190 protein-coding genes, 12 tRNA genes and 2 pseudogenes (2 of these 204 cut by a window edge) are annotated in these 230,686 nt (G+C 64.9%); 79 read left to right on the top strand and 125 right to left on the bottom strand.

Features of this window, described 5'->3' with window-relative positions:
- Positions 1-2,267: the 3' portion of a hybrid sensor histidine kinase/response regulator gene (locus AC56LN_RS07085; protein WP_499570632.1), read on the top strand. 934 nt of this gene lie to the left of the window's left edge; only the last 2,267 of its 3,201 coding nucleotides appear in the window; the start codon falls outside the window, past its left edge; its stop codon occupies positions 2,265-2,267.
- Positions 2,268-2,361: 94 nt separating this feature from the next.
- On the opposite strand, the pseudogene AC56LN_RS07080 reads toward AC56LN_RS07085, so the two are convergent.
- The 17 genes and pseudogenes from AC56LN_RS07080 to AC56LN_RS07000 all read right to left on the bottom strand — a co-directional run.
- Positions 2,362-2,544, bottom strand: a pseudogene (locus tag AC56LN_RS07080) (acyltransferase); the annotation flags it as partial.
- Between the two features lie 290 nt (positions 2,545-2,834).
- The gene (locus tag AC56LN_RS07075; RefSeq protein ID WP_499570631.1) at positions 2,835-4,211 is read right to left on the bottom strand and encodes a class I SAM-dependent DNA methyltransferase; all 1,377 of its coding nucleotides are present in this window, start codon (positions 4,209-4,211) and stop codon (positions 2,835-2,837) included.
- A gap of 18 nt (positions 4,212-4,229) precedes the next feature.
- Entirely contained in the window at positions 4,230-5,594 is a 1,365-nt protein-coding gene (locus AC56LN_RS07070) for a glycosyltransferase family 4 protein (protein WP_499570630.1), read from the bottom strand.
- Positions 5,595-5,665: 71 nt separating this feature from the next.
- On the bottom strand, positions 5,666-6,856 hold the full coding sequence (locus AC56LN_RS07065; protein WP_499570629.1) for a hypothetical protein: 1,191 nt from the start codon (positions 6,854-6,856) through the stop codon (positions 5,666-5,668).
- 8 nt (positions 6,857-6,864) lie between these two features.
- Entirely contained in the window at positions 6,865-7,656 is a 792-nt protein-coding gene (locus AC56LN_RS07060; RefSeq protein ID WP_499570628.1) for an outer membrane lipoprotein-sorting protein, read from the bottom strand.
- 47 nt (positions 7,657-7,703) lie between these two features.
- Positions 7,704-8,951, bottom strand: coding sequence for an ABC transporter permease (locus tag AC56LN_RS07055; protein ID WP_499570627.1), 1,248 nt, complete (start codon positions 8,949-8,951; stop codon positions 7,704-7,706).
- On the bottom strand, positions 8,945-9,682 hold the full coding sequence (locus AC56LN_RS07050) for an ABC transporter ATP-binding protein (RefSeq protein ID WP_499570626.1): 738 nt from the start codon (positions 9,680-9,682) through the stop codon (positions 8,945-8,947). Before AC56LN_RS07050 ends, AC56LN_RS07055 begins: the two co-directional genes overlap by 7 nt.
- Positions 9,683-9,712: 30 nt before the next feature.
- Positions 9,713-10,435 (bottom strand): 4'-phosphopantetheinyl transferase family protein, encoded by a 723-nt coding sequence (locus AC56LN_RS07045; protein WP_499570625.1) that lies wholly within the window; start codon positions 10,433-10,435, stop codon positions 9,713-9,715.
- 51 nt (positions 10,436-10,486) lie between these two features.
- Complete coding sequence (locus AC56LN_RS07040; protein ID WP_499570624.1) at positions 10,487-11,521, bottom strand: polyketide synthase dehydratase domain-containing protein; 1,035 nt, start codon at positions 11,519-11,521, stop codon at positions 10,487-10,489.
- On the bottom strand, positions 11,521-12,741 hold the full coding sequence (locus tag AC56LN_RS07035) for a 3-oxoacyl-[acyl-carrier-protein] synthase III C-terminal domain-containing protein (RefSeq protein WP_499570623.1): 1,221 nt from the start codon (positions 12,739-12,741) through the stop codon (positions 11,521-11,523). The genes AC56LN_RS07040 and AC56LN_RS07035 overlap by 1 nt, the downstream gene beginning before the upstream one ends.
- 63 nt (positions 12,742-12,804) lie before the next feature.
- Positions 12,805-20,373, bottom strand: coding sequence for an SDR family NAD(P)-dependent oxidoreductase (locus tag AC56LN_RS07030; RefSeq protein WP_499570622.1), 7,569 nt, complete (start codon positions 20,371-20,373; stop codon positions 12,805-12,807).
- Between the two features lie 44 nt (positions 20,374-20,417).
- Positions 20,418-21,251 carry an AMP-binding protein gene (locus tag AC56LN_RS07025; RefSeq protein ID WP_499570621.1) on the bottom strand — a complete coding sequence of 278 codons (834 nt, stop codon included), beginning with the start codon at positions 21,249-21,251 and terminating at the stop codon, positions 20,418-20,420.
- A gap of 37 nt (positions 21,252-21,288) precedes the next feature.
- Positions 21,289-22,116: a hypothetical protein gene (locus AC56LN_RS07020; protein WP_499570620.1), complete on the bottom strand. Its 828-nt coding sequence runs from the start codon at positions 22,114-22,116 to the stop codon at positions 21,289-21,291.
- Between the two features lie 787 nt (positions 22,117-22,903).
- Positions 22,904-24,511, bottom strand: a complete 1,608-nt coding sequence (locus AC56LN_RS07015) for a chemotaxis protein CheW (protein ID WP_499570619.1) — start codon at positions 24,509-24,511, stop codon at positions 22,904-22,906.
- Positions 24,508-24,999 carry a chemotaxis protein CheD gene (locus AC56LN_RS07010; protein WP_499570618.1) on the bottom strand — a complete coding sequence of 164 codons (492 nt, stop codon included), beginning with the start codon at positions 24,997-24,999 and terminating at the stop codon, positions 24,508-24,510. The genes AC56LN_RS07015 and AC56LN_RS07010 overlap by 4 nt, the downstream gene beginning before the upstream one ends.
- A complete protein-coding gene (locus AC56LN_RS07005) occupies positions 24,996-25,814 on the bottom strand; it encodes a CheR family methyltransferase (protein WP_499570617.1) in 819 nt (272 codons plus the stop codon). The genes AC56LN_RS07010 and AC56LN_RS07005 overlap by 4 nt, the downstream gene beginning before the upstream one ends.
- A gap of 16 nt (positions 25,815-25,830) precedes the next feature.
- A complete protein-coding gene (locus AC56LN_RS07000) occupies positions 25,831-27,585 on the bottom strand; it encodes a methyl-accepting chemotaxis protein (protein WP_499570616.1) in 1,755 nt (584 codons plus the stop codon).
- A gap of 260 nt (positions 27,586-27,845) precedes the next feature.
- Here AC56LN_RS07000 and AC56LN_RS06995 point away from each other — a divergent pair, with 260 nt between their 5' ends.
- From AC56LN_RS06995 to tssA, 12 genes are all read left to right on the top strand, one after another.
- Positions 27,846-28,397 (top strand): hypothetical protein, encoded by a 552-nt coding sequence (locus tag AC56LN_RS06995; RefSeq protein ID WP_499570615.1) that lies wholly within the window; start codon positions 27,846-27,848, stop codon positions 28,395-28,397.
- Positions 28,398-28,506: 109 nt separating this feature from the next.
- Positions 28,507-29,817, top strand: coding sequence for an NEW3 domain-containing protein (locus tag AC56LN_RS06990; RefSeq protein WP_499570614.1), 1,311 nt, complete (start codon positions 28,507-28,509; stop codon positions 29,815-29,817).
- 123 nt (positions 29,818-29,940) lie between these two features.
- The gene (locus tag AC56LN_RS06985; RefSeq protein ID WP_499570613.1) at positions 29,941-34,728 is read left to right on the top strand and encodes a hypothetical protein; all 4,788 of its coding nucleotides are present in this window, start codon (positions 29,941-29,943) and stop codon (positions 34,726-34,728) included.
- Positions 34,729-34,742: 14 nt separating this feature from the next.
- Entirely contained in the window at positions 34,743-36,422 is a 1,680-nt protein-coding gene (locus AC56LN_RS06980; RefSeq protein WP_499570612.1) for a hypothetical protein, read from the top strand.
- Positions 36,423-36,651: 229 nt separating this feature from the next.
- Positions 36,652-37,311: a response regulator gene (locus AC56LN_RS06975; protein WP_499570611.1), complete on the top strand. Its 660-nt coding sequence runs from the start codon at positions 36,652-36,654 to the stop codon at positions 37,309-37,311.
- A 13-nt stretch (positions 37,312-37,324) separates the two neighbouring features.
- Complete coding sequence (locus AC56LN_RS06970) at positions 37,325-38,935, top strand: sensor histidine kinase (protein ID WP_499570610.1); 1,611 nt, start codon at positions 37,325-37,327, stop codon at positions 38,933-38,935.
- 209 nt (positions 38,936-39,144) lie between these two features.
- Positions 39,145-40,749: a sensor histidine kinase gene (locus AC56LN_RS06965; RefSeq protein WP_499570609.1), complete on the top strand. Its 1,605-nt coding sequence runs from the start codon at positions 39,145-39,147 to the stop codon at positions 40,747-40,749.
- A gap of 158 nt (positions 40,750-40,907) precedes the next feature.
- Positions 40,908-42,086: an efflux RND transporter periplasmic adaptor subunit gene (locus AC56LN_RS06960; protein WP_499570608.1), complete on the top strand. Its 1,179-nt coding sequence runs from the start codon at positions 40,908-40,910 to the stop codon at positions 42,084-42,086.
- Between the two features lie 6 nt (positions 42,087-42,092).
- Positions 42,093-45,266, top strand: coding sequence for an efflux RND transporter permease subunit (locus tag AC56LN_RS06955; protein ID WP_499570607.1), 3,174 nt, complete (start codon positions 42,093-42,095; stop codon positions 45,264-45,266).
- A gap of 7 nt (positions 45,267-45,273) precedes the next feature.
- Positions 45,274-45,954: a winged helix-turn-helix domain-containing protein gene (locus AC56LN_RS06950; protein WP_499570606.1), complete on the top strand. Its 681-nt coding sequence runs from the start codon at positions 45,274-45,276 to the stop codon at positions 45,952-45,954.
- Positions 45,955-45,965: 11 nt separating this feature from the next.
- Entirely contained in the window at positions 45,966-47,375 is a 1,410-nt protein-coding gene (locus AC56LN_RS06945; protein ID WP_499570605.1) for a sensor histidine kinase, read from the top strand.
- 78 nt (positions 47,376-47,453) lie between these two features.
- Complete coding sequence (tssA, locus tag AC56LN_RS06940; RefSeq protein ID WP_499570604.1) at positions 47,454-48,563, top strand: type VI secretion system protein TssA; 1,110 nt, start codon at positions 47,454-47,456, stop codon at positions 48,561-48,563.
- A 449-nt stretch (positions 48,564-49,012) separates the two neighbouring features.
- On the opposite strand, the gene AC56LN_RS06935 is transcribed toward tssA, so the two are convergent.
- From AC56LN_RS06935 to AC56LN_RS06925, 3 genes are all read right to left on the bottom strand, one after another.
- A complete protein-coding gene (locus AC56LN_RS06935) occupies positions 49,013-49,651 on the bottom strand; it encodes a YitT family protein (protein WP_343027169.1) in 639 nt (212 codons plus the stop codon).
- Between the two features lie 11 nt (positions 49,652-49,662).
- Positions 49,663-49,797, bottom strand: a complete 135-nt coding sequence (locus AC56LN_RS06930) for a hypothetical protein (RefSeq protein WP_499570603.1) — start codon at positions 49,795-49,797, stop codon at positions 49,663-49,665.
- 233 nt (positions 49,798-50,030) lie between these two features.
- The gene (locus tag AC56LN_RS06925; protein WP_499570602.1) at positions 50,031-50,948 is read right to left on the bottom strand and encodes a LysR substrate-binding domain-containing protein; all 918 of its coding nucleotides are present in this window, start codon (positions 50,946-50,948) and stop codon (positions 50,031-50,033) included.
- Between the two features lie 94 nt (positions 50,949-51,042).
- On the opposite strand from AC56LN_RS06925, the gene AC56LN_RS06920 reads away from it, so the two are divergent.
- Complete coding sequence (locus tag AC56LN_RS06920; protein ID WP_499570601.1) at positions 51,043-52,125, top strand: tartrate dehydrogenase; 1,083 nt, start codon at positions 51,043-51,045, stop codon at positions 52,123-52,125.
- Positions 52,126-52,188: 63 nt separating this feature from the next.
- Positions 52,189-52,671: an RDD family protein gene (locus AC56LN_RS06915; protein WP_499570600.1), complete on the top strand. Its 483-nt coding sequence runs from the start codon at positions 52,189-52,191 to the stop codon at positions 52,669-52,671.
- On the opposite strand, the gene AC56LN_RS06910 is transcribed toward AC56LN_RS06915, so the two are convergent.
- Positions 52,672-53,838: a mandelate racemase/muconate lactonizing enzyme family protein gene (locus AC56LN_RS06910; RefSeq protein ID WP_499570599.1), complete on the bottom strand. Its 1,167-nt coding sequence runs from the start codon at positions 53,836-53,838 to the stop codon at positions 52,672-52,674.
- Between the two features lie 96 nt (positions 53,839-53,934).
- On the opposite strand from AC56LN_RS06910, the gene AC56LN_RS06905 reads away from it, so the two are divergent.
- Entirely contained in the window at positions 53,935-54,828 is an 894-nt protein-coding gene (locus tag AC56LN_RS06905; protein WP_499570598.1) for a LysR family transcriptional regulator, read from the top strand.
- Between the two features lie 84 nt (positions 54,829-54,912).
- Here the strand turns inward: AC56LN_RS06905 and AC56LN_RS06900 are convergent, their stop codons facing one another.
- Together AC56LN_RS06900 and AC56LN_RS06895 are read right to left on the bottom strand one after the other, a co-directional pair.
- Positions 54,913-57,114, bottom strand: a complete 2,202-nt coding sequence (locus AC56LN_RS06900; protein WP_499570597.1) for an NADP-dependent malic enzyme — start codon at positions 57,112-57,114, stop codon at positions 54,913-54,915.
- Between the two features lie 142 nt (positions 57,115-57,256).
- The gene (locus tag AC56LN_RS06895; RefSeq protein WP_499570596.1) at positions 57,257-58,144 is read right to left on the bottom strand and encodes a LysR family transcriptional regulator; all 888 of its coding nucleotides are present in this window, start codon (positions 58,142-58,144) and stop codon (positions 57,257-57,259) included.
- An 81-nt stretch (positions 58,145-58,225) separates the two neighbouring features.
- Between AC56LN_RS06895 and sugE the strand changes: the two genes are divergently transcribed.
- Together sugE and AC56LN_RS06885 are read left to right on the top strand one after the other, a co-directional pair.
- Complete coding sequence (sugE, locus tag AC56LN_RS06890) at positions 58,226-58,546, top strand: quaternary ammonium compound efflux SMR transporter SugE (RefSeq protein ID WP_482899264.1); 321 nt, start codon at positions 58,226-58,228, stop codon at positions 58,544-58,546.
- 215 nt (positions 58,547-58,761) lie between these two features.
- Positions 58,762-58,971 carry a cold-shock protein gene (locus AC56LN_RS06885; RefSeq protein ID WP_343027178.1) on the top strand — a complete coding sequence of 70 codons (210 nt, stop codon included), beginning with the start codon at positions 58,762-58,764 and terminating at the stop codon, positions 58,969-58,971.
- A 123-nt stretch (positions 58,972-59,094) separates the two neighbouring features.
- Here AC56LN_RS06885 and AC56LN_RS06880 read toward each other — a convergent pair whose 3' ends face one another.
- The 3 genes from AC56LN_RS06880 to AC56LN_RS06870 all read right to left on the bottom strand — a co-directional run bounded on the left by AC56LN_RS06880 (position 59,095) and on the right by AC56LN_RS06870 (position 64,434).
- Positions 59,095-59,682 (bottom strand): nitroreductase family protein, encoded by a 588-nt coding sequence (locus tag AC56LN_RS06880; RefSeq protein ID WP_499570595.1) that lies wholly within the window; start codon positions 59,680-59,682, stop codon positions 59,095-59,097.
- Between the two features lie 73 nt (positions 59,683-59,755).
- Positions 59,756-62,320, bottom strand: a complete 2,565-nt coding sequence (locus AC56LN_RS06875; protein ID WP_499570594.1) for a PepSY domain-containing protein — start codon at positions 62,318-62,320, stop codon at positions 59,756-59,758.
- Positions 62,317-64,434 (bottom strand): TonB-dependent siderophore receptor, encoded by a 2,118-nt coding sequence (locus AC56LN_RS06870; RefSeq protein ID WP_499570593.1) that lies wholly within the window; start codon positions 64,432-64,434, stop codon positions 62,317-62,319. Before AC56LN_RS06870 ends, AC56LN_RS06875 begins: the two co-directional genes overlap by 4 nt.
- Before the next feature lie 253 nt (positions 64,435-64,687).
- Between AC56LN_RS06870 and AC56LN_RS06865 the strand changes: the two genes are divergently transcribed.
- Complete coding sequence (locus AC56LN_RS06865; RefSeq protein WP_499570592.1) at positions 64,688-65,671, top strand: tripartite tricarboxylate transporter substrate-binding protein; 984 nt, start codon at positions 64,688-64,690, stop codon at positions 65,669-65,671.
- A gap of 64 nt (positions 65,672-65,735) precedes the next feature.
- Here the strand turns inward: AC56LN_RS06865 and AC56LN_RS06860 are convergent, their stop codons facing one another.
- From AC56LN_RS06860 to AC56LN_RS06845, 4 genes are read right to left on the bottom strand one after another with little or no spacing between them, the layout of a single operon-like run.
- Positions 65,736-66,914: a CaiB/BaiF CoA transferase family protein gene (locus AC56LN_RS06860; RefSeq protein ID WP_499570788.1), complete on the bottom strand. Its 1,179-nt coding sequence runs from the start codon at positions 66,912-66,914 to the stop codon at positions 65,736-65,738.
- Between the two features lie 21 nt (positions 66,915-66,935).
- The gene (locus tag AC56LN_RS06855; protein WP_499570591.1) at positions 66,936-68,093 is read right to left on the bottom strand and encodes an acyl-CoA dehydrogenase family protein; all 1,158 of its coding nucleotides are present in this window, start codon (positions 68,091-68,093) and stop codon (positions 66,936-66,938) included.
- Between the two features lie 29 nt (positions 68,094-68,122).
- Positions 68,123-68,965 (bottom strand): HTD2 family dehydratase, encoded by an 843-nt coding sequence (locus tag AC56LN_RS06850; RefSeq protein WP_499570590.1) that lies wholly within the window; start codon positions 68,963-68,965, stop codon positions 68,123-68,125.
- Between the two features lie 26 nt (positions 68,966-68,991).
- Positions 68,992-69,789 (bottom strand): HpcH/HpaI aldolase/citrate lyase family protein, encoded by a 798-nt coding sequence (locus AC56LN_RS06845; protein WP_499570589.1) that lies wholly within the window; start codon positions 69,787-69,789, stop codon positions 68,992-68,994.
- Positions 69,790-69,968: 179 nt separating this feature from the next.
- Here AC56LN_RS06845 and AC56LN_RS06840 point away from each other — a divergent pair, with 179 nt between their 5' ends.
- Positions 69,969-70,898: a LysR family transcriptional regulator gene (locus tag AC56LN_RS06840; RefSeq protein ID WP_499570588.1), complete on the top strand. Its 930-nt coding sequence runs from the start codon at positions 69,969-69,971 to the stop codon at positions 70,896-70,898.
- 78 nt (positions 70,899-70,976) lie between these two features.
- Here the strand turns inward: AC56LN_RS06840 and AC56LN_RS06835 are convergent, their stop codons facing one another.
- Together AC56LN_RS06835 and AC56LN_RS06830 are read right to left on the bottom strand one after the other, a co-directional pair.
- A complete protein-coding gene (locus AC56LN_RS06835) occupies positions 70,977-72,116 on the bottom strand; it encodes a glycerate kinase (protein ID WP_499570587.1) in 1,140 nt (379 codons plus the stop codon).
- Positions 72,117-72,128: 12 nt separating this feature from the next.
- A complete protein-coding gene (locus AC56LN_RS06830) occupies positions 72,129-73,442 on the bottom strand; it encodes an MFS transporter (RefSeq protein WP_499570586.1) in 1,314 nt (437 codons plus the stop codon).
- 255 nt (positions 73,443-73,697) lie between these two features.
- Here AC56LN_RS06830 and AC56LN_RS06825 point away from each other — a divergent pair, with 255 nt between their 5' ends.
- On the top strand, positions 73,698-74,930 hold the full coding sequence (locus AC56LN_RS06825) for a sugar diacid recognition domain-containing protein (RefSeq protein ID WP_499570585.1): 1,233 nt from the start codon (positions 73,698-73,700) through the stop codon (positions 74,928-74,930).
- On the opposite strand, the gene AC56LN_RS06820 is transcribed toward AC56LN_RS06825, so the two are convergent.
- Entirely contained in the window at positions 74,905-75,873 is a 969-nt protein-coding gene (locus AC56LN_RS06820; RefSeq protein WP_499570584.1) for a hypothetical protein, read from the bottom strand. The two genes, AC56LN_RS06825 and AC56LN_RS06820, sit on opposite strands and share 26 nt — an antisense overlap.
- 197 nt (positions 75,874-76,070) lie before the next feature.
- Here AC56LN_RS06820 and AC56LN_RS06815 point away from each other — a divergent pair, with 197 nt between their 5' ends.
- Both AC56LN_RS06815 and AC56LN_RS06810 read left to right on the top strand, forming a co-directional pair.
- Entirely contained in the window at positions 76,071-76,517 is a 447-nt protein-coding gene (locus AC56LN_RS06815) for an RcnB family protein (protein WP_499570583.1), read from the top strand.
- 169 nt (positions 76,518-76,686) lie between these two features.
- Positions 76,687-79,428 (top strand): TonB-dependent receptor, encoded by a 2,742-nt coding sequence (locus AC56LN_RS06810; protein WP_499570582.1) that lies wholly within the window; start codon positions 76,687-76,689, stop codon positions 79,426-79,428.
- Between the two features lie 65 nt (positions 79,429-79,493).
- Here AC56LN_RS06810 and AC56LN_RS06805 read toward each other — a convergent pair whose 3' ends face one another.
- The gene (locus AC56LN_RS06805; RefSeq protein WP_499570581.1) at positions 79,494-80,114 is read right to left on the bottom strand and encodes a hypothetical protein; all 621 of its coding nucleotides are present in this window, start codon (positions 80,112-80,114) and stop codon (positions 79,494-79,496) included.
- Positions 80,115-80,277: 163 nt separating this feature from the next.
- Here AC56LN_RS06805 and AC56LN_RS06800 point away from each other — a divergent pair, with 163 nt between their 5' ends.
- Positions 80,278-82,482, top strand: a complete 2,205-nt coding sequence (locus tag AC56LN_RS06800; protein ID WP_499570580.1) for an EAL domain-containing response regulator — start codon at positions 80,278-80,280, stop codon at positions 82,480-82,482.
- 86 nt (positions 82,483-82,568) lie between these two features.
- On the opposite strand, the gene AC56LN_RS06795 is transcribed toward AC56LN_RS06800, so the two are convergent.
- Positions 82,569-83,372: a hypothetical protein gene (locus tag AC56LN_RS06795; RefSeq protein WP_499570579.1), complete on the bottom strand. Its 804-nt coding sequence runs from the start codon at positions 83,370-83,372 to the stop codon at positions 82,569-82,571.
- Positions 83,373-83,640: 268 nt separating this feature from the next.
- Here AC56LN_RS06795 and AC56LN_RS06790 point away from each other — a divergent pair.
- A pseudogene (locus AC56LN_RS06790) lies at positions 83,641-83,797 on the top strand (IS5/IS1182 family transposase); the annotation flags it as partial.
- Between the two features lie 15 nt (positions 83,798-83,812).
- Here AC56LN_RS06790 and AC56LN_RS06785 read toward each other — a convergent pair.
- From AC56LN_RS06785 to AC56LN_RS06765, 5 genes are all read right to left on the bottom strand, one after another.
- Entirely contained in the window at positions 83,813-84,799 is a 987-nt protein-coding gene (locus AC56LN_RS06785) for a Bug family tripartite tricarboxylate transporter substrate binding protein (RefSeq protein ID WP_499570578.1), read from the bottom strand.
- Between the two features lie 53 nt (positions 84,800-84,852).
- Complete coding sequence (locus AC56LN_RS06780) at positions 84,853-85,830, bottom strand: hydroxymethylglutaryl-CoA lyase (RefSeq protein WP_499570577.1); 978 nt, start codon at positions 85,828-85,830, stop codon at positions 84,853-84,855.
- Entirely contained in the window at positions 85,827-87,038 is a 1,212-nt protein-coding gene (locus AC56LN_RS06775) for a CaiB/BaiF CoA transferase family protein (protein ID WP_499570576.1), read from the bottom strand. Before AC56LN_RS06775 ends, AC56LN_RS06780 begins: the two co-directional genes overlap by 4 nt.
- A 76-nt stretch (positions 87,039-87,114) precedes the next feature.
- On the bottom strand, positions 87,115-88,050 hold the full coding sequence (locus AC56LN_RS06770) for a LysR family transcriptional regulator (protein ID WP_499570575.1): 936 nt from the start codon (positions 88,048-88,050) through the stop codon (positions 87,115-87,117).
- A gap of 53 nt (positions 88,051-88,103) precedes the next feature.
- Positions 88,104-89,465, bottom strand: a complete 1,362-nt coding sequence (locus tag AC56LN_RS06765; RefSeq protein ID WP_499570574.1) for an MmgE/PrpD family protein — start codon at positions 89,463-89,465, stop codon at positions 88,104-88,106.
- A 361-nt stretch (positions 89,466-89,826) separates the two neighbouring features.
- Here AC56LN_RS06765 and AC56LN_RS06760 point away from each other — a divergent pair, with 361 nt between their 5' ends.
- Together AC56LN_RS06760 and AC56LN_RS06755 are read left to right on the top strand one after the other, a co-directional pair.
- Positions 89,827-91,884 (top strand): TonB-dependent receptor, encoded by a 2,058-nt coding sequence (locus AC56LN_RS06760; protein WP_499570573.1) that lies wholly within the window; start codon positions 89,827-89,829, stop codon positions 91,882-91,884.
- A gap of 127 nt (positions 91,885-92,011) precedes the next feature.
- Positions 92,012-93,598 (top strand): L,D-transpeptidase family protein, encoded by a 1,587-nt coding sequence (locus AC56LN_RS06755; protein WP_499570571.1) that lies wholly within the window; start codon positions 92,012-92,014, stop codon positions 93,596-93,598.
- A gap of 61 nt (positions 93,599-93,659) precedes the next feature.
- Here the strand turns inward: AC56LN_RS06755 and AC56LN_RS06750 are convergent, their stop codons facing one another.
- The 3 genes from AC56LN_RS06750 to AC56LN_RS06740 all read right to left on the bottom strand — a co-directional run bounded on the left by AC56LN_RS06750 (position 93,660) and on the right by AC56LN_RS06740 (position 96,335).
- Positions 93,660-93,830, bottom strand: coding sequence for a hypothetical protein (locus tag AC56LN_RS06750; protein WP_499570569.1), 171 nt, complete (start codon positions 93,828-93,830; stop codon positions 93,660-93,662).
- Between the two features lie 141 nt (positions 93,831-93,971).
- Positions 93,972-95,747, bottom strand: coding sequence for a PHA/PHB synthase family protein (locus AC56LN_RS06745; protein ID WP_499570567.1), 1,776 nt, complete (start codon positions 95,745-95,747; stop codon positions 93,972-93,974).
- A gap of 27 nt (positions 95,748-95,774) precedes the next feature.
- Positions 95,775-96,335 (bottom strand): universal stress protein, encoded by a 561-nt coding sequence (locus tag AC56LN_RS06740; RefSeq protein WP_499570565.1) that lies wholly within the window; start codon positions 96,333-96,335, stop codon positions 95,775-95,777.
- 217 nt (positions 96,336-96,552) lie between these two features.
- Here AC56LN_RS06740 and AC56LN_RS06735 point away from each other — a divergent pair, with 217 nt between their 5' ends.
- From AC56LN_RS06735 to AC56LN_RS06695, 9 genes are all read left to right on the top strand, one after another.
- Positions 96,553-97,368, top strand: coding sequence for a universal stress protein (locus AC56LN_RS06735; RefSeq protein WP_499570563.1), 816 nt, complete (start codon positions 96,553-96,555; stop codon positions 97,366-97,368).
- The gene (locus AC56LN_RS06730) at positions 97,368-99,875 is read left to right on the top strand and encodes a cation-translocating P-type ATPase (RefSeq protein WP_499570559.1); all 2,508 of its coding nucleotides are present in this window, start codon (positions 97,368-97,370) and stop codon (positions 99,873-99,875) included. The genes AC56LN_RS06735 and AC56LN_RS06730 overlap by 1 nt, the downstream gene beginning before the upstream one ends.
- 127 nt (positions 99,876-100,002) lie before the next feature.
- Positions 100,003-100,974, top strand: coding sequence for a diguanylate cyclase domain-containing protein (locus tag AC56LN_RS06725; protein WP_499570557.1), 972 nt, complete (start codon positions 100,003-100,005; stop codon positions 100,972-100,974).
- Entirely contained in the window at positions 100,971-101,741 is a 771-nt protein-coding gene (locus tag AC56LN_RS06720; RefSeq protein ID WP_499570555.1) for a helix-turn-helix domain-containing protein, read from the top strand. The genes AC56LN_RS06725 and AC56LN_RS06720 overlap by 4 nt, the downstream gene beginning before the upstream one ends.
- Positions 101,742-101,865: 124 nt before the next feature.
- Complete coding sequence (locus tag AC56LN_RS06715; RefSeq protein WP_499570553.1) at positions 101,866-102,921, top strand: NAD(P)-dependent alcohol dehydrogenase; 1,056 nt, start codon at positions 101,866-101,868, stop codon at positions 102,919-102,921.
- A gap of 51 nt (positions 102,922-102,972) precedes the next feature.
- Complete coding sequence (locus AC56LN_RS06710) at positions 102,973-103,815, top strand: universal stress protein (RefSeq protein ID WP_499570551.1); 843 nt, start codon at positions 102,973-102,975, stop codon at positions 103,813-103,815.
- Positions 103,816-103,917: 102 nt separating this feature from the next.
- Entirely contained in the window at positions 103,918-104,325 is a 408-nt protein-coding gene (locus AC56LN_RS06705) for a hypothetical protein (protein WP_499570549.1), read from the top strand.
- Between the two features lie 130 nt (positions 104,326-104,455).
- Positions 104,456-104,773: a type II toxin-antitoxin system HigB family toxin gene (locus AC56LN_RS06700; protein ID WP_499570547.1), complete on the top strand. Its 318-nt coding sequence runs from the start codon at positions 104,456-104,458 to the stop codon at positions 104,771-104,773.
- Positions 104,763-105,137: a helix-turn-helix domain-containing protein gene (locus tag AC56LN_RS06695; protein ID WP_499570545.1), complete on the top strand. Its 375-nt coding sequence runs from the start codon at positions 104,763-104,765 to the stop codon at positions 105,135-105,137. The genes AC56LN_RS06700 and AC56LN_RS06695 overlap by 11 nt, the downstream gene beginning before the upstream one ends.
- A gap of 592 nt (positions 105,138-105,729) precedes the next feature.
- Here the strand turns inward: AC56LN_RS06695 and AC56LN_RS06690 are convergent.
- The 28 genes from AC56LN_RS06690 to AC56LN_RS06555 all read right to left on the bottom strand — a co-directional run bounded on the left by AC56LN_RS06690 (position 105,730) and on the right by AC56LN_RS06555 (position 126,780).
- Positions 105,730-105,803 (bottom strand) — tRNA-Cys (locus AC56LN_RS06690).
- 76 nt (positions 105,804-105,879) lie between these two features.
- Positions 105,880-105,955, bottom strand: a tRNA-Gly gene (locus AC56LN_RS06685).
- Between the two features lie 38 nt (positions 105,956-105,993).
- Positions 105,994-106,069 (bottom strand) — tRNA-Gly (locus AC56LN_RS06680).
- A gap of 76 nt (positions 106,070-106,145) precedes the next feature.
- Positions 106,146-106,221: transfer RNA gene (locus tag AC56LN_RS06675), tRNA-Gly, on the bottom strand.
- Between the two features lie 67 nt (positions 106,222-106,288).
- Positions 106,289-106,364: transfer RNA gene (locus tag AC56LN_RS06670), tRNA-Gly, on the bottom strand.
- A gap of 87 nt (positions 106,365-106,451) precedes the next feature.
- Positions 106,452-107,030, bottom strand: coding sequence for a CDP-diacylglycerol--glycerol-3-phosphate 3-phosphatidyltransferase (pgsA, locus tag AC56LN_RS06665; protein WP_499570543.1), 579 nt, complete (start codon positions 107,028-107,030; stop codon positions 106,452-106,454).
- Between the two features lie 201 nt (positions 107,031-107,231).
- Positions 107,232-109,232: an excinuclease ABC subunit UvrC gene (gene uvrC / locus AC56LN_RS06660; RefSeq protein WP_482899299.1), complete on the bottom strand. Its 2,001-nt coding sequence runs from the start codon at positions 109,230-109,232 to the stop codon at positions 107,232-107,234.
- Between the two features lie 18 nt (positions 109,233-109,250).
- A complete protein-coding gene (gene acpS, locus AC56LN_RS06655) occupies positions 109,251-109,658 on the bottom strand; it encodes a holo-ACP synthase (RefSeq protein WP_499570541.1) in 408 nt (135 codons plus the stop codon).
- Positions 109,655-110,437: a pyridoxine 5'-phosphate synthase gene (gene pdxJ / locus AC56LN_RS06650; RefSeq protein WP_499570539.1), complete on the bottom strand. Its 783-nt coding sequence runs from the start codon at positions 110,435-110,437 to the stop codon at positions 109,655-109,657. The genes acpS and pdxJ overlap by 4 nt, the downstream gene beginning before the upstream one ends.
- 15 nt (positions 110,438-110,452) lie before the next feature.
- A complete protein-coding gene (gene recO, locus AC56LN_RS06645; protein WP_499570537.1) occupies positions 110,453-111,271 on the bottom strand; it encodes a DNA repair protein RecO in 819 nt (272 codons plus the stop codon).
- Between the two features lie 24 nt (positions 111,272-111,295).
- The gene (gene era / locus AC56LN_RS06640; RefSeq protein WP_183558249.1) at positions 111,296-112,192 is read right to left on the bottom strand and encodes a GTPase Era; all 897 of its coding nucleotides are present in this window, start codon (positions 112,190-112,192) and stop codon (positions 111,296-111,298) included.
- Entirely contained in the window at positions 112,189-112,980 is a 792-nt protein-coding gene (gene rnc, locus AC56LN_RS06635; protein ID WP_499570535.1) for a ribonuclease III, read from the bottom strand. The genes era and rnc overlap by 4 nt, the downstream gene beginning before the upstream one ends.
- Positions 112,981-113,075: 95 nt before the next feature.
- Complete coding sequence (locus AC56LN_RS06630) at positions 113,076-113,462, bottom strand: DUF4845 domain-containing protein (RefSeq protein WP_499570533.1); 387 nt, start codon at positions 113,460-113,462, stop codon at positions 113,076-113,078.
- Between the two features lie 10 nt (positions 113,463-113,472).
- Positions 113,473-114,402: a signal peptidase I gene (gene lepB, locus AC56LN_RS06625; protein ID WP_183558239.1), complete on the bottom strand. Its 930-nt coding sequence runs from the start codon at positions 114,400-114,402 to the stop codon at positions 113,473-113,475.
- Positions 114,402-116,195, bottom strand: a complete 1,794-nt coding sequence (lepA, locus tag AC56LN_RS06620) for a translation elongation factor 4 (protein WP_482899303.1) — start codon at positions 116,193-116,195, stop codon at positions 114,402-114,404. The genes lepB and lepA overlap by 1 nt, the downstream gene beginning before the upstream one ends.
- 181 nt (positions 116,196-116,376) lie before the next feature.
- Positions 116,377-116,682, bottom strand: coding sequence for a glutaredoxin family protein (locus tag AC56LN_RS06615; RefSeq protein WP_499570530.1), 306 nt, complete (start codon positions 116,680-116,682; stop codon positions 116,377-116,379).
- Positions 116,682-118,145, bottom strand: a complete 1,464-nt coding sequence (locus tag AC56LN_RS06610; protein ID WP_499570528.1) for a DegQ family serine endoprotease — start codon at positions 118,143-118,145, stop codon at positions 116,682-116,684. The genes AC56LN_RS06615 and AC56LN_RS06610 overlap by 1 nt, the downstream gene beginning before the upstream one ends.
- Before the next feature lie 91 nt (positions 118,146-118,236).
- Complete coding sequence (locus AC56LN_RS06605; protein ID WP_499570526.1) at positions 118,237-118,581, bottom strand: sigma-E factor negative regulatory protein; 345 nt, start codon at positions 118,579-118,581, stop codon at positions 118,237-118,239.
- 72 nt (positions 118,582-118,653) lie between these two features.
- Positions 118,654-119,256 (bottom strand): RNA polymerase sigma factor RpoE, encoded by a 603-nt coding sequence (gene rpoE / locus AC56LN_RS06600; RefSeq protein ID WP_499570524.1) that lies wholly within the window; start codon positions 119,254-119,256, stop codon positions 118,654-118,656.
- 53 nt (positions 119,257-119,309) lie between these two features.
- On the bottom strand, positions 119,310-119,873 hold the full coding sequence (locus AC56LN_RS06595; RefSeq protein WP_499570522.1) for a protein YgfX: 564 nt from the start codon (positions 119,871-119,873) through the stop codon (positions 119,310-119,312).
- 164 nt (positions 119,874-120,037) lie between these two features.
- A complete protein-coding gene (fabF, locus tag AC56LN_RS06590) occupies positions 120,038-121,285 on the bottom strand; it encodes a beta-ketoacyl-ACP synthase II (RefSeq protein WP_482899309.1) in 1,248 nt (415 codons plus the stop codon).
- Between the two features lie 42 nt (positions 121,286-121,327).
- Positions 121,328-121,567, bottom strand: coding sequence for an acyl carrier protein (gene acpP, locus AC56LN_RS06585; protein ID WP_020653257.1), 240 nt, complete (start codon positions 121,565-121,567; stop codon positions 121,328-121,330).
- A 212-nt stretch (positions 121,568-121,779) separates the two neighbouring features.
- Positions 121,780-122,517: a 3-oxoacyl-ACP reductase FabG gene (fabG, locus tag AC56LN_RS06580; protein ID WP_499570520.1), complete on the bottom strand. Its 738-nt coding sequence runs from the start codon at positions 122,515-122,517 to the stop codon at positions 121,780-121,782.
- Between the two features lie 39 nt (positions 122,518-122,556).
- A complete protein-coding gene (fabD, locus tag AC56LN_RS06575; RefSeq protein ID WP_499570518.1) occupies positions 122,557-123,492 on the bottom strand; it encodes an ACP S-malonyltransferase in 936 nt (311 codons plus the stop codon).
- Positions 123,493-123,558: 66 nt separating this feature from the next.
- On the bottom strand, positions 123,559-124,545 hold the full coding sequence (locus AC56LN_RS06570) for a beta-ketoacyl-ACP synthase III (protein WP_499570516.1): 987 nt from the start codon (positions 124,543-124,545) through the stop codon (positions 123,559-123,561).
- 19 nt (positions 124,546-124,564) lie between these two features.
- Entirely contained in the window at positions 124,565-125,635 is a 1,071-nt protein-coding gene (gene plsX, locus AC56LN_RS06565; protein WP_332530891.1) for a phosphate acyltransferase PlsX, read from the bottom strand.
- A gap of 212 nt (positions 125,636-125,847) precedes the next feature.
- Entirely contained in the window at positions 125,848-126,030 is a 183-nt protein-coding gene (gene rpmF / locus AC56LN_RS06560; protein WP_028104096.1) for a 50S ribosomal protein L32, read from the bottom strand.
- Positions 126,031-126,282: 252 nt separating this feature from the next.
- On the bottom strand, positions 126,283-126,780 hold the full coding sequence (locus AC56LN_RS06555) for a YceD family protein (protein WP_482899314.1): 498 nt from the start codon (positions 126,778-126,780) through the stop codon (positions 126,283-126,285).
- A gap of 96 nt (positions 126,781-126,876) precedes the next feature.
- Here AC56LN_RS06555 and AC56LN_RS06550 point away from each other — a divergent pair, with 96 nt between their 5' ends.
- Positions 126,877-127,491, top strand: coding sequence for a Maf-like protein (locus tag AC56LN_RS06550; protein ID WP_499570514.1), 615 nt, complete (start codon positions 126,877-126,879; stop codon positions 127,489-127,491).
- 19 nt (positions 127,492-127,510) lie between these two features.
- Positions 127,511-128,260, top strand: coding sequence for an SAM-dependent methyltransferase (locus tag AC56LN_RS06545; protein ID WP_499570512.1), 750 nt, complete (start codon positions 127,511-127,513; stop codon positions 128,258-128,260).
- A gap of 14 nt (positions 128,261-128,274) precedes the next feature.
- Here the strand turns inward: AC56LN_RS06545 and AC56LN_RS06540 are convergent, their stop codons facing one another.
- From AC56LN_RS06540 to AC56LN_RS06500, 9 genes are all read right to left on the bottom strand, one after another.
- Positions 128,275-129,543, bottom strand: a complete 1,269-nt coding sequence (locus AC56LN_RS06540) for an EAL and HDOD domain-containing protein (RefSeq protein WP_482899317.1) — start codon at positions 129,541-129,543, stop codon at positions 128,275-128,277.
- Between the two features lie 125 nt (positions 129,544-129,668).
- Complete coding sequence (locus AC56LN_RS06535) at positions 129,669-130,937, bottom strand: 23S rRNA (adenine(2030)-N(6))-methyltransferase RlmJ (RefSeq protein WP_499570509.1); 1,269 nt, start codon at positions 130,935-130,937, stop codon at positions 129,669-129,671.
- Positions 130,938-131,103: 166 nt separating this feature from the next.
- The gene (aceA, locus tag AC56LN_RS06530) at positions 131,104-132,402 is read right to left on the bottom strand and encodes an isocitrate lyase (protein WP_332530897.1); all 1,299 of its coding nucleotides are present in this window, start codon (positions 132,400-132,402) and stop codon (positions 131,104-131,106) included.
- Positions 132,403-132,730: 328 nt separating this feature from the next.
- Positions 132,731-135,340 carry an ATP-dependent chaperone ClpB gene (gene clpB / locus AC56LN_RS06525; protein WP_499570507.1) on the bottom strand — a complete coding sequence of 870 codons (2,610 nt, stop codon included), beginning with the start codon at positions 135,338-135,340 and terminating at the stop codon, positions 132,731-132,733.
- A 113-nt stretch (positions 135,341-135,453) separates the two neighbouring features.
- Positions 135,454-135,879: an inner membrane protein YiaA gene (yiaA, locus tag AC56LN_RS06520; protein ID WP_499570505.1), complete on the bottom strand. Its 426-nt coding sequence runs from the start codon at positions 135,877-135,879 to the stop codon at positions 135,454-135,456.
- A gap of 95 nt (positions 135,880-135,974) precedes the next feature.
- Positions 135,975-136,361, bottom strand: a complete 387-nt coding sequence (gene crcB / locus AC56LN_RS06515; RefSeq protein ID WP_499570503.1) for a fluoride efflux transporter CrcB — start codon at positions 136,359-136,361, stop codon at positions 135,975-135,977.
- Positions 136,346-136,804 carry a molybdopterin synthase catalytic subunit MoaE gene (gene moaE / locus AC56LN_RS06510; RefSeq protein ID WP_482899323.1) on the bottom strand — a complete coding sequence of 153 codons (459 nt, stop codon included), beginning with the start codon at positions 136,802-136,804 and terminating at the stop codon, positions 136,346-136,348. The genes crcB and moaE overlap by 16 nt, the downstream gene beginning before the upstream one ends.
- Positions 136,801-139,491, bottom strand: a complete 2,691-nt coding sequence (locus AC56LN_RS06505) for a DUF349 domain-containing protein (protein WP_499570500.1) — start codon at positions 139,489-139,491, stop codon at positions 136,801-136,803. The genes moaE and AC56LN_RS06505 overlap by 4 nt, the downstream gene beginning before the upstream one ends.
- Positions 139,492-139,568: 77 nt before the next feature.
- A complete protein-coding gene (locus tag AC56LN_RS06500) occupies positions 139,569-140,153 on the bottom strand; it encodes a hypothetical protein (protein WP_499570498.1) in 585 nt (194 codons plus the stop codon).
- A 313-nt stretch (positions 140,154-140,466) separates the two neighbouring features.
- On the opposite strand from AC56LN_RS06500, the gene AC56LN_RS06495 reads away from it, so the two are divergent.
- From AC56LN_RS06495 to AC56LN_RS06455, 9 genes are all read left to right on the top strand, one after another.
- Positions 140,467-141,738 (top strand): exonuclease SbcCD subunit D C-terminal domain-containing protein, encoded by a 1,272-nt coding sequence (locus AC56LN_RS06495; RefSeq protein ID WP_499570496.1) that lies wholly within the window; start codon positions 140,467-140,469, stop codon positions 141,736-141,738.
- A complete protein-coding gene (locus tag AC56LN_RS06490; protein WP_499570494.1) occupies positions 141,735-145,487 on the top strand; it encodes an AAA family ATPase in 3,753 nt (1,250 codons plus the stop codon). Before AC56LN_RS06495 ends, AC56LN_RS06490 begins: the two co-directional genes overlap by 4 nt.
- Before the next feature lie 68 nt (positions 145,488-145,555).
- A complete protein-coding gene (locus AC56LN_RS06485; protein ID WP_482899328.1) occupies positions 145,556-145,765 on the top strand; it encodes a hypothetical protein in 210 nt (69 codons plus the stop codon).
- Positions 145,766-145,790: 25 nt separating this feature from the next.
- On the top strand, positions 145,791-146,933 hold the full coding sequence (locus AC56LN_RS06480) for a methyltransferase (protein WP_499570492.1): 1,143 nt from the start codon (positions 145,791-145,793) through the stop codon (positions 146,931-146,933).
- A gap of 62 nt (positions 146,934-146,995) precedes the next feature.
- Positions 146,996-147,072: transfer RNA gene (locus AC56LN_RS06475), tRNA-Met, on the top strand.
- A gap of 77 nt (positions 147,073-147,149) precedes the next feature.
- Positions 147,150-147,383, top strand: coding sequence for a hypothetical protein (locus AC56LN_RS06470; protein WP_499570490.1), 234 nt, complete (start codon positions 147,150-147,152; stop codon positions 147,381-147,383).
- Positions 147,384-147,410: 27 nt separating this feature from the next.
- Positions 147,411-148,820 carry an ATP-dependent RNA helicase DbpA gene (gene dbpA, locus AC56LN_RS06465; RefSeq protein WP_258834760.1) on the top strand — a complete coding sequence of 470 codons (1,410 nt, stop codon included), beginning with the start codon at positions 147,411-147,413 and terminating at the stop codon, positions 148,818-148,820.
- A 128-nt stretch (positions 148,821-148,948) separates the two neighbouring features.
- Positions 148,949-150,211, top strand: coding sequence for a PEGA domain-containing protein (locus tag AC56LN_RS06460; protein ID WP_499570488.1), 1,263 nt, complete (start codon positions 148,949-148,951; stop codon positions 150,209-150,211).
- Between the two features lie 11 nt (positions 150,212-150,222).
- The gene (locus tag AC56LN_RS06455) at positions 150,223-150,699 is read left to right on the top strand and encodes a TssQ family T6SS-associated lipoprotein (protein WP_499570487.1); all 477 of its coding nucleotides are present in this window, start codon (positions 150,223-150,225) and stop codon (positions 150,697-150,699) included.
- A gap of 4 nt (positions 150,700-150,703) precedes the next feature.
- Here the strand turns inward: AC56LN_RS06455 and AC56LN_RS06450 are convergent, their stop codons facing one another.
- Positions 150,704-152,296 (bottom strand): amidase, encoded by a 1,593-nt coding sequence (locus AC56LN_RS06450; protein WP_499570485.1) that lies wholly within the window; start codon positions 152,294-152,296, stop codon positions 150,704-150,706.
- A 175-nt stretch (positions 152,297-152,471) separates the two neighbouring features.
- On the opposite strand from AC56LN_RS06450, the gene ilvD reads away from it, so the two are divergent.
- Complete coding sequence (gene ilvD, locus AC56LN_RS06445) at positions 152,472-154,337, top strand: dihydroxy-acid dehydratase (protein WP_499570484.1); 1,866 nt, start codon at positions 152,472-152,474, stop codon at positions 154,335-154,337.
- 228 nt (positions 154,338-154,565) lie between these two features.
- Here the strand turns inward: ilvD and AC56LN_RS06440 are convergent, their stop codons facing one another.
- Together AC56LN_RS06440 and earP are read right to left on the bottom strand one after the other, a co-directional pair.
- On the bottom strand, positions 154,566-155,141 hold the full coding sequence (locus AC56LN_RS06440) for an elongation factor P (RefSeq protein ID WP_343025486.1): 576 nt from the start codon (positions 155,139-155,141) through the stop codon (positions 154,566-154,568).
- Between the two features lie 107 nt (positions 155,142-155,248).
- Positions 155,249-156,424, bottom strand: coding sequence for an elongation factor P maturation arginine rhamnosyltransferase EarP (gene earP, locus AC56LN_RS06435; RefSeq protein WP_499570787.1), 1,176 nt, complete (start codon positions 156,422-156,424; stop codon positions 155,249-155,251).
- A gap of 422 nt (positions 156,425-156,846) precedes the next feature.
- On the opposite strand from earP, the gene AC56LN_RS06430 reads away from it, so the two are divergent.
- The 3 genes from AC56LN_RS06430 to AC56LN_RS06420 all read left to right on the top strand — a co-directional run bounded on the left by AC56LN_RS06430 (position 156,847) and on the right by AC56LN_RS06420 (position 160,004).
- Positions 156,847-157,671, top strand: a complete 825-nt coding sequence (locus tag AC56LN_RS06430; RefSeq protein WP_499570483.1) for a hypothetical protein — start codon at positions 156,847-156,849, stop codon at positions 157,669-157,671.
- Between the two features lie 86 nt (positions 157,672-157,757).
- A complete protein-coding gene (locus tag AC56LN_RS06425; protein ID WP_499570482.1) occupies positions 157,758-158,015 on the top strand; it encodes a hypothetical protein in 258 nt (85 codons plus the stop codon).
- 24 nt (positions 158,016-158,039) lie between these two features.
- On the top strand, positions 158,040-160,004 hold the full coding sequence (locus tag AC56LN_RS06420; protein WP_499570481.1) for a S8 family serine peptidase: 1,965 nt from the start codon (positions 158,040-158,042) through the stop codon (positions 160,002-160,004).
- A gap of 80 nt (positions 160,005-160,084) precedes the next feature.
- Here AC56LN_RS06420 and AC56LN_RS06415 read toward each other — a convergent pair.
- The 8 genes from AC56LN_RS06415 to apbC all read right to left on the bottom strand — a co-directional run bounded on the left by AC56LN_RS06415 (position 160,085) and on the right by apbC (position 163,875).
- Positions 160,085-160,160 (bottom strand) — tRNA-Glu (locus tag AC56LN_RS06415).
- 217 nt (positions 160,161-160,377) lie between these two features.
- Positions 160,378-160,453, bottom strand: a tRNA-Glu gene (locus AC56LN_RS06410).
- A 93-nt stretch (positions 160,454-160,546) separates the two neighbouring features.
- Positions 160,547-160,622: transfer RNA gene (locus AC56LN_RS06405), tRNA-Glu, on the bottom strand.
- A gap of 54 nt (positions 160,623-160,676) precedes the next feature.
- Positions 160,677-160,752: transfer RNA gene (locus tag AC56LN_RS06400), tRNA-Ala, on the bottom strand.
- Between the two features lie 92 nt (positions 160,753-160,844).
- A tRNA-Glu gene (locus AC56LN_RS06395) sits at positions 160,845-160,920 on the bottom strand.
- Positions 160,921-161,014: 94 nt separating this feature from the next.
- A tRNA-Ala gene (locus tag AC56LN_RS06390) sits at positions 161,015-161,090 on the bottom strand.
- A 91-nt stretch (positions 161,091-161,181) separates the two neighbouring features.
- Positions 161,182-162,573 (bottom strand): glutamate--tRNA ligase, encoded by a 1,392-nt coding sequence (gltX, locus tag AC56LN_RS06385; RefSeq protein ID WP_499570480.1) that lies wholly within the window; start codon positions 162,571-162,573, stop codon positions 161,182-161,184.
- A gap of 213 nt (positions 162,574-162,786) precedes the next feature.
- Positions 162,787-163,875: an iron-sulfur cluster carrier protein ApbC gene (gene apbC, locus AC56LN_RS06380; RefSeq protein ID WP_343025479.1), complete on the bottom strand. Its 1,089-nt coding sequence runs from the start codon at positions 163,873-163,875 to the stop codon at positions 162,787-162,789.
- Positions 163,876-164,036: 161 nt separating this feature from the next.
- Between apbC and metG the strand changes: the two genes are divergently transcribed.
- The 5 genes from metG (at position 164,037) to panC (ending at position 169,732) form a co-directional block, all read left to right on the top strand.
- On the top strand, positions 164,037-166,202 hold the full coding sequence (metG, locus tag AC56LN_RS06375) for a methionine--tRNA ligase (protein ID WP_499570479.1): 2,166 nt from the start codon (positions 164,037-164,039) through the stop codon (positions 166,200-166,202).
- A 162-nt stretch (positions 166,203-166,364) separates the two neighbouring features.
- Complete coding sequence (locus tag AC56LN_RS06370) at positions 166,365-167,681, top strand: enoyl ACP reductase FabMG family protein (protein WP_499570478.1); 1,317 nt, start codon at positions 166,365-166,367, stop codon at positions 167,679-167,681.
- Positions 167,682-167,783: 102 nt separating this feature from the next.
- Positions 167,784-167,993, top strand: a complete 210-nt coding sequence (locus tag AC56LN_RS06365; RefSeq protein ID WP_332531156.1) for a DUF3460 family protein — start codon at positions 167,784-167,786, stop codon at positions 167,991-167,993.
- 14 nt (positions 167,994-168,007) lie between these two features.
- Entirely contained in the window at positions 168,008-168,865 is an 858-nt protein-coding gene (locus AC56LN_RS06360; RefSeq protein WP_499570477.1) for a segregation and condensation protein A, read from the top strand.
- 27 nt (positions 168,866-168,892) lie between these two features.
- The gene (panC, locus tag AC56LN_RS06355) at positions 168,893-169,732 is read left to right on the top strand and encodes a pantoate--beta-alanine ligase (RefSeq protein ID WP_499570476.1); all 840 of its coding nucleotides are present in this window, start codon (positions 168,893-168,895) and stop codon (positions 169,730-169,732) included.
- A 23-nt stretch (positions 169,733-169,755) separates the two neighbouring features.
- On the opposite strand, the gene AC56LN_RS06350 is transcribed toward panC, so the two are convergent.
- The 16 genes from AC56LN_RS06350 to flhD all read right to left on the bottom strand — a co-directional run bounded on the left by AC56LN_RS06350 (position 169,756) and on the right by flhD (position 182,795).
- On the bottom strand, positions 169,756-170,142 hold the full coding sequence (locus AC56LN_RS06350) for a response regulator (RefSeq protein WP_499570475.1): 387 nt from the start codon (positions 170,140-170,142) through the stop codon (positions 169,756-169,758).
- Between the two features lie 67 nt (positions 170,143-170,209).
- Positions 170,210-171,424 (bottom strand): EAL and HDOD domain-containing protein, encoded by a 1,215-nt coding sequence (locus AC56LN_RS06345; protein ID WP_499570474.1) that lies wholly within the window; start codon positions 171,422-171,424, stop codon positions 170,210-170,212.
- A 32-nt stretch (positions 171,425-171,456) separates the two neighbouring features.
- Positions 171,457-172,107 carry a protein phosphatase CheZ gene (cheZ, locus tag AC56LN_RS06340; protein ID WP_499570473.1) on the bottom strand — a complete coding sequence of 217 codons (651 nt, stop codon included), beginning with the start codon at positions 172,105-172,107 and terminating at the stop codon, positions 171,457-171,459.
- A gap of 1 nt (position 172,108) precedes the next feature.
- Positions 172,109-172,507, bottom strand: a complete 399-nt coding sequence (cheY, locus tag AC56LN_RS06335) for a chemotaxis response regulator CheY (protein ID WP_005666673.1) — start codon at positions 172,505-172,507, stop codon at positions 172,109-172,111.
- A gap of 129 nt (positions 172,508-172,636) precedes the next feature.
- Complete coding sequence (locus AC56LN_RS06330; RefSeq protein ID WP_482899348.1) at positions 172,637-173,701, bottom strand: protein-glutamate methylesterase/protein-glutamine glutaminase; 1,065 nt, start codon at positions 173,699-173,701, stop codon at positions 172,637-172,639.
- Between the two features lie 17 nt (positions 173,702-173,718).
- The gene (gene cheD / locus AC56LN_RS06325) at positions 173,719-174,315 is read right to left on the bottom strand and encodes a chemoreceptor glutamine deamidase CheD (RefSeq protein ID WP_482899349.1); all 597 of its coding nucleotides are present in this window, start codon (positions 174,313-174,315) and stop codon (positions 173,719-173,721) included.
- A gap of 15 nt (positions 174,316-174,330) precedes the next feature.
- Positions 174,331-175,185: a CheR family methyltransferase gene (locus AC56LN_RS06320; RefSeq protein ID WP_482899350.1), complete on the bottom strand. Its 855-nt coding sequence runs from the start codon at positions 175,183-175,185 to the stop codon at positions 174,331-174,333.
- Between the two features lie 82 nt (positions 175,186-175,267).
- On the bottom strand, positions 175,268-175,771 hold the full coding sequence (locus AC56LN_RS06315; RefSeq protein ID WP_183558070.1) for a chemotaxis protein CheW: 504 nt from the start codon (positions 175,769-175,771) through the stop codon (positions 175,268-175,270).
- A 31-nt stretch (positions 175,772-175,802) separates the two neighbouring features.
- Positions 175,803-177,962 (bottom strand): chemotaxis protein CheA, encoded by a 2,160-nt coding sequence (gene cheA / locus AC56LN_RS06310; RefSeq protein WP_499570472.1) that lies wholly within the window; start codon positions 177,960-177,962, stop codon positions 175,803-175,805.
- Between the two features lie 41 nt (positions 177,963-178,003).
- Entirely contained in the window at positions 178,004-178,369 is a 366-nt protein-coding gene (locus AC56LN_RS06305) for a response regulator (RefSeq protein ID WP_332531146.1), read from the bottom strand.
- Positions 178,370-178,444: 75 nt separating this feature from the next.
- Positions 178,445-178,993, bottom strand: a complete 549-nt coding sequence (locus tag AC56LN_RS06300) for a chemotaxis protein (protein ID WP_499570471.1) — start codon at positions 178,991-178,993, stop codon at positions 178,445-178,447.
- Between the two features lie 34 nt (positions 178,994-179,027).
- Positions 179,028-179,963: a flagellar motor protein MotB gene (gene motB, locus AC56LN_RS06295; protein ID WP_499570470.1), complete on the bottom strand. Its 936-nt coding sequence runs from the start codon at positions 179,961-179,963 to the stop codon at positions 179,028-179,030.
- Positions 179,964-180,015: 52 nt separating this feature from the next.
- Entirely contained in the window at positions 180,016-180,870 is an 855-nt protein-coding gene (gene motA, locus AC56LN_RS06290; protein ID WP_332531143.1) for a flagellar motor stator protein MotA, read from the bottom strand.
- Between the two features lie 147 nt (positions 180,871-181,017).
- Positions 181,018-181,803 carry a class I SAM-dependent methyltransferase gene (locus tag AC56LN_RS06285; protein WP_499570469.1) on the bottom strand — a complete coding sequence of 262 codons (786 nt, stop codon included), beginning with the start codon at positions 181,801-181,803 and terminating at the stop codon, positions 181,018-181,020.
- 22 nt (positions 181,804-181,825) lie between these two features.
- Positions 181,826-182,425, bottom strand: coding sequence for a flagellar transcriptional regulator FlhC (gene flhC / locus AC56LN_RS06280; RefSeq protein ID WP_499570468.1), 600 nt, complete (start codon positions 182,423-182,425; stop codon positions 181,826-181,828).
- A gap of 52 nt (positions 182,426-182,477) precedes the next feature.
- Positions 182,478-182,795 (bottom strand): flagellar transcriptional regulator FlhD, encoded by a 318-nt coding sequence (flhD, locus tag AC56LN_RS06275; RefSeq protein WP_332531140.1) that lies wholly within the window; start codon positions 182,793-182,795, stop codon positions 182,478-182,480.
- Positions 182,796-183,370: 575 nt separating this feature from the next.
- Between flhD and AC56LN_RS06270 the strand changes: the two genes are divergently transcribed.
- The 3 genes from AC56LN_RS06270 to AC56LN_RS06260 are packed head-to-tail and all read left to right on the top strand — an operon-like array spanning position 183,371 to position 185,455.
- Positions 183,371-184,519: an acyltransferase family protein gene (locus AC56LN_RS06270; RefSeq protein ID WP_499570467.1), complete on the top strand. Its 1,149-nt coding sequence runs from the start codon at positions 183,371-183,373 to the stop codon at positions 184,517-184,519.
- Entirely contained in the window at positions 184,509-185,069 is a 561-nt protein-coding gene (locus AC56LN_RS06265) for an RBBP9/YdeN family alpha/beta hydrolase (protein WP_499570466.1), read from the top strand. The genes AC56LN_RS06270 and AC56LN_RS06265 overlap by 11 nt, the downstream gene beginning before the upstream one ends.
- On the top strand, positions 185,066-185,455 hold the full coding sequence (locus tag AC56LN_RS06260; protein WP_499570465.1) for a GFA family protein: 390 nt from the start codon (positions 185,066-185,068) through the stop codon (positions 185,453-185,455). Before AC56LN_RS06265 ends, AC56LN_RS06260 begins: the two co-directional genes overlap by 4 nt.
- A 49-nt stretch (positions 185,456-185,504) precedes the next feature.
- Here the strand turns inward: AC56LN_RS06260 and AC56LN_RS06255 are convergent, their stop codons facing one another.
- Positions 185,505-186,473 (bottom strand): IS1595 family transposase, encoded by a 969-nt coding sequence (locus AC56LN_RS06255; RefSeq protein ID WP_499570464.1) that lies wholly within the window; start codon positions 186,471-186,473, stop codon positions 185,505-185,507.
- 147 nt (positions 186,474-186,620) lie between these two features.
- The gene (gene htpG, locus AC56LN_RS06250; RefSeq protein ID WP_499570463.1) at positions 186,621-188,540 is read right to left on the bottom strand and encodes a molecular chaperone HtpG; all 1,920 of its coding nucleotides are present in this window, start codon (positions 188,538-188,540) and stop codon (positions 186,621-186,623) included.
- 203 nt (positions 188,541-188,743) lie between these two features.
- On the opposite strand from htpG, the gene AC56LN_RS06245 reads away from it, so the two are divergent.
- From AC56LN_RS06245 to AC56LN_RS06235, 3 genes are all read left to right on the top strand, one after another.
- Positions 188,744-189,205: a RidA family protein gene (locus AC56LN_RS06245; RefSeq protein ID WP_482899360.1), complete on the top strand. Its 462-nt coding sequence runs from the start codon at positions 188,744-188,746 to the stop codon at positions 189,203-189,205.
- Positions 189,206-189,367: 162 nt separating this feature from the next.
- Positions 189,368-190,561: an aminotransferase-like domain-containing protein gene (locus tag AC56LN_RS06240; protein ID WP_482899361.1), complete on the top strand. Its 1,194-nt coding sequence runs from the start codon at positions 189,368-189,370 to the stop codon at positions 190,559-190,561.
- Positions 190,562-190,719: 158 nt separating this feature from the next.
- On the top strand, positions 190,720-192,099 hold the full coding sequence (locus AC56LN_RS06235; protein ID WP_499570462.1) for a diguanylate cyclase: 1,380 nt from the start codon (positions 190,720-190,722) through the stop codon (positions 192,097-192,099).
- 9 nt (positions 192,100-192,108) lie between these two features.
- On the opposite strand, the gene AC56LN_RS06230 is transcribed toward AC56LN_RS06235, so the two are convergent.
- Positions 192,109-193,665: a glycerol-3-phosphate dehydrogenase/oxidase gene (locus tag AC56LN_RS06230; RefSeq protein ID WP_499570461.1), complete on the bottom strand. Its 1,557-nt coding sequence runs from the start codon at positions 193,663-193,665 to the stop codon at positions 192,109-192,111.
- Positions 193,666-193,841: 176 nt separating this feature from the next.
- Here AC56LN_RS06230 and AC56LN_RS06225 point away from each other — a divergent pair, with 176 nt between their 5' ends.
- Entirely contained in the window at positions 193,842-194,882 is a 1,041-nt protein-coding gene (locus AC56LN_RS06225; protein WP_499570460.1) for an AraC family transcriptional regulator, read from the top strand.
- A 4-nt stretch (positions 194,883-194,886) separates the two neighbouring features.
- On the opposite strand, the gene AC56LN_RS06220 is transcribed toward AC56LN_RS06225, so the two are convergent.
- Complete coding sequence (locus AC56LN_RS06220) at positions 194,887-195,669, bottom strand: YoaK family protein (protein WP_499570459.1); 783 nt, start codon at positions 195,667-195,669, stop codon at positions 194,887-194,889.
- A gap of 141 nt (positions 195,670-195,810) precedes the next feature.
- Here AC56LN_RS06220 and dapC point away from each other — a divergent pair, with 141 nt between their 5' ends.
- From dapC to AC56LN_RS06185, 7 genes are all read left to right on the top strand, one after another.
- Positions 195,811-197,025 carry a succinyldiaminopimelate transaminase gene (gene dapC, locus AC56LN_RS06215; RefSeq protein ID WP_499570458.1) on the top strand — a complete coding sequence of 405 codons (1,215 nt, stop codon included), beginning with the start codon at positions 195,811-195,813 and terminating at the stop codon, positions 197,023-197,025.
- 42 nt (positions 197,026-197,067) lie between these two features.
- Positions 197,068-197,892 carry a 2,3,4,5-tetrahydropyridine-2,6-dicarboxylate N-succinyltransferase gene (dapD, locus tag AC56LN_RS06210; protein WP_258834795.1) on the top strand — a complete coding sequence of 275 codons (825 nt, stop codon included), beginning with the start codon at positions 197,068-197,070 and terminating at the stop codon, positions 197,890-197,892.
- Positions 197,893-197,979: 87 nt separating this feature from the next.
- Complete coding sequence (locus AC56LN_RS06205) at positions 197,980-199,125, top strand: PilT/PilU family type 4a pilus ATPase (protein WP_499570457.1); 1,146 nt, start codon at positions 197,980-197,982, stop codon at positions 199,123-199,125.
- A 42-nt stretch (positions 199,126-199,167) separates the two neighbouring features.
- Positions 199,168-199,527, top strand: a complete 360-nt coding sequence (locus tag AC56LN_RS06200; RefSeq protein ID WP_499570456.1) for an ArsC family reductase — start codon at positions 199,168-199,170, stop codon at positions 199,525-199,527.
- Complete coding sequence (gene dapE / locus AC56LN_RS06195; RefSeq protein ID WP_499570455.1) at positions 199,524-200,660, top strand: succinyl-diaminopimelate desuccinylase; 1,137 nt, start codon at positions 199,524-199,526, stop codon at positions 200,658-200,660. The genes AC56LN_RS06200 and dapE overlap by 4 nt, the downstream gene beginning before the upstream one ends.
- A 25-nt stretch (positions 200,661-200,685) precedes the next feature.
- Positions 200,686-201,579 carry a 50S ribosomal protein L3 N(5)-glutamine methyltransferase gene (gene prmB / locus AC56LN_RS06190; protein WP_499570454.1) on the top strand — a complete coding sequence of 298 codons (894 nt, stop codon included), beginning with the start codon at positions 200,686-200,688 and terminating at the stop codon, positions 201,577-201,579.
- Positions 201,580-201,725: 146 nt separating this feature from the next.
- Complete coding sequence (locus AC56LN_RS06185; RefSeq protein WP_499570453.1) at positions 201,726-203,699, top strand: ATP-binding cassette domain-containing protein; 1,974 nt, start codon at positions 201,726-201,728, stop codon at positions 203,697-203,699.
- 27 nt (positions 203,700-203,726) lie between these two features.
- Here AC56LN_RS06185 and AC56LN_RS06180 read toward each other — a convergent pair whose 3' ends face one another.
- From AC56LN_RS06180 to AC56LN_RS06170, 3 genes are all read right to left on the bottom strand, one after another.
- Complete coding sequence (locus AC56LN_RS06180; protein ID WP_499570452.1) at positions 203,727-204,209, bottom strand: chemotaxis protein CheW; 483 nt, start codon at positions 204,207-204,209, stop codon at positions 203,727-203,729.
- 100 nt (positions 204,210-204,309) lie between these two features.
- Positions 204,310-206,187 (bottom strand): flagellar assembly protein A, encoded by a 1,878-nt coding sequence (locus AC56LN_RS06175; protein WP_499570451.1) that lies wholly within the window; start codon positions 206,185-206,187, stop codon positions 204,310-204,312.
- A 233-nt stretch (positions 206,188-206,420) separates the two neighbouring features.
- Positions 206,421-206,786, bottom strand: a complete 366-nt coding sequence (locus tag AC56LN_RS06170; protein ID WP_499570450.1) for a hypothetical protein — start codon at positions 206,784-206,786, stop codon at positions 206,421-206,423.
- Positions 206,787-206,986: 200 nt separating this feature from the next.
- Here AC56LN_RS06170 and ompR point away from each other — a divergent pair, with 200 nt between their 5' ends.
- Together ompR and AC56LN_RS06160 are read left to right on the top strand one after the other, a co-directional pair.
- Positions 206,987-207,754, top strand: coding sequence for an osmolarity response regulator transcription factor OmpR (gene ompR / locus AC56LN_RS06165; RefSeq protein WP_482899376.1), 768 nt, complete (start codon positions 206,987-206,989; stop codon positions 207,752-207,754).
- Complete coding sequence (locus tag AC56LN_RS06160) at positions 207,754-209,139, top strand: sensor histidine kinase family protein (protein WP_499570449.1); 1,386 nt, start codon at positions 207,754-207,756, stop codon at positions 209,137-209,139. Before ompR ends, AC56LN_RS06160 begins: the two co-directional genes overlap by 1 nt.
- Before the next feature lie 140 nt (positions 209,140-209,279).
- Here AC56LN_RS06160 and AC56LN_RS06155 read toward each other — a convergent pair whose 3' ends face one another.
- From AC56LN_RS06155 to AC56LN_RS06145, 3 genes are all read right to left on the bottom strand, one after another.
- The gene (locus tag AC56LN_RS06155) at positions 209,280-210,248 is read right to left on the bottom strand and encodes a threo-3-hydroxy-L-aspartate ammonia-lyase (protein WP_499570448.1); all 969 of its coding nucleotides are present in this window, start codon (positions 210,246-210,248) and stop codon (positions 209,280-209,282) included.
- A gap of 149 nt (positions 210,249-210,397) precedes the next feature.
- Positions 210,398-210,889, bottom strand: a complete 492-nt coding sequence (locus AC56LN_RS06150) for a hypothetical protein (protein ID WP_499570447.1) — start codon at positions 210,887-210,889, stop codon at positions 210,398-210,400.
- A gap of 89 nt (positions 210,890-210,978) precedes the next feature.
- Positions 210,979-211,971, bottom strand: coding sequence for a 2-hydroxyacid dehydrogenase (locus AC56LN_RS06145; RefSeq protein ID WP_499570446.1), 993 nt, complete (start codon positions 211,969-211,971; stop codon positions 210,979-210,981).
- A gap of 191 nt (positions 211,972-212,162) precedes the next feature.
- On the opposite strand from AC56LN_RS06145, the gene AC56LN_RS06140 reads away from it, so the two are divergent.
- Together AC56LN_RS06140 and AC56LN_RS06135 are read left to right on the top strand one after the other, a co-directional pair.
- On the top strand, positions 212,163-212,546 hold the full coding sequence (locus tag AC56LN_RS06140) for a DUF4124 domain-containing protein (RefSeq protein ID WP_499570445.1): 384 nt from the start codon (positions 212,163-212,165) through the stop codon (positions 212,544-212,546).
- A gap of 156 nt (positions 212,547-212,702) precedes the next feature.
- Positions 212,703-213,290, top strand: coding sequence for a PEP-CTERM sorting domain-containing protein (locus tag AC56LN_RS06135; protein WP_499570444.1), 588 nt, complete (start codon positions 212,703-212,705; stop codon positions 213,288-213,290).
- A gap of 83 nt (positions 213,291-213,373) precedes the next feature.
- On the opposite strand, the gene AC56LN_RS06130 is transcribed toward AC56LN_RS06135, so the two are convergent.
- The 4 genes from AC56LN_RS06130 to AC56LN_RS06115 all read right to left on the bottom strand — a co-directional run bounded on the left by AC56LN_RS06130 (position 213,374) and on the right by AC56LN_RS06115 (position 219,416).
- Positions 213,374-216,313, bottom strand: a complete 2,940-nt coding sequence (locus AC56LN_RS06130) for a putative bifunctional diguanylate cyclase/phosphodiesterase (RefSeq protein ID WP_499570442.1) — start codon at positions 216,311-216,313, stop codon at positions 213,374-213,376.
- Positions 216,314-216,447: 134 nt separating this feature from the next.
- Positions 216,448-217,206: an N-acyl amino acid synthase FeeM domain-containing protein gene (locus AC56LN_RS06125; RefSeq protein WP_499570441.1), complete on the bottom strand. Its 759-nt coding sequence runs from the start codon at positions 217,204-217,206 to the stop codon at positions 216,448-216,450.
- Positions 217,207-217,384: 178 nt separating this feature from the next.
- Positions 217,385-218,218, bottom strand: a complete 834-nt coding sequence (locus AC56LN_RS06120) for a PhzF family phenazine biosynthesis protein (protein WP_499570440.1) — start codon at positions 218,216-218,218, stop codon at positions 217,385-217,387.
- A 46-nt stretch (positions 218,219-218,264) separates the two neighbouring features.
- The gene (locus tag AC56LN_RS06115) at positions 218,265-219,416 is read right to left on the bottom strand and encodes an MFS transporter (protein WP_499570439.1); all 1,152 of its coding nucleotides are present in this window, start codon (positions 219,414-219,416) and stop codon (positions 218,265-218,267) included.
- On the opposite strand from AC56LN_RS06115, the gene AC56LN_RS06110 reads away from it, so the two are divergent.
- Positions 219,415-219,543: a hypothetical protein gene (locus tag AC56LN_RS06110; protein ID WP_499570438.1), complete on the top strand. Its 129-nt coding sequence runs from the start codon at positions 219,415-219,417 to the stop codon at positions 219,541-219,543. The two genes, AC56LN_RS06115 and AC56LN_RS06110, sit on opposite strands and share 2 nt — an antisense overlap.
- A 164-nt stretch (positions 219,544-219,707) precedes the next feature.
- On the opposite strand, the gene AC56LN_RS06105 is transcribed toward AC56LN_RS06110, so the two are convergent.
- Positions 219,708-221,750 carry a glycoside hydrolase family 97 protein gene (locus AC56LN_RS06105; RefSeq protein ID WP_499570437.1) on the bottom strand — a complete coding sequence of 681 codons (2,043 nt, stop codon included), beginning with the start codon at positions 221,748-221,750 and terminating at the stop codon, positions 219,708-219,710.
- A 160-nt stretch (positions 221,751-221,910) separates the two neighbouring features.
- Here AC56LN_RS06105 and AC56LN_RS06100 point away from each other — a divergent pair, with 160 nt between their 5' ends.
- Together AC56LN_RS06100 and AC56LN_RS06095 are read left to right on the top strand one after the other, a co-directional pair.
- Entirely contained in the window at positions 221,911-222,573 is a 663-nt protein-coding gene (locus tag AC56LN_RS06100; RefSeq protein WP_499570436.1) for a response regulator, read from the top strand.
- A complete protein-coding gene (locus AC56LN_RS06095) occupies positions 222,563-223,939 on the top strand; it encodes an ATP-binding protein (protein WP_499570435.1) in 1,377 nt (458 codons plus the stop codon). Before AC56LN_RS06100 ends, AC56LN_RS06095 begins: the two co-directional genes overlap by 11 nt.
- Positions 223,940-223,954: 15 nt before the next feature.
- On the opposite strand, the gene corA is transcribed toward AC56LN_RS06095, so the two are convergent.
- Positions 223,955-224,935 carry a magnesium/cobalt transporter CorA gene (gene corA, locus AC56LN_RS06090; RefSeq protein ID WP_499570434.1) on the bottom strand — a complete coding sequence of 327 codons (981 nt, stop codon included), beginning with the start codon at positions 224,933-224,935 and terminating at the stop codon, positions 223,955-223,957.
- 500 nt (positions 224,936-225,435) lie between these two features.
- Between corA and AC56LN_RS06085 the strand changes: the two genes are divergently transcribed.
- Complete coding sequence (locus AC56LN_RS06085) at positions 225,436-225,930, top strand: hypothetical protein (protein ID WP_343025425.1); 495 nt, start codon at positions 225,436-225,438, stop codon at positions 225,928-225,930.
- Between the two features lie 826 nt (positions 225,931-226,756).
- On the opposite strand, the gene AC56LN_RS06080 is transcribed toward AC56LN_RS06085, so the two are convergent.
- Complete coding sequence (locus AC56LN_RS06080) at positions 226,757-227,650, bottom strand: alpha/beta fold hydrolase (RefSeq protein ID WP_499570432.1); 894 nt, start codon at positions 227,648-227,650, stop codon at positions 226,757-226,759.
- Positions 227,651-227,901: 251 nt separating this feature from the next.
- Between AC56LN_RS06080 and AC56LN_RS06075 the strand changes: the two genes are divergently transcribed.
- Positions 227,902-230,394 carry a TonB-dependent receptor plug domain-containing protein gene (locus AC56LN_RS06075; RefSeq protein WP_499570431.1) on the top strand — a complete coding sequence of 831 codons (2,493 nt, stop codon included), beginning with the start codon at positions 227,902-227,904 and terminating at the stop codon, positions 230,392-230,394.
- 1 nt (position 230,395) lies between these two features.
- Here the strand turns inward: AC56LN_RS06075 and AC56LN_RS06070 are convergent, their stop codons facing one another.
- Positions 230,396-230,686: the final stretch of a LysR family transcriptional regulator gene (locus AC56LN_RS06070; protein ID WP_499570429.1), read on the bottom strand. The gene runs 606 nt beyond the window's last position; 291 of the gene's 897 nt are visible here — the last part of the coding sequence; the start codon falls outside the window, past its right edge; it ends in the stop codon at positions 230,396-230,398.

Below are 230,686 nucleotides of genomic sequence, written 5' to 3'. Positions count from 1 at the left end.
GGGCGGCGCATGACGATGGCAGCGTCGAGTGGATCAACGACCGCGTGCGCGACTACGCGGGCTGCAGCACGTCGCCCGACGCGGCGCTGGGCCTGGGCTGGAAAGCCATCGTTCACCCCGACGACATGGATGGCTACCGCGCCGTGTGGGAATCCAGCGTGGCAACCGGCGCACCGATCGACGCCGAAATCCGCCTGCGCCGCCACGACGGCCAGTACCGCTGGCATCTGGTGCGCGCCCACCGTTCCCCGGGCGAGGCGGGCGAAGCGTCGCTCTGGATCGGCAGCAGCATCGACATCGAAGACCAGAAGCGCGCGGCCGATGCACTGGCCTTGTCGAATGCGAGCCTGGAAGAACGGGTCGAACGCCGCACCGCCGAACGCGACCGCATGTGGCGCCTGTCGAAGGACATCATGCTGGTGGCCGACCTGCACGCCACGCTGTTCGCCGTCAATCCGGCCTTCACGGCCATCCTCGGCTGGACCGAGGCCGAGGTGCTGGGCACGCCGATGCTGGCGCTCGTGCATCCCGACGACCGCGCCGTGACGGCGCAGCAGATGGAGGCGCTGCGCGCGGGCGGCCAAATGTACCGCTTCGAGAACCGCTGGCAGCGCAAGAACGGCTCGTGGTGCAACCTGTCGTGGACCGCCTCACCCGACCTGCAGTACGTGCACGCCGTGGGCCGCGACATCAGCGCCGACCTGGCGCAGATGGAAGTCATGCGCCGCACCGAGGCGGCGCTGCAGCAGTCGCAAAAGATGGAGACAATCGGCAAGCTCACCGGCGGCGTGGCGCACGACTTCAACAACCTGCTGCAGGTCATCGGCGGCAACCTGCAGCTCATCGCGCGCCGTGCCGACGGCCTGCCCGAGATCCAGAAGCGCGTCCAGAACGCGATGAGCGGCGTCGAACGGGGTGCCAAGCTGGCCAGCTCGCTGCTCTCGTTCGCGCGGCGCCAGCCGCTGGAACCGAAGGCGGTCAAGATCGGTCGTCTGCTGACCAATATGGAAGACATGATGCGGCGCGCGCTGGGGGAAGAGATCGACATCGAGATGGTGATTTCGGGTGGCCTCTGGACCACCGAGGTCGACCCGGCGCAACTCGAGAACGCGATCCTGAACCTGGCGATCAATGCGCGCGATGCGATGGAAGGCGCCGGGCGCCTGACGCTCGAAGTGGCCAACGCCGCGCTGGACGCCACCTATTGCCAGGCGCACCCGGAGGTGACGCCCGGCCGCTATGTGATGCTGGCCGTGAGCGACACCGGCAGCGGCATGCCGCAGGACGTGATCGACCAGGCCTTCGAGCCATTCTTCTCGACCAAACCCGAAGGCAAAGGCACGGGCCTGGGCCTGTCGATGGTGTATGGCCTGGTCAAGCAGTCGGGCGGCCACGTCAAGATCTACAGCGAGGTCGATGAAGGCACCACGATCAAGATCTACCTGCCCCGCTCCCTGCAGATGGAAGACCATGCGGGCGAACCGCTGCTGCAACCGGTCACCGGCGGGCACGAGACCGTGCTGGTGGTCGAGGACGACGAGCAGGTGCGCCTGACGGTCGTGGACATGCTGACCGATCTCGGTTACCGCGTGCTGCGCGCCAACGACGCCAGCGCCGCACTGACGGTGGTCGACAGCGGCATCCACATCGACCTGCTGTTTACCGACGTCGTGATGCCCGGGCCACTGCGCAGCCCCGAGCTGGCCAGGAAGACGCGCGAGCGCTTGCCGAACGTGGCGGTGCTGTTCACGTCGGGCTATACCGAGAACGCGATCGTGCACGGCGGCCGGCTCGACGCCGGCGTCGAACTGCTCGGCAAGCCGTACACGCGCGACAACCTGGCGCGCAAGGTGCGCCATGTGCTGTCGAACCAGCAGCAGAAGAATGCGCTGCTGGCGGCCAGTCTGCCGGCGGCAGTGCCGGCTACGGCGACGGTGAAAGCGCGCGTGCTGCTGGTGGAAGACGACGACGCCATCCGCGAGAACACCGCCGAACTGATGCGTTTTCTCGGGTACGAAGTACTGGAAGCGGCCGACGCCGAAGCCGCGCTGGACTTGCTGGACCAGGCGCCCGACATCGTGCTGACCGACCTGCACCTGCCGAACATGCAGGGGGATGAACTGGCGCAGTCGATCCGGGCGCGCTTGCCGCAGACACGTATCGCGTTTGCCAGCGGGGCCAGTCACGCGTCCAGCGTCGCCGATGCGATTCTGGCCAAGCCGTATGATGCGCAGCAGCTCGAGGCGTTGCTGGCGCGGCTGGCGTAGCGGTGCCGCTGTTACGCACCCGGCCCAGCAACCGCGCCGGAATGCCGCCCCATACCTCACCGGCGCCAATCCGCGCCCCCTTCAGGACGACCGCATTGGCCGCGATGATCGCGCCATCGCCGACTGTGACGCCGGCCAGCAGCAGCGCGCGTGCGCCGATCGTGACATCGTTTCCGATTGCAATCGGATAGTGCGCCAGCGTCGTCCCTTCGATCACATGCGGTATCAGCAGTGTGGCCTCTCCCAGCAGGCTATTGGCCCCGATCGTCACGAACATGGGGTCGAACATGATGCCCGCGCAATGTGTATTGGCGCCCATGCGCGCGCCAAGCGCCAGATAGACCAGGCGCATCAGCGGAATCGGGATCAGACGGCAATGGAGCAGCGAATTGAACAAAAACAGATAGGACAGGATGTACACCTGGTACCGGAACTCCTGGCGCGACCCGGCAGCAGTCCCGCGCGATGCCAGGCGCTGGTCAGCGCAGCCGCCAGCACCACACCGGACAGCAATGTGAACCATCCTATCGCCGTCCACCGCATCCTGCGCATCGCGCTCCCGCCATTTCAAGATGACAATCGTACGCAGTCCTGCGCCACCGCCATGTCGTGGGATATCGCACGGCGCGATGCCCCCCGAATGCAAGACGTTGGGTGGCATTCCCCGATGTGCCGTCCGGATGTCAGAAGATGGCCCGCATCTTCCAGATGCCATTTGTGTCCCGGGGTCCCTGCCATCCGTTCTGCATCGGCCGGGCCGCCAGCGCCGCCGTCCTGCCAATCGCGCGTGACGTTCAGGACATGCTGCGGCGTGCCGTGGAAACGGACATGTCCGGATCCGCCGCAATCGGTGCGCGTGAACAGGAGGATGGCGGTCGATACGGCGGGACAAGCAGGTGAAAAACCACAGGGTACACCGATGACCCCATCCACGCGCTGCTCCTCCATCAGGCTGCGGCGCAGAGCCAGATGGAACGCCGACGTGCCGGTCAGGATATGGCGAGGCACGACCACGGCGGCGCGTCCGCCGCGTTTCAGCAGGCTCAGACACCGGGCAACCATGCGTATCTCGGCCTGTGCGATGCTGGACGGACTGGCCGTGACAGGCAGGTGAAACGTCGACGGATGGGCCAGCAGGACCGTATAACGCCCTTCTGCGCGCTCCGTTTCGGGCACGACATCGCTGGTATAGCGGATCTCCGGATTGATCACGCCGTGCAGTGCCATGCTCATGCAGCCGATGCGCAGCAGGGCGCGGTCGGCGTCATGGGCGTGGAACATCCGATGGTGAAAATGGTTTCGGTCGTCGAGGTCGTCCAGCAGACCGGGATGGCGTTGCAACAGGTACTCGCTGGCTGCAACCAGGAAATCACAGGCGCCGCCCCCCGGACTGCAGACGATATCCGCCGGCCCCGGCGCCACGAAATCGACCATCAGCCGCACGATATGGCGCGGCGTGTGGTAGCGGCGGCGATGGCCAAGCCGAGCCAGCCCGGCAGCCACACAGTCGTAGGCCGGGCAGGTGCGTTCTGCGTCAACCGGCCGCGGCAGCGCCTCGATCAAGCGCACCACCCGCACCAGCGCGTCAGCCGTGGGAATCTCGAGGCGCGCACCCTTCATGATCTGGGCGTAAGCGGAACCGGGGCCGCCCAGGCAGCGCAGGCGCGGAAACACGTGATCGGCGAACAGGGCGAACATCTCCGGCCCGGCGAGATCCTTGAAGCTGGACCAGCGCATCTGCTGGTCGTGCGCCGGGGACGGACTCCAGCACGGGCCGCCGCGCGCGTCATGCAGCGCTGCGGAGCGCGCCTGGACATCGTCGAGGCGGCGCAGGAACATCAGGTACAGCATCTGTTCCATGATGACGGCCGTATCGTGGATGCCGGCATGCCAGAACTCTTCCCATATCGCGCGGATCGGGGTGCGGATGTCGATTGTCGGCACGGTATACCTCCGCACCGGCTAGACGGTCGCCGCCGTCGCCGCGCTGTGCGCGCCGGCCCGGCCAGGCTGGGGATAGGTGATGCCGACATGCCCCAGCACATCGGCGGCCATGTTGTCCACGCTGAATCGCGCTGCCACATTGCGCGTCTGGCGCGCCAGTTGCCGGTGCAGCTTCCGGTCCAGCAGCAGCCGTTCCAGCTGGTCGGCCAGGTCGCCGCTGTCCCAGGCCTTGAACGTGAGTCCGCCGACCTTGTCGCCGGCGCGCACGACTTCGGCAACGCCGCCATAGTCCGGCACCAGCACCGGCGCGCCCTGGGCCATCGCTTCGGCCACAACCATGCCGAACGGTTCGCGATTGACCGATGGATACACGACGCAGTGACTGTGCGCGAACAGCGCGTCGCGCACCTCTCTCGAGACTGAACCGGCCTGGAATACCGGCAGGCCGAGGTGCCCGGCCAGATCGGTCAGCACCTTGCGGTAGCCGATACCCTTGGCCGTCGAACCACAGATGACGAGTTGCGCCCGTACGTTGCGGCGCGCCAGCATGCGCATTGCGTACAGCAGCAGGTCGACGCCTTTCTCGACATCCTGGCGGCCGACATACACAACGATCGGAAAATGCGGCGACAACCCGGGAAAGACCGCCTGCAGCGCGGCGAACGAATGCTGGATACCGGCCACGGCTTGCTCGACGCCGTTGTACACGACCGCGATGTCAGCGCGCGCCACCTCGATCTCGTCAACGATGCGATTGGCGTAATCGGCACTGACGACAATGGCAGGCCACGGCGATGCCCGCAGGCTCTCGCCGACCAGAATACGAAACCGCTCGAACACGCCGAGCCGCCTGGCGTGAAAGGCAAACTCCTCGTCACCCTGAAACGTCAGCAAATAATCGAAGTCGTGCCCGCCCATTTGCTTGGCCTGCAGCGCCAGCGGGCCAATCGATGCGAAGCCCATCATCAGATGGGTGATCTGGTCGTCCGCGAGCAGGTCGCGCAGGCGCCGCGCCAGCGCAGGGTCGCCCTCGGAACTCCCGTACAGCGAATTGACCAGATTGCCGAGCAGGCGGTCGACATAGCCGCTGCGCCCCTGTACCGAGCGCACCCGGACCCGCTTGGGCAGCAGGAACAGCAAGCGGCCAAGCACCCGGTCCAGCAGCGCTGATGGGCGCGCGAAATGATAACGGGTACCGTGACACAGGATTCGTTGTTCGATGCCGGGGTCGGCCAGGTCGGCATTGACTTCCATCATCCAGTACACCACGACCTTGAAGCCGCGCCGGTGCAGCGCATTGGCAAGCATCAGGTCGCGCACGGTGGAACCCAGGAAATCGCCGCTTCCCATCGTCACGAAAGCAAAACTCGGTGCAGCTGTCATCGTATTCTCCAAAGGCCGTGGCGCATGCCGTACACGGCCCGCCGGCAGGCGAGCGCGAGCGGGATACGGCGCTAGAACGTGTAGGAAGCCCCGGCGAACAGGGACCGGTTCAGCAGGCTGCCAAACTCGCTCTCCCGCGTACCGTGGTACCAGGTAGGAATCACATACAACTGCCAGTGCTGCCCAAGCTCGTACTCGAGGTTGACCGTCAGCTGGGACGAGTGGTCATCCAGGTTTCTGGTCGCGCGCGCGTAAACGTTCAGCTTGCCCGCGATCTCCGTTTTGACGAGCTGGAGCATCGCGTAGCGGCGGCGTACCAGCGGCCGGACCGGGTCGAGCAAGCTCCCGCGAAGCTGCACGCACACCTGGATCGGGGCGTCAGCGCAACCGTCGTTGTTCCAGAAAAATTCAGCCGACAGCGTCGGACCGGATTCCAGCGTGTAGGATCCGCCCAGCAGCAGCTGGCGGTCGCGCCGGCGCGTTCCGAGACGATCGTCGGCGCCGTTTCCGGCGGCACTGACCTCGGCGCGCACGCTCAACGCGTCCGACACGTTCCAGCCGGCAAAACCGCCAAGACGGACGCGCTCGCCGTCCGCCTTCGATGCGATCACGGAAAAGAACGCGCTGTCGCTGGTGTAATCCATCTTGAGCGCGCTGGCCTTGCGATAGCGTTGGCCGGCATCCAGCCTGCCCTTGCCGGTATTGACGATCGCAGACGCCGTCAGCGCCGGGCTGACCACCCACACGGCGCGCGCGTAATCCAGCCCGGGCAGCTCCAGGTTCGGATTGACCCTGCCGTTGTTTGCATTGAATGGATTGGATGGCGAGAGCAGCGCCGATGGTCCCCACTGCAGGTTTTCCCTGCCGTAGCTCAGCACGAGCCGCTCGCCGGCGAGAAAGCGCACCGTGCCTTCATTGACGAAGGAACGGTCGTCGCGGCGCGGCGTTCGGGCAACGGGGCCCGCGTAAGCCACGCTCGCGCGCGAAGTCTGAAAGCGCGGTTTGAGGTCGAATTCGAACTTTTTCCATTTGAGGTTGAAATCGGGACGGAACTGCAGTTCTGCCTCGTTGTGCGCGATGCCGAGGACGTTGCCGGGATTGAGCAGCGACTGCTCCACGTCCTGATACAGATCGTAGCCCAGCAGATTGATGCGCGAATAAAAGCCATTTGCCAGTTCATCGACAAGGGTCTCGGCAGCGACGGCTGCGCCGGCACCGCAGAGTCCGAAGCCGAGCATGGGAATCAAGGCAAGGTTGCGCATTGGGGGCCCTATCGCATGAACAGGTTGAGGTCGAAGACATAGTCCGGGATCGGCTCGATCCGCGGACTGCGTAATTGCAGGTAGGTCACGGTACCGTTCAGCAGTTCACCGCGCATAGCGATGCGCGACAGGAAGGGCCGGCGCTGACCGTGGAATTCGACACTGTTCCCGTACTCCATCGAGGCCGACTTGAATTTCTTTCCTGACACCGTGAGGTAATCGGCCTTGAGCCCGAGCTGGCGCTGCTTCGACACCCAGTAGACGATCCGGTCGTAGGTGACCTTTCCGATCCGGGCCTTCAGGTCGAACACATAACAGTCTTCGCCATCGACGACTTCGTCGGGGAGTCGGGTCGCGCTGTAATGCTCGGCATAATTGGTCGAGGCAATGTCGCCGTACGAGGCGTCACCCATCAGCTTCTGGCGCTGCGAGATCGGCACCGGCCGGCTCAGGCCGGGTTTGTAGAACCACATGCTCGTATTGAGCATCAGTATCTTGTTGCCCCGGTACTTGGGCGGCGCCAGGCTGGTACCTGCAATGTTGAACGCCCGCACCTTGATGTCGTATTCCAGCGTATCGAGCACGCGCTCGTTCTCGGTCGATTCGACCGCCACCTGCCAGACCAGTCCACTGATGCTGCCGCGCGCCTCATCGGCCGCTTTCAGGATGACCTCGGAGGACGGCTCGGCACCGGCGCCCGGGGACAGCAGAAGGCACATCAGCAGCAGGGATAGCAGCAGCGCGCCCGGCATGGCGGCCCGGCCGCGGCGCGCCGGACGAAGGAAGTGATTCGCGTTCATGGCGGTCCTTTCGTGGCACCCGGAGCAGCATTCCGGGCACAGGTCGCTCAGGCATAGCCCAAGGCATGGGTGATCGGCATGCGCGCTGCCTTGCGTGCCGGCACGATGGCGGAAAAGATCGAGAGCAGCATCAGCAGGGCCGTACTGAACAGCCAGTAGGCGGGCACCAGGTGGATCTGCAACGGGACCCGGCGCGCCATCTGCGGCGGAATCCAGGTCGGCTGCAGCCAGCCGACGATGGCCACGATCAACATGGTCAGCCCGATGCCTGCCAGCGCCCCGAATCCACCCAGCACCACGCTCTCCAGCCCGAACAGACCGACAATGCCGCGCCGCTTCATGCCCAGCGCGCGCAGCGTGCCGATTTCGCGGGTGCGCTCGAGGACCGCCATCGTGAACGTGTTGACGACGCTCATTACCACGATCGTGAACACGATCAGGAAGCTGACCACGAAGATCACGTCAAACATTTTCTTGGCCTTGGTATAGAACGGCGACAGCTCGGTCCAGGTGCGCATGTCGAGTTCCAGGCCAGCCTCGCGGAACTCGGCCGCCAGGCGCTGGCGCAGGGTCTCGGGCAGCGCGCTGCGCGTCAGCAGCAGCGTGATGCGGTCGACGCCGGCCGTGTCGTACAGCTCCTGGGCGAACGCCAGCGGCACCACCGCCAGCTTGTCATCCAACGCTTCGATCGGGGCATCGACCAACTGGACCAGGCTGGCGTCCAGCGCATTGATCTGGCCGCCGACGGTGGGCGCCATCGCCACAGCGGTGGCGCTGAGCTTCAGGCCGAGCACGTTTGCCAGGCCATGGCTGACGCCGATGCCCTGGCGGTTTTCGTCGGCCAGGGCCTGGCCGTCGTACATCCTGACGCCCTGGCCGTCGTTTGCCAGACCGGCAATCTTCGCGATATCGGACGGCACCCTTCCCGACGCCACGAAGATCGTCGATACCTGGCCGTTGCTCAACAGCCCGGAAATCTGCAGTTGCGGCGTACTGACCAGCACTTCCGGGTGCTGCGCGAGCACCTGATGAATCGTGGCCTGCTGTTCGCGGGTCAGCAGGTAGCGGGTCGGGTCGAGCTTGCCCTTGTCGAGGAACCCGGCACGAAACAGCGTCATGTGCCCGTTGGCCTCGGCATAGATATAGCTTTCCTTGAGACTGTCGAAGATATACGTTGTGAAGCCGCCCAGCACATTGACCGCCACGAAGCCGAGGGCGATCGCCAGGACCGTGAACAGGGAGCGCCGTCCATTGCGGAACAGGTTCCTGACAGCCAGTTTCATCCAGGTCAGCATATATGCTCCCGCAGTGGCACGATGCCTGGCACAACTTGCAGGTCATCGACGATGAGACCGTCATGCAGCATCAGGCGCCGATCCACGCGCTCGAGCAGGCGCTGGTCATGGGTGGAAAACACGAACGCGGTCCCCTCGCGCCGGCTGATCGCGCGCATCAGCGCAATGACCTTCAACGCGTTCTCCGAATCGAGGTTGGCGGTCGGCTCGTCTGCCACTACCAGCGCCGGCGCGCCCACCAGCGCGCGGGCGATCGCCACGCGCTGCTGCTGGCCGCCGGACAGCTTGGACGGGCGATGCGCGAGGTGGCTACCTAGGCCCATCTCGTCCAGGCGCCGGGTCGCCGCCTCGCGCGCAGCGCGTGCGCCGACATGCGCCAGTTGCAGCGGCAACATGACGTTCTCCAGCGCCGACAGGACCGGGATCAGGTTAAACCCCTGGAACACGAAGCCGATGGCACGGTTGCGCAGCATGCTGCGCTGGTCGTCGCTCAGGCACGAGACATCCCGGCCCTCGAAATGCACACTGCCCGAGGATGGCGTATCGAGCAGGCCAATAAGATTGCAGAACGTCGATTTCCCCGATCCGGACGGTCCCCAGATCGCTGCGAATTCCCCCGCCCGGATGATCGTGTCGATGCTTTTCAGGGCATCGATCCGGCTCTCCCCCATCAGATAATGTTTGTTTACGCTGCGCATCTCGAGCAGCGGTGCGGCAAGTGACGTCGTCATTGCGTCTCCTCGGTTATTCGCGGTTTTCCATTACACTGCCGACAGGTCGACCGCCAGCATCATGTCGCCATCGCACAGGGTGGCGATGCAGGCCGCCACCCCGCTCGGCCAGTGCAGCAGCTGCAGGCTGCCATCTGCACCCAGCGCATGCGCTTCGAAATCCTGAGGGGCGCCATGGACGCCGCTGCCCATGCGTTTGCCCATCGCTTCCTTGGCGCACCACAGGCGCGTTACCCAGGCGTCGTGTTCCGGGTGGGCGCAGCCGGCGAGCAGCCTGCGCTCGGCCGTGCTGCTGAACGCGGCCAGGAAGCCGTCATCGTGCGCGACGACCTGCTCGATATCGATCCCGACCGGGCCTGCTGCGGCCAGTGCCACCGCCTGCCCGGCGCAATGCGCAATGCTGATGAACGGGAACGGCAGGGCGTCCGGCCACGCGGCCAGGTGCGGCTGGCCACGGGCATCGTTGATGATGGCGAACGCGGCGGGATGCAATTGGGGACCGCCATGCTGCGCGGCGCGCCAGGCCCGGGCCGCGTCCTTGGCCGCGATGCGGCCCAGCAGCCATTCGAGCTGACGCGTCGGCAGCGCCTTCTTGGCGAGAAATTGCGCCATTTCACCTGTGTGCAGATAATGACGTGCCAGCAATGCCAGGTCGAAGCCAGCGATCTGCGTCGCCGTCAAGCGTTGGCAGACGGCGCCGATACCCGCGCCCGCGCCCGCGCCAGGCAAGGCTTGCACTGTGCTGAGCAGCACCTGGCCGGGCCGGCGCTGGAACGCGACCAGCTGTGCCGGCCACCGAAATTTTCAGGATTTCCAACCGCGAATGCGCATCCAGGTACCGCCGGCACCATCGCCAATGTCGACGTCGGCGCCGAACATCTTCAGCTGGCGGCTGGCGACGTGGAACACGACCGGCACCCGGGTGCCCGGCGCGGGCGTGGGGCCATGGAAATCGATCCGGTCGAGGCCGATCGGAAAGGTCGTGCCGCCATGCTGCATGCACCAGACCCCGATCAGCTGGCCGACCGTATCGAGCAATGCCGGATCGCACAGCAGCTGCGGGCACGGCTGCCCGGCGAACCAGTCGTGCGCCGGCCTGAGCAGCGTCGTCGCGCTGGCGCCCTCCGGGCTGAGGCGGATCGGGCCATCCAGACCCTGGAAACGCGGACCATGGAACAGCTGGCGCGTCGCGTACACGGCCGCGCCATCGAGCGTGACGGCATCCGGCGCGGCGCCTGCCGTGCGCGCATCGAAGGCCGGCGGCGCGGCATCATAATGCGTGGCGAACAGCAGCGTTGCCTCGATCGCGGCCGTCGCCTCGCATCCTGCATGGACCTGCACCGTGATCCGCGCGCAGCCATCATGCTCCCCGGCCGGTGTCTGGCGCACTACCCTGCCCTCGATCCGCAAGTCCAGCGCGCCGCCATCGGTCACGGCAATCCAGCGCCGTGCAATCACACCTTCGATTCCGACCAGCCCGTGTCCGGGCGCCAGGCAGGCCGCGGTTTCGGCCATGACTTCCAGGCTCACCGTCATCGGCAGCACCGGGAAGCAGTCGGCCAGGGGCTTGACGTCCGGCGCGACGAAGTTATGGTCGGCCAGGAACAGGTCGCGTTCCAGCACCAGACGCCGCGCCACGGTGATGCTGGCACCAGGCCGGCATGCCAGAATGTCGGCAACGAACGGGAGCCGGTGCGCGCTCTCCTCGCCCGCCGGCGCGGATGCGGGTGCAGATGCGGGGCAAGGTGTGGCCGCGTCGTCGTCGTACATGGCGGCTTCGAACATGCGGCCGACGACCGGCGCCGCGCCGGCGGCAAGATGATGGTGGGGGTGTGCCATCAGATCTTCTCCAGTACCAGGCCGGTCACGGTCAGGCCGGGGCCGAAGCCAAGGCACACGACCCGGGTCCCGGGCGGGATCGCGGTCTCCGCGATGATTTCCTTCAGAATGTGCGGCACCGTCGCCGACGACATGTTGCCGTTTTCGCGAAACACCGCTTTGCTGACGGCGACCTGGTCGTCGCGCAGGCCGAGCTCGTCCTGGATGTGCTCGACGATCTTCGGCCCCCCGGGATGAATGGCGAACATCAGGCTTTCCTTGTCATCCTCGAAATCGATGCCGATCCCCTGCAACAGCGCTTCGACGAAGCGGTATACATGGCGCTTGATCACGATCGGCACCATCACCGACAGCGTCATCTGGAACTGATGCGAGGCAGGCACCCAGGTCATGTCCTCGGCCGAGTCGGGCAACAGGTGTTCGTTGAACGCAAGGATGCGCAGCCCGGGCAGGCCGCGCTGACGCGCATAGTCGTCGGAGCACATCGAATAATTGATGAAGCCGTCGGCGAACAGGGTCATCGTGATGATGTTCTCGATGCCGAAGTCTTCGACGTTGGTATGGCCCGACAACAATTCGGTGTGCACGATATCGACCCGCTGCTTGGGCCGCGTGACGCCCAGCCGCGATGAGGCCAGGAAGCCGTGCGCCATCTTGATGGCCGGGAAAGCGCCATAACACCCCATGTGGTAGCTGTGAGTGACGGTGGTGGCAAACCACTCCTTGCGCGCGACCATGCGTTCGACCGGACTGGGCGCGAGGTAGCCGGAACAGGTAACGTGGATCATGTCGTCCGGCGCAGACTCGGCATCGGCGTACATGCGGGTCAGGCAATCCCCGACAATCTTGCCGTAGCTCTCGTGGCGCGCCTTCAGGTCGACGCCCTTGATGTCGTCCGGGCCGGTAAAGATACGCAGGTGTTCATGTTCCGGCTCGGCCAGCACGAGTTCGCCTTCGGAGAAACGCAGGTCGCTGATCCGGGGAAAGAAAACCAGCTGGCGTCGCTTGATCTGTTCTGCCGACACGGCGTACTTGTCGAATTTGCTTTGAATCTCGGCCAGTATCTGGCCGCGGCCCGCCACATCGTCGATGCCGCGCGCCTTGCAGTAGCCGCGCGCCATGCCATAGGCAGACACCTGCAGCGCGATCCTTTGAGAAACTGGCTTCGAGACCTGTACCGGCTCGAAGTTGACCAGTACCGGCTTGGCGTTCGTCGTCATCTGCTGCTCCTGTCTGAAGGCGTGATGGATCGGTGAGGGATGGGCGAACCCGCGGCAGCGCCGCTACGACACCAGGCGCAACGCTGCGATCTGGCTGATGCTGGAAGTAATCACGATCTCGGCCTGGCGCTGCGGACCATGCTCGAGTTCTTCGAGGAACAGGCGCCGTCCCGTCGCCGGTGCAATGGGCCGGATGTCGCGCGCCGCATACAGCCGGCGCAGATCGTCGTTGACCATGCCCGCATCCCACGGCCCCCAGTTGATCGCCAGCGCATGCAGATGCGGCCAGGCATGGCTCAATTGCCCGGCCAGTTTGTTCAACACTTCGTTGGCGGCACTGTAGTCGGCCTGTCCGATGTTGCCGAAGCGGCCCGCGACTGACGAAAAGAATGCAATGAAGCGCAGCCCTTGCATGCGCAGCCGGCTCGCCATCACCAGAGCGGGAACGACCTTGGTGTCGTACACGGCATCGAACGCAGCCAGCGGCTTGTTCGCGATGAGCTTGTCGCTGATGACGCCTGCGCCATGCAGGACACCGTCGATGCGGCCCAGGCGCGCATACACGTCGTCAATCAGCGCGCCAAGAGCGGCGCCGTCGCGCACGTCGAGGCAGTGGTACTCGAGCGCACTGGCGGCCCCGCGCAGGGCCGCCAGGTTGACGCGGATCTGGCGCTCCTTCAAGACCTTGCCCATGGCTGCTTCCACCTGCACCGGCGTCACCTTGCCCCTGCCTGCCTTGAGCTCCGCGGTCAGGCGGCGGCGCAGCTCGGCGCTATCGACGATGCCGCGCGTTACCCCGCTTTCGTCGCCGGGTTCCGGGCTGCGCCCGACCAGCACCAGTCGCAGACGGTATTTCTCGGCCAGCATGCGGGTCAGGTCGGCCGTGATGCCGTATGCGCCGCCGGTCACCAGCACCACCGCATCGTCGCCCAGCATCAGGTCGGACAGCACGCCACGCTCGATGGTGCGCGGCGCCAGGCAGATCCGGCAGCGTCCTTGCGCGCTGAAGCCGATTTCTACCTCGGGATCGTCGCTGAACATTTCCTTGAGCACTTGTTCGGCCAGCCAGTCCGGCGCCAGCGCCGGCGCGGCGTCGATGCACTTGACGCGTATCTGGCTCCACTCCCGCGCGGCCGACTTGGCCACCCCGAGCGTACCGGCGCTGCCGGGCCCCTGTCCGCTCGGCCCATCCAGGCCAAAGCGGCCATCGAACGCGGTCACATTCACCAGGCGGCCGGCGCCGCCCGCTGCATCGCGGCGCAAACCGGGGCCCAGTACTTTGAGCAGCAGGAACAGTGCCCGCGCATCGTTACGATGGTCCGCGCCGGCCGCGGCCTCGTCATGGCCCATCAGGTTGATCAGCGCCGCCACCGGTTCCCCCTCGGCCGCCATCAGTTGCACGATGGGGAGCACCGATTCGAGCGACGACAAATCGACGTCGAGGCGCCATGCATCGACGGCGCGGGTGGCGGCGCCCGGCACCAGCTGCCGCACCGTGCAGCCCTGCGCAGCAAGACGCTCATGCAGCGCGTTGGCCAGCGCCGAGACGGCGCCCACCAGCACAACCCTGCAACCTGGTGGCAAGGCCGCAGCGCCGTCAGCCGCGGCGTCGGCGCTGCGCGCCTGAACCACGTAGCTGCGCACGGGGTCAGGCTGTGGCGACAGGTCGAACGACTCCACTTCCTCATCCAGCCGAGAAAGTGGAGCCAAGGCTTTTTTTGGCAGGGCACCTCCTGCCAACGCCACATCGGCGGACAGTGCGGCTGTTGTGGCTTGCGCGAACAGCTGCGCATACCAGGCCTCGACCTCGCGCAAGGTCTTGAATCCGCTCAGCTCCTCGATCATCTTTTCGTCGTCGCGATCACCCACCAGGCTATTGCGCTGGGTCAGGCCGCTGAAGATTTCGATCCGCTTGATCGAATCGATCCCCAGGTCTGCTTCCATATGTGCGTCCAGGTCGAGCATGTCGACCGGATAACCGGTGCGCGCCGATACCGCCTTCAACAACTCAGCGGAAAATTCGGCGACGGTCGCCGGTCCCGCACTGATCGCCGTGTCTGGCGCGCTCGCGCCGCTGACAATGGCGGAGACCGGTTGCGGCGCGGCTGCCGGTTCGTGTGAAAACAGCATGGGCACGAGGGGCGCCTCGATGGGCTTGCGCGGCGCCGCAGATGCTACGGTGGCCATGGCCGATGGCGCGACCGCAGGCACGGCCGACAACATGGGGGTGGCTGCAGGCGTGGCCGACGACATCTGCGTGGGTAACGACGCATTGTCGATCTGCAAGCGGTCGTGGGATGGCGCCATCGTGCTGGCGGACCACATGGCCTGCGGTGGCAGCGCAAGACCCGCCAGTTGCGCCTGGAAGTCGAGGAAATGGCGCAGGCTGTGCTGCTGGTCGGACTGAAACGCAAGCAGGCGCGCCAGGCCATCCTGTATCTGCAACAACTCGTTGGCCCCTGCCGGGCGGGTCGCCAGCGGCGCCGCGGCATGCCGTGCAAGATCATCCGGAACAAACTCGTTGGTGCTCATGGTGGATCTCCTGAAATGATGGAAAACATCGCGTGACGCCTCTGCTGGCACTGGCGGTGGGTTGGCGAAAACCTGGATCGGACGGGCCGACGACGCTGCACTGGAAATCGTGGCCGCAGGGGCAGCCGGGGCGGCTGTCACCGGGACGAAAGGGGCAGCTGCTCCCGGGAACGGCGTGGCGGCCACCACTGCGGCGGTCGGGCCTGCCCAGGGCACGGCGCGGCCACCGTTCACCCGCCAGATCAATGGCCCGTGTTCGGTGCGGCGGCGTTCATGCGCGAAGACGTCGTCGATCCCCTGCGCAGCGAGGCCGCGCCCGGCAAACCATGGCGCCATGTCCACCAGCAGGCCAGCAGCCATTGCCTGCGAGAGCAACTGCGCCAGTTGCTCCCATCCATCCCGTTCGGGCGCGTCAAGCGCCAGCACCGTATGCGCCCGCAAGCCCAGGATGCGCCCCACCAGTCCGGTCAGGGTCAGACCGGGGCCGCACTCGATGAAGACCCGCACGCCGGATGCGTACAACGCCTCGATTTCATCGACAAATCGCACCGGTTCGGCGATGTGGCGCGCCAGCAGCCTACGAATCTCATTCTCGTGTTCCGGATACGGTTCTGCCGTCAGGTTGCTGAACACCGGAATGCGCGGCGCCTCGAAGGGAACATCGGCCAGTGCGTCGGCCAGCGCGCTCCCAGCCTGCGCCATGTGGCTGCAGTGAAACGCCGTCGACACTGTCAGGCGCTTGACCCGCACGCCGTCCTGCGCCAGTGCCGTCTGCGCCGCCTCGATCGCATCCTCGCTGCCGGCGATGATCGTCTGGTCCGGCGCATTCAGATTCGCGGGCGACACCGCCAGGCCGTGACGCGCGATCGCGGCCGCCGCCGCTTCGCCCCCGACGTCCAGCGCCGCCATGGCGCCGCCCGGGGCCATGGCCGACAAACGGCCGCGCACCATCGATATCCGTATCAGGTCGTCACGCGAGATGGCGCCGGCGGCGCACAGGGCCACGTATTCACCATAGCTGTGCCCGGCCACGAAGTCGGGCCGCAGACCGTAGCTGGTCAGCACGTCGAATGCCGCCAGGCTGGTCATGCCGAGTGCCGGCTGGGCAATGTCGGTCGCATTCAGCGCCTGGCGCTGGGCATCGCGCGTGGCGTCATCGAAGGCAGGCAGCGGATAGATCAGGTCGGCGATGCGCGGCTGCGACGCGTCACCCGCAGACGGCTGCTCGAAGCACGCATGCAACGCGGGAAGGCTCGAGACGAGTTCGCGCAGCATGTTGACCCGTTGCGCCCCCTGGCCGGGAAACAGGAAACAGATGCTGCCCACCGCCCCCACGCTTTCGCGGTAGTGCAGCCCTGGCGCCTGGCGAAACTGGCCCTGCTCGGCCAGCAGCGCCAGCGCGCGCTGCAGCTTCTGGCGCAGGTCGGCGCACGATCCGGCCAACAGCACCAGCCGGCACGGCTGACCACCGTTGGCATGGCGCACGACATGCTGTTCGCTGTAGAGCGCGAAGGCCAGCTGGGCAAGCTCGACCTCCGGCGCGCCCGCCAGGCCTTCGAGCAGGCGCCGCACCGTCCCCTGGATCTCGTCGCGGGTGGCGCCGGCGAAGGCGAACAGCTCCACGTCGCGCGGCTGCAGGCTGACCAGGTCTGCCGGCCGGTAGGTACCGGTGTACTCGGACAGCACCGCGTGGAAATTGGTGCCGCCGAAGCCAAATGCGCTGACCCCGCAGCGGCGCGGATGGGCGCGTCCCAGGTGCAGCCAGGGCCGGGTTTCGCTGTTGACGTACAGCGGCGAGCCGGCCGCCTGCAGTTCGGCAATCGGCCGTTCGACCCCGATCGTTGGCGGCAGCACCCGGTTCTGCAGCGCCAGCGCGGCCTTGATCAGCCCAGCCAGCCCCGCGACCACCTTGGTATGGCCGATCATCGACTTGACCGACCCGATCGCGCAGGTGGGCGTCGGGGTCTGACCGAGCACCATGCCGAGCGCCGTGATTTCGGACTTGTCGCCCAGCGCCGTGCCCGTACCGTGGGCCTCGATCAGCGTGACGCTGGCCGGATCGAACCCGGCTTCTCGGTAGGCACGGCGTATTGCCGCCACCTGCCCGGGCGGATGGGGCGCTGTCAGGCTACGGTTGCGGCCGTCGCTGGCGCTGCCGACACCATCGATGACGGCATAGATGCGGTCGCCATCGCGTTCGGCGTCGCCCAGGCGCTTGAGCACCACGGCGCCCACGCCTTCGCTGATGGCAATGCCGTCGGCGCTCGCGTCGAATGGCCGGGAGCGGCCGCGTGGCGACAGCGCGTGGGTCTGGGCAAACGACATGTAGCCAACCGGGCTGTTGGTGCAGTCGACGCCGCCCACCAGGGCGACATCGGCGTCGCCGTCGCGCAGTTGCCGGAAGCCGATCTCGAGCGCGGCGAGCGACGATGCGCAGGCGGCGTCCACGGCGAAGTTGCTGCCGCCCAGGTCGAACCGGTTGGCGACCCGTCCTGCCACCACGTTGCCGAGGATGCCCGGGAACGTATCCTCGGTCCACTTCGGCAATACCTGCTCGAACAGCGTGTCGACGATGTGGCGCCGGGTCTCTTCCGGCAGGCCGTCGACCTTGTCCAGGTACAGGGGCAGCAAGGTCCGGAAATTGTAGATCGTGCTCAGCTCGTTCACGCCGCCGACTGCCATGATGCAGGCGGTCCGCTCACGGGCGAACGGGCGCTGGTCAAAACCGGCGTCCTCAAGGGCCTGGCGCGCCACCTCGAGCGCCAGCAACTGGGCCGGCTCGATGACGCTCAGGGTCGCCGGTGCGATGCCGTAGTGCTGCGGGTCGAATGCGATGTCGTCGAGGAAGCCGCCCCATTTCGCATAGATCCGGTCGGGCGCGCGCCGCGTATCGAACAATCGGGCGGACGCAAAGCGCTCGTCGCTCACTTCGGTGATCGCATCGACGCCGTGCAGGATATTCTGCCAGTAGGCGCGTAGTCCGTGTGCACGTGGAAAATTGCACGCCATACCGACGATGGCGACCGGTTCACGCGGCCGCGGCGCCGCCGCAGCCGGGATGGCTGCTGCGCGCGCGCGCAGCAGGCCCACGCTGTCGACCGACACCGCGTCGTGCAGCGTGGCCAGGGTGCAGGTACTGCGGCGCAGGCGCGCCACGTCGCCCAGCATGTACAGCCCTTCGCGACGCTGCCCTTCCGGGTCGATCGACACGTAGCGCGGCCCGGCCTCACCTTCCGGCGCCGTGTTGCGTGTGATGCCCTTGGAGGCGATCCGCAGGCGCCCGATGTTCATCAGCTCCAGCGCCATCAGCGTGTCTTCCTCGGACTTGCTCTCGACGATCAACTGGCGCCGCATGGCGCCGAATTCGTCGCAGAACGCGGTTCGGGCGCAGCGTGTGTAGATACCAACTCCCGACTGCAGCAGCGCCGTGTCCTCGCAGGCGATGGCCTGGCGCTGAAATTCCTCGACGATGGCACCGCTGGCCACGATCTCGTCCGTGAAGAGATAGGCGGTACCCATCAGGACGCCGACCTTCATGCCCAGCGCAGCCAGCGGCGCGGCCATCAGCGCCACCATCGCCGCCGACGCCGCGTCATGGATGCCGCCGGCAAACAGCACCTGCACCGTGCCCGGGTCTTTCAGTCCGGCCTCGAGCAGGATGTCAATGGCCTGCTGCCACAGGACGAAGCTGGTACGGGGACCGGTATGGCCACCGCACTCGCTGCCCTCGAACACCAGGCGGCGCGCACCGGCATCGAGGAAGCTGCGCAGCAGGCCGGGCGACGGCACATGCAGATAGGTGACGATGCCCAGTTCGTCGAGTTCGCGTGCCTGGCCCGGGCGCCCCCCGGCGATGACGGCGAATGGCGGCCGCACCTCGCGCAGCACCGCCATCTGTTCGTCGCGCAGCTCGCGCGGCATGAAGCCGAGGATTCCCACACCCCATGGCAGGTCGCCCATCAGCGCCCGGGTCGCGCTCAGCAGCGTGGAGACCTCGGGACCGCGCAGCACGGCCAGCGCAACGAACGGCAGCGCGCCCGCCTCGGCTACCGCCCGCGCAAAGGGCGCAACGTCGCTGACGCGGGTCATCGGGCCCTGGACGACGGGAAACCGGGTGCCGTGCGCCTGTGCGAGTGCTGCATCGGGCGCCAGGACTTGCTGTGCTGCCGCCTGCACCAGCCGGTCGCCGATGGCAGCACCGATGGCCGTTACGATGCGGCCTACGGTGCCGTAGCGGCGCGCCAGCGGACCGGCCAGGGCGATATCACTGCCGACGGCAAGCAAGCCGTCCTCGGGCGCGAGCAGGCCTTCCAGCAGCAGCGCCTGCCAGTCGTCGCCCTGCGCGACCGCGCGCTCGATGGCGCGCAGCCGGCTGCGTCCGGTTCTGGCAAAACAGCGGTAGCTTTCTCCGTCGCTTCCCACCAGCGCGGTTTCCGTACCGTCCAGTCCGTCCCAGCTGATTGCGCCGGGCGCCGGCGGCGCCTCGGCAGCCAGCCACAGCTGCTCGTTAAGCACCACACCGGCCGCGCCCGACAGCATGACCGCCGCCGCGCTGTGTATGCCGATGCCCCCCTGGATCCAGTAGGGAATGTCCAGCGCCCCGCTACACTCCTGCGCCAGCATGAACGACGAACGGTCGCTGACCTGGCCGCCTGCTTCATGGCCTTTCAGGATCACGCCATCGGCCCCCGCCTCCTGCGCCGCTCGCGCCCCGGAAAGATCGCGCACCTCGAGGTAGATCAGGCGTGCCAGCGTGCGTGCGAGCCCCACGTCGCGGGCCAATGCGCCGGTGCCGGTGCCGGCCAGCAGCAGGACCGGCACGGGCTCCTGCAAGCCGATCAGGGCGGGCAAGCGCTCCAGGGTGTCCGCAGCAGCCTCGAACAGGTCGCAGCGCAAGCCCCAGTTGGCAGTCGCACCGGCTGAACGAACGAGTTCGGTCACGGCCGCCAGCATGGCGCCGCTGTCCGTCCGAAGCCCCAGATCGAGCAGGCCAAGCGCGCCCGCGCGGCTTGCGGCAATCGCCACCTGCGGCGCAAGCCGGTGTTGCGGGCTGATGGCGATCACCGGCTGCGCGTGATGAACAGGGTGGGCAAGATTCATCGGATTCTCCATGATTGTGAATGACAGTGGTCGCGTGAACGCCCCTATGCGCACGAATGGATCGTCAATAACGCGCCGGACGACAGCGGACGCCACATCGCGGCGGGATCGGAACCGTAGCCGGCCAGCGGCGGGGGGCTGGGCACCCCGTCCAGAGAGCGGGCAAGCCCGAGATGAGTACAGATCCAGATGCACATGCCGCCGCTCTGGGACAGTCCTGCAAATGCATGCGCTGGTGTGGCGGGGCCCACCGGGACTTCGTCCGGCCAGCCATACGGCAGTTGCGCCGGCTTGTCCTCGCAGTACACAACGCGCATGGGGCCGCCACCCGGCATATCGCACGCGGCGCCATGCACGAACATCATTGCCGGACACAAAAGTTCAAGGACTGCTGCCATGCGCGGGGCCGGCAGCGCCGGATCGAATTGGAGACAGACCGCGCCGGCCTTCAGGATGGCGAGGATTGCGCGTACCTGTGCCAGCGACGGTTCCATCCGGACGATGCAGAAACTGCCCGCAGCAAGTCCCTCGTTTTGCAGATGGAGCGCCAGTTCGTCAGCCTCGGTATCGAGTTCGCCGTAACTGAGCACCTGATCGCGGCACCGCACTGCGGGGGCGCCGGGATAGGTCTGGGCAATGATTTCGAACCGCCGTTGCAAGGGAATGAGCCGCTGAGATAGTGGCCCGTGTGCACTGCGCAAATGTGCGTTCAGAACGCTGCCCATGCACGCAATGGACTCCGCATCCGTCGAAAAGGATTCGGAAGACGCGTCTGCATTATTTTCCCGCTGCTGTGCAGCATATATAACCTGATTATCAGCGCACAGATAGTATTCATTAATACAATGCGCGGAGTTATTATTACTGTAGACGCTCATTGGATTCTCCACATTCACACCGATGCAGGTATCAGGGTCAATCGGCGTGGCGCTGCGATGTCACTGCTGCATCACTGGCGTCTTCACGGATTTTCTGCAACATGGATTCACGCGGAACGGATGGCGAAGCGATTATCCTGAGCGAATCGCCATTATCGTTCGCGCGTTCTTTTTTCCTGGCACTATGCTTGCGCAAACTGGTAGTGAGTTCCGAGATAACCTCGGTCGCCGCAAACAGGATCTGATTGAAATCGAAGCCTGCCTTGAGCATTTCACGATAAAACGCTTTGGCCAAGAGCCTCGCAATCTGATTGGGATGATCGACGATTCCGCCGGTCAGATTGCCGGTAGTCGACTCGTCCATTCTGGAGAGTGCCAGTTGAGCGAATCTGGACTTCAGAATATTTTGCAATTGGTTCACCTGGATGGACCTTGCAACAATCGGCGTCACGACATTAAAGGATGACAAGTCGTCCATGCTGAAGTCACGCTGATGCAATGGGCCACGGGCATGAATGACGCCGACGGTTCTTCCATGCAGAACAATCGCGGACACCATGTTTTCCTTGTGCCCACCAGCATCGCCGCCACTGGCACTGCTCCTTGCTGCGAGCGGAATAGCGGGGCTGGCTCCCTTCCCACGTCCCGACAGCCGGCTTGCCAATGTGCCAAAGCATGCCTCGTCCGGAAAAGCGGCCCCGGGCACCTCAGCCTCGTCGAAGAGCAGGATCATGCAATCCCTTGCGCCAACGATGGCCGCGGTCAGCGCCGAAAGCTTGTTCAGGCATTCCTGCATGCTGCCGTCTGTCGATAACTGGGCGAACCCTTCGCGCAGTGTAGAAATCGTACTTTTACGCATTCTCATGGCCAGTCCCTTCTGGTAGCCAGTTCAGCTTGCGAAAAACCGTCACTACGAATTTACGTCGAATGTTGCTGCGATTGACACAGACAAAGGCGATGCCGATGGAATAACACGGATCTTTGAAATTCCATGAAGAAATTTCGACCCTGAAATTTGCACGCTAAATATTCACCAAATTGATGCGCGAAACTTGTTGCTCCTCAAAGTGGTGCAGTGCGATATAAGTTAATGCCGACCACATGACGACCGTAGCATACGAATCTTAGGATTTCAACACTTTTTGCGGCGTCCTTTTTCTTTGAAGACTGCAAGACGAGGCCTCTCGCAATCGGCCGACCCACTATGAAAAAAGTGTATTTACAGTGCTTGTATATTCGCTTTTTACCTGAAAAATTTTTGTGAAAAAATCCATAAAAACGACATTTTCTTGTGCGCCGCACAAGCTGCATATACTAGGGGGAAATTTTTGATGGGAAATCCGGCTTTTGCGCGCCAGCATGGACTCGCGCGTGTGGCGACCAATCCGCGTAGCAGATATGTCAAACGTCGTGGAAGCCTTGCCATCCACATGCAGAGCTTGAACGCCTGTCACCTGTGTTTCACGAGCTGGCTTTCGGATTGTCGCGGGGGGGGGAGATGGCGCGCTACCTGCCCAACTGCCGGGGTTGGTGCTGGGTACTGGATGGTGAGAGAGTAAGTTCGCCAGAAAAATTGCTTAGCATCGTCATCAGCATCATCAACAGATAAGGCTGACTGCGCCCCGAATCACATCGGGGCGCCTGGCCGCAAGTCAATGAACCGTGCTCAATTGCTGGCGCAGCGTGACGATGAACTTTTCCTTGTCGAACAGCGTCAGCACGTCGTCGCGGCCATCGATGCCGGGCACTTCGAGTACCTCGGCGCTGTCCTGGCGCATGTCTTGCGGGCCGTTCGCGCGCAGCAGTTGCGGCGACGGGCGGCGCTGGGTATCCGGCAGCGACAGGATGGTGTCGACGCGGTCGACGATCAGGCCGAAACGCTCGCCGTCGTGCTCGAGCACCAGGATGCGGCGCGCCGCATCGGTCGCCGGCGCGGCGGCCAGCGGCGCCATGCCGTACAACAGGCGCAGGTCGATCACGCAGACCATCTGCTGGCGCACCTGCAGCATGCCGTGCACGCAGGCCGGCATGCCGGGCGGGCGCGTGACGACGCCGTCGAAATCGACGATCTCGCGCACCTGGCTGATGTCGGCGGCCCAGCCGGTATCGAGCGAGAACGCCAGGTACACGTGGCGCTCACCGGTCGTCTTGCGCGCTGCGCAGGCGGCGCTGGCTTCTTGTGCATACAGGCGGCGATGGCCGGCGCAGATGTCGCTCACTTCGGACTCCGAGAACAGGTGGTCATGGGCCAGGAACAGGCTGTCGCCCAGTTCGGCGTTGGGCAGGCAGCCGCGGTACATCGCGCCGCGCGCGGTGCCCAGCAGCGGGATGGGCAGGATGTCGGTGTCGAAGTACGGACGGATGTCGTCGACCGCATCGACCAGCAGGCCCAGTTGTTCGTCGCCGATGCGCACGATCAGGACGCGGGCGTCCTGAGGATCCGACTGCGACGGGCTGCAACCGAGCAGCGCGCCGAAGTCGACCACGCCGACCGGCACGCCGCGCAGGTTCAGCCAGCCCTTGCACAGGCGTCCCACCATCACCGACGGCAGCAGGTCCGGCACGCGCATGATTTCCTGGATCGCTTCCATCGCCAGCGCAAAGCGCAGGCCACCCACCGTGAACGAGATGCACTTGCGGCCCTGCGCCTGGCGCAGGAAGCGCATGCGCCAGGCGTCGCGCGCCACGCTGGCATGGGCGCGCACCTGCGGCACGTTGTCGATCCGTACCAGCGCATCGGCATCGAGCAGTTGCAGCACGCGCGCGCCATCGGCCAGCGTGATCGTGCCGGCGACGACGCCCCGCTGCGCGTCCGGTTGCCAGTGCAGGCCGGCGCGTTGCTCGGGCCGCACGCGCAGCACTTCGCCGGTGGCGTCGAACACGAGACCGACCTGGATGTCGTCGACATCGATGATCGTCACGCGCTGATCGCTCGTCACACCAGGTGCGGCCGGGTCGAAAATGCGCGCCAGGTTCAGCAGCGGGATTGCCGCACCGCGCAGCGTGAAGATGCCCTCAAGGCAGCGCGGCGACAGCGGGATCGGCGTGATCCGCGCGGGCATGCCCACCACCTCGCGCACAGTCAGTGCCGGCAGTGCGAATTCCTGGCCGGCCAACAGGAACGTGCCCACGACTTCCATGCCGGCCGCTTCGCGCAGCACGCGCGCGGCAGCCGCTGTTTGTCGTTCGATGGCCGATACGGCCGCGTGTACGTCGCCCATCGTTTCCGTCATCGTTGCCGTGTCCATGTGCATGCTCATGCCGCCACCGCCTGCTGTTCGCGCGCGATGCGCACCACGCTGAACGTCTGGCGATCGCAATCGATCGACAGGCGCCGGCCCTGCGAGCCGCCGACATCCTGGAACTTGACCTGCAGCCCGCGCTGCGACAGTTCCGAACGGGCCGCTTCGATATTGCGCGTGCCGACCGCGCCATCCCGTGCGCGCAGGTTCAGCATGCGGGCGCCGCCGGCAATGACGACATCGACTTCGGCGTACTGCTCGCGCCGCACGCCCATCAGCGCCAGCAGGCGCGGCACCGCCGCGCTGACATAACGCGCCGAGTCTTCACCGGCTTCGACACCGTCGGGCAAAAAGCAGTGCGCCAGGCCGCAGCGGCCCTGCTTGCGCCAGATCATCCCGATCCCGACGCAGGAGCCGAGCAGCGCGCTCAGGACCTGTTCGCCGTGGCCGATCTGCATCTGGCCAGCCAGCACGTACGACATGTGGCTCAGGGTTTGCATACTCATGATGGTTCTCCGCCAATACGATAGACATGGGCCTGCTCGAACGTGAACGCGGTCTGCAGGCGGGTGATGGACTCCTGTTCACCCAGGACCAGGCGGGCGTCAAGCCGCATCGCGGCGCGGGCGCCGGCCAGCACCTGTTGCTGGTGCTCGCCGTCGAAATAGATCAGCACATTGCGCAGCATGACAAGGTCGAACGCGGCGTTCCGTGGCGGGCGACCCAGCAGGTTGTGCTGGTCGAAGCGCACGTGCTGCGCGACGTCCGGGACCACCTGCACGCCGTCGCCGTGCGGCGCCAGGTATTTGTGAAACAGGGCCGGGCGATCGGCCTCGAAGCGCGCGACGCTGCGGCCGCGGTAGGCGCCGGCACGCGCCGTGGCCAGCGCCGCCTGCGAGATGTCGGTGCCCAGGATCTCGAAGCGCAGGCCTGGTGCGTGCGCCCGGTATTCGAGGCAGCTCATGGCCAGCGAATACGCCTCTTCGCCGGTGGCGGCAGCGGCCGACCAGATGCGCAGTGGCGCCGTACGTCCCTGCGCTGTGAAGGCCGGCAGGAAGGTCTCCGACAGCCACGTCCACACGGCCGGCGTGCGGAAGAACACCGTGTCGTTGGTGGTCACCGAATCGATGAACGACGTGACCTCGCTCCGGTCACTGGCCAGGCGCTCGATGTAGCCGGTCCACGACGCGATGCCCAGCGCGCGCAGGCGCGGGAGCAGGCGCCCCTGCAGCAGCACGCGCTTGTGCTCGTTCATCGCGATGCCCGTGTGCTCGCGCACCAGGGCGATCAGCGCAGTCAGGTGGTCGTCGCGCAGTTCCATGGCAGTTCCCCTGGCGTCAGACCACGAAGCGGGCGACGGTGTTGTTCAGGTGGCTGGCGTGCTCGTTCAGGCCCTCGGTCGACCGGGCAATGCTGTCGCACGAGCCGGCCGAGCGCTCGGTTTCCTGGGCGATGTAGAGGATCGCGGCCGAGACTTCCTTGGCCGTGAGCGACTGCTCGCTGGCGCTGTCGGAGATCTCGGCGATCGCCAGCGACGTCTTGCCGACGCCGCTGGTGATGCGGTCGAACGCTTCGCTGGCCTGGCGCGAGATTTCGCTGCCCTGCGCCACGCGGCGCACCGACTCGTTGATCAGCTTCGAGATTTCCTTGGTCGCCTGCGACGAGCGCTCCGCCAGTTTGCGCACTTCGTCGGCCACGACCGAGAAGCCCAGCCCGTGCTCACCGGCGCGCGCCGCCTCGATGGCCGCATTGAAGGCCAGCATATTGGTCTGGCCGGCGATCTCGCCGATGACCTTGACGATTTCGGCGATGTCTTCGGATGACTGGTTGATCATCGCCATCGCTTCGATCGAACGGGCGATCGCCTTGGCGCCGATCTCGGCTTCGTCGCGGGTCGACTGGGCCAGGCTGTTGGCTTCGTGCGTGCTGCGCGCGATCGTGTTGATCGACGCGGTCAGGCCATCGACCGACGCATTCATCTGTTCGACCGTCGCGCCCAGTGCCTGCGCGCTGGCGGCCACCGTGTTGGAACGGTCGGCGATGGTGCGCGACGAAACATTGAGCTTGCCGGCGGCCGAGACGGCGTCGCCGATCACGCTGCGCAGGTCGCCGATCATCTTCATGACGCCGCGCCCCAGTTCGTCGAGCGGCTCGGCGCCACTGGTATCGATCGTGCCGGTCAGGTCACCGGCCGAGGCGCGTGCCACCTGCTCGAGCAGGATGCCGACCTTGCGGTGCTCGTCCTCGGCGCGCTGGACGGCCGCTTCCTCGAGCATCACCTGGGCAGTGATGTCGGTGGCGAACTTGACGACTTTGACCGGCTTGCCGTTGGCGTCGAAGATCGGGTTGTAGGTGGCCTGGATCCAGACCGTCTTGTTGTTGTTGCCGTGGCGCTTGTAGCGGCCGGCGTCGAACTCGCCGCGGTTGAGCTTGCCCCAGAAGCGGCGGTACGCCGCGCTCGATGCGTATTCATCGTCGCAGAACACGCGGTGGTGTTCGCCGCGCACGTCTTCCAGCGCGTAGTCGAACAATTCAAGGAAATTCGCGTTGGCGTCGAGCAGGATGCCGCTCATGTCGAATTCCACCACGGCCTGGGCGCGGCCAATGGCCGATACCAGCCCGGTCGTTTCGGCAGCCCGGATTTTCTCGGCCGTGATGTCGGTGGCGAACTTGATGATCTTGGCGACGCGGCCCGAACTGTCCTTGACCGGATTGTAGGACGCGTTGATCCAGAATTCGCGCCCGCCCTTGGCGATGCGCTTGTACTCCGCGCGGTCGGACTTGCCCAGGCCAAGGTCTTGCCAGAAACGTGCGTACGCCGGTGAGTCGACCAGCTCGCGCTCGCAGAACATCGAATGATGACGCCCCACCAGTTCGGCGTCGGAATAGCCCGTCACGCTCAGGAAGTTGTCATTGGCACGCAGGATGTTGCCATTCAGGTCGAACTCGACGATGGCTTGGGCGCCGTCGAGCGCCGAATAGATGGCACGCAGGTCCTGCAGTGCGTCAGGCGATTCCAGATAGATCGTTTCCATATAGTCAGTGAGGTAGATGAGTTGGGGGCGCTGCGGCGCGGGACGCAATCGCTGCATGACCCGATGATGCGTCATTTCTCACAAACAGTAAATCCAGCAAGCATGAAGTACTGGTTTGTTACTGATTTTAGTTGCCATCGTACAACAAAGTGACGCGGAGGCAGCGTCAGGGGGTGCTTTCGAACCCTCCGAGCCCGTCAGATGCCGATACGTCGTTTCCTGAAAACAACCAAAACGATCAAAACGAAACTTTTTCTTGAAAGATACAGAAAATTCGATAAAATCCAAACCATCGCCAATTCAGTAAAAACGAAATCATGAAAAATCTCATCAACAACCGCTTGATTGACATGCACGCCAAGGTCATGCGTGGCCTGATCGCCCTGCTGTTCTGGACTGTGCTGCCCATCGGTACCACGGCATTTGCTGCCGATACGCAGGCCGTCGACGTGCGCCTGCAGGCCTTCCAGGTCGTCGCCCAGGACAAGGGTGGCGAGAAGCTGGTCCCGGCAACCGAAGCCAACCCGGGCGACACCATCGAATACCAGGTCACCTACCAGAACAACGGCAAGTCGGCCGCGAAGGCGGTGGCAGCGACCCTGCCGGTACCCGAGGGCGCGATGGTCTACCTCGACGGCAGCGCCGCTCCGAAAGCCGTCCAGGCCAGCCTGGATGGCAAGCGGTTCAGCCCCCTGCCCCTGACCCGCGAGGTCATGCGCAACGGTCGCCGCACGGTCGAACCGGTACCACCCGAGCAATACCGTTTCCTGCGCTGGGAACTCGGTGATCTCGCACCCGGCAAGGCGGCGACCGTGACGTCCCGCATGCGCGTCGGTGTCCCGCCCCTGAACCGACTCGCCCGCTCATAACACCCTGCATTACCTGACGTTTCGGCGTCGCTCTGTCACATCGCAGAAGTAGTTGTCTTTTTATTAACATAATACGGACTCACCCATGTCCCCTGATAAGGAAGCAGCCATGAAAACCCGTCTCAAGCTCGTCGCCGCAGCAGCGCTGCTGGCATCCGCCAACGGCGCCTACGCCGCCACTGCGGCCGGCACCCAGATCACCAACCAGGCCAGCGCCACCTATAACGATTCCACCGGCACCAAGACGGTCCAGTCGAACACGGTGATCACCACCGTGCAGCAGGTCGCCAGCGTGACCATGCCGGCCGGCACCGCCAAGAGCGCCGGCGCCGGCACCTCGGTCACCTATGCCCACAGCGTGACCAACACCGGTAACGGCAGCGACACCTTCGCCCTGTCGCAAACCAGTACCGGCACGCTGAGCCTGACCGGCGTCGTGTTCTACGCGGATGCCAACGGCGACGGCGTGGCCGACAACGCGACCCCGATCAGCACCACCGGCCCGCTGGCGGCCGGCGCCACCTTCCGCTTCGTGGCTGTCGCGACGCTGCCGGCCGGCGCCGCCAACGGCACCACCAATGCCCTGACCGTCCGTGCTACGAGCGGCTTCAACGGCGCGATCAGCGCCACCAGCACCGACACCACCACCGTCGCCGCCGGCGCCGTCATCGACCTCACCGCCAACTCGCCCGGCGCCGGGGCACCGGGTGCAGGTCCTGGCGTCGAAGCGGCGGCCGTGGAGACCAAGACCACGACGGCAGGTACGATGACCTCGTTCGTCCTGTTCCTGAACAACACCGGTGGCAGCCCCGACACCTTCAACCTGCAGGCCAGCACCGACGGCACGTTCGGCATGCAGGTCCTGCCACCAGGCTGGACCGTCGTCTTCAAGGACGCCAACGGCGCGGTGATCACCAACGCCACCGTCGCCGCCGGCGCCAACGTGCGCGTGACGGCCGAAGTGACGCCGCCGGCCGGCACCGCGCCCGGCACGACCGACCTGTATTTCCGCGCCATTTCGGGCACCAGCGGCGTGGCCGACACGATCCATGACGCCGTCACCGTGGCCGCTGCCGATTCGCTCGTCGAACTGGTCAAGACCCAGGCCCTGGACGCCAACTGCGACGGCACCGCCGATACCGCCTTCAGCAATGCACCGATCACGACCGGCGCCGTGCCGGGCGCCTGCATCCGCTACACGATCGTGGGCACCAACAAGGGCACGACCACCATCAACGGGATGGTCATGACCGACACGATTCCGGCCAACACGACGTACCACGCCACGGCCACCGCCACGACTGGCCTGGGGTCCATCCTGGCGCCGCTGGCCGGTACGACCGGCAGCGTCTCGGCCACCGTGGGCAACCTGGCCCCGGGCCAGTCCAACACGATGTCGTTTGGCGTGAAGATCGACTGAACCACCTGACCTTGTAATCCACCGTCCCACCAATGCAGCGTCGCCCCGCCGGCGCTGCCTTCGACTACCCAGACTCCCGCGCGCGCCATGACGACCCTCTTCCGACACCTCGTAGTTTTCTGCATGAGCCTTGTCCTGTGGTTGTCGGGCGATGCGGGCGCCGCCATCAACAACCGTGCCAGCGCGACCTGGGTCGGCCCGGCCGGCAACAGCGTCACGATCGAATCGAACACCGTGCGCGCCGTGCGCCCGGATGCGATCACCTATTTCACCTCGGCCGCCTACAGCCGCGTGGCGCGCGCGACCGAGCTCAACGGCAACCTGTTCCTCCAGGTCGATGCTGCCGAGTGCAACATCGACAAAAATGTTGCCGAGCAGGTCAGCGTGACCCTGACCTCCACGCTGACGGGCGACCAGCAGGCGTTCACGGCGCGCGAAACGGGCGCCGACACCGGCGAATACCGCTTCAGCGCCGTCGCCGCGAGCCACCGCGACGACGAGGACCACGACGACGACGCCGGCGACGGCATCATCGAAGTCATGAAAAACGATACCCTGCTGGCCACCGTCGCCGGCTGCGGCAGCGGCGTGATCCAGACCGCGATCCTGGTCGACCCGATCGGCATCGTCTACGACAGCCGTAGCAACCTGCCGCTGCCCGGGGCGACCGTGACCCTGATCGACATCACCGGCGCCGGCAATGGCGGCGCGCCTGGCGCCCCGGCCCGGGTATTCGGCGTCGATGGCGTCACCCCGGCCCCGAGCACCGTCGTCACCGACGGCGGCGGCATGTACCAGTTCCCGCTGGTCGCACCGAGCCTGTATCGCCTGCAGGTGAACCCGCCGTCGAACTACGGCTTCCCGTCGAAACGCGCCGTCGGCGAACTGCCGGCCGGTCGCACGACCAACCTGTTCGGCTCGTTCGGCGGCGAATTCATCGTCAGCGAAACCTCGGGCGTGGTCACGATCGACGTGCCGCTCGACCCGATCCCGGGCGTGCTGTACGTGGAAAAGAATGCGTCGCGCGCCGTCGTCGAAGTGGGCGACGTGCTCGACTACACCGTGCGCGTGCATAACACTGCCGAGCAGGCGCTGGTGGATGTGGTGGTCGAAGACCGCCTGCCAGCCGGCTTCTCGTTCGTGCCGGGCACGCTGCGCATCGATGGCAACCTGGTGACCGACAAGTTCGAGAACCGCGGCCCGACGCTGCGCATCCCGCTCGAGACACTGGCCGCCAGATCGAACCGCGTGCTGCGCTACCGCGTGCGCATCGGCGCCGGCGCGCTGCAGGGCGACGGCATCAACCGCGCCCAGGCCACCAGCGGCGCCCCGCTGGCGCTGGTGTCGTCGGTGGCCGCGGCCAAGGTGAAGGTCGAAGCCGGCATCTTCAGCAGCAAGGGCTTCATCCTGGGCGACGTGTTCGCCGATTGCAATGTCAACGGTCAGCGTGACCTGGGCGAGCCGGGCATCCCCGACGTGCGCATCTACCTCGAAGACGGCAGCTTCTCGCAGACTGATGCCGATGGCCGCTACAGCTTTGCCGATGTGGCCCCGCGCACCCACGTGGCAAAGGTCGACCTGAGCACGATGGTCGCCGGCCAGCTGGCCGTGCTGTCGAACCGCAATGCGGGCGACGCCGGCAGCCGCTTCGTCGACCTCAAGGACGGCGAACTGGCGCGCGCCGATTTCGCGCTGAGTGGCTGCAATCCTGACGTGCTCGAGGCAATCAAGGCCAGGGCCGCCCGCCTACGCGCCATGCTGGCCTCGGCCGCCGTGCTGACCGCGCCAGCCACGGCCGCTGCCAAGGCTGCGCCTGCCCTGGATCTGGCCACGGTCACCAACCGTCTGGGCTTCATCGGCCTGACCGATGGCGCGGTGCTGCCGCACTCCCAGCCAACCATCCGCGTCAAGGGTGGCGCCGGCTCGGGCTTCACGCTGCTGGTAAACGGCGTGGCCGTGGACGACAGCCATATCGGCAAGCAGGACACCGTGACAGCCCAGGCGCTCGCGCTGCGCGACTACGTCGGCGTGACCCTGAAGCCCGGCCACAACCTGATCGAAGTGCGCGAGACGGACAGCTTCGGCAACCCGCGCGGCAGCAGCGTCGTCGACGTGGTCGTGCCGGGCGCCCTGGCGCGCCTGTCGGTCGCCCCGCTGGTCGAATCCGCGCCGGCCGATGGCCGCTCGCTGACGATGGTCGCCGTGCGCCTGGAAGACGCGAACGGCGTGCTGATCGCCGAACGCACGCCGGTCACGCTGGACGCCAGCGCTGGCCAGTGGGACCAGCCCGACCTCGATCCACGCGAGCCTGGCCACCAGGTCTTCGTCGAAGGCGGCAGCGCCGAATTCGCGCTGCGCACGGCGCCGGACGCCGGCGAAGCCCGCCTGCAAGCCACCAGCGGCCTGCTGCGCGCGAAGAACACGCTGCGCTTCCTGCCGGCCCTGCGCCCGATGGTGGCGGCCGGCGTCGTCGAAGGCGCCTTCAGCCTGAACCGCAGCCGTGGCAATACCGCGACCCCGCTGCGCGATTTCGACGGCTTCGAAGACCGCCTGCGCCACGTGGCCGGGGGCGAGACCGTCAACGCCGGGGCCCGCGCCGCGATGTTCGCCAAGGGTCAGATCGGCGCCGATACGCTGCTGACCATGTCGTATGACTCGGACAAGGACACCGAACCGAAGATGTTCCGCGACATCAACCCGTTTGCCTTTTACCCGACCTACGGCGACGACGCGCGCCGCGGCTTCGAGGCGCAATCGGCCGGCCGCCTGTACGTCAAGGCCGAGCGCAACCGCTCGTACGTGATGTTCGGCGACTTCGTGCCGCCAGGCGTGACCCCGGCGCGCAACCTGGGCGCCTACAACCGCAACCTGACGGGCCTGCGCCAGCACGCCGAACTGGATGGCCTGACAGTCGATTCGTTCCTCAGCTACGACCGCACGCGCCAGATGGTCGAGGAATTCGCCGCCAACGGCACCTCGGGCCCGTTCCTCACTGGCGGTGGCCTGATGGTCATCAACAGCGAGCGCATTGAAATCATCGTGCGTGACCGCGACCAGACCGGTGTGATCCTGTCGCGCCGCGCCCTGGTGCGCTACGTCGACTACGACATCGATCCGCTCACCGGCCGCATCCTGCTGCGCGCCCCGGTGCCGAGCCTGGACGAGAACCTGAACCCGGTCAGCCTGCGCCTGGCGTACGAAGTCGACCAGAACGGCGCGCGCTTCCTGGTCGGCGGCGTCGCCGCCCAGTACCAGATCGGCAGCCATGTCGAGGTCGGCGCCAGCGCCGTCGAAGACCGCAACCCGGCCGCCCCGACCCGCCTGGTGAGCGTGAACGCCAGCGTCAAGCCGGACGAAAAAACCGTCGTCATCGTCGAAGCGGCGCAGATGGAAAAAGCCGGCCTGTCGGGCCGCGCGGCACGCTTTGACGCCACCAGGAATGACGGCAAGCTCGAGAGCCGCCTGTTCCTGGGCCGCGCTGACGCCAACTTCGACAATCCATCGGCCAACCTGCCGAAGGGCCGCACCGAAGGCGGCGCCAGTGCGCGCTACCGCTTCACCGAGCGCACCAGCGTCGGCCTGGAAGGCCTGCACACCGCCGACCTGACCACCGACGCTACCCGCAACGGCGTGCAGCTCTTCGCCGGCTACACGTTCGACAATGGCCTGCAAGCTGAAGTCGGCATGCGCCATTCACGTGAAGAAGGCGGCGCCGGGGTCATCGTGGCCCAGCCCGACCTGACCAGCGTGCGCGCCAAGCTGGGCATGCAGATCCCTGGCCTGCCGCAGGCCGGCGTGTTCGTCGAAGGCGAACAGGACATCCACGACAATGGCCGCCGCATGGTGGCACTGGGCGGCGACTACCGCTTCGCCGGCGGCAGCCGCGTGTACGGCCGCCATGAACTGATCAGCAGCCTGGGTTCAACCTACGCGCTGAACCAGGGCCAGCAGCGCCACGCCACCGTGTTCGGCGTCGACACCGACTACATGCACGACGGCCGCGTGTTCTCGGAATACCGCGCCGGCGGCACCTCGCCGGCGGGCACCGTGAGCGGCGAGCGCCAGGCCGAAGCAGCACTGGGCCTGCGCAACCTGTGGACGCTGGGCGACGGCGTGCGCGCCAACACCAGCTTCGAGCGCGTCAAGGTGCTCTCGGGCGCCAGCAACAACGAAGCGATCGCCCTGACCGGCGCCATCGAAGTGAGCCGCCATCCGACCTGGACCGGCAATGCCCGCCTGGAGCTGCGTCACGGCGCCGACAGCGACGGCCTGCTCTCGACGCTGGGCCTGGCCTACAAGATCGACGACAGCTGGACCTTCCTGGGCAAGAACACGCTGGCCGCCACCCGCTCGAATGCCAGCAAAACGATGCGCGTGACCGAGCTGCTGCAAAGCGGCGTGGCCTACCGCGCGCTGCAGTCGATCGGCCTGAACGGCCTGGCCAAATACGAGTACAAGCTCGAACGCGACGACGGCCTGGCCGATCTCAAGCGCGCCGTGCACGCCGTCTCGGTCGGCGCCAACTGGCAGCTGCGCCTTGATACCACCGTCAGCGCCCGCTACGCCGCCAAGATGGCGATGGACCGGTCGAGCGGCCTGTCGAACCGCACGGTCAGCCACCTGGTGGCCGGCCGCGTGACCCACGAGATCAATGCCGACTGGGACATCGGCGCCACCGCGCAGATGCTGATGGACCGCGACACGCGCGGCCGCCAGTACGCCGCCGGCATCGAGGCAGGCTACCAGCTGCAACGCAATATGTGGGTCTCGGCCGGCTACAACCTGCTCGGCTTCAAGGAACGCGACCTGGCCGGCGCCGACGCCACCGCCAGGGGCGTGTACTTCCGGGTACGCATGAAGTTCGACGAGAACACGCTGCAAGGCCTGCTCTCGGGCGACCTGCTCAAGTAATCAAGGATACTGACATGACTTTCGCACTGCTCTCGTCCCGCCTGCGCCATACCGGACTGCGCGCCGTCCTTGCCATCGTGTGCCTGCTGGGCGCCCTGCCCGCCAAGGCCGACTGCACCGTGACCGGCGCCTGCATCACCGCCGGCCCGCGCCTGGCCAGCGTCGACACCGGCAAGAGCGCCCTGCTCGGCCCGCTGCTGGGCGGCCTGCTCGGCACCGGCGCCTCGCTCAATGCGGTCGACTGGAACGCGCTGGCCGGCGGCAACCTGAACCTGCTCAATTTCCTGAACGTGCTCAAGACGGATCTGGGCGTCTCGACCCCGGCGCAGGCGCTGAGCGCCAACGTCACGCTGGCGCAGGTTTCCAATGCGCTGGCGGTCCAGGCGCAGGCCGAGGCCCGGCCGCAGCTGGCCGGTGCGTTATCCGGCCTGGCCTCGCAACTCAATGGCGTGGGCGGCACCGTGCGCCTGGACGACCTGCTCAAGGTCACGGCCGACACCGGGTCGCTCGGCACCAGCACGGTCAATGCGCTCGACATGTTCACCGGCCTAGTGCAGCTGTACAACCGCCGCAACGTGCTGACCACGCCACAACCCGTCGGGATCTCGGGCGGCCTGCTGGGCGCGACCGGTGTGGTCAACAACCTGCAACTGTATGCGCAGGTGATCGAGCCGCCGGTGTACGTGTGCGGGCCGACCGGCTCGACCTTCCATTCGGCCGCGATCCGTCTCAAGCTCAAGATGGACCTGGTGTCGCTGGCGCCGGTCACCAGTTCGCTGGTCGGACTGGGCCTGCTGCAAAGCGCGTCGGTCGCCATCGGCAAGCTCGACGTGTACGTGGAAGTCGCGCGCGGCCAGGGCAGCCTCTCGGCCGTGAATGCGGCCACCAGGGCCGTCACGCTGCAGGTGGCGCCGGGCGTGTCCGACATCTTCATCGGCAAGATCGAGGACAGCGTGTTCTTCAACCGTACCCGCGCAATCCTCGACGCGGACGTCGACTTCGGCACCATCGGCTCGCTGCAGGCTGCGGCGCTGGGCCTGGTGTCGGTGAACGTCCCGCTGGACATCAAGAGCATCGTGCGCGGCCAGGCGCCATTTGCGACGAGCGTGACGATGTCGGGCACGTTCCCCCAAACGCGCACCGTCAGCTCGAGCACGACCTTCATCACGAACGCGGCCAATAGCCTGGTGACGAATCTGCAGGTGCGCAGCATGCCGGCCCTGGGCGTGGTCCAGGGCGCAGTCGAGCCGCTGGTCAAGACACTGGTGAAGAACGTGGTCAGCCCGCTGATCGCGCCGGTGCTGAGTGGCGTGGCCGATCCGCTGCTCAAGCTGCTCGGCATTGGCCTGGGCGAGATCGTGGTCACGGTAGAAGGCATCTGCCAGACCTGCGACGACTTCAAGCTGACCAAGGCGGTCGACAAGGCCAACGCCACGCCCGGCAGCACGATCCTGTATACGATCACGTTCCAGAACAGCGGCACCACGACGCTGACGCAACTGAAGATCGAAGACACCACGCCGGCCTACACGACCTACGCTGACAGCAGTTGCGGTACGTTGCCATCGGGACTGGCCTGTGCAGTCGCCGTGAAACCGGACGTGGGCGCCAATGGCAAGATCGAATGGGTCATAACGGGCACACTGGCGCCGGGGGCAAGCGGCACGGTCACAGTGACGGTAAAAGTGCAATAATGCACCATTGCTCGACACCACAAGTTACAATAAATAAACGACTTATCGCGTTTCACTATCGTAACTTGTGATAATTTGATAGATTGCTGACTTGCCTATGCGTATTAGTTGCGCATCCAGGTGGCGCCATCCGGTGTTTTTCGATGCGCCCTCATCTCGAGGGTGTGCTTAAAACGGATGATCAGCCCCTTGGTCGGGAGGCTTTTAACCACCTGCACAATTCTATTTCATGATACCGCACAGCAGCCCAGCGCCGACGCCGACCGACCCCGCTTCCGCAGAAGTCTGCTCGACCAAGGAGGCCGCGAGCCTGCTTGGCGTGTCGCACCGGACCGTGCAACTCTGGGTCGAAAGCGGCGTGCTGCAAGCCTGGAAAACCGCTGGCGGTCACCGCCGCATCCTGCTCACCTCGGTGCACCGCCTGGTCGCGCAGCGCAATCACGCGGTAACCGGCAGTCACCCCGCTGCGTCGCCCGCTGCCCGGCCGGTGCCGGCCGGCCGTCGCATCGTGATGGCCGACGACGACGCCACCCTGCTGCGCCTGTACGAGCTGGAACTCTCCGGCTGGGGCCTGGATGCGCAGCTGATCAAGGCGCGCGACGGTTTCGACGCACTGATCCGGATCGGCGAAGCGCGGCCTGACCTCTTGATCAGCGACCTGAACATGCCGGGCATGGATGGTTTCCGGATGGTGCGGACGCTGCGCGCCGACCCGCGCTACCGCACCATGGCCATCATCGTCATCAGCGGACTCGATCGGGCGACGATCGCGTCGATGGGGCTGCCCGACGACATCCCGGTATTTTCCAAGCCAGTGCGCTTCGCCGATCTGCGCGCACGGATCGAACAGATCTTCAGTGACATGGACGCGGCGGCGGCGCCGGACTGACAGGACCCACATCATGCCCAACGAGCCGGACCGACGCCCCCTTGTTGCCCCAACCCTGCCTGCACTGCACGCGGTACCGCAGTCCGACCAGGCACGTGTGCGCGCGCTGCACGAACTGGCCCTGCTCGACACCCCGCCCGAAGAACGCTTCGACCGCATCACGCGCCTGGCCTGCCGTCTGCTTGGCGTGCCCATTTCGCTGATTGCCCTGGTCGACGCCGACCGCCAGTGGTTCAAGTCGCGCGTGGGCATCGACCTGCACGAGACCACGCGCGTGACCTCGTTCTGCACCCACACGATCCACCATGAAGATGGCCTGGTGGTCCACGACGCGCGCCTCGATCCGCGGTTTGCCAACAACCCGTTCGTCACCGGCGCGCCGGACGTGCGCTTCTATGCCGGCATTCCGCTGGCCGCGCCGGATGGCAGCCCGGTCGGCGCGCTGTGCGTGATCGACACCCAGGTGCGCCATTTCGATGCCGAGCAGATGGCCACGCTGCGCGACCTGGCCGCCATCGCCGGCGACGAGCTGCGTGCGCGGCCGGCAGGCCGCCCCGCGCCGGAAGGCTGGGAAAAAGCACTGGTGGCGCACCTGCCGGACGGCATCCTGATGCTCGACGCGCAAGGCAATATCATGGCCGCGAATCCAGCCGCCGAATCGCTGTTCGGCGCCAGCGGCCCGATGCTGACCGGTCGGCCGCTGCGCGAACTGATGGACGAAGATTTGCTGCGCCGGCGCCGCACGGGCCAGTTGCGCGAAGGCGCGCGCTACGAAGCGCTGGCGCGGCGCCTGGATGGCAGCCGCTTCCCGATCGAGTTTTCCTACTGCCGCATGATGTGGGCGGCGCGGCCGAAATTTGCCGTGACGGTGCGCGACATTTCGCAGCGCCGCGCCGCCGAAGAGCGCAACCGCGCGACCGACGAACGGCGCCGGCGCCACTTCGCCACCGCCACCCACGAATTGCGCACGCCGATGTCGAGCGTGCTGGGATTTTCGGAATTGCTGCTCAAGCGCGAATTCGATCCTGCTGTCAGCCGCGAGCTGGTGGAGATCATCCACCGCGAATCGGCCCGCCTGGTCAGCCTGGTCAACCAGCTGCTCGACCTGGCGCGGATCGAAGCGGGCGGGATCGACGAGCTGCGGATCGACGCCGTCCCGGTGGCCGATCTGGTGACCCGGACGCTGGCATGCCTCGAAGGCCTCGGCCAGGCGCACCGCGTCACCACCGACATCGCGCCCGGTCTGCCCCCGCTGGCGGCCGACGCCCAGAAGATGCAGCAGGCGCTGACCAACATCGTCAGCAACAGCATCAAGTATTCCGCGCCAGGCACGCCGATTTTGCTGAGCGCTGCGCCGGAACAATGGGGCGAGCGGCCGATGGTGGCGATCCGCGTGCGCGATCGCGGCATCGGCATGACGCCCCAGCAGCAGGCCCAGGTCTTCGATGCCTTCTATCGCGTGGACAGCGATTCGGCGGCGCCCGGCAGTGGCCTGGGGCTGACGATCCTGAAGGAAATCGTCGATCTGCACGGCGGGCGCATCGCGCTCGAATCCGAACTTGGGGTGGGCACCGACGTCACGCTCTACCTGCCCGTGGCCGGCGGGCCGGACGGCGCAGCCTAGGCGCCAGGGTCACGCATCTGTTGCAAGTGCTCATCGCTTGTTAGCGGACACAGCGGTTTGTCTTGACAGACCAATGTGAACCGGTAAAATCAGCAAACATAAAAATTGCCACTTATTAAGGCACCAGCGCACCTGCGCAAGCCGGCGCTGCCCTGCGTGCCGCAGTGACATCGGCCGCCCCCGGCTCCCGAGACGATCCCTCCCCCAAGATGAACGACACGCCGCAACGCAACCACCATACCGCCGCGCCCCTGCCGCCGGACGAAACCCGGCGCCACGAAGTGCTGCTCGACCTGAACCTGCTCGACACGCCGCCGCAAGCCTCGTTCGATCGCATCACACGCATGGCGGCGCACCTGTTCAAGGTGCCCGTTGCGCTCGTGAGCCTGATCGACACCGACCGCCAGTGGTTCAAGTCGCGCGTCGGCCTGGCGCTGACCGAGACGCCGCGCTCGGTGTCGTTCTGCGCCCACGCCATCCTGCAGGACGACGTGATGGTCGTGCAGGATGCCAGTACCGATGCGCGCTTCGCCGACAACCCGATGGTCCGTGGTGAGACGGCGGCGCGCTTCTATGCCGGTTCGCCGATCGACGTCGGCGACGGCGTGCGGATTGGCACGCTGTGCATCATCGACAGCGTGCCGCGCGACTTTTCGGACACCGACCGCGCGATGCTGCGCGACCTGGCAGGCATGGTGGCCGGCGAAATCGCCACGCTCGAACTGCGCGCTGCCTGCGACCGTGAACGCAGCAGCGCTCGCGCGCTGCGCACGCTGCTCGAACACCTGCCCGACGCCGTGCTGCTGCTCGACGACGGGGGCCGGATCCAGTCGTGCAATCCGGCCGCCGAGGCATTGTTCGGCGCGCGCTGCGCCGTCCTGACCGGCCACTCGTCGGCTGTCCTGCTCGGCATGGCGCCGCAGGTGGTCACGCGCCATGAGGGCACGGCGCGCCGTATGGACGGCAGCAGCTTTGCCGCCGAAATGTCGATCGCGGCCATGCCGCTGGACGACCATGTGCACCTGGTGGCGACCGTACGCGATGTGGCCAGCCTGCGCGCGGAACGCGAACGGGTACGCGCCGCGAACCAGCGGCGCCACGATTACTTTCGCACCGCCAGCCACGAACTGCGTACGCCGATGGCCAGCATCCTCGGGTTTTCCGAGCTGCTCCTCAAGCGCGAGTTCGACGCCGCCACCGGGCGCGAGCTGATCGACATCATCCACCGCCAGGCCACGCGCCTGATCGGCCTGGTGAACCAGATGCTCGACCTGGCCCGCATTGATGCGGGCGGCGCCGCCCAGCTGCAGCCAACACTGCTGGACCTGCCCGACCTGATGGGCAAGATCAAGGGCGCGCTGGCCGATGACGCACAGGCCGGACGGATCGCACTGGACATGGCGCCCGACCTGCCGCGCGTGACGGCCGACGCGGCGCGCGTGCAGCAGGCGCTGGGCCATATCGTCCACAACGCGCTGGCCTACTCGGCGCCGGACAGCGTCGTCGATGTGCGCATCTCGCAGCAGGAGCGCGCCGGCCAGGCGGGCGCCGCGGTGCGGGTGCGCGACCAGGGCGTGGGCATGACGCCCGAGCAGAGAAAGCAGGTGTGCGACGCGTTCTGGCGCGCCAACGCGCTGCCCGACGTGCCGGGCAACGGCCTGGGCATGACCATCGTGCGCGAGATCGTCAGCGCGCATGGCGGCGTGATCGACATCGTGTCGGCGCCGGGTGATGGTACGGAAGTCGCGCTGTGGTTGCCGGCGCAGGCGGGGTCAGCACGGCCCTTTGATGCCGCACATGCCGGAGGTCGATGAACAAGCCGGCCTGCACGGGTCAAAGGCGTTGTATTTACAGCAACATTAACGATATTTAACGAATCAGCCACCCCCATTTAAGCCTGCGCCGGGCATAGTCGAAGGTAGGGAACAATACGCTCTCCACCTTGCCAACGGATCCGACACCCATGCCCTCGATGACCCTTCTGCCCCGCCGGGCGCTGGCTACCGCTGTTGCGGCCGCCGCGCTGCTCTCCGCCTGCGGAAAAGACCCCAAGCCTACCGCGCCTGCCGTGCCCGAAGTGGCCGTACTGACCATGGCCACCACGAACGTGGCGCTGAACATTGCCCTGCCTGGCCGTACGGCGCCGTTCCTGCTGGCCGAGGTGCGCGCCCGGGTCGACGGCATCGTGCAGGAACGCCGCTTCACCGAAGGCGCCGACGTGCGCAAAGGCGAGCCGCTGTACCTGATCGATCCGGCGCCCTACCGCGCCGCCGTCAAGAGCGCCGAAGCCGAGCTGCAACGTGCGCAGGCCACGCTGGCCAGCAATGCATCGCAACTGAACCGCAACCGCGTGCTGGTGAAGGAAAATGCGGTCAGCAAGCAGGAATTCGAAACCGCCGAGGCGGCGCAGCTGGAAGCGGCGGCCGACGTCGCAGCGGCGAAGGCCGCGCTGGACGTGGCCCGCATCAACCTTGGCTACACCACCGTGACCGCCCCGATCGCGGGCCGCAGCAGCGTGTCGGCCGTGACCCAGGGCGCGTATGTGCAAGGCAGCGCGGCCACCCTGATGACGACGATCCAGCAGATCGACCCGATGTACGTCGACCTGCAGCAGTCGAGCAGCGAAGGCCTGGCGCTGCGGCGCGAGATCGCCGCCGGCCGCGTGCGCATGGAGGGCGTTGACGCCGCCAGGGTCAGCCTGCAACTGGAAGACGGCAGCACCTACAGCCGCAGCGGCACGTTCGAGTTTGCCGGCGTGACGGTCGACCAGGCCACCGGCTCGGTCACGCTGCGCGCGCGCTTCCCGAACCCCGACAAGCTGCTGTTGCCGGGCATGTTCGTGCGCGCGAGCGTCAGCCAAGGCGTGCGCCAGGGGGTCATGCGCGTGCCCGCAACGGCCGTGACGCGCACGCCGCAGGGCATGGCCACCGTGATGGTCGTCGGCCAGGACAACAAGGCCGCACTGCGCACCGTGCGCACCGGCGCGCTGGTCGACAACTTCTGGCTCGTCGACGACGGCCTGAAGGCGGGCGAACGCGTGATCGTCAGCGGCGTGCAGAAGCTGCGGCCCGGCACCGTGGTCAGGGTCGCCGCTGCACCCGCGCCCGCGCCAGCGGCGCCTGTTGCAGCCACTGCAGCGCGTCAGGAATAATCCACGATGCCAAAGTATTTCATCCACCGTCCGATCTTCGCGATCGTCATTTCACTGCTGATCATGCTGGTGGGCGGCATCGCGCTGCTCAAGATGCCGATCGAGCAGTATCCGCCCGTCTCGCCGCCGTCGGTACAGATCCAGGCGAGTTTCCCCGGCGCGTCGGCCGAGACCATGCAGAACACCGTGATCCAGGTGATCGAGCAGCAGATGACGGCCATCGACAACCTGCTGTACATGCAGTCGACCAGCGACGACACGGGCCAGTCGACGACGTCGCTGACGTTCGCCGCCGGCACAGATCCGGACATCGCCCAGGTCCAGGTGCAGAACAAGCTGCAGGCAGCGGTGCCGCGCCTGCCGAGCGAGGTCCAGCAGGCAGGCCTGCGGGTCACCAAGTCGACCTCCGACTTCCTGATGGTGGCGGCGTTCGTGTCGGACGACGACAGCATGACCAAGTTCGACATCGCCAACTACGTCGCCTCGAACATCCAGGATCCGTTATCCCGCATGCCGGGCGTGGGCAGCATGAACCTGTTCGGCACCCAGTACGCGATGCGCATCTGGCTCGATCCCGTCAAGCTGACGAGTTATGCACTGACACCCCTTGACGTGACCGATGCGATCCGCGCGCAGAACGTGCAGATCTCGGGCGGCCAGCTGGGTGGCACGCCGGCCGTCCAGGGCCAGACCCTGAGCGCCACCATCAACCAGGCAACGATGCTGCGCACGCCCGAAGAGTTCAAGCGCATCCTGGTCAAGGTCCAGCCGGACGGCTCGTCCGTGCGCATCGGCGATGTCGCCCGCGTGGCGCTGGGACCCGAAAACTACAACGTCGACGTGCGCTACAACGGCAAGTCGGCGTCGGGACTGGGCATCCAGCTCGCGCCAAACGCGAATGCGCTCGACACCGCGGAAGCCGTGCGCGCACGCCTGAAGGAACTGGGCGAGTTCTTCCCGCCCGGCCTGCGCACCGTGTACCCGAATGACGTGACGCCGTTCATCGAAACGTCGATCAAGGGCGTGACCCATACGCTGATCGAGGGCATCGTGCTGGTGTTCCTGGTGATGTACCTGTTCCTGCAAAATTTCCGCGCCACCCTGATCCCGTCGATCACGGTGCCGGTGGTGCTGCTGGGGACCTTCGGCATCATGTCCGCACTGGGCTTTACCATCAACACGCTGTCGATGTTCGGCCTCGTGCTGTCCATTGGCCTGTTGGTCGACGATGCGATCGTGGTGGTGGAAAACGTCGAGCGCGTGATGCACGAAGATGGATTGCCGCCGAAAGAAGCGACGATCAAGGCCATGAGCCAGATCACCAGCGCGCTGATCGGCGTGGCCCTGGTGCTGTCGGCCGTGTTCGTGCCGGTGGCCTTCTCGAGCGGCACGGTCGGCGCGATCTACCGCGAATTCTCGCTGACGGTCGTGGCCTCGATGCTGCTGTCGGCGTTCATCGCGCTGACCCTCACGCCCGCACTGTGCGCAACGATGCTCAAGCCGGTCGACCCGGAGCACCATCAGAAAAAAGGCTTTTTCGGCTGGTTCAACCGCTCGTTCGACGCGACCCGCGACCGCTACCTGGGCGGCGTGACGCGCATCCTGGGCCGGCGCGCGCTGTGGATGGTGGTGTACCTGGTGCTGGTCGGCGCCGTCATCGCCCTGTTCCTGCGCCTGCCGGGCGGCTTCCTGCCAAAGGAAGACCAGGGCTATATGTTCGTCCAGGTGCAGACGCCCGCCGGCAGCACGCAGGAAACGACGGGCCGCGTGCTGGAAGAAATCAGCCAGTACCTGCTGAAAGAAGAGTCAAACGTCGTCGAAGCCACTTTCATGACCAATGGCGCGAGCCAGCCGCAGCGCGGCCAGAACCAGGGGCGCCTGTTCGTGCGCCTGAAAACCTGGGACGAGCGCAAAGATGAAGCGCTGGGCGTCTCGGCACTGGCCAACCGCATCACGGCGCGCTACGCCAACTACCAGGGCGCGACGATCAACACGGTCGAACCGCCATCGATCCGCGGCCTGGGGTCGGCCAATGGCTTCTCGCTGCAGCTGCAGGATCGCGGTGGCCTGGGGCACGACGCGCTGGCCAAGGCACGCGACCAGCTGCTCGAGCTGGCGCGCAAGGAACCGAACCTGCAGCGCGTGCGCTTTACGGGCCAGGCCGACAACGCCACCTACAAGATCGACATCGACCGCGAAAAGGCGGCCGCACTGGGCGTGAACCTGACCGAAGTCGACCAGACCTTCTCGACCGCCTGGGGCTCGCGCTACATCAACAACTTCCTCGACACCGACAACCGCATCAAGCGCGTGTACGTGCAGGCCGATGCCCAGTTCCGCATGAACCCGGACGACATCAAGCTGCTCTATGCGCGCAACGGCGCGGGCGAGATGGTGCCGTTTTCGAGCTTTGCCAGCGCGCGCTGGGCCTGGGGTTCGCCGGCGATGGCGCGTTACAACGGCATCGAATCGGCCGAGATCCTGGGCCAGCCGGCGGCGGGCTTCAGTACCGGCGAGGCGATGGCGATCATGGAGCGCCTGGTGGGCGAACTCCCGGAAGGCATCGGCTTCGAATGGAGCGGCATCTCGCTGCAGGAATCGCAGGCCGGCTCGCAGGCCCCGCTCTTGTATGCGCTGTCGATCCTAGTCGTGTTCCTGTGCCTGGCCGCGCTGTATGAAAGCTGGGCGATCCCGATCTCGGTCATCATGGTGGTCCCGATCGGTATCCTCGGGGCCCTGAGCGCAGCGACGGCCTTCGGCATGGAGAACGACGTGTTCTTCCAGGTGGGGCTGTTGACCACCATCGGCCTGTCGGCCAAGAATGCGATCCTGATCGTCGAATTCGCGCGTGAACTGCAGATGCAGGGGATGGGCATCGTCGAAGCGGCGCTGGAAGCGTCGAAAGTGCGACTGCGTCCGATCATCATGACGTCGATGGCGTTCATCCTGGGCGTGCTGCCGCTGGCGCTGTCGAGCGGCGCGGGCTCGGGCAGCCAGAATGCGCTGGGCATCGGCGTCATCGGCGGCATGCTGACGGCCACGTTCCTGGCCACGTTCCTGATTCCGCTGTTCTACGTGATCATCGCGTCGCGTTCGAAAACGCCGGTCCATATCGATGACACGCCGGACGATGGTCAGGCGCCGGCGGATACGGCCAGGCCGCAGCCGCAAGCGCATTGAGGTCGCCATGAAACTGCTCCTCATCGAAGACAACGAGCGCGTCGCGCGCTTCGTCAACAAGGGCCTGAGCGAGGCCGGGCACACGGTCGACCATGCCGACAATGGCCGCGACGGCATGGTCTATGCCGTCAGCGAGCCATATGACGCCATTGTCATGGACCGCATGCTGCCCGGCGGGATCGACGGCCTGGCGCTCATCGAAACACTGCGCCAGCAAGGCAACCGGGTACCGATCCTGATCCTGAGTGCCCTCGATGGCGTGGACGACCGCATCCGCGGCCTGCGCGCCGGCGGCGACGACTACCTGACCAAGCCGTTCGCGTTCGGCGAGCTGCTCGCGCGGCTGGACGCGCTGCTGCGCCGCTCGCAAAGCCAGGCCGTCGAAACCGTCATGACGCTGGGCGACCTGAGTGTCGACATGCTGGCGCACCGCGTCACGCGCGCCGGCAAGCAGCTGGCACTGCAGCCGCGCGAATTCAAGCTGCTGGCCTATCTGCTGCGCCATGCGAACCAGGTGGTCACGCGCACGATGCTGCTCGAGAACGTGTGGGACTACCACTTCGACCCGCAGACCAATGTCATCGATGTCCATATCAGCAAGCTGCGGCAGAAGATCGACGCCGGCTTTCCTGTGGCCCTGCTGCGCACGGTGCGCAATGCCGGCTACATGCTGACCGACCAGCCTTGAATGTTGCGAGCATGATGTTCAGGCTTCCCAGTTTTTCCGCCCGCACGATCGCGATCGGTTATGGCTTCGTGACGCTGCTGGTGCTGGCGATGTTCGCCGGGCCGCTGTGGTACGCGTGGCATACGAATATTGGCGAGGTGCGCAGCCAGCTGCTCAAATCCGACGCCCAGCACCTGAGCAACCTGTTCATCCGCCAGGGTCCGCCCGCGCTGGCCGCCGCGATCGACAGCCAGGTCCACGGCGTGAACGACGGCGTGCGCAAGATCATGCTGTTCGTCGCGCCCGATGGCACCAAGCTGGCGGGCAATCTGCAGGCCTGGCCAGAGGGCGTACCGAACCGCGATGGCCTGTGCCGCGTGACGATCGTGGTGGACGACGTGCCGCGCAACGTGGAACTGGTGCGGGTGACGCTGGAAGACGGCTACCGGCTGCTCGTGGCCAGCAACCTGAATCGCTTCCAGAAGCTCGAACGACTGTTCGCCTATGGCTTGCTGGGGTGCGCGATCACGGTGCTGCTCAGCGCCGCGCTGGGTGGCCTCATGATCCGCCGGGCGCTGCTGGGCCGCATGCAGGGCATCAGCGACACCACCGCGTCGATCATCGAAGGCAAGCTGTCGCACCGGCTGGTCGAGCCGGGCGATGGCGACGAGCTGCAGCAACTGACGCGCACCGTCAACCGCATGCTCGACCAGATCGAGCATCTGGTCACCGGCGTGCAGGATGTCTCGAACGCGATCGCGCACGACCTGCGCACGCCGCTGTCCGAACTGCGCGCGCGGCTCGAAGAATTGTCGGTGGCGCGCCCAGCACCGGACGAAACCTTCGTCGAGATCGATGCCGCGATCGATGACGTCGACCGCGTGATGGGCATCTTCAACGCGTTGCTGCGGCTGGCCGAAATCGACAGCGGCAGCCGGCGTGGCGGTTTCGTCGATGTCGACCTGGCGGCGCTGGGCGCCGAAGTGACCGAGTTCTATGCACCGGTCGCCGAACTGAAGGACATCGCGCTGGGCTTTGACGGCCCGGCCGACCTGCATGTGGTGGGCGACCCCGTGCTGCTGGCACAGGCGCTGGGCAATATGGTCGACAACGCGCTCAAGTACGCCCCGGTGCGCGGCGCGATCGCGATCTCCGCGCAGCGCCTTGATGCCGACACCGTGCAGATCGTCGTGGCCGACAATGGCCCCGGCATTCCCGTGCACGAACGCACGCGCGTCATCGAGCGCTTTTATCGGGTGGATGCGAGCCGTGGCACGCCCGGCGTGGGGCTGGGCCTGAGCGTGGTCTCGGCAGTGGCGCGGCTGCATGGCGGCACCTTGACGCTGGCCGACAACCATCCGGGGCTGCGGGCCACGCTGCGCATTGGCGCCATGACGGCGGCGGCTCCTGGTTCAGGTTCGGTACCGGCCGCTGGCACCTGACCTGACGGCCGCTTTTGCGCTACAGTGTGGCCTTTATTGGCGTCCCATCCGCCGGACCGCCTCACCGGGAGAGCCTCCATGCCTGAAACAGTTCCACCCAACGGCGACCTGACACGGCGCGCCGACGATTACTTCCTGCGCCACCTCGGCATCGCCTTCGAGACGCTGGCAGCGCCGGTGGACCCCGCCAATCCGACCGGCTTGCCGGCCCGCGCAACGAGCGTCTACCGCGCCATCATCGAAGCGCGCCAGGGCGACGAAGACATCCAGCCGCGCGGCGTCTGGCAGCGGCAACCGAAGCGCTCGGACTGGCCACATGTCAGCAACCTCGCTGCCGGCGCCCTGCGCACCCAGGGCAAGGACCTGCAACTGGCAGCGTGGCTGTGCGAATCCCAGGTCCACGAACACGGCCTGCCCGCGCTGGCCCCTTGCCTGCTGCTGGCGCACACGCTATGCGAGCGCTACTGGACTGCCCTGCATCCGCAGCTGGACAACGAGGACGCCGAAGCCCGTGCAAACATCCTGCGCTGGCTAGACCAGAAGCTGGCCCCGACGCTACGCCAGGCGCCGCTATTCACAACGGAAGACGGCCGCGCCGCCACCTGGGCCGACAGCGAACAATCCGTGCACGCGCTTGATGGCCACGACAGCGCCAAAGGTACGCTGACGGCGATGCCACCAGAAGCACTGACCGAGCGCATCACCGCCCTGGAAGACGCGCACGCGACGATCGCCCTGCTCCAACGCACCTTCGACACGCCCCAACGCACCACCGCACCCTGCCTGAACGCCCTCGCCGGGCAGGTCCACGCCATCCTCACCGCACTCCACAACGAACGCGACGAAAGAACGCCAGCGCCAGCCCCAGCGGAAGTACCAGCCGACGCCCCCGCAGAACCGGCTGAAACACCATCCAGCATGACCACAACGAACACCCCCGAGCCCCACCACTTCCGCGACCGCGCCGACGCCTACGCCTGCCTGGCCGCCGCCGCCACCTACCTTGCCCACCTCGAACCGCACAGCCCGACGCCCTACCTGATCAAGCGCGCAGTCGAATGGGGCAATATGAACACCGGCGCCCTTTACCAGGAACTCTTCATCCGCCTGGGCGGCCAACTGAGCATTTTCGACATGGTCGGCACCGACATGCTCACCGCCCCGCAACAACCCACCCCACCCCAATAACCCCCACTTTAAATCAGGGTCAGAGTCGAATTGTTTGATAACTTCAATAAATCAATTGTTTATTAATTCGACTCTGACCCTAATTGATTTGCAAGATTAACTGCAGAGCTTAGGGTCGGAGTCGATTTGTTTGACAACTTTGGGTAATTGCCCATTAATTCGACTCTGACCCTGATTGTTCAGGAGGTATCGCAGGCGTCTGCAGATGCACCTGTGACATTAGTTGCACAAGAAGACTTGCCGCTTACTGGATAGCGCTAACAACCGCACAAAATAATGAGGGTCAGAGTCGAATTGTTTGTCAATTTTTATAAATCAATTGAAAAACAATTCGACTCTGACCCTAATTTTTATGCAATGTTTGACGAGCTCATCTGTGAGAGCCCGAATATGGCCATTTACTAGAGGCTATTACCCAACAATTCTACTCTGACCCTAATTGTTGGGGGTTAGCTGCCGAAGTAGCGGCCGGCGCGGTGCCAGGCCATGACCATGCCGCTCATGGCGACGGCGCTCAGGGCGGACCAGGCGACCAGGTGCGGGGCGACCAGCAGCAGGGCCAGCGCCAGAATGACGCTGTCGATCATGATCTGGGTGCGGCCGGCGTTGATGTTGTATTGCTTTTGCAGCCACAGCGTGACGATGCCCGTGCCGCCGACACCGGCGCCGTGGCGCGCGAGCGCCAGGATGCCCATGCCGCAGAAGGTGCCGCCGCCCAGGGCTGCCACCGCCGGGTGAACCCGGTCGATCACCAGCACGAACGGCATGATCTTGAGCAGCCCCATGATCATCGCGCTGCCGGCCAGCGACTTGATCGTAAAGCGCGCACCCATGAAGAAGTAGCCGAACAGGAAGAACGGCACATTGATCATCATGAACAGTGTCCCGACCGACAAGCCCGTCGAGTACGACGTCAACAGCGCGATGCCGGCGACGCCACCGGTCAGCAGCCCGGCCGCATGCAGCAGCACGATGCCGATCACGACGAACAGCACGCCGACGAGGATGCCGTAGACATCATCGAGTGTCGAATGCGGCTTGACCTCGATGATCGGGCGCGATGGCTTGCTGGGGGAGCCTGGATACATGACCGACTGACTCACGCGCGCACCATCACGCGTGCAGGAGCAGGCCGCGCTGCGCACGTCAGCGCGCGCGTTGGCGCCACGCGAGCGGGCAAGTGGCGGCGCGGGGCGGCGCACACGGAATCGGCAAGCGTAAGGCTGGAGTTCATGGTCCTCGGATGATCGGATGTATGGGGGAAGCTGCAGGCCGCGCTGGCCAAACGACGCAAACACACGCGTTACGGCGCGCTACAGCCCGCCATTATCGCCCATGTTGCGGCGCAGTGTCGAGCCGCGCGAACGCCGTCTGTCGCGAATGGGCGAACCCCTTGTGCGCTGCACCGTGACGGTGCAGCAATTGCACCCATTGCACCAATAACGCCGATTGCACAGCCACGGCGCACTACATGCCCGCATCCGGTGCTCCACCCGCTGCCAGCTCACGCTCAAGAAATTCGACGCACACCCGTACCTTCGCCGAATTTCCCAGCCGCTGCGGATACACGGCCCACACATTGGCTTCCTGTGTGTAGTCAGGCAGGATCTGCACCAGCTGCCCCGAAGCCAGCAGCGGCTGCGCATGCCAGCGCGAGCGCAGCACGATCCCGGCGCCATCCAGCGCCCAGCGCAGCGCGATCTCACCATGATTGGTCGACAGGCCGCCCGACACCTTCACCGTTTCTTCACCGCTTTTCGCGCGCAACCGCCAGACGCCAAACGGATGATCGCGCTCCTTGATCACCAGACACTGATGCGCCGCCAGATCCTGCAGTGCGCGCGGCGTGCCGTGTTGCGCCAGATACGCCGGCGCAGCGCACAGGATGCGGTGATTGATCATCAGGCGCCGCGCGATCAGCTGCGGCGCGATCTCGTCACCAATCCGCACATCCAGATCGAACCCCTCGGCCACCGGATCGACCAGCCGGTCAAACACTTCGAACCGGATCTGCAACGCCGGATACGCGCGCGCCAGCCGGGCAATCGCCGGTGCGACGACCTGGCGGCCGAAGCCGAAGCTGCTGCACACGCGCAGCTGGCCACTGGGCGCACGACGCCGTTCGGCCGACTCCTCGATCAGGTCATCGAGGCTGGCCAGAATCGCCTGCGCCCGTTCAAACGCCTGCGCCCCATCCTCGGTAATGACGATGCGCCGCGTCGTGCGCTGGAACAGCCGCACGCCCAACGCGGCCTCGAGCACCCCGATCCGCTTGCTGACATACGCCGCCGACATGCCCAGCGCCTGCGCCGCACCGGCGAACGATCCCTGACGCGCCACGGTCACAAACACCCGCAGGTCAGCGTTCTCCAATAGATTATTCACCCAGCGTGTTCCTTGATTCCACAAGAAGCAACATTATAAACACACCGTTTTGCATTATTCTTGAAGCATTCAGATCAGCTCACAGGAGACACCCATGAAAACCCACAAGATCGCCGTGATCGCCGGCGACGGCATCGGCAAGGAAGTCATGCCCGAAGGCCTGCGCGCCCTCGACGCCACCGCGAAACGCTTCGGCATCCACCTCGAATTCACCACCTTCGAGTGGGCCGACTGCGACTACTACGTCAAGCACGGCAAGATGATGCCGGACGACTGGCGCGCACAGCTCTCGGGCTTCGAGGCCATCTTCTTCGGCGCCGTCGGCATGCCCGACATCGTCCCCGACCATATCTCGCTGTGGGGCTCCCTGCTCAAGTTCCGGCGCGAGTTCGACCAGTACGTCAACCTGCGCCCGGTGCGCCTGATGCCGGGCGTGCCCTGCCCGCTCGCCAACAAGAAGCCGGGGGACATCGACTTCTACGTCGTGCGCGAAAACACCGAGGGAGAATACTCGTCCGTCGGCGGCAAGATGTTCGAAGGGACCGACCGCGAGTTCGTGCTGCAGGAATCGGTCTTCACGCGCCACGGCACCGACCGCATCCTCAAGTATGCGTTCGACCTGGCCCAGAGCCGCCCCAAGAAGCACCTGACCGCCGCCACCAAATCGAATGGCATCTCGATTTCGATGCCGTACTGGGACGAGCGCGTGGCCGCCATGGGCGAGCAGTACGCCGACGTCAAATGGGACAAGTACCACATCGACATCCTGTGCGCGCGCTTCGTGATCTCGCCCGAACGCTTCGACGTTGTCGTCGCATCGAACCTGTTCGGCGACATCCTGTCGGACCTCGGCCCCGCCTGCACCGGCACGATCGGCATCGCGCCGTCGGCCAACCTGAACCCGGACCGCACCTTCCCGTCGCTGTTCGAACCGGTCCACGGTTCGGCCCCCGACATCTACGGCAAGAACATCGCCAACCCGATCGCGATGATCTGGTCGGGCGCGATGATGCTCGAGTTCCTGGGCCAGGGCGATGCCAACTACACGGCCGCGCATGACGCCATGCTGGGCGCGATCGAGCGCTGCCTGGTCGAGGGCCCGCGCACGCCTGACATGGGTGGCACGGCCAACACCACCGAAGTCGGCCAGGCTGTCACGCGCTACCTCGAGACTTAAGCCACGCCCAGGTTGGCCAGTGCTATTCTGGGGGTCCCTACAGCACAACCAACCGGAGCCACCATGCAGCCGCACGAATCGACCGAACAGGAATACGTTGGTTTCTGGGCGCGCACCGGCGCGGCGCTCATCGACAGCATCCTGGTGATGATCGTCGTGCTGCCGCTGCTCACTGCCATCTATGGCGCCGCGTATTGGGACAGCACAGCGATGGTCATGGGCCCGGCGGATTTTGTCATCAACTGGCTCCTGCCGGCTGCCTTCGTGCTCGCGCTATGGATCAAGCTCTCGGCCACGCCGGGCAAGATGGCCGTCGGCGCCATCATTGTCGATGCGCGAACCGGCGGCAAGCCGAGCACGCGCCAGTTCATCATCCGTTACGTGGGCTACTACGTCTCGATGATCCCGCTGATGCTGGGCATTCTGTGGGTCGGCTTCGACGCGCGCAAGCAGGGCTGGCACGACAAGCTGGCCGGCACCGTCGTCGTGCGGCGCAAGGGTGGCGCGACGCACCCCGTCAAATTCGACGCCACCGACCGCGCCTGATCAATCAGTCAGCCTGCGCATCTGCGCAATCAGATCGGCCTTGCCTTCAAAACCGATGCCCGGCAGATCGGGCATCGTGATGTGCCCGTTCTCGACCTTCACGCCGTCCGGGAAGCCGCCGTAGGGCTGGAACAGGTCGGGATACGATTCGTTCCCGCCCAGCCCCAGGCCGGCGGCGATATTCAGTGACATCTGGTGCCCGCCGTGCGGGATGCAGCGCTTGGCCGACCACCCGTGCTCCTTCAGCATGTCGAGCGTGCGCAGATACTCCACCAGGCCGTAACTGAGCGCGCAATCGAATTGCAGCCAGTCGCGGTCGGCGCGCATGCCGCCGTGACGGATCAGGTTGCGCGCGTCCTGCATCGAGAACAGGTTCTCGCCGGTGGCCATCGGATTGGCGTAGTAATTGCGCAGCGTCGCCTGCAGCTCGTAGTCGAGCGGGTCGCCCGCTTCCTCATACCAGAACAGATCGTACTGCGACAGCGCCTTGGCGTAGCGGATCGCCGTGTCCAGGTCGAAGCGGCCGTTGGCATCGACCGCCAGCTTCTGCCCGTCGCCCAGCACACTCAGGATCGAGTCGATGCGGCGCAGGTCTTCGTCGAGCGAGTCACCGCCGATCTTCTTCTTGACCACCGTATAGCCGCGATCGAGATAGCTGCGCATCTCGTCTTTCAGCTTGCCGTGGTCCTGCCCCGGATAGTAATAACCACCGGCCGCATACACGAACACGCGGCGCTCCGGCTGGCCATTGCCATATCGGTCGGCCAGCAGCTGGAACAACGGCACGCCCGCGATCTTGGCCGTCGCATCCCACACCGCCATGTCGATGGTGCCGATGGCCACCGAACGCTCACCGTGCCCACCCGGCTTTTCATTGGTAAACATCGTCTGCCAGATCTTGTGCGGGTCGAGGTTCGCGCCCGTGTCGTCCTGCAGCGACGTCGGATCAGCCTCGAGGATGCGCGGGATGAAGCGCTCGCGCATCAGCGTGCCCTGGCCATAGCGGCCGTTGGAGTTGAAGCCGTAGCCGATCACGGGCTTGCCGTCGCGGATCACGTCGGTCACCACGGCGACCACGCTCAGCGTCATCTTGCTGAAATCAATGTAGGCATTGCGGATCGGGGAGCTGATCGGAACGGTCTGCTCGCGGATGTCGACGATTCTCATGGTGGTGTCTCTCATGTACTGGTTGAACGAGACACCAGATTATTCGCTGCGAAGGCGGTTATGATTGAATCCCGTTCACAAGATTCTTCACCCAAAGTGAATAATGACCTCGCCTCGCATCTCGAATTCTTTGTGCTGCTGGCGCGCCACGGCAGCCTGAGCGCCGCCGCGCGCGCGCTCGACCTCACCCCGCCGGCCGCCACCAAGCGCCTGGCGCAGCTCGAAGAGCGCCTTGGCGTGCGGCTCGTGAACCGCACCACGCGCACCAGCAGCCTCACGCCCGAGGGCGAAACCTACCTGCACTACGCGACGCGCATCCTGGCCGACCTGCACGAGATGGAAGAAGCGGTATCGAGCACGCGTGCCGTCCCACGCGGCCTGCTGCGGGTGAATGCGTCGCTCGGCTTCGGGCGCACGACGATCGCGCCGCTGGTGTCGACCTTCGCGCAGCGCTATCCGCAGGTGGAGGTGCAGCTCGACGTCACCGACCGGCCGGTGGACCTTGTCGCGGGCGGCATCGATCTGGCGATCCGCTTCGGCGAGCTGCCCGACCAGCGCCTGGTCGCGCGCCGCATCATGTCGAACCGGCGCCTGCTGTGCGCGTCGCCGCGCTACCTTGAACGGCATGGCATGCCGGCCAGCCTGGCGGATCTGGCCAGCCACCGCTGCATCGTGCACCGGCAGAATGACGAGGCGCATGGGGTCTGGCGCCTGGAACATGAAGGCCGCGCCGTGTCGGTCAAGGTTCAGGGTGCGCTATCGAGCAACGATGGCGACATCGTTCTGGGCTGGGCGCTCGATGGCCACGGCATCCTGGTGCGCTCGGAATGGGATCTGGCGAAGTACGTCGACAGCGGCCGGCTGCGCATCGTGCTGCCCGGGTACACGCAGCCCGAGGCCGACCTGTTCGTCGTCTACCCGAGCAAGCGCCGGCAATCAGCGCGGGCACGGGCCTTCATCGATTTTCTGGTAGCGCACTTCGGTGCATGACGTCACGCTGACCCGACGCAAAAACGGCCCCGATCGGGGCCGTTTGGCTGACGACATACCGGAACCGGGTCCCGGAGATTGTCCTTACTTCACGCCCGCCGCTGCCAGCGCCGTCATGTTGACGATGCGGCGCACGGTGGCGCTCGGGCTCAGTATGTGCACCGGCTTGGCCGCGCCCAGCAGGATCGGGCCCACGGTCACGCCCTTGCCCGCGGCGACCTTCAGCACGTTGAACAGGATGTTGGCGGCGTCCAGCGACGGCATCACCAAGAGGTTCGCGCTGCCCGAATAACCGGCGTCGATCTTGTACAGGTCACGGATGTCTTCCGACAGCGCGGCGTCACCGTGGATCTCGCCGACCACGGCCAGCTCGGGAGACTGCTCGGCCAGCAGCGCGCGCGCTTCGCGCATGCGCCTGGCCGACGGCCGCTCGGACGAACCCTGCGACGAGTGCGACAGCAGCGCGGCCTTCGGCTCCAGGCCGAAGTGCTGCAGCGTCTCCGCTGCGAGGCGCGTGATGGCGGCCAGTTCCTGGGCGCTCGGGTGCTCGTTGACATACGTGTCGGTGATGAACAGCGTGAATTTGTCGAGCACCAGCGCATTCATCGCAGCCAGCACCTCGGCGCCAGGCGCCACGCCGATCTCGTTGCGCACGTGTACCAGATGGTCGTCGTAGCAGCCCGTCATGCCGCAGATCAGCGCGTCGACCGTGCCCGCCGCCAGCAGGCGCGTGCCCTGCAGCGTCGTATCGGCTTCGGCAGCAATGACGGTGTAGTCGGCGCCTTCACGCAGGCGCAGGCCCGCGTCCTTGATGGCGCGCTGCAGGACCGACGTGTCGCCGATCAGCACCGGATGGGCGATGCCCTCGTCGACCACGGCCTGCACCGCGCGCAGCACGCGCGGCTCGGTCGCTTCGGCGTACGCCACCTTGCGCACATCGGCGCGCGCCTTGTCGAACACCGGCTTCATGAAGAAACCGGTGTGATAGATCATCTGGCCCAGCTTGTCGCGGTAGGCGTCCATGTCGGTGATCGGGCGCGTCGCCACGCCCGATGCGGCGGCGGCTTCGGCCACGCGCGGTGCGATCGCGCCGAGCAGGCGCGGATCGAACGGCTTCGGGATGATGTACTCGGGCCCGAAGGTCAGGTCCTGGCCTTCGTAGGCCAGCGCCACGACGTCGCTCGCTTCGGCTTCGGCCAGTTCGGCGATCGCCGTCACGCAGGCGAGCTTCATTTCGTCGGTGATGCGCGTGGCGCCGCAATCGAGCGCGCCGCGGAAGATGTACGGGAAGCACAGCACGTTGTTGACCTGGTTCGGGTAATCCGAACGGCCGGTGGCGATGATGACGTCCGGACGCGCGGCCTTGGCCACTTCAGGACGGATCTCCGGTTCCGGATTGGCCAGCGCCAGGATGACTGGCTGGTCGGCCATCGTCTTGACCATCTCGCCCGTCAGCACGCCGGCAGTCGAGCAACCCAGGAACACGTCGGCGCCCTTAACCACATCGGCCAGCACGCGCGCATCGGTCGCCTGCGCATAGCGCGCCTTGTTTTCTTCCATATTGGCGTCGCGGCCCTGCCAGATCACGCCGCGCGAATCGACGACGTAGATGTTCTCCTGCTTCACGCCCAGCAGCACCATCATGTCCAGGCAGGCAATCGCTGCGGCGCCGGCGCCGGACGCGACCAGCTTGATCTGGCCGATGTCCTTGCCGACGACTTTCATCGCATTGAGCAGCGCGGCAGTCGAGATGATCGCGGTGCCGTGCTGGTCGTCGTGGAAGACCGGGATGTTCATGCGCTCGCGCAGCTTCTTCTCGATGTAGAAGCATTCCGGCGCCTTGATGTCTTCCAGGTTGATGCCGCCGACGGTCGGCTCGAGCATCGCAATGGCGTCGATCAGCTTGTCCGGATCGAGTTCGTCGAGTTCCAGGTCGAACACGTCGACACCGGCAAACTTCTTGAACAGGCAGCCCTTGCCTTCCATGACCGGCTTGGCGGCCAGCGGGCCGATATTCCCCAGGCCCAGCACCGCAGTACCGTTGGTGATCACGGCCACCAGGTTGCCGCGCGACGTGTAATCGAACGCGGTGGCCGGATCGGCAGCGATTTCTTCACAGGCATAGGCCACGCCCGGCGAATACGCCAGCGACAGGTCGCGCTGGTTCGACAGGGGTTTGGTGGCGATCACTTCGATCTTGCCGCGGGTCGGGCTGCGGTGGTATTCCAGCGCGTCGATGCGCAGTTGGGTGTTCTGTGCTTCGTTCAGCGTACTGTCGGTGCTCATGTTCTTCCTATGCTTTATCGGGTGATGCGGCATGGGAGGCGGGGCCGCCACAGGGCGTGCGCACAACGTTCCTCCCATTGTTGGGCAAACATTCTAGCCGAACCGACACCATCGCGTACGCGACCAGTTCCCGCACGATCGTTCAGATTTTCTGCGCGTTCAGCAGTTCGATGAAGCGCGTTGCCGCCATGCCCAGCGGCCGTTCTTCCGTCCACACGATATCGACGAAGAAGCGCAGCACATTGGTCAGATTGGCGGTCGGGATCTCGACCAGGTGACCGCCCTGCACCGCCGCGCGCACCAGGCTCGCTGGCAGCCACGCCCAGCCAAGGCCCGCCCTGACCAGCGCCAGCGCGGCGGTCGGGCTATCGGTCTTCCACTGCAGCGACGACATCGCGATGCGCTGGTCGACACCGTCGGTGTCACGGCCCGCCACGACGACCTGCCGCTGCAGCATAAGATCGGTGTCGCGCACCTGCCTGGCCCCCTTGAACATCGGATGCGAGCGCGCCGCCACCGCCACCAGTCGCTCCTCGGCCACTTCCTGGAACGCCTGATACGGCGCCGCACCGTACCGTTCAAAGACCAGTGCCAGGTCGGCGCGCCCGCTGCGCACCATGGCCAGCGCATCGGCCTGCGGCGCCGTCAGCACCTCGACCTGCAGCAGCGGATGCTCGGCGGCCAGCGCATGCAGCGCGGCGCTCCATGGCACGGTATCGAGCAGTTCGGGCACGAGCGCCAGCGTCAGCGACGCTTCGAGGCCCTGGCTCAGTGACAGCGCGTGCACGTTCAGGCGCTGCAAACCCTCGGCCAGCAGGCGCGCCTGCGGCAGCAGCGCCAGTGCCTGCGCGGTCGGTGTCGGGTTGCGACCACTGCGTTCGAACAGCGGTACGTCAAGCTGCGCTTCAAGGTTGGCAATCGCCATGCTGACCGCCGACGGCACGCGACCGAGGGCACGCGCGGCCGCGGAAAACGAGCCATGGTCGACTGCCGCCAGGAAGGCTCTCAGATTGTCGAGGTCAAACGCCATCTGTCAATTCCCCTGATAGATACTGACTTTTTTCGTCATCGGATTCGACATAGTATCGGGCTTCATTCAATCGGAGGCAATATGGTCTGGATACTGCTGGTCCTTGCAGGACTGTTCGAAATTGGCTGGGCCATCGGCCTGAAATACACCGAGGGCTTCACGCGCCTGTGGCCGACGGTCGGCACGCTGGGCGGGATGATCATCAGCTTCGGCCTGCTGGCCCAGGTATTGAAGACGCTGCCAGTGGGCACCGCCTATGCGATCTGGACCGGGATCGGCGCTGTCGGCACGGCGCTGGTGGGCATCGTCGTGCTCGGGGAATCGGCGTCACCGGCGCGGCTGGCGTGCATCGCGATGATCGCGGCGGGCATCGTCGGGCTCAAGCTCGCGTCCGCGCATTGAAGTAAATTCGGGAAAATGAATCAACAAATCATTAGGACATTCATGAAAAGCCGTGTATCTTCAACGATGCACTACATCAAGTCGTTGTTATTGTTGGCTTTTCTCTCCCGCCTCGCCTCTTCCGGCAGTCCAGTTTGATTCCCCCGCTTTTATCTTCTCTTGGTTGAACGTGCGTATTGGGCGATTTTGCCCATGTCACTGCAAAGGAATTCAACATGACTACCCAAACCGGCACCGTAAAATGGTTCAACGACGCAAAAGGCTTCGGCTTCATCACGCCTGATGGCGGCGGCGAAGACCTGTTCGCGCACTTCCAGGACATCCAGTCGGAAGGCTTCAAGAGCCTGGCCGAAAACCAGCGCGTGTCGTTCGAGCGCTCGACCGGCCCTAAAGGCGAAAAAGCCGGCAACATCTGCGCAATCTGATGCTGCTGTCGTGACGCCGCCGCGCGCACCACGCAGATAGCGTGGGCGCAGCGGCAGCGCACATTGAAAAGCCCGCCAATCGGCGGGCTTTTTGCTGTCTGGGCGTTCGGGGTTCAATCACCCTCATAAACTGCTGAGGAATTGGCTCACATCCGGCCGCGCGCGGGGCGCCTTCACGGTTGACGCGGTACCGAGACCAATGAAGCAAATGGCCCGCTCATGCGCATCGAGCCCCAGCAACGTGCGCATGCCCGCAAAATCCATCGCCGCGCCGCTGGCCAGGCCACCCGCAAAGCCAAGCAGATGGCTGGCCACCAGCATGTTCTGGATGGCGCAACCGAGCGACACGAGTTTTTCATGCGCCGGGATGATCGTGCCCGGTTCATCACGCAACACCGCCACCAGCAGGCATGGCGCGCGCAGCGCCTTGTCGTGCGCCGTGTCGAGCGCCTCGTCGCCGCAGGCGGGATCGCGCGCCAGCACGGCGGCGGCAAACACGTCGCCGAGCAGATGCCGCTTGTGCTGCGGGATCAGGATGAAGCGCCATGGCCGCAGCAGGCCATGGTCGGGCGCCTGCGCGCCGGCTTCGACGATGCGCGACAGGGCCGCGTCGTCGGGGCCGGGCGCGACGAGGCGACGCAGCGTGTAGTTGCGCCGCGCGGCCAGGATGGTCAGGAAATCGTCGGCGCCAGCCGGATACTCGGTATGCATGGCACCAGTATAGCGACAGCGCCGCCGATCCGCCGGGATGGGACGAACGACGCCGGACACGCTGATCACATGCTCAGTAGACGTCGCGCCGGTAGCGCCCCGCGTCGAGCAGCCGGTCGCGTTCAGCCTCGCCAAGAATCGACGCCAGCGCCGCATCGACCTCCCCCGCCATGCCCTGCAGGCTGCCGCAGACATGGATGACCGCGTCGCACTCGACCCATTCGTGCAGCGTGTCGGCGCGTGCGCGCAGGCGGTCCTGCACATACTCGGGCGCGTCGTCGCGCGAGAACACCAGATCGCATTCCGGCAGCGCGCCGGCGTCGCGCCACGCGGCGATCTCGCCCGCGCACAGGTTGTCGAAGGCGCGCTGGCGCTCGCCGAACAGCAGCCAGTTGCGGTGCTGCCCCGCCAGCACGCGGCTGCGCAGGTGGGCGCGCAGGCCGGCCATGCCGGAGCCATTACCGATATAGATGCAGGGCCGCGCATCCTGCGGACCATGGAATCCCGGGTTCGTCGCCAGCCGTGCACGGACCATCCCGCCGACGTCGAGATGCGCGGTCAGCCAGCCGGACGCCAGGCCCATGCCCTGCTCATGGCGCTGCTGGCGCACGAGCAGCGTCAGTACGCCGTCCTGCGGGATGCCGGCAATGGAATAGCGGCGCGGCGCCAGGGGCTTGAGTGCATCGGCACATTCCTGGGTCGATGCGAACGGATGCCCCGCACCGGGAAGTTCGCTCCAGGCCAGCGCCTCGCGCAGCGGCTGCAATTCACCCTGCCAGGTAACGCGCGCCGAACCATCCAGGCCACTGGCCGCCAGCCAGGCATCGACGGTCGCCGGCGTGTGGCGCGCTGCGACATCCAGCAGATCGCCGGCCTGCCACTGCTGATCTGCCGTCGTCTGCAGCACGAGTTCGTACAACGGCGCGCCCAGGCTGCCGGGATTCAGGTGAGTGCGCGCGACAAGGCGCCAGTCGGTCAGCGCGTCATCATTGGCGGCGGACAGCGTGTCAGCGGCCGCACCCAGCTCGCCCAGCGCATGCATCCAGCGGCCCAGTGCTGCGGGGTCGCCCTGGTCGACATCGATCCGCGGGAACAGCGCCGTGGCGCCCAGCGCACCGAGGCGCTCGTCAAGCGCAATGCCGTAGCCGCAGTAACGGGCGTAATTGCGGTCGCCCAGCGCCAGCACTGCGTACTTGCAGCCGGCCAGCGCCAGCGGCACTGCATGCAGCTCGCGCGTGAAGCGGCGCGCTGCATCCGGCGCTTCGCCGTCGCCGAAGGTCGCCGCCACGAACAGCGCATGGTCGTAGCCGGCCAGCTCGCCCGGACTGAGCGCCGACACGGCCCGCAGGTCGACCGCGCGGCCACCGGCGCGCAGCGCCGCGGCGCTGTGCAGCGCGATCCGCTCGGCCTGGCCGCCCTGGGTCGCGAATGCCAGCAGGATCGGCGCGCCGGCGCCTGGCGTGGTGGGTTCGCCCGTCATGGCCAGCGCCCGTTCGCGCGCCAGTGCGCGCTGTTGTCGCCGGCGGCCCAGGTACAACAGCCAGCCCGTGATCGCAAAGCCGGGCAAGGCCAGGCTGGCGAGCATCATGATGACCCGCCCCGGCAGGCCGAAGTAACTGCCCGTGTGCAGCGGCCGGATCGTGGTCAGGGCGCGCTGGCCAAGGGTTTGCGCGCCATAGGGCTCGTTCTTGAGCAGTGCGCCGTCACTGGCGCGCAGCGACATGCGGTTGCGGGCGCGCTCGTGCGGGCCGTCCTGCGCAATCCATGTCAGCTGGTAGGCGCCGCTGCCCCGTTCCGGCAGGCGGATCGTCGCGCTGGCCCAGTTTGGCGCATGGTCGAGGAAGGTGTTCCAGGCCGGATCGAGTGCGGTCGGGCCATCCGGGGTGGTTGCGCGCTTGCGCTCGCGTGGTTGCGCCTTTGTTTCGGCCGCGGCCCGGCGCTCGTTGCCTGCCCAGCCCTGCACCGTGTCGCGCACAACGTCAAAACTCCAGTAGATGCCAGTGCCACCCACGATCAGGTAAGCCACCAATGCCCAGGTGCCGGCAATCGCGTGCAGCGCCCACAGGAACGAGCGGCCCCGCAGGCTGGTATTGAAGGTGAGCCAGGTGCGCCAGCTGGCGGGTTTGCGCGGCCAGCGCAGATACAGGCCGCTGAGCGCGAGCCCCACGAGGCACAGCGCCAGCATGCCCAGCACGAGACGGCCCGGGGCGCGTGGCAGCAGCAGCCAGCGATGCAGCTCCTCGACCCAGTTGAACGCAGCCTCGAAGCGCAGCGCCGGCAAGACGGCGCCAGTGTACGGGTGCACGCGCACGTCCGGGCCGCGCCGCTCGCCCGGCGGCGCGGCAAAGCGTACCAGCGCCGTGCTGGCCGGATCCGCTTCGAGCACGATGCTCACCACGCGCTCCCCGGCACGCGCTTGCTGCGCGGCCTGCAGCAGCTGTGCGGGCTGCAGGCGCGGACGCGCTTCGGCATCGACCGTCATGACGCCAGGATTGAGCACGTCCAGTAGTTCGTCCTCGAACGCCATGATGGCGCCGGTCAGGCCGATGACGGCCAGCAGCGTGCCGGCCGTGATGCCGACGAACCAGTGCAGCTGGAACCAGATTTCGCGCGGCGTCGGCAAGCGCCAGCGGCTCACAGCGCGACCTTCATCGACAGCTTGATCAGGCGCGGCAAGCCGGCGCTCAGGCGCGTGCCGGCGCCGGCCCAGTACTGCTTGTCGGCGGCATTGTCGACATTGAGTTGCCACGTCGTGCGCTTGCCGGCGAACTGGCCGATGTAGCGGGCGCCCACGCTCAACAGCGTCGTGCCGCCCAGCCAGGCCTGGTTCAGGTCATTCACGGGCCGGCGGCCCGTGTAGTACGCACCGCCCGTCAGCACCAGGCCGGGCACCGCATCGATGTCCCAGGCCACGAAGGTGCTGGCGGTGCGGCGCGCCGCGTTCTCCGGCAGCTTGCCGTCGTACGTCGCGTTGATATCGCGGAATGCCGGATCGAGCCACTGGGCCGACGCCTGCCATGCGACGTTGCGCAGGATGCGGCCCTGCGACGACAGCTCCAGCCCGCGATAGCGCTGCTCGCCGTCGGCGGTGAAGACATTGGCGGTGTTGGTGTAGTAACCGGGGCGCTCGATCTCGAACAGTGCTGCCTGCGTCAGCAGGCCGCCAGCGGTGCGCCAGCGCGCGCCGACTTCTCGTTGCTTGCTCACGCCGGGCGCCATGCGCGTGCCTTCGTTCGCAGTGCCGGCCGGCGCAGCCTCGCCTTCTTCCAGCCCTTCGGCCGCCGACGCATACACGGAGACATCGTCACGCAGGCGGTAGACGACGGCCGCCATTGGCGTCGTTTCGCTCGCGTCGTAGTCGTTCACGCCCTGCGTGCTGCGGTAGTCGACGCGGCGCACGCCGCCGATGAATTGCCAGCTGCCCACGCTGATGCGATCGACCAGGTACAGGCCCTTGTCGCGTGAATCGAGGGCGGCCGTCGTGGGCGTCGTCGGCCGCGCGCCGATCGAGAAGTTCGTCACCGGCAGCGGCGCATACAGGTTCTGCGCGGGGATCGTGTAGTTGGCCTGGTAGATCGGGGCCTGGCCCTTGTCGGTGTCGCTCGCGCCGATCGTCACCTCGTGCGTCAGGGCACCCGTGCGCAACTGGCCGGCCAGTTCGGCGCGCAGCATGCGCGAATCGACGTCGGCATGCTGCAGATTGCCGGTGATGCGCCCGGCCCCGGTGGCGACGCTTGCCGCATTATTGAAGCGGAAGATCGGCAGCGAGCGGTCACGCTTCGTTTCGGCGTGGCCCGCTTCGAGCGTCAATGCCCAGGCGTCGTTCAGGGCGATGTCTGCGCGCAGCTGCGCGTTGCGTGCATGCGTTTCGAACCTGGCCCAGTCGGGGCCGACGAGTTGGCGCGGATCGACCGCGCGCGGCAGCGTGATCACGCCACCCACGGCCGGTGGCAGGTTGATCCCGGCCTGCTCGGTCACGCGGCGCTTGTCGTATTCGAGGTCGGCCCGCAGGCGCACGCGCGCGTTGACGCGCCAGTCGAATGCACCGGAGACGAAGCCGCGGTTGCCGTTGCCGACGCCATCGAGGTGCGATCCGAGCGTGCCGCCGGCGGCATTGATCCGCACGCCGACTGCGTCGTCGACGCCGAAGCGGCGCGCAGCGTCGAGCGATGCGACAACCGTCCCGTTGCTGTCGGCCTGGGCGCCAACGGTGGTCAGCGGCGTGCTGCCGGCGCGCTTGGTCACGAAGTTGACGACGCCGGCCGGCGACGTGAAGCCGTAATACAGGGCCGTTGCGCCCTTGAGCACCTCGACGCGCTCCTTGTTCTCCATCGACACCTGGCCGAAGTTCATGATCGGCAGCGAGCCGTTGAGGCGATAGTTGGTGCGGTTTTCCACAGCGATGCCACGGATGACCAACTGGTCCCACGTGTCGCCGCCATTCTGCTGACGCGTCACGCCGGCCGTATTGCGCACTGCGTCATACAGGCCGGCGGCGCCCTGCAGGTCGAGCACGTCGCGGGTGATGACGTTGACGGTGGACGGTACGTCCATCACGTCGCTGCCGCGAAAGCTTCCGGCTTCCACCGTATTGGGCATGAAGCCCTGCGCCTTCACGGCCGTCACGCGCACTGCCGGCATGGCGCCACCGTCGGCTTCCTGCGCCATCGCTGCCGCCGGAAACGCATGAGGAAACACCAGGGACAGGGCAAGAACGAGGCGCGACGGACGCAGGGAAAGGGACAGGGACATGAAAAGAAGCAGTGATCAGGAGCAAACCGTGATTCTATCGTGAATGAGAATCATTTTCAATAACTGCTGGAAGTGCACTGACACTTGCTGCGGATGCACATGCCATAACGATCCGACCTATCGCCTTTTTTGATGGAGGCATCAGAAAACGTTATTTACGTGTGCATGACATTCAATTCTATGATGACTTGCCTGCATCGAACGCCACGCGCGGCGCAGCCTCGAGCACGAAAGCCTATAACAGGAGACACGCATGCCGACACACGCACTCACACGCAGGGTATTGACCACCGCACTCGCCCTGCTTGCTTCCAACGCCGCCCTGGCCGCCGACTATCCGGAAAAAACCATCACCCTCGTCGTCCCGTTCTCGGCCGGCGGGCCCACCGACGTGGTGGCCCGGATCCTCGGGCAGACCATGGCGAAGTCGCTCAAGCAATCGATCATCGTAGAAAACGCTACCGGCGCCGGCGGGACACTGGCCGCCGGCCGCATCGCGCGCGCCACGCCGGACGGCTACACGCTGCTGCTGCACCATAACGGCATGGCCACCAGCACCACGCTGTACCGCAAGCTCGCCTTCAACCCCATGACCGACTTCGAGTACATCGGCCAGGTGGCCGATGTGCCGATGGTGCTCATGGCGCGCAAGGACCTGCCGGCCAATACGCTGCCCGAGCTGATCGCGCTGATCAAGTCGAAAAAGGACGCGATGACAATGGGCCACGCCGGCCTGGGCGCCGTGTCGCACCAGTGCGGCATGTTGTTCCTGAGCGCGATCGGCGTGCCGCTGACGACCGTTCCCTACAAGGGCACGGCGCCGGCACTGAGCGATATGCTGGGCGGCCAGATCGACCTGCTGTGCGACCAGACGACGCAGACCACGTCGTACATCCGCACCAACCGCGTCAAGGTGTATGGCGCGACGACGAAGACCCGTATCCCGTCGCTGCCGGCCCTGCCGACGCTGGCCGAACAAGGGATGGCCGGTTTCGAGATGTATGTGTGGCACGGCATGTACGCACCAAAAGGCACGCCACCAGCGGTAGTGGCGCGCATCGGCACCGCGCTGCGTGAGGCGCTCAACGATCCGAACGTGAAGGCGCGCTTCGCCGAACTGGGCGCCGAGCCGGTGTCGGATGCCAAGGCCACGCCGGAAGGTTTGCGGACGCACCTGAAGGCCGAGATCGACAAATGGGGCCCGATCTACAAGAAGAACGGCGCGTTTGCCGACTGAGTCGCGTCACACAAAAAGCCCGCGCTGCCATCACGGCAGCGCGGGCTTTTTTTATCGCCGGTTGCTAAACGGCGCGTTGCGCGTGCATGGCCGCGATGGCCGCTGCGTCGTAGCCCAGCTCCGCCAGGATCGCATCCGTATGCTGGCCCAGCGCTGGCACCGGGTCCATGCGCGGCGTGACGTTGTGCGGCAATCCGGGCGGCAGCATCGCGGGCACGCGGCCGTTGGCGGTGCCCACCTCGGTCCAGCGGCCGCGCGCCTCCAGTTGCGGATGCGCCCACACTTCGTGCATGTCGTTGACCTGGGCATTGGCGATATGCGCCAGCTCCAGCCGCTCGCGCACCTGCTGCGCCGTCAACGTCGAAAACGCCGCCACGATCAGAGCCGCCAGTTCGTCGCGCGCTGTGACCCGGCGCGCGTTGGCATTGAAGCGCGGATCGGTCGCCAGTTCGGGCGCCTGCAGCACGATGGCGCAAAAGGCCGCCCACTCACGCTCGTTCTGGATGCCCAGCATGACCGACTTGCCGTCGCCCGCCATGAACGGTCCGTACGGGAAGATGGTCGCGTGCGAGGCGCCCGTGCGCGCCGGCGGCGCCGCGCCGTCATACGCGTAGTACAGCGGATAACTCATCCACTCGGCCATGCTCTCCAACATCGACACGTCGATGCGACAGCCCTCCCCCGTGCGGCCCCGCTGCAGCAGCGCGGCCAGGATATTCGTGTACGCATACATGCCCGCCGCGATATCGGCAATCGAGCAGCCGGCCTTCGACGGGTCGTCCGGCGTGCCGGTGATCGACAGGAAGCCCGATTCGCTCTGGATCAGCAGGTCGTAGGCCTTGCGGTCGCGGTACGGACCGTCGCTGCCATAGCCCGAAATGTCGCAGACGATCAGGCGCGGATGGCGTTCCTTCAGCGCCTCGTACGACAAACCAAGGCGCTCGGCCGCGCCAGGTGCGAGGTTCTGCACCAGCACATCGGCGTTCGCCAGCAGGCCGGCCAGCACGGCATCGGCCAGTTCGTGCTTGACGTCGAGCGTGAGGCTTTCTTTCGAGCGGTTGGTCCAGACGAAATGCGAGGCCAGGCCATTGACGCGTTCATCGTAGCCGCGCGCGAAGTCGCCGCTGCCGGGCCGCTCGACCTTGATGACGCGCGCGCCGAGGTCGGCCAGCTGGCGCGTGCAGAACGGCGCCGCGATGGCGTGTTCCAGCGTGACGACGGTGATGCCGTCGAGGGGTCGCAGGGGTGTCATGGGTGCTCCTGTTCAGAAAGAGCGTGGCAAACCAAGCACATGCTCGGCGACGTACGACAGGATCAGGTTCGTCGAGATCGGCGCCACCTGGTACAGGCGCGTCTCGCGGAACTTGCGCTCGACGTCGTATTCGGACGCGAAGCCGAAGCCGCCGTGGAACTGCAGGCAGGCGTTGGCCGCTTCCCAGGATGCTTCGGCGGCCAGCATCTTGGCCATATTGGCTTCGGCGCCGCACGGCTTGTGCGCATCGAACAACGCGCAGGCTTTAAAGCGCATCAGGTTCGCCGCTTCGACGTTGATGTAGGCGCGCGCAATCGGAAATTGCACGCCCTGGTTCTGGCCGATGGGCCGCCCGAACACGACGCGTTCGTTGACGTACTTGCTGATCTTGTCGATGAACCAGTAGCCGTCGCCGATGCATTCGGCGGCGATCAGCGTGCGCTCGGCGTTCAGGCCATCGAGGATGTACCTGAAGCCCTTGCCTTCTTCGCCGATCAGATTTTCGGCCGGGATTTCGAGGTTTTCGAAGAACAGCTCATTGGTCTCGTGGTTGACCATGTTCTGGATCGGCTGCACGACCATGCCCTGCCCGATGGCGTCCTTGATGTCGACCAGGAAGATCGACATGCCTTCGGATTTCTTCGTGACCTCGGCCAGCGGCGTGGTACGCGCCAGCAGGATCATCAGGTCGGAATGCTGCACGCGCGAGATCCATACCTTCTGCCCGTTGATCACATAGCGGTCGCCCTTGCGCACGGCCGTCGTCTTGATTTTGGTGGTGTCGGTGCCGGTGGTGGGCTCGGTCACGGCCATCGATTGCAGGCGCAGTTCGCCGCTGGCAATGCGCGGCAGGTAATGGCGCTTCTGCGCTTCGGAGCCGTGGCGCAGCAACGTGCCCATATTGTACATCTGGCCATGGCAGGCGCCGGCGTTGCCGCCCGAGCGGTTGATCTCTTCCATGATCACCGAGGCTTCCGTTAGGCCCAGGCCCGAGCCGCCATATTCCTGCGGGATCAGCGCAGCGAGCCAGCCGGCTTGCGTCAGTGCGGTCACGAAGGCTTCGGGGTAGCCCCGCTCGTCGTCGACCTTGCGGAAGTACTCGGCCGGGAATTCGGCGCACAGGGCCCGCAGCGCGTCGCGGATGTCTTCAAAATCGTGGTCGGTGTGCATGGCGGTCTCCTGGTATTGATTGGGGTGGCTCAGGCCAGCAGCGCTTCGGCGCGCATGGCCAGCTGGCCGTCGTGGGTCTTGGCCCACAGCGTGATCGCGTGGCCATCCGGCTCGACGCGGCCGCAGACGCTGAAGCGGTGAATATCGAACAGCGGCTGCACGGCGCGGAACGAAAACGCGGTGACGACGGCGGCCGGGCGTTCGCGCCGCACGAGGTCGAGCAGCAGGCTCGCGATCAGCGGGCCATGCACGATCAGGCCCGGATAGCCTTCGACCTGCGTCACGTACGGCTGGTCGTAATGGATGCGGTGGCCGTTGAAGGTCAGCGCCGAGTAGCGAAACAGCAGCACCGGGTCGGGCGTGATCTCGCGGATCCAGTCGTGGTCAAGGTCGGCCGCCACCGGGGAAGGCGCCGGATCACCCGGCTGCGGATTGGCGCGGTAGACGATGTCGTGCTCTTCCTCGATCGCCACGCCAGCCGCGCCTTCGATCACGTGGCGCACCAGCACGAACACCAGCTTGCCGCTGCGGCCTTCCTTGCTCGTGATGTCGGCGATGGTCGACACGCGCCGCGCCTGGTCGCCGACCTGCAGCGGCGCGATGAAGCGCAGGCGCCCGCCGGCCCACATGCGGCGCGGCAGGTCCACGGGCGGCAGGAAGCCCCCGCGCAGCGCATGGCCGTCCGGGCCGAGTTGCGATTGCCGGTGCATGGGCAAAAAGTACAGCCAGTGCCAGAGCGGCGGCACGGCGCTGCCAGAGGTCGGGGCCGCGTCGTCGCGGTCGAGCAGCGCGGCCATCGCCGCGACCGGCGCTGCGGTGATCGCGTCCAGCCGCTCTTCGGTGCGGCCTTGCCATGCGGTGAGATTGTCCATGGGGTGTCTCCTGTCGTTGTCTTGTTCTAGCGGGTTGCGTCGTCGACGATGCGCTGGGCCCGGAGGATCACGGGCCGGTCGACCATCTTGCCGTCCACGGCGACGGCGGCGCCGTTGGCGTCGCGCGCTGCGGCCAGCACGCGCGTGGCCCATGCCACCTCGGCGGCCGTGGGGCAAAAGCCGGCATTGACAGCCGCCACCTGGCGCGGATGGATGCACAACTTGGCGCCGAAGCCGAAGCGGCGCGCGCGCAGGGTGTCCGCGCGCAGTTGGCCCTCGTCGTCCAGCGCCACGGTCACGCCATCGATCGGGGGTGCCAGGCCGGCCACGCGCGAGGCCAGCACCAGCATCGAGCGGAAGTGCTGCAGTTCCTGGTCATCGCCCTCGATGCCCAGGTCGAACTGGAAGTCGATCGCGCCGAATGCCAGGCGCGCGACGCCTTTGACCCGTGCCAATGCATCGACCGCCGCCATGCCGCAGGCGGTTTCGATCAGCGGTAGTACGGGCAGCCCAAGCTGCGCGACGCGCCGGAGGTTTTCTACCAACTCCGCCTTCGGCAGCATGATGGCGGCCACGCCCGCGTGGCGGCACAGGGCCAGGTCGTCTTCGAACCAGGGGGTGCCCTCGGCGTTGATGCGCAGTACCACGGGCGTGGATGGGTCGAGCGCCCCCGCCACCTGCATCCGCGCGGCGTCCTTGTCTGCGGGCGGGACAGCATCTTCCAGGTCGACGATGACGGCGCCGGCACCGCTGGCTGACGCGCGGGCGAAACGCTCGGGGCGGTTGCCGGGGACGAACAGATACGAACGTGGGATGGCAGGCATGACGGACCAGTCGCGTGGTGGGATCGAGACCCATCATAAATTTGAATGCAGGCGACCAAGAAATAGAAAAACGTGATTCCACGATCACGTGAGCGCATGGCTGGCAGGGATCACGATCCGGTATTGCAGTCAGCGAAGGAATAGCTTATGTTGATGGCACGACCACGTGAAGGACGACCATGGACATCAAGCAGATCCGCACGCTCATCGCCATTGCCGAAACGGGCAGCGCCACCAGGGCTGCGGAACTGCTGCACCTGGTGCAGCCAGCCGTGTCGCGCCATATCCGGATGCTGGAAGAAGAATGCGGCGCCCTGCTGTTCGAGCGCGAGCGCCACGGCATGGTGCTGACCGACGCCGGCCGCACGCTGGCCGAATACGGCCGGCGCGCGCTGCGCGAACTGGACAAGGCACGTGCCGAGATCGGCCCGGCCGCCAACGCGATCTCCGGCCGGCTGATGATCGGCCTGCTGGCCAGCACCAGCAATCTGCTGGCGACCGAGCTGGTGGCGCGCGTACGCGCGAAGCACCCCGCGGTCACGGTCGGCATCAATGTCGGGTATGCAGGCAATGTCGTGCAGTGGCTGGAGGCCGGTGAGGTGGAACTGGCGCTGCTGTACGACACGCGTGCCTCGAATGGCTTGCAGGTCGAAGCGCTGCTCGATGAGCGCCTGTACCTGATCGGCCCGCCGGGCGAGATCGACGCATCGAAGCCCTTCCCGTTGAAACAGCTGCGCGACCGGCCGATGATCCTGCCAAACGCACCACATGGCCTGCGCAGCATCATCGAGCATGCGCTGGCGGTGGCCGGCATCAGTGTCGACGTGGTGGCCGAAACCAACGCACTCGACCTGCAGAAATCGCTGGTCAACAAAGGCTTCGGCTACAGCATCCTGCCAAGCTCCGCGATCCTCGACGAACTGCGCGACGGCACGCTGTCCGGCGCCCCGGTCGGCACGCCCGACCTGTCACGCCGCATCGTGCTGGCACGCGCAGCAACACGCCGCGCCTCACCCGTCAGCGTGGCGGCAGCCCCCGAACTGGTCGGCCTGATGAAAGAAATGGTCCTCAGCGGCGCCTGGCCCGGCGCCGCCTGGATCGGCCGCTGACCCTACCCGCAGCAACCACTGGCAAACAGCCAAAGAAATTGCCCAACAATTCGACTCTGACCCTCATTGTGGGTTGGGTCAGAGGGATTGGCCGAGTTTCAGCGTGGCGGCGACGTTGCGGGCCGTGGTGCGCAGGTTGAATTCGGCGTTGGCGAGGGCTTCGGCGACGGTGCCGGCTTTCATGATGGTGCTGAAGGTGGCGTCGATGCCGTGGGCGTGGACGGCGCTGGCGTCGTGGCCCAGGCAGCCGCCGATGGCGATCACCGGTTTGCCGTGGCGCGCGGCGACGCGGGCCACGCCGATCGGCGTCTTGCCGTTGACGGTCTGGCTGTCGATGCGCCCTTCGCCCGTGATGACCAGATCGGCCAACTGCACGGCGGCGTCCAGCGCGACCGCGTCGGCCACGATCTCGCTGCCCGGGCGCAGGCGGCCCTTCAGGAAGACCAGCATTGCGGCGGCGATGCCGCCACCGGCGCCGGCGCCCGGCACGTCGGCCACGTCCTGGCCCAGATCGCGCGCGATGACGGCGGCGTAGTGGCGCAGGCTGGCGTCGAGCTGGGCGACCATTGCCGGCGTGGCGCCTTTTTGCGGGCCGAAAATGGCCGAGGCGCCATTCACGCCAACCAGTGGATTGCTGACGTCACACGCCACTTCGAATACCGAATCGAGCACGCGTGGATCGAGCTGCGTGACGTCGATCCGTGCGAGGTTTGCCAGCGCAGCGCCGCCTGGCGCCAGTGGCGCGTCCTGCGCATCGAGCAGCCGCACACCCAGCGCTTGCAGCATGCCGGCGCCGCCGTCATTGGTGGCGCTGCCGCCCACGCCCAGGATGAAGCGGCGCGCGCCCGCGTCGAGCGCGGCGAGGATCAAGTCGCCCGTGCCACGACTGGTCGCGTGCAGCGGGTCGCGTTGTGCAGGCGGGACCAGTTCCAGGCCGCTGGCGGCCGCCATTTCGATCACGGCGATGACGTCGCCGCCCGTCAGGCCGTAGAAGGCGTCGACGGGTGTGCCGAGCGGACCGGTCGCGCGCAGGTCGACGCGGCGGCCACCTGTCGCGGCGATCATCGCGTCGACGGTGCCTTCGCCGCCATCGGCGACGGGGATCTTGACGTAGCGGGCGTCAGGGAAAATTTCGCGGAAACCCGCCTCGATGGCGCTGGCTGCTTCCAGCGCCGACAGGCTTTCCTTGAATGAATCGGGGGCGATCACGATGTACATGGTGCGCTCCGATCAACGATTGACGAGGCGTGCAGGCACCACGAGCACCAGCATCGCGCCGATGAACAGCACGGTCGACAGGATGTACAGCGCCATGTCCGTGCTGCCGGTAGCATCCTTGATCCAGCCCACCAGGAACGGGCTGAGGAAACCGGCGATCTGGCCCATCGAATTGATCAGCGCGAGGCCCGCGGCGGCGGCCGCGCTGCCCAGGAACGCCGCCGGCAATGGCCAGAACATCGGCAGGCCGGTCAGCGCGCCCATCGTCGCCAGGCTCAGGCCCACCATCACCAGTATGACGTTATCCGAGAAGTTCGCGGCCAGCAGCAGGCCGGCCAGCGCCATCAGCAGCGGCGCCGACAGGTGCCAGCGACGTTCGCGACGGCGGTCGGCCGAGCGGCCCACCAGCACCATGAAGACACCGGCGAACAGGTAGGGGATCGCGCTGAGCCAGCCGACCGTCGTGGCGCTTTCGAAGCCGAGCGACTTGATGATCGACGGCAGCCAGAAGTTGATCGCATACACGCCCATCTGGATGCTGAAGTAGATGAAGCCGAGCATCCACACATGCCAGTCACGCAGCACGGCTCCGAACGAATGCACCGCATGCGTGCCGCTCGAGCGCTGCGCTTCGTCCTCGTCGAGCGCCGTCTGCATCGCCGTTTTTTCTTCGGCGGTCAGCCACGGCGCCTGCGCCAGGCTGTCGTTCAGGTAAAACAGCACCGCGACACCCAGCAGCACGGTCGGGATGCCCTGCAGCAGGAACAGCCACTGCCAGCCATCCATGCCGCCCTGGCCGGCCGAGAAGTGACTGAGCATCCAGCCCGACAGCGGGCCGCCGATCAGGCCCGAGACAGGAATGGCCGACATGAACAGCGCCATCACCTGCCCGCGCTTGTGCGCCGGGAACCACTTGGTGAAGTACAGGACCATGCCCGGGAAGAAGCCCGCTTCGGCCACACCGGTAAAGAAGCGCAGCACATAGAATTCGACCGGCGTGCTCACGAACAGCATGCAGGCCGACAGCGCGCCCCAGGTCATCATCATCACCGCGATCCAGCGCCGCGCGCCGAGCTTGTGCAGGATGAGGTTACTCGGCACGCCAAAGGTCACGTAGCCGATGAAGAAGATGCCAGCCCCCAGGCCATACACGGTCTCGCTCAGTTGCAGCGCATCGAGCATCTCGAGCTTGGCGAAACCGACGTTGACGCGATCCAGGTAATTGAAGAAGTAGCAGACGAAGATGAAGGGGATCAGGCGCCACGTGGCCTTGCGGTAGGCGCCGTCGAGCAGGCTCGGGCCGGGGGTGCTGGCAATGGTACTCATGCTGTCTCCGAATATATGGTCATGTAATCATCGAGATTATCATCCAAACAAGGGGCGCACAGCGTCGGCGACACGCACAAGATTCGGCGCCACATTCATGCCTTTTTTCAGGCATCTGCACAGTTTTACGGGAGAATGCGGCTCTACCGAACCAGCTGTGGCCCTCACACAAGCCTGGCAGCACCCACCCAACGCGGGCGCTGCGCCGCCAAATTGTGCATAATCACAAACGATTCCTCCCCTCCTGATATCGCCATGCACATCCTCGACGCCCGCCTCGCGCAGGAAATCGTCTCGCGCACCATGCGCATCATCCCGTTCAACGTCAACGTGATGGACGCCCATGGCGTGATCCTCGCCAGCGGCAATCCGGCGCGGGTCGGCGAACTGCATGCCGGCGCCCTGCTGGCACTGGCCAAGAAGCTCACGACGGAAATCGATGCGGCGGCGGCGCACAAGCTGCATGGCGCGCAGCCGGGCATCAACCTGCCGCTGTGCGTCGGCGGCCAGGTGTGCGGGGCGGTGGGCCTGTCCGGTGCGCCCGACGCCGTGCGCCAGTTCGGCGAGCTGGTACGCCTCAGCGCCGAGATGATCCTCGAGCAGGCCGCCCTGACCCAGACGCTGCAGAGCCATTCGCGCTACCGCGAAGCTTTCGTGCTCAACCTGATCCGCTACGAGCCGGGCGCGCGCGCCGAACTCGAAGGCTGGGCGCAGCGCCTCGGGATCGACGTCGAGCGCATGCAACTCGTGTTCCTCGTCGAGCTGCAGGGCGTGCCGCCGGCGGTGGACCATGCGCCGGGCGCCGTGCAACTGCTGCAGATGCGGATCCTGGCGCGGCGCGACGACGCCCTCACCGCCACTGTCGGGCCGGCCGAACTGGTGCTGCTCGAGGCGTGGGAGCCGTCACGCAAGGGCCTCGAGACACCGCCGCAGCGCCGCCTCGACGCCCTGGCCCAGCTGCTGCGCGAAGAATGTACGCTGCCGTTTACGCTGTCGATGGGAATCGCCCTGCCCGGCATCGACGGCGCGGCCATGTCGTATGGCAGTGCGCGCACCGCCAGCCGGCTGGGACGGGCGCGCGATCCGCAGCAGCAGGTCTTCAGTTATTACGACATGGCCTTGCCGGTGCTGCTGTCGGGGCTGGACAATGGCTGGCAGGCGCACCAGCTGCGCATGCCGATCGCGCGGCTCGCGCACGACAAGAGCCGCGCCATGCTGCGCGCGACGCTGTCCGCGTGGTTCGCGCAGAACGAGAACTCGGCCACCACCGCAAAGGCGCTGGGCATCCACCGCAACACACTCGACTACCGGTTGCGCCGCATCGGTGAACTCACGGGCCTGGACCTCGGGTCGAGCGAAGACAAGCTGCTGCTGTATGTGTCGTCGTTGTTGAGCCCAACCTTGAGCCCAACCATGAGTCCGACCTTGAGCCCGACCCTGAGCGGGACGGCAAGCCCGCCCGTCAGCCCCGCTGACCCGGCGGCGTAGCCGGCAAGGCGCCGGTCGGCATCGACGCCGGCGTCGCGCCCGACTGCTTGTCGTCCCGCTCGCGCCGGGCTTTCGCAGCCGCAGCAATGCGGCGCGCTTCGGCCAGGGCGGCCGCGCGCTGCGCCGGCGTCAGCTGGCCACCCAGCGCCGTCAGCAAGCCGCTGCCTTCGGCAAACATCTGCGGTGACGGGTCGCCAGGCTGCGCGACGTCTGCCTCGATCAGACCAACGGCGAGCAGGTAGCCGTACCCCTGCACGGGATGCTTGTCCGTCAGGTTTGAACCGCCCAGCTTCTGCATCCCCCACAGCATGAGTGCAGTCGTGTCGCCCGTTTCGGCTGCCGCGTCGAGCTGGCTGGCCGCCGTCGCTTTCCACTCGCGCACCAGAGGATCGTCTGGTCGCGTGGTCGGCGCACTCGGGTCGCCGAACGGACCTTCGGCAGCGTACATCCATGCCGCGCCGGGTACGCCGGCCTTGACGGCCGTGGTCAGGTAATCGAGCCGGGCCAGCCGCTCGCGCTCCGTCATCACGCCGCACATGCGCGTCATATTGCGTCGCTCATCGGCATTCAGGCTGCGTCTGGCGCCCGCTGTGCTGTCTTGGACAGCGAGATCATGCCGCCGGTTGAACGCCGCGCAGGTCGAGACGAGCATGTAGGCCGCGTAAGCATCGTGCGGGTCGTGCGATGCCAGGAGGCTGGCCACATGCGCGCTCAGGCGATGGTCAGCGGCGGCCGCCAGCACCGACGCCGGTATCGACGCAGCCGGTATGCCCTGCACTGGCTGCATCACGGACGGGGGTGCTGGCCGTGATGCAGCCTGACGAGGTTCGCCCGCCACCTGGCCCGTCGTGTCAATGGCCGAACCGCGCCACATGAGCCCCGCCCCTGCAATACCAGCCACCACGAGCGCGCCGACAAGCCATTGTCGCGAACGTTTTTCCATGACAGCGTCTCTTCCGTTATCTGCGTCGATCGCACCGAGTATATCGAGCGCTCCCGCGCGATTAGTCACACATTATGTCGACGGCTGGCGCAGACACACTTTGTAGCATTGCTTACTGGAATTCTTAACATGTTAGGCGGTGGCCGTAGTTTAATGAACTCATCGATTCAACGGATCGGCCACCAGGAGAAATAAAAATGAAAACCAAGTTCATCGCAGCATTGATTGCATTGACCTTTACCGTGAGTGGCAGCGCATTTGCACAACGCGGTGATCACGGAAACGACCGCGATCACGATCGCAACGGCTATTCGCAGCAGCGCGATGACCGCCGCGACAATGACCGTCGCGACGATGATCGCCGGCACAACGGCGGCCCACGTGCCCACGACAACAAGCATCGCAACGACAGCGCCCAATATTATCGCCGTGACGATACGCGGGGCGGCGGTCCACGCCACGATCTGCGCCGTGGGGGCAAGCTGCACAAGGAATACCGCAATAACCGTTACGTCGTGAATGACTGGCGCGGTCGCCACCTGAGCGCGCCACCACGTGGTTATCACTGGGTCCAGACCGGAAACGATTATGTGCTGGCCGCGATTGCCAGCGGGATTATTGCCCAGGTATTGTTCGCGAATTAAACACCGTTCAATGCGAATAAAAACCGCCCGTCGAAAGACGTGGCGGTTTTTTTTCGCACGCGCGTACCATATTTACAACATCCATTCATTCGTCTCCATTTGTTGCATCCCTTCAACCCTTCGCACGTTTAATATCAATCAATACGCTTGATGCAATCACGGAGAATTGATGAATACGAATTTGAAACCAGGCGCACGCGCCGTGCGCGGTGTCCTTCTGGCCTGCGCCGGGACGACCATTGCCCTGGCCAGCCTGCCCCTCGCCGCGCAAACACTGCCTGCGGTAACGGCAACCGACTTGCCGCGCGTCGAAGTCACGGGCTCGGCGATCCGCCGTGTGCAGTCTGAAACTGCGCTGCCGGTGCAAACGATTTCACGAGCAGAAATCGAGAAAACGGGCGTGACCACGGCCGCCGAACTCATGGGGCGCGTGTCAGCCAACAGCAACGGCCTGACCGATGGCGCCAGCATCAATGTCGGCGGCGACCAGCGCGGCTTCAACAGCGCCAACCTGCGCGGCATCGGCACCTCGTCCACGCTGGTGCTGCTCAATGGCCGGCGCATGGCCAACTTTGCTTCTCCCGGCGACGACAGCGGCGTTGACCTGAACAATATCCCGGCCGCGGCCCTCGAGCGCGTTGAAGTGCTGCTCGACGGCGCATCGGCGCTGTATGGCACCGATGCGATCGGTGGCGTCATCAACTTCATCACCCGCAAGGATTTCCAGGGACTGGAAGCGAACGTGTACGTCGGCACGACCGACGAAGGCGGCGCCGGCAAGCGTACTGCCAGCCTCAGTGCCGGCAAGGGCGTGCTCGAACGCGATGGCTACAACGTGTTCGCCGTGGCCGACTTCCAGCGCACCAATCCGTTGAATACATCGCAGCGCAGCTTCATTCCCGGCCTGCAGGTCGAGCAGCGCCTCGGCCACCTGCTGTCCAGCTACACCAGTCCGGCCAATATCCGCCTGACCTCGGCCCAGCGCGACCACCTGCAGGAGATCGGCTTCACACTCAATGGCCGGCCGATCACCAACCGCCTGATCAACCTGTCGGTCCCCGGCTGCGCGCCGCCGGCCAATGTCTACCTGCCGGACGGCACGGGTGGCGTCGATGCCTGCACCTATAACTACATGGGTGACACCGAGCTGTATCCAAAGTCGGAAAAAGCCAGCCTGCTCAGCCGCGCCGTCATCAAGCTGGGCGGCTCGCACCAGGCGTATGCCGAAGTGGCACTGAGCCGCGCCAAGACCGACTACACCGGCTCGTCGGCACGCGTGACCGGCTACGTCGATTATTCGCGGGTGCCGCAACTGGCCGGCACTGGCCTGGACCAGTTGGACGACGACATCCCGGGCGAACTGGAACTGCGCATGCGCCTGAACGAAGCGGGCCAGCGCACCAGCACGCTCACCAGCGAAGGCGTGCGCGTCGTCGTCGGCATGACGGGCACCGTGGGCGGCTGGGATTACGACACCGCGTACAACCACAGCGTCAACACGGTCAAGGACCGCGACACCCATGGCTACGTGCTCTACAACGAGCTGCTCGAAGGGATCGCCGACGGCCGCATCAACCCGTTCGGTCCGTCGAGCCCGGAAGGCAAGGCGCTGATCGACAGCATCCAGGTCGATGACGTCGTGCGCCGCGCGCGCGGTACGCTCGACGCCGTCGATGTGAAATTTTCGCGGGCCCTGATGCCGATGGCCGGCGGCGAGCTGGCAGTGGCCATCGGCGGCGAAGCGCGGCGCGAGAAGAACCGCTTCACGCCATCTGCCCTGCTCCTGAGCGACAACATCAACAATGACGCGGCGCCGGAAGGCGGCCGCGCCACCAGCGACCGCCGCGATGTGGCGGCAGTCTATGGCGAAGTGCTGGTGCCGTTCGCAAAGCAGTGGGAAGCGCAATTGTCGGCGCGCTACGACCATTACGAAAACGTGGGCGGCGCGGCCAGTCCGAAGATCGGCCTGACCTACCGGCCAAGCGATGCGCTGCTGCTGCGCGGCTCGGCCGGCCGGGGCTTCCGCGCACCGTCGATGACGGAGCTGTATCGTCCGACCGTGTACAGCAGCACGGCCACCCTGCCCGATCCGGTCTACTGCGCCACGGTCGAGAACAATTATTCGGACTGCGCCGACAACTGGGACACCCGCCGCTACAGCAACGATCAGCTGAAGCCCGAGCGCAGCCGCCAGTTCTCGCTGGGCGCCGTGTTCGCCGCCGGCAAGCATGTCAGCGCATCGGTCGATTACTGGAATATCAAGCGCACGAACCTCATCAGCGAAATCGGCGACGACATCATCCTTGGCAACCTGGCCAAGTATGGCGACCTGGTGTATCGCGACGAGGACGGGCTGATCGACTACATCGAACTGCGCAAGGACAACCGCGGCGCGCAACTGGCACGCGGCATCGACCTGGCACTGACGGTACGCGGCATCGATACGGCCGTTGGCCGCTTCGGTGGGCGCCTGAACGGCACCTATGTGCTGACGTCGAAAATCCAGAATGCCCCCGGCGATGCGTTCGTGAGCAACCTGAACCGCTTCGTGACCGACGGTGTGGTCCAGCGCTGGCGGCACACGGTGAGCGTTGACTGGGATCGCGGACCGCTGTCGGCCAGCCTGCAAAACACGTTCTCGAGCGGCTATGACGACCAGAACACGGCGATCAATATCGACAACGGCAGCGTAGTGGCGGCCAACCGGGTCAAGCGCTATTCGCTGTGGGATCTGTCGGGCGCGTATGCAGTCGATGCACACCTGAAGCTGCGCGTGGGCATCCAGAATCTGTTCGACACGAGCCCGCCGTATTCGAACCAGGCCTATTACTTCTTGTCGGGCTATGACCCAAGCTATACGGATCCGCGCGGACGCCGTTTCTATGCCAGTGCCAATTACTCGTTCAGATAGGGTCTGAGCGGTCTCCACGCAATGCGCGTCGTATTGTCATGTCGAGACCGCTTACGATCGTAATATCAGCTGCGTGAGGGAGACTGGTTCTCGATACGGATCAGTCTCCAGCAATCATCCATCTTGAAGTAGTACGACACCAGGGAACCCGTGTCGGGCCCGGACAGATCGACGCGCGCGGTGGCGGGTCGTACGTCTTCCAGTTGCATGACGAGCGCATTGTCCTTACGCTCTTGCACCAGTGGCATGACGGGGAATGCAGCCGCCTGGATCGAGGTATGGCTGCGCTGCACTGCCTCGTCACTGGAAAATCGCTGGATGAAAAACGAAATGTCCTGGGCCGGACAAACGGCCATCGACGTGACCGTGGGCGCATCCGACTGGGTGTTCAACTGAGCCGCCTGGCCATGGCCTGCTGACATCAAGAACACCAGCGCGACGAATTGCTTGTCCAAACCACCCATATTGATCTCCCGAATCGATTCCCTCTGAAATGGCGCGCCGCGATCGAAGCAACGCGCGGTCGATGGATCGACCTCTGCGCCTGCCTTGCAGCCTCTGCCCGAGTCTACCAGAAGAGCAACTGTGCCCTGAACACGGTCGCCCCCGCCGGCGAAGACAAAACAGCAATCTTGACAGGTCGTCATCACGAAAAGCGGAACGTGTGTCAGCTGTTCTGTCTCCATACTGGAACGAAAATCCTCTGACAGCCAAATTTCTGCACACGATTGCATTGTCATGCCTCAAATGCAACGGATAAGCTGGCATTATGTAGCAGATAAAACATGAACGACTGCAACCCTCACGGGCGCCAGGCACAGAAAATCGCACGGCTCTGACAGAATGACGATGAATCGATTTCGAACTACCGGACTCCCGGCCAGCATCCGGGGCACGTTGCCCACTCATCTTGACGCTTCCGTCACCACCCCTCCCCACCGCCCCCGCCTGCTGCTGGTCGACGACGAGCCGCGCGTACTGGCCTCACTGCAGGAAATGCTCAAAGGCAGCGGCTACGCCATCACGACGGCCGACAGCGGCACCGCCGCGCTGGCGTGCCTGGCAGAGCAGCGCTTCGACCTGGTGCTGCTTGACCTCTTGATGATGGATGTCGATGGGCATCAGGTCATGGACTTCATCAATCAACACGACATGAAGGCCGACGTCATCGTTGTCAGCGGCACCGTCGGCATCGATTCGGCCATCGGGGCCTTGAAGCGCGGCGCCCATGATTACCTGCGCAAGCCGTTCAGCCGCGAAGAACTGCTGCGCACGGTGGAAAACGCGCTCAGGCAGCGCGACCTGCAGCAGATCAACCGTCGCATGGTGGCGGCGCTCGCGCTGTCCGAGAAAAAATACCGTTACCTGGTCGACGCCTCGCCCGACATGATCTACATGCTCGGTCACGAAGGCCGCTTTACCTACGTGAACGACCGCGCGTGCCAGATGCTGGGCTATGAACGGGAAGAGCTGCTGGGCCAGCACTACACGGCGCTGCTGCTTGCCGAAGACCACGAGCGCGCACTGTACGTATTCAACGAGCGGCGCGTCGGCGAACGGGCCTCGCGCGACGTCGAGCTGCGCGTGACGTGCCGGGCGGGCCCGATGCATGGCCACGCCACCGTCGCCGACACCTCCGTGATGACGATCTCGCTCAACGCGATCGGCATGCACCGCGAAAAACGCGATCCGCACACGCCGACCTATGTCGGCACCTACGGCATCGCCCGCGACGTCAGCGCGCGCAAGCGTGCCGAGGCGGTCATCCATCACCAGGCCTACCACGACATCCTGACCGACCTGCCCAACCGCGTGCTGTTCAAGGACCGGCTCGGCCTGGCGATGCTGCAGGCGCGCCGCAAGCGCGCCGAACTGGCGGTGATGTTCATCGACCTGGACCGCTTCAAGCTGGTCAACGATACGCTCGGCCACGGCCACGGCGACAAGTTGCTGCAGCAAGTGGCGCAGCGCCTGAAGGACTGCCTGCGCAAGGGCGATACGCTGGCGCGCCAGGGTGGCGACGAATTCACGATCGTGCTGCCCGACCTGCGCTCGCGCGACGACGCGCGCGTGGTCGCCGACAAGTTCATCGAGCGGCTGCATCAGCCATTCGACCTCGCCGGCACCGAGGTGCATATCTCGGCATCGATCGGCGTGGCTATCTACCCCGAGCACGGCGAGTCGATCGACGAACTGCTGCGCAATGCCGACATCGCGATGTACCGCGTCAAGGACCTCGGCAAGAACGGCCATGCATTCTACGATCCGTCGATGCACGACGCGCTGCACCAGAACGTCGCGCTGGAACAGCATCTGCGACGCGCGCTCGAGCGCAACGAACTCGAGATGTACTACCAGCCGCAGATCGACGCTGCCAGTGGCCGCATCATCGGCGCCGAAGCGCTGATGCGCTGGAACCATCCGGTGCGCGGCCTGATCATGCCTGCCGAGTTCCTGCCGTTCGCCGAAGAAAGTGGCCTCATCATCCCCATCTCGGAGTGGATGATCGACACGCTGTGCCGCGACATGGCGCACTGGGGCACGGACGGTGCCAACCCGTTGACGCTGTCGCTGAATCTGTCGCCGCATTATCTCGACCACAGCAAATTCTTCGAAACGATGCGCACAGCCCTGGAGCGCTACGACATCGGCCCCGGGCGCATCGCCGTCGAGATCACGGAAAACATCTGCATCCGCAATCCGCAGTACGCGATCGAGCAGCTGAAAAAGCTCGGGCAACTGGGTGTGTCGGTGGCCATCGACGATTTTGGTACCGGCTATTCGTCGCTCGCGTACCTGCACCGGTTCCCGATCCAGACCATCAAGATCGACCAGTCATTCGTGCAGCAGATCAGCGACGAGGACGGGCATTACCCGGTGGTGCTGGCGATCATCTCGATTTCACGCGGCCTGAATCTGGACCTGGTGGCCGAAGGTGTCGAGACGGAAGCACAGGCGCGCTATCTGCGCGCGCACGGGTGTTCGACCATGCAGGGTTTTTTGTTTCACCGGCCGATGCCGTTGGGGGGGTTTGTCAACGTGCTCAATTCGTAGCACTGCGGCGTCAAGCCATGGAAGAAGGCCCAGCACCCTGGCGCCACGGCCCGCAATGCCACCTTGGGGAGCATCCTGGTTGTTGGTTATTGGTTTTTGGGACGTGGCCGCAATACTTTCTCAACGAAGCGGGCCGTTTGACCGCTTTGAGCAGAAAAGGCGCGCCGGCCCTTGAAGGCAGGGCACGCATGGGCAGCGGCCATCAGCCAAGGCGACCTGCCGCCCCCGTCGGCACCTTGGCCGGGATCCATCATGTATCCGATCCTCTCGGCAATGACTTCGTTGCGGAGTAGGTCAATAACTTTGAGCGAGCTACCCGCAATCCAGTAACGACGATCATCGGCTGTCGAAATATCCTCATAAGTAACGCCATAGCGTGGTGCTGGCTCACTGGTAGGGCTGGACACCAATACCACTCTGAAATAACCCTTTACATAGCGTGGGTCCTTCAAGCCTGGTTGCTCGATGAAACCTGAGTAGCGATATCGTTTCCCATCCTCAGGGTCACTGGCGTCCACGTACCTATATCCAACTTGCCTCTGAGGAGGAGCGATCCGCCCTTCTGCGCGCTCAATATGGCCAGGCAGATCATGGTGCGCCCCAAGAAAACTTTCAATATAGCCATCTCCGGTAAGGTCTCTCCCGTACGGATCATCAAGGGCGAACTGTTGACGGTAGTTGATGTTGCGGGAACGGATCTTCAGTAGCAGCAGACCATCCACATCCTCGACGGTCCTCGTAATTTTCTCTCCGGCTGTATTGCAACGCTGCTGGAACAGAGTTCGCGCCACGGCAATATCATTGGGTTCTGCAAAGACATGCAGCGCCATGCTCGAAAGAATCACTGCAACAATCATTCCAGCCGTTAAAAAAATATTTTTTTCCTTCATGGTGAAAAGTCCCCAGTCCGAAGTGGATAAGTAATGACATCGATATATCCTAACGGAAAACTTCTGACGATTACTCGCCAATTGTCGCAAGGCAAGTTGTAAATTTTCAGTTCTTACAATCGTTTTCCTCGTCGCATATGGGCGCGGGGTCCCTGCTTGTCTGGTTGGACAAGAGCATGCGCTGGCACGGCAGCGCATGGGGAAAGCGGGCCGCAACCTGAAGTACAGCGAGGCAACGATCCAGTCCAGCTTGACGATCGAGGGCTTGAAAGGCGGTCACGGCGCGACTGCGCTACATGGGGCGAAGGCGATTCTCCCTGCTCGAAGAGAACGTCCATCCATGGAGGGACCAGCGCCGTGGTGCCATCGCCCGCAACGCCATCCTGGCGGCCACGCGTCGGCTTGGCAGAAAAATCTGGGAGAAGCGACGACACGCCCACTCACTCCCCCGTGATCTTCGCATCCTTCACAAATTTGCCCCACGTCTGATATTCCTTACTGGTATGCGCTGCCAGTTCCTGCGGCGTCATGTAGACCGCATACGCACCCTGCTCCTGCGCCTTGCGCTTGAATGCGTCGGTCGCCATGATTTTCTTGATCTCGCCAGTCAGCTTGTCCACGATCGGCTTGGGCGTGTTGGCGGGCGCGTACACGGCAAACCATGAACTCACGTCCAGCTTCTCGTACCCTTTGATCGTCGCGGTCGTCGGCACGTTGGGCAGGCTCGGCAGCGCGACATTGCCGGTGACGGCAATCGCGCGCAGCTTGCCGGACCGGATGTGGGCCAGCAACGGCGGCGCCGTCGTGAAGGTCATCTCGACGTTGCCACCGAGCAGATCGGTAATCGCCGGGCCCGTGCCTTTGTACGGCACGTGGGCGATATTGGTGCCGCTCATCTGGTTCAGCATTTCACCCGTCACGTGCTGCAGCGAGCCATTGCCGGACGACGCGTAATTGAGTTTGCCGGGGTGTGCCTTGGCGTAGCTGACCAGCTCGGGCAGCGTCTTGATCGGCAGATCGGGCCGCACGACAAACACTTGCGGCGCCACGATCAGGTTTGCAACGGGGGTGAAGTCCTTGATCGGATCAAACCCGGCCTTGACCACGTGCGGCGTGATGACGTGAAAGCCCGAGTACTGCACCAGCAAGGTGTAGCCGTCCGGCTTGGCCCGCTTGACGGCCGAGGCAGCGATCGCGCCTGCCCCGCCCGGCCGGTTCTCGACGACGACCGGTTTGCCCAGAGCCTTGGACAGCGGATCGGAAATCATGCGCGCGGCCAGGTCGGTGGTGCCGCCCGGTGCGGCCGAGACCATCAGCGTGATGGCGCGCGCGGGATAGTTGTCCTGCGCGTGCGCGCCGATGCTGACAAGTGCTGCGCCGACGGCGAGCATACTGGCGCGCATGCGCAGCGAGTGGATCGATTTCATGGTGTCTCCTGAATTATTAAAATAGTTGTTTGCATTCCGGCGATGGCCCGGACTCAAGCCGGGCGAGCTTCCGCGCGCTCCCTGATCGCTGCAAAATCCCCGGGTGGCCGGTGCAGGTCAAGCCGCCGGCCCGCCTTGACGATCTGGCTCGGCGTCTCGTGCCCGATCAGCGCCGGCAGCCGTGACGATGCGTCCAGCAAGCGCCCCAGATCGACACCCGTGTCGTAGCCCATCAACTGCAGCGCATGCACCACCTCTTCAGTGCAGACATTGCCCGAGGCGCCGGGTGCATAGGGGCAGCCACCAATGCCGCCAAGCGACGCGTCGAAGCGGTCGGCGCCCGCATCAATCCCGGCCAGCACGTTGGCCAGCCCCATGCCGCGGGTATTGTGAAAGTGCAGGCTCAGTTCAGTATTCGGCCAGGCTGCGCGAAAACGCGCCGTCAGCGACGCGACCTGGCTCGGATACGCCATGCCGGTCGTGTCGCACAGGGTGATCCCGCCGGCGCCCGCCTCGTCGATGAAGCGCGCGCACCAGGCCAGCACCGTGTCTTCGGGCACGTCGCCTTCCATCGGGCAGCCGAACGAACACGACAACGAGATATTCACGGTCAGCGCCGCCTGTCGCGCCAGGGCGGCCACTTCGCACAAGCCCTGGAACGATTGCGCCTGCGTCATGCGCAGATTGGCCAGGTTGTGCGTTTCGCTGGCCGACATCACCAGGTTCAGTTCGTCGGTGCGGCTCTCGATCGCGCGCTCGGCGCCACGCACGTTCGGCACCAGCGCGCTGTAGATCACGCCCGGCACCCGCTCGATGCCGAGCATCACCTGCTGGGCATCGGCCAGCGCCGGAATCGCCTTGGGCGAAACAAAGGCGGTCACTTCGATCTTGGCCATACCAGCCTGCGACAGGCTGTTGACCAGGGCGATCTTGTCGGCGGTCGGCACGAACACCAACTCGGCCTGCAAGCCGTCGCGCGTGCCGACTTCCTGCATGTGGATGCGGCGGCCAGCGCCGTTCCACCGGTTCATGCGACCACTCCCTTGTCGCGCAAGGCGGCGATGTCCGGCTCGCTCAATCCCAGTTCGCGCAGCACGCCATCGGTATCGTCGCCAAGACCAGGGGCGGAAGTGCGGACGCTGCCCGGGGTGCCCAGCAACTTGGGAACGACGCCCGGCACCTCGAGGTCGTAACCGTCGCGCGTGGACTGGGCCAGGATCATGTCGCGCGCCCGGTAATGGGGATCCTCCGCGATGTCTTTTGCCGTATAGACTTTGCCGGCCGGGACGCGGGCGCCGCCCAGCAGGTCGAGGACCTCGGTGATCGGGCGCGTTGCCGTCCAGACGCTGATGGCGGCGTCGATCTCGGCCACGCGCACGACGCGGCCAGCGTTGTCGGCCAGCGCCGGATCGTGCGCCAGGTCGTCGCGCCCGATCACGGTCATCAGGCGCTTGAAGATGCTGTCGCCGTTGCCGGCGATGAGCACGTAGCCATCGTTGCAGCGGTAGGCGTTCGACGGCGCGATGCCGGGCAGCGCGCTGCCGGCGGCTTCGCGCACGGCGCCAAAGGCGCTGTATTCGGGCAGCAGGCTTTCCATGACATTGAACACCGCTTCGTGCAGGGCGACGTCGATCACCTGGCCCATGCCGCCATTGACCTTGCGGTGGTACAGCGCGGTCAGTACGCCAATCGTGCCATGGAGAGCCGCCAGCGTATCGCCGATCGACACGCCGCAGCGCACCGGCACGCGGTCCGGCTCGCCCGTCAGGTGGCGCAAGCCGCCCATCGCTTCGCCGATGGCGCCGAAGCCCGGCAGATCGCGGTACGGCCCGGTCTGGCCATAGCCCGAGATGCGCAGCATGACCAGGCCCGGATTGATGGCCGACAGCGCCTCCCAGCCCATACCCCAGCCTTCCAGGGTGCCGGGGCGGAAGTTCTCGATCAGCACATCGGCTTCGGCAATCAGTTTGCGGGCAATGTCCTGGCCCTCGGCGCTGCGCAGGTCGAGGGCAATGGAGCGCTTGTTCCGCGACTGCACCTGCCACCAGACGGACGTACCTTCCTTGATCATGCGCCAGTTGCGCAGCGGATCGCCGCTGCCGGGTGCCTCGATCTTGATGACATCGGCGCCGAATTCGCCCAATGTTTTGCCAGCGAACGGGCCCGCAATCAGTTGGCCCATTTCGATGACGCGCACGCCACGCAGGGCGCCGTCGGGAATGCTGTTGTTGAGGTTCATGCTGGATCTCGTCGGTTGTTGTGACCTGTCGACCCAGCATAGAGACAACGGGCCCTGCCCGTCCAACCGTTTCTTTTCAACGAGCCTTCGTCAACCGCGAACGCTCTTCGGCGGCCCCGAGATGCGCCAGCAGCGCCCGCGTCACCGGTGACAGGCCTTTTTCTTCCCGCACGACGATGCGCAGCTCGCGCTCGGCCCACGGCTCGTCGATCTCGACGGCCACCAGGCCCAGCGGCTGGCCGATGGCGGTAAACACTTCGTAGGGGATCACGCCCAGGCCCATGCCTACCTGCGCCATGCGGCACACGGCGTCGAAGCCAGGCACGTGGATGCGGGTTTTCAATGGCCGGCCGGAGGCGCGCGAGGCCAGGTGCGTGCGCTTGTTGATCGAGCTGTCTGCGTGCAGGCCCACGTGATCGAAGTCGAGCGTGTCCGCGAACGGCACGCGGTCACGCCCGGCCAGCGCGTGGTCGTGGCGCATGACGAGCACGACGCGATCGCGCCGGTACAACTGGCTGTGCAGGTCGCGGGTATCGGTGTCGCCCGAGCAGATGCCGATCTCGGCAAAGCCGTCTTCAACGCCCTTGACGACATCGCCGCTGGGGCGTTCCTCGAGGTCGAGCCGGATCTGCTCGTGCAGATTCAGGAAGGCGCGCAAGTCTTCCGGCAGGAATTCCACGATGGCCGACAGGTTTGCCACCATGCGCACGTAGCCGCGCAGGCCCTGGGCGTGCTCGGCCAGTTCCTGGCCGATCTTGTCGACGCTGAGCAGGATGCGGCGCGCGTGCGTCAGCAGCGATTCGCCGGCCGGGGTCAGGGTCATGCCGCGCGCGGTGCGCACCATCAGCGCCACGCCCAGCGCCCCCTCCATGTCGGCCAGCCGCTTGCTGGCAGCCGAGACGGCAATGGCTTCGCGCTCGGCGGCGCGGGTGAGTGATCCTTCTTCGTGGATGGCCAGGAAAAGCTGCAGGCTGGTGAGGTCCAGCCTTCTGAGGATATTGTTCAATGCCATCGAAAAAGCTGATACAGCGGGAGACAAAAGTGCCACGACTGTATCAGGTCTTCTCAGGCCAGCAGGTTTCCCACTGTGGGCGCGTCCGCCAGGTTCCAGATGCGCCCGGCCAGCACATGCATCTCGGCCTCGCTTGCGGCCTTGCCGAACAGCGCCAGGCGCAGCGCTTTCTGTTCGAGTTCAGGGCGCGACAGCGTGTTGCCGGGGTCGCCCTTCGGTTCGTCGACCCGGCCAGTGAGGCGCCGCCCATCGGTCGTCTCGACCGTGACCTTGCCGATCCAGCGCGCCGGATAGGCGGTGTCGACTTCGTCGTCGAATTCCATGCCCACCTTGCCACGAAACGCCGCGATCGGCGCGGCATTGAAATGGTCCTCGAACTGGCTCAGGCCGGCCACATCGTAATGCGCGATCAGCGCCAGCACGGTCCCCATCGAGAATTTGGCCTGGTGCACCGTGTGCGGATCGACGACCGCACCCAGCACGTCGATTGCGCCCTGATGCACGTGCGCGACGACGCGCGTGATCTGCCCGGGTTGCAGGCCGTGGGTTCGCATCACCTGCTGCAAGGCGTCGGCAGCCGGATGCGTGTGCCGGCACGACGCGTGAAACTTGAAGGACGTCTCGGCCAGCGCCCAGCGCTCGCCCAGGCGGTCGGTCAATCTGGCCGGATCAGCGTCGCTCGACATGCCCGCCGCCATGCCCTGCGCGCCCTCAAGGATGCGGCGCGCACCGGTAAAGCCGTCCTGCGCCAGGTAGGCCGATGTCAGGCCATTCGCGGCCGCGGCGGCCGTGTGCAACTGCTTCGAGTCGGCGGCATCGCGCAGGAATTCCCACAGGCCCGCCGCCTGCGTGCCGGCCGAACCGAACGCATGCAGCATCTGGTCGGGAGTGAGCTTGAGCAAGTGCCCCGCTGCCGTCGCGGCGGCCAGCGTGCCTGCGGTGCCCGTCGTGTGGAAGATGCGGTAGTGCGAACGACCGAGAAACTCGCCGACGCGGATCCCCACTTCATAGCCGGCCACGACCGCCGTCAGCAGGTCGCGCCCGCTGGCGCCGATCGACTGGGCGACCGCCAGGGCTGCCGGAAACACGACCGCGCCCGGATGGAAGACCGAGCCGTTGTGCACGTCATCCTGTTCGGCGACGTGCGAGGCAGCGGCGTTGACCATCGCCGCGAACATCGGCGTGGTGGTGCGGCGCGAGATCAGCACCTCGCAGGCGCCGCTGCCCGGCCCCATCGTCTGCGCATAGCGATCGATCGTTTGCACGGCGCGCGCCGTGCGGCCGGCCAGCGCGGAACCGATCCAGTCGAGGAACAGGTCTTCAGTGCGCATGCGCACGGCGTCGGGAATCTGCTCGTAGCGCAGCGTGGCGGCGAAGCTGGCGAGCTGCTGGCTCGGGTGATGGTGGTCAGCCATGTGGTCTCCTGGAATCTTCATATCGGTGCATTGGCGCGGTTTGACCATCATAGAGAGCAATACACGTCAAGCTGAAATAGAAAAATCTGATACCAGCATGAGGCTGTTGGCTCAGTGGAGCTCTGCGATTGTCAAGCGCTAATGCTGCCAATCAATAAACATGGTTCGCACTCCCAGTAATGAGATATCATTATCATTAAGAATCGTATCGTGTGGCCTTCCGTCAACCTGCACGCCAATCGGGCATGCCGCAGACATCCGGCCTGACAATTTTCCCTCTCACCCTGCCGTCCTCTCTGGAGTATCGATCTTGCAATCCGCCACCCGTTCCACCCGCCCGTCTGCGATTTCCCACGCCGTCATGCTTATGTGCCTGTCTGGCGGTGCCGCCGTCGCGGCTGATGAGACGCCTGACCTCGCGCGTCTGGCCGCACCCTCGGCGCAGGTCGTCGAAGTCCGGGGCCAACGCGGCGACGAGGAGCGGCTGGCCCCAGGCCTGGGCGCCAGGGCGCTGCCGGGCAGCGTGACCACCGTGACGGCCGAAGACCTGGCCACGCTCGACATCGGGCGCGACATCTCGAACGTGTTCCGGCGCGTGCCGGGCGTGGTCGCCAACAATATCGACCAGGGCGACACCGGCAACGGATTCCGGATGCGCGGCTTCGCCACCCAGGGCACGCACGGCGCCGACACTGCTATTTATATCGATGGCGTGCCGCAGAACATTCCATCCAGCCAGGGCGGCGCGGGCCACGGCCCGGCCTTCCTCGAATGGATGACCGGTGACATGATCGATACCTTCGACGTGATCAAGGGCCCGGTGTCCGCTATGTTCGGTGACCAGAACCGCGCCGGCGCGGTGGCGATCCGCACCCGCGAAGGCGGCGCGGCCACGCCGTCGAGCGCGACGGTGACGGTGGAAAGCTACGGCGGGCGGCGCGGCTCGCTCGTGCTGTCGAATGAGTTCGGCTGCGTCCGATCGCTGCTGGTGGCCGACCGCTACAGCCTCGACGGTTTCCGCCACGGCGCCAGCCTCGACCGCAACAATCTGTTCTGGAAGCTCTCGACCCATATCGGCGACGGCGTCTACAGCCTGCGCGCCACCTATTACAAGTCGGACTATGCCGGCGCCGGCTACCTGTCGCTGCCGGCCATGGAAGCGGGCTTGGTCGATCCGCACGACACCATGTTCAACCTGCCGGGCTTTGGCGACGCGCACCGCAAGACGCTCGTGTTCAACCGCAGTCCGGCAACGGGTGAGGCCGGCTGGTTCGCCACGGCCTATGCCGAGGATTTTGCGCGCAGCCGCGCGATCCAGACCAGCACCACACTGCACACCTACGGCTACGACGAGCGTGACATCTTCGGCGCGCGCGGCGGCACGACCTGGGCCTTCGGCGATGCCGGCATGCTGACGGTCGGCCTTGAGGCGCGCCGGGACAAGGGCGACGCGTTCCGCCAGCAATACCGCAACCGCCAGCCGACCGCCAGCTACGTCAACAACCAGAACCTCGACCTGCTGACCTACGGCGCGTTCCTCCAGGGCCAGTACCGCATCCTGCCCACGCTCAAGCTGCACGGCGGCGCGCGCTATGACCGTTTCGACTACGACCTCGTCAACCGCAAGCTGCCCGCCGCATCGACCGGCTACGAAGCCTCGGTGGTGACGCCGAAATACGGCGCGATCTGGAACGTCCTGCCTGCCGTCGAGCTGTACGCGAACGTCGCCCAAGGCTTCCGTTCCCCTGCCGCCGAGCAGATCAGCACCAGCGGCAGCCTGGGCCCGCTGGGCGCACCGGGCGGTCGCAGCAATCCGGGTATCGATCCGAGCCGGGTGCGCTCGCATGACATCGGCTTCAAGGCGGCGCCGCTGGACGGCCTGAGCGTGTCGGGCGCGTTCTATGCCATCGAGAACGACGACGAGATCATCAACACGGCGCCGGACGTGTTCGTGGCATCCGGCCAGACCACGCGCCGCGGTCTCGAATTTGACCTGCACTACCAGTTCAGCAGCGCGCTGAACACGTACCTGAGCTACGGCCGTATCCTGCGTGCGCAGCTGGACAATCCGGCGCCCGGCGCCGGCCCGCGCCTTTCGGTACCGGAACACACGTGGAAAGCCGGCGTCCAGTACCGCACGGCGATGGGCCCGGGCCGGCTGTCGCTGAGTGGCGACGTGTACGTCACGGCCGGCAATCCCTATTACATGGGCACGCCGCTGTACGAGCGCGACATGCCGACCTATGTGCGCTATGACATGAAGGCGACCTACGATCTGGGCAAGTTCCAGGGCGCGCTGTTCGCGACGCTGCAGCCGCATGCGTTCGCCAGCGACATCGCGTACGGCACGGCCGGTGGCTTGCTGGTGACGACCGTGCCGCAGGCGACAGCCGGGGCGTCGCTGCGTTACTACTTCTGATCGTGGCTTGGTCATCGGGACGGGCGTCCGATTGAATTGATGCAGATCAACGACCGCCCAGTGCTGCAAGGCGTAATTTTGATGCCTGTCACATCAACGCTTCATCACAGCACATGCACCACACCCCATGCTATTTCCCCGCCTGACCTGGCCCGCCAAAGCGCACGGCGGCGCCGGGCACCTCGTCCTGCTGTTTCTTCTCCAGGCTGCCACTGGCTCCGGCGCGCTCGCCAGCGACGCGCTCCCGTGCGCGCCGGAGGCTGTACAAGCCGACCATCTCCCCTCGTCCGCCGTGCCCTGGCTGTCCGGCGCGCATGGGATGGCAACCCACGCACTGCAACTGCTGCGCGCGGCGCCCGAACACGGCCTCGATGGACGGCGCTACCAGGTGGAGCAACTTACGCAGCGGCTGGCCGGGCCGGACGGCCAATCGGCGGCCTTCATGCATGACCTGAACGGCGCCATGGTGCAGTACCTGTGCGATCTGCACAGTGGCCGCGCTGCCTGGGCCAGCCGGGTAGCGGCGGCGCCCGACACCGGCTTCGACCCGCGCCAGCGCCTGGCCACGGTGCACGATGCGCAAGGGCTGGCGCAGGCCATCGATGGCGCCGTGCCGGCCATTCCGTTGTATGGCAGGGTCAAGGCAACACTGGCGCAGTACCGGGCCTTGTCGAAGATGGCACCGGCGTGGCCCGCGCTGCCACCTGTCGCGCGGGGCGGCATCCACGCAGGCGAACCCTATGCGGGTGCGTCCGCTCTCGCGGAAAGACTGCGCTTGCTGGGTGACCTGGACGCCGGGTCGAGCCCGGTCAGCGACGGGATCTACACGCCAGAACTCGCGGGCGCCGTGCGGCGTTTCCAGTCCCGTCACGGGCTGGACGACGACGGCGTGCTGGGCGCCGCAACGGTCACGGCGTTGTCGGTGCCGCTCACGCATCGCATCGCCCAGCTGGCGCTGACGCTCGAACGCCTGCGCTGGTTGCCGCCGCCCCCGGCGCACGGGCGCGTGGTCGCCGTGAACGTGCCCACCTACCGCTTGTGGGCGTTCGATGCGCGGGACAACTTCGCAAACCCCGCGCTGGAAATGCGCGTGATCGTCGGCGCGCGCGGCCGCACGCCCACACCCCTGTTTATCGGCGCCATGCGCTACCTGGAATTTGCGCCCTACTGGAATGTGCCTGCCAGTATCCAGAAGAATGAAATCGTACCGAAGCTAACGCGCAATCCTGCCTATCTGCAGCAGAATGACATGGAGCTGGTGGGGCCGGACGGGCGCGTACTGCAGGCCGGCGCCGGCGCTGCGCTGAGCCAACTGCGGGCCGGCAGCGCCAGGGTCAGGCAGCGGCCTGGCCCACGCAATGTGCTGGGCGACGTCAAGTTCGCGCTGCCCAACCCGATGAATATCTACCTGCACTCCACGTCGGCCCGGGAGCTGTTCAAGCGCACGCACCGGGACCTGAGCCATGGCTGCATCCGCGTCGAACAACCGGCCGAGCTCGCGCAGTTCGTGCTGGCCGATCCGCAGCAGTGGAGCGCTCAACAGGTGGCCGCTGCCATGAGCGGCGGAAAGAACCGGACCGTCACCCTGCCTGCGCCGGTGCCGGTCGTGCTGTTTTATGCGACCGCGCTGGTCGATCGCGAGGGCCGGGCATTGTTCGCACCCGATATCTACGGGCGCGATGATGCGCTCATCGCTGCGTTGCAGCTGGAATGAACGCGCCGCCGTGGCGCGGCCACGGCGTTCCCCTGCGCCATCCCGTTCCACCTGACCACCGTTACACCACGGCGACTGTGTTCTTTACTTGTTTTCCAGCGTCGGTTTCCTGCTTGCCGGATGACGAGGTAGTGGCCACCGGCGTCTTCACTGCAGCACCGTGGACGGCGGCGGCCTGCGCCAGCAACGCATAGAAGATCGTGTTCATGCGGCGCATTTGCTTGGTATTCATGGGGGCTCCCTGGTTGATGGATGAGCGCCATGTCGTATGGCAGTCACGGGATGCAGTGTGCAGAGATGGGGACGCAATTTCAATGATGCACGTCAAACATTGCCGTCACCGTGGCCCTCAGTGAAATAAACCTGCTGCGCCCTACCGCACCAGCACGTACCGGCCCGGCGCATCGTCTGCGTCGGGCGCAGCAACCGCCTTGGCGGCAATCTGCGCGCTTGCATGACGGCGCAGCCAGTGTTCCCAGGCCGGCCACCACGACCCCGGTTGCGACCGCGTGACGGCGCACCAGGTCTCCGGATCCAGATAACGGCCGTCGTGGACGCGTGTGGCGATCTGGTAGCTGTGCGCACCGTTCGTCAGCGGTGGATTGACGACACCGGCGTTGTGCCCGCCGCTGGTCAGGCAGAACGTCAGCTCGGCGTCGGCCAGCAGGTGCAGCTTGTACACGGACAGCCAGGGCGCGACGGTGTCGCGCTGCGTGCCCAGCACGAACATGGGCAAGTGCAGGTCAGAGAGCGCCACGGGGCTGCCGCCCACACGGTAGCGGCCCTGCGCCAGATCGTTGTCGAGATACAGGCTGCGCAGGTATTCGCTTTGCTGGCGGTACGGCATCCGGGTGGCATCTGCGTTCCAGGCCGCCAGGTCGCTGGTGACGCGCCGGCCCTTTCCCATCAGGTAGTTCTGCACCATGCGCGACCAGACCATGTCCTTCGAATTGAGCAGCGCGAAGGCGCCTTCCATCTGCGTGCCGTCGAGATAGCCCTTGCCGGCCATGACGTTGTCGAGAAAGTTCAGCTGGCTCTCGTCGATGAACAGGCCCAGTTCGCCTGGCTCGCTGAAGTCGACCTGCGCGGCCAGCAGCGTCAGGCTGGCCAGGCGCTGGTCGCCGTCGCGCGCCATGGCGGCTGCGGCAATGGCCAGCAGCGTGCCGCCCAGACAGTAGCCGAGCGCCTGGATCGCGTACCCGGGGCGCTGCGCGGTGACCTGGTCGATGGCCGCCATCACGCCCAGCGCCAGGTAATCGTCCATCCCGAGATCGCGATCGGCCGCGTCCGGATTTTTCCATGAAATCATGAAGACGGTGTGGCCCCGGTCGACCAGGTAGCGCACCAGGGAATTGGCCGGCGACAGGTCGAGAATGTAGTACTTCATGATCCATGGCGGCACCATCAGGACCGGCTCGGCGCAAACGGTCGTGGTGGTCGGCTGGTATTGCAGCAGCTCGATGAGGCGGTTGCGGTACACCACCTTGCCCGGTGTCACGGCCACGCCCCGGCCAGGTTCGTACCCCGATGGCGCCGTGGCGGCAGCGCCGCTGGCGTCCTCGATGGCATTGTGCAGACCCTTGACCAGATTCATGCCGCCAGAGCGCCAGGTCTCCCTGAGCACGGCCGGATTCGTCATCAGGAAATTGGATGGCGAAAACATGTCCAGCACCTGGCGCACGGCAAAGGTCCACACTTGCTCATGATGCCGCGTGACCCCGGGCACGCCGGTCGTGGCGTTGTACCACCACTGTTGCTCGAGCAAAAAAGCCTGGTAGATCAGGTTGAACGGCCATGTCTGCCACTCGGGCGCAGCGAAGCGGCGGTCTTGCGGCAAGGGAACGATGCAGGGATCACCTGCCTGACCGGCATGGGTCGCAGCGCTCACGGCCAGGCGCAGCATCTTGCGCTGCGCCTTGCTGACCAGTTCGCGCTGCTTGTCGGGAGAGCCGGCCAGGTGCACCAGCCAGTCCGTGGCGGCCGCAGTCAGCGAGGCCGGGGACAGGCCCTGCGTCCACCAGGCGATCTGGGCGTGCAATGCACGGTCGAGATCGCGCACCGGGGCCAGGTCGGGGATGCCGGCGACAAGGTCACGCGGTTCAGCGCCAGCGGCGACGGCGCAGGCAGGTGTTGCGGGGATGCGAGGCATTGCAGTGTCCGGATGCACGACACCCTCTCAGCGAAACAGCAGGACCGGCAGAGGCGCGTGCTCGGTCACCCGCGCCGTCTGGCTTGCAAGGATATGCTCGCTGGCGCCGTGCCGGCCGTGCGAGCTCATGCAGATAAGGTCGGCGTGATAATCGAGCGCAGCGCGCACGATTGCCTGCCAAGGTTCGGCGCCGCTCAGGACCTTGCATTCGCACGGCACGCCCAGCGTGCGCGCCGTGTCCGCCACCTGCTGCAGGATGCGTTCTGCGTGCGCCTGCGTGGCCAGCGCGGACACGGTATCAGCGCTGTCGGGGAGCGAAATGACGTGCACGGCCACCACAGCCGCGTCAATGCCGGCGGCAAATGCCAGGCAAGTGGCCACCAGCGGCGTCATCGACAGCGAACCGTCGACCGGCAACAGGATGCGCCGGAACATCGGCTTGTGCCCGGGCGCTTCACGGGCCGGCAACGTCGTCATGAGCACGGGATCCGGGGTCGGGCGACGGGGTCGAAACGGGTCATGGAACGGGCCATGGTCATTCTCCGGAAAGAGGGTATCGGCGCCTGCCGTCGACCGATCGTCGGGCATCGGGTTGATCGTATGCGGACCGGCGCAATCACCGATATGACATGCATCAAAAATCGCGGGAACGCGAAGCGTGGCACGCATGCCGCCCTGGCACGCCCGGCAAGTTTGATGCAAGTCAAATTCTTTCAAACGGGTCGGGCCAGGCGCAAAAGTAGCGCTGGACGCACCATAGCGCCGCGCCGTACGCTGGCCAGTCATGGCCATCCGGAGGTACAGCATGTGCTACAAGACCATCGTCGTCCACGTCGACCATTCGCTGCATGCCGAGGGGCGCATGCGGTACGCGGCGCAACTGGCCGCGCGCTGCGGCGCGCACCTCATCGGCAGTGCCTTCTCCGGCATTTCGCGCTATGCCGAGGCCGGCATGACCATGATCCTGACGCAGCAGCATGCACGCCGGGGTGATCACGACAGCGCACTGGCGCGCTTCGACGCCATCGCCGCTGCTGCGGGCGTGGCCAGTCACGAGCGGCGCTATGCCGACGACGAACCTGCCGGCGGACTGGCGCTGCAAGGCCGCTATGCCGACCTGGTCATCGTCAGCCAGACCGACCTCGACGATCCGGCGGCGGCGCACCTGGCCGGCCCAGTGCCGGCACAGGTGATCCAGGGCAGCGCGCGGCCGGTGCTGGTGCTGCCTCATGCACGCCGGCACGAGACGATCGGCGGACGCATCATGCTGGCTTGGGACGGCAGCGTGCAGGCCACGCGCGCTGTCGCCGGCGCCCTGCCCCTGCTGCGCGACGCCGGCCTGGTGGCAATCGTCCTGTTCCAGCCGCCTGATCCGGACGGGCGCGAACCGGGCGCCGATCTCGCGCTGTATCTGGCACGCCAGGGCGTGCGTTGCGAGGTGCACGTCGAGCCGTCGGCGATCGATGACGGCGCCGCCTTGCTGGCCTGCGCGGATTGCCTGGACGCCGACCTGATCGTGATGGGAGCCTACGGGCACACGCGCCTGCGTGAAATGGTGTTGGGTGGCGTCACGGAAACCCTCCTCGACCGGATGACCGTGCCAGTGCTGATGGCGCACTGATGGCCACTGACCCGATCGCCGATGGCTTGAGCGCAGCCGAGGTCACGCACCGTATCACCATGGACGGGCCGAACACGCTGGCCGAAACCGAACGCCGCACCTGGCGCCGCATCCTTGGCGACAGCGCCCGCGAGCCGATGTTCCTGCTGCTGGTAGGCGCAGCCCTGCTGTACCTGGCGCTGGGGCAGCTCGATGAGGGCCTGCTGCTGTGCCTGATGGTCGCCGTCAGCCTCGGCCTGGCCCTGTATCAGGAAGGCAAGACCGAGCGTGCCCTGGCCGCGTTGCGCGACCTGGCCAGTCCGCGTGCGCACGTCCTGCGCGACGGCTGCTGGCACGTCATCGACAGCGCCGGCATCGTGGCCGGTGATGTCGTCGCCGTCCACGAAGGCGACCGCGTGCCGGCCGATGCACACTTACTCAGCAGTGCCGGACTGCAGGCCGACGAGTCGCTGCTGACGGGCGAATCGATGCCGGTCGACAAAGCCGCGACGGCGATGCTGTTTGCCGGTTCCCTGGTGCTGCAGGGTCACGCGATCGCCCGCGTAACGGCCACCGGCGCGCGCAGCGAACTGGGCCGGATTGCCGCGTCCCTGCAGTCGCTGCGCCCCGCGCCGTCTCCGCTGCAGCGCCAGAGCGCCGCGCTGGCGCGCGCGTTTGCCGTGCTGGGCATGGCCTTCAGCGTCGCCCTGGTGCTGGCGTACGGTCTGATCCGCGGCGACTGGCTGCAAGCCGTCCTGGCCGGCATCGCATTGGCCATGTCGATGCTGCCGGAGGAACTCGCGATCGTGATGACCGTGTTTCCCGCGATCGGCGCCTGGCGCCTGTCACGACAGCAGGTTCTGGTGCGGCGGCTGCCGGCGATCGAAACGCTGGGCGCAATTTCGGTCCTGTGCGTCGACAAGACCGGCACGCTGACGGCCAATCGGATGGACGTCGTGGCGCTGTACACGCACGGCGCGCGCCATCCGGTGACGACGCAACCCGTGCCGGCCGCGCTGGCGCCGCTGATTGAAACCGCGGTGCTGGCCAGCACCGCGACGGGACCGGACCCGATCGACCGGGCCGTGCAGCGGCTTGGCGCGGCGCACCTGGCGCCGGCGCAGCACCATCCGGACTGGGCGCTGGTGCACGAATACGGCGTGAGCGCGCAGCAGCGGGCACTGGTGCAGGTGTGGCGGCGGCCCGACGGCGTCCTGATCGCTGCCGCCAAGGGCGCGCCGGAAACCGTGCTGGGATGGTGCAACGTTGCTGCCGAAGCCGGAGCCAGCGCCGGGCTGCTGGCTGCAGCATCGGCCATGGCGCAGGACAGCCTGCGCATGCTGGCTGTGGCGCACGCCACCCTGCCCGGCACCCGCTGGCCGGCCACGCCTGCCGCCATCGCGTTCACGCCGGCGGGCCTGCTGGCCCTGGCCGACCCGCTCCGGCCCGAGATTCCCGCTTGCGTCGCCCGCTGCGCCGCGGCCGGCATCCGGGTGGTGATGATCACGGGGGACCATCCGGACACGGCGCGCGCCATCGCACGACAGGCGGGGCTGGCCGACACGCCGGTGCTCACCGGCGCCGCGCTCGATGCGCTCGACGACGCGGCGCTGGACGCGCGCATCGCTGCGCTCACCATCTGCGCCCGCATCGCCCCGACCCAGAAACTGCGCCTGGTCCAGGCGTTCGCACGCAGCGGCGCCACGGTCGCCATGACGGGTGATGGCGTCAACGATGCACCGGCGCTCAAGGCCGCCCACGTGGGGATCGCGATGGGCGGGCGCGGCACCGACGTGGCGCGCGAGGCGGCGGCGCTGGTGCTGCTGGACGACCGCTTCGCGTCGATCGTCGACGCCATCGGCGCCGGCCGCCGGATCCACGACAACCTGCGCAAGTCGATCCGCTACGTCATTTCGATGCATGCGCCGATCGCCGGCATGGCCATCCTGCCGATCCTCGCCGGCTGGCCACCGCTGCTGTATCCGATGCACATCGTGTTCATGGAGCTGATCATCGATCCTGCCTGCACGCTGGTGTTCGAGAACGAGCCGGCGGCGCCCGGTGCGATGCAGCGCCCGCCGCGCGCTGCGCAGGCGCCGCTGTTTTCGCCCGGCGCCCTCGTCCGCACGCTGGCGATGGGCCTCGGCCCGCTGCTGGCCGTGGCCCTGGCGTATGGCTGGGCGCTGGGCGCACTGGCGCCGGCGCAGGCGCGCGCCTTCGGCTTCACCACGCTGGTGTTTGCCAACCTGTCGCTGATTTTGGTGAACCGCGCAGCCGGCGCCAGCCTGTTCGGTTCGCTGCGCCAGCCCAACCGGATTCTCTGGCTGGTCGTGGCCGCGGCCCTGGGCTTGCTGGCCCTGGCGCTGTACGTGCCGTGGCTGGCGGCCGTGTTCCAGTTTGCGGTGCTGGCGCCAGTGCTGGTCGCTGGCGCGGGCATTATCGGCCTGGCTGGCGCGCTGCTGCCGGCGCTGCTGTTACGCGGCATGGACACTGACCAGCTCGCTACGCGTAAGGATCTGCGTCAATAGCTAGTCAGTATCTTTTTGATGCAAATCAAGAATCGAGAAAAGGTATGACCTGGCCGGCAGCTTGACCTCGACGCCGCACGCCAGCGGCGTTATTGTAAATACATCTACTCCCTCACGTCAGAACGCGATGATGCCCACGCCCCCCACGCAAGCAGCCTGCGCCAGTACTGCAGGGGAGCTGGCGGCATCCGTGTTTCATCACAGCCGCGATGCCATCATGATCACGGCCCTGGATGGTGAAATCCTGGCAGTCAACCGCGCATTCTGCGCCATCACCGGGTACACCGAAGACGAAGTCCGCGGCAAGAATCCGCGCATTCTCAAGTCGGGAGTGCAAGACCACGCATTCTACGCGCGCATGTGGCAAGCGATCACCAGCCAGGGCTACTGGCAGGGCGAAGCCTGGAACCGGCGCAAGGATGGCACCCTGTTCGCCGAGCGCCTGACGATCGTTGCAGTCCCGGACGCCGATGGCAAGCCGCACCATTACCTTGCCATGTTCGCCGATGTGACCAGCGCCAGCATGCAGCGCCGCCGCCTCGAAGAGCGTGCCAACTACGATGTACTGACCGGCCTGCCCAACCGCGTCCTGCTCAGCGAGCGGCTCGAACAGCTGCTGGCCTGTGCGCGTGACGCCGCGTCCAGCGTGGCGCTCGCGTTTATCGATCTCGATGGTTTCAAACAGGTCAATGACAGCATGGGCCATCCGGCCGGCGACCGTCTGCTGGCCAGCATCGCCCAGAACCTGCGCGCTGCCCTGCGCGGGTCGGACACGCTGGCACGCTTTGGCGGCGACGAATTCGTCGCCGCCCTGCCCGGCATGCACGACGACGCGCTGCTGGCCGCATTGCTCGCCCGCGTGGCCGTTGCCGCCCGTGCGCCAATCGTTATCGATGGCAAGGCGATCTGCCTGTCAGCCAGCATCGGTGTTGCCCTGTATCCAAGGGATGGCACCACGCCAGCGCAACTGATTGCCCATGCGGACGCCGCGATGTACGCGGCCAAACGCGCGGCGCGCGGCGGCGCGCGCACCATCCATGTTTCTGCTTCCGGCATGGCAGGCGGAAAGCGTCACCACCATGAGGTATTACCACCATGAATGCTCCGTTACGCGTGCCCCCCGTTCCGGCCCCGCCCGACTTGCTGTCGGTCATGAAAGGCCGGTGCGGCGACTGCAACACGAGTGGCCTGTGCCTGTCCACGGGCCTCGACGCGGGCAGCAAGATGCGTTTCGACCGGCTGGTTGGCCAGCATCGCCGCATCGCGGGCGGCGACACGCTGTATCGCACCGGCCAGCCGCTGCGCAGCCTGTACGCGCTGCGCTGCGGCTTCTTCAAGACCCGCCGGCGGGGGCCTGCAGGCGACCAGATCACCGGCTTCCCGATGGCCGGCGAACTGATGGGGCTGGAAGCGGTGGGCACGGGCATCCACCAGTCCGACGCGATCGCGCTCGAGGACAGCATTGTGTGTGAACTGCCGTTTGCGGCGCTCGAACGCCTGTTCGAAGACATTCCCGGTCTGCATCGCCGCTTCTACCGGCTGATGAGCTGCGAAATCAACCGGCAGCAGCACCTGATGCAGTTGCTTGGTCATATGCGCGCCGAGCAGCGGATGGCCACGTTCCTGGTCGACATCGGGGCGGCGTACGCCATGCGCGGCTATTCTCCCGCGCAATTCCAGCTGCGCATGTCGCGTGAAGACATCGGCAGCTATCTCGGCCTGACCATCGAAAGCATCAGCCGCCTGCTGGCCCGCTTCACCAAGCTGGGACTGATCACGGTCGACAAGCGCGCCATCGTGCTGAACGATCCGGCGCGGATTGCCGAGATGGCAAGCGGCTTCTCGCCCTGCAGTCCGATGGTCTGACCGGCCATGCCGCCAGGGCACGCTGGCGGTTTTGATGCACGTCATGGAAGTTGTGGTCCCTCCCAGTCATCCTCGTGAAAGTCACGCCATCGCGACAGCAAGCACGACGACACCGGAGGTTTTCATGAACATGATGAACGCAGCAGTCTTCACCGGTCCCGGCCGCATCATCCTGGACCGCAAACCCGTCCCGGTCGCCGGTCCCGGCGAGGCCGTCATCAGGATCACGCTGACGACGATCTGCGGCACCGACGTGCACATCCTGAAAGGCGAATACCCCGTCAAGGCCGGGCTGACGATCGGGCACGAGCCGGTGGGCACGATCTATGAACTGGGCCCGGGCGTGACGGGCTACCACATCGGCCAGCGCGTGATCGTGGGCGCCATCACGCCCTGCGGCCAGTGCCATACCTGCCTGGACGGCCACCAGTCGCAGTGCGGTGGCCGCGCCATCGGCGGCTGGCGCTTCGGCAATACGATCGACGGTTGTCAGGCCGAGTACCTGAAGGTGCCGTTCGCGATGGCCAACCTGGCGCCGATTCCCGACGGCCTGACCGATGAGCAGGTACTGATGTGCCCTGACATCATGAGTACCGGCTTCGGCGGCGCCGAACACGGCGGCATCCGCCTGGGCGACACGGTCGCCATTTTCGCCCAGGGCCCCATCGGCCTGTGCGCCACCGCCGGCGCGCGCCTGCGCGGCGCCAGTTGCATCATCGTCGTCGACGCTGTCCCGGAACGCCTGAAGATGGCCCGGCAACTGGGGGCCGATCACGCCATCGATTACCGTGACACCGAGCCGGTCGGGGAAATCATGCGGTTGACAGGCGGCCAGGGCGTCGACGTTGCCATCGAGGCGCTCGGCACCCAGCAGACGTTCGAACACTGCCTGCGCGCCCTCAAGCCGGGCGGCACCCTGTCGAGCCTGGGCGTGTACTCCGGCAAGCTGTCGCTGCCGGTCGATGCCTTCGCGGCCGGACTGGGCGACCAGTCGCTGGTCACCACGCTGTGCCCCGGCGGCAAGGAGCGCATGCGCCGCCTGATGGCCATCGTCGCGTCCGGCCGCCTCGACCTGCAACCGCTGATCACCCACCGCTTCCGGCTCGAGCAGATCGAAGAAGCGTACGACCTGTTTGCCAATCAGCGCGACGGCGTGCTGAAGGTGGCGATCACGCCCTGACGGCTCGCCCGCCCGACCATGTTCGCCACGTAAGCAACCGAGGGGAAATCCATGTCCTACCAATCGATTCTCGTCCACGCCTGCCAGCCGGAACTGGCGCAGGCACGCTACCGGCTGGCAGCAGCCATCGCGCTGGCCGAGAACGCGCGCCTGACCGGCATCGCCCTCTCGGGTGCGATCGAATTCATCGTGCGTTGCAGCGCTGCCGCCGCTGTGGCGCCGATCGGGCCGGACGACTACAACTTCCTGACCGACAATGCGCAGCGCAACCTGACGGACTTCGAACACGCCGTGCGCGCCGCTGGCGTCGTGCCGTTGAAAAGCAAGCTCAGCGATGAATCGGCGATCCGTGCCTTGCCACTGGAAGCGCGCTTTTGTGATCTGCTGCTGATCGGCCAGGTCACGCATCCCGATGCGATCCTGGCCGACGACTATTCGCTGGCGCGCAATATCCTGATCCACGCGCCCTGTCCCGTGATGGTAGTGCCGTCTGCGACCACTGTCACCAGCATGCCCGCCCGGCCCCTGATCGCCTGGGATGGCAGCATGGAAGCAAGCCGGGCCGTACGCGCCGCCCTGCCCCTGCTGCGCCGCGCGGCCAGCGTGACGGCGGTGTGCTTTCATCCTCAGAAATTTGGTGGCGATCAAGGTCTGGCAGGCACGCAGCTCGCAAGCTACCTGGCTTGTCACGGCATCGAAGCCGAGGTGCTGACACCGGCACCGGCGCTGACCGGCAGCATCGGCGATGCACTGCTCGCGCTGGCAGCCACGGGGGCGCACGACCTGATCGTCATGGGCAACTTCGGGCATTCGCGCTTCCGCGAGCTGGTGTTGGGCGGCGTGACCGAAACGGTGCTGGCAGGTACGGTTGTGCCGGTGCTGACAAGCCACTAGGCGCACGGGGGATCTGGCGGCAGCGGTGGCGCCGCGCCGGTTGCGGGCGACTGTTCGCACCCATAGACATTCATTGTGCTTCCACCCGGCCAAGGAGCCATCATGCACAGCCTCACTGCCGACCAAGCAGCGCACGCTCTCGATACTGTCCTTCGGCACACGCACACGCAATTGTGCCGCCAGATCAATGCGCTGGCAGCACAACCCGAAGCCTCCTTCGCCGCCGGCTGGACCGATCTGGTGGCAGGGACCGAAACGGCCTTCCGGGATGAAGAGCGCGTGATGGAGGAGGTCCGGTATGCCGGACTGGCGGAGCACCGGGCCGAGAATGCCTGCATCCTCAGCGCACTGCATCACGTATCGCCGCGCGTCGATGACGGTGACCACGGGATTGGGCGCGAGGTCTTGTCGGCACTGGGGGCCATCATCTCGTCGCACCGGTGCGGCGTCAGGATCCGGCCGCTGGCCGCTGTACAATTGCGTGGGTATCAGCCGCCGCTCTATGGCTGAAGTGCTGAGTTTACCTCGGGTTTCCCATTCTGTGAGAGCCATCTCGGCAACTGCTGTCAAACCTCGTGTTCCGATACCAGCATTGCGGACTGTTCTTGCCGTAGTCCCAATTTGGGACTAGACTTGATACATGCGAGTCCTGTTCCTCCCCACCCTTCGGGCTTTCTACGAACACGCTGAATATGCCGACGCCAAAGAGCCGCTCCTCACTTGGCATGGCCACGCGCTGAAGGCCAACTGGCAAACGCCGGCTGACGTCAAGGCCGACTTCGGGACGGCGAGCATTCTGAAGGATGGACGCGTTGTCTTTAATATCGCTGGCAACAAATACCGGCTGGTCGCATCCATCAACTACCCGTACGGGATCGTTTTCGTGAAGTTCGTCGGCACGCATAGGCAATACGACGCCATCGATGCACAAACTATTGAGGGACATTATGGACATTAAGCCCATCCGTACCGAAGCTGACTACCAGGCAGCGCTCAGTGAAGTCGAGTCACTCATGATTGCCGAGTTCGGCACGCCGGAGGGTGACCGGCTGGACGTGCTTGCGACTCTGGTTGAAGCCTACGAGGCAAAGCACTTCCCCATGGAAGTCGCAGACCCGGTTGAAGCCATCAAATTCCAGATGGACCAGAAGGGCCTCACTGTCAAAGATCTCGAGCCGATGATAGGCCGCTCTAATCGGGTGTACGAAGTGCTCAATCGGATTCGTCCTTTGACCCTTCCGATGATCTGGAGGCTGCATAAAGGGCTTGGCATTCCCGCAGAGGCCCTGATTCAGCCGCCCAAGCGAACAGCTGCTGTTTAATCGCTGTATACGGACGCGAGCGGTCAATTTCTAAAGTACGTTGTCAGCCTTCGCCGGGTCCCGTTTCGCTGACTGGATCTGATTTGCACTAGCTGACCTCGACGAAAGCCGGAACGATTTAGTTGAGCAGTCAGGCTATCCCGGCCCGACTCACACAAACTGGCCTCTACAAAAAGCCGGGGCGATTCAGAAGCGCACAAATCTCGCCAGATCCGCGACTACATGCGCGATCCATGATCAAGGATCAGTGTGTCACTTCGCTTCCGGTGGCAAGTACTGTACTTCCATTTCCGAATCTCCTTAGATTCGGCGAAATGGGCTCGCACTGAACGCCGGGTTTTCTGGTGAAACCGCGACCGAGCCCCGGCCGTTAGGTCAAACGTAACATGTTGACCAGCTGGAAAACTTGTCACTTCTCACGAAGGACCAGACTCGCCCCGAAGCGGACGTTTGAATTGCCAAAAGTTTAGTAGAGCATTGCGAGCCTTAGAATTCTGGCTCTATTGGGGATGCCAAACGAACATCGCCGGCAAGCGCCGGCGATGTTCAGATTGAATCTGGATCAGTGTCCGATTCCGGACATGAGAAATGCTGGAGGCGAGGATCGGAGTCGAACCGACCTAGACGGCTTTGCAGGCCGCTGCATAACCGCTTTGCTACCTCGCCAGAGGATTTGATGCGCTCGTGATGCGGGCGGTTATGCGCCGCATCAACAAGGGAAGAATGGATCTTCCTGGAATTCTGGAGCGGGAGAAGAGGCTCGAACTCTCGACCTCAACCTTGGCAAGGTTGCGCTCTACCAACTGAGCTACTCCCGCTGAGGAGTACTGATTTTACGACGCCATTTGCAAGACACTGGAGCGGGAGAAGAGGCTCGAACTCTCGACCTCAACCTTGGCAAGGTTGCGCTCTACCAACTGAGCTACTCCCGCTTAGAGCCATGCAATTACTGATCACATCTACTGCTTTACTACGCCAATGCTACGTTCTGCAACAACCAGCCGAAACTGGAGCGGGAGAAGAGGCTCGAACTCTCGACCTCAACCTTGGCAAGGTTGCGCTCTACCAACTGAGCTACTCCCGCGTACAGAACAACGATTATGACAGGTTTCAGACGTTTTTCCAAGATCGCGTGCCGACTTTGCAATCTTTGGAGCGGGAGAAGAGGCTCGAACTCTCGACCTCAACCTTGGCAAGGTTGCGCTCTACCAACTGAGCTACTCCCGCTTCGTCTTTCAATCTGTCGCGTTGTTGTCGCAACAGGCAGGCATTATAGAGATTCTATTCCGTACGTCAAGGATGCCCGAAAACTAATTAAATCGGGCCCGCTTTTTCCTTAATCAGGGGCCAGGCGCGGCGCAGGTAGTAGAACATCGACCACACGGTCAGCACGCCCGCGATCCACAGCAGGTACTCGCCCCAGAAGTGGATGTCGATGCCAAACAGGCTGTCATGGAACAGCAGCATCGGGATCGCCGTCATCTGGGCAGCCGTCTTGATCTTGCCGATCGAGCTGACCGCGACCGAGCGCGTGGCCCCGATCTGGGCCATCCATTCACGCAGCGCCGAGATGGTAATTTCGCGCCCGATGATGATGCCGGCAATGATCGCGTCGACGCGGTCGAGCTGGACCAGCACCAGCAGCGCAACGGCCACCATCAGCTTGTCGGCCACCGGATCGAGGAAGGCGCCAAAAGCTGACGTCTCATTCCAGCGGCGGGCCAGGAAACCGTCGAACCAGTCGGTGATCGCAGCGACGATGAAGACGGACGTGGCAGCCAGGTTGCGGTCCTGCAGGCTCATCCAGTCGGAGGGAAGATAGAACAGTCCGACCACCAGCGGAATCAGGGCGACACGTAACCAGGTCAGGAGAATCGGGATATTTAAAGGCATGGGGAGAGCTGATTACCGTGGAAAATGCTTGGCCGTAAGTCTACATGGCTAAGGGGGTTTGGGCCAGTTGACTCGTCGGTAATGTCGACGAACAGCGGACGCTGCAGTGCGTGCAAGCTCAACGGCTTGGGCACGGTGCCGGTTGACACCGGGTAGAGAGATTGGCGGCGCCGCAGGATGCTGTGGGCGCGGCGCCAGTCTTCAGTGCAATTGCCGGTAGATCTCTTCAGCCAGCGCGCTCGAAATACCCTCGACCGTCATCAGGTCTTCGACACTGGCGTCGATGACCCCGCGCAGCCCGCCAAAGCGCGCCAGAAGGCGCTGGCGGCGTTTGGCGCCGATGCCCTCGATCTCTTCCAGGCGCGACGCCTGGCGCGTCTTGGCGCGCTTGGCACGCATGCCGGTGATGGCGAAGCGGTGCGCCTCGTCGCGGATCAGGGCGACCAGCATCAGCGCCGCCGATTCCTTGCCCAGTTCCTGCGCCGGACGCCCATCGGCGAAGATCAGGGTTTCCAGGCCGACGCGGCGCCCTTCCCCCTTGGCCACGCCGACGATCATCGACAGGTCCAGCCCCAGCTCGGTGAATACCTGGCGCGCCATCTCGACCTGGCCCTTGCCACCGTCGACCAGCACGATGTCGGGCATCACGCCGGCGCCGGCCAGCACGTCGGCCGCCACTTTCTCGTAGCGGCGCATCAGCACTTGCCGCATGGCGGCGTAATCGTCGCCCGGCGTAATGCCGTTGATGTTGAAGCGGCGGTATTCGCCGTTCTGCATGGCGTGGTGGTGGAACACGACACACGACGCCTGCGTCGCCTCCCCCGCCGTATGGCTGATGTCGAAGCACTCGATCCGCAGTGCGTCAAGATCGTCGTGTTCCAGCCCCAGCGTGTCGGCCAGCGCGCGCGTGCGCAATTGCTGCGAGCCCTGTTCGGACAGCAGGCGCGCCAGCGCGATCTCGCCGCCCTTCTGCGCCATCTCGAGCCACTGGCGGCGCTGCCCGCCTGGCTGCAGCACGAGGTTGATGCGGTGGCCGCATTGCTCGCTGAGCGCCAGGATCAGCTCGGGCTGGTCGAATTCCACGTTCAGGATCAGCGTGCCCGGAATGAACTGCCCCGCGTAGTGCTGCGCCAGGAACGCGCACAGCACCTCGACGTCGAGCGGACATTCGCCCAGCGACTCGCCGACATGGCTCGGGAAGTAGGCGCGGTCGCCCAGGTGCCGTCCGCCGCGCACCATCGCCAGGTTGACGCAGGCGCGTCCGCCCTGCAGCACGACGGCGATGACGTCGACGTCGGCGTCGCCCACGGTTTCCATGCTTTGCGCGTGCAGCACTTTTGACAGCGCCTGGATCTGGTTGCGCACGCCGGCGGCCTGCTCGAACTTCAGGTCCATCGCATAGGTCTGCATCTTGTTCTGCAGGTCGGCCATGACTTCGCTCTGGCGCCCGCGCAGGAAGCGCGCAGCGTTCTCGACGTCGAGCTTGTACTGCTCCGGCTCGATCAGCTTGACGCACGGCGCGCTGCAGCGACCGATCTGGTGCAGCAGGCACGGCCGCGTGCGGTTGGCGTACACGCTGTCTTCACAGGTGCGCAGCATGAACACGCGCTGCAGCAGCTGGATCGATTCCTTGGCCGCCCAGGCGCTCGGGAACGGGCCGAAGTACTGGTTGCGCTTGTCGAGCGCGCCGCGGTAATACGCCATGCGCGGCGCTTCGCCGCCCGTGATCTTGATGTACGGGTACGATTTATCGTCGCGAAACAGGATGTTGTAGCGCGGCTTGAGCGACTTGATCAGGTTGTTTTCAAGGATCAGCGCTTCCGCTTCGCTGCTCACGATCGTCGTTTCCAGGCGCGCGATCTGCGACACCATCATCGCGATGCGGGGGCTCGACAGGTTCTTCTGGAAATAGCTTGAGACGCGGTTCTTCAGGTTGCGCGCCTTGCCGACATACAGCACGTTCTCGGCCGCATCAAAGTAGCGGTAGACGCCAGGCAGGCCCGGCAGGCGATTGACGGTCGCGAGCACCTGCGCGCGCACGTCCGGCTCGACCTTCGGGCTCAGATTCTTGCCAGCCTCGGCGCGCGACTGCTCACGCGCCTCGGCCAGGCGTTCACGCCCCAGGCGCGCCGTCAGTTCGGGCGTGAGTTCGACACCGCTGTCGGTGGACGTGGTGGGTACGACGGGCTTTGCTTCGGACATGAATCTCTTGAAAAGGGGTCAGGCTGCTGGCGCGGGGGCCTGGGTGACGATGACGAATGCGACGCCGTAATCGGCCTCGTCGCTGATCGACACCTGGGCGCTGAGCCGGTTCTGCTGCATGAATTCTTCGAGCGCGCCACTGCAGACAATCATCGGTTTGCCGCTCGGCGCATTGAGCATCTGCATCGAGCGCCAGGTCATCGGCATGCGGATCCCGGTGCCGATGGCTTTCGAGAACGCTTCCTTGGCCGAAAAACGGGTGGCCAGGAAACGCAGCCCGCGCACCGCGTTCTTGGCGCTGCGGGCGTGGTACTTGGCCAGCTCCTGCGGGCCAAGGACTTTTTCGGCAAAGCGCGGGCCGCTGCGCGCGAGCGCCGCTTCCACGCGCGAAATCTGGACGATGTCGGTGCCGATGCCGTAGATCATGCCGGTCCGGTCCCGCCGGTATAGGCCGTGCCCAGGCGCGCCGCGACCATGATCGCCTTCATCTCGCGCACGGCGTTTTCAAAGCCGACAAACAAGGCGTGGCCGACGATCGCGTGGCCGATGTTCAGCTCGTGCAGGTCCTTGATGGCCGCGATCGGCTGGACGTTGGTGTAGTGCAGGCCATGGCCCGCATTCACGCGCAGGCCGCGCTGGACGCCTTCGCGCGCACCAACACGGATGCGTTCGAGCTCATGCGCGACTTCGTCCGGCGTGGCCTCGGCGTAGCGCCCCGTGTGCAGCTCGATCACGGTCGCGCCGACGGCGGCCGCCGCCTCGATCTGGCGCGCGTCGGCATCGATGAACAGCGAGACGCGGATGCCCTCGTCCTTCAGCTGCTTCACGGCCGCCTCGACCTCGTTGTAGTAGCGCACGACATCGAGACCGCCTTCGGTCGTGACTTCTTCGCGTCGCTCGGGCACCAGGCACACGTCCTGCGGCTTGACGCGGCAGGCGAAATCGATCATCTCGCGCGTGACGGCTGCTTCCAGGTTCATGCGGGTGGCCAGCAGCGGGCGCAGCGCGATCACGTCGGCGTCGCGGATATGGCGGCGGTCTTCACGCAGGTGCAACGTGATCAGGTCGGCGCCGGCCTGCTCGGCCAGCAGCGCGCCGCGCAGCGGGTCGGGATAAGTCGTGCCGCGCGCATTGCGCACGGTGGCGATGTGGTCGATGTTCACGCCCAGGTCGATCACCTGGCCAACGGGTTGCAGGAAGCTCATGGTGTTTGGTCTGTTTTACAGTTGCATCAAGTCGATCAGGATCTGGCGCGTGTTGAGCGGATGGCCGCCCAGGTGGTGCGCCAGCAGGAAGCGCATCAATTGCTTGCTCTGCGCCTGCGTGGCCGGGTCAGTATAGTCTTCGCGCTCCATGTCCAGCAGCGTCTTGCCCAGCACCACCGGCCAGACTTCGCCTGCACCGGCTTCACGGGCGCCGCGTTCGGGGTCCACTACATAGTCACCACCCGCCTCCACCCGGCTGCGCGTCGTCGTGCAGCGACTCAGGTCGGCAGCAACCCCTGTCTCCTTAAGTAAGGCCCGTTCGAATTTTCGCAAGACAATTTGCGCAGGTTCGCCGTGCGCTAACTGGTTCAAGGTCGAGACATAGTGGTCGAACAGGGCCGGATGGCGGTCGTCGCGCGCCAGCAGTTTGACCAGGAGTTCGTTGAGGTAGAAGCCGCACAGCAGCGCCGTGCGCTCCAGCGGGAGCATGCCGCCGACCCACTCGGCGTCGATCAACGTGCGCAGCTCGGACTTGCCGCTCCACGACACGGACAGCGGCTGGAAGGTTTGCAGCACACCGCGCAGTTTCGAGAACGGGCGCTTGGCGCCCTTGGCCACGAGTCCAACGCGACCGTGGTCGCGCGTGAACATGTCGATGATCAGGCTGGTTTCTTTGTAGGGATAGCTGTGCAGCACGAAGCCGGGCTGGCCGAGCACACGGCCGTCACGCGAAGAGGTCCTGGCCGGTGCGCTGGCCGACGCGCGGGTCCGCTTGGCGGCCGGTGGCGCCGCCTGCTCGGGCGCGTCGTCGATCAGGTCATCGTGGCTCGGCATGCTGTGTGGGCGCGCTCCGGGAACTTACTCGTAACCGTAGGCGCGCAGGCCCATTTCATTGTCGGCCCAGCCCGATTTGACCTTGACCCAGATTTCCAGGTACACGGGGCCGCCGAACAGCTTTTCCATGTCGAGGCGCGACTGCGTGGAAATTTCTTTCAGGCGTGCACCCTTGTTACCGATGATCATCGATTTATGGGTATCGCGCTCCACCAGGATGGCGGCGAACACACGGCGCAGATTGCCCTCTTGCAGGAACTGCTCGATCAGTACGGTGCTGGTGTACGGCAATTCGTCGCCCGACAGGCGGAAGACTTTTTCACGGACGATCTCGGCCGCGAGGAACTTTTCGCTGCGGTCGGTGATGTCGTCCGGGCCAAACACGGGCGCATTCTGCGGCAGGTGGTTCTTGATCTCGTTTTCCAGCGCATCGGTCTGGAAACGCAGCTTGGCCGAGACCGGCACGACGGCAGCGAATTCGCGCATCGCGGCGATCTTTTGCGCGAACGGCATCAGGACAGCCTTGTCCTTGACGTGGTCGGACTTGTTCAGCACCAGGATCACCGGCACGTTCTTCGGCAACAGCTCCAGCACTTGCTGGTCGGCCGGGCCGAAGGTGCCCGCTTCGAGCAGGTACAGGACGACGTCGGCCGAGATCAGCGTGTTCGAGACGGTCTTGTTGAGCGTCTTGTTCAGCGCATTGGCGTGCCGGGTCTGGAAGCCCGGCGTGTCGACGTAGATGAACTGGGCGTCGTCGCGGGTCTGGATGCCGGTGATGCGGTGGCGGGTGGTCTGCGCCTTACGCGACGTGATCGACACCTTGGCGCCGATCAGGACGTTCATCAGCGTCGACTTGCCGACGTTCGGACGGCCAACGATGGCGATGTAACCGCAACGGAAATTGTCGGGAATGGCGTTCATGCTTTTTTACTTCCTGGTTGTTCTGGCTTTGCCGCAGCCGGCGCCAAGGATGGGTCTGGGGCGCCGCCCTGATTGGTGGCGATGCCGGCCAGCTTGAGCTGGGCCGTGCGCGGCTTGGCCTTGCGGCTCACGGGCGACCTGGCCAGCGCCTTCTGGGCGGCGCCCAGAGCCAGGCTGGCCGCAGCCTGCTCGGCGGCGCGGCGGCTGCCACCGCGCCCGAACACTTGCACACTCAATTTGGGCACCAGGCATTCGACTTCGAATTCCTGGCTGTGCGCGGCGCCATGCGTGGCCACCACATTATACGTCGGCAGCGCAATCCGCTTCGCTTGCAGGAATTCCTGCAGCAGCGTCTTGGCGTCCTTGCCCAGCGTACCCGGGTCGACCGTGTCGAGCAGCGGGATATAGAAGGCGCGGATCACATCGCGCGCGCTGTCGAACCCGGCATCGAGGAAGATCGCGCCCAGCAGGGCTTCGAGCGTATCGGCCAGGATCGACGGACGGCGGAAGCCTCCCGATTTCAGTTCGCCCTCGCCCAGGCGCAGGAACTGCGACAGGTCGAGCTTCTGGGCGATCTCGAACAGCGCCTGCTGCTTGACGAGATTGGCGCGCAGGCGCGACAGGTCACCCTCGTCCAGGCCACGATAGCGTTCGTACAGGATCGAGGCGACGACGCAGTTCAGGATCGAGTCGCCCAGAAATTCGAGGCGCTCGTTATGCAGCGCGCTATGGCTACGGTGGGTCAGGGCTTGCTGAAGCAGCCCGGGATCCCGGAATGTATAGCCCAAGCGCGTCTGCAATAACTGATGATTCATTGTCGGTGTCGTGTGCGTGGCCGGCGCCAGGCGCCCTGCCACGAAGTCCATATGGCGTGAAAGTACGGTTACGGTGCGGCGGTGCTGGCCTCGGCGACGATGCCGCTCGGGTCCGTGGTACCGGAAAAGTCGATCAGGATGCTGACGTTGCCGGCCAGCGGCAGGCGTTTTTCGTAGGCGAAACTGATCTCGAGGTCGCCATTGTCGCGCGTGAAGACCAGGTCGGCGCCGCGGATGGCCTCGACGTCATTGATGCTGGTATTGCGGTCGAATGCGGCCTGCATCGCCCGCACGGTGCCGCCTTCGGCCTTGGTCTTGACGATGGCGGTCTTGATCGCGTTGTACTCGATATAGGCCGGGATCATGCGCATCGCAAAGACCAGCACGAGGCCGATCACGGCGAGGGCCACGATCAGGCCGGTCAAGGTGACGCCCTGCTGTTTGCTCCGGACCATATGCACCTCTTTAATGAATGCCGCCAACGCGCTTGAAGTTGCCAAAGTTCATCCAGACGACGAATGCCTTGCCCACGATATTACGGTCTGGAACAAAACCCCAATAGCGGCTGTCGGCGCTGTTGTCGCGGTTATCGCCCATCATGAAATACTGGCCAGCCGGCACGACGCAGGTGAATTTGTCTTCCGTATAGTCGCAGGCTTCGCGCAGCGGGAACTGCTCGACGCTCGGGAAGTCAAAGTTGCGGCGATCGGCCGTGTTCAGAATGCGGTGCTGCGTGAAGCCGCCCGGGCTCGGCAGTTTTTCTTCGAGCTGCTTGTGGTAGACCGGATGCTGGTCGTCCAGGTAATCGTCCAGCGGCGTGTACTCGACGGCCTTGCCATTGACGGTCAGGCGCTTGTCTTCGTAAGTGATGGTATCACCAGGCACGCCGACGACGCGCTTGATGTAATCCTGGCTCATGTCCTTCGGATACTTGAACACCATCACGTCGCCCCGCTGCGGGTCATTGATCTGGATAATTTTCTTGTTGATGATCGGCAGGCGGATACCGTAGGTGTACTTGTTCACCAGGATGAAGTCGCCCACCAGCAGCGTTGGCACCATCGACGACGACGGAATCTTGAACGGCTCCCACAGGAACGAACGCAGGATGAACACCATCGCAATCACCGGGAAGAAGCTGCCCGAATACTCGACCCAGGTCGGCTGGCGCACGTGCGCCGCTTCGATCGCGGCGCGGTTGCCGTTGTGGTCGACCTTGATGCCCTCGGCCACCAGCTTGGCATTGCGCGCATCGTACTCGCGCAATGCGGCATCGGCGGCACGCCGGCGTTGCTTCGCCAACACAAACCGGTCCAGGCACCAGATGATGCCCGTGATGACCATCAGCACGAACAGGATCAGGGCGAAATTGCTCAACACGGGTTGCAGGTTCATTATTTGTCTTCCACCTGGAGGATCGCCAGGAACGCCTCTTGTGGAATCTCCACCGAACCGACCTGCTTCATGCGTTTCTTGCCTGCCTTCTGTTTCTCGAGCAGTTTCTTTTTACGGGAAATGTCGCCGCCGTAGCACTTGGCCAGCACGTTCTTGCGCAGCGCCTTCACGTTTTCACGCGAAATGATCGTCGCGCCAATGGCTGCCTGGATCGCCACGTCGAACATCTGGCGCGGGATCAGTTCGCGCATCTTCGCAGCGACCTGGCGGCCACGGTACGGTGCATTGGCGCGGTGCACGATGATCGCCAGCGCGTCGACCTTCTCGCTGTTGATCAGCATATCGACCTTGACGACGTCAGCGGCGCGGTTTTCCTTGAACTCGTAATCCATCGACGCGTAACCGCGCGAGGTCGACTTCAGCCGATCGAAGAAGTCCAGCACGATCTCGGCCATCGGGATTTCGTAGTGCAGTTTCACCTGGCGACCGTGATACGCCATGTCCATCTGGATGCCGCGCTTGCCGTTGCACAGCGTCATCACGGCGCCCACGTACTCTTGCGGCATGTACAGATTGACGTCGACGATCGGCTCGCGCACTTCGTTGATTTTTGATGGTTCCGGCATCTTCGACGGGTTGTCGACGCGGATCATGGTGCCGTCGCGCATTTCGACTTCGTACACGACAGTCGGCGCCGTCGTGATCAGGTCCATGTCGAATTCGCGCTCCAGGCGCTCCTGCACGATTTCCATGTGCAGGAGGCCCAGGAAGCCGCAGCGGAAGCCGAAGCCCAGCGCCTGCGAGACTTCCGGCTCGTACATCAGTGCGGCATCGTTCAGCTTGAGCTTTTCCAGCGAATCGCGCAGCGCGTCGTACTGGTTGGCTTCGACCGGGAACAGGCCGGCAAACACCTGCGGCTGGACTTCCTTGAAGCCGGGCAGCGGTTCGGCAGCCGGCTTGCTGGCCAGGGTTACCGTATCACCGACCTTCGCTGCGGTCAGTTCCTTGATGCCGGCGATGATGAAGCCCACCTGGCCGGCCGACAGCGTCGGCAGCGAGACCGAGCGCGGCGTGAACACGCCGATGCTCTCGACCAGGTTCACCGAACCGGTCGCCATCAGGAGAATCTTGTCTTTCGGGCGCAGCGTGCCGTTGATCACGCGCACCAGCATGACGACACCGACGTACGGGTCGTACCACGAGTCGACGATCAGCGCCTGCAGCGGCGCATCGGCGTCGCCCTTCGGTGGCGGCACGCGGGCAATCAGCGTTTCCAGCACGTCTTCGATGCCCAGGCCCGTCTTGGCCGAGCACATGGTCGCGTCGCTGGCGTCGATGCCGATGACGTCTTCGATTTCCTTGCGCGCGTTGTCCGGATCGGCGTGCGGCAAGTCGATCTTGTTCAGGATCGGCACCACTTCGACGCCCAGGTCGAGCGCGGTATAGCAGTTGGCGACCGTCTGGGCTTCCACTCCCTGCGACGCGTCGACCACCAGCAGCGCGCCTTCGCAGGCGGACAGCGAGCGGCTCACTTCGTACGAGAAGTCGACGTGGCCCGGGGTGTCGATCAGGTTCAGGTTATAGACCTGGCCATCGCGCGCCTTGTAATGCAGGGCCGCGGTCTGGGCCTTGATGGTGATGCCGCGCTCGCGTTCCAGGTCCATCGAATCGAGCACCTGGGCATCCATTTCACGGTCCGACAAGCCGCCGCACAGCTGAATGATGCGGTCAGCCAGGGTCGATTTACCGTGGTCGATGTGGGCGATGATGGAGAAGTTACGTATGTTGTTCATTAACAGAGCTCAAAACCAAATAGACCGCGAATGCGGCGGATACGACTGAATCAGGGTGCACGTGCCGCGCGCGGCAAACAGAAAAAGCGCCGCGCCGGGGCCGTGCCGGTCCCCAGGCGAGCGCCATGGCAAAGCAAACAATTCTGGGGAGGGCCGTCTTGAAACACGCCAACCCGGCATTTTACCGGATTTCGGGACGCCCAACGGGATTTCCGGCCTGCCCCTCGAGGTAGGCCAGCACGGCGGCGCGGTCGAGGAAGTAATGGCACAGCTCGGGCTGGTCGAAGGCGCCATACAGCACCGGCACCAGTTCGTCGAAGCGTGCCACCAGCGCGGGATCGGCGTCGACGTCGATTACGCTGATCGCGAACGGCAGCGCCGGGGTTTCCAGGGCCCGCAGCGCTGCCAGCATGTCGTCGCACAGGTGGCAATACCCGCGCGCGTACAGCGTGAACGGCACCGGCGGCGCAGCAGGCACTGCGCGCATCAGGGACGCGGCTTGACGGTCAGGTATTGCGTGGCGCCGTCGCGCTGCACCAGCAGCGCCACCGGCTTTGCCTTGTCGTGCCTGGCCAGCAAACCGGCGAACTGTTCGACACTCGTCAGCAGCGTGTTGTTCCACTGCAGCAGCACGTCGCCTGGCTGGATACCGGCGCTGGCCGCAGCGCCCGTCGCATTCTCGACCAGCACGCCACCGTCCACGCCCAGCTGGCGGCGGTCAGCCTGCGGGATGGCCGACAAGGTCAAGCCCAGCGCATTGGCCGTCGCACCCTGTGCCGGCTTCTTCGCTGCCGGTTTGCCGGGCGTGGATTTGTCGTCCTGCAGCTCGACGATCGTGACCGGCACCTCGACCTGCGCACCGCGGCGCCAGACCGTGACGCTGGCACGGCTGCCGACCTTGGCAGCGCCCACCAGGCGTGGCAGGTCGCGCGTCGTCTCGACCGGCTGCTTGTTGAACGCCAGAATGATGTCGCCAACCTTGATGCCGCCCTTCTCGGCCGGCCCGCCCGCCTCGACCATCGAGACTTCGGCGCCGCGCGCCTTGCCCAGGCCCAGCGATTCGGCCACGTCGCGCGTGACTTCGCTGATCTGCACGCCGATGCGGCCCCGCGTCACCTTGCCGCTGGCCTTGAGCTGCTCGGACACGCGCGTGACTTCATCGATCGGCACCGCAAACGAGATGCCGTTGTAGGCGCCGGACAAGGTGGCGATCTGAGAATTGATGCCGATGACTTCGCCGCGCATATTGATCAACGGGCCACCCGAGTTGCCGGGATTGACGGCCACGTCGCTCTGGATCAGCGGCAGGTATTCGCCCGTGTCGCGCGACTTGGCCGAAATGATGCCGGCCGTCACGGTGTTTTCGAGGCCGAACGGCGAGCCGATCGCCAGCACCCATTCGCCGACGCGGATCTTGCTCGAGTCGCCAGTACGCAGGTAAGGCAGGTTCGTTGCAGTCAGCTTGAGCAGCGCCACATCGGAGCGGCGGTCGGCGCCCAGCACCTTGGCCTTGAATTCGCGCCGGTCGGTCAGCGTGACCGTGACTTCGTCGGCGCCTTCGACGACGTGCGCGTTGGTCAGCACGTAACCATCGCCGGAAATGATGAAGCCGGAGCCGACGCCGCGCTGGACTTCACGCTCTTCGTCGGCTTGCGGCGCGCCGCGCCGGCCGCCACGCGGCGGCATCTGGCCACCGAAGAAGCGGCGCAGGAATTCCTGCATTTCTTCTTCACCAGGCGCGCCGCCGCGCGTGCTGACGCGCTCGGTGGTGCGGATATTGACGACAGCCGGACCGACCTTGTCGATCACATCGGTGAAGTCGGGCAAGCCGGTCACGGTGGGTGCGGACACCGGGGCAGCGCCAGCGGCGTGGGCCGGCGACAGGGTGAGTACGGAGGTGCCGGACACGAGCAGTGCCGACAAAAGCAGACTGGCAGTTTTACTGGTCATGGATTCGCTGTTGAATGGCTAAGATTGACCAAATGGTAAGCCAAAAACGGCGCTTTGTCGCGTCACCCCGCGTCGCGTGCAGCACGCGCCGTTATGCAGCGCCGGGGTTGGCCAGACTGGCCGTCAGGCTGCCCGGCGCGGCGACACCAGTGGCGCTGCCGCTGTCGCCTGTGCCGCCATCGTCCGTACCCGCACCGCCGGACGGCACCTGTGACTGCGACTGCGCCAGACGCGCGGCCAGCCGTTCGGCAAAGCCCGGCGACAGGTCCGGCGCCGGCGTGGCGCGCAAGGCATCCCGGATCAGGTGATACCGGTCCCACGCCTGCTTGCCATCCTTCTCTTGCAGTGCGGCCAGTGCCAGCTCTACATCGGCCTGCGGCAATTCGCCGTCGACCAGCGCCGAGATATGCGCGCGCAGTGTTTCGTTGGTGTCCATCGGAGTGTCCGTCGACGTCGGTGTGTTCACGGTATGTTCAATCTTAATGCTGTGTTCGTACGATCCCGCTACCTACCGTCGTTTGTCAACCGGAAATTCAAGCAAGGGCCGCAATTTGTCGGCGATGACTTCGCGCGCCCGAAAAATACGGCTGCGCACCGTACCGATGGGACAGGCCATGACTTCGGATATTTCTTCGTAGCTGAGTCCTTCTATTTCACGCAAGACAATGGCCGTGCGTAGTTCCAGGGGCAGTGCTTCCATCGCCGCATTCACCGTGTGCGCGATCTGCTTACTGGCCAGCATCGACTCCGGTGTATTGATGTCACGCAGGCTGTCGGCGTCGTCGAAGCCTTCGGCGCCTTCGGCGTCGGTCTCGGTCGAGGTCGGCGCGCGCCGGCCTTGCGTCACCAGGTAATTCTTGGCCGTGTTGATGCCTATCCGGTAAAGCCATGTATAAAAAGCGGAATCACCGCGAAAGTGGCGCAGCGCCCGGTACGCCTTGATGAACGTTTCCTGCACCACGTCCTCGGCCTCGGCCGGATCGTGAACAAGACGCGACACCAGGCGCATCAGGCGACGCTGGTACTTGGAGACGAGCAGGTCGAACGCCTTCTGGTCCCCTGCCTGCACGCGCTCCACCAGCAGCTGATCACTCTCGCGTTCTGTCGTCACGGACCATGCCCCATTGGCGACCCTCTCCTAAGAGTTGATCCCCTGCAATAAGTTCAAAGTATTTTTGTCGCTGTGTCGCGCGTACCCTGCGCCAATGACCGCACGGCCACGGACAGCGCGCGGAAGTCTGCTGGCGAAACGCTGTCGGGCAACAAGGCAAGCGCGACGGTCTTGCCGGCCGCCGTGCGCAGACGCAGCAGCATGCAGACAGGCCAGACCGTGGCGCCAGGCAGCAGCGTCACCGCAACCCCCTCGCCCAGGGGACGGGATGGGTCGGCTGGTGGCGCTGCGCCAGCCGGAGCCACGGCGCCCATCTCTTGTTGTACCGTCAGGCGTAGCTGCCCAAGTCCAGAAATATCAAGGCGGTGCGCCGTTCCAAATCCGTGCAAAAGCGCCTTGGAATGGGTCTGTGGGAAAGCCCCGAAAAGATGGGGGACACGGGCAAAAGGCCGGGCGAGTGCCACCGCGCCGATCAGCGGCGCGACAGCACCCAGCCTGCCGAATGCGAAGCGTTCAGGCGTGCCGAAGCCGACGACCATGGCGGTCGCAACGAGGGCGCCGCCGAACCCGGCGCACAGCCAGAACAGGCAACGCGACGGCCGGACGATGACAGACACCGCACAGTGCATACAACGAGGGGAAACTGGATAGGCTCGCCCGGCGGGCAAGCTGCGGACGTTGCCGCCAGCACCGGAACATCACCGCGGTAGACCAACAAGCGGGCAATGCAACGGGCTGCAGGAAGCGCCCATCCCGTTCGACCGGGATGGGGCTGTCAAGTTCAGATTTTCGCGAAAACGAGGGTACCGTTGGTACCGCCGAAACCGAACGAGTTCTTCACCGCGTAATCGATCTGCATCTCACGCGCCGTGTTGGCGCAGAAGTCCAGGTCGCACTCGGGATCCTGGTTGAAGATGTTGATCGTCGGCGGCGAGATCTGGTTATGGATCGCCAGCACCGTGAACACGGATTCCAGGCCGCCGGCGCCACCAAGCAGGTGACCGGTCATCGACTTGGTCGAATTCACGACAATCTTTTTGGCATGGTCGCCAAACACGCGCTTGATGCCACGCACTTCTGCGGCATCGCCCAATGGCGTCGAGGTGCCGTGCGCATTCACGTACTGCACCTGGTCGGCATTGATGCCCGCGTTATTGAGGGCGTTGACCATGCAACGTGCCGCGCCACTGCCATCCTCGACCGGCGAGGTGATGTGGTTGGCGTCCGCGCTCATGCCGAAGCCGATGACTTCAGCATAAATGCGGGCGCCGCGCGCGACAGCGTGTTCATACTCTTCGACGACCATGACACCGGCGCCCTCGCCCAGCACGAAGCCGTCGCGGTCGCGGTCCCACGGACGCGAGGCCGTGGCCGGATCATCGTTGCGGGTCGACAGCGCGCGTGCCGAGGCGAAACCGCCCAGGCCCAGTGGCGACACGGTCGACTCGGCGCCGCCCGCGATCATCACGTCGGCGTCGCCGTATTCGATCAGGCGCGCTGCCGCGCCGATGCTGTGCAGGCCGGTGGTGCAAGCGGTGACGATGGCCAGGTTCGGGCCACGCAGGCCGAACTTGATCGAGAGATCGCCCGAGATCATGTTGATGATCGAGGCTGGCACGAAGAATGGCGAAATACGGCGCGCGCCGCGGTTCATGTATTCCTCTTTGGTGGCTTCGATCAGCGGCAAGCCGCCGATGCCCGAACCGATCACCACGCCAATGCGGTCCGCATTTTCTTCGGTGACAACCAGACCCGAATCCTGCAGGGCCTGGATACCGGCTGCCATACCGTAATGGATAAAGCTATCCATATGGCGGCCTTCTTTGCCCGGCAGGTAATCCTCGACGACGAAGTTCTTTACTTCACCAGCGAAGTGGGTCGTGAATTGCGACGCATCAAACTTGGTGATGGCGGCAATACCCGACTTGCCAGCCAGCGCTGCATCCCACGCTTCGGTAACGGTGTTACCGATTGGTGAAATGCAGCCCAGGCCAGTGACGACGACACGGCGGTTGCGTGAACGACTCAAGCGATTCTCCCAAAAACTGTAAAGCGACTACTCAGACCCGACTCAGGCTTTGACGTGCGCGGTAGCGTAGTCGATGGCTTGCTTGACGGTGGTGATCTTCTCAGCCTGTTCGTCAGGGATTTCCATTTCGAACTCATCTTCCAGAGCCATCACCAGCTCGACGGTGTCCAGCGAGTCAGCACCGAGGTCGTCAACGAACGAGGATTCGATTTTGATGTCGGCTTCAGCAACACCCAGTTGCTCAGCGACGATTTTTTTAACGCGTTGTTCGATATCCGACATGTTGTAGCTCCATTAAGGTATGTGTTGCGGAAAGTGCGCGCATTTTATCAGGTTTGCGACCTGAAAAACTATTTTCGGCGACTGCGCCTAACTCGCCGGAAAGTCCTGCTAAAAGTAGGGATTGCACTGATATCGTCCTGTTCAAACGGGGCCAATTACCGTGCAAACCTTCCCTTTATTGCTACTGATTTCCTGCTTGATGCTAAATATACTTAATTCATGTACATGCCGCCGTTCACATGCAGCTCGGTGCCCGTGATATAGGCCGCTTGCGGACCGGCCAGGAACGCCACTGCATGCGCGATGTCTTCCGGCTGGCCAAGGCGGCCCAGCGGAATCTGGGTCAGCAATGCAGCGTGCTGGTCGTCGCCCAGCGACTTGGTCATGTCGGTATCGATGAAGCCCGGCGCGACGCAATTGACGGTGATGTTGCGGCTGCCGATCTCGCGCGCCAGCGCGCGGGTCATGCCGGCCACGCCGGCCTTGGCCGCCGCGTAGTTCATCTGCCCAGGGTTGCCCGAGGCGCCCACGACCGACGTGATGTTGATGATGCGGCCAGCCTTGGCCTTCATCATCCCGCGCAGCACCAGGCGCGACAGGCGGCCGACGGCGGTCAGGTTGGTGGCGATCACGCCGTCCCACTCGTCGTCCTTCATGCGCATGGCCAGGTTGTCCTGGGTAATGCCGGCATTGTTGACGAGGATCGACAGGCTGCCGAATTCCTTCTGCACATCCGCCACGACGGCCGCGCAGCGTTCGCTGTCGAGCACGTTCAGGACGACGCCCTTGCCGCCAAACGGCGCCAGGTAGTCCGAGATCGCCTGCGCGCCAGCGTCGCTGGTGGCGGTGCCGACGACTTTCGCGCCCTGGCGGGCCAGTTCGAGAGCGATGGCCTTGCCGATGCCGCGCGATGCGCCGCTGATCAGGGCGACTTGGTTTTCCAGATTCATGGTGGTCCTCTTGTTGGGGTTGTTGGTGCTGCGCCGGCGTTACGCCTTGAACGTGGCCAGCACGCGCTCGAGCGCGGCCTGGTCGGTCAGCGCGTCGCCGACCAGCGCCGGATCGATGCGCTTGGCCATGCCCACGAGCGTCTTGCTCGGTGCGCATTCGATGACCTGCGTGACGCCGTCCTGCGCCATCTTCTGCATCGTCTCGACCCAGCGCACCGGGCCCGCGGCCTGGCGCACCAGCGCATCCTTGATCTGTTCCGGATCGGTCAACACGGCGACATCGACATTGTTGATGACGGGGATCTGTGGCGCGGCAAAGGTCAGCGTGCGCATGTACTCGCGCAGGCGGTCCGATGCGGGCTTCAGCAGCGACGAGTGGAACGGCGCCGAGACCGACAGCTTCATGGCGCGCTTGGCACCCTTCGCCTTGGCGATCTCGCAGGCACGCTCGACCGCCGCCGTGTGGCCGGCGATCACGATCTGGGTCGGCTCGTTGAAGTTGACCGCTTCGACGACCTCGCCCTGCGCGGCTTCGGCACAGACGGCGCGCACGTCGTCGGCCTGCAGGCCGAGGATGACGGCCATGCCGCCCTGCCCGACCGGCACCGCGTCCTGCATCGACTGCGCGCGGAAGCGCACCAGCGGCACGGCGTCGGCAAACGGGATCACGCCGGCGGCGACCAGCGCCGAGTATTCGCCCAGGCTGTGGCCCGCAACGACGGACGGCGCCGGGCCGCCGGCCGCGATCCAGGCGCGGTAGACGGCCACGGCAGCGGTCAGCATGACCGGCTGGGTATTGGTGGTGAGGTCGAGGTCTTCTTTCGGACCGTCGGCGATCAGGCGCTGCAGATCGAAGCCGAGGGCATCGGAAGCTTCTTGCACGGTCTGGTCGACAACCGGGTTGCCGGCGAAACCGTTCAACATGCCCACTGCCTGGGCGCCTTGTCCGGTAAACAGGAATGCGAATTGGCTCATCGTGATATGTCCGTAGTAATTGGTTCTAGGGAGCGCCGCCGGTGACTGCGACGCGGTGCGCGACCGTTACATGCGCGCCAGCACGGCGCCCCAGGTAAAGCCGCCGCCCACGCCTTCCATCAGCACGTTCTGGCCCGGCTTGATGCGGCCATCGCGCACCGCCTGGTCAAGCGCCAGCGGAATCGAGGCGGCCGAGGTATTGCCGTGCTCGTTGACGGTGACGACCATTTTTTCCAGCGGCAGGCCGAGCTTCCTGGCGGTGCCGTTCATGATGCGGATATTGGCCTGGTGCGGCACCAGCCAGTCGATCTGGTCCGGCGTGACGCCGGCGGTATCGAGCACTTCGTGCGCGACCTTTTCGAGCACCGACACAGCCAGCTTGAACACCGCCGGCCCGTCCATGTGCAGGAAACCGCTGCCGGCAACGGCGCCGCCCGCCAGATTGCCCGGGATCGACAGGATGTCGGCATGGCTGCCATCGGCGTGCAGCTTGGTGGCCAGGATGCCCGGCTCATTCGACACTTCCAGCAGCACGGCGCCGGCGCCATCGCCGAACAGCACGCAGGTGCCGCGGTCGTTGAAGTCGACGATGCGCGAGAAAATCTCGGAACCGATCACGAGCACGCGCTTGTGGTTGCCGGCGCGGATGAACGCATCGGCCGTCGACAAGGCGTAGACGAAGCCGCTGCAGACAGCCTGCACGTCAAAAGCGGCGCTGCCATTGGCCATCCCCAGCTTTTGCTGGACGATGCAGGCCGTGCTCGGGAAGCTGCCGTGGAAGTCGGGGGTGGAACTGGCAACGATGACGAGGTCGATGTCGCCCGCCTCGCGACCGGCCATCTCGAGCGCCCGGCGCGCGGCGTGCACGGCCAGGTCGGACGAGAGTTCGTCGGCAGCAGCGAAGTGGCGCGCCTCGATACCGCTGCGGGTGACGATCCACTCGTGCGACGTTTCGACACCTTGCGCAGCCAGCCGCGTGGCCAGCGCTTCGTTGGTGACACGGTTGGCCGGCAGGTAGCTGCCGGTGCCGGTGATTTTGCTGTACAGGGTCATTGCTTCACCATCCGCTCGGTTATTGCGCCTGGCGCTCGATCGTGGACACGGGCTCGAGCACCGGCATGGGCGCTTCGGCAGCGCCCGTTGAATTCGGCATCAGCTCGGTAATTAGTGCCGACAACTGTTCTTGCACATTATTGTGCGCGGCCTCGTAGGCACGCTTGATCGCCCATTCGAACGAATAGGCGTTGGCGCCGCCGTGGCTCTTGAACACCAGGCCCTTCAGGCCCAGCAGACCGGCGCCATTGTAGCGCTCGGGATTGAGTTTCTTCATTGCCTTGCGTGCGAACACGGCGCCGACCATCGACATGATGTCGGACTTGAAGGTCGATTTCATGAAGCGCGACAGGCCTTCGATCGCCTTGAGCATCACGTTGCCGACGAAACCGTCGCAGACGACGACATCGACGGTCCCCTTGAAGATGTCATTGCCTTCGACATTGCCGTAGAAATTGAGCTTGCCGCGGGCAGCATCGTCGCGCAGCAGCACGCCGGTGGCCTTGACCACCTCGTTGCCCTTGATGTCTTCGGTGCCCACGTTCAACAGGCCAATGGTCGGGCGGGGAATGCCTTCGATTGCCGAGCACAGCACCGAGCCCATGATCGCGAACTGGTGCAGGTGATGCGGTTCGCAATCGACGTTCGCGCCCAGGTCGAGGATGTAGGTCGGACCGTTCTTCTGGTTCGGCATGATCGAGCAGATCGCCGGACGGTCGACGCCGGGCATCGTCTTGAGCACGTAGCGCGAGACGGCCATCAGGGCGCCGGTATTGCCGGCCGAGACGCAGGCATTGGCGCTGCCGTCTTTCACCAGCTCGATCGCCACGCGCATCGACGAATCCTTCTTGCGGCGCAGGGCCACCTCGATCGGATCGTCCATCGCGACGACTTCGGTCGCGTTCTTAATGGTCAGACGCGGCAATTTGTCGCCGTGGTGTTTCTTGAGTTCTGCGCGCAGCACCTCTTCGACACCCACGAGCACGAGCTCGGCGTCATCCTGCTTCTTGAGGAACGAGATTGCTGCCGGAATGGTTACTGACGGGCCGTGATCGCCACCCATGCAGTCAATGGAAATTTTTATGGTCATGTATTGGGAATGCCGCGGCTCACACAGGACTGGCGGCCAGATGGGATCAATTCGTCGCCAGGAGGCGCACAGGATCCGCGCTGCTCAACATGACGGGGCGAAACACATGCCCGTGATGCCAACAATGCCTGAGCAGATGCCAAAGAAAAAGCGGCGCCACGCAGATACCATACGTTGCGCCGCTTTCATGGTTCTAAAAGCCAGGACGTCGATTACTCGTCGTTTTTGGTCTTCAGGACCTTGCGACCACGGTAGAAACCGTTCGGGCTGATGTGGTGACGCAGGTGCGTTTCACCGGTGGTTGGCTCGACTGCCAGGTTAGGTGCAACCAGGAAGTCGTGCGAACGGTGCATACCGCGCTTCGATGGGGATTTTTTATTCTGCTGAACAGCCATGATAACTCCTAATACTAAGTTCTAAAATTTTAACACATTCGACGTGCAACGATTTGCGCATCGAGTATCCCAGCAGCAATCTTCAAGGATGTCCCCGGGATTGCCGACACGTTTCCGTCTACTTCTACTACCAATGCCATACTCGAGCGCTGCACGCGTCTGACACATTCTTTTTGCAAATTTTGGGCGACATTCTTTCTACGCTGCCGCCACCGTACTGCGAAACCGATCCTGCTCTTTGTTGGTACTAATTCATTCTGTCTTGAGATTCTTGAGGCCGGCAAATGGCGACGGCTTCTCGTTCTTCAGGCTGTCCAGCAGCTTCGTTTCTGGGCAGACATCGTGCTTTGGCGACTGCGGCAAGGCCAGCAGGGCTTCGTCTTCGAGCAGCTGGCGAATATCGCAGGTGCGGCTGCCGACGATCACATCGATGCTGTCGTCGTCGAGAACGATCTCGATGGCATCGGCTTCTTCGTCATCCTTGCCCAGCACCAGCATGGTCGACGAATCGATGTCGTAATCCATGGGCTGCAGGCAACGCTGGCATTCCAGCTTCACGTGACCGGCGACCTCGAGGGTCAGCGACGGATAACCGTGACGGGTTTGCCCCCCTTGCATCGTCCAGCGGATGTCGCCGCCTTTTTCGGAACTCTCTTCGGCCAGCCGGGTCATCTCGACCAGGGGCGTGCTGCCTTCACGAAAACCATCGCTCTTGCAAAACTCGAAGGCATCAATGATGAAAGCGCTCATTTAGAAAGTCGTCCCGGAAAACCTGCGATAATAGCAGGCTTTTCACCGCAGCGCCATGAAACTGTGGCTTTGCTGCCGATTTATCCCGAGGGCCGCATGCTACCAAGTTCCACCCCGCCCCGCCTGATCCTGGCTTCCAGCTCGGCCTACCGGCGCGAATTGCTGGGCCGGCTCGGCCTGCCGTTCGAGGCGATCGCGCCCGATCTCGATGAAACCCCGCTGCCCGCTGAAACGCCGCCGGCAACCGCGCTGCGGCTCGCGCGTGCCAAGGCCGAAGCCGTGGCGCGCCTGCATCCGGATGCGCTCGTGATCGGTTCCGACCAGGTTGCCACGCTCGACGATCTGCAGATCGGCAAGCCGGGCGACCATGCGCGCGCGCTGGCGCAGCTGCAATTGATGCGGGGCCGTGAAGTCGTGTTCCATACGGCCCTGTGCCTGTGGGACGGGCGCGCTGCCAACCCCGCCGCAGCCGCCCAGATCGACAATGTGCAGGTCCGCGTGCGCTTTCGCGACCTGCCGGATGCCGAGCTCGACGCCTACCTGCGCATCGAACAACCGTACGACTGCGCCGGCAGCGCCAAGAACGAAGGCCTGGGCATCGCCCTGATCGACCACATTCACTCGCTTGATCCGACCGCCCTCACCGGCTTGCCGCTCATCGCCCTGACCGGCATGCTGCGGCGCGCCGGCGTGCGCTTCTTCGGCACCTGATCACTTACCTGAAATGACCATGCCCGGCACCCTGTACCTGATTCCCAATACCCTCGGCCCCCTCGACGCGGCGCCCGGCTGCCTGAACGGCCTGCTACCGACGCAGGTGCAGGCGCTGACCAGCTCGCTCGATTATTTTGTTGCCGAAAACGCAAAAACCGCGCGTGCGTTCCTGAAACTGATCGCCATCGACCATCCGCTGGCCAAGCCGCTGCAGGAAATCGAGATCGCCGAACTGAACGTGAATACGCCGGCTGCGGCGCTGGCGCAATTGCTGGCGCCACTGCTGGCAGGGCGCGATGCGGGCCTGGTGTCGGAAGCGGGCGTGCCAGCCGTGGCCGATCCCGGCGCCGACCTCGTGCGCCTGGCGCATCAGCACGGCATTGCCGTGCGGCCGCTGGTCGGCCCGTCATCGCTGCTGCTGGCCGTCATGGCCAGCGGCCTGAACGGCCAGAGTTTTGCGTTCAACGGTTATCTGCCGACCGATGCGGCGCTGCGCACGAAACGCATCCGCGAGCTGGAAACGCGCTCACGCGGCGAGCGCCAGACGCAACTGTTCATCGAAACACCGTACCGCAATGGCGCGATGCTCGAGGCGCTGGTGGCGGGTTGCCAGCCGGGCACGCTGGTGTGCGTGGCTACCGACCTGTCGCTGCCAAGCGAGTCGGTGCGCACGATGACCGCGGCGAAGTGGAAAGCAGCGCTGGGGGCGAACAAGGGGCCGGACTTCCACAAGAAGCCGACCGTGTTCCTGCTGCTGGGTCAGTAACCAGGCGTTGTTATTCAGCGCACATCGTGGGTCAGTTCACGGACCCAGTCGAAGGCGGCCAGCTCGATCTCGCGCACCTCGGGCACCGTCAGCCCAATCTTCTTGAGCTCGGCACTGAGTTTTTGCCCGCCGACGGCTGCCTCGAGCAGCTCGGCGATGCGCAGCATCGTGCCGAAGTCGCCATCGCGGTCGATCAGTGCGTCGCGCACGTCATGGGCAATCTCGACGTGCACGAGGATCTCGGCCATCCGTACCGAAAACAGGGCTTCGGCCAGCGACATGATGCCGACCGTGAAGGCGCGGTCGGCGCTGGCCGTGTCACCAGGGCGCACGCGCAATGTCATGAGCTCGAGCAGTTTGCCACGCGTGGTTGCCAGTTGCAGCAACGGCGAGTCGAGCGAGACCTGCGCGCCCGCCGCCGTGTACAGCAGGATCTGCAGCCAGCGGCCCAGCTGGCGCCGGCCCAGCACCGCCAGCGCCTGTGACAGCGATTCGATGCGCGGACCCGGCACCGCGCGGCTGTTGACCAGGCGCAGCAGGTTCAGGCTGACCAGCGCGTCGCGCTTGACGGCCGTCTCGATGGTCTGGTTGTCGGCGTTGGAATTGACCAGCTCCAGCAAACGCAGCAGCACGACTTCGGTCGGGGCGATCTTGCGGCCACTGAGGATCACGGGCCGCGCAAAGTAATATCCCTGGAAGTATTCGAAGCCCAGTTCCATGCACAGCTTGAACTCTTCGATCGTCTCGACTTTTTCAGCCAGCAGGCGCTTGCCGGTCTTTTTCAGCGACGCGACCAGTTCACCGAGGGCGTCCGGGGCCACACCCTTGATGTCGACCTTGATGATGTCGATCAGCGAAATCAGCTGATCGAGTTCGCGCGAATGCTCGATGACGTCGTCAACGGCAAACTTGAAGCCGAGGTTTTTGAGTTCGGCCACGCGAGCCAGCAAGGCCGGCGTCGGCTTGACGGTTTCCAGGATTTCGAGGATGACTTTATGCGGCTGCAGGAAGCGCACGAAGTCGCTCATCAGGACGACAGCGTCGACGTTGACGAAGGCCAGCTGCTCGCCGACCACCTGCTCCATGCCCAGCTGGGAGGCATGCGAAATGACGGCGGCCGTCGCGGCGGCGCCGTCCGTCAGCTTGGCATCTTCGTCCTCGCCGGCGGCGCGAAACAGCAGCTCGAATGCCAGCAATTGCTGGTCGCGCCCGAGAATGGGTTGCCGTGCGAGGAAAAAATCGTCAGACGGCACCGAAACCGCTGCCGTTGCATCAGCATGCATTGAAATATTACTCCTGGAAACTATCGCGGCAGATAGCGGCGCGCCAGCGGCGCGCACACACCCACCATTTGCAACCACTATACTACAAAAATGTCAATCTTAGCATTTCGACATCGAATCGAACACTAGCCGCGACCGCCGCCCTGGCGGGTGCGGCCGGTGCGCGGTGCACCCGGTGTTGCCGGGCGATCGCCGCCGGCGCGGGGTGTACGTGGCGCGGCTGCCGCCCCGTCACGCGTCGCGGCAGCACGTGGCGCTGCGCTCCTTGGCGTGGTGGAGCGCGGCGCAGCGCCCGACCGGTCCGCATTCTGTGTCGGACGGCCCGTACCCGATCGTGACGGCTTGACCGGCACTGCCGGCTCGTCGCCTTCGCGCGGCATGACCTGGCCCGGCAGGCGCAGACTGCCCTTGCCCGACAGCGGGCTGGCGCGGCGCGCATTGCCGATCGGCTGACGCGGCATGCCGGCGGCGCCGTCGGTACGGCTGGCGCTGCGACCGAGGGACGTACCCGTGACCTGGGTGCCCTTCTCGATCGTGAAGCGTGCGCCGGCGTCCTTGCCCAACACCCGCACCAGGTACGGCAGCACTTCGCGCAGCATCGGCTCGAGCGTGTACGGCGGGTTCAGGATGAACATGCCGGAGCTGTGCAGGCCGGTGCCGTCCGGGGTCGGGGTCTGGATTGTCAGCGTGACGTTCAGCCATTCCTTGGCCGGCACGCGCTTCAGGCGGTCGGCGAACTGGCGCGATTCCATGCGCTGCAGTACCGGGTACCAGACGGCGTAGATGCCGCTCGGGAAACGCACCAATGCGTCGTCGAGTGCTTCTTTCACGCGCTTGTAGTCATCCTTGACTTCGTACGGCGGGTCGATCAGCACCAGCGCGCGGCGCGACGGTGGCGGCAGCAGGGCCTTCATGCTGTCGAAGCCGTCGCCGCGGTCGATCATCACGCGGCGGCCGCGCGAACGCTCGCCCTGCTCGGCCTTGTGGGCGTCGAGCTTGCGGAAATTATCGGCCAGGATCTTGCAATCGGCCGGGTGCAGCTCGAACAGGCGCAGGCGGTCCTGCTCGCGCGCCATCTGCTCGGCCACATACGGCGAGCCCGGGTAATAGCGCATCTTGCCGCTCGGGTTCATGCCTTTGATCAGATCGAGGTATTCTTTCAACGGTGCCGGGACGTCAGTGAGCGCCCACAGCGGGCCGATGCCGGTATCGAATTCGGCGGTCTTGGTCGACTGGAAGCTGTCGAGTGCGTACACGCCGGCGCCCGAGTGGGTATCGATATAGGTGTAGGCCGCATCCTTCTGGTTCATGTACTGGTGCAGTTGCACCTGGATGAAGTGCTTGAGGACATCGGCGTGGTTACCCGCGTGGAAGGCGTGGCGGTAGCTCAACATAAGCTGGAATTCCTAAAAGTGACGTTGCCGCGCGAAACTGGCGGCGATATTAGGCGCCATTATCCACTACAACCGGGCCCGGCTGGGAATCGGTGCGATCTGCGGTCGACATAAAAAAGGCCGCAACCCTTGTGAGGTTGCGGCCAGCACGCCATCAATGTGCTTGTCAGGCGACTTTCTTTTCTTCGAAGAATTGTTCGTCCTCGGTCGAGCCGTGCAGCGCCGTGGTCGAACTCTGGCCCTGCTGGATGGCCTGGGTCACGGCGTCGAAGTAGCCGGTGCCCACTTCGCGCTGGTGCTTGACGGCCGTGAACCCTTTTTCGGCAGCGGCGAACTCGGCTTCTTGCAGCTCGACGAAGGCCGACATGCCGGTGCGTGCGTAGCCGTGGGCCAGGTTGAACATCCCGTAATTGAGCGAATGGAAGCCGGCCAGCGTGATGAACTGGAATTTGTAGCCCATCGCGCCCAGCTCACGCTGGAACTTGGCGATGGTGGCGTCGTCCAGGTTCTTTTTCCAGTTGAACGACGGCGAGCAGTTATAGGCCAGCATCTTGCCAGGGAACTTGGCGTGGATCGCTTCGGCAAAGCGGCGGGCGAACTCAAGGTCGGGCTTGCCGGTTTCGCACCAGACCAGGTCGGCGAACGGTGCGTAGGCCAGGCCGCGCGAAATCGCTTGCTCGACACCCGGCTGGACGCGGAAGAAACCCTCGACCGTGCGCTCGCCGGTGCAGAATTCCTTGTCGTTGGCATCGACGTCGGACGTCAGCAGGTCAGCTGCTTCGGCGTCGGTGCGGGCGATGACGAGCGTCGTGGTGCCCATCACGTCGGCCGCCAGGCGGGCCGCGTTGAGTTTCTCGATGGCTTCGCGGGTCGGCACCAGCACCTTGCCGCCCATGTGGCCGCATTTCTTAACCGACGCCAATTGATCTTCGAAGTGCACGCCCGATGCGCCGGCTTCGATCATCGACTTCATCAGTTCATAGGCATTGAGCACGCCGCCGAAACCGGCTTCTGCATCGGCCACGATCGGGGCGAAGTAATCGATGTCGTCCTTGCCTTCCGACCATTGGATCTGGTCGGCGCGCTGGAACGTGTTGTTGATGCGGCGCACGACCAGCGGCACCGAGTTGGCCGGATACAGCGACTGGTCCGGATACATTTCACCGGCGGCGTTGGCGTCGCCCGCCACTTGCCAGCCCGACAGGTAGATCGCCTTCAGGCCCGCTTTCACCTGCTGCATGGCCTGGTTGCCGGTCAGCGCGCCCAGGGCGTTCACATACGGCTCGTCATTGACCAGATTCCACAGCTTCTCGGCGCCGCGCTTGGCCAGCGTGTGCTCAATGCGCACGGAGCCACGCAGACGAACGACGTCGGCAGCGGTGTAATTGCGCACAACACCTTTCCAGCGTGGATTGGTATCCCAGTCTTGCTGCAGTTCGGCGATTTGCTGTTCACGGGTAGTCATGGTGTGTTCTCCTGAAGAGTAGTAAGACGTTTGACGAAATATGCGAATCCGTTGAGATCATCATAAAGCCGTTTGTGCGCGGCAGCATCAGTCTTCTATAAGACATACGACTGAAATTTTTATGATTAATATCAATCACTTGGATTCCATATTTCATGATTCGAAATGAAATTTCTCACCGTGGGAATTACAGACCTCGATGGAATGCTGCATATTCCACATTGCACGACGATCATTTCGCATCCTGAAATCTGGCGTCTTATTTCCCGTCAAGAAACGACAAAGGGCGCGGCAATTGCCGCGCCCTTTTCATGTCAACCGAAGCGGCTTACTTCGCCAGTTCGACCGTCTGCTCACCAAAGGTCAGCTCGCCACCCCGCACCCGGACCGGAATCACGTCCTTCGGTCCGAAGCGGCCCGACAGGATCGCTTTCGACAGCGGATTCTCGATCTGTTGCTGGATCGCGCGCTTGAGCGGCCTTGCGCCATACACCGGGTCATATCCTGCTTCGGCAATCTTCTGCAGCGCCTCTTCGTCGATGTCGAGCGTCATGTCCATCCTGGCCAGGCGCGCTTCCAGGATCTGCAGCTGGATGCGGGCAATGGCGCCGATGTTCTTCTCATCCAGTGCATGGAACACGACGATCTCGTCGATACGGTTGATGAACTCGGGGCGGAAGTGCCCGCGCACCTCGGCCATCACCGCCATCTTCACGACGGCCGGCTCATCGCTCTCCATCGCCTGGATCCGGTGCGAACCCAGGTTCGACGTCATCACGATCACCGTGTTCTTGAAGTCGACCGTGCGGCCCTGGCCATCGGTCATGCGGCCATCGTCCAGCACCTGCAGCAGCACATTGAACACGTCCGGGTGCGCCTTCTCGATCTCGTCGAGCAGGATCACGCTGTACGGTTTGCGCCGCACGGCTTCGGTCAGGTAACCGCCCTCTTCGTAACCGACATAGCCCGGCGGCGCGCCGATCAGGCGGGCGACCGAATGCTTCTCCATGAATTCGCTCATGTCGATGCGGATCATCGCATCCTGCGTATCGAACAGGAAGCCGGCCAGCGCCTTGCACAGCTCGGTTTTACCGACACCGGTCGGGCCCAGGAACATGAACGAACCGTACGGACGATCCGGGTCGGACAGGCCGGCGCGCGAACGACGGATCGCGTCCGACACCGCTTCGATGGCTTCATCCTGGCCCACGACGCGCTTGTGCAGCTCGTCCTCGATGTGCAGCAGCTTGTCGCGCTCGCCCTGCAGCATGCGGGTGACCGGGATGCCCGTCGCACGCGAGACCACTTCGGCGATCTCCTCGGCGCCCACCTGCGTGCGCAGCAGCTTGGGCTTCTGGCCGTCGAGTTCAGCGCGCGCGGTGCTGGCTTCCGCGTCACGCAGTTGCGCTTCGAGTTCCGGCAGGCGGCCATACTGCAGCTCGGATGCCTGCTGCCAGTTGCTCTGGCGGCGCGCCTCTTCCATCTGGTAGCGGATGCGCTCGATCTCTTCCTTGATGTGCGTGGTGCCCTGCACCGCGGCCTTCTCGGCTTTCAGGATTTCTTCGAAGTCGTTGTACTCGCGTTCCAGGCGCACGATTTCCTCGCCCAGCAGCTCGAGGCGGCGCTGCGATGCTTCGTCGGTTTCGCGGCGCACGGCTTCGCGCTCGATCTTCAGCTGGATCATGCGGCGCTCGAGGCGGTCCATGACTTCGGGCTTCGAATCGATCTCGATCTTGATCTTGGCCGCCGCTTCGTCGATCAGGTCGATCGCCTTGTCGGGCAGGAAACGGTCGGTGATGTAGCGGTGCGACAGCTCGGCCGCCGCGATGATCGCCGCGTCGGTGATGTCGACCTGGTGGTGCAGCTCGTATTTCTCCTGCAGCCCGCGCAGGATGGCAATCGTCGCTTCGACGCTTGGCTCGTCGACGATGATCTTCTGGAAGCGGCGCTCGAGCGCGGCGTCCTTTTCAACGTACTTGCGGTACTCGTCAAGTGTGGTCGCGCCGACGCAGTGCAGCTCGCCGCGCGCCAGCGCTGGCTTGAGCATATTGCCGGCGTCCATCGCGCCTTCGGCCTTGCCGGCACCGACCATCGTGTGCAGCTCATCGATGAAGACGATCGTCTGGCCTTCGTCCTGCGCCAGCTCTTTCAGCACGCTTTTGAGGCGCTCTTCGAATTCACCGCGGAACTTGGCACCGGCCAGCAGCGACGCCATGTCGAGCGACAGCACGCGCTTGCCCTTGAGCGAATCGGGCACTTCGCCATTGACGATGCGCTGGGCCAGCCCTTCGACAATGGCCGTCTTGCCCACGCCCGGCTCACCGATCAGCACCGGATTGTTCTTGCTGCGGCGCTGCAGCACCTGGATCGCGCGGCGGATTTCATCGTCGCGGCCGATGACCGGGTCGAGCTTGCCGGCGCGGGCGCGCTCGGTCAGGTCGAGGGTGTATTTCTTGAGCGATTCGCGCTGGCCTTCGGCTTCGGGCGAATTGACGCTTTCGCCACCGCGCACGGCCTGGATGGCCGACTCGAGCGACTTCTTGGCCAGGCCGTTTTCACGCGCCAGGCGGCCGGCGTCCGACTTGTCTTCCAGCAGCGCCAGCAGGATCATTTCGGACGAGACGAAGCCGTCGCCGCGCTTCTGCGCTTCGCGATCGGCCAGGTTCAGCAAGCCCATCAGGTCGCGCCCGACCTGGACGTTGCCGCCGGTACCGGTGACCTTCGGCTGGCGCTCGAGCGAGGCCTTCAGCGCATTGGACAGCGCACCGACGTTCACGCCTGCGCGCTGCAGCAGCGAGCGCGCGCTGCCGTCGTCCTGGTTCAACAGCGCCACCAGCAGGTGCACTGTTTCAATGTATTGGTTATCGTTGCCGACCGCCAGGCTCTGGGCATCCGCCAGCGCTTCCTGGAGCTTGGTCGTCAGTTTATCTTGTCGCATGGTGTGACTCCTGAGTTGGTTCTTGGTTGCGATACAAGATTGGGATGACAGGATGCTTTTCAAGCGCGGAGTCGCGCTTTACGTAAGAAAAACACCTACAAGACGAAAAGTACTCAGCTGTCGGACAATTTCGACTCGGGCGCCGGTCCCGCCGCCTGCAGATCGCGCACGTTCTTTTGCACGGCAACCACGGCAAACAGCGACAGCGCAAACGACATCGCATAAAAGCCCTTCTCGCTCAGCGCCAGGGTGGCGTTGACGAGGCCGATGCCCAGCAGCCCGATCGACGCGGCCAGCGAGAACCAGCACAGCGACGAATACAGGCCCGTGACCGCCACGCCCTCCGCGCGGTCGCGGACGGTCTTTTGCAGAGAAATCGCGGCGAACAGTCCGTACAGCAGCAGCACGAGGTAATAACCTTTTTCGTTCAGCTGCATCTGGGCGTTCCAGAGGCCGATCAGATAGGCTGCCATGCCGATGATGAGCGCGCCCCAGGAGGCGCCGACGAAGGCCGCGGTGGGCCGGTAATGGGTATTCATGGTCGAGCTCCTGTGCATTTACTGGACGGAAACTCTAGCATGCTTCAACCGGGCCATTTATGCGTTGTCAGGGAAAACCGCCCTGCCCGCAGCATTTACCCGCGCAGGGTACGCAGCAGGGCAAAACCAGCCATGCAACACAGCAGCGCGCCAATCAGGTGCAAGGCCGTGTGCGCCAGTGCCCAGCCGATCTCGCCACGCTGCAGCAGCGTCATCGATTCGCCGGAAAAACTGGAGAAGGTCGTCAAGCCGCCAAGGAAGCCGGTGACGATGAACAGGCGCCAGTGCGGCGCCAGCCCGGGCTGGTCGGCAAAGAACGCCAGTGCGCAGCCAATGAGGAAGCCACCGATCAGGTTAGCCGCCAGCGTGCCGATCTGGACAAAGCCGTGCAGGCTGCCCAGCCACAGCCCGAGCCCCCAGCGCAGCCAGGCGCCGATGGCGGCGCCAAGCCCGACGGCAAGGAAACTCAGCGGGCTTGCCATCGCGCCCGCGCCGTATCGTCCGTCACGCGCGCATCAACCCAGCGCGCGCCGTCCGGCGTGTCTTCTTTCTTCCAGAACGGCGCTTCGGTCTTCAGATAATCCATGATGAATTCGCAGGCCGCAAACGCGTCACCGCGGTGCGCGGCGGTAACGGCCACCAGCACGATCTGGTCGAGCGGCAGCAGCGGCCCCACGCGGTGGATGACCAGCGTGGCGAACAGCGGCCAGCGCGCGGCGGCCTGGGCCGCGATATCGTCGAGCGCTTTCTCGGTCATCCCGGGATAGTGTTCGAGTTCCATCGCGGCGACCTGCGCGCCATCGTTCAGGTCGCGCACGGTGCCGACGAACGTCACGATGGCGCCAACGCGGGCATCGCCCTCGCGCAGGCGCGCAACTTCGAGGCCAAGGTCGAAGTCGCCGGTTTGCACACGCACGTGGTTCATGACGCCTCCTTCGGCTGACGCAGCATCAGGCATTCAATCCGCGTTTCGGTGCGCACGTCGGCCAGTGCCGGCAGCGCCAGCAGCGCGCGCAGTTCGGCCGTGTTGCCGCCCGGCTTCTGCCCCGACTTGAGGGAGCTTTGCAGCACCTCGACCTGCAGGCGCAGGCGGTCGCGGGCGAACTCGGCGCCGCTGTCGATGCCGGCGGCGATTTCCAGGCGCAGCAGATCATTCAGCAGGCGCGGCTGGTTTTCCTGGAGCAGGCGCGCATACGCGGCGCGATCGCCTTCGAGCGCTGCCAGCGCTGCATCGAACCGCTTCTGCAGGATCGGCTCGTAACCGCCGTCGACCGGCGCCAGTGCGGCCCAGCGCGCACGCCAGTCGTCGCCCTGCATATGGGTGCCACCATTGCTGGCGGGATCGGCCAGTGCGGTTTCGAGCGCCTGGATCAGGCGCAGCTTGTCGCGCACGACGCCGGCCAGGACCGTGTCGGCGGCGCGCCGCACCTGCGCCACCTGGGCCTGCACCTGGGCCACGGCAGCCTGGTAACGCTGCTCGACACGCGCCTCGTGGGCACGCGGCACCGGGCCGATCGCCTGCCACTCGGCCGCGGCTTCGCGCAGCAACCTGGCCACGTTCGACGGCGTCGCATCCGCCGCCGCCGCTTCGAGGCGCGCGCACAGCGCTTCCTTGGCCGCTTCGTGGGTACGGCGTTCACTGTCGGCAGCGTGCGCATGCTCCTTGCGCGCCGCGAACAGCGCATCGCAGGCAGCGCGGAAACGCTGCCACAGCGCCTGCTCGGCCTTGCGCTCGAGCGGCAATGCGCGTGCATGCTCTTGCCAGCGGCTCTGCAACTCGCGCAGCATGTCGACCGCGTGCCGTTCGTTCGGATCGAGCTTGTGGACTTCTTCGATCAGTTGCTCGCGCACGGCCACTTCGACCTTGCGCTGGTTTTCCAGCGGGCGCTGCAGCGTGGTCAGCGCCTCGGAGAACAGGCCATCGAGACGTTTCTTTTCCTTGCGGTCGACCGCGCCCAGATGACTCCACGCCGTACGCAGGCGCTGGACGGTGGCCGACACGTGCTTCCAGTCAGCGTTGTCTCCCTGCAGGCGGGCGATCTCGGCCTGGGCTTCGTCGACCAGCGCCTGGCCGCGCGCGGCATTCGCGTGGCGTTCGTCGGCCAGCTGGCGGAAATGCGCGGCGGCTGGTGCGTAGGCAGCGCTGCAGGCGGCGTCGAAGCGCTCCCACAGGCTGCGCGGCGCCGGGCCGGACAAGGTGTCGAGCGCCTTCCAGCGCTCGCGCATGCTGCCGACCTTCTTGGCCAGCTCGCCCATCGCCAGGTTCTGCGTGGCCAGCGTCTCGACCGTCTTGATGAGTTCTTCGCGCGACACGTTACCGCCCCAGCGCGCCCAGTCGGACAAGCGCTTCAGGTCGGCGCGCAGATGGTTCAGGTGCTCGAGCTGGGCAGCCGTCAGGCGCACGCCCTTGTCCTTGGCTTCCTTCAGCGATTTGTCGATTTCGGCGGCGGTGCCGAGCGAGCCCTGCTGCAGGGCGGCTTCGAGCGCCTCGAGCTGGTCGAGGAAGGCCTGGTCGGCGCCCTTGTCCCTGGCGGGCGCGCTGCCGGTGTCGGCTGGTGCTGGGGCCTGTACCGCCTTGGGCTTGCGGACCGCTTGCGGGAACGACGCCAGCAACGCGTCGAAACGCGCCTGCAACGCCTCGGCGGCGGCATTGGCAGGCATGGCCGGCAGGCGCTGCCAGTCGCGGCGCAGGGCATCCGGTGTCAATTCCGCCTGCGGCTGCGCTTCCCATGCGGCCAGTGCCGCGTCGCGGGCTTCCAGCGCTGCAGCATCTTTCTCGGCGGTAGCAAGACTGGCCGTCAGGCGCGCCAGTTCATTGCCCACCTCGCCCACCAGCGCGCGCGGCAGCGACGGGTGACCAGGGTCGGCCAGTGCCGCTGCCTGTTCCTGCTGCAGGCGGGCCAGCGCCTCGCCGAGTGCGGCAGCGTCCAGTCCCTGACCGTCGAGCTGGCGCAATGCCGTCAAGCGATCGATCATGGCGCGCTGCAACTGCACCTGCGCTTCGAGACGCGCACCAAGCTGGGCGCGCACGGCCGCGAAGTCGGCAGCGAGTTCCGGCGCGCGGATGACCGACCATTTACGATCGAGTTCGCCAACGTGGTTAGGCGTGAGCAACACATCACCCAGCATGGCGCGCGCCTGCGCCAGCGTGTCTTCACCACGACGCAGTTCGGCTTCGTGGTGGCGGATCGCGTCCAGCCGCCCATGCACGAGCTTGGCAACGCGACGATCGACATTGCGCATCGCGCCGTACACGCGCTCGAGGTGCTCGCGGCCATGGAGCAGCTCGGCGGCGGCCAGGCGCAATTCGGAAAACGGGGATTGCAGGATGAACTCGGCGGCAGCGGCTTCGTCGCTGCCAAGCGCCTTGAGCTGCGCAGCCTGGCGCTCGCGGGCGCTGGCCACGGCGGCGCGCGCCTCGGCGGCCTGCGCTGCAGCCTGGTCTGCCGCCTGTGCGGCAGCGGCGGCGGCTGCCGCCTTGGCCTTGTTACCCGCCCTGGTACCAACCGGCTGGGCAGCGCCCGATTTCGCCGGGACTGGCTTGGCGGCGCCCTGCTGCTCGCCGGACGCGGCCGGCTTGCTGCCCTGCCGCTTGAAGAGAAAATCGAACATAGGAAATTCGCACCGCTAAAACTGCCATCATAGCAAAGAACAGGGTGTCAGCCGGTGCGCACGGCCTGCTGCAGCGGCTAATTCACGATGGGCGCGACGGGCGCCGCGGCGACCGATTTCCTGACTGAAACTTCTGGCACCGCCATGGTCCGCACCACGCCACGCCCCGTGTCCCGGTGTTCGTTCTGCACCGTGTCGTGCGCCAGCATCTGGTTGGCAATCGTGAACCAGTGGTCGCCCGGGATCACCGTGCGCGCCAGCGGCAGCAACTCGCGTTCTTCGCGGTCCAGGCGCTCAAGAAGCAGTTCGCAGCATTGTTCAAGCGCCGCCAGGCAGCCGGGGTCGCCGTCGGACGCGGCGGATTGGGCCGCCATGCACGCCGCGTGTGCACGCCGGCTCAGCGCATCGAGTTCGGCCAGCAGCGTGACCGCATCGACGCCGCGCCGGCGTAGTGCCGGCAGCACGAACTTGTCGAGCTTGCGCCACTGGCACGCCTCGCTGGCCTGGCGCAGCGCCTCGCAAGCCGCTTCGTACTGGTGCGCCGCTGGCGGCTCGCCCCACCAGGCGGCGGGCCGCCAGCGGTCGAGCAGCGTCTGCAGGGCGGTGCGCGCCCGGGCCTGTTCGACGGACAGCGCCACCAGCGTGTAGGTGGAAGTCAGCATGATGTCTCCTCTCAATGCGCCGCCAGCGGGCATGGCGAGGCCAATGCCGGATCGGCTGGGGATGCGGGTATCGGGGTAGCCGGCGATGGATTTTGTAGTAGTAGCCGGCGACAAGAACTAGCTAGTGTAGAGACACGGCCCTGGTCAGGTTTGATGTTCGTCAAATGCGATTTGACAACAAGAGCGGGGTCAGGCACGACGAGTTTCCCCACACAATATGCTTGCGAGATGGTATTGCACCGCACGCCACGACCGGTCGCCGGCTGCGTTATAGTAAGCCCCGATTTCGGCTTTCCCAACGGTAGAACTCCCCATGCGGCTGCTGCACACCTCCGACTGGCATCTTGGCCAGACCCTGCACAATTTCGACCGGATCCACGAACACCAGTGCTTCCTCGACTGGCTGGTCGATACGCTGGACGCTGAGCGCATCGATGTGCTGCTGATCGCGGGCGATATTTTCGATAACGCCAATCCGTCGTCGGCCGCCCACCGCCAGCTCTATCGTTTCCTGCAGCAGGCCCGCAGCCGCGTGCCCCATCTGCAGGTGGTGGTCATCGCGGGCAACCACGATTCCGCCGGCCGGCTGGAAGCGCCCACGCCGCTGCTCGAAGCCTATGGCACGATTGTCGTGGGCAATGTGCTGCGCAGCAGCGACGGCGAGGTCGACCTCGAGCGCCTGCTGGTGCCGCTGCATGACCGCGCCGGAAAGGTGGCGGCGTGGTGCCTGGCCGTGCCGTTCCTGCGCCCCGGCGATGTGCCGCGCCTGCGCGCCGCAGCGGGCGAGGCAGCCAGCGACGAGCCGGGCCTCGATCCGTATCTGCAGGGCACGACCCTGCTGTACCGCCAGGCGTATGCGCTGGCGCACGAACGCGCCACGGACGGCCAGGCCATCATCGCCATGGGCCACTGCCATATGGTCGATGGCCAGGCGTCGCTCGACTCCGAGCGCCGCATCGTCATCGGCGGCACCGAGGCGCTGCCCAGCAGCATGTTCGATCCGGGCATCGCCTACGCGGCGCTGGGTCACCTGCACCTGGCCCAGAAGGTCGGCGGGCGCGAGAATGTGCGTTACAGCGGCAGCCCGCTCCCGCTGTCATTTTCCGAAGTCAATTACCAGCATCAGGTGCTGCGGATCGACCTGGAAGGCGATCGTGCCGTGGAGATCACGCCGCTGTCCGTACCACGCGCGGTGGCCTTGCTGCGCGTGCCGGCCAAGCCTGCGCCGCTTGACGAGGCACTGGCGGCGCTGGAGGCGCTCGAACTCGATCCCGACCTGCCGCAGCACGCGTGGCCCTTTCTTGAAGTCAGGGTGCTGCTCGACGGGCCGGAACCAGGCCTGCGCGCGCGCATCGAGGCGGTACTGGCCGGCAAGCCCGTGCGCCTGGCCAAGATCGAACCGACGCGCAAGCACGTGGCCGTCGACGATACGGCGCTCGCACTGAGCCTGGACCAGCTGGCGCAACTGCAACCGGACGATGTGTTCCGGCGCCTGTGGCTGCAGAAATACGGCGCCGAAGCGCCACCGGAGCAGATCGCGTCGTTTGCCGAACTGTTCCACGCAGCGGAGGGCGAGCCGCGATGAAGATCCTGCGTATCAGCGGCAAGAACCTCGCTTCGCTGGCGGGCGAGTTTGCCATCGATTTCGAATCCGAACCGCTCGCATCCGCCGGCCTGTTTGCCATCAGCGGCCCGACCGGTGCCGGCAAGAGCACCCTGCTCGACGCGCTGTGCCTGGCGCTGTATGGCGACACGCCACGCCTGCTGAAGCGCTCCAGCACGCGCCTGCCGGATGTCGGCGAAGAAACGGTGACCGCACAGGATGCCCGTACGCTGCTGCGTCGTGGCGCCGCCGAAGGCTGGGCCGAGGTCGACTTCGTGGGGAGCGACGACCTGCGCTATCGCGCCCGCTGGGCCGTGCGGCGCTCGCGCAACAAGCCGAGCGGGGCCCTGCAGCCGGTCAAGATTTCGCTGAACCGCCTGCCCGACCTGATCCCCGTGGGCGGCACCAATACCGAAGCTGCGGCAGAGATCGTGCAACGCATCGGCCTGTCGTTCGAACAGTTCACGCGCGCCGTACTGCTGGCCCAGAACGAATTTTCGGCGTTTCTGAAGACCGACGAGAACGAGCGCGGCGAACTGCTCGAAACGCTGACCGGCACCACCGTCTACAGCGACATCTCGCGCCGGGCCTTCGAGCGCTACAAGGCCGAGCAGGTCCGCACCCAGGTCCTGCAATCCAGGCTGGCCAATGCCGCACCACTCTCGCCCGAGGACCGCGCGCTGCTGGAGGACGAGCGCACGAACGCCGACCTGGCACGGCAGGCACTGGACGATCGCCACGCCCTGCTCGAAGGGCAACTGCGCTGGCACCAGGAACTGGACAAGCTCACGCGCGGCGAAGCGCAGGCCGAGCAGGCACTGGCGGCGGCCAGCGCGCAGCGCGCGGAGGCCGGCGAGCGGCGCCAGCGCCTGGCCACGCTCGACGCGGTGCAGGCGGCGCGGCCCCTGACGCTGGAAGTGCAGCGCCTGGAAGCCGAGCGCCGGCAAGCCCATTCGGCCATCGAGACGACGCAAGCCCAGCTGGCGGCGGCGCTCGAAGTACGCCGTACCAGTGTGGCCGACACCGATGCCGCCACTGCGCAGCTGGATGCCGCCGAAGCAGCACTGCGCACCGCCACGCCGCAACTGGATGAGGCAAAGGCGCTCGATGCCGCGCTGGCGGCATTGGCGCCCAACCACGTGCAGGCCCAGTCGGCGCTTGACGCCGCGCGCACGCAGGCGCGCCAGGTCCGCGAGCAGCATCAGGCCAAATCCACTGCACTGGCACGCGCGCAGCAGGCCCGCGATGGCGCTGGCGCCTGGCTGGCGGCCCAATCGCGGCTGGACGCGGTGGCCGGCGCCTGGGGCCAATGGGAACGCCTGCTGCGCCAGGGCGAAGACACGCTCGCCACACTGGCGGCCAACACAGCGGCGGCAGAAGCACTCCAGACTCAGGCACTGGGCGCTGCCGAATGCGAGGCGCAGGCCACGGGCGCGCTGGCGGCCAGCACCGAGCGCCTCGATGCGCTGGAGACGACACGCCGCGCGGCGATGGCGGCGCTGGCCGGCGTCGATGCCGACGCCATCGGCATCGAGCGCCAGCAACTCGATGTGCGCCGCGAGCGCCTGGCGCAGGCCGAGAGAACCTGGTCCGACCTGTCGGCCGCACACGCCACGCTGGCCGGCCTGGCGCGCGACGCTGACCGCGTCGAGACAGCGCGCTCAAGCGCCGAACAAGGCCTGGGCGAAGCGCGCGCCGGCGCGCCGGCGCTGGAAGCAGCCATGACGCAGGCCGAGCGCTCGCTGGCGGCGGCGGAACTCGCATGCGCGGCGGATGTCGAACAGTTACGCGCGAACCTGCAGGACGACGCGCCCTGCCCTGTCTGCGGTGCGCACGAGCACCCGTATGCCCATCAGGCAGCGCCACTGAAGAACATGCTGGCCAGCCTGCGCGCCGAGGTCGACGGCTGCCGCCTGCGCGTGCGCGACAACAACGCGCTGCAGGCGCAGCATGCGGCGGCCGCCGGCGCGGCGCACGAGCGTCTGGCGGCGCTGATGCGAGAGCGCGGCACGCTGGGCGAGCGCGTCACCAGCCTCGAGCAGGCCTGGCACGCCGACCCGCTGGCTGCCGGCGCACCGCCGGACGCTGACGAACGCGCCGCCTGGTTCGGCGCCCAGCGCAATGCGCTGCGCGACGCGGTCGACGCGTTGGCCCGGCAAGAGCAACAGTGGCGCGCCGCCGCTGCCGCCCGCGACGCCGCACAGCGCGATGTCGACGCCGCCCAGTCCGATCTGGCGCGCCTGCGCCAGGCAGCGGATGCCGGGCGCGAAGCGGCGGCCGGGCTGCAGGCCGCGCTCAAGACCCACACGCTGCGCCGGGAAACCGCCGACACACAACTGGCTGCGCTGCTTGCTGAACTCGACGGGCCACTGGCCGATGCGCATGGCGATGGCTGGCAAGCGGCATGGCGGCGCGATCCGGCCAGCTGGCGCGCAGCACGCACGCACGAAGCCGCCGCGTGGCGTGAGCAGACCGATGCACTGGCCCACGCCACTGCCGCGATTGCCACACTGGACGTGGAAACGACGGCGCTGGCCACGCGTATCACCGAGATCGACGCCGCTGGCGCCCACAGTGCACTCGACTTCGAGCGCATCGACGCCGAATTCACCAGGAAACGCACGGCGCGCGCTGCCCTGTGGGCGGGCCGCCCCGCACGCGACGTCGAGCGCGAGCTGAACGCCGCCGTCACCAACGCGCGCGAAGCGCTCGCGGCGCGCCAGCTGGTGGCGCAGCACGCTGCCCAGGGCGAAACGACGGCGCGCACCGCACTGGCCGGCCTGGTCGAGCGCGTGGCGCAGCTCGACAGCGCCGGCGCAGCCGCGGCCACCGCGCTGGCCGACTGGCTGGACGACTACCGCAAGGATGCCGATGGCGTGGACGATATCGCCAATGCCGATGCGCTGGCCCGCCTGCTGCAAGTGGGCGCGGCGTGGCTGGCGCAGGAACGCACGGCGCTGAACGCCATTGACACCGCCGTCGGCCAGGCCACGGCGATCCTGCACGAGCGGTGCGCCCAGCGTCTGGCGCATCTGGCGTCGGCCCCGCCGGATGGCCAGCCGGTCGAGGCCGTCACTGCGGCGTTCGAGGCCATCCAGGCCGAGCGTCACGCAGCGATCGAAGCGTCGACCTCGGCGCGCCTGCGCGTGCTGCAGGACGACGAGCGGCGCGTGGCTGCGGCATCCAGCCTGCGCGAGATCGAGCAGCAACAGGTAGAGGAACAGCGCTGGGGCAAGCTGTCGGAGCTGATCGGTTCGAGCGACGGCAAGAAATTCCGCAACTACGCGCAGCAGTTCACCCTTGACGTGCTGCTTGGCTACGCGAATGCGCACCTGGCGCAGCTGGCCAGGCGCTATCGCCTCGAGCGCGTCAGCTACCAGGGCATGCCGTCGCTGGCGCTGATGGTGCGCGACCAGGACATGGGCGGCGAAGTGCGCTCGGTCAATTCGCTGTCCGGTGGCGAATCGTTCCTGGTGTCGCTCGCGCTGGCGCTGGGCCTGGCCTCGCTGTCATCGAACCGGGTGCGGGTCGAGTCGCTGTTCATCGACGAGGGCTTCGGCAGCCTCGACAGCGAAACGCTGGGCGTGGCGATGGACGCGCTGGACGCGCTGCAATCGCTGGGGCGCAAGGTGGGCGTGATTTCGCACGTGCAGGAGATGACCGAGCGCATCGCAACCAAGGTACTGGTGCGCCCGGCAGGTGGCGGCAGCAGCGCCGTGGTGGTCGAATGAACCGGGTCAGCCAGCATACCCGGGCGGTGTAAAATGCCGCCCTCCTTCCCTTTCCAAGCTCCGTGATCATGAAACCAGCCCGTACCCTGACATTCAAGTGCGCAAAATGCGCCAAACCGGTCACCGTCTACCTGCAAAAAGTTTCTGCCTGCTCGCACATCCAGCCTTATCAGGGCATCTGCGGCTGCGGTGAAGTCAAGCGCCACGCCACCGGCAATGCCGACGCTGTTGCGTCGTACCTCGCCTCGAGCGATGGCAACTGGAACCACCACCATTAATATCACCAATAAGATGGATCAGCCGATGGCACGCATCGAATGGACCGAGGACGGCGTCGAACGCTCGGCCGTCTGGCGCTCGGAGAGCGGCTGGCCCGCCCCGAAAAAAGTGGTGCTGGCCGACGACACGATGAGCGCCGACGCCGCCTACCGGCTGGCGCTGGACGGCACGGCCCTGCTGTGGCGCGGCGACTTCCAGAACGCGCGCCAGCTGGTGCAGGCGCTGGCGCGCCGGATCGACCACAAGGGCGAGCGGCCACGCCGCGCCAAGGCCGGCAAAGCCGCGCCCACACCGGTCGAAGCGTTCCACCGTCATCGCCTGTCCCAGTTGCAGCGGGCCCGCACGCTGGCGATGCTGGTGCTGCCGTTCGAGGCCGATCACAGCATCCCCCTGCGCCGCGCGCCCGATGCGCAGCAGGCCTGCCTGGAAGCGTACGGCCCGGTCGACGCGCCGTATGTCGCCTCGCTGCGCGAGTTGCTGGGCGTGATCGGCGCCCATGAGTGGCGCAGCAAGGGCGTCATGATCCCGGCGCTGAACGACCGCATCCACCCGTGGTACGGCGTGTTCTCGCCCGTGCGCGGCGAATACGTCGAGCTGGTGGCGCAGGCGCCGCTGCCTGCCGGCGCACAGCGCGCGTTCGACATCGGTGCCGGCACCGGCGTGCTGTCGGCCGTGCTGGCGCGGCGGGGCCTGGCGGTGCTGGCCACCGAGGTCGATCCGCGGGCGCTGGGCTGCGCGCGCGAAAACATCGCGCGCATGGGCCTGGCGTCGCAGGTCGAGATCGCGCAGACCGACCTGTTCCCGGAAGGCCGCGCGCCGCTGGTGGTCTGTAATCCACCGTGGCTCCCGGGCAAACCGAGCTCGGCGATCGAGTATGCGATCTACGATCCGGACAGTCGCATGCTGCGCGCGTTCCTGGCGGGCCTCGGCGCGCATCTGGAGGCCGGTGGCGAAGGCTGGCTGATCATGTCGGACTTTGCCGAGCACCTGGGCCTGCGCAGCCGTGACCAGTTGCTGGCATGGATTGCGGCGGGCGGCCTGGAAGTCATCGAGCGCCACGACACGCGGCCCGTGCACCCGCGCGCAACCGATGCCGACGATCCGCTGCACGCGGCGCGCTCGCAGGAAGTCACGTCGCTGTGGCGCCTGCGCAGCAGCGCCATCTGAGGGATTTGCCCCCTCTGCACGTCGCGCATTGCATATTGCTGCGCAGCGCGCTATAATTGCGCTGCGGGGTGGAGCAGTCTGGCAGCTCGTCGGGCTCATAACCCGAAGGTCACAGGTTCAAATCCTGTCCCCGCAACCAATTCAATACAAAAGCCCGACTCACAGAGCCGGGCTTTTGTTTTCTATGGCAACAAAATGCAACCTCGAAGGCAGAGGATGAGAGACAAGAAAGACCACGCAACGTTCGACCTGCCTGGTTTCGAGCCGGCAGCGCCGCTCGATACGGTCAGCGAACCCAAACGCACCGGCCCTCGTCCCCGCCGCAGTTCGCTCAAGCAAGAACAACTCTGCCTGATCGACGAAACCGACAACTCCGGCCTGCCTGTCTGGCGCCGCGACGACAAGCTCGACCTGACCGGCCTGCCGGTCTGGGCGCCCGATCCCCAATAGCGTCGGCCCTGCCGGCTGGAGGCTTCCATGCAATCCGATTCGTTTACCTCGCTGGCCCTCACGCCGCAATTTCTCGCCAACCTGACCACCCTCGGTTACGACCACATGACGCAGGTGCAGGCGGAAACGCTGCCCTCCGTCCTGGCTGGCAGCGACCTGATCGCGCAGGCCAAGACCGGCAGCGGCAAGACCGCAGCATTTGGCATCGGCATCCTGCACAAGCTCAATCCGGCCTGGTTCGCCATCCAGGGCCTGGTGCTGTGTCCGACGCGTGAACTGGCCGACCAGGTCGCCGGCGAGCTGCGCCGGCTGGCGCGCGGCGTGGGCAACGTCAAGATCCTGACACTCACTGGCGGCGTCTCGATGCGCCCGCAGATCGCCTCGCTCGAGCACGGCGCGCACATCGTCGTCGGCACGCCGGGCCGCATCCGCGACCACCTGGGCCGCGCGACGCTCGACCTGGCCAATGTGCAGACGCTGGTGCTGGACGAAGCCGACCGCATGACCGACATGGGCTTTTACGACGAGATCGCGGGCATCGTGTCGGCCACGCCGAAACATCGCCAGACGCTGCTGTTCTCGGCCACCTACCCGGACGATATCCGCTTCGCCACCCAAGGCTTCCTGCGCGATCCGCTGGAAGTGAAGGTCGAGGGCAAGCACAGCTTCGAGCAGATCGACCAGCGTTTTTATGAGATCGGCTTCGAAGGTCGCGAGGATGCCGTTGGCCGCCTGCTGCGCCATCACCGTCCGGTGTCGGCGCTGGCCTTCTGCAACACCAAGGCGCGCTGCCGCGAACTGGCCGACGCACTGCAGGCGCAGGGCTTTTCGGCGCGCGCGCTGTACGGCGAACTCGAACAGAGCGAGCGCGATGAAATCCTGGTGCTGTTCGCCAACCGCAGCTGCTCGGTCCTGGTGGCCACCGACGTCGCCGCGCGCGGCCTGGACATCGCCGACCTGGACACCGTGATCAATGTGGACGTGTCGAAAGACCCTGAGGTCCACGTGCACCGCATCGGCCGCACCGGCCGCGCCGGCGGCAGTGGCATGGCGCACACCCTGTGCGCGCCGAACGAAAAGAAATGGGTTGGCCTGATCGAGCAGTATCAGGACCAGCCGGCCGTCTGGGAAAGCCTGGCTGCGCTGGGCGACGACGCCGAACCGGCCGCCCCGGCGCCGATGGTCACGCTGGTGATCGCGGGCGGCAAGAAGGCCAAGCTGCGTCCGGGTGACCTGCTGGGCGCGCTGACGGGCGACGCCGGCCTGACGAAAGACCAGGTCGGCAAGATCAATATCGGCGAATTCAACAGCTACGTCGCGCTTGAGCGCAGTGTGGCGCAGGCTGCCGTCAAGCGCCTGGGCGAAGGCGATGCGCCGGGACCGGGCTTTGGCGTCATCAAGGGCCGCTGGTTCAAGATGCGTTTTCTGGACGCCTGAATGGTTGCGCGGCAACGCAGTTGCCGCGCACGCTTCAGTTGGGGGTACCGTCTTCCCCACAAATCTGGCATTATTTGCAATAAATAAACATTCGTTCGGCCCGCGCAAGCGGCGACCGGCAAGATGCCATGAACCCCAGCACGCCCCCGCAGCAACTCGATGGCCGCACGGTCCGCGAGATCGTCGAGTACAACCACGAGATGGTCAGCGAGCCCTGGTGCCGCCGCATCATCCGCCAGGTGCTGCAATCGCTCGAAGTCCAGTACGGCATGAACGTGCCGCACCGCCGCATCACGCCCGACAGCCTGCACATCCTTGACGCCGGTGACCCGATGCTGGTGCCGGGCTACAGCGAGCTGCCCGACACCGCCGTGCCCGCCGACTACGAAGCGCGCGACCTGTACGACCTGGCCGCCGTGATGCATTACGCGATTTCGCAGGAGCTGGCACCGGTCACGCAGCTGCGCATGCTGGGCCTGCCTGAATACAGCGAGAGTTTCCTCGCGGCGCTCGACCGCTGCCTGTCGCCCGATCCGGCCGTGCGCCCACAAACCATCGAGCAGATGCGCGGCCTGCTGGGCATTGCCGTCATCGCGCCAAAGCCCCCCATCTCGCTGCCGCCGATCGACGACGAGCCCGTGACGCCAGTGGTGCCGTTGCCAATGGCGACGCCAACCCCTCCACCGGCGCCCGAACCTCTTCGCGCGCCTGAACCAGTGCCGGTGCCAAAGCCGGCGCCGGCAGCAGCGCCCGCCCCCGGCCCGCTCCCGATGCGCGCCGCCGCCAATGCATCGACGCCAATGGCGCCAGCACCAACGCCGGTCGCTGCCCGGCGCAACAAGACACGCTGGCCGCTGATCATCGGCGCCATCGTCCTGATCCTGGCCGCGCTGGCCGCCTTGTTCCTACTCATGCGCCAGGCCGACCTGAGCGGCATGAAAGACATGTCTGCGCTGCCGGCAACGCCCGAGGTGCCGGTCCCGGCAGCCGCCCCGGCCCCACTGGTCACGCTGGCCGAAGAACCGCCACGGCTCGACGCCCCCGTCATCGACGAGACCGCACCGCGCGCGACCACTGCCACCCCGCCGCCGGCCAAACCCGACGTTGCCGTGCCACCGACTGCCGTGCGCCTGGCGCCGCAGGGCACACCGCCTGAAGCGGCTGTCGCTGGCACCACCTATAAACTCCTGATCCAGCCGTGGGGGACGATCGTCGTCGATGGCGTCGAGCGCGGCGCCACGCCGCCGCTCAAGCACATCACGCTGCCGCCGGGCGAGCACACGATCCGCATCGTCAACCCGGGCTTCCCCGAGCACACCGTGACCGTGCAGTCGGTCGAAGGCCAGAGCGGCACGATCGAACTTGACTTCACCGAGGAGACAAAGCCTTGAGTACCTGTTTCATGAAACACCTGTCTGCCGCAGCGCTGATCGCCGTGATGGCGACGGGCTGCGCCGAATTCGGCCCGGCACTGGGCGGCAAGGAAGCCGCGCGCGCCCATCCCCGCGCTGACGATGCGCGCCCGCGTGCCGAACGTGCCCAGCGCGCCGACCGCACGAACCGGCCCGCCGCCGGCACGGTCGACCGCAGCGATGTCGCGCTGCGCGAAGGCATCGCGCTGTACAACGACGGCGATTACAACGGCGCGATCCGGCGCCTGAACAGCGCCGACATGAAAAGCGGCACCCCGCGCGAACGCCTGTCGGCCGCCAAGTACACGGCGTTCAGCTATTGCGTGAGCGGGCGCCAGGCGCTGTGCCGCGAGACCTTCGACAGTGCGTTCCGCCTCGATCCGGCCTTCGACCTGAGCCCGGGCGAACATGGCCACCCGCTGTGGGGCCCGGCGTTCAGCCAGGCCAAGCAGGCGGCGCGCCGCTGATGGCTCAGGCGCTGACGCGCGCCCGGTAGGTGGGCGCGCGGCGGCGCCGGCTGGCCTGCTCGTAGGCATACGCCATCCCGATCAGCGCCGGCTCGCTCCACGCGGTGCCAACAAACGACAACCCGACCGGCAAGCCGTGCACGAAACCGGCGGGCACCGTGATGTGCGGGTAGCCGGCCACCGCTGCCGGCGATGAAAAACTCGCGCCGTAATGGTCGCCGTTGACGGTGTCGGTGAGCCAGGCCGGCCCGCCGGTGGGCGCCACCAGTGCGTCGAGCTTGTAGGCGCGCAGCACCTGGTCGATTCCCTTGTCGCGCGAATAGCGCTGGTTGTTGGCCAGCGCCTTCACGTAGTCACGCGCCTGCAGGCCGCCGGCCGCCTGCGCCGCGATCAGGTGTTCCTGGCCGAAGAACGGCATTTCGCGCGCTGCGTTGCGCAGGTTGAACGCAATGATGTCGGCCATGGTCTTGACCGGCGCATGCGGCGCATACGCCGCCAGCCACGCTTCGAGATCGGGCCGGAATTCGTGCAGCAGCACGGTCAGCTCCGACGCACCGTACTTGTCGGTATTCGGCACCGTGACATCCACCAGCACCGCGCCCTGCGACCTCAGCACGGCCAGCTCTTTTTCGATCAGCGCATTGACGCCATCGTGCCCGCCAAAGAAGTCACGCGCGACGCCGATGCGCTTGCCGCGCAAGCCATCCTTGCGCAGCGCGTTCGCATAATTGATGGCGGGGGCGCGCGCCGTCGCGCCGTCCTGCGGATCCGCACCCGCCAGCGCCGCCAGCAGCAGCGCCGCGTCCGCGACGCTGCGCGTCATCGGCCCGGCCGTATCCTGCGAATGCGCGATCGGAATGATGCCGCTGCGGCTGACCAGACCGAGGGTCGGCTTGATGCCGACGATGCCGCAGGTCGACGCGGGCGAGACGATCGAGCCATCCGTTTCGGTGCCAACGGCCAGCGTGGCCAGGCTGGCGGCCATTGCGGAGGCCGAGCCGGAACTCGAGCCGCTGGTGTTGCGGTCGAGCGCATACGGATTGCGCGTCAGGCCGCCCCGCCCGCTCCAGCCGCTGGTCGAACGCGTCGAGCGCATGTTCGCCCATTCCGACAGATTGGTCTTGCCCAGGATGACGGCGCCGGCACTGCGCAGGCGGGCCACGATGTGGGCGTCGCGCCGGGCCTTGACGCCGTCCAGCGCCAGCGAACCGGCAGTGGTGCTCATCTTGTCGGCGGTGGCGATATTGTCCTTGAGCAGGACAGGAATGCCGTGCAGCGGGCCGCGCAGCTTGCCGGCCTTGCGTTCGCGGTCGCGCTCGCGGGCGATCTCGAGTGCGTCGGGATTGATTTCGATGACCGAGCGCAGGCGCGGGCCGGCGCGGTCGATGGCCGCAATGCGGGCCAGATAGCGCGAGGTCAATTCATGCGCCGTCAGCTTGCCGGCGCGCATGGCCTGCCCCTGAGCGTGGACGCCGGCTTCGAGGATGGCGGCTGGTGCCGTTTTCGATGGTGCGGCCTGCGCCAGCACGCTCGTCCCGGCCACCGAACCAGTTACCGTACCCGCCACGCCCATTCGTACAAAATCCCTGCGCTCCATGCCCCTGTGCTCCGTCAAATGGCCAAGCAATAGCATAGCAGCAACGTGACAGGCAGACTGCCCGGCTGTGATAGGCGAAACGACTCACAGATAAGTCGATCATATATTGGACAAATCCTGCACCAACCGTCACCCTGATCCAATCATTGTTTTTGCATTATTCTGGGAGATTGCCATGCCGACTTACCGTTCACACACCACGACCCAGGGTCGCAATATGGCAGGCGCCCGTGCCCTCTGGCGCGCCACCGGCATGAAAGACGGCGACTTCGACAAGCCGATCATTGCCGTCGTCAACTCGTTCACCCAGTTCGTGCCGGGCCACGTCCACCTGAAAGACCTGGGCCAGCTGGTCGCACGCGAAATCGAAGCGGCTGGCGGCGTGGCCAAGGAATTCAACACCATCGCCGTCGACGACGGCATCGCGATGGGCCACGGCGGCATGCTGTATTCGCTGCCCTCGCGCGACCTGATCGCCGACTCGGTCGAATACATGGTCAACGCGCACTGCGCCGACGCGATGGTCTGCATCTCGAACTGCGACAAGATCACGCCCGGCATGCTGATGGCCGCGATGCGCCTGAACATTCCGACCGTGTTCGTCTCGGGCGGCCCGATGGAAGCCGGCAAGGTCATCAAGGTCGTGAACAACGAACGCAAGGTCATCAAGCTCGACCTGATCGACGCAATGATCAAGGCCGGCGACGCCACCGTGTCGGACGCGGATGTGGCAGAGATCGAGCGCTCGGCCTGTCCGACCTGCGGTTCGTGCTCGGGCATGTTCACGGCCAACTCGATGAATTGCCTGACCGAGGCGCTGGGCCTGGCGCTGCCGGGCAACGGCACGATCGTCGCGACCCACGCCGACCGCAAGGAACTGTTCCTGCGCGCCGGCCGCCTGATCGTCGAAACCGCCAAGCGCCACTACGAGCAAGACGATTACTCGGTGCTGCCGCGCTCGATCGCGACCAAGACCGCATTCGAGAACGCGATGGCGCTCGACGTGTCGATGGGCGGCTCGACCAACACGGTGCTGCACCTGCTGGCCGCCGCGCACGAAGCCGAAGTCGACTTCACGATGGCCGACATCGACCGCATCTCGCGCCTGGTGCCCTGCCTGTGCAAGGTGGCGCCGATGACCGACAAATACCATATCGAAGACGTGCACCGCGCCGGCGGCATCTTCTCGATCCTGGGCGAACTGGCGCGTGCCGGCCTGTTCGACACGTCGCTGCCGACGATCCACAGCCCGACGATGGCTGCCGCCATTGAAAAGTACGACATCGCGGTCAGCACCGACGACGCCGTGCACCAGTGGTTCCGCGCAGCGCCCGGCGGCGTGCCGACCCAGGTGGCATTCTCGCAGGCGGAGCGCTACGAGAAGAACGACCTCGACCGCGCCATGGGTTGCATCCGCGACCGCGAGCACGCATATTCGAAGGATGGCGGGCTGGCGGTCCTGTACGGCAATATCGCCGAAAAAGGTTGTATCGTGAAGACGGCCGGCGTGGACGAGAGCATCCTCAAGTTCTCCGGCAAGGCGCGCGTGTTCGAAAGCCAGGATGCAGCGGTCGAAGCGATCCTGGGCGACAACGTGGTGGCGGGCGATGTCGTGATCATCCGCTACGAAGGCCCGAAAGGCGGACCAGGCATGCAGGAAATGCTGTACCCGACTTCGTACATCAAGTCCAAGGGCCTGGGCAAAGCCTGCGCGCTGTTCACCGATGGCCGCTTCTCGGGCGGTTCGTCGGGGCTGGTGATCGGACATGCGTCGCCGGAGGCGGCCGAAGGCGGCGCAATCGGGCTGGTGCAGGAAGGCGACATGGTCGACATCGACATCCCCGAGCGCACTATCAACCTGCGCGTGACGACCGAGGAACTGGCGCACCGCCGCGCGGCGATGGACGCGCTGGGCGCGGACGCGTGGCTGCCGCTGGGGCGCGAGCGTTACGTGTCGCAGGCGCTGCAGGCGTATGCGGCGCTGACCACGTCGGCCGATCGCGGCGCGGTGCGGGATCTGGCGCAGCTGCGCCGCAGGTAGGGTTGGTTTGTACTGGCTGTAGGGTGGGCGGCTACGCCGTCCACGCGTTCAAACCAAACCGGCGCCGTGTTGAAGCGCATGGTTCGTTGGGCTTGATTGAACGCGTGGACGGCAAAGCCGTCCACCCTACGTCAACGTCACCGCACCATCCGATGTTGCACGATTTGGTTTGCCCCGCCCATAAAAAAACGCTGCCAAGGCAGCGTTTTTTTTTGGAGAAACCCGTGCTTAGTTACGCACGACTTTCTTGTACTCGTTGGTACGGGTGTCGATTTCGATCATGTCGTCGCCGCTGACGAACAACGGCACCATCACGGTGTGCTGCTTGCCTTCGATGGCGTTTTCGATCTTGGCTTCTTTCAGGACGTTGCCCGACGTGTTGCCCTTGACTGCTGGCTCCGAGTACACGATCTGGCGTGCGATCGTGGTTGGCAGTTCGACCGAGATGGCCTTGCCGTCATAGAACACGGCTTCGCATTCCATGCCGTCCTTTAGGTAGAACAGGGCGTCGCCCAGGTTCTCTTCTTCGATTTCGAACTGTTCGTAATCGGCGTCCATGAAGACGTACAGCGGATCAGCGAAGTACGAGTAGGTCACTGGCTTCTTGTCCAGAACGACGACGTCGAACTTGTCATCGCCACGGAACACGTTTTCCAGTGGTGCATTGGTCAGAAGATTTTTCATCTTCCACTTGTAGGTGAAGCCCGTGCGGCTCGAGCCGTTGACGTCGGAACGCAGCACGATGAACGGCTTTTCATCAACCATGATGATGTTGCCAACACGAATTTCTTTTGCGGGTTTCATAGATATTTTACGTAAAAAGATAGTTGCATTAAATCATCGCCGGCTGGTGGGCTGAAGGCCCCGGACCTGCGTTTGATCGTCGGAATCCGTTAGAAACTAACCGGGCATTATACGCTGTTTTCCTGGGCCAACCGCAGATCGCGCACGAAATCGAGCAGTTGCGTGACCAGGTCGCCCTGTGCGAGCACCGTCTGGCACCACGCATCGGCCTGTGCTGCGATGGCGGGCAACGCGGTTTCCAGTGCATTCCAGGCGGCATCGTGGTCGCTCACTGACTGCGCACCATTCCAGCCAAGCATGTACGCCGCCAGTGCCGGCGCCTGCTGCGCATAGAGCGCGAGGAATGCACGCAGCTTCTTGTGATGCAGGTTGTCGTCCTGCGGATAGATGTGCCAGACGAACGGGCGAGCCGCCCATTGGGCCCGCACCCATGAATCTTCGCCCCGCACAAAATTGACCTCACAGGCCCACAGCAGCAGGTCGTACTCGTCCTGGGGCAGGAATGGCAGCACGCGCACGGTCAGCCGGCCATGGGTGGCGCTCGCGCCGGCGAATGGCGCGGCGCCCAGGAAGGCGGCGACCTGCTCCGGCGCCACGCCTTCCGGCACCAGGCACAGCGTGGGTGCGGCGCCGCTGCGCCACGTCTCGAACAGTGCGGTGACCGGCGCACCCGGGTAGCAGAACAGCGACACCTTGCGCCCTTCTGCCTCGGTCGGGGTCACGCCAAAGCGCGCCAAAAACGCGTTCACTGCAGCCGGGTCGTTTTGGAACGCATGACGGCGCGCCTCCAGACCGGCTTCGTGCAGCAACCCGCCCGTGCGCGCATTGAATCCGGGGAAATAGAAATGCTTCGTCAAGCGCAGGCGCGGGTGCATCGACGGCAGGCGATGGCAACCCTCGACCCAGTCCTCGGCCGTCAGGCCCTCGTAGTTCAGCCAGACCGGGCGCGGCGTGCGCGTGGCCATCGCCCGCTGATAGTCCGGCGGCAGCTCGCAGCCGAAGAACTCGATGACGACGTCGGGAATGTCATGCGCGTGAAATTCGCCATCCTGATCCTGCCAGTGGCGCACCAGTACGCCAAGTATGGGTTGCTGCGCAGCCGCCGGATCGACCTCGGGGCAGATGCGCCGGAAACTGGCCAGATCATCAACCCACAGCGTGACTGCCACCCCATGCTCGTGGCACAGCTGGCGCGCCAGGCGCCAGCAAATGCCGATGTCGCCATAGTTATCGATGACCTTGCAGAAAATCGCCAGCGACGGTGTGGAGGAAGACAGGGACATGGAGGCGGGCGGCGCCGTGACGCGCGAATACGGGGTCGTCATTTTACCCCGAATTTGGAGGGTGATTTTTCTCAAGCCCCAGTGCGCATTGCAAAGAAACTTGGGCCTATCTGGCGCGCGTCTGCGCTACCGCAAGGCGCGATTTTAACGTTGTCCACATCGCCATTACGACAAAACTTCACCGCAAGCCACCGGTCGAACGCCTACCTGCAGGAAAAGCAGCCTCGAAAGGCCGCCATCCTGCCCTTCCCTCGCGCCACCGGTCACACCGGGTCGCGAATCATATGAACACGGTCGTGTATGGCGGGCCCTTGCTGTTTCAAGCCGGCGTCAGCGCGATCGAATAACCGGAGGCTCGTACCATGAACGAATTTCAACAACCATTTGCTCAACCACAGTTTGCACCACAGGGTCTGGGCAGCATGTTTGGCGGCGCGCTCGGTGGCGTCGTCGGGCGCGGCATCGGCGGCTGGTTTGGCAACAGCGGCGCGGGCGGTCGCATTGGCGAAGCCGCCGGTAATTTCCTCGGCCACCTGTCGCCATTTGCGGCCGATCCCGCTGGCGGCATGGGCATGCAACAGCAGGTCGATCCGCAGCAGCTGCAGCAACTTCAGCAACTACAGCAGCTGCAGCAGCTGCAACAGCAACAGCAAGTCCAGCAGATGCAGCAGTTGCAACAGCAAGGACAGCTGACCCCGCAAGGTGGTTTCTTCGGTAATCTGATCAGCACGATCGGCAAGCCGGCCGGCACCCTGGTCGGGCACGTCACCGGCAACCGCCAACTCGGCAACATGATCAGCGACTATTCGGGGTATGCCCGGATGCTGCCGCTCGGTGCCGATCCGCAGGCACAGCAGCAGACGCAACCGCAACATCCGCTGGTCCAGCTGCAGCAGCTTCAGGCACAGCAACAGCAATTGCAGCAACTCTTGCAGCAAGTGCAGCAACAGGCCGCGATGTTGCAGGAGACCATCGTGCAGCAAGGCGGTCAACTGGCACCGCAGGGCTGGCTCAGCAATGCTATCACCCAGTATGCACGGCCAGTCGGCAGCTTCCTCGGCGAACAGTTGGGCAACCAGGGCCTGGGCGCCGCGATCGGCGGCGTGGCGGCGCAGCTTGGCCGCTATGTGCCGGCGACGGCTGATCCGTACGGGCAGCAGTTCGGTGGTCAGTTCAGTGGTCAATTCCCCGGTCAGCAAGCGCAGTACGGCCAGGCAGGCCAGTTCGGCCAGCAAACCGTCCACTAACGGCTGATACCCACGACACCATGCCCCACCCGCCAGGTCATTGCCGCCAGACGCCGGCAATGACCTGGCATCGAGGAGTCCCTGCCATGCCGGCTTCCCTGCCCCCCGCCCCGATCGGTCGCTACATCGTGCGCGCTGCGCGCGACGATAACGAACTCGTCCGGTTCCTGGCGACCCTGGGCGACGAACCCGGCGTGCAGGTCGTCGACCTGATCGGCCCATCGTCCGGCCCGCCGCACACGGCGGTCGTGGAAACCGACGCGCCCACGGTCGAGCGGCTGCGGCAACAGACTCTTGACCAGATAACGATCGAACCCGACCAGCCGCTCTCGCTGTCCGATTGAGCGGCGCCGGGCAAAGGACACACTATGGCCAAACACGTAAAAAGCAGCGCTGCCGATCCGCCGCAGACGCCCGCGGCGTCGCATGAAGGCGCACAAGACGCCCGCACCGATGCCACCGGCAGCCGCGCCCCGCCGCAAGGGCGCCTGGTTGCCGAGCGCAGGAAAAAATACCTGGTGGCGCCGCGTTCGGTGCTCAGCGGCTTCGGTATCAGCAGCTGGGTCGCGCCGCTGGGCCTGTCAACAGTCCAGCAGGCGCTCGCCGCGATGCCCGATATCGATGTGGTCGATACCATCACGCCCCGCGCCGGATTGGCCACCGCCGGCTTCGGTCCATCCTCGATGGGTGACGGCGCAGACGGCGTGGTGGTCGCGCGCATGACCGACCAGAAAGCAGGCGAACTGCTGCAGCGCGGCCAGGGCCAGCTGATCGTCGAGCGCGACCAGCATCTCGAGCTGCTCGATCCCATGCTGCGCCGCCCCGACCTCGTCAGCTCGCTGACGCCCTACCAGGGACTGCAGTCCGAGTTGGTGCTGGCCGTGGTGGGCCCCGACGGTGCGCCACTGCCCGAGGTCGAAGTGTCGCTGTTCGGCGGCGTACTGCCCAGCAGCGCCGTCACGGGCGCCGACGGCATGGCGCGCCTGCGCCTGTATGGCGACGACACGCACACGATCAGTGGCCTGTACGTCAAGCCACGCGCCGACTACTGGAGCTTCTACCAGCGCGATCCCGACCTGAGCCTGGCCGAGCCGAATGTCGTCATGCTGCGCGCGCTGGCCGACTGGCCGGCGCTACGCGGCCTGCCGCAGCAACATGCGATGGGCTGGGGCGCGCGTGCCATGCGCCTCGACCAGGTACCACAGCAATATCGTGGCCTCGGCATCAAGGTGGCCGTCATCGATTCCGGTGCCGCGACCACGCATGGCAACCTGAACGCCATCCACGAAGGCTTCGACGTCATCAACAAACGCACCGACCGCAGCACCTGGAATGTCGACACGCTTGGTCATGGCTCGCACTGCACCGGCGTGATTGCCGCTACCGATCCGGCCTGGGGCATCCGCGGCTTCGCGCCCGACGCCGAGATCCACGTCTGCAAGCTGTTCCCCGGCGGCCAGGTCAGCCAGCTGATCGACGCGCTCGAATACTGCATCGAGCAAAACATCGATATCGTCAACATGAGCCTGGGCGGCGCGGCACCGTCCGAAGCACTTGAGCGCCAGATCGTGCGCGCCAAACAGGCGGGGATCGCCTGCATCGCCGCCGCCGGCAACTCGGCCGCTGCCGTGCAATACCCGGCGTCGTCACCGCATGTGCTCGCCGTCGCGGCCATTGGCAAGCTCGGCGAATTCCCGGCTGACAGCTACCATGCCGAAACCATCGGTACCGACATCGACATGTATGGCTATTTCACCGCGCGCTTCAGCTGCTTCGGGCCGCAGGTCGACGTCTGTGCACCCGGGGTGGCCGTCGTGTCGTCAGTGCCACCCAATAATTTCGCTGCGTGGGACGGGACATCGATGGCGGCGCCGCATGTGACGGGCCTGGCCGCCCTCGTGCTGGCACACAGGCCGGAATTCGGGTCGATGATGCAAGCCCGCTCGCCGGAACGGGTCGAGCGGCTGTTCCAGGTTCTACGGATGAGCGCGCGCCCCGTCACGCTGAATGATCCGAATCACATCGGCTATGGTCTGCCCGATGCGCTGGTGGCGCTGGGCCTGCCGGCAGCGCAGCAGACCATGCCATGGCAAAGCACGGCAGCAGCATTGGGTGCGCCGGGTGGTCTGCATGCGCTGTCATCCCAGGACGGTGGCTGGCCTGGGGCGCCCGGCACCGGCATGCAGAACCAGGGCGTGCACTACCAGGGTATGCAGCACCAGGGCGTCCAGCACCAGGGCATGCAACATCAGGGTATGCAACATCAGGGCATCCAGCATCAGGGGCCGGTGCTGCCATATCCGTTCGGCACGATATGGGGGTCGGGTTGGTGAACAGCGGGGCGCTGCGCCACGCTGTCGCAGACGAAAAAAAACCGGAGCCCCACTGTCGTGGCCGGCTCCGGCTTTCTGTCTGGCGTCCCCACGGGGATTCGAACCCCGGTACTCACCGTGAAAGGGTGATGTCCTAGGCCTCTAGACGATGGGGACCTAAAACTGGTGCTGCTTACTACTGAATGTGCCCGACTGTGCTTTAGCGGGTGCGGATGACTGCAACCCGAACCGTCACACACTTCGCACAACGTCACAGCGACGCTGTTGCGACCCTACTTTACTACCAAACCATTGTGCACACAAATGTGTGGCCACAATAGAAAAACCGGAGCACCTCTCCGCGCAAGCGCGTTGGTCTACCCCGGTTTTAAACTGGCGTCCCCACGGGGATTCGAACCCCGGTACTCACCGTGAAAGGGTGATGTCCTAGGCCTCTAGACGATGGGGACCTAAAACTATGTTGCTCTGACGAGCGTACTGCAACTACATGATTCTGATGACTCCGATACGCCACCGCTGGCGCGGCGCATCTGCCAAATTCTTGGCGTCCCCACGGGGATTCGAACCCCGGTACTCACCGTGAAAGGGTGATGTCCTAGGCCTCTAGACGATGGGGACCCTGGACCTGCATAACTACGTTTTCTTTACTGCCGAATGTCGTTTTCTTTTACGTGGTGGAGGTAAGCGGGATCGAACCGCTGACCTCTTGCATGCCATGCAAGCGCTCTCCCAGCTGAGCTATACCCCCCACGGGAAAACAACATTTTACTACACTGCACCTGCTTCGACCAGTAGCGCATGCTGCTCGCATACTGTGTCGGGTCATTCTAACCAGCAAGCTGGCGTCCCCACGGGGATTCGAACCCCGGTACTCACCGTGAAAGGGTGATGTCCTAGGCCTCTAGACGATGGGGACCGTGAACAACCGATTACTACTTGATTACTGCTTTGCTGCTGGCTACACAGCGTCACATCACTACCGCGGCAAAACCACTGCCACACTTCAGAGTTGGTGGAGGTAAGCGGGATCGAACCGCTGACCTCTTGCATGCCATGCAAGCGCTCTCCCAGCTGAGCTATACCCCCGCAGCGCTGAAGTGCGAGCATTATATAGGACACCCTTGCATTTCGCAAACTACGTTTTGCGACATTAAAGCGGGGTGTCCATTGCAGGCTTTTAGAGCCCCTTCCGCACGCGCGCCAGCACGACGTCGCGGCCAAACAACTCGAGCACCACATCAATCGCCGGCGTCTGCAACTGCCCCGTCATCAGCAGGCGCAGCGGCATGGCCAGCTGTGGCATCTTGAGACTGTGCGCCGCCAGCACTTCCTTGATCATGGCCGCCAGCGACGCCTTGTCCCATGCCACCGTCGCGCAGCGCTCGGCAAACAGCGCCAGCGCCCCGCGCACGGCTTCGGTCAGGTGCAGTGCCAGTTGCTCGGCATCCGGTTGCGGATCGCGGTAGAACAGCATGGCGGCAGCGGCCAGCTCATTGATCGTGTTCGCGCGTTCCTTCATCAGGCCCAGCACGACTGGCAGCGCCGGCGCGCCGTCGAAGCGTGCACCGTCGCGCTCGAGCTTCGGCAGTGCCAGTGCGGCCAGGCGTTCGTTGTCGGCCGCCTTGATATAGTGGTTGTTCAGCCAGTTCAGCTTTTCCGGATTGAACTGGGCCGCCGATGCGGTCAGGTGCTCCAGGTTGAACCACTCGGTGAACTGCGCCATCGAGAACACTTCGTCGTCGCCGTGGCTCCAGCCCAGGCGCGCGAGGTAATTGAGCATCGCTTCGGGCAGGTAGCCCTGCTCCGGATAATCCATGACGCTCACGGCGCCATGGCGCTTGGACAGCTTCGCGCCATCGGTCCCGAGGATCATCGGCAGGTGGCCGTACAGCGGCAGCTCGGCGCCAAGCGCGCGCAGGATGTTGATCTGGCGCGGGGTGTTGTTGACGTGATCGTCGCCGCGCAGCACGTGCGTGATCTTCATGTCCCAGTCGTCGACCGCGACACAGAAGTTATAGGTCGGCGTGCCGTCCGGGCGCGCGATGACCAGGTCGTCGAGCTCCTTGTTGCCGATCGTGATCGTGCCCTTGACCACGTCCGTCCAGGTCACGTCGCCATCGAGCGGATTCTTGAAGCGCACCACCGGCTTGACGCCTTCCGGAACCGGCGGCAGCGTCTTGCCGGCTTCCGGACGCCAGGTGCCGTCGTAGCGCGGCTTCTCGCCTGCTGCGCGCATGCGCTCGCGCATCGCTTCCACTTCGTCGGGCGACGAGTAGCACAGGTAGGCCGTACCGGCGTCGAGCATGCCGGCGACCACTTCGCGGTAGCGGTCCATGCGCTGCATCTGGTAGAACGGGCCTTCGTCGTGCTCCAGGCCCAGCCACTTCATGCCGTCGAGGATGGCCTGCACGGCTTCCGGCGTCGAGCGCTCGAGGTCGGTGTCTTCGATGCGCAGGATGAAGGTGCCGCCAAAGTGGCGGGCATAGGCCCACGAATACAGCGCGGTGCGCGCGCCGCCAACGTGGAGGTAGCCGGTCGGGCTGGGAGCAAAACGGGTGCGGACGGTCATGGCAGAAAGCAATCAGGTAAAAGGCGTATTCTACCCCGACGCCCGCCCGGCCAGCATGCATCCCACCGCCCCTCCCCCCATCTGCTCAACAGACACAATGGTCGACCAGCAAGCACGGTATGGCTCTGCAGAATGAACAAAGCCCCTGCGCAACAGCGTCGCGCAGGGGCTTCGTGAAACGAGTCCGGGCGCCAGGCCCGACCCGCTTTGACGTCAGTCGTTCTTGACGACGATGCTCGGGAACCTGCTGCTCATGTCCTTGGCCTTGTCGGCAATCTTGATCGCGACCTTGCGGGCGATCTGCTTGTAGACCGCGGCGACAGCGCCATCCGGATCGGCCACGACGGTCGGACGACCGGCATCGGCCTGCTCGCGGATCGACATCGTCAGCGGCAGCGCGCCGAGGAACTCGATGCCGAAATCGGCGCACATCTTTTCACCACCGCCGTGGCCGAAGATGGCTTCGGTGTGGCCGCAGTTGGTGCAGGTGTGGGTGCTCATGTTCTCGACCACGCCCAGGATCGGGATCCCGACTTTCTCGAACATCTTCAGGCCCTTGCGCGCATCGAGCAAGGCGATGTCCTGCGGCGTGGTGACGATCACGGCGCCCGTGACCGGCACTTTCTGCGACAGCGTCAGCTGGATGTCGCCGGTGCCTGGCGGCATGTCGACGATCAGGTAATCGAGGTCGCGCCAGTTGGTCTGCTCGAGCAGCTGCTGCAGCGCGCCGCTGGCCATCGGGCCACGCCACACCATCGGCTCATCCGGGTCGATCATGAAGCCGACCGACGACACCTGGATGCCGTGGTTTTCCAGCGGCTCCATGCTCTTGCCGTCATTGGTCAGCGGGCGACCGCTGACGCCCAGCATCATCGGCTGCGATGGACCATAGATGTCCGCATCCAGGATGCCGACGCTGGCGCCTTCGGCGTGCAGCGCCAGGGCCAGGTTGACGGCCGTCGTCGATTTGCCGACCCCGCCCTTGCCCGAGGCAACGGCGATGATGTTCTTCACGTTCGGCATGACCTTCATGCCGCGCTGGACCGTGTGCGACACGATCTTGCTGTAGGCGCGGATGGCCACGCCTTCGACGCCCGGCAGGGCCAGCACGGCGCTGGCCGCCATCTGGCGCAGCATCTCGACCTGGCTGGCGGCCGGGTAGCCCAGTTCCAGCTCGAACGTGACCTGGCCGTTGTCGATCTGGATGTTCTTGATCGATTTGGTGGTGATGAAATCCTTGGTGGTATTGGGGTCGATAACGCTCGCCAATGCCGTCTTGATATCGCTTTCAGTGATGCTCATGGTGCTCTCCGGGTGTTCTCCGATTGATATTGGGGCGAAGTGTAGCGCAAAACGGCTGGGCGGCCAGCCTGTTGGTCGTAAACCACGGGCAATACCCCCTGCGCGCACAGGGCCATCCGCTGTTAAAATGCTTCTTTTCATATAACCGAAGCGTTTCAACCATGACCCGCAAGCTGTTCGTCACCACTGCACTGCCTTACGCCAATGCTGCCTTCCATATCGGCCACATGATGGAGTACATTCAGGCCGACATCTGGGTCCGCTTCCAGCGAATGCAGCGCGAAGGCAATGTGCAGGGCGGCCAGAAACGCGAAGTGCATTTCGTCTGCGCCGACGATACCCACGGCACGCCGATCATGATCGCGGCCGAAAAAGAAAACATCACGCCACAGGAATTCGTGGCCAAGATTGCCGCCGGCCGGGCGCAGTACCTCGATGGCTTCCATATCGCCTTCGACAACTGGTACTCCACCGATTCGCCTGAAAACGTCGAACTCTCGCAAGGCATCTACCGCAAGCTGCGCGATGCCGGCCTGATCGTCACCAAGACCGTCGACCGCTTCTACGATCCGGTCAAGGGCATGTTCCTGGCCGACCGCAACATCAAGGGCGAATGCCCGGTGTGCCACGCCAAGGACCAGTACGGCGACAACTGCGAAGTGTGCGGCGCCGCCTACCAGCCGACCGAACTGATCAACCCGTTCTCGGTGTTCACCGGCTCCACGCCCGTCCTGAAGCCGTCGGAGCAGTACTTCTTCAAGCTGTCCGACCCGCGCTGCTTCACGTTCCTCAAAGAATGGCTGAACACGCCCGGCCGCCTGCAGCCGGAAATGGTCAACAAGGTCTCGGAATGGCTGGGCGACGCCGGCGAAAAGCTGGCCGACTGGGACATCTCGCGCGACGCGCCCTACTTCGGCATCCCGATTCCCGATGCGCCGGGCAAGTTCTTCTATGTGTGGCTGGACGCGCCGGTGGGCTACCTGGCCAGCCTGAAGAACTACTTCGACAAGCAGGGCCTGGATGTCGAGGCATTCCTGAACGACCCTGCCGCCGAGCAGCTGCACTTCATCGGCAAAGACATCGTTTCGTTCCACCTGCTGTTCTGGCCAGCGATGCTCAATTTCTCGGGCCACCCGATCATCGACAACCTGAAAGTCGCCGTGCACGGCCACCTGACGGTGAACAATGAAAAGATGTCCAAGTCGCGCGGCACCGGCATCTCGCCGCTGCGCTACCTCGAGCTGGGCATGAACCCGGAGTGGCTGCGCTACTACCTGGCCTACAAGCTCAACGCCAAGGTGGAAGACCTGGACTTCAACGGCGACGACTTCGTGGCCCGCGTCAACAGCGACCTGATCGGCAAGTACGTGAACATCGCCAGCCGCTGCGCCGGCTTCATCGCCAAGCGCTTTGACGGCAAGCTGGCCGACAGCGTTTCGCCGCTGGGCCGCGACTGGATCTGCAAGGCGCTGATGCACGATGGCGCCGAGCGCCAGGCATCGGTGGCCGCCAGCTTCGAGGCACGCGAGTACGGCCGCGCACTGCGCGAGATCATGGAAATCGCCGACGTCATCAACGGCTACGTCGATGAACACAAGCCATGGATCCTGGCCAAGGACGACACCAAAACAGCCGAACTGCACGACGTCTGCACCACCGCGCTGATCCTGTTCCGTCAACTGACGATCATGCTGCAACCGGTGCTGCCGCAAGTGGCCGCGCGCGTCGCCGAATTCCTGGGCGACGCTGAACTGAGCTGGGCCGATACCCATGGCGCCGCCGTCTACGAATCGATGCTCGGCCGCACCATCGGCACCTACACGCACCTGATGCAGCGCGTCGACGCCAAGATGGTCGAGAACCTGTTCGACAAGCCTGCCCCGGCGGCAATTGCTCCTGCGATCGCCGCCCCGGCTGCTGCTGCCCCGGCGGCAGCACAGGCGCCAGATGCCGTGGACAACGAAGGCGACATCGAAGCCCTGGCGCCGACCATCACGATCGACGACTTCGCCAAGATCGACCTGCGCGTGGCAAAGATCGTCAACTGCGAACACGTCGAAGGATCGACCAAACTGCTGCGCCTGACGCTTGACGTCGGCGAAGGCCGTCACCGCAATGTGTTCTCGGGCATCAAGTCGGCGTACCAGCCGGAGGACCTGATCGGCAAACTGACGGTGCTGGTGGCCAACCTGGCCCCGCGCAAGATGAAGTTCGGCATCTCGGAAGGCATGGTCCTCTGTGCATCCAGCGCCGACGAGAAAACCAATCCGGGCCTGTACCTGCTCGACCCGATGCCGGGCGCGACGCCAGGCATGCGCATCCGCTGATGCTTCACACCGGCGCCTGGCCTGGCGTGCTACTCCGGTGGCCGCAGGCCAGTCGCCGGACGGCCCCGGGCACGAATTCCGGGGCTAGTACCGGGTGTACAATGCCATGTTTAAACTATGACAAGACGCCCTACAAACTCTTTTGATAGGTAGCCAAGAACCATGACCGATTTGACTCCCCTGCGCCATATTCCGACCGCCAACGTGTTCCGCAAAGGCGACGTGTTCGTCCTGTTCGGTGAACTGTTCGGCCGCGGCTATGTAAATGGCCTGATCGACGAAGCGCGCGCTGCCGGCATGACGATCGTCGGCATCACCGTCGGCCGCCGTGACGAGACCGGCGCGCTGCGCCCGCTGGACGCTGATGAACTGGCCGAAGCCGAAGAAAAACTGGGCGGCCGCATCATCAATGTGCCGCTGATGGCCGGTTTCGATATGGACGCACCGGAAGGCGAAAAGAACCCGACCGAAATGCTGTCCGGGATCACGCTCAAAACCTGGCAGGAAGAAACGCTGGACTGGGAGCACATCGAGCGTTGCCGCGAAGCCGGCGTGCGCCGCTTCACGACCTCGGCCGCCCAGGTCATGCAGGAGATCGACAAGCTGGTGCCACAGGGTGCGAATGTGTTCTTCGCCCACACGATGGCCGGCGGCATCCCGAAGATCAAGGCCTTCCTGGCTATTGCCAATCGCATCTACAAAGGCCGTGGCGAGCGCTTCATGTCGTCGCGCGCCCTGCTCGACAGCGATCTGGGCAAACTGATCCTGATGAACTTCGACGAAGTCTCAGCCAACACGCTCAAGTACCTGATCGACGCGTCGGCCACGATCCGCGACCGCGTCACGCAGGCCGGCGGCGAAGTGCGCTATACGGCCTATGGCTACCATGGCACCGAGATCCTGATCGGCGGCGAGTACCACTGGCAGACCTACACCAACTACACGCAGGGCTACGCCAAGATGCGCCTGGAGTCGGTGGCCGAAGGGGCGTGGAAGAACGGCATCACGTCCACCGTGTTCAACTGCCCTGAAATCCGCACGAACTCGTCGGACATCTTTGTCGGCGTCGAACTGTCGCTGTTCCCGCTGCTCGTCGCGCTCAAGCGCGAAGGCGGCGGCGCCTGGGCCGACGAGCAATGGCGCATCTGCGAAGAGCTGCTGGGCGAAGGCACGTCGCTGCAGCAGTTGCTCGACACGATCGAGGGCTACAACAACGACGCCACCAGCGCCGAGTTCCGCAACTTCGAAGCCTGGCCGATGGACAACACGCCGGCCCTGGCCGATGTGATGATCGGCACCTCGGAAGCGATCACGGCCCTGCACAAGGACAAGAAAGCGCTGATCACCGATCACCTGTCGAGCCTGGTGCTGGAAGGCGCCGGCCCGTTGATGTTCCATGGCGCGTCCGAAAAGATCGCCCCGGTGCTGTGGCTGAACCACGACATCATCGCGCGCCAGCTGAACGCGCTGCACAAGTAAGCGCAACATCGTCATACTTGACGCGAGCGGCGCGGGGCGCAAGAATCTGCCCCGCCGCCGTTGTCGTCAAGCCGCTGTTCCATTGCACCCACGAAGCCAATCATGATCTTCTCGAAAAAACACGTGAACTACGAATCCGAGCACACCAAGTTCATCTCGGAACTGAAGAAACAGCACCCGGAGATGGATGCGGGCCAGGTGGCCGGTCGCGCGCTGCTGTGGGACAAGTCCCCGGTGTCGCTCGATGAACAGGCACGCACCGAAGAATCGCGCCTGCGCCAGCAAGCCTATCCGTACCAGAACAAGGTCTGAGGACGGTCGCGCGCATGATGCCCGACGGGGCGGCTGACGGACACGACGTGTCCACCCAGCCCGCCAGCGACACACCGCATCCTGCGCCGGTCGACGCCACGCTGGCACGCCTGTACGGCGAACCGCTCACGCGCTTGCCGAACGACCTGTACATCCCGCCCGATGCGCTCGAGATCTTTCTTGACGCCTTTGAAGGCCCGCTCGATCTGCTGCTCTACCTGATCCGCCGGCAAAACTTCAATATTCTCGATATCCCGATGGCGCAGGTCACCCTGCAGTACCTCGTGTATGTCGAGCAGATCCGCAAGAGCAATCTCGAGCTGGCCGCGGAGTACCTCTTGATGGCGGCAATGCTGATCGAGATCAAGTCGCGCATGCTGCTGCCCAAGCGCCAGGACGAACTGATCGAGGATGCGGGCGATCCGCGCGCCGAACTGGTGCGCCGTTTGCTGGACTATGAGCAGATCAAGACCGCCGCCGTCGCATTGGGCAATGTGCCGCAGGAAGGCCGTGATTTTGTCCGGCCCGAGCTGTTCGTGGAGCAGGGCCTGGTCCAGCCGCTGCCCGACGTCGATCCCTGGGACTTGCAGCGCGCCTGGCTCGATGTACTGCGCCGCGCCAAGCTGACCCAGCATCACCGGATCGGGCGCCAGGAACTGTCGGTGCGCGAGCACATGTCGGCCATCCTGCGCACGCTGCAATCGCAGCGCTTCGTCGAATTCGGCGACCTGTTCACGGGCCAGCACACGGTGCCGATTGTCGTCGTCCACTTCGTGGCCATGCTCGAACTTGCCAAAGAAACCTTGATTGAAATTACCCAGGCCGAACCGTTCGCACCGATCTATGTGCGGCTGGCCTATTCACCGGCTTGAAGCCGGCCTTTCCTGAACCGATCCAACATGAAAATCATCTCTTCCATTGACGAGCTGCGCGACCAGCTCAGCGGCCAACTGCGCACGGCGTTCGTGCCGACGATGGGCAATCTGCACGAGGGCCACCTGTCGCTGATGCGCCTGGCGCGCCGTCATGGCGACCCGGTGGTCGCCTCGATCTTCGTCAACCGCCTGCAATTCGGCCCCAACGAAGACTTCGACAAGTACCCGCGCACCTTCCAGGAAGACGTGGCCAAGCTGGAAAAAGAAGGTGTCTACGTGCTGTTCGCGCCGACCGAGAAAGACCTGTACCCGGAGCCGCAAGAGTACCGCGTGCGTCCGCCCGATGGCCTGGGCAGCACGCTGGAAGGCGAATTCCGGCCTGGCTTCTTCGAGGGCGTGTGCACGGTCGTGACCAAGCTGTTCTCGTGCGTGCAACCGCGCGTGGCCGTGTTCGGCAAAAAGGATTACCAGCAGCTGATGATCGTGCGCAATATGGCGCGCCAGTTCGCCATGCCAACCCAGATCATCGGCGCCGAGACCTACCGCGCCGAAGATGGCCTGGCGCTGTCGTCGCGCAACGGTTATCTGTCGGCAGCCGAGCGGGCTGAAGCGCCGGTGCTGTACCAGAACCTGAATGCCGTGGCCGACAGCGTGCGCGCCGGCGAGCGCGATATCGCGCAGGTCGAAGCGCGCGCGATGGCGGCGCTGGCCGAGCGCGGCTGGAAGCCGGACTACATCTCGGTGCGCAAGCGCGGCGACCTGCAGGCGCCGGACGCGACCGACCTGACGAATGGCGCGCCGCTGGTCGTGCTTGCCGCAGCGAAGCTGGGCAACACGCGCCTGATCGATAATCTGGAAATCTGATCGCTTGAGCCGCCCCGCGGGCCTCAGCCCGCCGGGCAGCCCTGGCGCACCAGCGCTGCCCGCAACTCCCGCTTGAACCCGGTGTAATCGACGGCCTTCTGCACGTAGTCGTCGACACCCAGCGCCTCGGCGCGGGCGCGGTCCGCCGCCAGGCCGGAGCCTGACACGATGATGACGGGCATGGCGCCGAGGGCCTCGGCGCGCAGGCGCGCGAGCAGCTCGAACCCGTCAACCTGCGGCATCTTGATGTCGAGCAGCAGCAGATCGAAACGCTGCTCGCGCAGCAACGCGTACGCTTCTGCGCCATCGCCCGCCACGACCAGTTGATGGTCGAACGCGAACTCTTGCAGGGCGAGCTGCGTCAGCATGACGTCGATGCCCAGATCGTCGACCAGGAGAATATTTTTCATCCGGCATGCTAGCAGAGCCGCCAGATGGACGCCGCCACGTATGCACAGGCGCCAGCAGGCCAGATCCCTACCCGTCCAGCCCCACGCTTTGCGCCCACGCCAGCGCCGACAGATGCGCCTCGTTGACGTCGGCCGGGCTCAGGGAAACCGCTGCCGCCAGCGACGCCACCAGGTTCGAATTGAGCTCGCACGCTTCGGCCAGCGCCAGATACGGCCCGTAACTGCCTTCGCGCTTGGTCAGTGCCTTGACGACTTCATCGGGCAACTGGATCGCGTCAAGCACTTCCTGCATCGACAGGCCCAGCAGGCGGTCAAGCAGCGAGAACATGCCGGCCACGAACAGGTGTTCGGCCGCGCCCTTGCCCAGGGCTTTTTGCCCCAGCAGTTCGGCAAGGCGGCCGCGCACGACCGCTGTTTCCATCAGCACCGGCGAATAACCGCTGGCACTGGCCGTGGCCAGCAGCAGCACCAGCCAGCGGTACAGCGGCGCGTAGCCGAGCAGCGAGATGGCCTGGCGCAGCGATTGCACTTCGCGGCCGGCGCCAAAGCCTGCCGTGTTGATGTAGCGCAGCAGTTTGTAGGTGAGTGCCGGATCGCGTTTGAGCACGCTTTCGAGCCTGCCCACATCGTCATTGGCCTGCACCATCTGCATCAGTTGCAGGATGATCTGCTGGCTCGGGTTCATGCCCTTGACGGGATTGCCGGGCCGGGGCGTCAGGTGCAATTTGCCAACGAAGGCATCCAGGCCAAGTGCGGCGCAGGCATCGAAATCGGCCCACGTACCCACCGGCCGCCCGACCATGCGCAGCGACGAATGCTTGGCGCTGGCGTAGGTACGAGCCTGGTCGGCCACGTCACTGCCGGTAAAACGGACTTCGACGTACGATGCGTATGGCGCCAGGTTGCGCCCCAGCAGCGTGAGGTCGCAGCCACGGATGGCAACGCCCACGCCACCGGCGCGCACGGCCTGCACGGCCGAGCGCACGTCGACGTCGGTCAACTGGCGGATATCGAAGGCAAGGACCGTGTGTTCCGGCGGCAGCGCGTGCAGCGCGTCGGTCGACAGCATGGCCGGCACGGCATCCAGGAATAGGATCTTGTCGCGCCGCAGCCAACCCTGGTCGACATGGTTGACGTGCTCGGCAACAAAACCGACCAGACCTTCGAGGTCAAGGCCGGTGGGAATACGGCCGTCGTGCTGTTGCCACGACAGCTCATAGCCGAGAACGCGCTGCCGCGGATCGAGCAGCGGTTCACGGACAATGAAGTTGGTGCGATGCATGGAGGCGCCGTTTCAAATTGCTCGGCGCAAGCTCAAAACCCGAGACTGTCGAGCAGGTCGTCGACCTGCCCCTGGTTTGCCACGACTTCGGTGCCCATGGGCTTGATTTGCGGACCGTTCATCAGGCCGTTGTCCAGTTCGCGCTTGATCTCGCTTGGTGCGAAATCGATCAGGACCTGGACCAGCTGTTTTTCGAGGTTCTGCGCAATGCCCGTGATGCGACCGATGACCTGGCCGGTGAGATCCTGGAAATCCTGGGCCATCATGATGCTCATCAGTTCGCTGCGGGTGGCAACTGCCCCCGCACGCGACTCGTCCAGACCGGCAATCGTGCGCTGCGCCAGCGCGCGCCATTGTGCATCGGTTGCCTCGCCGGCAGGCGCATCGAGCAGTGCCTGCCAACCTGCCTTGAGGTCGTTCGAACGCGTCTCGATGGCATCCTGCAGCGGGCCAGCCGCGTCGGTTGCATCCAGCACCTTCTTGGCAGCCTGTTCGGACAGCTGCGCCACGTAGTCGAGCCGGTCGCGCGCATCGGGGATGTCGCTTGCGGCCTTCTCGATCAGCTTGTCGAGGCCCAGGCCGCGCAGATTTTCGTGCAGTGCGCGGGTCATGTGACCAACCCGGCTCAGCACCTCATCGTGCGAAGACGCGCCAGCAACAGGCGCGGTGTTCTGCTCAACCATTTCAGGCTCCGGCTTTGTCCAGTTTCTCGAAAATCTTGTTCAGCTTTTCGTCCAGCGTCGCAGCCGTGAATGGCTTGACGACGTAGCCGCTGGCGCCTGCCTGCGCTGCCGCGATGATGTTTTCCTTCTTCGCTTCGGCGGTCACCATCAGCACCGGCAGCTTGGCCAGTGCCGGGTCGGCACGAATATTCTGCAGCATGGTCAAGCCGTCCATATTCGGCATGTTCCAGTCCGAGACGACGAAGTCGAACGATTCACTGCGCAGTTTTGCGAGCGCCATGACGCCATCTTCTGCTTCGTCGACGTTGGCATAACCCAGTTCTTTCAACAGATTCCGGACGATGCGGCGCATCGTCGAGAAATCGTCAACAACCAGAAAACGCATCTTTGGATCAGCCATGAATTACTCCGTTTGAATCTACTAATTTGGTTTGTTGGGTAAGCTACTTTTACAGACGCAAGAATAGCATTTTTGTTGCTCTGCGGCGATAAAATAGCCCACAAAGCATGGAAGGATGATGAATTCAGTTCAAACGCGCAACGCCCGGCTGCCTTGGGCGGCCAGATGATCGAGTACAAGGCGGGGTAACGCCTGCAATGGACCGACTTCGTGGGCGGCGCCGATGGCAATCGCTTCACGCGGCATGCCAAACACGACACAGCTCGCTTCGTCCTGCGCGAAGTTGTGGGCGCCGGCTTCGCGCATCTCGAGCATGCCCGCCGCGCCGTCCTTGCCCATGCCGGTCAGGATAACACCAACGGCGTTTTTACCGGCCGCCTGCGCAGCAGAACGGAACAACACATCGACCGATGGCCGGTGACGATTGACGGGCGGACTCTGCTCGATGCGCGTCATGTAGTTTGCACCGGAGCGCACCAGCAACAGGTGCGAGTGACCGGGCGCGATGTACGCGTGGCCGGGCAGTACCCGCTCGTTGCCGGCCGACTCGACCACGCTGATCTTGCACAGCGAATCGAGGCGCTTGGCGAACGACGTGGTAAAGCCTTCGGGCATGTGCTGGGCAATCAGGATGCCCGGGCAATCGGACGGCATCTGCATCAGGAATTCGCGGATCGCTTCGGTGCCGCCGGTCGAGGCCCCGATGATGATCAGTTTTTCGGACGAAATGAGTGGGCTCCTCAGCGCCGACAGCTGCGTGCTGGCCACCTGGGGCGTGCGGCTGCGCGGGGCAATGCGTGCGCGCGCGGCGCCGCGGATCTTGTCGGCGATCATGTCGGTGTACTCGCGCATGCCGCTCTGGATCGAGATCTTGGGTTTGGTGACGAAGTCGACCGCGCCCAGCTCCAGCGCGCGCATCGTGATTTCCGAACCGCGCTCGGTCAGCGACGACACCATCAGCACCGGCATCGGGCGCAGGCGCATCAGCTTTTCGAGAAAGTCGAGGCCATCCATCTTGGGCATCTCGACGTCGAGCGTCAGCACGTCCGGATTGTGTTTCTTGATCAGTTCGCGTGCGACCAGGGGATCTGGCGCCGTGGCTACCACTTCCATATCGGGTTGCGAATTGACGATCTCGCTCATCACGCTGCGGATCAATGCCGAGTCGTCGACGATCAGGACCTTGATTTTCATGGTGTCTCCGTAATTGCTCAGAACAGGTCGATCGCGCCGCCGACCGGTTCGACCTTGAGGCGCTTGGCGTAATCGAGTTCGCGCTTGGCCAGCGTGTCGTTGTGGGTCTGCATCAGCTTCTTGACCAGCACCTTGCCCGTGCGCGGGAAGAAGAACACCTTGCGCGGGTAGATGTCGTTGAGGTCTTCGGCCAGCACCGGGATTCGTTCGGTTTTCAGGAACTGCATCACGAACGCGGCATTGCGCTCGCCGACATTCATCGCGGTAAAGCCGCGCAGCACGGCGCCGCCACCGAACACCTTCGCTTCGAGGTGTTCACGGCGCGCCCCGGCCTTGAGCAGATCGTTGATCAGGATCTCCATCGCGAAGGTGCCGTAGCGCATCGAGGCCGATACCGGATTGTTGGGCTCGGCCGCGCCGTCGGGCAGCATGAAATGGTTCATGCCGCCCAGGCCCGTGATGCGGTCGCGGATGCAGGCCGACACGCACGAGCCGAGCACGGTCGAGATCAGCATGTTCTCTTTGGTGTAGAAGTACTCGCCGGGCAGGATCTTGGCGGCATCGATCGCGAATGTACGATCGTGGTACAGATTGGTTGCGAATTGGCTGTTCATGGTCGCCCTTCGTTCTTACGCCGTGCGCGCGTCGAGTTCGTACACGGTCTTGCCGCGCAGGCGCAGTGAATCGGACACGTACAGGAAGTTCTCCGAGTGGCCGGCAAACAGCAGCCCGTGATTCTTCATCAGCGGCACGAAGCGGCTCAGGATGGTGCGCTGGGTCGGCTTGTCGAAATAGATCATCACGTTACGGCAAAAGATCGCGTCGAACTGCCCGTCCAGCGGCCAGCCATCGGCCAGCAGGTTGAGCGGCTTGAACGTCACGAGCGAACGCAGCTCGGGGCGGATGCGCACCATTCCCTCGTGCGCGCCCTTGCCGCGCAAGAAGAAGCGGCGCAGGCGTTCCGGCGAGACCTTCTCGATGCGTTCCATCGGGTACACGCCATTGGACGCCGTGGCCAGCACATTGGTGTCGATGTCGGTCGCGATGATCTCGACTTTCGGCGTGAGCGTGTTGAACGCTTCGCAGGCCGTCATCGCGATCGAATACGGCTCTTCGCCGGTGGACGCGGCCGAGCACCAGATGCGCAGCGGGCGCGTATCTTTCTTGTGCAGCGCCACCAGATGGTCGAGCAGCAGCGGGAAGTGATGCGCCTCGCGGAAGAACGACGTCAGGTTGGTGGTCAGCGCGTTGGTAAACGACTCCCACTCGCGGTCCATGCGCCCTGCTTCCAGGTCGTCCAGGTAACGCGTGAAGGACTGGATGCCGGTCGCGCGCAGGCGCCGGGCCAGGCGGCTGTAAACCATCTCCTGCTTGCTGTCGGCCAGCGAAATGCCGGCGCGCTGGTGAATCAGCGCGCGCACCCGTTCGAAATCACGCCGTGTGAAATCGAATTCTTTGTTGGTTTCTGTTTTCTGCTGCGGCACTGTGCGTGACTTTCTTGAATACGATGGCGGGCTCAAAAAGCCGGCCGGATTGTTGTGCTTGGTGCCGACGCAGACCGGTGGCTTACGCCGCCAGCTTGTCGATCAGGCCCATTTCGCTCGACGACATCAGCTTGTCGATGTCGACCAGGATCAGCATGCGCTCGTCAACGGTGCCCAGACCGATCATGTAGTCCGAATTGAAGGCACTGCCCATTTCCGGGGCCGGCTTGATCTGGTCTGGCGTGAGCGTGGTGACGTCCGAGACGCTGTCGACGACCATGCCCATGATGCGGCCACCGATGTTCAGGATGATCACGACCGTGAACTGGTCGTACACCGGGGTGCCCAGCTTGAACTTGATGCGCATGTCGACCACCGGAATGATGATGCCGCGCAGGTTGATCACGCCCTTGATGAATTCAGGGGCATTGGCAATGCGGGTCACGGCTTCGTAGCCGCGGATTTCCTGCACCTTCAGGATATCGATGCCGTATTCTTCCGAACCCAGGGTGAAGGCAAGGAATTCGCTGCCGGCGCCGTCGTGCGCGGTGCCGTCGGTCGAGAGGGTGTTTGCCAGGTTGGACATGGTATTCCTTTGTTTGCAGTGAAAATAAAATTTATTGAACGACGGGATCGTCGGCCAGCTGGCGCGACGAGCGCACCAGCGCTGCCACGTCGAGGATCAGGGCGACACCACCGTCGCCCATGATGGTTGCGCCAGATATGCCGGCGACTTTGCGGTAATTCGCTTCCAGGTTCTTGACGACCACCTGCTGCTGTCCGACCAGTTCGTCCACGAACAGCGCGGCCTTCTTGCCCTCGGTTTCGAGGATGACGACGATGCCGTCGGACGGGTCGCGGTGCACCGGTTCGATATCGAACATCTGGTACAGCGGGATCATCGGCAGGTATTCGCCGCGCACTTTCAGCACGCGCCCGCGGCCGGCGATCTCGCGTACGTCCTGCGGCGTCGGCTGCAGCGACTCGACCACGAACGACAGCGGCAGGATGTAGATTTCTTCACCGCTGCGGATCGACATGCCGTCCAGGATCGCCAGCGTCAGCGGCAGCGAAATCGAGATCGTCGTGCCGAAGCCGGCCGCCGAACGGATGTCGACCGTGCCGCCCATCGCGGTGATATTGCGCTTGACGACATCCATGCCCACGCCGCGGCCAGACACATCGGTGACCGTATCGGCGGTCGAGAAGCCTGGCGCGAAGATCAGCTGCCAGACTTCGGCATCCGTCATCGTGTCGGAGACTGCCAGCCCGTTCTGCGCCGCCTTGGCCAGGATTTTCTCGCGGTTCAGGCCGGCGCCGTCATCGGCCACTTCGATGACGATATGGCCACCCTGGTGGCCGGCCGACAGGAACAGGCGCCCTGCTTCACTCTTGCCCGCGGCAATGCGCGCGGCCGGCATTTCGACGCCATGGTCAATCGAGTTGCGCACCAGGTGCGTCAGCGGATCGACGATGCGCTCGATCAGCCCTTTATCCAGTTCAGTGGCCGCGCCATTGGTGATGAAGTCGACCTTCTTGCCGAGCTTGCCGGCGAGGTCGCGCACCATGCGCGGGAAGCGCGAGAACACGAAGTCCATCGGCATCATGCGGATCGACATCACCGCCTCTTGCAGCTCGCGCGTGTTGCGGTCGAGCTGGCTGACCGACGACAGCAGGCGTTCGTGCAGGATCGGATCGAGCACGGCGCTGCGCTGCTCGAGCATCGCATTGGTGATGACGAGTTCTCCGATCAGGTTGATCAGCTGGTCGACCTTCTCGACCGACACGCGGATCGACGACGACTCGTTCTTGTCGTCCTTGCGCGCCGCTTTCTTTTCCAGCGCCAGTTCAGCCAGGTGCTCCACCACGTTCTGGGCCTGCGTGGCAAGTGCGGCCACCGGCTCCGGCGCGCTCTCGACGATGCCGGCGGCTGCGCGGATCTGCTCGATCGGCTGGAAGAAGCCATAACCGAGTTCGTCTTCGGATGGTTCGCCTGCGGCAGGCGCGACATCGTCGTCCGGGCCGAAGAAACCGTAACCCTGGTCGTCTTCGATCCGCTTGCGTTCGGCCGCTTCGATCAGGCGCTGCTCGGGCGTGAGCGCCGGCGCCTCGAAAATCTTCAGGTCATCGGGATTGAGTACGAACGAGCAGATCGCGATGATGTCGTCCAGGCTTTCCAGCGTCGTGATGATGACGGCGGTGCGCCCGCCGTCGAGCGGCGCGACCGAGATCCGGCCCATCAGGCCCAGCTCGTCGACCAGCGCATCGATGTCGCGCTGCGCCACTTGCGGCAGCTCGATCTTGTAGCGGTGCGCGCCTTCGGTGGGCAGCTCGACCCGTGCCGGCGCCGACAGGTACGACGGCGCGACGACCGGCGCCACCGGCACCACGCCTTCGGCCAGGTCATGCAGCGCCATGCGCACGTTGGCGACGACTTCCTGGTCGACGTGCTTGCCGTGGCGATGGCCGTCCAGCTGCATCTTGAGCGCGTCCTTGGCCGCCAGGAACGCATCGACGTGGTTCGACGTCAGCGCCATCTCGCCCTTGCGGATACGGTCGAGCAGCGACTCGAGCACGTGCGTCACGTCGCACATATCGGTCAGGCCAAAGGTCGAGGCGCCACCCTTGACCGAGTGCGCGGTGCGGAAGATCGCGTTCAGGTCCTCGGCGTCGGGCGCTGCCAGATCGACGCCCAGCAGCAGGCGCTCCATTTCGGCGAGCAGCTCTTCTGCTTCGTCAAAAAAGACCTGGTAAAACTGGCTGATGTCGATGCTCATGGGGATGTCCGCTCGTGGTTGCCTAAGCCAAAATTCATGGCTTAACCGATCACTTTTTTGACCACCTCGATCAGGCGCTGCGGATCGAACGGCTTGACCAGCCAGCCATTGGCGCCGGCAGCGCGGCCCTTCGATTTCATTTCATCGGACGACTCGGTGGTCAGCATCAGGATCGGCGTCTTGGCGTAGCCAGGCAGCGTGCGCAGCGACTTGATCAGCGCCAGGCCATCCATCTTCGGCATGTTCTGGTCGGTCAGCACCAGGTCGACAGCCTGCAGCTTCGCCTTGTCGAGGCCATCCTGGCCGTCCACGGCTTCCACCACATGGTAGCCGGCGGCCTTCAGACTGAAAGCCACCATCTGGCGTAGTGAACTGGAATCGTCGACTGCGAGAATCGTTTTTGCCATCTTGTGCTCCTGCTGTTTTACACCGGGCGGACCCGGGTTGAATTGGTTGTTGGGTGAATACGGGCGGCGGCGTGGTCAGAACAGTTCGACGTCGCCGCTTTCCAGGTGTTTCTGTTCGACCGACCTGCGCAGCGTGCTGCGCAACTGGAGCGACTGGATCGCCAGCGCGACGCTCACCTGGCCCAGGCGGTCGACGATTTCGTCGCTGCCGGTGTCCGGCGCGATCCCCGCGCCATGATCGTTCAGCGTGCCCAGGAAGTCACGCAAGCCCGACACGCGGCGCAGCGTGCGTTCGATCAGCTGCGCCGTCAGGTCCTGGAACTGCATGCTGGTGATCGCCGTGTTCACGTGCGCGCTGACGTCAGCCGACATCGAGCCAAGCAACGCGCGATCTTCAGGCGACAGCGTGCCGCCGGCGAGCATGCGGTCGATCGCTTCCTGGCGCGCGCCGACGACGGCATGCAGCGCCACGAAGCTGCCGGTGAGCTTGTCGATGGCTTCTTCGAGCAGCAATTCGGTCTGGAGCAGATCCGCTTCCACTTCGGTCAGGTGGCGCCGGCCATGCACCGACACGCCTGACAGCAGGCGCTTGACATGCGATCCGAGTATCTTTTTTCTTGTCATCGTGTTCTCTCCAAACCTGCCCGCACAGCGTCGGTCATCGCGGTTTCACCGCATTCAACGTCGCCGTCGCTGCCGCCTCGGCGTCCTCGGCCGGCACGTCCAGCGTGGACGCATCTCGCCGCACCGCGTCTTCGGTGCGCTTGTTCATGACGATGATGCTGATGCGCCGGTTGATCGGGCTGAACGGGTCCTTGGCGTCGAGGTGCGCGGCCGAGGCCAGTCCCACCACACGCAGCACCTTGTCGTCCTGCAGGCCGCCCAGCACCATTTCGCGTCGCGACGCGTTGGCGCGGTCGGCCGACAGTTCCCAGTTGCTGTAGCCGGCGTCGCTGTGGTACGGCGTCGAATCGGTGTGGCCCGAGATCCCCAGCTTGTTCGGTACCTCGTTGAGTACCATGCCGATGATGTGCAAAATTTCCTTCGTGTACGGCTGCAGCTCGGCCTTGGCCATCGCGAACATCGGGCGGTTCTTTTCGTCGACGATCTGGATGCGCAAGCCTTCGCTGGTGATGTCGAGCAGCAGCTGGTTCTGGTACTTCTTGAGCATCGGATTGACTTCGATCGCCGCCTCGATGCGCGCCTTCAGGGTTTTCAGGCGCTCGCCTTCTTCGCGCGCCAGCGCCGCCTTGGCCGCCTGCAGGTCATAGCTCTTGCTGACTGGAGCCGAGTCGCCGCGCTTGACCTGGCCGGCGGTGCGCGTCAGGTCTTCGCCGCCGCCCTGGATCACCGACGACGAATCGCCCGAGCCCGAGCCGCCCTGCATTGCCACCTTCAGCGGGGTCTTGAAGTATTCGGAGATGCCGACCAGGTCGCCCTTGGCGGTCGAGCCCAGCAACCACATGAGCAGGAAGAACGCCATCATCGCGGTCACGAAGTCGGCGTACGCGATTTTCCAGGCGCCGCCGTGGTGGCCGCCGGCCACCTTCTTGATGCGCTTGATGACTATGGGACGTGCGTTGTCGTCAGCCACGCTCATTCTCCATGGGGTACGGCAGCGAAAGATCGGATGCGGTCATCGCGGCCTACTTCTTCTTCTTGATGTGTTCTTCGAGCTCGGCGAAGGTCGGGCGCTCGGTCGAGTACAGCACCTTGCGGCCGAATTCGACCGCCAGCGCCGGCGCGTAGCCGTTCAGGCTCGCCAGCAGCGTCACCTTCACGCACTGGAACATCTTGGTCGACTCTTCGAGCTTCTGCTCCAGCACGGTGGCCAGCGGGCTGACGAACGCGTAGGCCAGCAGGATGCCGAGGAAGGTACCGACCAGCGCCTTGGCGATCAGGATGCCCAGTTCGGCCGGCGGCAAGCCAACCGATTCCATCGTGTGGACCACGCCCATCACCGCCGCCACGATACCGAAGGCCGGCAGGCCGTCACCGATCTTGGCGATCACGTGGGCCGGAATGGCGCCTTCGTGGTGGTGGGTTTCGATCTCGTTGTCCATCAGGTTCTCGATCTGCATCGCGTCCATGTTCCCGGACACCATCAGGCGCAGGTAATCGGTCATGAATTCGATGATGTGATGGTCGGACACGACGGCCGGGTACTTGGAAAACAGCGGCGACGCGTCCGGTGCTTCGATATCACCCTCGATCGACATCAGGCCTTCCTTGCGGACCTTGGACAGCACGTCGAATTGCAGCGCCATGAGTTCCATGTACATGTCCTTCGTGTACTTCGAGCCCTTGAAAATGCTGGGAAACGCCTTGAGCGTCGCCTTGATGGCCTTGCCGCTGTTACCGACAAACAAAGCGCCGAACGCGGCGCCGCCGATCATCAACAGCTCGATCGGCTGCCACAGGGACGCCAGGTGACCACCCGCCAGGGCAAAGCCGCCAAACACGCAGGCACAGACGATGATGTAACCAACAATAACTAACAAAGGATTTTGCTCCAGAAAGCCCGTAGCGTGTCGCGACATGACGACTCGGAACCGGCAATTTCAGAAAATGTTTATTCAGGGAATTACTTTAGCTGGAGAAGTGCTGTCCGGCAAGCAAAACCACCCCGGAAACTCACCGTTTGTCTCTTAAAAGTCCCATATATACAATGCGGGCCCATCTGTGTACGGATGCACAACACGCGTCGGGGTTTGTCCGACAACGATGAATTCGTAACTGAAAAGCATCGAACCGGGCCGCATCTCGCGCGCGGCCTTGCGCCACAGCGCGGTCATGGCGGCCGGCGACAGGTAGGCGAACACGGCGTCGTAGTCGCCCAGGTTCAGTTGTTCGTAGTCACCACGGATGAAGGCAGCCGGGCTGCGCGCGAGCCTGGCCCGCACATAGCTGGCCAGCCATGGCAGCGGCGCGAGCTCGATGCCCTCGATGCGCGCGTCTGGCCGGCGGCGCTGCAGCGCCAGCACCAGCCCGCCGATGCCGCTGCCGATGTCGATCACGCGCAGCGCCCTGGCCTGCGGCAGCGCGGCGTCCACCGCTTCCCACACCTTGCGCCCGGACGGGTAATACGGCACCTGCGTGCGGTAGGTCGACCAGTACAGCAGCAGCAGGAACAGAAACACGGCGAGGAACGCCAGCGGCGGAATCGCCAGCGTGCTGGTGGCCAGCAGCGCCAGAGGGAAACCGAACTGGATCGCGCGCCACCAGACCGCCAGGCCGCGCCACCAGGTCAGACCGACGGCAAGCAGGCCCTGGACCAGCGCCACGTGCCAGTACGAAACGACCAGGCCGCCCGTGGCAAGCAGGTAGACGACGGCAAGCGTGAGGGGAAATGCGGCGAGCTGGAGCAGCAGCGCCCGGATCGCGGGCGCGCCCAGCAGGCGCCGGGACGGCGGGGAGGCAGGTGAAGCTGGCAAGTGAGGCTGCCGGCGTGCCGGATCAGGCCGGGTCCAGGCCTTCGGCCTGCTGCCCGGCCCGTTCAGCCTGTTCATCGGCGCGCGCCTGGTCGAGCGCTTCCTTGGCCTTGCGGGTCTTGCCGGCGCGCGAAGGCATGTGGCACAGGCCGCACAGGTAGTCGCTGTTGAGGTCGAGAGCGTTGACGATGAACTTGCCCTGGCACTTGCTGCATGGGGCCAGTTGCAGCATGCCGCCATTGAAGAAGCGCACCAGCGTCCAGGCGCGCGTGAGCGAGAGCAACGGCTCTTCGTTCGGCGCCGGCGGCATTTGTTCGAGATAGAGTTTGTAGGCCTTCATGACGGCCTGGATGCCGGTGGCGCCGGCATGCTCCACCAGGAACTGGTGGATATTGATGAACAACGACGAATGGATATTCGGTTGCCAGGTCAGGAACCAGTCGGTCGAGAACGGCAGCATGCCCTTGGGTGGAGAGACACCCTTGAGCTCCTTGTACAGCTTGAGCAGGCGTTCGCGCGACAGCGAGACTTCGGTCTCGAGCAGTTGCAGGCGTGCGCCAAGGTTGATCAGTTCAATGGCGAGCTGGATTTCCTGCGCCTCGGTGACAACGCTCTTTTTACTCATGGCGATACTGCTCCCGGCTCTGTCGGCCTTACAGCAAGGCCGCTGGCAGCGATTATACGATCTCTTCGACTGGCTGGCCGGCCATCAGGATGGCGGCGTGCGACTGGGCCAGGCTGCGTTCCTTCGTGTGGCTCGTCAGCATCGACAGGATCGCGCTGTCGTCGAAGCGGAAGCGGGCCAGCATCATGTTGCCACCGGCAAGCTTCAGGATCTGCGCATTGCTCATGCCTTCGATCAGGTCGGCGATGTCAGCCGAGACGCCCAGGCGGAAAATGGCGGTGACCTTGTCTGCACGAATCATTTGCTGAGCCAGCATCAGGTAGCTCAGGTTAGCGTCGCGAATTTCAGCCATCATGTCATTCATCGTCATTTTCTCTCTCCGGTCGTTGTCTCGGCTGCCGTTGTGTTGCCGATGAGATAGATTCTGACTGTGGGGAAACTATTCTCAAATTGGAGAAAGTCTGTATTTTCAGTCAGTGAACGACGAGACGGAGCCATAGGAGTTTGTCTGACAAACCCATCTGGCCCCCTATGAAACCCTGGTGAAAACCGGGGCTGTATGGCGCAGGAATGCGCCTTGATGATACGCAGCAACAAATCGCGTTTGTCGCAATTTTGCCACTCGGCAATAGCCGCTTATCTCTTTAACGGCAACTGGCGGAACAACTTTAGGGTCAGTTTGAAGAAATTTTCAAAATTTTTTCGAACACACAATTTGCTTCGAACCCGCCTGCTCTTCCATTTACGGCAGCCTTGCCGCCGACTTTAGGGTGATCCGCAACTTTTTTAAAAAAAGTTTTTGGCGCTTTGCTGCCTATCTGGGACTGTTATCGGACGGCCCTGGCAGAACTTTAGGGTTCGCTGCAAAATAATTTGAACTTTTTTGCGAGGACTCCACCCTGGCCAAAAATCGCGAAAACGATGTTTTGCTTTACTATTAACACAATGCGCACTACCCCTACTCCCCTCAACCAGCCGTTCTCGGTGTACCTCGACCTGGTCCGCTTCCTGGCTGCGCTGGCCGTGGTGCTGATGCATATGCGCATGTTCAGGCTGGTCGATATTCCCGGTTCCCAGCACTGGACGCTGCTGGGCCGCGAAGCCGTCATGGCCTTCTTTGTCCTGTCCGGCTTCGTCATTGCCTACACCACGCAGATGCGCCGCCCCGACGCACTCGACTTTACCGTCGCGCGCGCCGCCCGGATCTATTCGGTTGCCTTGCCCGTGCTGCTGCTGGGCTTCCTGTGCGCCTGGCTGAGCCAGGGGCCGCATGTGCCCGGCATGGATGCGAGCTACCAGGTGGCCAAGCCCTGGTTCTATATTCCGTTTCACCTGCTGTTCATGGGCGACCTGTGGCGCCTGTCGGAGTACCCGCCCTGGCTCGGCCCCTGGTGGTCGCTCAATTACGAGGTCTGGTTCTACGTTTTGTTCGGCGTAGCCTGTTATGTGCGCCGGCCATGGCGCCTGCCGGCAATCGGCTTGCTGCTGGCCGTCATGGGCTACAAGCTGTGGCTGCTGCTGCCGGTCTGGCTGGCCGGCGTCGCGCTGTACCACTGGCAAGCGCGCTACAGCCTGGGCCGCACTGCAGCCCGCGCCGGCTGGGTGCTGAGCATGGTGTTGCTGGTCGCGTACGAGGTGTACGGTGTCGAGGAACTGCTGCGCGCCGCCGGCCGTGCCAGCTGGCTCGGCCAGTATGTCGCACTCGGCAATGCGGACCGCTTCCTGGCCGACTACGCTTTCGGCCTGATCGTCGTCCTCAACTTTGCCTGCGCCCGCTTCGCCGCTTTTACCGGCCTGCTGCGCCTGGCCCGGCCCATCCGGCTGTTCGCCGCCTACACGCTGACGCTCTACCTGTCGCACGCGCTGGTGCTGATCGGCTGGCCCGAGCTGTATCCGCATGATCCGGCCAGCATCGCCGATGTGCTGGCCCTGTCGGCTGCCGTCGCCGTCGCTACCGCACTGCTCGGGATGCTGACCGAGCAGCGCAAGGACGCGTTCAGGCTCCTGTTCGAGCGCGTGCTGCGTCCGCTGCGACGCCCTGCGCTGGCGCCGGCCCCGCTCAACCCCATCAAGGAGAAACAAGATGACGTGTGACGTATTGATCCTGCCTGGCCTGTTCAATTCCGGGCCCCACCACTGGCAATCGCTGTGGCACGAGCGTCAACCGCAATGGCGCCGCGCGGCCCACCGCGACTGGACCAACCCCGACCGTGACGAGTGGGTGGCCGAGATGGAAGAAGCCATTTCCGGCTGCAGCGGCGCGCCGGTACTGGTCGCGCACAGCCTGGCCTGCATGCTGGTGGCGCACTGGGCGCTGTCCGGATCACCCCTGAAAGTGGCAGGCGCCTTTCTGGTGGCGCCCAGCGACGTCGAGCGGCCATCGTTCCCGATCCCTGCCGGCAACTGGGCGCCCGTTCCCCGCACCCCGCTGCCGTTTCCCAGCATGATCGTGGCGAGCACGAATGACCCCTACGCCAGCATCGAGCGCACCCAGTCGTTTGCCGACGCCTGGGGCAGCACACTGGTCGAGATCGGCGACGCCGGCCACGTCACCACCGACTCGGGGTATGGCGACTGGCCCGAAGGCTTGCGTTTGCTGGACGCGTTTTGCGCTGATATCACGGCGCAAAAAGAGACGACGTGACGACCTGCCACGGCAGTTGCCACTGCGGCGCGGTGCGCTACGAGGCCGACATCGACCTGGCAGCCGGCACCGTCAAGTGCAACTGCTCGATCTGCACCAAGCTGCGGTTCTGGGCCTTTGTCATCGCGCCCGAGGCGTTTCGCCTGTTGCAGGGCCACGAGATGCTGCGCGACTACCGCTTTGGTGCGCGCCGTGACGGCCACGCGTTCTGCAGCGTGTGTGGCGTCCATGTCCTCACGACCGTCGCTGCGGGGCCGTTCGTTGCGGTGACTGTCGCAAGCCTGGATGATCTGCCGGTCGATGCGCTGATGGCAGCCCCGGTGCGCTACATCGACGGACGTAACGACAACTGGGATACGGCGCCCGCCGAGGTGCGTCACCTGTAGGTCGATCAGCAGCGCGCAATCAGCGCCCGTAAAAAAGGCGCAGTCAGAGTTATCTGTTGATGACGCTGATAGCAATACTAAGCAATTGTTCTGGCGAAATGATCCGCTCGCCATCCAGCGCCCAGCGCCAGCCCAGATAATTGGGCAGGTAGCGCGACGCCACCCCACGAAAGCCCTGAAGCCATGCCTTGAAGCGCTGGTGGTAGGCATTCACGTTTTGCACATGGATGGCAAGGTTGCCCAGCCGCCTCGCACGCACCCCCGCGCGCACATTGACCGCCTCGTGCGCGATCCTGTGCTTGCGTGCAAAGGCGCGGTACGCCGGATGGCCGTCACCGACCAGCAGGGCCTGCGGATCGAGCCTGGGTAGCAAGTCACCTTCGAGTTGCGCAGCCGTGAGCGCACCGCGACCAGTGACGGCATCGACCGTGCGCCCCTCGCGATCGCGCGCGACCAGGATACAGTCCAATTCGCTGGAGATGCCTCGTTTGGCAGCATGGCCGCCGCGGTAACGTGGTGGTCGATCGAGCGTGCGTGAACCTTTTTGTGATTCGAGCAGAAATGTTTCGTCAGCTTCGACGATGCCATTGAGAGCTGCCGGCCGGTCGAACTTGACCCAATGCAGGAACCGGTGACGCCAGCGAAAGGCCGTGTTGCGGTGTACCCCGACCCGATCCGCGGCCTTGCGTACGGGGAGTGAATCGAGCAGCAACTGCGAATACGCGAGCCATTTGGCCTTCAGTCTGAGCCGCGCCAGTGGCGTGCCGGTCAGGTCGTTAAAGGTGCGGCCGCAGGCACAGCAGCGGTAGCGCTGCAAATCGTTCGCGAAACCGTGCCGGTAGGAACGCTCGTTGCCGCATCTGGGGCAGCGGCGGCTTGGCGCTCTGACCTCGGTGATAAGCGCGACTACCTGATCGAGCCCGACGGCCGGATGCAGGGCATCGAGCACTTGCCGGCGCTGTGGCTGGTTCAGTGAAGGCAGTTTTGCGAACCAGCCCTTGAAACGTGGCGCTTTCATGATTGACTCCTGACGCTCGGGACAGGGGTTGGACCATTGGAGTGCTCGTCAGTTCAAAGCTAGTCTCTATTTAACGTTGACTGCGCCTAAAAAAGCCGCCGCTCCCGATAATGGGAACGGCGGCTTTTACGCTAATAACTCAAGCGTTTACTTGGCGCCAGACAGCAGCATCTCGTTCAGGCGCTTCACGAACGACGCCGGGTCGCTCAGGCTGCCGCCTTCGGCCAGCATCGCCTGATCGAACAGGATGTGCGACCAGTCGGCAAAGCGCGGGCTCGTCGTGTCTTCGTACTTCAGGCGCTGCACCAGCGGGTGATCCGGGTTGATCTCGAGGATCGGCTTGGATTCCGGTGCGTCCTGGCCCGCCGCTTTGAGCATGCGCAGCAGGTTGCCCGACAGCTCGTTGTCGTCAGCCACCAGGCAGGCCGGCGAATCGGTCAGGCGGAACGTCACGCGCACTTCCTTGGCCTTCTCGCCCAGCGCGCCATTCATGCTCTCGACCAGTTCCTTGTAACCGGCTTCGGTCTCGGCATGTTCCTTCTTCTCGGCTTCGTCTTCCAGCGCGCCCAAGTCCAGGCCGCCCTTGGCGACCGATACCAGTTCATTGCCTTCGAACTCGGTGAAGAACGACAGCATCCACTCGTCGACGCGGTCGGTCATCAGGATGACTTCGACGCCCTTCTTGCGGAAGATTTCCAGGTGCGGGCTGTTCTTGCCGGCGTTGTAGTTGTCGGCCGTGACGTAATAGATCTTGTCCTGGCCTTCTTTCATGCGGCCGATATAGTCGGCGAACGAAACGGTCTGGGCATCCGAATCATTGGCGGTCGACGCAAAGCGCAGCAGCTTGGCGATGCGGTCCTTGTTGGTCGCATCTTCGCCCACGCCTTCCTTGAGCACCTGGCCGAATTCCTTCCAGAAGGTCGCGTACTTGTCCTTGCCGGCCTGCTCGTCCGAGTTCGCCATTTCTTCCAGCATGCCCAGCACGCGCTTGGTCGAGCCTTCGCGGATCACGCGCACGTCACGCGACTCCTGCAGGATTTCGCGCGAGACGTTCAGTGGCAAATCGCTCGAGTCGATCACACCCTTGATGAAGCGCAGGTAGGTCGGCATCAGCTGCTCGGCGTCGTCCATGATGAAGACGCGCTTGACGTACAGCTTGATACCGCCGCGCTTGTTGCGGTCCCACAGGTCAAACGGTGCGTGCGCCGGCACGTACAGCAGCTGCGTGTATTCGCTGCGGCCCTCGACCCGGTTGTGGGTGTAGGTCAGCGGTTCCTGGAAGTCGTGCGAAACGTGCTTGTAGAACTCGTTGTACTGCTCTTCAGTAATGTCGTTCTTCGAGCGTGCCCACAGCGCGCTGGCCTGGTTCACGGTCTCGACCTCATCCTTCAGGACGGTTTCTTTCTTCTCTTCGTCCCACTCTTCTTTCTGCATCACGATTGGCAGCGAGATGTGGTCCGAGTACTTGCGGATGATCGACTTGAGCTTCCATGCCGACAGCAGTTCTTCTTCGCCGTCGCGCAGGTGCAGGATCACGTCGGTGCCGCGACCAGCCTTCTCGATCTGCTCGATGCTGTAGTCGCCTTCACCGGCCGACTCCCAGCGCACGCCTTCGGATGCATCGGCGCCCGCGCGGCGGGTCTCGACGGTGATTTTCGATGCGACGATGAAGCCGGAATAGAAGCCCACGCCGAACTGGCCGATCAGGGCCGCATCCTGCTGCTGGTCGCCGGAGAGCTTGCTGAAGAATTCCTTGGTACCCGACTTGGCGATGGTACCCAGGTGCGAGATTACTTCGTCACGGTTCATGCCGATACCGTTGTCCGAGATCGTGATCGTCTTGGCGGCGGCGTCGAACGCCACCTTGATTTTCAGTTCGTGGTCGTTGCCGTACAGGGCGTCGTTGTTGATCGCCTCGAAACGCAGCTTGTCGGAGGCATCCGACGCGTTCGAGATCAGTTCGCGCAGGAAGATTTCCTTGTTGGAGTACAAGGAGTGAATCATCAGTTGCAGCAGCTGTTTTACTTCAGCCTGAAATCCAAGGGTTTCTTTTTCGGCGTGTGCCATCTTGTTCCTCGTTAAAGACAAATAGGGGTTGGTCAGACCCGGACGCATATGTGGCCCTGCCGGGGGATTTCAAGAGATATTTTTGATAAGCAATATCGCGCGGCGCCCATGCGCACGACGGTGGACGCTACCAATCTGGTCATTGGGCAGCGCCGCCAGCTCGACGTACAATACCGGATTCATTCACGCACCCTGGAAATTCCATGACCGTCTACGACAAACTCAAAGAACTGAACATCACGCTGGAAGCGCCAGCCACCCCGGCCGCAGCGTACGTTATGTACGTCCAGACCGGCAACCTCGTGTTCATCTCGGGCCACATCGCCAAGAACGCCGACGGTTCGCCGAATGCCGGCATCCTGGGCCGCGACAAGACCACCGCCGACGGCCAGGCCGCTGCGCGCTCGGTCGCCATCGACCTGATCGGCACGCTGCAGGAAGCCGTCGGCGGTGACCTGACCCGCGTCAAGCGCATCGTCAAGCTCATGAGCCTGGTCGCATCGACCCCGGACTACAACGAACAGCACCTGGTCACGAACGGCGCGTCGGAACTGATCGGCGAAGTATTCGGCGACGCCGGCAAGCACGCGCGTTCGGCCTTCGGCGTCGCGTCGCTGCCACGCGGCACGTGCGTCGAGATCGAAATGATCGTCGAAGTGGCATAAAAACAGCGTTTGCGTGGCAATAACCGGCGCACATTCGCCGGTGTTTCCATTACTGTGATTCACGGGTGGCGCTTACCCGGCGCCGTCCGCCGACAAGAGATCGCCTACCCGGCGTGTTCTATAATGGCCCGGCACGACCGTGCCCCTTCCTGCGAGACAAGTATGAAAATCGACAACCCTAATCCTATCCAGTGGCAGTTCTCGGAACGCGCCGCGCAGCTGCAAAGCTCGTTCATCCGCGAAATCCTGAAGATCACCCAGCGTCCGGACATCATTTCGTTCGCCGGCGGCCTGCCGTCGCCCGCGACCTTCCCGGTCGAGCGCATGAAAGCGGCCTACGACAAGGTGCTGAGCGAAGCCGGCAAAGTGGCGCTGCAATACGGCCCGACCGACGGTTACGCGCCACTGCGCGAATGGATTGCCAATTCGTTGTCGACCGAAGGCTCGATCATCCTGCCGGAACAGATCCTGATGACGTCCGGCTCGCAGCAGGCGCTTGACCTGCTCGGCAAGGTGCTGGTCGACGAAGGCAGCCGCGTGCTGGTCGAAACCCCGAGCTACCTGGGCGCGCTGCAGGCGTTCTCGGTCTATCGCCCCGAATTCAAATCGGTCGACACCGACGAGCACGGCCTGGTGCCGTCGTCGATCGACGCCGTCGCCAAGGGCGCGCGCATGCTGTACTCGCTGCCGAACTTCCAGAACCCGACCGGCCGCAGCCTGTCGCTCGAGCGCCGTCGCGAACTGGTGGAAACCTGCGCGCGCCTGGCCATCCCGCTGATCGAGGATGATCCGTACGGTTCGCTGTCGTACCGCGGCGAGCCGATGCCGAAGATGGTCGCGATGAACCCGGACGGCGTCATCTACATGGGCTCGTTCTCGAAGGTGCTCACGCCCGGCATCCGCCTGGGTTACGTGTGCGCCCCGCTGCCGCTGGTGCGCCGCCTCGAGCTGGCCAAGCAGGCCGCCGACCTGCACACCGCGCAGCTCACGCAGATGGTCGTGCACGAAGTCGTCAAGGACGGTTTCCTCGACCAGCACATCCCGACCATCCGCCAGCTGTACAGCGACCAGTGCCAGTGCATGCTGGACGCGATGAAGGAACACTTCCCGGCCAGCGTCAGCTGGACCGAACCGGAAGGCGGCATGTTCATCTGGGTCACGCTGCCACAGCAGATCGACGCGATGAAACTGCTCGAGCAGTCGCTAGCCGCCAAAGTGGCCTTCGTGCCGGGCGCGCCATTCTACGCCAACGATCCGGCATCGAACACGCTGCGCCTGTCGTTCGTGACGGTGCCGCCGGAACGCATCCGCGAAGGCATCGCCATCCTCGGCAAGCTCATCGCCGGCATGCTGTAAGCACCCTCTGGCCCGCGTGCAAGGCGCGGGCCAGCAATCGTTTGGTTGCATTATTGCAACAGCATCATCAGGTGGTGGATTTCTGGCAATATCAGTTGTCTGATCGCTTCCGATTGCGGGTATGATTTCGTCACACTGATGAGGTCTTACTGCAACTGATGATGCATCCTGCTCTAGCGCTTGCAGTTCCCGCGCGCCAATCCGCCATTCTGATCGTTGACGACGCGCCCGACAGCGTGGGCCTGTTGCAGGACATGATGCGCCAGCAGGGTTACCAGACTTTCGTCGCCAGCACCGGCAAACGTGCACTGGACATCGCGCTGCGCGTGCAGCCCGACCTGATCCTGCTCGACGTCCGCATGCCCGATCTCGACGGGCTGGAAATCTGCCGCCGCCTCAAGCGCGCGCCCGATACCGCCCACATTCCCGTCATTTTCATCAGTGACTGCGGCGAAACCGAAGACGTCGTCGCCGGCTTCGACACGGGCGCGGCGGACTACATCGCCAAGCCGGTACGCATGGCCGAAGTCTGCGTGCGCGTGCGCGCCCAGCTGCGCCTGCGCAGCAACAGCGACAGCCAGAAGCAGCAGGCCGAGCGCCTCCAGCTGATCGTCGATGGCATGGACGAAGGCCTGATGCTCGTCGACGCCGATGGCTGCATCGCCTTTGCGAACCCGGCCAGCGAGGGCTTCCTGGCGCAGCCTCGCCGCCTGCTGGCCGGCCGGCCGCTGTGCGACCTGGTCGAGCCGCCGGCGGACCGGGACTACGCCGCCTTCTTCGCCAACCCGTGGGATGAACAGGCCGCAGCGCGCTGCCGCGGCACGCGCGAAGTGCGGCTGCGCCAGCCCGATGGCACGCTGCGCGCGATCGACCTGGGCCTGTCGCCGATGGCCGGCGACGAAGGCCTGTTTGTCATCCTGCTGCACGACATCACGCACCACAAGCAATCCGAAACGGCGCTGCAGCACGCCGCGCTGGTCGACCCGCTCACGCGCATCGCCAACCGCCGCCACTTCGACGCGTTCCTCGAGAAAGAATGGCAGCGCGCGATCAGGAGCAGCCAGCCGCTGTCGCTGATCGTGATCGACGTCGACCACTTCAAGGGCTACAACGACAGCCTGGGCCACGCCGCCGGCGACACCTGCCTGCAGGCCATCGCCGCAGCCCTGCAATCGCATGCGCTGCGCCCGACCGACCTGGCGGCGCGCTATGGCGGTGAAGAGTTCGTCGTGCTGCTGGCCGATACCAGCTGCCCCAGCGCGGCCCGCCTGGGCGAAACGATCCGCGCCCACATCGAGCAGCTGGCCATGCCGAATCCGCGCGCCGATGGCACCGGCGTGGTCACGGCCAGCGTGGGCGTGGCCAGCATCGTGCCGACGCTGTTCGACGATATCCGCTCGCTGTTCATCTCGGCCGACCGGGCGATGTACGAAGCCAAGGCACGCGGGCGCAATCAGGTCGTCATGATGCCGACGGGCGCGCCGCCCGAGCCCGAGCCCGAGCCCAAGCCCGTACGCGACGGGCACAGCGGGCGCTGAACCGGCCCGTCAGCTGGCAGGCGGCACCGCGTGCTGCAGGCGCCAGGCCACGAGATAGCGCCGCTCCTGCGCCTCCCAATGTGCATCATCCCATCCCAGCTCTTTCTGGCAGATCGTGCGCACCCGGCCCATCAGGGCTGCGCCACCGTCGGACAGCTGGATGCCCAGACGCGTGCGGCGCAGCAGCAGGTCGTCGAGCCGGTACACCTGTTCGGCGCGCGCCGCCCAGCGCAGCTCGGCCCACAGCGTGTGCGTGCCCGGGATGCATTCGAGCTCGCCTGCCTGCGCGGCGGACAGGAGCGCCTTGACGTGCACGCCGTAGCGGCCCGTCAGCCGGCGCAGCACGTTCGGCGGCAGGTCGCGCCGCGTTGGCGTGCTGGCCCGCGCAAACACGGCGCCGCGCCCGGCGCGTAGCGGCGCGCCCGGCAACTGGCGCGCCGCCTCGCGCAGCACGTCGCGCGCGGCCAGGCGGAAGGTGGTCAGCGTGCCGCCCGCGACTGACACCAGGCCGGGTTCGGACCACACCAGATGCTCGCGCTTGTCGCTGATCGACAGGCCGTCGCTGCCGCTGTCGAAGACCAGGCGCGCACCGGCAAAGGTGGCCAGCACGTCGGCATCGACCAGTGCCAGCGGTGCGAACTGGGCCTGTACGGCCGCCATCAGGTAATCGAATTCGCGCCGCGTGATGCTCGGCTGGGCATTGACGTCATCGGTCTGGTCGACGTCGGCCGTGCCGACCAGCGTCACGCCCTCCCACGGGAAGGCGAACACGGGTCGGCCATCGGCCGGGTGCAGCAGGCTGACGGCGTCGGTCAATGGCAGGCGGTCGGCCGGCAGCAGCAGGTGGCTGCCGCGCAGCCAGCGCAGGCGCGGTGTTGCGTCGTTGATGCCGGCGCCGGCACGCGCTGGCGGTGCGCCGGTGGCGTCGACCACCAGGCGCGCGCGCACGGCCGTCTCGGCGCCGGTGCGTTCGTCGCGCAGCAAGGCGCCGTGCACCTTGCCGCCATCGCGCACGAGCGACTGCACGGTGACGTAATTGCAGGCCACGGCGCCGTGCGCGCGCGCTTCGGCCAGCACGCGCAGCACGAGGCGTGCATCGTCGGTCTTGGCGTCCGTGTAGCGGATACTGCCGGCGCTGCGCGGATCGGGTGCATCCGGGGCCGGTGTGCGCAGCGCGTCCTGGCGCTGCCACTGCGGTGTGCGCCGACCCGTCAGCAGGTCGACCACGCGCAGCATCGACAGCAAACCGAGGCGGCGCGTGAGGTCGGCGCCATGGTTGGCGAACGCGAACGGCTGCGCATCGACCAGGCCGGGCGCCGCGCGCAGCAGCGCTTCGCGCTCGGCCACCGCGTCGCGCGTGCGGCGCAGGCTGCCGGCGGCCACGTTGCGCAGGCCGCCATGCATCAGCTTGGACGAGCGGCTCGAGGTGCCGCAGCCATAGTCGGCCTGCTCGACCAGCAGCGTCCTGAGGCCACGGCGCGCCGCTTCGAGCAGGATGCCGGCGCCGGTGATGCCGCCACCGATGACGAGCAGGTCCCAGTCGCGTGGTGGCGGGAAGGTCGTCATGGCGCCACCCGCCTGTGCCAGCGCCCGCGGGCGCCCCGCTGATACCGTCGCATGCCGATTGCCTCGTCACCCCAGCCATTACAACGCCGCATCAAACCGCCTTCTTCGTTATACTTGGACACAAGTTGCCCTTTTTGCCAGATTAGTCAGGGCCTTGCCACCTGTATTGCGCATTCATGACACTGCCTTGCTCGATCACGCCACGCCTGCCGGACACCGCCCGCGTGACCGGCCCGTATCTCCAGACCTTGCTCGACACGGCCCGCGAACGGGGCGTGACGCCGGATGCGCTCGCGCACGCTGCAGGTCTGGCGCCAGGTACACTCGACCCGCTTCCCGCGACCCTCCCGACAGCACGCTACCTCGCCCTGCTCGATGCCGGCGCGCGCCTGGCAGACGATCCGTTTTTCGGTCTGCACGTCGGCGAACAGGTGCGGCCCGCCACCTACAGCGCGTATGGCCTGATGCTGCTGGCCAGCAGCAGCTTCGGCCACGCGCTGGCGCTGGCCCAGCGCTATGAATCGCTGGCGCACGACCTGGGGCGCAGCCGGCTCGCCATCGAAGGGCCGCACGCACTGCATGAATGGATCAGTCGCTATCCGGACGCCACGCGCCACCTGGCCGAGAGCGTGTACGCCGGCATTCGCGTGTTCGGCAGCTGGATGGCCGGACGGCCGTTGACGCCGCTGGCGCTGCATTTCCGGCACGCCGATCCCGGCCATGGCCACGACGAATACCTGCGCGTGCTGGGCGTCGCGCCGACTTTCGACGCGCCGTGCCATGGCGCCGCATTCGACGTGGCGCTGCTGGCGATGCCGGTGCCGAACGCCGACACCAGCCTGTTCCCCGTGCTGCAGCAGCATGCCGAGCGGCTGCTGGCGCAGCGCGCCATGGCCGCCGACGACATCGTGGCGCGGGTGACGACGGCGCTCACAGCGCGCCTGCCCGATGGCCAGGCCCGCCTGGGGCCGGTGGCGGCCGAACTGGGATTGTCGGCGCGCACGCTGCAGCGCAAGCTGGCCGACGCCGGATCGAGCTTCCAGCAGGTGCTCGATGCGGTGCGCTTTGCGCTGGCGCAGGATTATCTGCGGCGACGCGAGCTGGGTCTGGCCGATATCGCTTTCCTGCTGGGGTTCCAGGACCAGAGCGCGTTCACGCATGCGTTTCGCGAGTGGAGCGGGATCAATCCGGGAGCGTGGCGCGAACAGGCGGCCTGAGCGGTCAAGCGTCGTGCCCGGCGTGCCGGTCGCGCCGGTCGCGCCCCAGCATGTGCAGCGCGTCGTCGACCACCGGCACGATCCCCAGCACGCACAGGAACGCCGCCAGCGGAATCGTCGACAGATAGCCCAGATGCTTGAAGCCCAGCGCGCCGGTCACGCCGCCGATGCAGAATGCGCCCAGCAGCGCCGCCATCAGGCCCAGCCGCCCCAGGTTGGCCGTGACCTTTGGCTGGCGCAGGCCGCCATCCATATTCCAGTAGGCCAGCTTGCCCAGCTCGATGCCGATGTCGGTCACGATGCCGGTCATGTGGGTGGTGCGGATTTCGGCGTGCGAGACCTTGGTGATGACGGCGTTCTGCAAGCCCATCATGAAGCACAGCAGCATCACGGTCAGCGGAATGAACAGCGCATCGATATCGTTCAGGCGTGCGCCCAGGATGCCGAATATCAGCAGCAGGATCGCCTCGAGTACCAGCGGCAGCGCATAGCCGCTGTAAAGGCCCCGGCGCCGCACGAGATTGACGAGGATCGCGGTGCTGGCCGCGCCCAGCATGAAGCTGAGCAAGGCGCCAACAGCCGCGAGCACCAGGTCGGTCTGCCCAAGCACCAGGTGGTCGGCCGCGCCCGATATGATGCCGGTCATGTGCGACGTGTACTCGCGCACCGCCAGGTAGCCGCCGGCATTGATGGCGCCGGCAACAAAGGCCAGCGCCACGCCCAGATGGCGGTTGGCCCCGGGTGTACGGTCGTGTTTAGTCAGGCTGCGCACGTAGTTGATCGGCACGGCGGATCGGCTTTCGGCGTGAATGGGATGGGTAGGTATTGACGTCAGATGTTACCGCAAATCACTTTAAGCGTCGGCCCCGTGGCAGCGATTCATGGCGCTATAATGAAAAATTAGCCAAAAGCGCACACTGGTATCGCCGTGAACCCCCATCTCGACAGACTCCACCCCTACCCGTTCGAAAAACTGCGCCAGCTGTTTGCCGGCGTGACCCCGAACCCGGACTACGCACCCATCAGTCTTGGCATCGGCGAGCCGAAGCATCCGACGCCCGCGTTCATCGAGAAAGCGCTGATGCATGCGGTCGCGGGCATGGCCAGTTATCCGAGCACGATCGGCAGCGAGCCGCTGCGCACCGCAATCGCCGGCTGGCTCGAGCGGCGCTACGGCTTGCCGGCGCTCGACGCGGCCACGATGGTGCTGCCAGTGAACGGCTCGCGCGAGGCGCTGTTTGCCATCGCGCAGTGCACGATCGACGCGTCGAAGCCCGACGCGCTGGTGGTCTGCCCGAACCCGTTCTACCAGATCTACGAAGGCGCGGCCTACCTGGCCGGCGCCACGCCGTGGTTCGTCAATTCGGAGCCGGCCCGCAATTTCGCGCCCGACTACGCCAGCGTGCCGGATGATGTGTGGCCGCACGTGCAACTGATGTATGTCTGCTCGCCCGGCAACCCGACCGGCGCCACGCTCACGCTGGACGACTGGCGCGAACTGTTCGCACTGTCGGACCGCTGGGGCTTCCTGATCGCGGCAGACGAATGCTATTCCGAGATCTACACGGGCAGCACGCCGCCACTGGGCGCGCTCGAAGCGGCGCATCAGCTGGGCCGCAGCAGCGGCGAGCAGCCCTACCGCAACCTGATCGTGTTCTCGAGCCTGTCGAAGCGCTCGAACGTGCCGGGCATGCGTTCGGGCTTCGTGGCGGGCGATCCGGTGGCCATGAAGCGCTTCCTGCTGTACCGCACCTATTGCGGCGGCGCGATGTCGCCACCGGTGCAGGCGGCGTCGATCGCGGCCTGGAACGACGAGCAGCACGTGCAGGACAACCGCACGCTGTACAAAGAGAAATTCAATCTCATCACGCCGCTGCTGAAACCAGTGATGGACGTCGAACTGCCCGACGCCGGCTTCTATCTGTGGGCCGACGTGCGCCGCACCGGTCTGTCGGATGTCGACTTCGCACGGCGCCTGTACGCCGACTATAATGTCACGGTCCTTCCGGGCAGCTACCTGGCGCGCGATGCGCACGGGCAGAACCCGGGCCAGGACCGCATCCGCATGGCCCTCGTGGCCGGCGTCGACGAAGGACTGGAAGCGGCCAACCGCATCGTCCAGTTCTGCCAGGGCCTCGCCTGACGCCTGCGCACCCTTGAACTCATTCCAACCAAGACCAGCACCATGACCCAACAACTCCAGAACATCATCGACACCGCCTGGGAACAGCGCGCCGACATCAGCCCGAACAGCGCCAGCGCCGAACTGCGTGACGCTGTCGCCCACGTGCTCGCGGGCCTCGACGACGGCAGCCTGCGCGTCGCGCAGAAGGACACCGGCACCTGGGTCGTGAACCAGTGGCTCAAGAAAGCCGTGCTGCTGTCGTTCCGCCTCGAGAACAACGTGCCGGTCGTGTCGGGTGACATCCAGTTCTACGACAAGGTCCCGACCAAGTTCGCCGACTACACGCCAGAAGACTTCGCCCGCGGCGGTTTCCGTGTGGTGCCGCCGGCGGTTGCACGCCGCGGCAGCTTCATCGGCAAGAACGTGGTCCTGATGCCGTCGTACGTCAACATCGGCGCCTACGTCGATGAAGGCACGATGGTCGATACCTGGGCCACGGTCGGTTCGTGCGCGCAGATCGGCAAGAACGTCCACCTGTCAGGTGGCGTGGGCATCGGCGGCGTGCTCGAACCAATGCAGGCCAACCCGACCATCATCGAAGACAACTGCTTCATCGGCGCGCGCTCCGAGATCGTCGAAGGCGTGATCGTCGAAGAAAACTCGGTGATCTCGATGGGCGTGTACATCGGCCAGTCGACCAAGATCTATGACCGCGCCACCGGAGAAGTGTCGTATGGCCGCGTGCCATCGGGTTCGGTCGTCGTGTCGGGCAGCCTGCCGTCTGCTGACGGCAAGTACAGCCTGTACTGCGCAGTCATCGTCAAGCGCGTCGATGCACAGACGCGCTCGAAGACGGCGATCAACGACCTGCTGCGCGGCGACTGATTGCTGCCGCCGGCTGGCGGCGTGGACACTGTGTCTGGTCCACGCCACCGGCCGGCTTTGATTTATCCCGACTTCGGAGACGATGCGATGGCCATGGACCGCCTGTTCCAGCTGATGAAAGAGAAGAACGCGTCCGACATGTTCTTCGCCGTGAACTCGCCGGTGCATATCAAGATCAACGGCGCGCTCATCCCCATCAACCAGCATCGCCTCGAACCCGAGAACATCCTGTCGCTGCTGTCCGAGATCGCGACGCCGGAACAGATCGACGAACTCCAGCGCGACAATGAATTGAACATGGGTGTATCGGTTGCGAACGTGGGCCGGTTCCGCCTGTCGGCGTTCCGCCAGCGCGGCTCGATCTCGGCCGTGTTCCGCTTCATCCCTGCAACTATCCCGCCGCTGGCCGAACTGGGCCTGCCGCCCGTGCTGGCGGAACTGATCATGGAAAAGCGCGGCCTGATGCTGGTCGTGGGCGCCACGGGTTCGGGCAAGTCGACCACCATCGCGTCGATGCTCGACCATCGCAACGACCTGCGCACCGGGCATATCCTGACGCTGGAAGACCCGATCGAGTACCTGTTCAAGAACAAGAAATCGATCGTCAACCAGCGCGAGATCGGCAGCGACACGCACGACTTCGGCATCGCGCTGAAGAACTCGATGCGCCAGGCGCCCGACTGCATCCTGATCGGCGAAATCCGCGACCGCGAAACGATGCAGGCAGCGCTGGCCTACGCGCAGTCCGGCCACCTGGTGCTGGCCACGCTGCACGCCAACAACAGCTACAACGCACTGAACCGCATCATCAGCTTCTACCCGCTGGAAAACCGCAACGCACTGCTGCAGGACCTGGCGTCAAGCGTGAAAGCCATCGTGTCGCAGCGCCTGGTCAAGGCCGCTGCCGGCGGCGCGCGCCGCGCGGCGGTCGAAGTCATGCTCAACACCCGCTACATCGCCGACCTGATCGAACAGGGCGAAATCAGCCAGATCAAGGAAGCGATGGACAAGAGCCTGTCGGCCGGCTCGCAATCGTTCGAAGGCGCCCTGTTCCACCTGATCAGGGAAGGCCACGTGACGCAGGAAGAAGGTCTGGCCAACGCCGACTCGGCCACCAACCTGCTCTGGCTGCTCAACAACGGGCCCGACAGCCAGGTCCAGCAACAGCTGGACGACAAGGCCAGCGAGCCCAAGGGCGGCGCCTCGTTCACCGAGTTTACGCTCAATTCCTGATGTTCCAGGGCGGCGCTGCCGCCCTTTTTCCCCGCATACCCCATGACGATCACCCTCTACGGCATCCCCAATTGCGACACCGTCAAGAAAGCCCGCACCTGGCTGCAGGATCACGGTATCGACTTCACCTTCCACGACTTCAAGAAGCAAGGGCTCACGCCTGAACTGGTGAAGGCCTGGCTGCAGGACCTCGACTGGACCACCCTGGTCAACCGCAAGGGCACCACCTGGCGCAACTTGCCGGACGAACGCAAGGCGGCCATCGTCGACGCCGACAGCGCACTGGCGCTGATGCTCGAGAACCCGTCGGTCATCAAGCGCCCGGTCGTGCAAGGCGCCGGCTTGGTGACGGTCGGTTTTTCGCCGGCCGCATTTGAAGAAAAATTCGGGGCGGCGCCATGAGACCGTCACGCACCCTGCTGCTCACCGAAGAACTGATTGCGCTCGACTCGATCACGCCCCAGGACAAGGGTTGCCAGCAGCGCCTGATCGAGCTGCTGGCGCCGCTCGGCTTCGTGTGCGAAACGATCGTCTCGAATGGCGTGACCAATCTGTGGGCCCGCAAGGGCGAGAACGCGCCGCTGTTCGTGTTTGCCGGTCATACCGACGTGGTCCCGGCCGGTCCGTTGCACCAGTGGACATCCGAACCGTTCATGCCGACGCAGCGCGACGGCAAGCTGTATGGTCGCGGCGCGTCCGACATGAAGACGTCGATCGCGGCGATGGTCGTCGCCTGCGAAGAGTTCATTGCTGCCTATCCGGACCACCGCGGCTCCATTGCTTTTTTGATCACCAGCGACGAGGAAGGCCCGGCGGTGGACGGTACCGCCATCGTCTGCGACCTGCTCGAAGAACGGGGCGTCGCGCCCGACTATTGCCTGGTCGGCGAGCCGACCTCGAACCACGTGCTGGGCGACACGATCAAGAATGGCCGGCGCGGTTCGCTGTCGGGCCACCTGACCGTCAACGGCGTCCAGGGCCACATCGCCTACCCGCAACTGGCGCGCAACCCGATCCACCAGATGGCGCCGGCACTGGCCGAGCTGACGCTCGAAGTCTGGGACGAAGGCAACGAGTACTACGCGCCCACCAGCTGGCAGGTGTCGAACATCGCCGCCGGCACCGGCGCCAACAACGTGATCCCGGGCAGCGTGAGCCTGGACTTCAACTTCCGCTTCTCGACCGCCAGCACGGCCGAGGGCCTGCAGGCGCGCGTGCATGCGATCCTCGACCGCCACGGGCTGGATTACGATCTGGACTGGACCTTGTCGGGCCTGCCGTTCCTGACCGAAAAAGGCACGCTGTCGGACGCCGTCTGCGCCGCGATCGGCGACGAACTGGGCGTGCACGCCGAATTATCGACCACCGGCGGGACCTCGGATGGCCGCTTCATCGCCCGCATCTGCCCTCAGGTGATAGAATTCGGCCCACCGAACGCCAGCATTCATAAAATCGACGAGCACATCGAACTGCGCTACATCGATCCCCTGAAGAATATCTATCGCCGCACGCTCCAGCGCATGCTGGCCGCTTGAAGCATTACAACCCATCATCCAGGCCATGACCACCACCTCATTCTCCACGCCGCGCGACCTGCTGCGCTATGCGATCACCCGCTTCAACGGTGCCAAGCTGTTCTTCGGCCACGGCAGCGTCGAAGCGTTCGACGAAGCCGCCTACCTGATCCTGCACACCCTGAAGTTGCCGCTCGACCGCCTGGAACCGTTCCTCGACGCCAGGCTGCTGGCGGACGAAGTGCTGCAGGTGCTGGCCGTGATCGAGCGCCGCGTGACCGAGCGCGTGCCGGCTGCCTACATCACCAAAGAGGCATGGCTGGGCGAATACCGCTTCTATGTCGACGAACGCGTGCTGGTGCCGCGCTCGTTCATTGCCGAGCTGATTCCGCAGCAGTTCAGCCCTTGGCTGGTGGATCCGGATGGCGTGGAGAACGTGCTCGAGCTGTGCACCGGCAGCGGCTGCCTGGCGATCATGATGGCCGATACGTTTGCCAACGCGGTGGTCGATGCGATCGACATCTCGAAGGACGCGCTGGCCGTGGCCGAAACGAATATCCGCGAATACAAACTCGAGGGGCGCGTGAACCCGATCGAGTCCGACCTGTACGAAAACGTGCCGTTCAAGAAGTATGACCTGATCATCACCAACCCGCCGTACGTGAACGCCGAATCGATGCGCACGCTGCCGCAGGAATACATGGTCGAGCCGCAGATCGCACTGGCCGGTGGCGAAGACGGCATGGACCTGGTGCGCAAGATCATCGCCGGCGCCGCCGAGCGCCTGACGCCGGAAGGCATCCTGGTGGTCGAGATCGGCAACGAGCGCGAGTACGCCGAAGCCGCGTTCGGCCACCTGGGCCTGACCTGGCTGACCACCAGCATCGGCGACGATGCCGTGTTCCTGCTGACGGCCGAGCAGCTGCAAAACCTGCAATAACCCCTCTGCCTCCATTGATCACCGTGTGGGCGGCTATGCCGCCCACACGGTGATCGATAGCAGCAAGCTCATCCGGCACGACACCGGAACCCATCACAATCACCGCGTGGCCGGCACAGCCGGCCACACAACAAGATAGCGACACCATGATCCGTATCCAGAACGTCAGCCTGATGCGCGGCACCAAGCCGCTGCTCGTCGATGCCGACCTGACCCTCAACCCGGGCGACAAGATCGGCCTGATCGGCGCCAACGGCGCCGGCAAATCGAGCCTGTTCGGCATGCTGCGCAACGAGCTGCACCCGGACCAGGGCCAGATCGACTTTCCGGCCAAATGGCGCATGGCGTACGTGGCGCAAGAGACGCCAGCGCTGGACCGCGCGGCACTCGATTACGCCATTGACGGCGACGTCGGCCTGCGCAAGCTCCAGGCCGAACTGGAAGAACTGGAATCGCACCCGGACGTCGACGCCCACGGCATGCGCCTGGGCGAACTGCACGGCATGCTGGCCGACGCCGACGGCTACACGGTACAGTCGCGCGGCGAACAGCTGCTGCTGGGCCTGGGCTTTTCACTGGCGCAGATGAACCAGCCGGTGGCGAGCTTCTCGGGTGGCTGGCGCATGCGCCTGAACCTGGCGCAGGCGCTGATGTGCCCGTCCGATCTGCTGCTGCTCGATGAACCGACCAACCACCTGGATCTGGATGCGATCATCTGGCTCGAAGACTGGCTCAAGCGCTACACCGGCACCCTGATCATCATTTCCCACGATCGCGACTTCCTCGACGAAGTGGTCAACGTGATCGTGCACATCGACGAGCGCAAGCTGAAACGCTACACGGCCAACTATTCGGGCTTCGAGCGCCAGCGCGCCGCCCAGATGATCCTGGCCGCCGGCGCACTCGAGAAGCAGCAGCGCCAGCGCGCGCACCTCGAGTCGTTCGTCAACCGTTTCAAGGCGCAGGCCTCCAAGGCGCGCCAGGCCCAGAGCCGCATGAAGGCCCTGGCCAAGATGGAAGAACTGGCACCGCTGCGCGCTGCAGCCGAATTCTCGTTCGACTTCCGCGAGCCGCTGTCGGCCCCGAACCCGCTGCTGGTGCTCGACAAGGTCGATGCCGGCTACTTCCTGCTCGACGAGCATGGCGACAAGGTCGGCAAGAAGACCATCGTCAACCACATCGACTTTTCGCTGACCATTGGCCAGCGCATTGGCCTCCTGGGTGTGAACGGCGCCGGTAAATCGACGCTGATCAAGACCATCGCCGGCGAGCTGATGCCGCTGACCGGCGAAGCGACCATCGGCAAGGGCCTGTCGATCGGCTACTTCGCCCAGCACCAGGTCGAGATGCTGCGCCATGACGAATCGCCCCTGTGGCACCTGGCCAAGATCGCGCCGACGGTGCGCGAGCAGGAACTGCGCAACTTCCTGGGCAGCTTCAACTTCCCGGGCGATATGGTGACCAGCTCGATCAAGCCGTTCTCGGGCGGCGAAAAGGCGCGCCTGGCGCTGGCCCTGATCGTCTGGCAGCGCCCTAACCTGCTGCTGCTCGATGAACCGACCAACCACCTGGACCTGGAAACGCGCGAAGCGCTGACGATGGCGCTGGCGCAGTTCGAAGGCACGCTGATCGTCGTGTCCCACGATCGCCACCTGCTGCGCGCGACGACCGATGAATTCATCATCGTCGCCGACGGCCGCCTGCAACCGTTCGACGGCGACCTGGACGACTACAAGGACTGGCTGTTCAAGACCAAGCTGGGCAAAGGCACCGACATCCTCCCGCTGGCCAAGGCCGCCGCGCCCGTCGCACCGGTACCAAGCGCCACGCCGGCCGAGCGCAAGGAGCAGAAGCGCCTGGGCGCCGAAGAACGTCAGCGCAACGCCGCGCAGCGCAAGCCGATCGAAAGCAAGGTCAAGCGCCTGGACGAGCAGATGGCCAAGCTGCAGGCAAAGAAGGCCACGATCGATGCCGCCCTGCTCGACCCGACGATCTACGATGCGCAGAACAAGGATCGCCTCAAGACGCTGGTGGCCGACCAGGCGTTCGTGGCGCGGGATCTGGAAACGCTCGAGTTGGAGTGGCTGACGCTGCAGGAACAGCTGGAAGCGCTGGCGTAAGCCAGTGGGATTGGCAGTACGACGCCGTCAGGCGGCCCTGAGCGGCCGCCGCGGCGACAACGACACGAGACCATCGATGTCGATCAATACCACGCACCGCCCGTCGATGCGGGCAATGCCGATCAGGTAACTGGCGCCGGCTTCGCCCGGGACGGCCTGTACGGCTTCCGGGCGCACGTGCACGATGCCTGTCACCCCTTCCACCACCATTCCCACCAGCCCGCTCGACAGGCGCAGGATGATCACGTCGGTATCCGGGTGCACGATGCCGGCCCCCGCGCCGGCGCCCTGGGTGGCAGTAGTGCGCATGTCGATCACCGGCAGGATCACGCCATGCGACAGCGCGACGCCGCCGATGATGTCGCCATCCTCGGCGAAGCGTTCGAGGGACTTGAGCAATTTGAGTTCCTGCACCCGCGCGCAATCGAGTCCGTACTCCAGCCCATCGAGCATGAAGCTGAGGTAATCCGTTGGTGCGCCAGACCGTGGCGCGCGCGATGTGGTGTGCATGGCAGATCCTTGATCAGTCCGACCACCATCGTAAGCCTGCCGATCCCGGCGATCTTGACTGCAATCAATTCGCACCGCCCGCTTCCACGGGTGCGGTGGTTCACCCCAGGGCTGTGGGCGACGTGGAATCCCAGGCCCAGGCGCCGTCGCGCCCGGCGTGCAGCAGCTCGGTGCCCATGGCGTCGCGCAGGCGCAGGCGGATGTCGCGCGGCCCCTGGTCCCAGATACAGCCAAGATCCGGCTCGTACGGCAAGGCGCGCACCTGCACCTCGCCAGCGATGGCCTCGAGCATAATCTGCGCCGCACCGACACGGTCGTAGCGCTGCGCCTCCAGGCGGCCCAGTACCTCCATCCCCGACTGCCGTTCGGCGTCGAGCTTGTTCGCTTCGTCCGACAGGCGGCCGAGCTCCTTGAGCGCCGGCCCCGCGGTATCGGTCATGCGCTGGAACTGGGGCACCTGCTCGGGTTTGAGTACCAGATCGCCGCTGCGGATGCGCGGCGCGATCTTCAGGTACTTGCTCAGGTGCGGCTGCGCCGCGAGCGTGTCGATCGACGCACGGTGACGCGCCGCGAGCTGGCCAAACTGCCCGATCCGCTCGCGCACCTGGGCCATTGCATCGTCGATGCGCGCACAATCGGGCCGCAGCAGGTACACCAGCATCTCGCCCTGCTTCCAGGGCGCGGCGCTGCCGATCTTCACGCGCCGGCCCGCGATGGCGCTGCCTTCCGCGTGCGCGACCTCGACATCGTCGCCCATGATCTCGCAGTTGATCGCCGTTTCGACCCGGATGCGCGCACCGGAAATCACGCAGTTCTCGGCCCGCCCCAGGATCACGTCACCTCTGGCGGCCTGGATCGTGGCACTGGAGGCCACGCCCAGCACGCGCACGCCGCCGTTCAGGTTGCGCGCGCTGCCGCCGACCAGGTTGCACTCCAGCCGGACCGCCCCGCCGCGCGAGAGTACGTGGCCATACACGTCCGCGTGCACGGTGATGCTGTCGCCTTCGATGATGCGCTGCTCCTGCACCTCGCCGAACTCTTCGTAGTCGCCGCTCAGGTGCAGGTTGCCCGTGGTCCGGGCGCTGACGCCGTCGTGGCTGACGATCTTGTCGGAGATGGCGATCCGGCTGCTCTTGGGGTCGACATTCAGGAACCCGTCGCGGCGCGCGATCAGGAACTCGCCGGCAGGCACCACATCGATGCCGGTGCCTTCGGCGGCATACACGGCCAGATCGAGGTCCTTGCCGATCTCGGCCAGGATCGGGATGCCGGTCAGCTCGAAGCCCGGACTGCCTGCCGTACGCGGCACCTTGCGCAACAGGCGCGTGCCGATCTGCACCTGCGGGAAACGGTTCTGGAAGCTCATGAGGTCGAGCTTGCCATTGGCCAGCTGGAGCGGTGCATCGCTGCGGTGCAGTTCGTTCGCGACTTCCTCGACGCGCGCGGCGTCGCCATCGACCGGTGCCAGCCGGCGCGCGACAACGCAGCGCCCCGTCGCCCCCTTGACGATGGCGTCGCGGATGGCGTCGACATCGGCGCCGAAGCGGATCCCCTTGATCCACATGTCGGCGACGAATTCGTCGGCATTGAGCGTGGTAGGCCGCTCACCACCCTCGGGGTCGGGCTCGAACACCGGCTCGAAATAGTATTCGGCCTGGCCGTCCGTGATCTTTACCGAGCGGTACAGCGCCTGCCGCTCAGGGGTGAACGGCATGATGTCATCGGCGATGCGCACCTGCACTTGACCGGCCGCGTCGCGCGGCAGCGCAGGGCCATGGCCGTACAGCGCCTTGACCAGAACGGCGTAATCGAGCCCTGCCAGGTAATGCCCCGAGCGCAGGGTGCTGTCGAGCGCCGCCACCAGTGTCGTGCCGAGCAACGCGGGATCGGCATACACGCCGTCAGCGCGCCGGGCGATGCAGTGTTCCGGGCCGTCAGAGACAAAACGCGCTGCAGAAGGGATGGCGGGGTCGGGCACGTTCACGCTCCATGTTGCTGATATTGTCGGCACAAACCTTACCAACAGTAAGGCGTGCGAGAACATAGCATGTTGCGCAGATTAAATAAACATATAGCAATGAGATTTGCAAAAAAGAAAATTTACAGTGCCTGACCATGGTGTCCTGGTATCGCCCGCGACTGGCCAGCGCGCGCACGTCCAGACGTGACAACGGCGCCATCGGCGCCGTTGTTGACTGCAGCAGCCGCCTGTCAGCGGCGGCGCGAATTGGGATACAGATCCGCACCTTCCTTGATCTGGCGGCGCAGGTCGCGCCGCTCGTCCGGCGACAGACGCCCGCGCGGGCGGTCTTCACGCGCCGCATCCTGCTGGACGTCGGCATTGCGACGGGTCTGCTCACGTATTTCGAATGCTCTCGCGTCGCGCTGCGCCTGCATCTCGTAGCGCTCGCGCGCCTGAATGTCGTCACTGCGACGGTTGCGGTCCTGGTCCTGGGCCAAGGCACCTGCACCGGTTGCGGCCAGGGCGCAGGCGAGAACACCGAGGCGCACAAGCCGGGCGAACCGGCCGCGAGCGGTGCCGGGTGCTGCTGGATTGTCGTTGAGCGCGTGGTTCATGGTGTTCCTCTTCCGTGATGCCTGATAAACGGATAAGCTGTGCTGATCACTTGACGCCAGTGTAGGTTGATACCGGATACGGGGTAAGAGTAATTGGGTAAAGTTTGTAACACATTGTAATGGCTGAGCTGAGTCGTACCTGCGGCATCACCATAAGAAGTTACCATAGCGACATTCATCTGACAATTCTGGACAGTTCCATGACTTCAACGACTCCGAACATTAACGTGGGTACCGGCACGCAGGGCGGCCACTCCGCCAAGATCATGGTCGTGGACGACGACGTGCGCCTGCGCGACCTGCTGCGCCGTTATCTGACCGAACAGGGTTTCCAGGTCGTGACCGCCGAAAGCGCGCCGGCCATGAACAAGCTGTGGCTGCGCGAGCGCTACGACCTGCTCGTGCTTGACCTGATGCTGCCCGGCGAAGACGGCCTGTCGATCTGCCGCCGCCTGCGCGGCGCCGGTGACCAGACCCCCATCATCATGCTGACCGCCAAAGGCGAGGACGTCGACCGCATCGTCGGCCTCGAGATGGGCGCCGACGACTACCTGCCCAAGCCGTTCAACCCGCGTGAGCTGGTGGCGCGCATTGGCGCCGTGCTGCGCCGCAAAGGCCCGGACGAGATCCCGGGTGCACCATCGGAAACCCCGCAAACCTTCGAGTTCGGCGATTTCATCCTCGATCTGGGCACGCGCACGCTGAAGAAGAACGGCGACACGGTGCCACTGACCACCGGCGAATTCTCGGTGCTCAAGGTGTTTGCGCGCCACGCACGCCAGCCGCTGTCGCGCGAAAAGCTGATGGAACTTGCCCGTGGCCGCGAATACGAAGTGTTCGACCGCTCGCTCGACGTCCAGATCTCGCGCCTGCGCAAGCTGATCGAACCTGATCCATCGAGCCCGCTGTACATCCAGACCGTCTGGGGCCTGGGCTATGTGTTCATCCCTGAGGGTCAGCCACGCTAGTGAAGCCACCTGCATTCACGTCGCTCGCGGCGGCGCATCGCGCCGTGCGCTTTGCCTGGTTCAAGAGCGGCCTGTTCTGGCGCACGTTCTTCCTGATGTCGGTGCTTACCGCGGTCTCGATGGGCGCCTGGATCGGCATGATCAACGTCTACCAGCGCGGCCCGCAAGTGCAGCAGACGGCCGAAACGGTCGTGTCGGTGGTGACCATCACCAAGGCCGCGCTGACGCACTCGGCGCCCGACCTGCGACTCGAACTGCTGCTCGAACTGGCCTCGAACGAAGGCATCCGCATCTTCACGCTCGAAGACACGGACGTCATCGATCCGCCACCGCACAATCCCCTGATGCCCGAAATCGCCGCCATCGTGCGCGAGCGCCTTGGCGCCGACACGCGCTTTTCCAGCGGCGTGAACGGCGTGCCCGGTTTTTACATCAGCTTCAATATTGAGGACGACAAGTACTGGCTGATGCTCGAGCGCGAGCGCCTGGCGGGTCTCACGCGCGTGCAGTGGCTGGGCTGGGCAGTGGTCGTTGGCCTGCTGTCAGTGCTGGGCGCAGCGCTGATCTCGAGCCTCGTCAACCGCCCGCTGGCGCGGCTGACGTCCGCCGCGCGCGCCATCGCCAAGGGCGAACGCCCGGCGCCGCTGCCCGAAAAAGGCTCGCAGGAGATCATCGAAGCCAACCGCAGCTTCAACCAGATGGTCGAAGACCTGGCCCAGGTCGAGAAGGACCGCGCCGTGATCCTGGCTGGCATCTCGCACGATCTGCGCACGCCGCTGGCGCGCATGGGCCTCGAAGTGGAAATGGCCAACCTGTCACAGGAAGCGCGCGACGGCATGCAGTCGGACATCGCGCAGATGGACGCCATCATCGGCCAGTTCCTCGACTACGCGAAACCAACCGAGGCCGCCACGTTCGTGCCGGTGAATCTGTCCGAACTGCTGGCGGACATCGGCCGCGACGCGGGCCGCATCCCGAGCCTGCGCATCCGGACCGACCTGATGCCGGACGTGCACGTACAGGGCAACGCGACCGACCTGCGGCGCGTGATCAACAACATCATCGAGAATGCACGCCGCTACGGCGTCACGCCGGGGCAGGACTACACCGAGATCGACATCGTGCTGCGCGTGAAAGCGACGGGCCACGGCCGGCGCGCCGTGATCGAGATCGGCGACCATGGTGTGGGCGTACCGCCGGACCAGATCGCACAGCTGATGAAACCCTTCACGCGGCTGGACAGCGCGCGCGGCCAGGCAAATGGCGCCGGGCTGGGCCTGGCCATCGTCGAGCGGGTGCTCACGCGTCACAACGCAGGGCTGGAGGTCAGCAACCGCGACGGTGGTGGGTTCCTGCTGCAGGTGGCACTGCCGCTGGCGGGCTGACAGGTCGCGCAAGCGCGGCTTGACGCCCTGTCGATCGCCATCCCCCGTCGTTCCCGCGCAGGCGGGAACCCAAGTTCTGCCTCATGCGCCACCGTTACGTGCTTGGGTTCCAGCCTGCGCTGGAACGACGTGTCAACGGATCACGCACCGATCAGGCTCGCGAACCGGGCCAGATCGATATTCCCGCCGCTGACCAGCACCCCGATCCGCTTGCCGCGCAGGCTGTCCTTCATCTTGCGCGCCGCGGCAAAGCCCAAACAGCCTGTCGGCTCCACCACGATCTTCATGCGCTCGGCAAAGAACCGCATGCAGGCCACCAGTTCGTCGTCGCTGACGGTCAGGATATCGTCGACATCGCGCTGGATGATCGGGAACGTCAGCTGCCCCAGGTGCTGCGTCTGCGCGCCGTCGGCGATCGTGCGCGGCGTGTCGATGTGCACGATCTGCCCGGTGCGGAACGACTGCTGGCCATCGTTGCCGGCTTCCGGTTCGACACCGTACAGCAGGCATCCCGGCGACAGCGCGCGCGTGGCCAGCGCCGAGCCCGACAGCAGACCGCCGCCGCCCAGGCAGACGAAGAACGCGTCGAGCGGGCCGACCTCGTCGAACAGTTCCTTGGCCGCCGTGCCCTGCCCCGCAATCACGTCGGCGTGGTCGTATGGCGGGATCAAGGTCAGGCCATCGCGCTCGGCCAGCGCGCGGCCGATCTGCTCGCGGTCTTCGGTATAGCGGTCGTAGGTGACGACAGTGGCGCCATAGCCGCGCGTAGCGGCAACCTTCGCGGCCGGCGCATCCTCCGGCATGATGATCGTGGCGGGAATGTCCAGCAGCCGCGCCGACAGCGCGATCGCCTGCGCGTGGTTCCCCGACGAGAAGGCCACGACACCGGCGCGCCGCTGTTCCGGGCTGAACCTGGCCAGCGCGTTGTAACCACCACGGAACTTGAAGGCGCCCATCCGCTGCATGTTTTCGCACTTGAAGAAGACCTCGGCGCCGAACTCCTCGTTGACGGTACGCGAGGTCAGCACCGGCGTGCGGTGCGCGGCGCCGGCAATGCGTTCGGCGGCCTGGACGACGTCGTCATACGTGGGAAGCTGGAGCATGGTCATGCGGGTAGTCCTTTCAGGAGCAACGGGTAAGGGAGACGTTGGCGCAGTCTATCGGCCACCCGGAGGATCGTCAAACCCGACAGGACCGTTGCTGTGAATAGCGCGCTTCGTGCTCGATCCGCCGCTTGGCGCGCCGAAGGGCGCGCTGCTCAATGTGCAGGCGCCGTGGGATCGGCGCGCCGCGCCAGCATGTCAGGCCCTGTGACTGCGCGGGGCGGCGGTGGGCGAACGGCGAGCAGCGCCCGCTCAATCTGGCGGTTGTGCCTGGCCGTGCCCACGACCATGGCGCAGGCGCCCAGCACCATCAGACCGAACGCCGCCAGGCCGGCCCACGGGCCGCCCAGCACCAGTGCCAACACGGGGATCGGGATAAGGACGAAATAAAAATCGAACAGCAGCCCGATTGCAACGTCCCATGCGCTGCGCTTGAGCCCCACGGTAACCGTCGACAAATCGCGCCAGCCGGCCACCGTCTGCCAGTTGCCAGGTTCGTCCAGGGCAACGGCAAAGGTCGCCCCCATATCGGGCACGATCTTGTGATCGAAGACGACGCCAAACTGGCGTTTGCCGTCCGCTTCAAAGCTGAACGTCCCGGACTGGACGTCGAATACCCGCTCGAAGCGGACCGTCTCGATGTGCATGTGCTCTCCCCAGTGGCTGGCGTGCTCCCTGCACCGTAGCGCAGGCCGGTCGACCTGTCCAGCAGACGGGGCGATTCATGCACCCTGCATCAGCCAGGAATGCGGTTGACGAGCGGTTCGCCGCGTTCGAATGCACTGATGCTGTCGATGGTCGTGCGCATGATCTGGCCGATCGCTTCAACCGTGAAGAAGGCCTGGTGGCCCGTGACGATCACGTTCGGGAACGATACCAGGCGCTGGATCACGTCGTCCAGGATGATGGTCGATGACAGGTCCTGGAAGAACAGGCTGGCTTCCTGTTCGTAGACGTCGATGGCCAGGCCGCCCAGCTGGCCCGTCTTTAGCGCCTGGACCACCGCGTCGGTATCGACCAGCCCACCCCGGCTGGTGTTGATCAGCACACAGCCGCGCTTGACGCGCGCGAGGGCGGCCGCATCGACGATGTGGTGCGTCGTATCGAGCAGCGGGCAATGCAGCGAGACGACGTCGCTGCAGGCCAGCAGCTCGTTCACGCTGGCGTAGCGGCCGCCGAGTGCTTCGAATGCCGGCGTCGGATACAGGTCATGGCCCACGAGCGTGCAGCCGAAACCGGCCATGATGCGGGCAAAGATCAGCCCGATCTTGCCAGTACCGATCACGCCGACGGTCTTGCCGTGCAGGTCAAAGCCCATCAGGCCATCGAGATCGAAATTGCCTTCACGCGTGCGCACGCTGGCGCGCGCAATCTTGCGGTTCACGGCCAGCAGCAGGCCCACCGCGAATTCGGCGACCGAGTTCGGCGAATAGTCGGTGACGCGCACCACCTCGATACCAAGCCGGCGTGCGGCCGCGGCATCGATATGGTTGTAGCCGGTCGAGCGCGTGGCCACCAGGCGCGTGCCCTGCCGCGCAAGGATGTCCAGTACGGCAGCATCGACCGTGTCGTTGACGAACACGCACACGGCGACACAGCCTGCCGCATGGCTCGCCGTCTGGACACTGAGTCGCTCTTCGATGAACAACAACGCATGGCCGACACCATCATTGGCCTGCGCCAGCATGGTCTTGTCATAACGGCGTGCACTGAATACGGCTGTTTTCAAGCGGTTCTCCTGCTGGTTCATGGTCCAGCCGTTATACGCCCTTGCCCGCGATATGCACAGTCTAACCGTCGCACGCTGGCAAATCGACGGCGCGCAGGCCTACAAGCGAATGTGAACTGGCGCACAGAAGCCAAATGATGCAAATAAGACAATAAAATTGTTGAATTTGAAACCGAACCGAGGAGTCGATCATGAAGCGTCACATCTGCCAACTGCTGCTGCTTGCCACCACGACGATGGCAGCGCCAGTCGCATTTTCCGAGACCAGCATCGTCAAGTGTGTCGACGACGCCGGCCGCGTGACCCTGACCGATCGTCCTTGCGAAGCCGGCGTGACGACCGTGCGCATGGCCAGTGAACCCGCCAACGATGGCGTGACGCGTGTCCATGCCCATCCATTGGCTGCCGATGCAAGCGTCCTGCCACCACCCCGCGCTTTTCAACGCATCCATGTCCCCGTTACGCGTGTGGCCTCTAAGCCATTGGCCAGTGACATCGCAACGCTGAAGGCAGCGCGCGCCCAGTTCGTGCTGAGCGACGTACGTTCAACGCCTGCATTGGCCAACCTCGACTGATCTACGCGCCCTGCGATCCGGATCAAAAACTGTCGATACAATTTACACTGATTAATCCACTGTCTTGAGCAACATCAAAATAGGTAGTCAAATCAAGAACCTATTAGGAATCGCAAGCGTGGCATGTTTATTGCATAACTGACAAGCAGATACTTAATGGAGGCTATCTTGTCAGTGCGCTCATTCAAACAATTACTGGTCGGTGTGTCGCTGCTTGCCTGCACTTCTGCGTTCGCCACGCCATTCACCTTTGACATCGCGGGCGCCCGAGGTGTCGGTGAGTTCGGCAACGCGGGTAACGACGTCTATGAAATCAATGTCGGCGCCAATGCGACCATCACCAGCGTCAGCTATAACGTCAACCTGACCGCGTTCCCACCCAGCTTCCTGTCTGAGATGTTTCTGGCGTTCACCAATTCCAGCGCATCGATCGGGGTGGACCTTCAGCCAGGCATTGGCGTTAACGAGGCAGGCACACAGACATTCACGGGCATGGAGGATCTGCTTGCCGACGGCATCAGCTTCAGCGTGGATGCCGACGGCATCCTGCGCCTGGAGTTTTATGAAAGCTTCGATGATGAATCGGTGTCGCCTGACGGCATCTGGAATTTCGGCACCATCACGTTCAATACCGATGCCACCGAAGTCCCTGAGCCGGCAACTGGCGTGCTGATCGGTGCTGGCCTGGCACTGATGGCCTGCACGACCCGCCGCCGTCGCACTGCCGTCAAGATTGCCGCCTGAGCGGCCCTGCATCAACACAACCATGTTGTTTGGGTAAGCGGTCAGCGAACTGCCCGGTGCCTGGCCACAGCAGGCGCTACCGGCTAGTGCAGCCGCGTCACGCTGGCCAGATGCGACGTCGGGGGCTTGTCCCACTCGCCCAGCAGCGCCAGCAAGGCGGCATCCTGGATGAAGCTGGCGCTCGAGCGCCCTTCCAGCAGGCGTTCGGGCGGCATCGAGCGCGCCACGACAAAGCCTTGGACGTAATCGACGCCGATTTCCTGCAAGGTCTGGACCGTCGCCGCATCCTCGGCCCATTCCGCGATCGTCTTCATGCCCAGGTTGACCGCCAGGCTGACAATGGCCTCGACGATCGCCACGTTGGCCGGATGCGCATTGATATTGACGATGAAGTTGCCATCGATCTTGAGCACGTCTGCCGGCAATTCTTTCAGGTACGAGAACGATGTGTAGCCGGCACCGAAGTCGTCCAGTGCCACCTTCACGCCAAAGCCGCGCACCTGGTCGATGAAGCGGCGCGTGTTGTCCAGGTCGTGCAGGGCCACGCTCTCGGTGATTTCCAGGCACAGGCGGCTGGCCACGTGCACGTAGCGGCCCAGGATCTCGAACGTGTCCTGCACGAAGCGCTCGTCGTTGAGCGATGCTCCGGACAGGTTCATGCAGACGAAGCGGGTATTGACCAGCGCATCGTTGTGCTCGGCGATCCAGGCCAGCGTACTGGTGAGCACCCAGCGGTCGATCACGCTCGCGCGCCCGCTTTTTTCAGCCGCGGCAATCACGGCGCCGGCCGGCACGACGCGGCCATCGGGCTCGCGCATGCGCAGCAGCACTTCGAAGTTGAGCGACTCGAACGGCGTGCGCAGCGACATGATCGGCTGCATTTCCAGCAGCAGCCCGTCGGTGGCGCACGGGCCAGACAGGCGCTCGACCAGATCGAGTTCGGCAGCGCGCTGGCGGAATGCATCGGCGCCGCGCTCGTATACGACCAGGCCATCACCCATGCCAGTCTTGGCTTCGCGGCAGGCGCGGTCGGCAGTGGAAACGGCATCTTTCATCGGCATGCCGGGCACCACCTCGATCAGGCCGACTGAGGCGCGCACGTGGAAGGCCTTGTCACCCACGCGGTACGGCGTGCTGCCCAGCCGGTCGACGATGCCGCGAATGATGATCGAGGCCAGCGGGATGGCAGTCTCGGGCATCACGATGACGAATTCGTCGCCGCCCACGCGGCCCAGTTGCTGGCCGCCGGCCAGCATCGCGCCCATCCGTTCACAGACCTGCTTGAGCACTTCGTCGCCGGCGGCATGCCCGAACAGATCGTTGATCAGCTTGAAGCGGTCGAGATCGACATAGGCCAGCGCCATCGGGCGACCGGCAGCCAGGCTTGCAATGGCATTGCTGAACTCGCGCTCGATGCCGCGCCGGTTGAAGACCTTGGTCAGTGGATCGTTGTTGGCCATGAAGCGCAGCTGCTCGGTGGCCTTGTGTTTTTCGGTGGTGTCCTGCAGCACGCCCTCGATGCGGGACCTGGCCAGCGTGGCGCTGACCTGGAAGCGCTGCGTGCCGTCGCGGCTCGTGAGTTCCATCTCGGCTTCGACTTTCGCATGGACCTGCTCGTGCAAGGCGGCCCAGCTCGCTTCGGTGAAGAACTGGCGCCATGCCGTACGGCCTGCCGTGAAATCGGTGATGCCCAGCATTTTTTGCAGCGCCGGGTTCACGCTCAGGAAGTGGCCATAGATATCGAGCGTGAACAGGCCGACAGGCATGGCCTTGTACGCATGCTCGAGTTCTTCCTGGGCTTCCTGGCGCTTCTCGGTTTCCATGCGCATCTGTTCGGCCACGGCCAGCGCCGCCAGCAGGCTTGACGCCAGCGCGGCGGTAACGCTGTTGATCACGCCCAGCAGCTCGCGCATGCCGAACGCGGCGGACGCCACTTCGGCTAGCGAGGCCATGAAGGTGACCGCGAACGATGCCGCGAACCAGCCCGCGACACGGGTGCGCGATTCGACGATGATCTTGAACAGCCCAATGGTCATCAGCGAGAAGCAGCACGCCAGGATGCCCCACATCAGCGGCAGGTACATCCCGTACGGGACCAGGATGGCGGCAGCCAGCATCGGCATGCACAGCCACTGCATGACGCGCATCGGCACCACGTAGCGCATCTCGGCCAGGTGGTCCTTGAGCAGCGCCTGGTACAGCGTCAGCGTGGCGATGCCGTACATCGTGAACGTGACGGCGCGGCTGCGCAGCAGCCAGTCGGACGGCACCGCCTGGCCGAGCCACTGGATGTCCCAGCCGGCCGACAGCGCGCCCACGCGCAGGTTCAGGATCAGCCAGCCGGCGAACATCACGTACACCGGCTCGCGGTTGATCAGCGCCGTGATCAGGATGAACAGCGCCAGCACGATCATGCCGCCGTCGAGCAGGCCCGACTTGCGGTGGTACTGCTTGACCGACAGCGCATACTGCTCGAGCGGCCATTGCACGACCGTCAGGCGCGCCGGGCCCGCGAACGTGCCGCGGCACAGCAGCTGGCGCGGCAACGGCGTGACGTTCAGTGCGAAGCCTGCCTTGTCGGCGCGCATCGCGCCGCCGCTGTCGCTGCGGCTGGCGCTGCCCATGGGCGCCAGCGAAGCCGCGTTCCAGCAGGCGATATCGAGCGCATGACGCGACGGGAATTCGAGGACCTGTTCGCCAGGGCGCGGCATCGGCTCGACAACGAACCAGACCGGCGCTTCGGACAGATGGGTGTCATGAGTGTTGGTGAGTGGCCGCTCGCGCGTCGGCCCGAGTGCGCTGGCCGGATCGAGCGTGCCGGCCGCATCGGCCATGACATGCATCGTGAGTGGCACGTCGCCGCTCGTGCGGTATTCGTCGTGCCAGAAAACGAGCGCAATGAGTGAGACCACCGCGATCCCGATCGGGATGAGGTAATAAGAAAACGTCTTCAGAACCAGTTCGACAGCCGCTTGCAACGCGGCTGGTAACGACGCACGGAACTGATGAGAAAGCTTGGGCATGAGCGGCCTTGGTAATGCGCGTGACCACCGTGCGGACAACGACGGCTCCTAAAGCGCAAGGATACAGCTTTAGCGTAGCGCCGTCATGCCCTTAGTAGTTGAACAAACGTCGATCCCGCGCCGTGAAATCGGTCTCAGGCGACGGCCAGTTCTTCCCGCGCAGACCAGTCCGGTACGGCCGGGCGCACGACCGGGCCGATGTCGATGTCCGGGTGCACCGTGTTGAAGAAGAAGTCGAGCATCGGATGACGCGCTTCGGTCCAGCGCTGCTGGAAGGTCGCGATCTCGAACGCCATCACGCGGTGCGGGATGTTCCCGACATGCCGCAGCGGCACCAGGCCGTCTTCCGGGAACACATCGACGAACAGCATCTGCTCGTACTGGCGGTCGACCGGCGGGCGGCCTGTCGCCACCGAGTAGTCGATGGCGTTGTCCTGGCAATACATGAAACAGGCCTTGACCAGTGCAATTTTTACCATGCGCCCCGTGCGCCCTTCATCGACCGCCAGCCGGGTCGCCTCGACCAGCCGCTTTCCCTGCAACCAGTCGGGCAGCACCACCGATTCTTCGACGCCCAGCGGCCGGTGCAGGTTGGTGCGGATACGCGTACTGCCGATCGCCGTGCCATCGAGTTTGGACTCGGCCAGCAGCACGATGGTGTCGGCGTCGTAGTCAGCCGCTTCCGGCTGGGACAGGGTCCGTGCGAAATCGGGCACGTGGCGCGCATAGGCGGCGTGACGGATCCGCACGGCCTTGAGCAGGTCGGCCTGGGTCTCGACCCGGCGAATCGTGAACGGCAATCGTTCAGTCACGCTGCCGGCGACCGGGGGACGCACGGAACGTGGTCGCGACAGCGTGGCTGGGTTGATGACGGCGGCGGTGAACTGCTCCATGGCGGCACTCCTTAGTTGATTGATTGAAACAGAAATTTACTGGATTCAATTATCAATGGCTGTATGCACAATCTAATTGCTGAGCAGACCTACTTTTCACCTTCAGTTTCAATGAGCGGACAACCGCGTCGATTGGCGATGATGTTGCCCCCATGTGCCGGCATCATCGCCGTGACGGTCAGAGCATCCGCGCGCTGCCAGAGACCCGGACCGGGCCGCCTGTGTCAGGCCCGAATTCGGCAGCAATCAGCGAGCGCATGCCCATGTCTTCACCCTGCACGACGGCGATCCGGCCACCGTGCGGCCAGCGGATATCGCGCAGGTAGCCCGCCAGTGCGGCCGTGGCAGCGCCGGTGGCGGGATCTTCCAGCACGCCGCCCGACGCAAAAGCGTTGCGTGTATGAAACAGCTGATCGTGTTCGGCCCAGGCCAGCACGATCGTCACGAGGCCGTGCGCCTGCATCAGTGCCCTGCCCGCGTCGAGCGCGTAATCCATCCGACCCAACGCGGCGCGGCTGGCCAGCGCCAGCAGGAGATGGTCGGCGCCGGCGTGGATGCATGCAGGCGGCATGCGCGGATCGAGATCGGCGCGCCCGTAGCCGAACAGCGCGAGGGCTGCATCGACCAGCGCGTCCGGCGCGGGGCTGCTGCGGGTGGGTGGAGACTGCAGCGCTGCCTGCATGCGCGCGCCATCATGCCGGCCCTCGACAGAGATCGCGGCGGCGTTGAGGGTCAGCGCAAAGCGGCCGTCGCCCTGCCGGCGCGCCAGCGCGGCGCCGAGGGCGATCGTCGCATGACCGCAGAACGGCACTTCCGAGGCAGGGGAAAAATACCGTACGCGCCAGCCCTCGCCTTCGGGCGCGGCAAACACGGTTTCGGAAAAACCGACGTCGCGCGCGATGGCGGCCATCTCGGTCACCGGCGGCAAGGCCGCGCCGATCCAGACCCCGGCCGGATTGCCGCCCTCGCCGTGGTCGTCGAAGGCGGCGAGACGTTCAATGTCCTGGCGCATGAATGCTTCCTCAGTCGTTGGAAACATCCATCATAGCGCCCGGCCGCTAGCGCCGTGTGTCGATGCGCGGCAGCAGCACGGCCAGGATGCCCAGCAGTGGCAGGAACGAGGCGATCTGGTACACCTGCGCGATGCCATGCACGTCGGCGATGCTGCCCATCGCGGCCGCGCCCACGCCGCTGATGCCGAACATCAGGCCGAAGAAGATGCCCGAGATCAGGCCGACCTTGCCGGGCACCAGCTCCTGCGCGAACACGACGATGGCCGAGAACGCCGACGACATCACCAGCCCGATGATCACCGACAGCACGCCCGTCCAGAACAGGTCGGCGTACGGCAGCGCGATCGTGAATGGCGCCGCGCCCAGGATCGAAAACCAGATCACGCGCTTGCGCCCGATCCTGTCGCCGATCGGTCCGCCCGCGAACGTGCCCAGCGCCACCGATGCCAGGAACAGGAACAGGTACATCTGCGCGGTGCCGACCGGCAGCTTGAATTTTTCGATCAGGAAGAAGGTGTAGTAGGTTTGCAGGCTCGCCATGTAGATGTACTTGGAGAACACCAGCAGCGCCAGCACGGCCAGCGCCTGGATCACCTTCTTGCGCGGCAGCGCCGGCCCGGCATGCAGCGCGGCCTTCTTGACCATGTTCATCAGGTGATGGCTGTACCAGCGGCTCACGCCCACCAGCACCGCCACCGCAACGAGCACCAGCAGCATGAACCAGGCAATCTCGGCCTGCCCGCGCCCGACGACGATCGCCGCCGCCAGCAACGGCCCCAGGGCCGAACCGGCATTGCCGCCGACCTGGAACACCGACTGCGCAAAGCCGAAGCGCCCGCCCGACGCCAGGCGCGCGACACGCGAGGCTTCCGGGTGGAAGGTGGACGAGCCCACGCCGATCATGCCGGCAGCAACCAGCAGCATCGGATAGCTGTTGGCCCACGCGAGCAGGCCCACCCCGAACAGCGTCACGCACATCCCGGCCGGCAGCAGGAACGGGATCGGCCGCTTGTCGGTGTACAGGCCGATCCACGGCTGCAGCAGCGACGCGGTGCACTGGAACGTCAGCGTGATCAGGCCGACCTGGGTGAAGGTCAGGTTGAATTCGTGCTTGAGGAGCGGATAGATCGACGGCAGCACCGCCTGCACGCAATCATTGAGCAGGTGGACAAAGGCAACCGAGAGAAGGATTTGCATGACCGCGCCAGGAACGGCCGGGGTGACTGCGGAGGTGGTGCTGGACGGCGAAGAAGATGTGGACATGGACGACGCTGGTGGACAGAACAGTCCGACAGGATATGCGAAAAATCCTGACAACGTGTGACACATTGGCATACACCACTGCCATATCCACGTCGTTCCCGCGCAGGCGGGAACCCAAGTTTTACACGAACAGCCACCAACTTGGGTGCTGGTGGCCAGGCAAACGACTTGGGTTCCCGCCTCCGCGGGAACGACGGGACGGGGCTTGCCGCGACTGGCGCGGTGCTATCCCGCCGGCACCAGCCGGATCGCCTGCCCGCCGCCCGGCGCCAGCACCATCCTGATGGTGTCAGTGCTCTTCACGGTGCGCTTCTCGATCACCAGGTCGAAGCGGCGCTCGCTGCGGTAGTCGGCCTTGTCGCCATCACGGTAGATTTCTGCCACATACGATTTGCCCGCATCGAGGAACGACAATGGCAGATCCAGCGTTCGCGCATTGCCATCGGTGACCGAGCCGACGTACCAGGCGCTCGAGCTGCGATCCTTGCGCGCGATGGTCGCGTATTCACCCACGGCGCCATGCAGCACGCGCGTATCGTCCCAGTCGGTCGGCACGTCGCGGATGAACTTGAACGCGCCCGGATAGCGATCGTAATGCTCGATCAGGTCGGCCGCCATCACCACCGGCGAATAGATCACCACGAAGTTGGCCAGCTGCTTGGCCTGGGTCGAGTTGAACGGCTTCTTGTCCTTGCCCTCCAGGCTCAGGATGCCCGGCGTGTAATCGAGCGGGCCGCTGAGCATGCGGGTGAACACCAGGTTCGCCTCGTGCTCGACGCTGTTGACCGGATTGCCCCAGGCGTTGTACTCCACGCCGCGCGCACCTTCACGCGAGATCCAGTTCGGATACGTGCGGCGCAGGCCCGTGTCCTTGACCGGCTCGTGCGTGTTGATCGCGATCTTGTAGCGCGCCGCATCCTCGACCACCTTCTGGTAATGGCGCACGCCCTCTTGCGAATCCGTATAGCCGAAATGGACCTTGCCGTTCTTGCCCATGAACTGGGCGGCGCCGCCATCGGTCACGTAGCCGGTCTTGATGCTGTCCACGCCGTTCTTTGCATACAGGCGCAGCGCCGCATCCAGCTGCTTCTCGTAGTGCGCGATATTGCCGCCGGTCTCGTGGTGACCGATCAGGTGCACTCCCTTCTGCTTGCCATACGCTGCCAGTGCCGGCAGGTCGAAGCGCGGAGTGGAACGGGTGAAGTCCATGTCCGCACCGTTGCCGGCCCAGTCGCTGTCCCAACCCGGATTCCAGCCTTCGACCAGCACGCCCCGGAAGCCGTTCTTTGCCGCGAAATCGATGTAGCGCTTCGTGTACTCGGTCGTGGCACCGAGCCGGTCGCCTGCGGCCCAGGTTTTGGTCTCCAGGTGCATGTCCCACCAGACGCCGACATACTTCGATGGCTTGACCCACGAGACGTCGCCCAGTTTGTTCGGCTCGTTCAGGTTCAGCACGAGGTCCGACATGTACAGGCCCGCAGCGTCGCCCGCGATCTGCATCGTGCGCCACGGCGTCGTGAAACTCCCGGTACGCACGACCGGCGCGCCATTGGCGGACGGGGTCAGGTGCGCGCGCAGGCGCTGGCCCTCGACCCGGCGCAGCCACATCGACGCGTAGTCGACCAGCGCTGCTTCGTGGAAGGCGATGTGCGTGCCGTTTTCCATCCTGACCGTCATTGGCGTATTGGCCATGCCCACTTCGCGCAGTGGCGTCTTCTGGATCGGGTATTCGAGTGCCCAGACTTCGCCGGCCTGCTGCCACCAGGCGGTGGCCGGCTGCGCGACCACGAACTCGGTCAGCTCGTCGGCGATGTGCACGGCGCGGTTATTCGCCTGCTTCGGGAATTCGTAGCGGAAGCCCACGCCATCGTCGAACACGCGAAACACGATCGCAAGGCGCCGGCCATCCTTCTTCTGGTGCACGTCCACGCGCAGCTGGCTGTAATGATTGCGCACCGTGCGGCGCTCGCCCCATGGCTGCTCCCAGGTGCTGTCATGCGCGGTGACGAGATGGCGCTCCATTGCAAAGCCGGCATCGAGCGGCTTGTCGCTGGCCAGCACGAACCCCAGGCGCGACGGCGCGATGACCGGCTGGCCATTGCGCTCGACCTGGTACGACAGGCGCCCGTCCGGGGCCACCTGCAGCGACACCTTGAGCACCTTGCCGGGCGACTCGACGCTGGCCATCAGGTCTTCAGCGGCGAACGCGCCGGTGCTGATCACCATGCCCAGCGCCACGAGGCTCATCTTCAATAAACTGGTATGCATCCTTCGTCTCCTGTCTCGTCTTGTTTTCTGTTGCATTTTCAACCTGAAAGCGGTCGCCCCGGATAGTCCGGCATCGGGGATGCGCGGTCAACGCCCGGCTGAAGCGAATCTGAAGATTCGCTGCAGCGCCCGAAGCGCGGCGCACTGATACACTCGCGGCATGAAAATTCTGATGATCGAAGACGACCTGGCGATCGGCCAGGCCCTGTTGTCGGTGTTCCAGGACGAAGGCCACACGGCAGTCTGGCTGCGCCTGGCCCAGGGCGCGGCCGCGCGCATGCGCACCGAATCGTTCGACGCGGTGGTGCTCGACCTGGGGCTGCCCGATGGCGACGGTACCGACGTGCTGCGCGCGCTGCGCGACGAAGGCGTGCGCTTGCCGGTCTTGATCATCAGCGCTCGCGACAGCCTGCAGGACCGCCTGAAGGGATTCGACCTGGGCGCCGACGATTACCTGATCAAGCCCTTCGAGATTCCCGAACTGCTGGTGCGCCTGCGCGCGATCGTGCGCCGCAGCCACGGCGCGCTCGAAGAAAACCTGTGGGTGGCGGGCGACATCGAACTGGACGAAAACCGCATGCTGGTCACGCGCGCCGGCCAGAGCGTCACGCTGTCAAAAACCGAATTTGCGCTGCTGCTCACCTTGATGAAGCAGGCCAACCGCGTGCTCACGCGCGTTGAACTCGAACGGCGCGCCCTGCCCTCCGGCGAAGGCCAGAGCCAGACGCTCGACGTCCACATCTTCAACCTGCGCAAGAAAGTGGGCGAAGGCGTGATCCGCACCGTGCGCGGCGTCGGCTACATGGTGCAGCGTGACGTTTAGACAGTCCTCGCTGTTCCGGCGCCTGATGTTCAGCTTTGCCGGCGTGATCGTCAGCGTCGCGATCATCGGCGTGCTATGGATGTTCTACGAAGCCAAGGTCACGCAGCGCACGCGCACCTTCAGTGAAAACAAGGCGCACACGCTCAACATCCTGTCGCACCTGGTGGACAACGGCGCCCGGCCGGAGCGCATGCTGCCGGCCCTCGCCGCGGTCGAGGTGAACCGCGAGCGCATGTTCAAGGAGCTCGATTACCACTCGCGCGTGCGCGTGCGGGTCTGGCTCGATGGCCGCCTGCTCTACAACTCGATGCCGGCGCTGCCGGACGTGCTGCCCGAAAAGGCCACGCGCGGCGCCTACGGGTGGGTACGCTGGACGGCGCACGACGCGGACAACCGCATCGTCGTCGAGCGCCGCCACGAAGTCGACGACGAATGGATGCTGACCATCTGGGGCGTGAGCTTCCTGCTGTCGTCGACCTTCTTCAGCCTGCCGCTGTTGCTGATCCCGGCGTGGCTGATTGTCGGCATCGGCCTGCGGCCACTGCGCTCGATCGCGTCGAGCATCGCCCAGCGCACGGATGCCGACCTGACGCCGCTGCCCGACTCCAAGTACAAGGAGCTCTCGCCGCTGGTGGTGGCGATCAACGGCCTGATGCATCGCCTCTCTCAGCGCATCGAACACGAACACGAGTTCCTCACCGACGCCGCGCACGAACTCAAGACGCCGCTGGCCGCCATCCAGATCAACGCCCACGTCTTGATGAGCCGCGCTGGCGCCGAGATGGCCGAGCGCTGCGCCGAACCGGCGGCCGGTCTGCGCAGCGGCGTCGCACGCGCCACGCACACGGTGCACCAGTTGCTGGCGCTCGAACGCGCACGGGCCGAACCGCAGGTGGCGCAGGCTTGTCCGCTGACGAACGTGGCCGATTTCGTTCGTGAGCGCGTGGCAACGGCAGCGCACCTGGCGGTGCAACGCAATATCGAGATCGAATTCGACGCTGCCCCGGACGCCGGCGGCGTGCTGCCGCTGCATCTGGAAAGCATGGCGTCGGCGGTCGATAACCTGATCAGCAATGCGATCAAGTATTCACCGCGGGATGGCCGCATCATGGTGCGCCTGACCCGCGCCGCGCAGGGCTACCGGCTGGCGATCTGCGACGGGGGCCCGGGCATTGCGCCCGACCTGCGCGACAAGGTGTTCGAGCGGTTCTACCGGGTGCCGGGGCAGGAGCAGCTGGGTTCCGGCCTGGGGCTGGCGATTGCTGAACGGGGTGCGGCGAGAAATGGCGGCACGATTTCGCTGGAGGCTGGCGAGCATGGGCGCGGCGTGTGCGCGACCATCACGTTTACTGGCGCGGTGGGCTAGCTTTCCGGGCGGTGCCTACAACCAGCCGATGCGCTTCAGGCGCCGGTGCAGCAGCGCGCAACCGGCGACGATCCCGAATAGTACTGCCGGATAACTCCAGCGCCAGGCCAGCTCCGGCATGTGCTGGAAGTTCATGCCGTACAGGCTGAACACCATCGTCGGCACCGCCAGGATCGCGCCCCACCCGGCAAGGCGCTTGACGACGTCATTCTGGCGAATCGTCACCTGCGCCAGCGACACCTGCATGGCGGCATTGATCATCTCGCCGATCCGGTCTGCCGTCTGCGTCACGCGCGCGACATGGTCGAGAATATCCCGGTAATAGATGCGGTTTTCTGCCGGAATGATGTCGCCGTGAAAACGCAGCAACTCGTTGCAGATGTCGATCAACGGCGCAGCCGCCGCATGCACCGACAGCAACTCGTTTTTCAGGTTGTAGAACTCTTCCAGGTTGTCCGACGAGGGATTCGGCAGAAACAACGCCTTTTCCACCTGGCGGAACCGGTCCTGCAGCATGTCCATGCATGGCTGGTAATGGTCGACGATAAAATCGATGATCGTGTAGAGCACGTACCCGGGGCCGGTCGCGAGTTTGGCGGGCACGCTCTCGGCGCGTTCGCGGACCGCGCGATACCCGTTCGACTTGCCATGCCGGATCGTCATCACGAAGCGCGGCCCGACAAACACGTGCGTCTCGCCAAAGTGGATTGTCTGCTCGACGAGCGACACCGTATGCAGCACGACGAACAGGTTCTCGCCATACTCTTCGATCTTGGGCCGCTGGTGCGCCTTGCGCGCGTCTTCCACCGCCAGGTCGTGCAGGTCGAATTCGTCCTGCACCATGTCCATCAATTCCTTGTCCGGCTCGAACAAGCCAAGCCAGACGAAGGTGTCCTCGTCTTCCAGCGCGACGCTGATGTCCTCGATCCGGATCTCTTCCAGCTTTACGCCCTTCCGATACACGGTGCAGTTGATGCGCGCCGCCACTTCATTCACGGATCGGCTCCTTCAATGCGCGCTGGCCAGGATTGCTGCTCCTGGCGATGTCTCGGCGGATAGTCATGCGGTCTCGTCGTGCAAAATTGATCGTGGTCGCGATTCTACGTAGCGCCGCGTAAAAATTTTGTCAAAAATGCGGCGAAACTGTCAGCACGGCTCTGGCGGTGCCGGACGGTGCAGGACCTTCAAGCGTCGCATCTCGGCGGACTGGAGTCCGAGCAACAACGCGGACTAGCTTGTGGCACGCCAAATTGCGCTGCAAGGGAAGAGTTCAAAATTGGCTACCTCCCCATTTCTTGAAAGCTCAACATGGCGATTGACGTCTATTTGCATATCGAGGGGACCGAGGGGATGCTTCTGATTGACCACGTCTCCCTGCAGTTTAGCAAAGTGAAATGGAAAAACTCGCAGCAGAGAATCGACGGCGGCGAAGTTGGCCAAACTGCTGATGGATGGGATCTGTCCTGCAACAAATCGTGCGCTTAGCCGGAGTGATCATGACTGACCCGAAACCTGATCCGCTGCGGCCCACCCAAGATTCGCGCGGGTTCTTCATGCTGCCGCGAGCGGCTCGTGATGTTGGTTATTACACCTACGGCACGATGGATAAAAGACCTGATCGTGGCGGGTACCAATACGCCCACCCAATCATGATGACCGCCATCCTGCGTGTAGCGCACGAATGGCAGAAGATAGATCCGCGCCGCGTTGGTGTTGGCAATATCAGCCGAGCCGACATGCGCGACGATGGCGAGCATGCTACTCATCTGGATGGGCTACAAGTTGACTTACGGCCTATTCGCAAAGACGGCGTCGAATGTCCGGTAAGCTGCTTCTCTCCAGAGTATGACCGAGCAGCAACCACCAAAATTATCGAGTTGTTTCGCGCGTTCACACCAGTCCAAGTGGTCTGGTTCAACGACATGTCGATACCGTTCGTTCGCCCTATGCGGGGCCATCACGACCACTTTCATGTCGGACTAAGGGGATGATATGCGACGCGCTATCTCAGCAATCGCCGTGTGCGGATTGGCCACGCTGTCTGCGCTGGCGTCCGATACGCCAGGCGGGTGGACTCCGATACCCGGGGCAAATTATCGAATATTTTCTGGTGAAACTGTCGCGTACAGTGAGGCCCCTACAGCTAAAGATCGCAAATTGAGCATCCTGATCAGGGGGCAGGCAGCCAAGGAAATTTTTGACTCGCTTGGTACCGACGCACGCGCGCAAGATATGTGCAGCACATCGAACGGCGACCGTGAGCGGGCGAAAGGGGCAGTTCAGTGTACCTTCACAGCGCTCAAGGCTTCTGAGACGGGCATGGGTTATCGGTGCTGGGTCGGTGTTGATCTAATCAGTGGAAAGGGTATTCCCAGCGTGCCCTGTTAGCAAAACGCCGACATAGTCAAAGTTATCTCTCACCTAACCCTGACCCGGACTATGCGGTCTCAGGAGAACAAGTAGGTGCACTTTAGCAGGCCTCTATGTCGTCAGCGCTACCGTCATCGTTGGCGATGAGCTGAGCCACGTCGACCCGGTGCGCGCGGAGCAAGGGGTCGACGGCGGCCTGGCCGGTCAGGTTTCCGCCGACGGATCTACTGGCCAACAAGGCGCTCGCACAGAATCGCATGATAGCTGTGGTTTTTTATTCAAGCAGACACCAAGCGTGTTTTCGCGAATACCATTCGGGATCGCGAAATGCCAGGGCAATCACGCAAGTTTTTCGTGCTCGCCGACAAGCCACTCCGCCTCGCATTCGGGGAGGGTCACTACTGCGCAGATATCGACTGCCTATCTCGATGCTGTCTACCCTCCGGTTCAGCGTTGCGCGAAGAACGGCAGCACGCGTTCAAGCAGCATATCCGGCGCTTCCTCAGCAATGTAATGCCCGCACGGCAGCGCCCCGCCCTGCACATTAGCGGCCACCCGCTGCCACTCCGCGAGCGGATCAAAACAGCGCCCCACCACACCCTGCTCACCCCACAACACCATCAGCGGCAACGCCAGACGGTTCCCGCCATCGCGGTCGACCCGATCGTGCTCCAGGTCGATCGTCGCAGCAGCGCGATAGTCTTCGCAGATGCCGTGTGCGGCGCCTGGCAACGCCAGGCAGCGCTGGTACTCGGCCAGCGCGCGCGGATCGAACGGCGCCAGGCCCGCGCTGCGCTTGCCCATCACATCGCGCACGTAGGCGGCGGGGTCGGCCTCGATCAGCCGCTCGGGCAGCGGCGCCGGCTGGATCAGGAAGAACCAGTGCCAGTAGGCGCGCGCAAACGTGTCCGACGTCTGCTCGTACATCGCCAGCGTGGGCGCGATGTCCAGCAGCGCCATCCGCTCGACGGCCTGCGGATGGTCCAGCGCCAGCCGGTGCGCAACGCGCGCGCCGCGGTCGTGGGCCAGCACGCGGAACGTGGCAAATCCCAGTGACTGCATGACCGCCACCATGTCGGCCGCCATCGCGCGCTTGCTGTAGTTGGCGTGGTCCGGCGCGCCCTGCGGCTTGGACGATTCGCCATAACCACGCAGGTCGCAGGCCACGACCGTGAAGTGTTCGGCCAGGCGCGGTGCGACGCGGTGCCAGATGGCGTGCGTTTGCGGGTGCCCGTGCAGCAGCAGCAGCGGCGGGCCGGAACCACCGACGATGGCGTTGATGGTGATGGTGGGCTCGGTCTCGACCTGCAGGGCGCGAAAATGGGGGAATAGTGCTGTCATCGTCTCTCGTATCCGGTGAGCGGCGTGCTGCCGCAAGATCGACTATACACGGCCACCGTTTGAAAAAAAAAGACCGGTCCGCGCGTGCGCTTTTGTCCTTACACGAACCTGACATTCGGCAACTGTTGTAATTACGTCATTCGCGATTAGCACGAATTGACACCCCGGCGAGCGCTGTCCAGTATGGAATCGAGGTCCCGGCCTCGACCTTCCCAGTGGACTACCGTGTCAGAACAAAAAGGATTAGCACCATGCAGAGAGCAAAGACGGAAAAGACAGCAGTTGCCCTTGCCATTGCCGCGCTGTGCGCAGGCTTTGCCCACGCCCAGGAGGCGCCGCAAGCCGAGACCACCGCAACGTCCGCGACAGTCGTCGTGACCGGCACCCGCGTTGCCAACCGCACCGTGCTCGATACCAGCGCACCCGTCGACGTCATCTCGGCCGAGACCCTGAAGAACTCGGGCAGCACCGAAATGACGCAGGCGCTGTCGATGGCGCTGCCGTCGCTGAATTTCCCGCGCCCGGCGCTGACCGATGGCACCGACACCATTCGCCCTGCCACCCTGCGCGGCATGTCGCCCGACCAGACCCTGGTGCTGGTGAATTCCAAGCGCCGCCATGCGTCGTCGCTGGTGAACGTGAACGGCTCGATTGGCCGCGGTTCGGCGGCGGTCGACCTGAACACCATCCCGACCGCGATCGTCAAATCGGTCGAGGTGCTGCGTGACGGCGCTGCCGCCCAATACGGTTCGGACGCGATTTCCGGCGTCGTCAACATGCGCCTGCGCACCGACCGCACGGGCGGCGAAGCGACCGTCAACTACGGCGCCAACAAGACCGAATACGATCTGTACAACGCGGCGCCGCCGGCCGGCGGCACCTGGACTGCGCCGGCGTCGCGCAAGCGCACCGATGGCCAGACCGCCACGGTCAGCATCTGGAAAGGCCTGGCGCTGGGCGAGACCGGCTACCTGACGATCGCCGGTGAATTTCGCGACCAGAACCGCACCGAGCGTGCCGGCTACGACATGCGCCAGCAGTACGCACTGGTCAACGGCGCGTTCGATCCGCGCGAGAACACGATCAACCGTTTCAACGCGTGGACCGGTGAGCCCGACATGAAGCAGTCCACGCTGTTCGCCAACGCGGGCAACGACATGGGCGGCGGCGTCAAGGTGTATGGCTGGGCGAGCTACCAGGACCGCGATGCCACGTCGGCCGGCTATGCCCGGATCCCGCAGGACGCGCGCAACATCCAGTCGATCTACCCGGATGGCTTCCTGCCATTGATCTCGCCGACCGTGAAAGACTTTTCGGCCACCGGCGGCGTGACCTGGGTTGCCGGCGCGTGGGACATGGACGCCTCGCTCGGCTACGGCAAGAACAAGATGGAGTACACCATCGAGAACACGCTGAACCGCTCCCTTGGCCCGACCAGCAAGACGTCGTTCTATGCGGGCGGCTATTCGTACGACCAGGCGGTGCTGAACTTGACCGGCGTGCGCAGCGTCGAGATGGCGTCGTTCTCGTCGCCGCTGAACGTGGCCGTGGGTATCGAAGCGCGCCGCGAAGGTTATGAGCTGTTTGCCGGCGAAGAGCAGTCGTACAGCTTTGGCGGCGCGCTGCTGCCGAACGGTACGCCGACGGCGCCGGGCGCCCAGGTGTTCCCTGGCTTCCGCCCATCGAACGAAGTGGATGCGCACCGCAACGCCATCGGTGCCTTCATCGACCTCGAAGCGAATGTCACGCCCGAGCTGCTGGCATCGGTGGCCGTGCGCGGCGAGCGCTATTCGGACTTCGGCAACAGCCTGGCCGGCAAGCTCGCGCTGCGCTACGACTTCAACCCGAACTTCGCCGTGCGCGGCGCGATCCAGAACGGCTTCCGCGCACCGTCGCCGCAGCAGCAGAACTTCACCGCGACCTCGACCAACTTCATCAACGGCGTGCCGTTCGAGATCACGACCTTCCGCCCGGACGATCCGGTCGCCGTCGCGCTGGGCGCCAAGCCGCTCGACGCCGAGAAATCGATCAACGCGTCACTGGGCGCCGTGATGCGCCTGGGCGCCGTCAGCCTGACGGTCGACGCCTACCGCATTGACATCGACGACCGCATCATCCTGTCCGAGAACCTGACGCAGACGAACGTGCGCAACTACATCGCCAGCCAGGGCTTCATCGGCGTGGGCGGCGGGCGCTTCTTCATCAATGGCGTGGACACCACCACCAAGGGCGTCGACATCGTGCTGAGCATGCCGTACAACGCGGGCGACGCGGGCAAGCTGGACTTCACGCTGGCAGCCAACTTCACCGATACCGAAGTGACCAAGACGCCGACCACGGCGCAGCTCTCCGGCCTGAATCCGGCGCCGGTGCTGTTCGATCGCCTGAACGTGCTGTCGCTTGAAAAAGGCCAGCCGAAGAACAAGATCAGCGCCAACGTGAACTGGAAGCTGGGCCAGTGGGGTGCGACGCTGCGCGCCACGCGTTACGGCGAAGTGCTCTCGCCGGGCACCACGGCGGCGTTCGATTTCGAGATGGGCGCCAGGACCACGGTCGACCTGGAAGGCCGCCTGGCGGTCACGCCGAAGCTGACCCTGGCACTGGGCGCGGACAACGTCTTCGACCAGTATCCGGAAACCCTGCCGCCGTCGCTCAACACCACCGGCAACACGCCGTTCTCGACGTACGCGCCGTTCGGTCGTTCGGGTCGCTATATCTACGGCCGCGCCACCTACGCGTTCTGAGTCAGCGTTCCAGCACCTCGTCCAGCCGGTGGGCGAGAAAGTCCACCAGCGCCGCCACCCGCGGCGCGAGTGCACCCTGCTTGTAGAACACGGCCCACACGGGCTGTGTCCACGGCAGGGTGTGTTCTTCCAGCACCACCACCAGCCGTCCCGCCGCGACATCTTCGCGCGTCAGAAAATCCGACAGCGATACGATCCCCGCACCATGCAGCGCCAGCTGCCGCAGTGTCTCGCCACTCGACGCCACCACCTGCGGCGTGATCGTCCAGCCTTCGCCGCCGTCATGGCGCAA

The organism is Telluria sp. ZT3P26, from assembly GCF_059686035.1.
Note: the sequence above shows the minus strand (reverse complement) of the source record. Positions and strands in the feature narration are given on the sequence as shown.

Bases quoted from the DNA above. Each gene is read 5' to 3' on its own strand.
- panC (WP_499570476.1), top strand. From the start codon at position 168,893: ATGAAAATCATCTCTTCCATTGACGAGCTGCGCGACCAGCTCAGCGGC.
- clpB (WP_499570507.1), bottom strand. From the start codon at position 135,340: ATGCGACAAGATAAACTGACGACCAAGCTCCAGGAAGCGCTGGCGGAT.
- AC56LN_RS06990 (WP_499570614.1), top strand. From the start codon at position 28,507: ATGAAAACCCGTCTCAAGCTCGTCGCCGCAGCAGCGCTGCTGGCATCC.
- AC56LN_RS06835 (WP_499570587.1), bottom strand. From the start codon at position 72,116: ATGTACATCGTGATCGCCCCCGATTCATTCAAGGAAAGCCTGTCGGCG.
- AC56LN_RS06750 (WP_499570569.1), bottom strand. From the start codon at position 93,830: ATGAATACCAAGCAAATGCGCCGCATGAACACGATCTTCTATGCGTTG.
- AC56LN_RS06535 (WP_499570509.1), bottom strand. From the start codon at position 130,937: ATGTTGAGCTACCGCCACGCCTTCCACGCGGGTAACCACGCCGATGTC.
- AC56LN_RS06725 (WP_499570557.1), top strand. From the start codon at position 100,003: ATGATGCCCACGCCCCCCACGCAAGCAGCCTGCGCCAGTACTGCAGGG.
- AC56LN_RS06760 (WP_499570573.1), top strand. From the start codon at position 89,827: ATGCTTATGTGCCTGTCTGGCGGTGCCGCCGTCGCGGCTGATGAGACG.
- AC56LN_RS06605 (WP_499570526.1), bottom strand. From the start codon at position 118,581: ATGGACACCAACGAAACACTGCGCGCGCATATCTCGGCGCTGGTCGAC.
- AC56LN_RS06230 (WP_499570461.1), bottom strand. From the start codon at position 193,665: ATGACGACCTTCCCGCCACCACGCGACTGGGACCTGCTCGTCATCGGT.
- AC56LN_RS06245 (WP_482899360.1), top strand. From the start codon at position 188,744: ATGACCGTCTACGACAAACTCAAAGAACTGAACATCACGCTGGAAGCG.
- pdxJ (WP_499570539.1), bottom strand. From the start codon at position 110,437: ATGAGCTTCCTGCAACCCGTTGGCCAGGTGATCGACCTGGGCGTGAAC.
- AC56LN_RS06300 (WP_499570471.1), bottom strand. From the start codon at position 178,993: ATGACAAGAAAAAAGATACTCGGATCGCATGTCAAGCGCCTGCTGTCA.
- crcB (WP_499570503.1), bottom strand. From the start codon at position 136,361: ATGGCAAGCCCGCTGAGTTTCCTTGCCGTCGGGCTTGGCGCCGCCATC.
- AC56LN_RS06785 (WP_499570578.1), bottom strand. From the start codon at position 84,799: ATGAAATCGATCCACTCGCTGCGCATGCGCGCCAGTATGCTCGCCGTC.
- AC56LN_RS06840 (WP_499570588.1), top strand. From the start codon at position 69,969: ATGGACATCAAGCAGATCCGCACGCTCATCGCCATTGCCGAAACGGGC.
- AC56LN_RS07040 (WP_499570624.1), bottom strand. From the start codon at position 11,521: ATGGCACACCCCCACCATCATCTTGCCGCCGGCGCGGCGCCGGTCGTC.
- AC56LN_RS06505 (WP_499570500.1), bottom strand. From the start codon at position 139,491: ATGTTCGATTTTCTCTTCAAGCGGCAGGGCAGCAAGCCGGCCGCGTCC.
- AC56LN_RS06845 (WP_499570589.1), bottom strand. From the start codon at position 69,789: ATGCCTGCCATCCCACGTTCGTATCTGTTCGTCCCCGGCAACCGCCCC.
- yiaA (WP_499570505.1), bottom strand. From the start codon at position 135,879: ATGAATACCCATTACCGGCCCACCGCGGCCTTCGTCGGCGCCTCCTGG.
- acpP (WP_020653257.1), bottom strand. From the start codon at position 121,567: ATGTCGGATATCGAACAACGCGTTAAAAAAATCGTCGCTGAGCAACTG.
- AC56LN_RS06805 (WP_499570581.1), bottom strand. From the start codon at position 80,114: ATGGAGACAGAACAGCTGACACACGTTCCGCTTTTCGTGATGACGACC.
- cheY (WP_005666673.1), bottom strand. From the start codon at position 172,507: ATGGCTGATCCAAAGATGCGTTTTCTGGTTGTTGACGATTTCTCGACG.
- AC56LN_RS06915 (WP_499570600.1), top strand. From the start codon at position 52,189: ATGCAGCCGCACGAATCGACCGAACAGGAATACGTTGGTTTCTGGGCG.
- AC56LN_RS06830 (WP_499570586.1), bottom strand. From the start codon at position 73,442: ATGAGTACCATTGCCAGCACCCCCGGCCCGAGCCTGCTCGACGGCGCC.
- AC56LN_RS06365 (WP_332531156.1), top strand. From the start codon at position 167,784: ATGATCTTCTCGAAAAAACACGTGAACTACGAATCCGAGCACACCAAG.
- AC56LN_RS06345 (WP_499570474.1), bottom strand. From the start codon at position 171,424: ATGCATCGCACCAACTTCATTGTCCGTGAACCGCTGCTCGATCCGCGG.
- AC56LN_RS06955 (WP_499570607.1), top strand. From the start codon at position 42,093: ATGCCAAAGTATTTCATCCACCGTCCGATCTTCGCGATCGTCATTTCA.
- AC56LN_RS06950 (WP_499570606.1), top strand. From the start codon at position 45,274: ATGAAACTGCTCCTCATCGAAGACAACGAGCGCGTCGCGCGCTTCGTC.
- AC56LN_RS06970 (WP_499570610.1), top strand. From the start codon at position 37,325: ATGCCCAACGAGCCGGACCGACGCCCCCTTGTTGCCCCAACCCTGCCT.
- AC56LN_RS06865 (WP_499570592.1), top strand. From the start codon at position 64,688: ATGCCGACACACGCACTCACACGCAGGGTATTGACCACCGCACTCGCC.
- cheZ (WP_499570473.1), bottom strand. From the start codon at position 172,107: ATGGTTGAGCAGAACACCGCGCCTGTTGCTGGCGCGTCTTCGCACGAT.
- AC56LN_RS06795 (WP_499570579.1), bottom strand. From the start codon at position 83,372: ATGAAGGAAAAAAATATTTTTTTAACGGCTGGAATGATTGTTGCAGTG.
- AC56LN_RS06125 (WP_499570441.1), bottom strand. From the start codon at position 217,206: ATGGAGCAGTTCACCGCCGCCGTCATCAACCCAGCCACGCTGTCGCGA.
- AC56LN_RS06200 (WP_499570456.1), top strand. From the start codon at position 199,168: ATGACGATCACCCTCTACGGCATCCCCAATTGCGACACCGTCAAGAAA.
- AC56LN_RS06545 (WP_499570512.1), top strand. From the start codon at position 127,511: ATGCCCGGCACCCTGTACCTGATTCCCAATACCCTCGGCCCCCTCGAC.
- AC56LN_RS06155 (WP_499570448.1), bottom strand. From the start codon at position 210,248: ATGACCATGCTCCAGCTTCCCACGTATGACGACGTCGTCCAGGCCGCC.
- AC56LN_RS07055 (WP_499570627.1), bottom strand. From the start codon at position 8,951: ATGCTGACCTGGATGAAACTGGCTGTCAGGAACCTGTTCCGCAATGGA.
- recO (WP_499570537.1), bottom strand. From the start codon at position 111,271: ATGCCGAGCCACGATGACCTGATCGACGACGCGCCCGAGCAGGCGGCG.
- AC56LN_RS06370 (WP_499570478.1), top strand. From the start codon at position 166,365: ATGACCGATTTGACTCCCCTGCGCCATATTCCGACCGCCAACGTGTTC.
- AC56LN_RS06120 (WP_499570440.1), bottom strand. From the start codon at position 218,218: ATGCGCCAGGACATTGAACGTCTCGCCGCCTTCGACGACCACGGCGAG.
- fabG (WP_499570520.1), bottom strand. From the start codon at position 122,517: ATGAATCTGGAAAACCAAGTCGCCCTGATCAGCGGCGCATCGCGCGGC.
- AC56LN_RS06350 (WP_499570475.1), bottom strand. From the start codon at position 170,142: ATGAAAAATATTCTCCTGGTCGACGATCTGGGCATCGACGTCATGCTG.
- AC56LN_RS06235 (WP_499570462.1), top strand. From the start codon at position 190,720: ATGATGCATCCTGCTCTAGCGCTTGCAGTTCCCGCGCGCCAATCCGCC.
- plsX (WP_332530891.1), bottom strand. From the start codon at position 125,635: ATGACCATAAAAATTTCCATTGACTGCATGGGTGGCGATCACGGCCCG.
- moaE (WP_482899323.1), bottom strand. From the start codon at position 136,804: ATGAACCACGTGCGTGTGCAAACCGGCGACTTCGACCTTGGCCTCGAA.
- AC56LN_RS07060 (WP_499570628.1), bottom strand. From the start codon at position 7,656: ATGAACGCGAATCACTTCCTTCGTCCGGCGCGCCGCGGCCGGGCCGCC.
- dapD (WP_258834795.1), top strand. From the start codon at position 197,068: ATGACCCAACAACTCCAGAACATCATCGACACCGCCTGGGAACAGCGC.
- AC56LN_RS06135 (WP_499570444.1), top strand. From the start codon at position 212,703: ATGGAGGCTATCTTGTCAGTGCGCTCATTCAAACAATTACTGGTCGGT.
- AC56LN_RS06240 (WP_482899361.1), top strand. From the start codon at position 189,368: ATGAAAATCGACAACCCTAATCCTATCCAGTGGCAGTTCTCGGAACGC.
- AC56LN_RS07005 (WP_499570617.1), bottom strand. From the start codon at position 25,814: ATGGAACTGCGCGACGACCACCTGACTGCGCTGATCGCCCTGGTGCGC.
- AC56LN_RS06720 (WP_499570555.1), top strand. From the start codon at position 100,971: ATGAATGCTCCGTTACGCGTGCCCCCCGTTCCGGCCCCGCCCGACTTG.
- flhC (WP_499570468.1), bottom strand. From the start codon at position 182,425: ATGAGTAAAAAGAGCGTTGTCACCGAGGCGCAGGAAATCCAGCTCGCC.
- AC56LN_RS06770 (WP_499570575.1), bottom strand. From the start codon at position 88,050: ATGGCATTGAACAATATCCTCAGAAGGCTGGACCTCACCAGCCTGCAG.
- AC56LN_RS07035 (WP_499570623.1), bottom strand. From the start codon at position 12,741: ATGACGACGAACGCCAAGCCGGTACTGGTCAACTTCGAGCCGGTACAG.
- uvrC (WP_482899299.1), bottom strand. From the start codon at position 109,232: ATGTCCGAAGCAAAGCCCGTCGTACCCACCACGTCCACCGACAGCGGT.
- AC56LN_RS06495 (WP_499570496.1), top strand. From the start codon at position 140,467: ATGCGGCTGCTGCACACCTCCGACTGGCATCTTGGCCAGACCCTGCAC.
- AC56LN_RS06450 (WP_499570485.1), bottom strand. From the start codon at position 152,296: ATGGAGCGCAGGGATTTTGTACGAATGGGCGTGGCGGGTACGGTAACT.
- AC56LN_RS06270 (WP_499570467.1), top strand. From the start codon at position 183,371: ATGCGCACTACCCCTACTCCCCTCAACCAGCCGTTCTCGGTGTACCTC.
- lepB (WP_183558239.1), bottom strand. From the start codon at position 114,402: ATGAACCTGCAACCCGTGTTGAGCAATTTCGCCCTGATCCTGTTCGTG.
- AC56LN_RS07070 (WP_499570630.1), bottom strand. From the start codon at position 5,594: ATGACAGCTGCACCGAGTTTTGCTTTCGTGACGATGGGAAGCGGCGAT.
- prmB (WP_499570454.1), top strand. From the start codon at position 200,686: ATGACCACCACCTCATTCTCCACGCCGCGCGACCTGCTGCGCTATGCG.
- AC56LN_RS06985 (WP_499570613.1), top strand. From the start codon at position 29,941: ATGAGCCTTGTCCTGTGGTTGTCGGGCGATGCGGGCGCCGCCATCAAC.
- aceA (WP_332530897.1), bottom strand. From the start codon at position 132,402: ATGACTACCCGTGAACAGCAAATCGCCGAACTGCAGCAAGACTGGGAT.
- AC56LN_RS06735 (WP_499570563.1), top strand. From the start codon at position 96,553: ATGTGCTACAAGACCATCGTCGTCCACGTCGACCATTCGCTGCATGCC.
- AC56LN_RS06870 (WP_499570593.1), bottom strand. From the start codon at position 64,434: ATGTCCCTGTCCCTTTCCCTGCGTCCGTCGCGCCTCGTTCTTGCCCTG.
- AC56LN_RS07010 (WP_499570618.1), bottom strand. From the start codon at position 24,999: ATGAGTATGCAAACCCTGAGCCACATGTCGTACGTGCTGGCTGGCCAG.
- AC56LN_RS06550 (WP_499570514.1), top strand. From the start codon at position 126,877: ATGCTACCAAGTTCCACCCCGCCCCGCCTGATCCTGGCTTCCAGCTCG.
- AC56LN_RS06935 (WP_343027169.1), bottom strand. From the start codon at position 49,651: ATGTATCCAGGCTCCCCCAGCAAGCCATCGCGCCCGATCATCGAGGTC.
- AC56LN_RS06630 (WP_499570533.1), bottom strand. From the start codon at position 113,462: ATGGTCCGGAGCAAACAGCAGGGCGTCACCTTGACCGGCCTGATCGTG.
- AC56LN_RS06700 (WP_499570547.1), top strand. From the start codon at position 104,456: ATGCGAGTCCTGTTCCTCCCCACCCTTCGGGCTTTCTACGAACACGCT.
- AC56LN_RS06570 (WP_499570516.1), bottom strand. From the start codon at position 124,545: ATGACCCTGTACAGCAAAATCACCGGCACCGGCAGCTACCTGCCGGCC.
- AC56LN_RS06485 (WP_482899328.1), top strand. From the start codon at position 145,556: ATGAAACCAGCCCGTACCCTGACATTCAAGTGCGCAAAATGCGCCAAA.
- AC56LN_RS06975 (WP_499570611.1), top strand. From the start codon at position 36,652: ATGATACCGCACAGCAGCCCAGCGCCGACGCCGACCGACCCCGCTTCC.
- AC56LN_RS06425 (WP_499570482.1), top strand. From the start codon at position 157,758: ATGCCGGCTTCCCTGCCCCCCGCCCCGATCGGTCGCTACATCGTGCGC.
- AC56LN_RS06085 (WP_343025425.1), top strand. From the start codon at position 225,436: ATGACTGACCCGAAACCTGATCCGCTGCGGCCCACCCAAGATTCGCGC.
- AC56LN_RS06980 (WP_499570612.1), top strand. From the start codon at position 34,743: ATGACTTTCGCACTGCTCTCGTCCCGCCTGCGCCATACCGGACTGCGC.
- AC56LN_RS06080 (WP_499570432.1), bottom strand. From the start codon at position 227,650: ATGACAGCACTATTCCCCCATTTTCGCGCCCTGCAGGTCGAGACCGAG.
- AC56LN_RS06360 (WP_499570477.1), top strand. From the start codon at position 168,008: ATGATGCCCGACGGGGCGGCTGACGGACACGACGTGTCCACCCAGCCC.
- htpG (WP_499570463.1), bottom strand. From the start codon at position 188,540: ATGGCACACGCCGAAAAAGAAACCCTTGGATTTCAGGCTGAAGTAAAA.
- tssA (WP_499570604.1), top strand. From the start codon at position 47,454: ATGCCTGAAACAGTTCCACCCAACGGCGACCTGACACGGCGCGCCGAC.
- AC56LN_RS06225 (WP_499570460.1), top strand. From the start codon at position 193,842: ATGACACTGCCTTGCTCGATCACGCCACGCCTGCCGGACACCGCCCGC.
- AC56LN_RS06255 (WP_499570464.1), bottom strand. From the start codon at position 186,473: ATGAAAGCGCCACGTTTCAAGGGCTGGTTCGCAAAACTGCCTTCACTG.
- AC56LN_RS06900 (WP_499570597.1), bottom strand. From the start codon at position 57,114: ATGAGCACCGACAGTACGCTGAACGAAGCACAGAACACCCAACTGCGC.
- AC56LN_RS06185 (WP_499570453.1), top strand. From the start codon at position 201,726: ATGATCCGTATCCAGAACGTCAGCCTGATGCGCGGCACCAAGCCGCTG.
- AC56LN_RS06455 (WP_499570487.1), top strand. From the start codon at position 150,223: ATGAAACACCTGTCTGCCGCAGCGCTGATCGCCGTGATGGCGACGGGC.
- AC56LN_RS06420 (WP_499570481.1), top strand. From the start codon at position 158,040: ATGGCCAAACACGTAAAAAGCAGCGCTGCCGATCCGCCGCAGACGCCC.
- AC56LN_RS06205 (WP_499570457.1), top strand. From the start codon at position 197,980: ATGGCCATGGACCGCCTGTTCCAGCTGATGAAAGAGAAGAACGCGTCC.
- AC56LN_RS06885 (WP_343027178.1), top strand. From the start codon at position 58,762: ATGACTACCCAAACCGGCACCGTAAAATGGTTCAACGACGCAAAAGGC.
- cheA (WP_499570472.1), bottom strand. From the start codon at position 177,962: ATGAGCATCGACATCAGCCAGTTTTACCAGGTCTTTTTTGACGAAGCA.
- cheD (WP_482899349.1), bottom strand. From the start codon at position 174,315: ATGAACAGCCAATTCGCAACCAATCTGTACCACGATCGTACATTCGCG.
- rpmF (WP_028104096.1), bottom strand. From the start codon at position 126,030: ATGGCTGTTCAGCAGAATAAAAAATCCCCATCGAAGCGCGGTATGCAC.
- AC56LN_RS06470 (WP_499570490.1), top strand. From the start codon at position 147,150: ATGAGAGACAAGAAAGACCACGCAACGTTCGACCTGCCTGGTTTCGAG.
- AC56LN_RS06490 (WP_499570494.1), top strand. From the start codon at position 141,735: ATGAAGATCCTGCGTATCAGCGGCAAGAACCTCGCTTCGCTGGCGGGC.
- AC56LN_RS06755 (WP_499570571.1), top strand. From the start codon at position 92,012: ATGCTATTTCCCCGCCTGACCTGGCCCGCCAAAGCGCACGGCGGCGCC.
- AC56LN_RS06730 (WP_499570559.1), top strand. From the start codon at position 97,368: ATGGCCACTGACCCGATCGCCGATGGCTTGAGCGCAGCCGAGGTCACG.
- AC56LN_RS06930 (WP_499570603.1), bottom strand. From the start codon at position 49,797: ATGAACTCCAGCCTTACGCTTGCCGATTCCGTGTGCGCCGCCCCGCGC.
- AC56LN_RS06995 (WP_499570615.1), top strand. From the start codon at position 27,846: ATGAAAAATCTCATCAACAACCGCTTGATTGACATGCACGCCAAGGTC.
- AC56LN_RS06460 (WP_499570488.1), top strand. From the start codon at position 148,949: ATGAACCCCAGCACGCCCCCGCAGCAACTCGATGGCCGCACGGTCCGC.
- lepA (WP_482899303.1), bottom strand. From the start codon at position 116,195: ATGAACAACATACGTAACTTCTCCATCATCGCCCACATCGACCACGGT.
- AC56LN_RS06170 (WP_499570450.1), bottom strand. From the start codon at position 206,786: ATGAACCACGCGCTCAACGACAATCCAGCAGCACCCGGCACCGCTCGC.
- AC56LN_RS06610 (WP_499570528.1), bottom strand. From the start codon at position 118,145: ATGACCAGTAAAACTGCCAGTCTGCTTTTGTCGGCACTGCTCGTGTCC.
- AC56LN_RS06740 (WP_499570565.1), bottom strand. From the start codon at position 96,335: ATGCCCGACGATCGGTCGACGGCAGGCGCCGATACCCTCTTTCCGGAG.
- AC56LN_RS06910 (WP_499570599.1), bottom strand. From the start codon at position 53,838: ATGAGAATCGTCGACATCCGCGAGCAGACCGTTCCGATCAGCTCCCCG.
- earP (WP_499570787.1), bottom strand. From the start codon at position 156,424: ATGTCCCTGTCTTCCTCCACACCGTCGCTGGCGATTTTCTGCAAGGTC.
- metG (WP_499570479.1), top strand. From the start codon at position 164,037: ATGACCCGCAAGCTGTTCGTCACCACTGCACTGCCTTACGCCAATGCT.
- AC56LN_RS07020 (WP_499570620.1), bottom strand. From the start codon at position 22,116: ATGAGAATGCGTAAAAGTACGATTTCTACACTGCGCGAAGGGTTCGCC.
- AC56LN_RS06820 (WP_499570584.1), bottom strand. From the start codon at position 75,873: ATGGAAAAACGTTCGCGACAATGGCTTGTCGGCGCGCTCGTGGTGGCT.
- AC56LN_RS06265 (WP_499570466.1), top strand. From the start codon at position 184,509: ATGACGTGTGACGTATTGATCCTGCCTGGCCTGTTCAATTCCGGGCCC.
- pgsA (WP_499570543.1), bottom strand. From the start codon at position 107,030: ATGCCTTTAAATATCCCGATTCTCCTGACCTGGTTACGTGTCGCCCTG.
- AC56LN_RS06880 (WP_499570595.1), bottom strand. From the start codon at position 59,682: ATGCATACCGAGTATCCGGCTGGCGCCGACGATTTCCTGACCATCCTG.
- AC56LN_RS06810 (WP_499570582.1), top strand. From the start codon at position 76,687: ATGAATACGAATTTGAAACCAGGCGCACGCGCCGTGCGCGGTGTCCTT.
- AC56LN_RS07065 (WP_499570629.1), bottom strand. From the start codon at position 6,856: ATGCGCAACCTTGCCTTGATTCCCATGCTCGGCTTCGGACTCTGCGGT.
- AC56LN_RS06440 (WP_343025486.1), bottom strand. From the start codon at position 155,141: ATGAAACCCGCAAAAGAAATTCGTGTTGGCAACATCATCATGGTTGAT.
- AC56LN_RS06965 (WP_499570609.1), top strand. From the start codon at position 39,145: ATGAACGACACGCCGCAACGCAACCACCATACCGCCGCGCCCCTGCCG.
- AC56LN_RS06130 (WP_499570442.1), bottom strand. From the start codon at position 216,313: ATGCCCAAGCTTTCTCATCAGTTCCGTGCGTCGTTACCAGCCGCGTTG.
- AC56LN_RS06800 (WP_499570580.1), top strand. From the start codon at position 80,278: ATGAATCGATTTCGAACTACCGGACTCCCGGCCAGCATCCGGGGCACG.
- sugE (WP_482899264.1), top strand. From the start codon at position 58,226: ATGGTCTGGATACTGCTGGTCCTTGCAGGACTGTTCGAAATTGGCTGG.
- AC56LN_RS06305 (WP_332531146.1), bottom strand. From the start codon at position 178,369: ATGGCAAAAACGATTCTCGCAGTCGACGATTCCAGTTCACTACGCCAG.
- gltX (WP_499570480.1), bottom strand. From the start codon at position 162,573: ATGACCGTCCGCACCCGTTTTGCTCCCAGCCCGACCGGCTACCTCCAC.
- AC56LN_RS06815 (WP_499570583.1), top strand. From the start codon at position 76,071: ATGAAAACCAAGTTCATCGCAGCATTGATTGCATTGACCTTTACCGTG.
- AC56LN_RS07030 (WP_499570622.1), bottom strand. From the start codon at position 20,373: ATGAATCTTGCCCACCCTGTTCATCACGCGCAGCCGGTGATCGCCATC.
- AC56LN_RS07000 (WP_499570616.1), bottom strand. From the start codon at position 27,585: ATGCAGCGATTGCGTCCCGCGCCGCAGCGCCCCCAACTCATCTACCTC.
- era (WP_183558249.1), bottom strand. From the start codon at position 112,192: ATGAACGCCATTCCCGACAATTTCCGTTGCGGTTACATCGCCATCGTT.
- AC56LN_RS06110 (WP_499570438.1), top strand. From the start codon at position 219,415: ATGACCGCGCCAGGAACGGCCGGGGTGACTGCGGAGGTGGTGCTGGAC.
- AC56LN_RS06960 (WP_499570608.1), top strand. From the start codon at position 40,908: ATGACCCTTCTGCCCCGCCGGGCGCTGGCTACCGCTGTTGCGGCCGCC.
- AC56LN_RS06705 (WP_499570549.1), top strand. From the start codon at position 103,918: ATGCACAGCCTCACTGCCGACCAAGCAGCGCACGCTCTCGATACTGTC.
- ilvD (WP_499570484.1), top strand. From the start codon at position 152,472: ATGCCGACTTACCGTTCACACACCACGACCCAGGGTCGCAATATGGCA.
- AC56LN_RS06315 (WP_183558070.1), bottom strand. From the start codon at position 175,771: ATGTCCAACCTGGCAAACACCCTCTCGACCGACGGCACCGCGCACGAC.
- AC56LN_RS06780 (WP_499570577.1), bottom strand. From the start codon at position 85,830: ATGAACCGGTGGAACGGCGCTGGCCGCCGCATCCACATGCAGGAAGTC.
- AC56LN_RS06945 (WP_499570605.1), top strand. From the start codon at position 45,966: ATGATGTTCAGGCTTCCCAGTTTTTCCGCCCGCACGATCGCGATCGGT.
- AC56LN_RS07025 (WP_499570621.1), bottom strand. From the start codon at position 21,251: ATGAGCGTCTACAGTAATAATAACTCCGCGCATTGTATTAATGAATAC.
- AC56LN_RS06765 (WP_499570574.1), bottom strand. From the start codon at position 89,465: ATGGCTGACCACCATCACCCGAGCCAGCAGCTCGCCAGCTTCGCCGCC.
- AC56LN_RS06775 (WP_499570576.1), bottom strand. From the start codon at position 87,038: ATGAACCTCAACAACAGCATTCCCGACGGCGCCCTGCGTGGCGTGCGC.
- AC56LN_RS06745 (WP_499570567.1), bottom strand. From the start codon at position 95,747: ATGCCTCGCATCCCCGCAACACCTGCCTGCGCCGTCGCCGCTGGCGCT.
- AC56LN_RS06430 (WP_499570483.1), top strand. From the start codon at position 156,847: ATGTTTGGCGGCGCGCTCGGTGGCGTCGTCGGGCGCGGCATCGGCGGC.
- ompR (WP_482899376.1), top strand. From the start codon at position 206,987: ATGACTTCAACGACTCCGAACATTAACGTGGGTACCGGCACGCAGGGC.
- dapE (WP_499570455.1), top strand. From the start codon at position 199,524: ATGAGACCGTCACGCACCCTGCTGCTCACCGAAGAACTGATTGCGCTC.
- AC56LN_RS06715 (WP_499570553.1), top strand. From the start codon at position 101,866: ATGAACATGATGAACGCAGCAGTCTTCACCGGTCCCGGCCGCATCATC.
- acpS (WP_499570541.1), bottom strand. From the start codon at position 109,658: ATGATCTACGGCATCGGCACCGACATCGTCCAGATTTCGCGCGTGGAA.
- AC56LN_RS06895 (WP_499570596.1), bottom strand. From the start codon at position 58,144: ATGGCGTTTGACCTCGACAATCTGAGAGCCTTCCTGGCGGCAGTCGAC.
- AC56LN_RS06180 (WP_499570452.1), bottom strand. From the start codon at position 204,209: ATGCACACCACATCGCGCGCGCCACGGTCTGGCGCACCAACGGATTAC.
- AC56LN_RS06115 (WP_499570439.1), bottom strand. From the start codon at position 219,416: ATGCAAATCCTTCTCTCGGTTGCCTTTGTCCACCTGCTCAATGATTGC.
- AC56LN_RS06100 (WP_499570436.1), top strand. From the start codon at position 221,911: ATGAAAATTCTGATGATCGAAGACGACCTGGCGATCGGCCAGGCCCTG.
- AC56LN_RS06540 (WP_482899317.1), bottom strand. From the start codon at position 129,543: ATGCATGCTGATGCAACGGCAGCGGTTTCGGTGCCGTCTGACGATTTT.
- AC56LN_RS06555 (WP_482899314.1), bottom strand. From the start codon at position 126,780: ATGAGCGCTTTCATCATTGATGCCTTCGAGTTTTGCAAGAGCGATGGT.
- AC56LN_RS06140 (WP_499570445.1), top strand. From the start codon at position 212,163: ATGAAGCGTCACATCTGCCAACTGCTGCTGCTTGCCACCACGACGATG.
- AC56LN_RS06150 (WP_499570447.1), bottom strand. From the start codon at position 210,889: ATGCACATCGAGACGGTCCGCTTCGAGCGGGTATTCGACGTCCAGTCC.
- AC56LN_RS06330 (WP_482899348.1), bottom strand. From the start codon at position 173,701: ATGAAAATCAAGGTCCTGATCGTCGACGACTCGGCATTGATCCGCAGC.
- AC56LN_RS06615 (WP_499570530.1), bottom strand. From the start codon at position 116,682: ATGCGCGCAGTGCCTGCTGCGCCGCCGGTGCCGTTCACGCTGTACGCG.
- AC56LN_RS06105 (WP_499570437.1), bottom strand. From the start codon at position 221,750: ATGCATACCAGTTTATTGAAGATGAGCCTCGTGGCGCTGGGCATGGTG.
- AC56LN_RS06825 (WP_499570585.1), top strand. From the start codon at position 73,698: ATGCACATCCTCGACGCCCGCCTCGCGCAGGAAATCGTCTCGCGCACC.
- AC56LN_RS06920 (WP_499570601.1), top strand. From the start codon at position 51,043: ATGAAAACCCACAAGATCGCCGTGATCGCCGGCGACGGCATCGGCAAG.
- AC56LN_RS07050 (WP_499570626.1), bottom strand. From the start codon at position 9,682: ATGACGACGTCACTTGCCGCACCGCTGCTCGAGATGCGCAGCGTAAAC.
- AC56LN_RS06480 (WP_499570492.1), top strand. From the start codon at position 145,791: ATGGCACGCATCGAATGGACCGAGGACGGCGTCGAACGCTCGGCCGTC.
- AC56LN_RS06850 (WP_499570590.1), bottom strand. From the start codon at position 68,965: ATGGACAATCTCACCGCATGGCAAGGCCGCACCGAAGAGCGGCTGGAC.
- AC56LN_RS06855 (WP_499570591.1), bottom strand. From the start codon at position 68,093: ATGCACACCGACCACGATTTTGAAGACATCCGCGACGCGCTGCGGGCC.
- AC56LN_RS06710 (WP_499570551.1), top strand. From the start codon at position 102,973: ATGTCCTACCAATCGATTCTCGTCCACGCCTGCCAGCCGGAACTGGCG.
- dbpA (WP_258834760.1), top strand. From the start codon at position 147,411: ATGCAATCCGATTCGTTTACCTCGCTGGCCCTCACGCCGCAATTTCTC.
- apbC (WP_343025479.1), bottom strand. From the start codon at position 163,875: ATGAGCATCACTGAAAGCGATATCAAGACGGCATTGGCGAGCGTTATC.
- AC56LN_RS06695 (WP_499570545.1), top strand. From the start codon at position 104,763: ATGGACATTAAGCCCATCCGTACCGAAGCTGACTACCAGGCAGCGCTC.
- AC56LN_RS07015 (WP_499570619.1), bottom strand. From the start codon at position 24,511: ATGAGCATGCACATGGACACGGCAACGATGACGGAAACGATGGGCGAC.
- AC56LN_RS06075 (WP_499570431.1), top strand. From the start codon at position 227,902: ATGCAGAGAGCAAAGACGGAAAAGACAGCAGTTGCCCTTGCCATTGCC.
- flhD (WP_332531140.1), bottom strand. From the start codon at position 182,795: ATGACGATGAATGACATGATGGCTGAAATTCGCGACGCTAACCTGAGC.
- fabD (WP_499570518.1), bottom strand. From the start codon at position 123,492: ATGAGCCAATTCGCATTCCTGTTTACCGGACAAGGCGCCCAGGCAGTG.
- AC56LN_RS06500 (WP_499570498.1), bottom strand. From the start codon at position 140,153: ATGCTGACTTCCACCTACACGCTGGTGGCGCTGTCCGTCGAACAGGCC.